The sequence below is a fragment of the Streptomyces geranii genome (assembly GCF_002954775.1).
Lineage (GTDB): Bacteria > Actinomycetota > Actinomycetes > Streptomycetales > Streptomycetaceae > Streptomyces > Streptomyces geranii.
In genome coordinates this window covers 57,672-288,357 of record NZ_PJME01000007.1, presented here as the reverse complement: position 1 = coordinate 288,357, position 230,686 = coordinate 57,672, and the positions used below count along the sequence as shown (strand labels likewise).

The window sequence follows — 230,686 nt, the reverse complement described above, 5'->3', positions numbered from 1 at the left end:
CCCGTTCCTCGTTGTCCCGCACGAACTTCTCGGTCTGGTACACGAGTTGCTCGGCATGGTTACGCGTCTCGGCGGCCTCCCGGCGCCGCCGGTCCTCCTCCGCGTACTGCTCCGCCTCCCGCATCAGCCGGTCGATGTCGTCCTTGGCGAGCGCCGAGCCGCCCGTGACGGTCATCTTCTGTTCGCGTCCGGTGGCGAGGTCCTTCGCCGAGACGTGCATGATCCCGTTGGCGTCGATGTCGAAGGCGACCTCGATCTGCGGCACGCCACGCGGCGCCGGAGGCAGCCCGGTGAGGTCGAAGACGCCCAACTTCTTGTTGTACGCGGCGATTTCCCGCTCGCCCTGATACACCTGGATGCCGACCGAGGGCTGGTTGTCGGTGGCGGTCGTGAAGATCTCCGAACGCCGGGTGGGAATGGTCGTGTTGCGTTCGATGAGCTTGGTCATGATGCCGCCCTTGGTCTCGATGCCGAGGGACAACGGCGTGACGTCGAGCAGCAGTACGTCCTTGACGTCGCCGCGGATGACACCCGCCTGGAGGGTGGCGCCGAGCGCGACGACCTCGTCCGGGTTGACGCCCTTGTGCGGTTCCTTGCCGGTGAGTTCCTTGACCAGGTCGGTGACGGCCGGCATCCGGGTCGAGCCGCCGACCAGGATGACGTGGTCGATGACGGCGAGCTTCACGCCCGCGTCCTTGATGGCCTGGTTGAAGGGGGTCTTGCAGCGGTCGAGCAAGTCGGCGGTCAGTTCCTGGAACTGAGCCCTCGTCAGCCTCTCCTCAAGGTGCAGCGGGCCGTCGGCGGAGGCGGTGATGTAGGGCAGGTTGACGGTCGTCTCGGACGAACTCGACAGCTCGATCTTGGCCTTCTCGGCGCCCTCGCGCAGCCGTTGCAGCGCCATCTTGTCGTTGCCGAGGTCGATGCCCTGCTGTCCCTTGAAGCGTTTGACGAGGTGGTCGACGATCCGCTGGTCCCAGTCGTCGCCGCCGAGTTGGGTGTCGCCGTTGGTCGCCTTGACCTCGATGACGCCGTCGCCGATCTCCAGGAGCGACACGTCGAAGGTGCCGCCGCCGAGGTCGAAGACGAGCACGGTCTGCTCCTCGCCCCGGTCGAGGCCGTAGGCGAGGGCGGCGGCGGTCGGCTCGTTGATGATCCGCAGCACCTTCAGACCGGCGATCTCCCCGGCCTCCTTGGTGGCCTGCCGCTGGGCGTCGTCGAAGTACGCCGGCACGGTGATCACCGCGTCCGAGACGTCCTCGCCGAGATACGCCTCCGCGTCCCGCTTCAGCTTCTGCAGCACGCGGGCGGAGAGTTCCTGGGCGCGGTAGCGGGTGCCGTCCACGGAACCCTGTTCGGGGAACCGCCAACCCCCGTCGCCCATATGGCGTTTGACGGAGCGGGCCGTGCGCTCCACGTTCGTCACGGCCTGCCGTTTGGCGACCTCGCCGACGAGCACCTCGCCGTTCTTCGCGAAGGCCACGACGGACGGTGTGGTCCTGGCCCCTTCGGCGTTCGCGACGACGGTGGCCTCACTGCCCTCCAGGACGGCCACCACCGAGTTCGTGGTCCCCAGATCGATCCCGACCGCACGTGCCATGGCTGACCCCTTCCGTCGGGACGATTCCCGCCCTCCACCACAAATCGTGGCTTCCCGCTTGTCAATCCTTCCTCCGAACCGGGTACCCGGAAACGACGATGCCGCGCACCTCGGACATCGAGGGGCGCGGCAGGGGGCGTGCCCGGCCTTGGCGGAGCGTCAGGCGAGCTTCGCCGACAGGGTGATCGTCGTACCGGTCAGGGCCTTGCTGACCGGGCAGTTCTCCTTGGCGCCCTCGGCGGCGGCGACGAAGGCCTCCTCGTCGATGCCCGGGACGGTGCCCTCCACGGTGAGGTGGATGCCGGTGATGCCCTCACCCGGCTGGAAGACGACGTCGGCCGAGGTCGTGAGCCTGGTGGCCGGGGTGCCGGCACCGGCGAGGGCGTGCGAGAACGCCATCGAGAAGCAGCTGGAGTGGGCGGCGGCGATCAGCTCCTCGGGGCTGGTCTTGCCGTTCGCGTCCTGGGCGCGGGAGGCCCACGTCACGGGCTGCTCGGCGATGGCCCCGGAGGAGTCGAAAGTGACAACGCCGCTGCCCTCCAGCAGGTTGCCTTCCCAGACGGTGTGTGCAGAGCGCGTGGTGGCCACGGTTCTTCCTTTCGCGTGTGGTCCCGATACCGGGGTTCCGTACGTCCCCATCCGATCACACTCCGGCGAGTTTCCGGCTCACTGCACCCGAAAGACGGGCCCCCGTGCGGTGAACGGCGGGCGAGCGCCCCGGGGATGCGGACAGCCGTACTCGCGTCGCGCGCTCAGGCCGCCCGCCGGTCCCCGGGATCCCGGGGCTCCTCCACGGGCACCTGCGGCCCGTTGCACTCGCGCAGCCAGCGGCGCAGTACGCGGTGGATGTGCTCGGCGCCGACCAGTTCCTCCCCGTCCTCGACCGCCGCCGACAGCGCGAGGGGCGCCATCAGGAAGGGTCTGCCCTGGGCGCCGCCGAGGCCGCCGTGGGAGCCGATCTGCTCCTCGAAGGCGAGGACTTCTCCCTCGGCCGGGTCGTACGAGGAGTTGACCATGATGTCGGCGGTGTGCGGGAAGGAGTGCGTACGGCGGACCGCGCCCGCCGCGCCGGGCCCGAAGTCGGCCAGCGGACCGCCCTGTTCGTGCTCCAGGGCGTCCACGGGGATCTCCGCGCCGTGCGCGCCCAGCACCACCCCGCCGTGCTCCTCGCTGCGGACGAGGACGAAGCCGACGCCGGGATGGTTGGCGAGGGTGGTGAGCAGCGCGGGATGGCGGGCGTCGATCTCCTCCTTGGTCATACGGTGGTGCACGTCCGGGAAGGAGATCAGGCCGAGGTTCCCGGAGGCGAGGACCAGGGGTTCGGAGTGGCGGCCCATGGGCACATGCTGTCCGCCGTTCTCCTCGACGGGCCTGCGCAGTGCGGCTCGTACGGCGGCCCGGGCCTCGGCGCCGCTGTGGGTGCGCTGCGCCTTGCGCGGCACGGGCAGCCCGCAGCCCGCCCGGACCAGGTCGCCGAGGGTGAGGCCGTACCGCCCCCGGAAGGTCTCACCGGGGCTCTGCCCGTGGTCGGAGAGGAGGACGATCCGGTAGGGGCGCGGGGCGTGTTCGGCGACGTTCGCGATCAACGCGAGGGAACGGTCGAGGCGTTGGAGCACCTTGTCCGTGTCACGGCCGTGCGGTCCGGAGTGGTGGGCGACCTCGTCGTAGGCGACCAGATCGGCGTAGACGGCGGTGCGCCCGGCGAGCATGTCGCCCATCACTGCGGCGACGACCACGTCCCGCTCGACGACGGTCGCGAAGGCGCGGACGAGGGGGTAGAGGCCGCCGCGTGCGACACGCGGGCGCTTCTCGCGCATCCGCGCGCGGGTCGACTGGCCGATCTCGCGGCCGACCTCGGCGACGAAGGACAGGGCGGTGCGGACGGCGTTGGCGGGGTCGGAGAAGTAGGCGAAGTAGCCCGCCCGGGAACGGTTCTCCCGGCCGCGCCGCCGGACCGCGATCGACAGCACGAGGGCCTGTTCGTCGGCGCCGCCGCTGAAGAGGTTGCCCCGGCTCGCGCCGTCCACGGTGAGCAGACCGCCGTCGCCCGTGCGTTCGACGGCCCGGCGCTGCAGTTCGGCGGCGCTGGTGGGCCGGTTGCAGACCATGACCTCGCCCCGGTCCTTCTCGTACCAGCGGAAGGCGGGGATGTCGTGGTTGGTGCCGTGCAGGATGCCGAGCTGGCTGGCGCCGGTCTGGCTGGACCAGTCGGTGCGCCAGGGTGTGAGCCGGTGGGTGGCGTCCAGCAGGCCCCCCACGGTCGGCATCAGCCCCTTCTCCACCGCCCGTACGAGGACGTCGTGGCCGACGCCGTCGAGCTGCAGGAACACCACACCGGGCGTGGTGGGCCCCTCCAGCCGGCGTGCGGTGCCGCGCCGGTCGGCGAGGCGGTAGAGGCGTCTGCGGTAGGCGTCGTCGTCCCGTACGGCCAGGGCGGCACCCGTCGCGGAGGCCACCGCGGACATCACGGCCGCGACCACCACCGCGGTCTCCGGGGCCGCCTCGGGGCGGTCGGCGGGGGTCAGCCGCAGGGCGACGAGCAGCAGGGCGCCGTTCAGGAAGAAGACCAGCAGGCCGAGGACCAGGGCGGGCACGAGGAGCAGCAGCCGCACCAGCACCGGCCAGGCCAGCGCCGACAGCAGACCGAACGCGCCCGCGCCGATGGCCGCCGTGACCGCGATCCGGGTGGCGCTGTCGCCGTCGCCGGTACGGATCTGGAAGTCCGGCAGGATGCCCGCGAGCACGAGCATGGTGAGCGTCGACACGGCCCACACCGCGACGCTCCGCCCGATCTGGCTGACGATCCGCCGCCAACGCCCCGCACCCACGCCCGCACACCTCACGTCCCGGCCGGCCCACGCGGCCGACCTGTGCCCACCCTGTCACAAGGGACTGACAACGCCGGGTGCGCCCTGCGAGGGTTCAGCGGCCGTCGTACCCCGCGGTCGGCATGGACAGCCTGCGATGCACCCGGGCCTTCATCTGGGCGTCGTACGACGGTTCAGCGCGCCCCACGGTCTCCACCCGCACCCCGCGCCGCGCGCACTCCGCGGTGAACTCGTCGACCGAGGTCAGCGCCTGCTCCAGGACCCGCTGGCTGGGCGCCACGAACAGGTCGAGGCCGGGCTCGACGCCGTCCCAGAGGGCACAGTGGTCGGGTCGCAGACCCCGTACGAGCAGCTCCCGGGCGACGACGTAGCCGTGCTCGGCGGCCCAGCGGGCGCACATCGCGTGCTGGCTGCGGGAGTCCACGAGGAAGGGCTCCTCGTCGAGTTCTTCGAGCGGCGTCAGACTGGCGATCGCGGTGACCCGCGGCACCTGGCCGGGCAGGCCGGAGGCGGCGTGCGCGTGTCCCATGGCGTCCCCCTTCAGCTCCGGGCTTCCCCGTTCACCTCAGGGTTTTCCCCACTCGCCCCGGGTTTCCCGCCGACCCTACTCCTGCCCGTACTCTTCGGGGAGTCGCGCGAAGGAGGCAAAGGGGTGCCGGTGGACATCACGTGGTGGGGGCACGCCACCTGTACGGTCGAGGACTCGGGCGTACGTGTGCTGACCGACCCCCTGTTCGTGCGCCGGCTCGCCCATCTGCGCCGTCGACGGGGCGAGTTGCCGCCGCCCGGCGCATGGAGCGCGCAGGTGGCGCTCGTCTCCCACCTTCACTCCGACCACCTCCATGTCCCCTCCCTCGCACGCCTCGCGCCCGGCGCACACCTGATCGTGCCCCGGGGCGCGCCGAAGGCGGTGCCGGGCCTGACGCGCCGTCTGGCACACCTGCGGATCACGGAAGTGGCCCCCGGGGACCACACCAAGGTCGGTGACCTGGTCGTACGGGCGGTGTCCGCGCGGCACGACGGGCGGCGGCTGAACTTCGGCCCGCAGCGGGCGCCCGCGCTCGGGTACGTCATCGAGGGCGAGGCGCGGACGTACTTCGCCGGGGACACGGGCCTGTTCGAGTCGATGGCGGAGGAGGTCGGGCCGGTCGACGCGGCCCTGCTGCCGGTGGGCGGCTGGGGCCCGTACCTGGGCGAGGGCCACCTGAACGCGGAACGGGCGGCCGAGGCGCTGGCCCGACTGGCGCCGCGCAGTGCGGTGCCGGTGCACTACGGCACGTACTGGCCGATCGGACTGGACGCCGTACGCCCGCACGAGTTCTATTCGCCGGGTGAGGAGTTCGTCCGCCTCGCGGCGGAGCGGGCGCCCTCGGTCGAGGTGCACCGGTTGGAACACGGGGAGAGCGTGCGCCTGGAGGTCGCGCGGTGAACGTGCTCCTGGCCGCCGCGGCGACCTCGGGGCAGGGGTCGGCGGGGCAGGCGATCGGCTATCCGACGCTGTTCCTGCTGGTGCTGATCGGGGCGCTGGTGCCGGTGGTGCCGACGGGGGCGCTGGTGAGTTCGGCGGCGGTGGTCGCCTTCCACGAGACGTCCCCGCTGGCCATGACCCTGGTGTTCGCGGTGGCCGCGCTGGCCGCGTTCCTCGGTGATGTGGCGCTGTACTGGCTGGGCCGGCGCGGGATGGGCTCGAAGAACGGCTCGCGCTGGCTGGCGGCGATCGAGTCGAGGGCACCCGAGGACCGCCTCGCCCAGGCCCAGGAGAAGCTGAGCGAGCACGGGGTGACGGTCCTGGTCCTGTCCCGCCTGGTGCCGGCGGGCCGCATCCCGGTGATGCTGGCCTGCCTGATGGCGAAGTGGCCGGTCCGCCGCTTCGCCCGAGGCGACGTCCCGGCATGCCTGGCGTGGGCGGCGACGTACCAGCTGATCGGCGTCCTGGGCGGCTCGTTGTTCGACGAGCCGTGGGAGGGCGTGGTGGCGGCGGTGGCCCTGACCCTGGCGATCAGCGCGGGGCCGAGCGTGTGGCGGAGAGTACGGGGCCTTCGCGGGGCGACGTGAGTGTTTCTCGCCCCCGCCGCCCCTACCCGTTCCCATCCTTCGGGGGCTCCGCCCCCGAACCCCCGTATCGCGCTGAACGCGCTCGTCCTCAAACGCCGGACGGGCTGAGGGGTGCCGGCCTGCGCTTGGTTTTTCAGCCCGTCCGGCGTTTGAGGACAAAGCGGGGGTCCGGGGGCGGCAGCCCCCTGGGATGGGAACGGGTAGGGGCGGCGGGGGCGAGGAGGAACTCAGCCCAGCACCCGCGAACCCCCCACCGGCAGGTCCCACAGATCCTCCCGCCGCAGCCCCGCCCGCTCCCAAGCCACCCGCACCCTAATCAACGGCTCAAGAACCGGCTCCGCCGACAGCACGAACGTCCCCCAGTGCATCGGCGCCATCCGCCGCGCACCCAGGTCCACCGCCGCCCGCACCGCCTCCTCCGGATCGCAGTGGACGTCACTCAGCCACCACCGGGGGTCGTACGCCCCGATCGGCAGCAACGCCAGGTCGATCCCCGGATAGCGCTCCCCGATCCGCGCGAACCAGTGCCCGTACCCCGTGTCCCCCGCGAAGTACACCCGCTGCCCGTCCAGATCGGTCAGCACCCACCCACCCCACAGCGTGCGGCACGTGTCGGTCAGGCCGCGCTTCGACCAGTGGTGGGCCGGTACGAAGTCGAAGCGGACGCCCGCCAGTTCGGCCGTCTCCCACCAGTCCAGCTCGGTGACCCGGGTGAACCGGCGGCGCCTGAACCAGCGGCCCAGTCCCGCCGGCACGAACACCGGGGTCTCGCGCGGGAGTCTGCGCAGCGTGGGGGCGTCCAGGTGGTCGTAGTGGTTGTGGCTGATGACCACGGCGTCCACGCGCGGCAGCGCGCTCCAGGCGACGCCCACGGGGGTGATCCGGGCCGGGGTCCCCAGGATGCGGCGCGACCAGACCGGGTCGGTGAGGACGGTGAGCCCGCCGATCCTGACCACCCAACTGGCGTGTCCCGCCCAGGAGACGGCGACCGTGCGCGCGTCCACGCGGGGCAGCGGGCCGGGTTCGAAGGGCAGCCGGGGGATGTCGGCGAGGCCTTCCGGAGTCGGCCGTACCGCGCCCTCTCTCGCGAATCTCGCCATGCCCCGCAGGCCTGGCAGCGGGGCGGTGAGACGGTCGGCGAAGGACCGCGGCCACACCCGGTCGCCGTGCGGCGGCCGAAGCACCTCGGGGGTCGTGCCCGGGTTGATGTCCGTGTTGATGCTCGTGGTCGACTCGGACTGCTGCGTCATCGAGGAGGCTCCCGTCGCTGAGCGTCGTCACAGAGATCGTCGAAGATCGATCCCACCAGGGTCAACGCGCGTCGCACGTGTGGCAGTTCCAGTGGTTCGGGTGATCTGAGCGACTGCGCCCGTTCCCCGGGCGTGTCGCCGAGCAGCGCGTCCGTGGCCAGCCTGACGCGCAGTGCCTCAAGGTCGTCCCCGAACCGGTGACCGCCAGGCGCGGGCATCCCCAGCCGGGCGGTGAGGTGGTCCTCCAGCTCCTGGGCGTCGCCGACACCGTGCGCGCCGAGCGCGGTCCGCAGGGGGCCGAGGTCGACGTACAGATGGCGGCCCGCGCGCGGGGGCCGGGCCAGACAGCCCGCGGCGGTCACCGCGCGGTGCACGGCGACGGCCACGCGCGCGTGGAGGCGTACGGCGGCGGTGAGCCGTTCGGTGACGGGCTCGGGCTCGCCGAGGGCGTAGGCGGCTGCGGCGGCCACCGGTTCGGCGATCCGGGCGCCGAGCGCGGTCAGTACGTCGAGCACGCGCGCGCGTAGGGCGTCGCCCGCCGGGTTCGCCGGGAAGCGGGCGAGGGCTGCGGGCCAGCCGGCCGGGAGCAGCGCGCCGCACAGGTCGGTGACGACGGTGACCTTGTCCGGCAGCATCTCGGCCGGGCTGAGCAGCACGGTGTCGTGCGGCCGGTGCAGGGTGTCGCGCCAGGTCTCGTCGCTGACCAGGTGCAGGCCCTCCGCGGCGGCGACCTCGACGGTCTCGTGCAGGAGTTCGGGCGGGGCGACGGTCGCCGTCGGGTCGTCGGCCACGGACAGCACCAGCAGCCGCGGATCACCGCCCTCGGCACGCACTCGGCGGACGGTCTCCAGGAAGGCGTACGGGTCCGGTACGCCCCCGCACTCGGCGGGCGTGCCCACGTGGAACACGGATCTGCCCAACGCCCGTATCTGGGGCGCCCACCAGGCCGCGCAGGGCCGGGGCACCAGGACGTCGCCGCCGATCGCGGCGGTCAGGGCGAGAAGAAGGGCCGGGGCGCCGGGGGCGGCGACCACCCGGTCGGGGTCGGCGGGCAGTCCGCGCCGGGCCCAGTAGCCGCAGGCCGCGTCGAGGAGTGCGGGTCCGCCGCCGGTCGGCTGGGCTCCGGGGCGATCGGCCGCTGCGGCGAGCACGGCGGCGAGTTCGGGCAGTACGGGGAGTCCGTCGCCGGGCAGCGGCGGGCCGTAGCGGACGGGACCGTGTCCCTGGGGGGCCGTCCGCCGCATGCGTACCTCCGCGCGGTTGCTGGTGCGGTGCCTGGTGCGTGCCTGTGGGGTGGAAGTCCCCACGGTCACAGGGACCCGTGGGAGCCCGCTCGGGTTGCCTCACCCGCGCGCGGAGCCGCCCCTGCGACGCAGCCGGTGTACGGCGGCCCCGGCCGCGCCCGCCATCAGCACTCCCCCGGCGACCAGCGCGGGCACCGAGTCGGTGAACGCACCGCCCTGCCCGGCGTCCACCCCGCGCTGCACCGGGGCGGGAGTGTGCGTGGCGGGTTGCACGGGGTGTACGGGGAGGGGCGCGGAGCTGTGCGTCGGGCAGGCGGCCACGCCCTGGAAGTCGCCGCTCAGGGAGTCGGCGGCAAGGGGGTCTGCGGCGTGGGGGTCGGTGCCGCAGCTGCCATTGCCGGTACCCGTGACAGTGCCCGTGCCAGTGCCAGTGCCGTCGCGGGTCACGGTGAACGTCGCCTGCCACGCCTTGCCCTGTCCCCCGGCCTGCCCAGGACACGTACCGTCGGCGGCCCATTCGGAGGCGGGCGCGGCTGCGCTCTGGCCGTCGCCCTCGAAGGTCCAGGCGGGGGCGATCTTGGCGGTGCCGCTGTAGGCGGGGCCTGCCGCCGGGTCGTCGGTGCCGGGGACCTGCTGGAGCTGGACGGTGCCGAGTTCGAAGCCCTGGGAGTGCGCGTCGATGGACGCGGGCGGGGTGCCGCCGGTCGCCTCGCAGGCCACGGAGACGGTGACGGTGCCCCCGGGGCCCACGGTGCCCGGGCTGACCTCCCCGGCGGCGTCCGCGAACCCGGCCGGGGCGACGGCACCCAGGGCGGCACCGGCCAGGACGGCGACGGACAGGACACGGGCGGTGCGGCGCATGGCTGGGCCCCTTCGAGCGGCGGCTGCGGGGCACGTCGGGTGATGCCCCGCATCCCATGACAGCCCGCCGGGGCGCGGGGCGCGCGCGGCCGGACACCATTCGCGGGACGGGCACGCCCGAGCGGGTGACATACCGGCCCACCGGTGGCGGGACGCAGCCGCCAATGCCAGCACCAGCACCAGCACCAGCACCAGCCGACCCTCGCACGCCCCCCACGCGCCCCGCTCACCCCACCCGCCCCTCAGTTCGACAGCGAGACCAGCTCCCCCTCCAGCCCCCGCCCCCGCCGCGCGACCACACGCGCCGCCACCTCCGACAGCTTGCGGTTGGTGCCCTGTGAGATCCGGCGCAGTACCCCGAAGGCGTCGTCGGCGTCGCAGCCCAGGACGTGCATGACGATGCCGCAGGCCTGGTCGACGACCGGTCGGGTGCGCAGGGCGGTGCCGAGCTGCTCCAGCTCGGTGAGCGCGGCGCCGTAGGAGCGGTCGCGGACCAGGCAGGTGGCCGCGAGGTCGCCGAGCGCCCGTACGGGGCCGTGCGGGGCGTCCTCCAGGGCGCCCGGGCGGAAGCTGTAGAGGCTGAGGGTGACCGTCAGCCCGGAGCGCCGGAAGGGCATCGTGACGCTGGAACGGACACCGGAGTCGAGCGCCACGGCACGGTACTCGGGCCAGCGGCGCTCGCTCAGCAGGTCGGCCGAGTCGACGGGCGTACCGCGTTCGAGGGCGGCCGGGATGGGCCCGTCGCCGGAGCGGAGCTGGACGGCGACGAGTCCGGCGAGGTCGGGATGGGTGACGACGGCCGAGCGTTCCGGCCCCGGCTCGGTCACCATGCTGCTGGCCCCGCAGCAGTCGGCGGTGCAGCGGACGGCCTGCTCGACCAGCTCCGACAGTCTGCGTCCCGGCACGGTCGATTCGGTCGACTCCGTTGTCCAGTGGCCCAGTTGACTGTTGTCCGGCACCGCGCCCACCTCCCCCTGCTCCGCGCCTGCCCGCTTGTCCACAGGAAAAACGGGTTAGGTTCATGTCATGGCGCAGACTGACGAATTCGGTGAAGAACTTGTGGATTTCGTGCGCCGGGTCGCCGAGTTGAAGGCGGCCAGATCCGTGCCGACCGACGATCTCCCGACCGTCCTGGACGCGGCGATCTTCGAACTCGACCATGTGGCCGATCAGTTGTGGCCCTGGTACGAGCGGCTGTCGTCCACCCTGCCCTCCGCGGGTGCAGGTCAACGGGACCGTCAGGACCAGCAGTTATTGCGGATGATCTTCCAACAGCTGCCGCTGCCCGTGGCGTTGACGGACCGTGAGACGGTCGTGCGCCGACTGAACCCGGCGGCGACCGTGTTCACCGGCGCCCGCGCGGGCTATGCGACGGGCCGTCCGCTGACCGGCTTCCTCGTGCACGCCGACCGGGCCGCGTTCCGCTCGCAGGTCGCGGCGGTGGCCCGGGGCGAGGGCGACCGCGGCCTCACCGTCCGGCTCCAGCAGCGCCCGTCCGCACCGGTGCACACGACCCTCACCGCGCTCAGACCGAGCGGCGAACCCCGGGCCACGGTCCTGGTGGTGCTCCAGCCCGCGGACCTGAGCCTGCCGCCGGGCCCGCCCGAACCGGCGGCGAACAGCCCCACGGCCGCCCTGCCCGACCTCTCCGAGGCGACCCGGCACGCGACCCTGCTCGACCTCCTGGACGCCATGGCCTCGGCCCTGCTGACCTGCCCGTCCCGCGACCCGGGCACGGTGCTGGAGCGGGCGGCCGGGGTGCTGCACGGCCGGTTCGCGGACTGGGTGATCGCCGACACGGGCGGCGCCCGTCCGTCCCGTACGACCGTGCTGGGACCGTCGGGGGCGGACACGGCGGCCGTGGCGGCGCAGGATCCCACCGGTTGTCCGCTGGTAGTCGAGGCGGCGCGGGGCGGCTCCCCCGCGCCGCTCGTGCGTCCCGGCGACCCGGAGGCCTTCGGCCTCGACGCCACCGGCGCTCCGGTCCTGGTCCAGGCGAACGTGACGTCCCTGCTCTGTGTACCGCTGGCCCGCGACGGCGTCGTACACGGTGTGCTCACGCTGTTCCGCAGCGGCGCGCGGCCGGTGTTCTCGATGGCGGAGGCGCAGACGGCGGACATGATGTCCCGTCACATCGCCCTGGCCATGGGCTAGTCGGCGGAGCGGACCCGGTCAGGCGGCGTCCTTCATGACCTGGTCGCGCAGCCGGTTGCAGGAGCGGCTGATCAGGCGGGAGACGTGCATCTGGGAGATGCCGAGCTGCTCGGCGATGCTGCTCTGGGTCATGTCGGCGAAGAACCGCATGTAGAGGATGTCGCGCTCCCGCTCGGGCAGCGCCCGCAGCCGGGGCTTGACGGCCTCGCGGTCGATGACGGTGTCGAGAGCGGGGTCGGCCGATCCTAAGGCGTCGCTGAGGGAGTATCCGTCCTCGCTGCCGGGGAGTTCGGCGTCGAGGGAGAGCGCGGCGAAGCTCTCCAGCGCCTCCAGGCCGACCTTGACGTCCTCCTCGCTGATGTTGGCGCGCTCGGCGATCTCGGCGACGGTGGGCCTGCGGCCCGGGATGGTCTGGGCGAGGTCCTGGGAGGCGAACCGTACGCGGTTGCGCAGGTCCTGGACCCGGCGCGGTACGTGCAGGGTCCACATGTGGTCGCGGAAGTGGCGCTTGATCTCGCCGGTGACGGTGGGGACGGCGTAGCTCTCGAAGGCGTTGCCGAGGGCGGGGTCGTAGCGGTCGACGGCCTTGACCAGGCCCAGTGCGGCGACCTGGCGCAGGTCGTCCATGTTCTCCCCGCGGTTGCGGAAGCGGCCCGCGAGGCGGTCGGCCATGGGCAGCCAGGCCTCGACGATCTTCTCGCGGAGCGTGTCGCGCTGCCGGCCCTCGGGAAGGGTGGCGAGCCTGCGGAACGACTCGGCGGTGTCGGGGGCGTCGTGGTGCGGATGGCGTTTGGGACTCACTTGGGTGCGCATGATGCGTCACAACTCCCTGGGAGTGCTTCTGCGGTGGACGGTCACCGTGGGAGAGCGTGTCCAGCCTGGACGGACGCGTCCGGGGCGGGTGGTACACCGCTCCCACGGACGTGCCTCCTGTCCGAAGCACTGATGCTGCGCCTGCCCCGCCCTTCGCGTGCCAAACAGGCTTCGAGCACGACGCTCGTGACGGCACCGGTTCCCCGGGTCCAGGGCCTGCTCGGGCCCGGGCGAACCGCGCGGCGGCCCGGTCAGGCCTGCGCGCGGTCCCGGTCGCGGTTCCGGTCCCGCGCGCCCTGGCGGGTGCGGCCCCCGGCGACGGGCCTGCGCGGATGGCGGCGCAGATACTCGCCCTCCAGCTGCGCCATGCGCGCGTTGTGGGTGCGCAGGGCGTCGTTCGAGCCGTGCAGGAGCGTGTCGTGGCGCGTGCGGTGGATCGTCTCCAGCTCGCGCATCAGCTGCTGGTCGTCCAGCCGGCTCGGGTCGACTCCGGTCATGGTGACACCCCGCTCGTCGTGGCGTCCTTCCACTGTACGGAGAACCGGGCGTCCGGGCCTCGCGTACTACCGGGCCCGCTCCACCCGCCGCTCGTCCCACACCGGCTCCGGGGTCTCCCGGACCCGCCCGTCGCTGCCGAAGACCAGATAGCGGTCGAACGAACGAGCGAACCAACGGTCGTGCGTGACGGCGAGGACCGTGCCCTCGAAGGCCTCAAGACCCTCCTGGAGTGCCTCGGCGGACTCCAGGTCGAGGTTGTCCGTCGGCTCGTCCAGCAGCAGCGCGGTGACGCCCTCCAGTTCCAGGAGCAGGATCTGGAAGCGGGCCTGCTGGCCCCCGGAGAGCCGCTCGAAGCGCTGTTCGGCCTGCGCGGTCAACTCGTAGCGGCGCAGCCGGGAGCTGGCCGCGCCGCGGTCCTGCGCGTGCTCGGTCCACAGGATGTCGAGGAGCGTACGGCCCTCCAGCTCGGGGTGGGCGTGCGTCTGGGCGAAGTGCCCGGGCACGACCCGCGCGCCGAGCTTCCACTCGCCGGTGTGGTTCACGGTGTCCCCGGCGAGCAGCCGCAGGAAGTGCGACTTGCCCGAGCCGTTGGACCCGAGGACGGCGACCCGCTCCCCGTAGAAGACTTCGAGATCGAAGGGCTTCATCAGCCCGGTCAGCTCAAGTCCCTTGCAGGTGACGGACCTTACTCCGGTCCGGCCGCCCTTGAGTCGCATGGTGATGTCCTGCTCGCGCGGCGGCTCGGGCGGCGGTCCCGCCTCCTCGAACTTCCGCAGTCTGGTCTGCGCGGCCTGGTAGCGGGACGCCAACTCATGGCTGATGGAGGCCGCCTGACGGAGGTTCAGCACCAGCTTCTTCAGCTGGGCGTGCTTCTCGTCCCAGCGCCGCCTCAACTCCTCGAAGCGCGCGAACCGTTCACGCCGCGCCTCGTGATAGGTGGCGAACCCGGCGCCGTGCACCCAGGCGTCCGCACCGGCGGGCCCAGGCTCCACGGACACGATCTTCTCCGCCGACCGGGAGAGCAACTCCCGGTCGTGGGACACGAAGAGCACGGTCTTCCGCGTCTCCGCGAGCCGCTCCTCCAGCCATCGCTTGCCGGGTACGTCGAGGTAGTTGTCGGGCTCGTCGAGCAGCAGCACCTCGTCGGTGCCCCGCAGCAGCGCCTCCAGCACGAGCCGCTTCTGCTCACCGCCGGACAGCGTCCGCACCTGCCGCCACTGGGCCTTCTCGTACGGCACCCCGAGCGCGGCCGTCGTGCACATGTCCCACAGGGTCTCGGCCTCGTACCCGCGCGCCTCGGCCCAGTCGGACAGCGCCTGCGCGTACTGCAGCTGGGCCGCCTCGTCGTCGACGGTGAGCATGCCGTGCTCGGCCACGTCGACGGCCTTGGCGGCCTCCTGGATACGGGGCGTGGCGACCGACACCAGCAGGTCCCGTACGGTCGTCTCGTCCCGTACGGACCCCACGAACTGGCGCATCACCCCGAGCCCACCGCTCACGTTGACGGTCCCGCCGTGCGGTTTCAGCTCGCCGGAGATCAGCCGCAGCAGGGTCGTCTTCCCGGCCCCGTTGGGCCCCACGAGGGCCACGACGGCCCCTTCGCCGACGCGGAACGACACATCGCCGAGCAGCGCCCTCCCGTCGGGAAGGTAGTACTCAAGGTGCGCTGCTTCGAGATGTCCCATGAGGCCGCATTCTGCGTCCCGACGACGCCCCCCGGCAAACCCATAAACCGACGGCCGCCCTGGAACCGACGGCCCCGAAGACGCGCCCCAAAGGGGCGCGGGGCTGTATCGATGTGCGGCTCCGCCGCATGGGCGCGACCGGCCCCCACCGGCCGGCAGCCGAACAACCGCCTACCCGGCGGAGCCGAACGACTCCCCAGCAGGCCCGCTCTCCGCGTCCGCGGCGACAACGGCCCCCGCCCAGGAAACCGCCTTCCACCCATCCCCCGGCGACCCCTCCAGCACGACAACCCCCGTGTTGTCGAGCCGATGCTCCGCGGCGAAGGCCACATCGACGTTGTCCGCCCGCGCCGCCGCCCACATCCGGATAGCGGCACCATGACTGACCATGGCAACGGTCCCGACCCCGCTCTCCGCCGCCTCCGCCACCACCGAGTCGAACCGCCCGAGCGCCTCCACACCGTTCTCCCCGCCCGGCATGCGCAGCGAGGTCTCACCGCCCGCCCAGGCGAACACGGTGGTCATATACACATCCGCCGCCTCGGCGTCCCCCCGCATCTCCAGGTCCCCCGCGGCCACCTCCCGGATCCCGTCCCGCACCAGCACATCGAGGCCACGCGCCCCGGCCAGCGGCGCGGCCGTCAGCTGCGTACGGATCAGCGTGGACGCGTACAACGCGCCGATGTCCTCGTCCGCGAGCGCCTCCGGCAGGGCGGCGGCCTGCCGCTCCCCCAGCTCGGTCAGTCCGGCCCCCGGAACCGCGGTGTCCAGCAGAAACAACACGTTCGACGGGGTCTGACCGTGCCGGATGAGAAGCAGACGCATACGGTTTTTCCTCTCGCCCTACGACACTTGCGACAAGCCCCACAACACGCACAACCCGCGCGCTCGACAAGACAAAAGGGCTCACTTCAGGGTACCCAGAGCGTCATGACCGCAGACATCGACCTCACCGTCCCACTGCCCGGCCGCCACGCCCTGCGCGAGCAACTGCTGAAGCTGGACCTCCGGCTGTTCGAGACGGCCGCCACCCGCGACTGGCCGGGGGCCGAACGCGTACTGCCGAGGCTGAGCCGCAGCGCGAACCACGGCGTCCTGTGGATGGCGACGGCGGCGGCCCTGGCGGTCACCGGGAGCCCCAGGGCCCGCCGGGCCGCCGTCCGGGGCCTCGCCTCCCTCGCGGTGGCCTCGGCGACGATCAACACGGTCGGCAAGCGCTCGGTACGCCGCCCGCGCCCCACGCTGGACCCCGTACCGCTGGTCAGGCAGCTGAAGCGGCAGCCGATCACCACATCGTTCCCGTCCGGTCACTCTGCGTCGGCGGCTGCCTTCGCGACCGGGGTCGCCCTGGAGTCCCGGGGGCTCGGGGCGGTGGTGGCGCCGGTCGCCTTCTCGGTGGCGATGTCCCGGGTCTACACGGGCGTCCACTTCCCCAGTGACGTCCTCGCGGGCGCGGTCCTGGGCGCGGGCGCCGCCTTCGCCGTACGAGCGCTCGTGCCGACCCGCGACCGGTCCGCACCCGCCGGCCCGCCGCACGCGACGGCCCCGGCACTGCCCGACGGCGAGGGGCTGGTCCTGGTGGCGAACACGGCTGCGGCCACCGCGGACCGGGCCCGCGCGCTGGCCAACGTACTGCCGCTGGCGGAGATCGTGGAGTGCGCACCGCAGGACGTACGGGACGAGCTGGAGAAGGCGGCGGGCCGCTGCCAGGTGCTCGGGGTGTGCGGCGGCGACGGCACCGTGAACACGGCCGCCGAGATCGCCCTGCGGCACGGCAGGCCGCTCGCCGTGCTGCCCGGCGGCACGCTCAACCACTTCGCGCTCGACCTCGGGGTCGAGGACGCCCGGGACGTCGGGCGGGCGGTGCGGCAGGGCGAGGCGGTGCGGGTGGACGTGGGCCGGTTCAGGTCCGGGGAGTTGGAGGGCGTCTTCCTCAACACCTGCAGTCTGGGCGTGTATCCGGAACTGGTGCGGGAGCGGGAGCGCTGGTCCGACCGGATCGGCGGCTGGCCCGCCGGAGTGGTCGCGGCGGCCCGCGTCCTGCGCGCCGACCACCATCCACTGCAGGCCCGACTCGGCGGCGGTACCCACCCGTTGTGGCTGCTCTTCGCGGGCAACGGCACCTACCACCGGCTGGGCCTCGTACCGGCCCGCCGCCTCGACCTGGCGGACGGACGGCTCGACGTACGGGTGGTGCACGGCGGCCGGGGCCCCGCGCTGCGCCTCCTCGCGGCGGCCCTCGCCGGACCGCTGACCCGGTCCCCCGCCCACGCGGGCGTCCTCGTCCAGCGTCTGCACGTGGACGACGTGTCGCCGGGCACGCTCCTCGCGTACGACGGCGAGGTCACGGAGGTGACGGGCGGGGTGACGCTCGAAAAGCTCCCGGAGGCGCTGACGGTCTACCGCCCGCTCGACCGGAGCTGACCGCGACCGGCGGTCACACAGCACCGCTGTCCATATCCCAAGATGCGGGTCTCATTATTCGGCACGGCTGCGTACGGTGAGGGGGAACGAGCCGAGAAGACGAGGCAGCAGACGAGAAGGGGCACGGGCATGTCCAAGCCGCAGTCGGAGCCGCAGCCGCAGGAGACCGCCGTCTACACGCACGGGCACCACGAGTCCGTGCTCCGCTCGCACACCTGGCGCACCGCCGCCAACTCGGCCGCGTACCTCCTCGACTCGCTGAAGCCGCACATGCGGATCCTGGACATCGGCTGCGGTCCGGGCACGATCACCGCCGACCTGGCCACGCTGGTCCCCGACGGGCAGGTCACCGGTGTGGACCTGGCGCCGGGCGTACTGGACCAGGCCAGGGCCACGGCGGCCGAACGGGGGCTCGGGAACGTGGAGTTCGCGGTCGCGGACATCCACGCGCTGGACTTCCCGGACGACACGTTCTGCGTGGTCCACGCCCATCAGGTGCTCCAGCACGTGGGCGACCCGGTGCGGGCGCTGCGCGAGATGCGCCGGGTCACCAAGCCGGGCGGGTACATCGCCGTCCGCGATTCGGACTATCTGGCCATGGCCTGGTATCCGGCGTCGCAGGGCATGGACGACTGGCTGGACCTGTACCGGCGGGTGGCCCGCGCCAACGGGGGCGAGCCGGACGCGGGGCGCCGGCTGAAGTCCTGGGCGCTGGCGGCCGGTCTCACGGACATCACCGCGACGTCCAGTACGTGGACATTCGCGGACGCCGGTGAGATCGCCTGGTGGAGCGGCCTGTGGGCGGACCGGACGCTCGCGTCGGCGTACGCGGACCGGGCCACCGAGGGCGGGCTGGCGACCGCCGAGCAGCTGCGGGCGGTGTCGGAGGCGTGGCGGGAATGGGGGCGGCGGGAAGACGCCTGGTTCACCGTGCCGCACGGCGAGATTCTCTGCCGAAATCCCAACTGATTCACTCGAAGATGTCTGAGCCGTGGATTTCTGGAAACCCGGTGTGCAGGAGGTTCACACTATGGTTCCCATTCTGCTCGTACTGCTGCTGGCCCTGATTCTCTTCGGTGCCGGATTCGCGGTGAAGATACTCTGGTGGATCGCACTGATCGTCCTTGTCGTCTGGCTGCTGGGATTCCTGGTGCGAGGCACGAGCGCGGGTGGTGCGAGGGGCCGCTGGTACCGCTGGTAGCCGCACGGTTCAGAGCGGCCCGGGGTCCTGATTCAGGACCCCGGGCCGCGTCCCGTGCCACCGAAGAAGGAGTAGACGGCCCAGGGGCCGGTGAGTTCGGCCCTCGTTCCGCCGCCGTCACCGTTCGTCCGGTCGACCAGTTCCACGAATTGTTCGGAATCCTCGCGCGGCACGAGATAGGACGCTTCGAGGGCATTCGGGGACGCGTACAGCCGGTGGTCCTCGGCCTGCCGGGAAAGAGCCCGGTGCAATCGCCCGGCGAACACCTCGGTGCTCTCTCCTGGATACACCTTCACGCTCCACTCCACCCGCCCGTCGAAGCGGTCCAGAGCGCGCCGGAATTCGCCCTCGCGTTCCTCCATCATCACGCGTACGCCGCTGTCGTCCCGGAAGACCGTGCCTGGTCGTAGCGGCAGTGGGGTCGTGACGGCGGTGAGCCCGTCGACCACCGCGTGGTGGGCGCGGGCGGTCATGGTCAGCCGGTCGGCGTCCGGCTCCGGCAGCACGCTGACGACGGCGACGAGACCGTGATGGGTCAGCAGCTTGGGCGGGGCGCCCGCGACACCCCTCAACTGGGCCTGCAGGGCCGCGCCGAAGGGACGGCAGACGGCGTAGACGTACCGCGGTCCGGTCATGGGGGTCTCCTCGTCCTCACGGTGCGATCGCTTCCTCCACCAGCAGCCGCCCCGCCGCCGAACGTGAGTAGTCCGGCGGCGCTGGGCAGCGGGTCGGGGGTCTTCACGACTGCCCTTCCGTTGCCTCGGACTGTTCCGGAGCCCGCGCCGAGGGCTGCCGTTCCGGCACCCGCGCCGGCTCGGGCGACGCCGTGTCCAGCGGTACCGACCAGGACCGTACGAGCCCCAACTGCACGCCCTGGCGCGGCAGTACGGCGTCCAGCAGCCAGTCGGCGGCGACGCGGAGCCGGTTTCCGGGCATCGCCGCGAGGTGGTAGCCGCGGGCGACCGCACCGGCGAGCGGTCCGGAGAGGGAGACGCCGAGCGGGTTGGCGGCGGCCTTGACCCCGCCGAGGTCGACGACGAGGCCCAGGTCGCGGTGACGGTAGGGGCGGCGGGAGCCGATGCCGAGCGAGGCGGCGACGTTGCGGGCGGCCACCTCGCCCTGCCGCCAGGCGTGTTGGGCCGTCATCGCGGTGAACTGCCCTGGATTGTCGAGGTCGGGCACGGCGGCGGCGTCCCCGCACGCGAACACCTCGTGGTGGCCCGGCACTTGGAGGTACGGGTCGACGATCAGCCGTCCGCGCTCCAGGGGCTGTCCGATGCCCTCGACAAGCGGATCGGGCCGCACCCCGACACACCACACGAGGGTGCGCGACTCGACGAACTCCCCGTCGGACAGCAGGACTCCGCCGTCCGTCGCCTCCCGCACCGAGGTCCCGGTGCGGATGTCCACGCCCCGCTGCCGCAGTACCTGGTCGGCGGTGTGCGACAGCTTCTCGTCCAGCTCGGGCAGGACGCGGGACGCGATGTCGAGGAGCAGCCAGCGGGGCCGTACGCCGTCGCCCAGGGGCCGCCTGCGGACCAGGGCGTCGGTGAACAGCTGCCCCTGCGCGGCGACTTCGGTGCCGGTGTAGCCCGCGCCGACCACGACGAACGTACAGCGGGCGGCGCGGGTCCTGGGGTCGTCCTCGCCGGCCGCCAACTCGATCTGCCGGGTCACGTGGTCGCGCAGGTACAGCGCCTCGGGCAGGCCACGGAAGCCGTGCGCGTTCTCGGCGACGCCGGGCACGGGCAGGAGCTTGTTGACGCTGCCGACGGCGAGGACGAGCCGGTCGTAGCCCAGGGTGCCGTGGCCGCCCTCGGGGTCCCGGTAGCGGACGGTGCGCGCGTCGAGGTCGATGCCGTCGGCCTCCGCCTCGCCGAGCACCAGGCGCACCCGGCGGAGGGTGCCGGGGAGGGAGACGGTGACACGGCGGGGTTCCAGGATGCCGACGGCGACCTGGGGCAGCAGGGGCAGATACAGGAAGTGGTCGGTCGGGTTCAGCAGGGTGATGTCGGCCTGCTGCCGGGTCAGCCGACTCAGGGTGCGGGCCGCCCGGTATCCGGCGAAGCCGGCACCGACGATCAGGATGCGGGGTCGACTCACGTCTCGCCTCCGGCGACGTCGCGCGTACAGAGCCTTCGGACATCCGTACGAACTCCACCTCGGGCGTCCGCACGGAACCTTCCGCGTCCCCCTGCCCGGGACCCCCAAACGTCGCCGGGCCTAGCCCTTCTTGACCATGTCGGAGGTGATCGCCCAGCGCTCGTGGTCCCGCCAGGCCCCGGCGATGTACAGGAAGTCCGGCGAGAAGCCCTCCAGGCGGAAGCCGCAGCGGCGGGCGAGGGCGATCGAGGCCGCGTTGCCTGGCTGGACGTTGATCTCCAGCCGGTGCAGCCGCAGCGGCGGCCCGAAGGCGTAGCGCACGACGAGATCGAGCCCCTCGCTCATCAGCCCCCGCCCGGCAGCGTGCGCGAAGGCACCGTAGCCGAGGGCCCCGCACAGGAAGCCGCCCTGGACGATGTTGTTGATGTTGACGAATCCGGCGATGGCACCGTCGCCGCCCCCGCCACCCTTCTCGCCCCGGTCGCCCTTCTCGCACACCAGGAACCCGGCCTTCGTCGGGTCCTCGATCAGTCGCCCGGCGTACGAGGCATAGGCGTCCGGGCTCCCCGGCGGGGCCAGCCAGGGGTGGTGCAGTTCCCGGCTCTCGCGCACCCGGGTGACGAACTCGGCACCGTCCTCGTAGGTGAACGGGCGTATGCCCACGCGGGGCCCTTGGGCGAGATATCCACGGCGCTCAGACACTCAGCCACCTTACGCGCGAGCCCTGTTCACCTTCGGCGCCGCATGAAATAGGCCCCGCAGAGGGCACCGATGACGGTGGTGGCGAGCAGGGCCATCCACAGCGGCATGGTCACTTCGGGGATCAGCAGCCGGATCTTGGTGGCACGGGTGTTCTCGAAGACGAAGATCAGCAGGAGGACGGTGAGCGCCCCGACGGCGACCCTGGTGGGCGTCAGCAGCCCGCGCGCGCCGTCGGTCCCGCCACCGGCCTTGCCACCGCTCTCGGAGGTCTTGGGGCTCATGACGCCAGCATGGGCCGATCCTGCGCTCCGCGCGCGCCCAGAGCTACGCCGGACGGGTGAGGGTGGGGCGAGCGGCGGGCTCAGCGCAGCGCCGGTTCCTCCAGTGTGAGCGTCCCCGCGTCCGCGTCCAGCTCGGCGGCCACCCCGAGCGGGATCGTCAGCGCGCCGTCGCAGTGCCCGAACCCGAGGCCCTCAAGCACCGGCACCCCGAGCCCGCCGAGCCGGTCGGCGAACACGGCCCGCAATTGCTCGTACGGCCCGCAGCGCTCCCACGAGCCGAGCGCGATCCCGGCGACGCCGTCGAGGTAGCCCGCGCGCAGGAGCTGGGTGAGGGCGCGGTCGATGCGGTACGCGCTCTCACCCACGTCCTCGATCATGAGCAGTCCGCCGCGCGCCCCGGGGCGGGCGTGCGGGGTGCCCAGGTCGCTGGTGAGCATGGCCAGGCAGCCGCCGAGGGTGACACCCCGGGCCCGCCCGGGCACCAGCGCGGAACCGGCCGCCGCGCGGACGACCCGTACCGACTCCGGTTCGAAGAGTGTGGCCCGCAGGTGTTCCTGCGCCCGCGTGTTCTTGACGAAGTCGACGCCGGACGCAGCCGGACCGTGCAGGGTGGCGAGGCCCAGGCGGGCCGCGAACGCCTCGTGCAGCGCGGTGATGTCGCTGAAGCCGACGAGCACCTTGGGCCCGGCCGCGCGCAGCGCGTCCCAGTCGAGCAGGTCGACCATGCGCTGGGCGCCGTAGCCGCCCCGGGCGCAGAGCACGGCGTCGACGGCCGGGTCGCACCAGGCGGCCTGGAGGTCGGCGGCGCGATGGGCGTCCGTACCCGCCAGGTAGTCGAACTCCCCGTGCCGGTCCAGGACATGGGGTGCGACGACGGGGTCGAGGTCCCAGCCGCGCAGGATGTCGAGCCCGGCCTGCAGCCGCTCCTCGCGGATGGGCCCGCTGGGCGCGACGACGGCCACGCGGGCGCCGGGGGCGAGCCTCGACGGCCTTACCAGCGGCCTCACTTGACCAGCTCCAGGGTCGGGATGCCGGGCGGGTTCAGGCCGAAGACCTGGGCGTACAGGGAGAGTTCGGACTCCAGGACGCGTACGGTCGTGTCCGCGCGCCGGAATCCGTGGCCCTCCCCCTCGAACGCGATGTACCGGTGCGGCACTTGGCGGCCCTCCGCCGCGAGCCGGGCGAGGAACCGCTCGCACTGCACGGGTGGGCAGATCACGTCGTCGAGCCCTTGCAGCAGCAGGAAGGGCGCGGTGATGTCGGCGGCGTGCTCGGCGGGCGAGCGTTCCAGATAGCGGCCCGGGACCTCGGCGAGCGGGCCGACGAGGGTCTCCAGGTACCGCGACTCGAAGTCGTGGGTCTCCCCGGTGCCCCAGCCGGCCAGGTCGAGGATGGGGTAGAGGATCGTGCCGCAGGCGTAGACATCGGTGCCGGTCAGGGAGGCGGCGGCGGTCCAGCCGCCCGCGCTGCCGCCCCGGACGGCGAGCCGGGCGCGGTCGGCGGTGCCCTCGTCGGCGAGGGCGAGCGCGACGGCCGCGCAGTCCTCGACGTCGACGACGCCCCACTGCTCGCGCAGCCGGTTGCGGTACTCGCGCCCGTACCCGGTGGAGCCGCCGTAGTTGACCTCGGCGACGCCGATGCCTCGCGAGGTGAAGTAGGCGATCTCCAGGTCGAGCACGAGCGGCGCCCGCCCGGTGGGCCCGCCGTGCGCCCACACGACGTACGGCGGCAGTTCGTCGCCGGGCGACAGGTAACCGGGGTGGTGCGGCGGGTAGATGTGCGCGTGGATGTCCCGGCCCTCGGGTCCGGTGAAGGTGCGGATCTGCGGCTCGGGGTAGTGCACGGGGTCGACCGGGTCCTGGTGGGCGGCGCCGATGACCCGGGCACGTCCGGTACGGGTGTCCAGCTCGACGACCTCGTAGGCACTGCGCGGGCTGGCGCCCACGGCGACGACCCGCTCCCCGTGCACGGCGAGCGTGGACGCGAACTCGGTCCAGGGTCCTGCCGCGTCGACCACGTCGCCGGTCTCGGTGTCCAGCACGCCGAGCGCGGTCGCGCCACGCCCGTGCACGACGGCGACGAGCCCGCCCGCCAGCGGCGCGAACCAGCGCTGCCCGACCTTCCAGAGCGCCCCGCCGAACTCCTCCGGCCGGGGACACACGGGCACGCCGTCGCGGTACAGGTTCCACCAGCCGGAGCGGTCGCTGACGTACAGCAGGGAGCCGTCGTGCGCCCAGTCGACCTGGGCGATCGACTCGTCGAGGCCTCCGGCGACGGCTCGTACGTCGTGGAGACTCCCCCCGTGGGTCACCTCCGCGACCATCAGCTCGGTCCCGTCCCACGGCATGCCCGGATGGTCCCAGGCGAGCCAGGCGGCGCGCTGTCCGTCCGGGGAGATCCTGGGCCCGGTGACGAACCGCCGCCGGTCGTCGGTGAGTTCGCGAACGGCGTCCTCGTCCTGGGCCGCCATGCCGTCGAGCGGGACGGCAACGAGCGCGCGCCGCACATCAGTCGGTCCGTCGCCGGTGAACTCCTCCATGACGCACCACACTTCGCCCAGTTCGAGGCGCAACTGCGGTTCGACCCAGCGCAGTCCGCCACCGACCGGGGACACGGCCGTGAGCGGGACGGGTTCACCGCGGCCCGGTTCGTAGCGGTAGAGGCGCTGGTCGGCGAAGTTGACGAACACCACGAGCGGCCCGTCCTCCCGCATGACGCCGTCCCACGGGTGCCCGCCGTACTCCATGACCCGGCTGCGCACGTTCCACGGCGCGTCCAGGACGGACTCCTGGCTGCCGTCGGCGCGTCGCCGCACCAGCGTGCGCCGGCCGCCCTCGGTGGGCCGGGGCTCGATCCACCAGGCCTCGTCGCCGACGAAGCCCACGTACTCCGGGGACCCGTCGTGCTCGGCGGCCAGTGCCGCGTCGATGGGCGAGGGCCATGATCCGTACGGCAGTGACTGCACTGTCTCCCCCACTCGCTAGGCCGTCCGCAGAAACCGGTCGAGGACCCGGACGCCGAAGTGCAGCGCCTCGACCGGGACACGCTCGTCGACACCATGGAAGAGTGCCTGGTAGTCGAAGCCCTCGGGGAGCCTGAGCGGCGCGAATCCGTACCCGGTGATGCCGAGCCGCGAGAACTGCTTGGCGTCGGTGCCACCGGACATGCAGTACGGCACGACATGCCCCTCGGGCGCGAACTCCTCGACGGCGGCCCGCATCCGGGCGTACGTCGACGAGTCCACCGGCGCCTGCACGGCCACCGAGCGGTGGTGGAACTCCCAGGCCACGTCGGGTCCGGTGAGTTCGTCGAGGGTCGTGCGGAACTCGTCCTCGCAGCCGTACAGGAACCGCCCGTCGACGTACGCGACGGCCTCGCCCGGGATGACGTTCACCTTGTAACCGGCGTTCAGCATCGTCGGGTTGGCGCTGTTGCGGACGGTCGCCTCGACGAGCCGGGCGGCGGGCCCGAGCTTGGTGAGGAGGCCGTCGACGTCGTCCAGGTCGGGCTCGATGCCGTACAGGGCGGCGAGTTCGGTGAGCGCCGCCTGGACGGTCGGAGTGAGGCGAAGCGGCCACTCGTGGGCGCCGATTCGCGCGACAGCGGCGGCGAGCCGGGTCACGGCGTTGCTGTGGTTGACCTTCGAGCCGTGCCCGGCGCGTCCACGCGCGGTCAACTTGAGCCAGCCGGTGCCCCGTTCACCGGCGGCGATGGGGTACAGCTGCCGTCCACCGCCGTCGTGGAAGGTGAACGCCCCTGATTCGCCGACCCCTTCGGTGCACCCCTCGAACAACCCCGGGTGCTCGGCGGCGAGGAACTCGGAGCCGTCCACCGCACTGTCCTCCTCGTCGGCGGTGAACGCGACGACGATGTCCCGCCGGGGTCTGACCCCCTCGCGGGCCCAGTCGCGGACGACGGCGAGGATCATCGCGTCCATGTTCTTCATGTCGACGGCCCCCCGCCCCCAGACGACACCGTCGCGGATCTCCCCGGAGAAGGGGTGCACGCTCCAGTCGGCGGCCTGAGCGGGTACGACATCGAGGTGTCCGTGCACGAGCAGCGCGTCGGCGGAGGGGTCGGTGCCCTCGATCCGGGCGACGACGTTGGTACGCCCCTTCGTCCGCTCCAGGAGCGCGGGTTCGAGACCCGCCCCGGCGAGCAGCGCGGCGGCGTACTCGGCGGCGGGGCGCTCCTGGCAGTCGCCGCCGCCGTGGTTGGTCGTGTCGATCCGGATCAGCTCGGAGGTGAACGCCACCACCTCGTCGAGCGCCTGCTGCTCAGCCATACTGCTCCTCCACCGCGGCCGAGACGATCGTCGTGACCGCCTTGAAGGTACGAATGCCCTCGTACATTGTGCCGCTCGTGTACGCCGCCTTCCGCTCCCCGATCCGCGCCACCCCGGGCACGACGGTCGCGGCCATGGCGAGATGCTCGGCGTCGAACTCCAGCGCGACGGTGAAGGGCCCGCCGACGACGGGCTCGTACCGTACGGCCAGCGCGGCGGCGTCCTTGGCCGCGGCCCGGATGTCGGCGGCGGTCCTGGACGGCGTACGGCAGACGGCCGCGTACCGCGACACATGGTCCTTGACGGCGACCTTCAGCGCCTCGGGCGCGTAGCCGAGGGCGTCCTCGCAGGCGAGGTCGTCGCCGGTGACGAGGACGACGGGTACGCCGTACTCGGCGACCACATGCGAGTTGAGGAGCCCCTCACTCGCACGTACGTCGTTGACCCACACGCCGGTGATGGAGTTGGCGAGGTAGGTGTGGGCGAGGACGCCCTCCATGCCGGCGCCCGCGTGGTAGCCGACGAAGGCGATGCCGTCGATGTCGCCGTGCTGGACGCCCTCGACCATGGACAGCGACTTGTGGCGGCCGGTGAGCATCTCCACCCGCTCGTCCAGCTGTTCGAGGAGCAGATTGCGCATGGTCCAGTGGGCCTCGTTGACGAGCACGTCGTCGGCGCCGCCGTCGAAGAAGCCGAGCGCGGCGGCGTTGACGTCCGAGGTGAACAGGGAACGGCAGCGCTCCCACTGCGGGGTGCCGGGCAGGACATCGGCCGGCCAGGTGACGCCGGTGGCGCCCTCCATGTCGGCGCTGATGAGGATCTTCACGCCGCGTCACCTTACGCGTCGGCCCACCTCGGTGCCAGGGCCGCCCGGGGGTCCGTCCGGTGTCGCGAGCCGGCCGCCGGACCGGTCGGCGAACAGGGCGGCGACGGCAGCCGTCGTAGAGACGATTCCGCCGACGTACAGGCCGCTGCGGGCGCCGAACTGGGCGCTGAGCCAGCCCACCAACAGGGCGCCGAGCGGGGTGGAGCCCTGGAGGATCAGGGCGTAGAGGGCGAGGACCCGGCCCCGGTAGCGGGGGTCGCTGCCCAGCTGGATGCGGTGGTTGGCGGCCTGGGCGAAGTAGATCAGCGCGAAGCCGGTCGCCGTCAGCAGCACGAGGGCGGCCCGGTAGCCGGGTGCCCAGCCCGCAGCGGTCTCCAGTACCCCGAAGGCGAGCGCGGCCAGGGCCACCGTACGACCGGACGGGCGGCCCCGGCGGGCCGTACTGGCGAAGGCCGCGAGGAGCGACCCGGCGGCGAAGGCGGTGGTCAGCAGCCCGAACGCCAGGGCGTCGGTGTGGAAGACGGTCCTGGCGAGCAGCGGCAGAGTGAGCTGGAAGTTCATGCCGAACATCCCGACGGCCGCGACCAGGGCCATGGCCAGTACGAGATCGGGGCGGGAGCGGACGTGTCCGAGGCCGTCGACGACTCTGACGCGTGTGTCCTCGCGCGGGGCGCGGTGCAGTTCGGCGGGCCGCATCAGCCGCAGCGCCGCCACCGTGGCCAGATAGCTGAGGGCGTTGAGCGCCATCACCGGGCCGGTGCCGAACGCCGCGATGAGCAGGCCCGCGACGACCGGTCCCACCACCCGGGCCACATTGAAGTAGGCGGCGCTCAGCGCCGAGGCGTTGGGCAGCAGGTCGGCGCCGACCAGCTCGCTCACGAACGACATCCGGGTGGGCACCTCGACGGCGCTGACGGTGCCGAGGCAGAGGGCGAACACGCAGATGTGCGCCACGGTGGCGGCGTCCACGAGGACGAGGAGCGCGAGCAGGAGGGCGGCCACCGCGGAGACGAGGTTGCACACGGTCAGCAGCGTCCGCTTGTCGTACCGGTCCGCGAGCCGGCCGCCGTACAGGGTGAGCAGCAGCATCGGCGTGAACTGCAGGGCCGTGACGGTGCCGAGCGCGGAGGCGGAGTCGTCCGTCCGCTCCAGGACCAGCCAGTCCTGGGCGACGACCATCATCCAGGTGCCCGCGACGGACACGACCTGGCCTGCGGCGAAGAGCCGGAAGTTGCGCACGGACAGCGAGCGGAAAGTGCCCGCCGGTCCCCCGCTCACCGCCGGGGCAGGCACTCGTCGAGGAAGGCGTGGGCCCGCAGATGGTACGAGCGGGCCGTCCAGCCGAGGCTGATGTTGTGCCCGGCGTCGGGCTGCCGGTCGACGACCACGCGCGGGGAGCCGGTGAAGCAGGCGGCCATCCCGGCGAGGGTCTCCGGGTCGTGCCGCCACCAGCCCTCGTGCTCGGCGAAGGTCATCCGCACGGGCACGCGCACGCGTGCGGCGATGCCGGGGAACAGCTCGGGCCAGCGGGCCACGTCGCCGCGCTCCCGGTGCGGCATGGGCGCCACCACGGAGGCGCTGGCACGGAAGGTGTCCGGCGGGTAGAGGCGCAGCGGCCCCCAGTTCCTGACCCGGTGCCCGGGACCGGCCGGGTCGAAGGGCTCGTGCCGTCCGAGGGCGTACACATGGCCGCAGCCGGAGACGTCCAGGCCGAGCAGGTTCCGGGCGGCGGGGTCGGCGGCGGCGCTGAGCGCGACCTTGCCGCCGTAGGAGTGCGCCAGCAGGAACAGCCCGGCGCCGGTGTCGTACCGGGCGGCGAAGTCGTCCAGCGCCGCGAGCACGGCGTGCGCCTGGCCCGCGAGGTGCTGTCCCTGGGGCAGCCGGTCGGCGGAGTGCCGGTAGCCGGGGCGGTCCAGGGCCAGCACGGTGTAGCCGAGGCTCGCGCCCAGGGTCAGCAGGGAGAGATCCGGATGCGCCTGCCCGTCGAAGTAACCGGCGCTCATCCCGCCCCCGTGCAGCGCGACCACCACGGCACGCGGCGGCGTCACGGGCTCGCGAAGCAGCCCGGACAGGACGACTCCGTCGGCGTCCAGGGTGATCGCCCGTACCCCGGGTGAGACGGGCGCGAGGGCTGTGTCGGAGGGGGTCATGGCGGGGCGGCTCCCTTGTCGGGGCGATCCGGTGACGGTTCCCCGGTCGCGACCGGGGTTCCGTCGCGGTCCCGGTGGGGGTCGGGTGGCGGTCGCGATGGGGGGGCGGGTGGCGGTCGCGGTCCGTGGGCGCACCGGCGTGCGCCGGGCGGTGCCGGCCCTCGCGGGGCCTGCCCTCTCGACCGTAGGCCTGCTCCGGGCCCGACAGCACGCTGGCCGCAGCGAACGTGTACGTCCGGGTGCCTCGGGGGGTGTACGGCTGCTCAGGCGTCGGAGGCGGGGGGGGCCGGGGGGGGGTGACGCCTGCGGCAAGAGGGCCGGGGGCGGACCGATCGAGGCTCAGGCGAGTGGAGTCCGGACCGGTAGAGGCTCGGATCGGCGCAGGCCCGGACCGACGGAGGGCGAGCCGACGGAGACGGGTCCAGCCGAGGCCGGTCCGGCCCACACCGGTCCGGCCCAGGCCGGTCCAGCCCAGGCCGCTCTAGCCCAGGCCCGTCCTGCGGCTGCCCGCCCCGTAGATACCTGTCCTGCGGATGCCGGGTTTCCGCCCCGGCGACCCGTCCCGCTCGCCCCCCTCACACCAGGCCCGTCCGCACTGGCCCCGGCGCACCTGGCCCCTTACACGTGCCCCTCACACCCGGCGCGCCCACACCCGCCCCTGCACACCTGGCCCCGCACGCGCGGCCCGTTCACGCCCGCCCCTCACACCCGGCGCGTCCACGCCCGCCCCCGCACACCTGGCCCCTCACGCGCGGCCCGTTGACGCCCGGCCCATTCACGCCCGGCGCCTCCACGGCCGACCCGCGACGCCCGACCCACCCACGCGCCCGGGCGCGTCACACCCAGCCCGCGAGGGTCGGCCTCGGGGAGGCCCCCCCGGCCCCCGCCCCCTCCGAACCCCCGCCCCCTCCGAACCCCCCCGCCCTCCGAACCCCCCCGCCCCTCGAACCCCACTACCCGCCGACCTCAGTCGGCGCGCTTCACCACCACCCACTTGGAGGGCAGCACAACCCGCGTCCCCTCCGCCGTGTACTCCGTCGTGGTGAGCGGGAGTTCGCCGCTAGCCAGGGTCTCCAGGCCCGCCGCGCCCAGGTACACGGGCACCGCCGAGTCCGCCACCTCGCCGGGGGCGATGCCGTGCTGGAGGACCGGGCTCAACTTGGGCGGTGGGCCCTCGGGGCGCTGGGCGAGGCCCATCAGGATGGGGCGGGCCTCCTGGGACAGTTCGACCAGGAAGGCCCGGCCGCGCCGGCCGATCAGGGTCGCGATGCCGTCGGCGAGGGCCTGCCGGTCGTCGGCGTCGCACTGGTGGAGCACCCCGCGCATGTACACGTTGGTGTCGCCGAGCTTGCCGTGCAGTTCCTCGACCTCGCTCTTCTCGGCGCAGTCGAGGAGTTCGTACTCGGCGGCGCCGTCCGGGTCGGCGGTGCGGGCGCGATCCAGGGCCGCCTCGGAGAGGTCTGCGCCGACGACCCGGGTGAAGCGGTCGGTGAGGAAGCGGGTCTGCGTGCCGTTGCCGCAGCCGAGGTCCAGCAGGGGCAACTCGAAGTCCGCGAGGTGCGGTTCGAAGACGGCGAGGTGGAGGCCGGCGGTGAGCATCGGCTCCGAGTCCCAGAAGACGGCCCCCTGTCCGTGCGGAGCCTCGCGCCAGAAGCCCTCCCAGGACTCCCTGTACCTACTCGTGACGCTCATGCCCAACTCCCCAGGGTGCGACGGCTGCCCGTCCGAGGTGACGGGGCAGTTCGGTCTACCGCGCCCCGGTTGCGCCGACAAGCGCACCGCGCATACCTTCACGGCTCGTTCGAGAGGTACGCGCCGGTGTGCGCCTCGCACGCCTCCCCCGACCCCGTGGCACGGCCAATCCAAACACAGGGCACCGACAATGCCGCAGCGGCGCCACCCGCCGTCCCGGCCGGAGCGTCAGCGCCTGCGGGGCAAGGTGAGTTCGAACCAGACGGTCTTGCCAGCGCCCGTACGGCTCGTGCCCCACTCCCGGGCGAGCGTGCTCACCACGCGCAGTCCGCGTCCGGATTCGGCCGTGGGCTCGGTGCTGAGCAGTGTGGGCAGGTTGTGGTCGTCGTCGTCCACCTCGCACAGCAGCGTCTCCCCGCGCACGAGCCGCAGTTCGACCGGCCGCGCGTGCGAGTGCCGTACGGCGTTGGTGACCAGCTCGCTCACCAACTGCGCGGCGCTGTCGACGAGTTTGCCGAGTCCCCACTCGTGGAGCTGTTCGCGGACTGCGGCGCGGGCCCGGCCGACCTCGGCGGGGTCGAGGGCGAGCCGCCACTCGGCGACGTCGTCGGGTTCGATGCCGCCGAGGCGGGTCATCAGCAGCGCCACGTCGTCCTTGCGGCCCCCGCGTGTGTTGAGGGCGCGGATGATCGTGTCGCAGGCGTCGTCCATGGAGGCGGCCGGGTGGGCGGCGGACTCGCAGAGCGTCGCCAGTCCTACGCCGATGTCCTCGCCGCGCACCTCGACCAGGCCGTCGGTGCACATCACGAGCCGGTCGCCGGGCCGCACCCGCACGCGTACCGCCTCGAAGGGCACTCCGCCGACGCCGATCGGGGCGCCGGTGGGCAGGTCGAGCAGCTCGCTGCGGCCGTCCTCGGCACGCACCAACACCGGTGGGATGTGGCCCGCGTTGGCGATGTGCAGCTCGCTCGCGATCGGGTCGTAGACGGCGTAGAGGCAGGTCGCGAGATAGGTGTCGCCGAGGCGCTGGGCCAAGTCGTCGAGATTCCGCAGGAGTTGGGCGGGCGGGATGTCCATGGCGGCCATGGTCTGCACAGCCGTACGCAACTGGCCCATCATCGCGGCCGAGTTGAGGCCGTGCCCCATGACGTCGCCGACGACGAGCGCGGTGCGGGCGCCGGGCAGTTTCACCGAGTCGAACCAGTCGCCGCCGACCCGGCCGAGGAGGGTGCCGGGCAGATAGCGGGTGGCGATGTCGCAGCCCGCCATGCGCGGCGGGATGTGCGGCAGCATGCTGTCCTGGAGGGTCTCGGCGACGCTCTCCTGGTAGGTGTACATGCGCGCGTTGTCGAGCACGAGGCCCGCGCGGGCGGCGAGTTCGGCGCCGGTGACCCGGTCCATGTCGTTGAACTCGACGCGCTCCGGGTGGCGCAGCAGGATCATGAAGCCGAGGACGACATTGCGCGCCTTCAGCGGCACGACGAGCATGGAGCGGCCGGTGATCAGCGGCCGGATGTCGCGCTTCTCGAACTGCGAGGCGATCATGTGCCCCATCTGTTCGCTGATGCGCGGCACGAGCACGGGCTGACCGCTGGTCATGCACTGGAAGAACGGCGTGTGGGCGGGGAAGGGCATGGCCTCGCCGACCGGTACGACGTCGTCCCAGCGCCCTGGTTCATCGGTGTGTTCGAGGGCGACCCGGTGCCACATCGTCGTCGTGTCGGGCACCCCGTCGGGGAACCCCTCCCCGGCGACGACCTGTTCACGCAGATAGGTGCCGGCGACGTCCGTGAAGCGGGGTACGACGGCCTTGCTGACCTCGACGATCGTGCGGGACAGGTCGAGCGAGGTGCCGATGCGTCCGCTGACGTCGTTGAGGAACTCCAACCGCTCGCGCACGGCGGCGTGTTCGAGGTCCTCGACGTCGTCCCGGAGGTCCTCGGGCAGCGGCTCGCCCGCCTGTACCGCACGGGCCGCGCGCTCCCGGCGGGCCTTGCGCTCCGCGCGCCGGGGCACGCCCCAGTCGGGAGTGACGGGAACCAGGTCGTTCTGGCTGAACTCCAGGACGGGGTAGCCCAGTTCGAGGATCTGGGCGACGATGCGGGCGCTCTCCCCGACGCTCATGCTGGGCAGGATCTCGGGGAGCCTGCGGGCGAGTTCGTCGGCGCCGGGGAAGTTGGTGTGCAGGGCGAAGCCGGGCGCGATGCGCTCGACGGCGAGTCCGTCGTCCTCCTGGCGCAGTACGTCGGTGTCGGCGGCCAGCACCAGCAGGCGCCCGCGGCCGGGGCCCACCAGGGGGTACGCCCACCACAGGACGTCCACGCGGTCGCGCCCGGGCACGGTGAGGCGGGCGCGGCCCGACGCCGGGTAGGAGAGCCGCCCGTCGAGGGAGGACTCCAGGTCGGGTCCGAGGCCGTCGTCGGCCGGCTGGGCGCCGTACGGCGTGGTGTCCTCGTCCGGGTCGCCGTCGTCGGGGAGGGCTCCGGAGACGGGCAGCAGATCGGCGGCGGGCTGGCCGAGTGCCTCCTCCTTGGAGGCGCCGAACAGCCGCCGCGCGCCCCGGCTCCAGTGCGAGACGAGGCCCTCGCGGTCGACGACGACCACGGCCAGGGGGATACGGCCCGCGGCTGCGTGCTCCGCCGGTACGCCCTCCCCGGCCCCGCGGCCGGGAGGCACGCCCGTCTCGGTGCCATGGTCCATGGCGCAGGCTCCTTCTTCCCACGGCTCCGCAAGATCTGTGCCGTCGCCCCCACCGTACGGCTCGCGTCCGTCGCGATGTGTGGCAATCCGCTAATTGGTCTTCACCGGTCCGCTCCGGCGCACGATCACGCGCCCCGCACGCCGGTCGGGCCCCGTTCGCCACCCTTACCTGGGGCTCAGTCGTCGTACCCGAGCTGAAGATCGCGTTCCGACCGGCCGCCGCCGGCCACCTGGAGGACGGTGGCGACCGGCGGGTAACCGGAGGCGATGACCGTGTACTCGCCGGAGGACAGGTCGACGAACCGGAACGTTCCGTCCGCTCCGGTGGTGAGCGTGTCCACGACGTTCCCGGCCGCGTCGAGCAGTGTCACGCGCGCGTCCTCGACGGGACGGCCGCCACCTGCCCGGACGGTGCCCTTCAGGACGGCGCCGCCCGCGAGTTCGACGTCCTGGCGGGTCTCCCGGGAGGCGCGCACGGTGACGGGCAGCGCGGCCGGGCGGAACGCGGGGGCGCTCGCGGCGAGGGTGTACTCGCCCGCCACCAGTTCGGTGATGACGTAGCCGCCCTCGCGTCCGCTGCGGGTGGTGGCGACGACCTCGCCGTGCGCGTTGGTGAGCGTGACGGTGGCGTCCCGGACCGGCGAGCGGTCCGCGGTCAGCACCTGCCCGACCAGGTGCCCGGCGCCGCCGAGGACTACGTCGAGTTCGACGGGACGCTCGCCGACGGTCACGGTGACCGCCTGCGGCTGGTGGCCGCCCGCAGCGGCGATCAGGACGTACGCCCCCGCGCCGGGCGTGGACAGCGCGTACCGCCCGTCCTCGGCGCTCGCGCCGCGCCCGATCTGCGCTCCGGTGACGTCGATGAGGGTGAGCGCGGCGCGCGGTACGACGGTGCCGTCGGGGTGCTGGACGGTGCCGCACACGGGGATTCCGGCGGTGTACGGCTCCCGGGCCCGCTGGATCGCCAGGGGTGCCGGGTGGGCGGTCGGGGGGCTCGCGGGGTCGAGGCCTGCGGGGGCGGGGTGGTGGGGCACCAGCGGTTTCTCCTTGAGGAAGCAGGCGATGAGCAGGCCGAGGACGAGCACCGGCACGAGGTACAGGAAGATGCGCGGCATGGCGTCGGCGTACGCCCTGATGTAGCCGTCGCGCAGCGCTGTGGGGAGCGCGTGGACGCGCTGCGGGGTGATCGAGTCGGGGTCGGGGAGGGCGGCACCCGCGCGCGTGGGGAGGCTCTTTTCGAGGGACTCGGCGAGCCGGTTCGCGAAGAGGGTGCCGAAGACGGCGGCGCCGACGCTGCCGCCGATCTGCCGGAAGTAGTTGTTGGCGCTGGTCGCGGTGCCGAGGTCGGCGGGGCGCACGGAGTTCTGCACGGCGAGGACGAGGACCGGCATCACCATGCCGATGCCCGCGCCGAGGACGGCCATCCAGAGGCTGTAGTGCGGCCGGGGCGTGTCAGCTTCGAGGCGGGAGAGCAGCCACATGCCGAGGGCCGCGAGGGCGGTGCCGAGGACCGGCCAGAGCTTGTAGCGGCCGGTGTGGCTGATGAGCTGCCCGGAGACGATCGACGCGCCGACGATCCCGGCCATCATGGGCAGCATCAGCAGCCCGGACTCGGTGGCGGTGGCACCGTCGACCATCTGCAGGAAGGTCGGCAGATAGCTGGCGGCGCCGAACAGCGCCACGCCGATCACCAGGCCCACCAGGGCGGTGATGTTGAAGACGGAGTCCCTGAACAGCCGCAGCGGGATGAGGGGTTCGGGCGCGCGCCGCTCGGCGACCAGGAAGAGCCCGGCGGCGAGGACCGCTCCGGCGCCGAGCCCGAGGATCTCGCGCGAGCCCCACGCGTACTCGGTGCCGCCCCAACTGGTCAGCAGCACCAGGCAGGTGGAGGCCGCGGCGAGCAGCAGCGCCCCGAGGAAGTCGAAGCGGGCCCTGACCGCGGGCTTCGGCAGTTTCAGTACGACGGTGACGACGGCCAGCGTCAGCAGCCCGAAGGGCACGTTGAACCAGAAGCACCAGCGCCAGGAGAGGTGGTCGGTGAAGTAGCCGCCCAGCAGGGGCCCGGCGACGGAGGCGAGGCCGAACGCGGCGCCGATCAGGCCCATGAAGCGCCCGCGTTCACGCGCGGGCACGATGTCCGCGATGATCGCCTGCACGCCGATCATCAACCCGCCCGCGCCGGCGCCCTGGAGGGCACGGAAGACGATGAGCTGGTCCATGGTCCGCGCCCAGCCCGCCAGCGCGGAGCCGACGACGAACACGATGATCGCGAACTGGAAGACGCCCTTGCGGCCGAGGAGATCGCCGAGCTTGCCGTAGACCGGCAGTCCGACGGTGGCGGTGAGCAGGTAGGCGGTGATCGCCCAGGACATCTTGTCCAGGCCGTGCAGCTCACCGACGATCTTCGGGAGCGCGGTGGCGACGATCATCTGCTCCAGCGCGGCGAGCAGCAGCGCGAGCATCAGCCCGAAGAACACCAACCGCACCTGGCGCGGACCGAGTTGTGGTGGCCCGGCCGGAGGTGGCGCGGGTGCGGTCGTCGGATCGTCCTGCACCAGAGTGATCCCGCCCACGTACCGCTCCCCTCGTCGCACCCACCGCACAATTCCCGCTTTGGGCGACAACTGTGAGCAAGCGCGACGAGTTACGGCGTATCGGTGCGCGGAGCGGAGATCCACTCGAACCGGTGAGGGGTAGGCGGCCGGGCCAACACCCCTGGTGAAGCTGCCCCTTGGGCTACTTCTCGACCTCGGCGGCCAGCTTGTCGAGGACGGCGTCGTAGATACGGCCGAGGCCCTTGGGGGCGAAGGTCCGCTCGAAGAAGCCGCCGATGCCGCCCGCGCCGTCCCAGACGCTGGTGACGACGACCCGCGACCTGCCCTCGCCGGCCGGGGTGACGCGCCAGGTGGTGACCATCGAGGAGTTGCGGTCCTTCTCGACCAGTTCGCCGTCGGTGGGCTCGCTGACCTCCAGGAGACAGTCGCGGACGCGCTTCTTGGTCGCCTGGAGCTTCCAGTGGACGAGGGTGCCCTCGCCGTCGCCGCCCTCGCGCACCTCGTACTCGCTGAACTGCTCGGACAGCACCTTGCCGCGCGTGCCGCTGTAGTCGGCGAGGGCGTCGAACACCGTCTCCGCGTCCGCCGCGACGATGCGCTCCGTGGTGGCCTCGACCTGCGCCATTGCGTTCCTCCAGCAGCTGGTTCTTCGGGGGTTCGCGCTCACCCAACCACCCCGCCGCCCGGCCGCCCAAATCGGGGTGCCCCAAGGGGTCCGGCGGGGGTGCCGGTGAGGAGCTTCACAAGACTCGAACATACGATCGCGCGATCAAGGGAACATGTGTTCTATTCTGTGGTCAGTGCTACCGAGGAGGTGTCATGCGCTGGGAGAACCTCACAGTGGAGTCCGGCTCCGGCTCCGGCCGGGGGGACGCCGCGCTGTTCGGCGCGGACGCGGTGACCACCCGTACCTTCGACTCCCCCGAGTTCCGTGGGATCACCTTCCACGAGATCCGGGCCCGTTCGATCATCAACCGGGTGCCGGGGGCCTCTCGCATGCCGTTCGAGTGGACGGTGAACCCCTACCGGGGCTGCACGCACGCGTGCGTGTACTGCTTCGCCCGCAAGACCCACAGCTATCTGGACCTCGACACCGGCCTCGGCTTCGACTCCCAGATCGTGGTCAAGGTGAACGCGCCGGAGCTGCTGCGCCACCAGCTGGGCTCACGCCGCTGGCTCGGCGACCACATAGCGATGGGCACCAACGTCGACTGCTACCAGCGCGCGGAGGGCCGCTACCGCCTGATGCCGGGCATCCTGACCGCCCTGCGCGACCACGCGAACCCCTTCTCCATCCTGACCAAGGGCACGCTGATCCTGCGCGACCTCGACCTCCTGGTACAGGCGTCCCAGGTCACGGACGTCGGCATCTCCGTCTCCGTCGGCTTCACCGACCCGGAGCTGTGGCGCACGGTCGAGCCGGGCACGCCCGCTCCGGAACGGCGCCTGGACGTCGTACGGACCCTGGGCGAGCACGGCATCGGCTGCGGGGTGCTGATGGCCCCGGTGCTGCCGTTCCTCAGCGACCATCCCGCCCAACTGCGGGCCACCGTACGGGCGGTCGCCGCCGCCGGGGCGACCTCCGTGACCCCGCTGGTGCTGCATCTGCGCCCCGGGGCCCGCGAGTGGTACATGGCCTGGCTGGGCCACCACCACCCGCATCTGGTGCGCCGGTACGAGCGGTTGTACGCGGAGGGCGCCTACGCCCCCAAGTGGTACCAGCGCCGGATCACCGGGCTGGTCCACGACCTGGCCCAGGAGTACGGGATCGGCCCCACGCGCGCGGGGATGCCCCGCAGGCTGCCGGCCCCCGTCGAGCCCGAACCCCTCGCGCCCGGGACGGCCACACCCGAGCCGGTCCAGCTGAGCCTGCTCTGAAGGAGTTCTGAAGGAGTTACCGGAGGGCTCTGAAAGAGTGCGGCCATGAACGACCCGATCATCGTCCGCGAGATGACCCTCGACGACTGCGACCGCGTGTCCGAGATCCGCGTCCGGGGCTGGCAGCACGCCTACAAGGGCCTGATGCCGCAGCCGTATCTCGACGCTCTCAGCGTCGCGGAGGACGCCGAGCGGCGGCGTACGTTCTTCGTGGGCGCCGGGTCGGAGGTGGTGAACCTGGTGGCCGAGCGGGCCGGCGAGGTCGTCGGCTGGGCCTGTCACGGGCCGTACCGGGACGGCGAGTTCCGCACCGAGGACGCCGAGCTGTACGCGATCTACGTGGACGTCGGGCAGTTCGGCGCCGGGGCCGGACCGGCCCTGCTGCGGGAGTCGGCCGACCGGTGCACCGCCGCCGGACACCGGCGCATGCTGCTGTGGGTGCTCAAGGGCAACGCCCGCGCACGGCGGTTCTACGAGCGGGCCGGGTTCGCGGCCGACGGTGCCGAGGAGCCCTTCGAGGTGGCCGGGGCCGCCGTACCGGAGGTGCGGTACGCGCGCGTGCTGCTCGACTGACGGCTCACCGCTCCCCGGGTCACCGCTGCTTCGGGATGCGGGCCAGCGCGTGCACCGCCGCCTCCGCGAGGGCCGGGTGGGCGAGCGCCTCGTTCAGGACCGGGGCCGCGCGGCGGTCCCCCAGGGTGCCAAGCCCCTCCACACAGGCGAGCGCCACCCGGCGGTGGGGGTCGTGCGGTTTCAGCCTGCGGGCGAGTGTCGTGATCAGCGCGGGCACGGACTCCGGGGCCTGCAGTTCGGCGAGCAGGCGGACCGGGTGCAGGGCGTAGGCGACGCGCAGTTCGTTGGTCGCGAGGGCCGCTGCCGCGCGGGCCGTGCGGGGATCGCCGAGGCGGGACAGGGCGTACGCGGCGGAGGCGCAGCGCTGCGGGTCACGGTGGTTGAGGAGGAGGACGAGGGCCTCGAAGGCGCGCCGGTCCCCCGTGAGCCCCAGCCGGAAGGCGGCCAACTCTCTCGCCCACAGCGGCCGTCCGGGGGCGGTGAGGACATCGGCCAGCTCGTCCCGGTCCTCGGTCGCCACCAGGTGCTCGTACGCCTTCGAGGCCCCTGCCCCGGCCTCGGTCCGTAAGCGCTCCGTGAGTGATCGCAACTCATTGTCCATGAAGCCGAGGTTAGGTGCGGGGAGAGGACCCCGTGGGCAGGATCCCGGGACGTACATCACAAATTCAGGGGCTGGCGCGCTCGTTACCCACCGGTTAAGCTCAGACGAGCGAGTTACCCACTCGTGTTCTGCTTGCTTACGACGGCCTGGTGACGCAGCCGTCGTGAGTGTCGGTCGGTTCGGTACGTGAAGTACCGCTGTACGGCACGGCTTTGGGACAGGGCCTGCCGGATCCGCCGCTCCTCCCGGGCGTGTGCGCTCGCTGCCCGGCAACACCCGCACTCCTTCTCGCACCCGGTGCGCCCCTTCGGCGCACCCGTGGTGCTCCCAGTCGTCACCACCCTCATTCCTGGAGTCCCGCGATGGCCACTCCCCTGTCCCACACCTCTCCGTCCGCGCTCAGGACCGTCGCCGTGATCGGCCTCGGCACCATGGGCACCGGCATCACCGAGGTGCTCACCCGCGCCGGCCGCGAGGTCGTCGGCATCGACATCAGCGAGGCCACGGCCGCGAAGGCCGTCGCCGCCCTGGAGATGTCGACCGCCCGTGCCGTGGTGCGCGGCCGGCTCACCGAACAGGAGCGCGAGGACCTGCTGGCCCGCTTCCGCACCTCCACCGACCTGCGCGCGGCGGCCGACGCCGACCTGGTCATCGAGGTGGCGCCGGAGTCGTACGAGATCAAGCACCAGATCTTCCGCGCCCTCGACGACATCGTGCGCCCGGAGACCATCCTCGCGACCGGCACCAACGCCCTCTCGGTGACCCGGCTCGCTGCCGACTCGGCGCGTCCCGAGCGCGTCCTGGGGCTGCACTTCTTCAACCCGGCGCCGGCGATGAAGCTGGTCGAGGTGGTCTCGTCGGTGCTGACCGCGCCGCAGGCCGTCACCGCGGTCACCGATCTGGCGATCGAGCTGGGCAAGGAGCCCGTCGCGGTCGGCGACCGCCCCGGCTTCGTCGCCGACGGGCTGCTGTTCGGCTATCTCAACCAGGCCGCGGCGATGTACGAGGCCAAGTACGCCTCCCGCGAGGACATCGACGCGGCGATGCGGCTCGGCTGCGGACTGCCGATGGGCCCGCTCGCCCTGCTCGACCTGATCGGCATCGACACGGCCCGTACGGTCCTGGAGGCCATGTACTCCGAGTCCCACGACCGGCTGCACGCCCCGGCGCCCGTTCTCAAGCAGCTCAGCGAGGCGGGCCTGACGGGCCGTAAGTCGGGGCGCGGCTTCTACTCGTACGAGGCGCCCGGCAGCGACACGGTCGTCGCGGACGCGCTGACCCCGCTCTCCGGCGCCCCGGAGACCTCCGGCCGCACGGTCCGCTCGGTCGGCGTCGCCGGCTCCGGCACGATGGCCTCCGGTATCGCCGAGGTCTTCGCCAAGGCCGGGTACGAGGTCGTCCTGGCCGCCCGCAGCGAGGAGAAGGCACAGACCGCCAAGGCCAGGATCGGCAAGTCCCTGGCCCGCTCGGTCGACAAGGGCCGGCTGACCGCCGAGGCCGCCGCCCAGACCCTCGACCGGATCACCGCAGCGGGCTCGTACGACGCCTTCGCGGACGTCGACCTGGCCGTCGAGGCCGTCGCCGAGGACCTGGAGATCAAGCAGCAGCTGTTCGCGACGCTGGACAAGGTCTGCAAGCCGGGCGCGGTGCTCGCCACGACGACCTCCTCGCTGCCCGTCGTCGCGTGCGCCCGTGCCACCTCGCGTCCGCAGGACGTGATCGGCATGCACTTCTTCAACCCGGCGCCGGCGATGAAGCTGGTCGAGGTCGTCCGTACGGTGTTGACGGCCGACGACGTCCACTCAACAGTCCGCGAGGTCTGCGTCAAGATCAAGAAACATGCCGTCGACTGTGGCGACCGGGCTGGATTCATCGTCAACGCATTGCTTTTCCCGTATCTCAACAACGCGATCAAGATGGTGCAGGAGCACTATGCATCTCTTGACGACATTGACGCGGCGATGAAGCTGGGCGGCGGCTACCCGATGGGCCCGTTCGAACTGCTCGACGTGGTCGGCCTGGACGTCTCCCTGGCCATCGAGAAGGTCCTGCACCGCGAGTTCCGCGACCCGGGCCTCGCCCCGGCGCCGCTCCTGGAGCACCTGGTGGCCGCGGGCTGCCTCGGCCGCAAGACGGGCCGCGGCTTCCGCGAATATGCCCGCCGCTGACGGGACCGGCGACCGGTTCGGACCCGTCCTCGGCCCCGGCCTCGAACGCGGCTTCGGGTCCGGCCCCGGGCACGACGAGGACTGGGGCGGGCTGCTCGACCCGGCCTCGGCACCCCCGCCCACGCAGGGCGGGGGTGGTCCGGGACGTGCGCACCACCCTGCGCACATGCAGTACGTTCGGGTCATGTCCCAGGCCGCCAAGTCCTCCCGCACCCCTGCCACGCCCGACGCTCCGGAGAGCGCCGCGGGCAGCCGCGCCGCCGCCCAGCGGCTCAAGATGCGCCGCGAACTGGCCGCCGCGGCGATGGAGCTGTTCTCGACCAAGGGCTACGAAGGCACCACCGTCGACGAGATCGCGGCCCGGGCCGGCGTGGCCCGTCGTACCTTCTTCCGACACTTCCGCTCCAAGGAAGAGGCGATCTTCCCGGACCACGACGACACGTTGATCCGGGCGGAGGCGGTGCTCAACGCGGCACCCGCGCACGAACACCCGCTCGACACCGTGTGCCGCGGCATCAAGGAAGTCATGAAGATGTACGCGGCCCGGCCGGAGATCTCGGTCGCCCGCTACAAGCTGACCCGCGAGGTCCCCACCCTGCGGGAGGCGGAGATCGCGTCGGTCGCCCGCTACGAACGCCTCTTCACCCGCTATCTCCTGGGCCACTTCGACGAGCACGCGCACGACGACGACGCGAACGACGACCCGCTGCTCGCCGAGGTCGCCGCGTCCGCCGTGGTCACCGCCCACAACCACGTCCTGCGGCGCTGGCTGCGGGCGGGCGGCCAGGGCGACGTCGAGACCCAGCTCGACCACGCCTTCGGGATCGTACGGAAGACCTTCGGTACGGGCATCGGCGCCGGACGCGACACCCCGCCCCGCACGGCGCCGGCCTCGGTGACCTCGCAGGGCGAGGTGCTGGTCGCGGTGGCCCGGACCGACGCGCCTCTCGACGAGGTGATGCGGACCATCGAGCAGGCGCTGAAGGAACGGTCGTAGAGAGGCCGTAGGCAGGAAGAGGCGGGTCGCGGACACTGCGGCCCGCCTCTTTCGTGCACCCAGGGACCTACTCCTCAGTAGCCTTTGATCGATCATCGCTCATTTGTTACGTAAAGATTTCATTTGAGGCCACTTTCTGGCACCCAGTGCCTTGCTACCTGACACGGGGTGCCATACCTTGAAGGTGTCCGGGCGGCCGGCGTGCAGAGACCATTCGTACGTCGGCTGTCCCCGCAAACCACGTGCTTGCGCGCCCGGACGCCTGCGTCACAGGCAACCTCCCGCGCCACCCCGCGCTGCCGAAAGCACCTCCCGCCGAACCGACGGCACTTCTCACCCAAACCCTCAGCAGCACCGACGTAACCCTCAGCGTCTCCCCTCAAGACGCCATTCGCCGGAGGCAACACCGTGACCGTGAAGGACATCCTGGACGCGATCCAGTCGCCGGACTCGACTCCGGCCGATTTCGCCGCCGTTCCGCTCCCCGAGTCGTACCGTGCGATCACCGTGCACAAGGACGAGACGGACATGTTCGCGGGCCTCGAAACCCGCGACAAGGACCCCCGCAAGTCGATCCACCTGGACGACGTCCCGGTGCCGGAACTCGGCCCGGGCGAGGCCCTGGTGGCCGTCATGGCATCGAGTGTCAACTACAACTCGGTGTGGACGTCGATCTTCGAGCCGCTCTCCACCTTCGGCTTCCTGGAGCGCTACGGCCGGCTCAGCGAGCTGACCAAGCGGCACGACCTGCCGTACCACGTCATCGGTTCCGACCTCGCGGGCGTCGTCCTGCGCACCGGCCCCGGCGTCAACTCCTGGAAGCCCGGCGACGAGGTCGTCGCGCACTGCCTGAGCGTCGAGCTGGAGTCCTCCGACGGGCACAACGACACGATGCTCGACCCCGAGCAGCGCATCTGGGGCTTCGAGACGAACTTCGGCGGGCTCGCCGAGATCGCCCTCGTCAAGTCCAACCAGCTGATGCCCAAGCCGGACCATCTGTCGTGGGAGGAGGCCGCCGCACCCGGGCTGGTCAACTCCACCGCGTACCGCCAGCTGGTGTCGCGCAACGGCGCCGGAATGAAGCAGGGCGACAACGTCCTGATCTGGGGCGCGAGCGGCGGACTCGGCTCGTACGCCACGCAGTTCGCGCTGGCCGGCGGCGCCAACCCGATCTGTGTCGTCTCCAGCGACCAGAAGGCGGACATCTGCCGCGCGATGGGCGCCGAGGCGATCATCGACCGCAACGCCGAGGGCTACCAGTTCTGGGCGGACGAGCACAACCAGGACCCGCGCGAGTGGAAGCGGTTCGGCAAGCGCATCCGCGAGCTGACCGGCGGCGAGGACGTCGACATCGTCTTCGAGCACCCCGGCCGCGAGACCTTCGGCGCCTCGGTCTACGTCACCCGCAAGGGCGGCACGATCGTCACCTGCGCCTCCACCTCGGGCTTCAACCACGAGTACGACAACCGCTACCTGTGGATGTCGCTCAAGCGCATCATCGGCTCCCACTTCGCCAACTACCGCGAGGCCTGGGAGGCCAACCGCCTGGTCGCCAAGGGCAAGATCCACCCGACGCTGTCCAAGGTGTACGCCCTGGAGGAGACCGGGCAGGCCGCGTACGACGTCCACCGCAACCTCCACCAGGGCAAGGTCGGCGTCCTGTGCCTGGCCCCCGAGGAGGGCCTCGGTGTGCGCGACGCGGAGAAGCGCGCCCAGCACATCGACGCCATCAACCGCTTCCGGAACATCTGAGACCGGAGGTCATCGATGAGTGAGCGTCAGAAGGACCGGCCGTGGCTCATGCGCACGTACGCCGGTCACTCCACGGCCGAGGCGTCCAACGAGTTGTACCGGCGCAACCTCGCCAAGGGCCAGACAGGTCTGTCGGTGGCCTTCGACCTGCCGACCCAGACCGGGTACGACCCCGACCACATCCTCGCCCGCGGCGAGGTCGGCCGGGTCGGCGTGCCCGTCTCGCACCTCGGTGACATGCGCCGGCTGTTCCAGGACATCCCCCTGGACCAGATGAACACCTCGATGACGATCAACGCCACCGCCATGTGGCTGCTGGCGCTCTACCAGGTCGTCGCCGAGGAGCAGGGTGTCGACATCACCACGCTCCAGGGAACGACCCAGAACGACATCGTCAAGGAGTACCTGTCCCGGGGGACCCATGTGTTCCCCCCGGGACCCTCGCTCCGGCTGACGACGGACATGATCTGCTACACGGTCAACCACATCCCCAAGTGGAACCCGATCAACATATGCAGCTACCACCTCCAGGAGGCGGGGGCGACCCCGGTCCAGGAGATCGCGTACGCGATGTCCACGGCCATCGCGGTGCTGGACGCCGTCCGGGACTCGGGGCAGGTGCCGCCCGAGAAGTTCGGTGACGTCGTCGCCCGGATCTCCTTCTTCGTGAACGCGGGCGTCCGCTTCGTCGAGGAGATGTGCAAGCTGCGGGCCTTCGGACGGATCTGGGACCAGGTCACCCAGGAGCGGTACGGCATCGACAACCCCAAGCAGCGCCGCTTCCGGTACGGCGTCCAGGTCAACTCCCTCGGGCTGACCGAGGCGCAGCCGGAGAACAACGTCCAGCGGATCGTGCTGGAAATGCTGGCGGTGACGCTGTCGAAGGACGCACGCGCGCGTGCCGTCCAACTGCCCGCCTGGAACGAGGCGCTGGGGCTGCCCCGGCCCTGGGACCAGCAGTGGTCGCTGCGGATGCAGCAGGTGCTCGCCTACGAGAGCGATCTGCTGGAGTACGAGGACATCTTCGCCGGGTCGCATGTCGTCGAGGCGAAGGTGGCCGAGCTGGTCGAGGAGTCCCTCGCCGAGATCGGCCGTATCCAGGAGATGGGCGGCGCCATGGCCGCCGTCGAGTCGGGCTACCTCAAGTCGCAGCTTGTCGCCTCGCACGCCGAGCGCAGGGCCCGTATCGAGTCCGGTCAAGAGAAGATCGTGGGCGTCAACATCTTCGAGTCGACCGAGCCGAACCCGCTCACCGCGGACCTCGACGCGGCGATCCAGACGGTCGACCCGGCCGTCGAGGCACGGGTGACCACCGCGCTCCAGGGCTGGCGCGACACGCGCTATCAGCCGCCCTTCAACCACCCGCGCCCGTGCAAGGCGCTGGAGCGGCTGAAGGAGGCCGCGAAGGGCACCGACAACCTCATGGAGGCCACCCTGGAGTGCGCCCGCGCCGGAGTCACGACCGGTGAGTGGGCCGGGGCCCTCCGTGAGGTGTTCGGGGAGTTCCGGGCGCCGACCGGGGTCTCGTCCGCGCCGGTCGCGGTGACCGCGGAGGAGGGCACCGCGATGGCACTGGTGCGGCGCCGGGTCGCGGACACGGCGAAGGAGATGGGCGTCGGCAATCTCCGCTTCCTGGTGGGCAAGCCGGGCCTGGACGGACACTCCAACGGGGCCGAGCAGATCGCCGTACGCGCGCGGGACGCCGGGTTCGAGGTGGTGTACCAGGGCATCCGGCTCACCCCGGAGCAGATCGTGGACGCGGCCATCGAGGAGGACGTGCACGCGGTCGGCCTGTCGATCCTGTCCGGCTCGCACGCCCAGCTCGTGCCGGATGTCCTGGAACGGCTCCGTGTGGCCGGTGCCACAGATATACCCGTCATCGCCGGTGGGATCATCCCCAATGGTGACGCCGAACAGCTGAGGGCTGCGGGCGTGGCCGCGGTCTTCACCCCGAAGGACTTCGACATCACCGGAATCATCGGCCGCATCGTCGACGAGATCCGGAAAGCGAACAAGCTCGACCCCCTGGAGGTCCCCGCATGACCACGCCCGTCAACCGTCTGCGCCCCCGGCGCTCGTGTCTGGCCGTCCCGGGGAGCAACCCCCGCTTCCTGGAGAAGGCCCAGGGCCTGCCGGCCGACCAGGTCTTCCTGGACCTGGAGGACGCGTGCGCGCCGCTCGCCAAGCCCGAGGCGCGGCACACCATCGTCAAGTTCCTCAACGAGGGCGACTGGACGGGCAAGACGAGGGTCGTGCGCGTCAACGACTGGACGACGGAGTGGACGTACCGCGATGTCGTCACCGTCGTCGAGGGGGCCGGCCAGAACCTCGACTGCATCATGCTGCCGAAGGTGCAGGACGCTCAGCAGGTCGTCGCCCTCGATCTGCTGTTGACGCAGATCGAGAAGACGATGGGCTTCGAGCTGGGCAAGATCGGTATTGAGGCGCAGATCGAGAACGCGCAGGGCCTCAACAACGTCAATGCGATCGCTCAAGCCAGTCAACGTGTCGAGACGATCATCTTCGGCCCGGCCGACTTCATGGCGTCGATCAACATGAAGTCGCTGGTCGTGGGCGAGCAGCCGCCCGGCTACCCGGCGGACGCCTACCACTACATCCTCATGAAGATCTTGATGGCCGCCCGCGCGAACAACCTCCAGGCGATCGACGGCCCCTACCTCCAGATCCGCAACGTCGACGGCTACCGCGAGGTCGCGCAGCGCGCCGCCGCGCTCGGCTTCGACGGCAAGTGGGTGCTGCACCCGGGCCAGGTCGAGGCGTCCAACGAGATCTTCTCGCCCTCCCAGGAGGACTTCGACCACGCCGAGCTGATCCTGGACGCGTACGAGTACTACACGTCCGAGGCGGGCGGCAAGAAGGGCTCCGCGATGATCGGCGACGAGATGATCGACGAGGCCAGCCGCAAGATGGCGCTGGTCATCTCGGGCAAGGGGCGGGCGGGCGGTATGAAGCGGACGTCGAAGTTCGAGATCCCCGTCTACTGAGGAGCCCTGAGCACCATGCAGTTCGGACGCACCTACGAGGAGTTCGAGGTCGGCGCGGTCTACAAGCACTGGCCCGGGAAGACGGTCACGGAGTACGACGACCACCTCTTCTGTCTCCTGACGATGAACCACCACCCGCTCCACCTGGACGCCAACTACGCCGAGAACACGACGGACTTCGGCAAGAACGTCGTGGTCGGCAACTACATCTACTCGCTGCTGCTGGGCATGTCCGTGCCGGACGTGTCGGGCAAGGCGATCGCCAACCTGGAGATCGAGTCGCTGAAGCACGTGGCGCCGACCTTCCACGGCGACACGATCTACGGCGAGACGACGGTCCTCGACAAGACGCCCTCCCGGTCGAAGAACGACCGCGGGATCGTCTACGTCGAGACCAAGGGCTACAAGCAGGACGGCACGCTGGTCTGCGTGTTCCGCCGCAAGGTGATGGTGCCGACCGAGACCTACATCAAGGAGCGCGGCGGCGAACAGCCCGGCCGGCCCCAGCTCAAGGAGCAGGAGAAGTAGCCATGGCGCGACTCGCCCAGACCGCCGGTCTCACCGACATCCAGCGGGAGATCCTGTCCACCGTGCGGGACTTCGTGGACAAGGAGATCATCCCGGTCGCGACCGAGCTGGAGCACCGCGACGAGTATCCGCAGCAAATCGTCGACGGCCTCAAGGAGTTGGGCCTGTTCGGCCTGATGATCCCGGAGGAGTACGGCGGCCTGGGCGAGTCGCTCCTGACGTACGCGCTGTGCGTCGAGGAGATCGCGCGTGGCTGGATGTCGGTCTCCGGGATCATCAACACGCACTTCATCGTGGCCTACATGCTCAAGCAGCACGGCACGCAGGAGCAGAAGGAGTACTTCCTGCCGAGGATGGCGGCGGGCGATGTCCGCGGTGCCTTCTCGATGTCGGAGCCGGGGCTCGGCTCGGACGTGTCGGCGATCACCTCCAAGGCCGTCCAGGACGGCGACGAGTACGTCCTCAACGGCCAGAAGATGTGGCTGACGAACGGCGGAACGTCCACTCTGGTCGCCGTACTCGTGCGAAGTGACGAAGGACACCCGGAGGGGACCGCGCCGCACAAGTCGATGACCACCTTCCTGGTCGAGAAGGAGGCCGGTTTCGGTGAGGTCCGGCCCGGGCTCACCATTCCGGGCAAGATCGACAAGATGGGCTACAAGGGCGTCGACACCACCGAACTCATCATGGACGGCCTGCGAATTCCGGCCAACCGGGTACTCGGTGGCGCCACCGGCCGAGGTTTTTACCAAATGATGGACGGCGTCGAGGTGGGCCGCGTCAACGTGGCCGCACGTGGTTGCGGGGTAGCTCAGCGTGCCTTCGAACTGGGCGTCTCGTATGCCCAGCAACGGCACACTTTCGGCAAGGCGATCGCCCAGCACCAGGCGATCCAGTTCAAGCTGGCCGAGATGGCTACCAAGGTCGAGGCCGCGCATGCGATGATGGTTAACGCGGCACGCAAAAAGGACTCCGGGGAGCGAAACGACCTCGAAGCAGGGATGGCGAAGTACCTCGCCTCCGAGTACTGCAAAGAGGTCGTCGAGGACGCCTTCCGGATCCACGGCGGCTACGGCTTCTCCAAGGAGTACGAGATCGAGCGCCTCTACCGAGAGGCTCCGATGCTGCTGATCGGCGAAGGTACCGCCGAGATCCAGAAAATGATCATCGGGCGCAGGTTGCTCGAAGAGTACAAATTCCAGGGCTGATTGTCCGGTTCGGGGTGTTTTCTTCGAGAAGAAGATCACACCCCGTCAGCACTCTTCAGCCGCCGACTCGGCTTCCTGGCTTACCCAGTTGTGGCTGTGAGCCGCTACGATCGCGGGAAAGCCGCCGTCCCCTGATACAGCGCGGCATCATCCGCTACGAAGGTCATCCATGCCCCACAGCCAAACCTCTGCACCTCGCGACAGCCTGGCAGGCGTACGCCTGGCGCGCGGAGCATCGCCGTGGCTCCTCCCGACACTCGCCACCGCAGCCCTCAGCCTGGTACGCGCGCGCAAGTCCGGCGCCGCCAAGGCCGTGGCCGTACCCGCCACCGCGCTGGCGGCGGGCATGCTGTGGTTCTTCCGTGACCCGGAGCGCGAGATCACCCAGGGCCGGGTCATCTCCCCCGCCGACGGCGTGGTGCAGAGCATCATGCCGTGGAAGGACGGACGCACCCGCGTCGCGATCTTCATGAGCCCGCTCAACGTACACGTCAACCGCGCGCCCCTCTCCGGCACGGTGACGTCCGTCGAGCACATCCCCGGCGGGTTCGTTCCGGCGTTCAACAAGGAGAGCGAGAACAACGAGAGAGTCGTCTGGCACTTCGACACCGAACTCGGTGACATCGAGATGATCCAGATCGCCGGTGCGGTCGCTCGCCGCATCGTCCCGTACGTCCCGCAGGGCACGAAGGTCGAGCAGGGCGACCGGATCGGCCTGATCCGCTTCGGCTCGCGCGTCGACATCTACCTCCCCGAGGGTGTCGAGGTCGCGGTCGAGGTCGGCCAGAAGACGGTGGCAGGGGTGACTCGCATTGACCGTGATTGATCCCGAGACACGGGCCGGCTGGGTGCCGGAGGCCGACGAGGTGGGTGACGACGAGGAGGAGATGCCCCTCTCTCTCCGCCTCTCAATAGCGGACACCCTCACCCTCGGCAACGCCACCTGCGGCTTCATGGCGGTGTACTTCACCACCACCGGCATCCTGATCCCGCACCTCACCGGCAGTGACGAGTCGGGCATGGCCCGTCACTCGGCGGCCACCGCGGTGATCCTCATGCTCTGCGCGGCGGTCTTCGACCTCTTCGACGGTCTGGTCGCCCGCAAGCTGCGCTCCTCCCCCATGGGCGCCGAGCTGGACAACCTCTCCGACCTGATCAGCTTCGGCCTGGCACCGGCGTACTTCGTCCTGGTGTACGGCATGGTCGCGGACGACGCGTACCAGAAGGTGGCCGCGGTCGGCGCGATCGTCGTCCTGCTGGCGGTCGTGCTGAGACTCGCGAGATTCTCCTGCGTGACCGTGAAGGACGGCACCTTCCAGGGCATGCCGAGTCCCTTCGGCGCCCTGACGGTCGTCTCGATCGTGCTCCTGGAGCTGCCGTTCGTGGCCACGCTCATGGCCATCGTCGGCACCGCCTGGCTGATGGTGAGCCGGGTCGAGTACCCGAAGCCCCGGGGTCCGCTCGCGATCGCGATGGTCTCCTGGATCGTCTCCGGGATGGCCCTCCTGGCGGCCTGGGCGTTCGACGCCCCCGGCGGCCAGCTGCTCCTGCAGACCGGCTGCGCCCTGCAGCTCGTCCTGGGCGCGGTGATCCCGCTCTTCGCCACGGCCCGCCGCGTGAACAACTTCCGCGACAACCGCCGCGAGGCACGGGCGGCGCAGCTGCCGTAGCGGTCTCAGCGGTGTGTTGTACGGAGGGCCCCGAACCGGAGACGGTTCGGGGCCCTCCGCGTTGCGTACACGGTTCTACGGCGGTCAGGCGCCCGGCGTGTAGCCCTCCGCGACGGACGACGCCTCGGACTCCCGTACGACCTTCATGCCGCCCGTGACGCTCTTGTCGGGCTGGAGGATGACGCTCTCCTTGGAGGAGGGCGCCGCCGGGTCGGTGAAGTCCTGCGGGCTGCCGAAGCCGGCGTCGAACGAGTTGATCGTCAACAGGGCCTTGTCCAGACCCGCGCGGGTGAGGTCCTTGTCCGCGCAGGCCTTCTTCAGCGCCTCGCCGAAGACGGAGGCCGCCGTCCAGCCGGCCACCACGCCGTTGTCGAGCGAGTCGCTCGGGTAGGCCGCCTGGTAGTCGGCCACGAGCTTCTGCGCCTGAGGGGTGTCCGCCCCGATGGGCAGGGACGGCGAGGCGACCCAGTAGTTCTTCGAGAGGGCCGGGCCCGCCTGGGTGGCCAGGAGCTGCGGGGCGAAGGCCGAGTTGTTGCCGATCACCGGGACGTTGAAGCCCCCGGCGGCGGCCACACCCACGAGCGAGGCGGCCTGGCGCGGTCCGGCGCTGATCACGATCGCCTTGACGCCCGCCTGCTTCAGCGCGGCGACCTGGGCGGTCATGTCGTTGTCGGTCGGCTTGATCTTCTGCTCGACGACCGTCAGCCCCGATTTCTCCGCCATGTACTTCGAACCGACCAGGGCGCTCTCGCCGTAGTCCCCCTCGAAGTAGACATGACCGATCTTGTCGCCCTTCTTGATCCCCTTCTCATTGATCAAGAAGTCGACCGCGTTGATCGTCTCAATGTCGTACGTTGACCCGATCACGCGTATGTACGGGCTGCCGAGCAGCGAGGCGGCCCACGCCTGGGGCAGCACGAGGACCTTGTCCTGGCCGTCGACGCGCTGTTTCACGGCGGCGACGAAGGGCGAGCCGATGAACTGGGCGAAGCCCAGCACGTCCGGTTCCAGCTCTGTGTAGCCGGAGACGGCCTTCTGCGGGTCGTAGCCGTGGTCGCGGACCGTGAGGGCCACCTGGCGCCCGCAGACGCCTCCTGCGGCGTTCAGCTGCTTCACATACAGCTGCTGGGCCTGGGTGACGCTCTTGCCGAGGGTCGCGTAGACCCCCGTCATGTCGGTGAGCACGCCGACCGAGATCGTCTTGGCGGACACCCCGACGTCGGTCTTGACGCCGCCCGCCGGGGCCGAGGCCTTGTCGCCCCCGTCGTCCTTGGCCTTGGAGCTGCACCCGGCCACCGCCAGCAGCACGGCGAGCGCGCCCGCGGCGACTCGGGCCGCGTTTCTCGTGGTCATCGTTCCTCCCCAGTTGTACGTCCGACGCGGCGCCGGGCGGCCACCCTGACCAGCCCGCCCGGCAGGAAGAGCACCACCGCCACCACGGCGGCGCCGTACAGGTACCGGGACGCCTCGCCCGGTGCGATCCCGCCCGTGCCCGGGGCGGAGACCAGGGGCAGCGCGTCGCTGTAGCGGGTCAGCAGCTGGGGCAGCAGCGAGACGAAGGCCGCCCCGATCACCGCCCCGGAGACCGAGCCGAGCCCACCGATGACGATCATCGCGAGGTACTCCAGCGACAGGGTGATGCCGAAGTAGTCGGGCACGGTCCGCTGGAAGACGAGGGCGAGGAGCACACCGGCCAGCCCCGCGTACATCGACGACAGGACGAAGACGGCCGCGCGGTAGCGGGCCACGGGCACGCCGATCACCCCGGCGGCGATGCGGTGGTCGCGGATGGCGTTCATGGCCCGCCCCGGCCGACCACGCAGGACGCCACGGGCGAACAGCGCTGCGCCGAGGAGCAGGACGAGTCCGGCGTACCAGAGCTTCTCGGCGGAGCCGAACGGCACGTTGGCGACGAGGAGTTCACTGTCGTCGAAGGTGAGGCCGAAGAGGCTCAGCGGTGGTACGTCACGGCCGTTGAAGCCGCCGGTCAGCTCGCGTGCGTTGAACAGGACGTGCTGGCCGATAAAGATCAGGGCGATGGTGGCGATGCCGAGGTAGGGGCCTTGCAGGCGCCCGGCGATCGGGCTGAACAGACCGCCCGCGACCCCGGCGACGAGGGTCGCCAGCACGGCCGCGAGCCAGGTCGGCAGGCCGAGCCCGGTCAGGCCGTCACCGCCCTCGGCGGCGAAGACGCAGTAGCTGTAGGCGCCGACCGCGAGGAAGAAGGCGTGCCCCATGGAGAGCTGCCCCGTGGCTCCGGTGAGGAGGTTGATGCCGATGGCACCGATCGCGGCGGCCATGGCGAACAGCCCGGCCAGGAGCCAGAAGCGGTCCACGTAGAACGGGAGGGCGAGGAGGAGGATCGTCCCCGCCGCAGCCGCGTACGTGCGCGCGTGCGGCTTGCGGAGCGTGCGCCGGGGCTCGGCCGGTGTCTCGGTGAGTACGTCAGACACGGGCCAGCTCCTTCGTGCCGAAGAGCCCGGCGGGCCTGACGAGCAGGATCGCGACCATGACCAGGTAGGGCGCGAGGTCGCCGAGGCCGCGGCCCATGAAGGTGAGGTCGCTCTGGTAGCCGGTGGCGAGGGACTCCGTGACGCCGACGACCAGACCGCCGACGAGGGCGCCGGTGGTGGAGTCGAGGCCGCCGAGGATGGCCGCCGGGAAGGCCTTGAGGGCGGCGAGGGAAGTGGCCCGTTCCAGGCCCGGGGTCGGGAAGACGGTGAGGAACACGGCGGCCACGGCCGCGAGTCCACCCGCGACGGCCCACGCGCCGAGGGAGACCCGGCCCAGCCTGACACCCATGAGGGCGGCCGTCTCCGGGCTCTCGGCCGCCGCACGCATCGCGACACCCCAGGTCGTGTAGCGGAAGGCGAGCAGGAACGCCGTGATGAGCAGGGCAGCGGCGACGAAGGCGGCGATCCGGGTGTGCGCGAGCGAGATCGGGCCGAGGGTGAGGACGGCGTCGCCCCAGGGGTCGCCGAGCGCGAGGACGTCCGTACCGAGGCGGCGGGTGAGTTCGGTGGTCAGCAGGATGTCGACGCCGATGGTGACGATGGCCAGCACACTGTGGTCGCTGCCCCGGGAGCGGCGCATGACGAGGAATTCCACGGCCGCGCCGACGAGCGCGGCTGAGGCGATGCCCGCGAGGAGCGCGGGCCAGAAGCCGATGTCGTCGTGGAGGGACGCGGTGACATAGCCGCCCGCGAGCAGGAGCGAGGCGTGCGCGAAGTTGACGACCTCGGTGGCCCGGAAGATCACGACGAAGCCGAGGGCGATGAGGGCGTAGACGCTGCCCATGGAGATGCCGTTGAGGAGCAGTTCGGCGAAGGTGCTCACGGCGCGGCCTCCTCACCGAGATAGGCCCGTACGACCTCCGGGTCGTTCTGTACGTCCGCCGGGGCCCCGTCCGCGATCAGCCGCCCGAAGTCCAGGACCGTGACCGTGTCCGCGAGTCTCATCACCACCCCCATGTCGTGCTCCACCAGGACGATCGAGATACCGAGGCTGTCGCGGACCCCGGCGATGACGGCCGCGACCCGGCGCCGTTCGTCGGCGGTCATGCCCGCCACCGGTTCGTCGAGGAGCAGCAGCCGTGGCTCCATGCACAGGGCGCGGGCGAGTTCGGCGAGCTTCTGGAGCCCGTAGGGCAGGGATCCGGCGGGGCGCCCCAAGTACCCCGCCAGGCCGACGAACTCGGCGATCTCGCGCACCCGCGCGCGGTGCCGGCGTTCCTCGTGCGCCGCCGACGGCAGCCGGAGCCCGGCGGCGACGAAGCCGGTGCGGGTCAGGCGGTGGCGGCCGAGGAGCAGGCTGTCCTCGACGGTGGCGTGGGGCGGCAGGGCGAGGTTCTGGAAGATCCGGACGACCCCGAGGGCGGCGATGCGGTGCGGGGGCATGCCGGTCAGGTCGTGCTCGCCGAAGCGGACGCTGCCGGAGGTGGCCCGGTAGACACCGGACAGGACGTTGAAGCAGGTGGACTTGCCGGCGCCGTTGGGACCGATCAATGCGTGGACGGTGCCGGGGTTGACCGTGAAGGTGACGTCGTCGAGAGCGAGGAGGCCGGCGAAGCGGACGGTGAGGTGGTCAATGTGGAGGGCGGGAACGGCGTGGGCGTCAATGGTGGATGCCAGGGGGCCGTCGTCCACTGGACCGTCAATAGTGGTCAATGTGGATCAACCTTCCCATCTGGTCAACCTCGACATGGACGGCCTCAACCCGGTTGCAGCCGATTCACCCGTCACGTCCATCGCCTCGGCCTCATCCATCACCCCGGCCGCATCCGCCGCCGCGTCCTCGTCCACCACGCCCAGATACCGGCGCCGCACCTCGTCGGAGGCGGCGAGTTCGGCGCAGGGGCCGGAGAGGGTGACCTCGCCGACCTCCAGGACGTACGCGTGCGTGGCCAGGCGGAGAGCGAGGGCCGCGTTCTGTTCGACGAGGAGGACGGAGGTGCCCTGGGCGTTGATCTCGCGCACGGTGTCGGCGATACGGGCGGCCATCAGCGGGGCGAGGCCGAGCGACGGTTCGTCGAGGAGGAGCACCTTGGGGGTGGCCATCAGGGCGCGGGCGACGGCCAGCATCTGCTGCTCGCCGCCCGACAGGAGCCCGGCGCGCTGCTGGGCGCGGTCGGCGAGGACGGGGAACAGTTCGTGGACGCGGCGCAGGGCGGCAGCCCGTTCCGCGCGCCCGCCACGTCCACCATGCCCTCCCCTTCCGCCCCGTTCACGCCATCCGCCTCGTGCGCCGAGCGCCCCGGCGCGCAGATTGTCGGCGACGGTCATCCGGGCGAACACCCGGCGTCCTTCCGGGACTTGGGACACCCCGGCGGCGACCACCCGGTCGGGGGCGAGCCCGTCGATCCGGCGTCCGCCGAGGGTGACGGTGCCGCCGATCGTGGCCCCGCCCTGGAAGGAGAGGGTGCGGCTGATGGCGCGCAGCAGGGTGGACTTGCCCGCGCCGTTGCCGCCGAGCACGGTCACGACGCCCGCCTCGGGCACCTCCAGCGTCACGTTTCGGAGGGCGCGCACGGGCCCGTACCCGACGGACAGGTCCCGTACGACGAGCCCGGCACCGCCCGAGGAACGGCTCTCCGAGCCGCCGGGAGATCCCCTCGTGCCACCACCCATGGTGTCCGCTCCCTCCCGCCCACACGTCCGGTGTGGCGCACAGCCCAGCACCGGGGCGGGCGTCCGTCCACGGGTCGCGACCGAAACCGCGCTGAAACGTGGCCGGTGACCAGAGGACTCCGCCGGCCGTTGTGCGCGAGCACAACGCTGCGTGTCAGGGGCCTGCCGCCGGGCGGCGGCGAGTGACATCCTCCGCTCATGGGACCGCGCAGAAGGCGTACGGGTCATGACTGGCAGGTGCTCGCCGAGGCCTGCGCCGCGCTGCTGGAACGGGTGCCGGAGCTGGTGGACGAGCATGTGCGGCAGTTGGCGGAGCACTCCCCCGTCTACGAGCAGGTCCTGCCGCCCGACCAGCAGTGGCGGGAGGCGGAGGAGGCGATGCGGATCGGGATCGGGACGATCTCCGCGCCCCGGGGCTCCCCGCGCCGCGACCTGGAGTACGCGGAGGACGCGGGCCGGCGCCGGGCCCAGCAGGGGCTGCCGCTGGAGCTGCTGGTGCACGCGTACCGGAGTGCGGGCTATCTGGTGTGGGACGCGCTGCTGGAGGGCGCGGGCGGTCAGGAGACGGAGCGGCTCGCGGTGCTGATGCGGTCGGCGACCCTGGTCTGGTCGGCGATCGACGCGCAGGCGGCGGTGGCGTCGGAGGCGTACCGGGCGACCGAGATGGAGCTGCGGCGGCGCACGGACGAGCAGCTGCAGGCCCTGCTGGACGCGCTGCTCGACGGCCAGGAGTCGCCGGTGCTGGCCGCGCGGGCGGCGGCGGGGCTCGATCTGCCGGAGCGGGGCGCGTACGCGGTGGTGGTGCTGCGGGCCGAGCGGCGCGACCCCAGGGAGGCCTTCCACCGGCCGTTGCGGGGCGCCGGGTACCGGTTCGTGTGGCGGATGCGGGCCGACCGGGAGGTGGGCGTGGTGCTGCTGGGGCCCGACCAGGGGCTCGACGCGGTGGCGCAGGCGCTCAGCGGGCGGTGCGCGGGGGCGGGCGGGATCAGTCCCGTCGTACCGGGGCTCGCGGAGCTGGGGCGGGCCAGGCGGCTGGCGGAACTGGCGCTGCGTACCTGCCCGGCGGACGCGAGTGAGGTCGTACGCCTCGATCAGCGGATGCCGACGGCCCTGGTGGTGAGCCAGCCGGAACTCGCGAACCGGCTGGTGTCGTCCGTCTTCGGCGCCCTGGTCGGGCTGGAGCCCGCCGACCGGGAGGTGCTGCTGGAGACCTTCGACGTGTGGCTGGCCTGCGAGGGGTCGGCGGGGCGGGCGGCCGGGCGGCTGTACTGCCACCGCAACACGGTGTTCAACCGATTACGGCGGCTGGAGCAGCTGACGTCCAGGTCGCTGGCCAGGCCGCGCGATCTGATCGAGATGACGCTGGCGCTGGACGCGTACCGGCTGTCGGGCCAGAAAGTCCCGCCGGACCAGTCGGATTGATTTGGATTGATTTGGATTGATTTGGATCAATGAGGTTGATCGGATTGATCCAGATCAATCCGATCAAGGTGTCCCGTCAGACCAGGAAGTCCCGTCCGATGTTCTCCGCGACCCGTTCGAGGATCGGTCCGGCGTCGGCGATGCACTTGGCGAGGTCGGGTTCGAGGTCCGTCAGAGGGTAGGCGCGGCGGATGCCCGCGCGGCCCAGGGCCTCCGGGCGCAGGGCGAGGCGTCCGCAGACCGCGACGACCTCGCGGCCCTCCGCGCGGGCCGCCGCGGCGACGCCCGCCGGGGCCTTGCCGTGCAGGGTCTGTTCGTCGAGGGAGCCCTCGCCGGTGATGACCAGGGTGGCGCGTTCCAGGGCGGGTGCGAAGCCGAGGACGTCGAGCATGACCTCGATGCCGGGACGGAAGCGGGCGCCGAGGATGAGGGCGCCGTAGCCGATGCCGCCGGCGGCGCCCGCGCCCGGTGCGGCGGCGTACGAGGCGGCCTTGGGGCCGATCGCCGTCTCCAGGATCTTCGCGTAGTGGGCGAGGGAGGCGTCCAGGGTGTCGACGTCGTCCGGGGAGGCGCCCTTCTGCGGGCCGTACACCGCGGGTGCGCCCTTCGGTCCGGTCAGCGGGTTGTCCACGTCGCTGGCCAGCACGAAGTCGACGTCCGCGAGGCGGGCGTCGAGGCCCGAGAGGTCGGCGGTGGCGAGGCCGTCGAGGCCACCGCCGCCGGGCGGCAGCGGCTCGCCGTCGGCGTCCAGGAAGCGGGCGCCGAGCGCGGAGAGCATGCCCGCGCCGCCGTCGGTGGTGGCGCTGCCGCCGACGCCGAAGACGATGGTGCGCGCGCCCGCGTCCAGCGCGGCCCGCAGGAGTTCGCCGGAGCCGTACGTCGATGCCGTGAGCGGTGCGAAGACGCCCGCTGGCAGCCGCTGGAGGCCGCTCGCCTCCGCCATCTCCACCACCGCGGTGTCGTCGCGGAGCGCGAACGCGGCCGTCACCTCGTGCCCGAGCGGGCCCGCGACGCGTACCTCACGCCGTTCGAATCCGGCGGCGACAGCGGCGGCGACGGTGCCGTCGCCGCCGTCGGCCACGGGCAGTGACTCGACCTCTACATGGGGGGCCGCCTTGCGCAGCCCGGCCGTCACCCGCTCGGCGACCTGTACGGCCGTCAGCGACCCCTTGAACTTGTCGGCGGCGATCAGCACCCGAGCCGCCCGCACACCCGTCGCCTTCGCCGTACCCGCCGTACCCGAAGCGTCCGCCACCCTGCACATCCCTTGCTTTCCGGCCCCGCATACGTCAGGGCAGTCGCGCCGCTGCGACCTTAACCGCAGGAGGCGTGCCCCGTCATGCCCTCCTGGCCGCTCACAGCCAGGGCACGGCCGGTGACGGCACATGGTGGTAGACCGGACCCATGACGCACGCAGGCACCGACGCCGACCTCGCGGACCGTGTTCTCGGGGGCTGGCTGGGCCGGATCGCGGGCAACACGCTCGGCAAGCCGGTCGAACGGGGCGATCACTTGACGCACGGCCGGATCCACGGCAGCTGCCGGGACGACGACGTCGACTACGCGATCCTCGGCCTGCACCTGCTGGAGACGCACGGTTTCGGCTTCAGCACCGAACAGGTGGGCGAGCTGTGGCTGTTGCGGCTGCCGTACCTCCTGACGTTCACGGCGGAACGCGCCGCCTACCGCAACCTCACGGCCGGTCTCAAGCCGCCCCTGACGGCCACGCACGACAACCCGTACCAGGAGTGGACCGGCGCCCTGATCCGCGCCGACATCTACGGCTGGACCTGCCCCGACGCCCCGCAGCGCGCCGCCTACCTGGCCCGCAGGGACGCCGTCCTCTCGCACTCGGGCAACGGCGTGTACGGGGCGATGTTCGCGGCGGCGCTGATCTCGGCGGCGTTCACGGCACCCACCGTGCGCCGCGCGCTGGACACGGCGCTGACGGTGATCCCGCCGAGCTGCCGCCTCGCCCGCGCGGTACGCCGGGTCATGGCGCTGCACGAGACCCGGCTGCCCTGGGAGGACACGCTCACCACGCTCGCCGGGGAGACGGCGGGCCTCGGCTCGATCCACACGGTCCCGAACGTCGCCGTGCTCACCGCCGGACTCCTGTACGGAGACGGCGACTTCACGCGCACGATCACGCTGACCGTCCGGGGCGGCCTGGACACCGGCTCGAACGGCGCGACGGCGGGCTCGGTGGCCGGGGTGCTGTGCGGCGCGGCGGCGATCCCGAGCCGCTGGACGGACCCGCTGGAAGACACCGTACGCAGCGCGGTGTTCGGTTTCGACGGGGCGCGGATCAGTGAACTGGCGGCACGGACCATGGCGTTGGGACACCCGCAGGTGTGACGGACGGCCGACGGGCGGCTGCCGGTCATCTCCCCTGGTTAGGCTTCCGGGATGACCATTCAAGACTTCGCCACGTACATCGCCGGTCTGCCCCGAGTGCTGGCCGGCGCCGCCGCGCTCTTCCGGGACGCCGAGGGTCGGATCCTGCTCGTCGAGCCCAACTACCGTGAGGGCTGGGCCCTTCCGGGCGGCACGATCGAGTCGGACGACGGGGAGACCCCGCGGCAGGGTGCGCGCCGGGAGACCCTGGAGGAGATCGGCCTCGACCGCGAACCGGGCCGGCTGCTGGCCGTCGACTGGGTCCACATCGCGGGTCACGTGCCGCTGGTGGCGTATCTGTACGACGGTGGTGTCCTCGACGAGGAGGCGCTCAAGTCGATCAGACTGCAGGAGGAGGAGCTGCTGTCCTGGCGGCTGGTGGCGCGCGAGGAACTCCCCGAGTACCTCCTGGGCTCCCTGGGCCGCCGGGTCCTGCACGCCCTGGACGTCCTGACGGAGGGCACGGGCACGGTGGAGCTGGAGAACGGCGACCGGGTGGCCTGAGGAGCACCCCCGGCCGCGAGGTTCAGCCCTGCACGTCCGGCGGCTTCACATCGTTCCCCGCCCGGCGCGCGTCGTCGCGCTCGGCGACCCGGGCCTCCGTCCGGTGGCCGCGCGCGATGTAGTCCCGCACGACCAGCTCGACGGCGTCCTGGGGGTTCCCGACGCCCGCGAGCACCATGACTTCGACGACGAGTTCGGCGTCGAGCGATACCGAGACCTTGGCTGCCATGGGCGGACATTAACACCGGACGGGCGTTCGTACACCGCCTTGCCGACCAGGGTCACGACCAAGGCGAAGGCCACATGCCCCGGATGCCCGGGACGGTTAACCGGTCGCAGCCCGACACCCCGCCACCTACCCTCGGCAGCATGACCAAGCCCCTCGTCGCCGTGCTCAGCGGCGCCGGTATCTCGACCGACTCCGGCATCCCGGACTACCGCGGCCCGAACGGCCTGTGGCGGCGCGACCCCGAGGCCGAGAAGCTCGTGACGTACGAGTACTACATGGGCGATCCCGAGATCCGGCGCCGTTCCTGGCAGTTGCGGCGCCAGAACCGGACGCTTCAGGCCGAGCCGAACGCCGCGCACCTGGCGGTGGCCGAGCTGGAGCGGGCCGGGGTGCCCGTTCGGGTCATCACGCAGAACGTGGACGGGCTGCACCAGCTGGCCGGGATGCCTGCCCGCAAGGTACTCGAACTGCACGGCACCGCACGGGAGTTCGTGTGCACCGAGTGCTCGGCGCGCGGCCCCATGGAGGACGCCCTGGCACGGCTGGACGCGGGCGAGGAGGACCCGGCCTGCCTCGTCTGCGGCGGCATCCTGAAGTCGGCGACCGTCATGTTCGGCCAGCGCCTCGACCCGGTCGTCCTCGGCGACGCCCTCGCGATCACGAAGGCCTGCCAGGTGTTCATCGCCGTCGGGAGCAGTCTTCAGGTCCAGCCCGCCGCGGGCCTGGCCGGTGTCGCCGCCGACCACGGCGCCCGCCTCGTCATCGTCAACGCCGAGCCGACCCCGTACGACGACCGGGCGGACGAGGTCGTACGGGAACCGATCGGCACGGCGCTGCCCCAACTGCTGCGGGAGTTGCGGGAGTCGGCGGTCCGGACACCCGGGCCTGCGGACTGACGGAGGGCCGACGGAGGAGCGGCGGAGAAGTGACGGCCTAGAAGAGCGCCGCCCCCCGTTCGAAGTCCAGCAGCCGCTGCTTGCGCTCGATACCGCCCCCGTACCCCGTGAGGCTGCCGTCCGCGCCGACCACCCGGTGGCAGGGCACGATGATGCCGACCGGGTTCTTTCCGTTGGCCAGGCCCACGGCACGGGACGCCTTCGGATTGCCCAGGGCGTCGGCCAGTTCGCCGTACGAGCGGGTCTCGCCGTACGGGATGCGGCACAGCTGCTCCCACACGCTGCGCTGGAACTCGGTGCCCGACAGGCGGAGTTCCAAGGTGAACTCCTTCAACTCGCCCTCGAAGTACGCCTTCAGCTGGTCGGTCGTCTCCCCGAAGGGGGTGTCGTCGCGGGGGCCGAAGTTCTCCTCGGGTGGGCGGTGGCGCTGGTCGACCATGTAGAGGCCGCAGAGGACTCCGTCGTCCGCGACGAGGGTCAGCGGACCGTACGGGCTGTCGATGACCGTGTGCTGCTTCATGTTCATGGGGATTCCCTGTTGCTCCTCGTAGTTCCTCAACGTCGTCATACCGGTAGGAAGTTGATCGGGTGGCTGTCCGTCGCCCACAGGTACTGGACCGCGTACGCCCGCCACGGCCGCCACGCCGACGCGCGTGCCGTGAGGGCGGCCGGGGTCGACGGGAGGCCCAACTCCTGGGCCGCACGCCGGATTCCGAGGTCCGTGGGGAGGAACGCGTCCGGGTCGCCGAGGGCACGCATCGCGATGACGTCGGCCGTCCAGGGGCCGAAGCCGGGGAGGGCGAGGAGTCGGGCGCGGACCTCCGGCCAGTCGCTCTCCACGCCCAAGTGGAGCGTGCCTTCGGCAAGTTGGGCGACCAGGGTGGTGAAGGTGGTCCGGCGGGTGCGGGGCATCGCCAGGGACTCGGGGTCCAGGGCCGCCAGCGCCTGTGGCGTCGGGAAGAGATGGGTCAGGCCGCCCTCCGGATCGTCGACCGGGTCGCCGTACGCCGTGACGAGTCGGGCCGCGTGGGTGCGGGCGGCGGCCGTGGAGACCTGCTGGCCGAGCACCGCCCGTACGGCGAACTCCGCCTCGTCGACCGTGCGCGGGACGCGTCGGCCGGGGGCCTTCGCGACGAGCGGGGCAAGCACCGGATCCGTGCGCAACTGCTCGTCCACGGCCACCGGATCGGCGTCCAGGTCGAGCATCCGGCGGCAGCGGCTGATGGCGACGGGCAGGTCGCGCAGGTCGCTGAGGGTGAGGCGGCACGCGATGTGGTCGGGCTTCGGGGTGAGTGCGGCGATGCCGTGGCCGTACGGGAGGCGCAGGGTCCGGCGGTAGGCGCCGTCGCGCCACTCCTCCACGCCGGGTACGGCGGTCGTGGCGAGGTGGCCGAAGAGGTTGTCGGGGTTGAGCGGGGCGCGGAAGGGGAGGCGGAGGTTGAGCACGCCGGGTGCGCTGACGGTCGTGACCCCGCCGTCTCCTGTCTGTGTCCGGGTCTTCGGGAGGCGGGCGCGGAGGTCGGTCGGGGAGAGGGCGAAGACCTCGCGGACGGTGTCGTTGAAGGTGCGGATCGAGGAGAAGCCCGCCGCGAAGGCGATGTCCGCCATGGGCAGCGTGGTCGTCTCGACCAGGAGGCGTGCGGTCTGGGCGCGCTGCGCGCGGGCCAGGGCGAGCGGGCCCGCGCCCAGTTCTGCGAGGAGTTGCCGTTCGATCTGGCGGGTGCTGTAGCCGAGGCGGGCGGCGAGGCCGGGGACGCCCTCGCGGTCGACGACTCCGTCGTCGATCAGCCGCATGGCGCGGGCCACGAGGTCGGCCCGCTGGTTCCACTCCGGTGAGCCGGGGCTGGTGTCCGGGCGGCACCGCTTGCAGGCCCGGAAGCCCGCCTGCTGGCAGGCCGCCGCGCTCGGGTAGAAGGTCATGTTCTCGGGCTTGGGCGGCACGACCGGGCAGCTGGGGCGGCAGTAGATCCGGGTGGTCAGGACCGCCGTGAAGAACCAGCCGTCGAACCGCGCGTCCTTGGACCGGACGGCGCGTACGCAGCGCTCGGTGTCGGTGTGCATCGCGTTCCGCATATGTCCAGCATCGGCCATGGGCAGGGGTGGGGCTGGCGGAAATCCGACATGAAGGTGGTGTGTCCAGGGGCGATCCGGATCACTCGCCGTCACTCGGTGCGCCGCCCGGCGGTCCAGCCGGCCGGACGAGCCGGTTATCGCACCACGCGGTGGCGGAGGAGGACGAACTTCGAGTTGAAGGTGCGGGTCTCGACGAGTTCGAGATCCACCCGGCGCTCGTCCCGGGGAAAGTACGGAATGCCACCGCCGACCAGCACCGGGTGGACGATGCTCCGGTACTCGTCGATCAGCCCGGCCCTGGCCGCCTCGGCGGCGAGAGTCGCGCCGCCGATCGCGATCTCCCCCTCCCCCGGCTCGGCCCTCAACCGCTCGATCTCCTCCGCGACACCACCGGAGAGCAGACGGGCGTTGCCCTCGACCGCCGGCAGCGTGGTGGAGAACACCACCTTCGGCAGCGGATTCCAGAGCGCGGCCCATTCGAGTTCGGCTTCACCGAGGGACGGGTCCTGGACTGCGGTCTCCCAGTACAGCATCGTCTCGTACAGACGCCGTCCCATCAGGTGGACGTCGACGTCCCGGATCTCGTCGATCCAGAAACGGAAGACGTCGGGGTCGGGCACCGTCCAGTCGAAGCCGCCGTCCGGCCCGACGATGTACCCGTCGAGCGAGACACCCATCGAATAGGTCACGCTGCGCATCGGAAGTCCTCCTCGGTGACGGGTTCGACAGGTCCGACAGTACGACCGCCGAGGGACCGTCGCAGGATGCTGTACCCCGCGCACCGCGCATCGCAGGACTCATCGTGGCTCAGTCACTCACAGCATCCCTCCACGCCGCCTCCCGCAGCAACCGCAAGCCGTTGAGCCCGACGAGTACCGTCGACCCCTCGTGCCCCGCGACGCCGAGCGGCAGCGGCAACGTGCCGATCAGGTCCCAGGCGACGAGGCCCGCGATGAACACCCCGGCGATCACCAGGTTCTGCACGACCAGTCGGCGGGCGCGTCGCGAGAGGGCGATCACGGCGGGCACGGTGGCCAGCTCGTCCCGCACGATCACCGCGTCCGCCGTCTCCAGCGCGAGGTCGGAACCCGCCCGGCCCATGGCCACGCCGGTGTGGGCGGCGGCCAGCGCCGGGGCGTCGTTGACCCCGTCCCCGACGACCATCACCCTGCGCCCGGATGCCTCCAACTCCCTTACGGCGTCCAACTTCTGCTGGGGAAGCAGCCCGGCCCGTACGTCCTCGATCCCCACCTCGGCGGCCAGCCGGGCGGCGGCTCGCGGGTTGTCGCCGGTGAGCAACACCGGTGCGGTGCCGGTGAGTCGGGCGAGCGAGGCGACGGTGTCGGCGGCACCGGCACGCGGCCGGTCGGCGAGGCCGAGCACACCGGCCGGCACGTCGTCCACGAGGACCAGGACCGCCGTACGACCGGACGCCTCAACTTCCGTCACCAGCACCCGAGTCGCCGATCCCGCCGGCTCCCCTACCCCGTCCAGCAGGCGCCCGGGCGCCCCCACCGACACCAGACGCTCGCCCACAACCGCCGTCACCCCGACTCCGGGCGTCGACTCGAACTCCGTCACCATGGCCGACGCGAGCCCGCGTTCCCGCGCCGCCTCCACCACGGCCCGGGCCAGCGGATGCTCGCTCGGCCGCTCGACCGCCGCCGCGAGCGTCAGCAACTCGCCCTCGCCCCAAGCCGGTTCGGAGCCCGGTGCACGCAACGGCCGTACCTCCGTCACCCTCGGCATGCCCTCGGTGAGCGTCCCGGTCTTGTCGAGCGCCACGGCGTCGACCTGCCCGAGGCGTTCCATCACCACCGCCGACTTGACCAGTACGCCGTGCCGCCCGGCGTTGGCGATGGCCGACAGCAGCGGCGGCATGGTGGCGAGCACGACCGCGCAGGGCGAGGCCACGATCATGAAGGTCATGGCGCGCAGCAGGGCGTCGGTGAGGTCCGTACCGAAGGCGAGCGGTACGGCGAACACGGCGAGGGTGGCCGCGACCATGCCCAGCGAGTAGCGCTGCTCGACCTTCTCGATGAACAGCTGGGTGGGCGCCTTGGTCTCGGACGCCTCCTCGACCATGCGGACGATCCGGGCGATCACCGAGTCGGAGGCGTCGCGCTCGACCCGTACGCGCAGGGCGCCGGTGCCGTTGAGGGTGCCCGCGAAGACCTCGTCGCCTGGCCGCTTCGGCGCGGGCAGCGGTTCGCCGGTGATGGTCGCCTGGTCGACCTCGCTCACGCCGTCCAGCACGCGGCCGTCGGCGCCGACACGCTCCCCGGGGCGTACGAGGACGGTGTCGCCGACGGTCAACTCCTCGACGGGGACGGCCTGTTCGCCGCCCTCCGCGTCCAGCCGGGTCGCCGTGGCGGGGGCCAGGTCGAGGAGGCCCCGGACCGAGTCGGCGGTGCGGGCGGTGGCCAGGGCCTCCAGGGCGCCGGAGGTCGCGAAGATGACGATCAGCAGGGCGCCGTCCATGACCTGGCCGATCGCGGCGGCGCCGAGGGCCGCGACGATCATCAGCAGGTCGACGTCCAGGGTCCGCTCCCGCAGCGCCTTGAGGCCCTCCCAGCCGGGCTCCCAACCGCCGGTGGCGTACGCCAGTGCGTAGAGCGCACCCCAGGTCCAGGCGGGGGCGCCGGTCAGTTGCAGGGGCAGCGCGAGCAGGAACAGGGCGGTGGCGGCGGTGGCCCAGCGGGCCTCGGGGAGCGCGAGGACGCGGGTGCGGCGGCGGGGTGCGGTCGGCGCCGTGGACGGCGGCGCGGCCGGGGAGGGAGGTGAGGACGGGGGTGGCGGCGAGGTGAGGGTGGCAGACACGGGAGCACCATACAGGAACACATGAACACTCGTTCATTAGTTCATTCGTTCATGTGCGATGAGTAGGATACGGACATGGGTCATGGAGCCGTCGTCACCGCGCAGGACGCCGCCGAGCGCGTACGCCTCGACGCGGGCAATGTCGCGAAGGTGGCCACCACGCTCCAGGCCCTCTCCACGCCGTCCCGCCTGCTGATCCTGGCGCGGCTGCGCGAAGGCCCGCTTCCGGCGACGGAGTTGGCGGCAGAGGTGGGCATGGAGCAGTCGGCGTGCTCGCACCAGCTGCGGCTGCTGCGGAATCTGGGCCTGGTCGTGGGCGAGCGCCGGGGCCGGTCAGTGGTGTACGCGCTGCACGACCACCATGTCGCCGGGCTGCTCGACCAGGCGGTCTACCACGTGGAGCATCTGCGGCTCGGGCTCAGCGACACGGACGGTGACGTGGAGACGGACGGCGTCGAGTAGTCGCCCCGCTCAGGCGCGGCCCTTCGCCTCGTCGTAGCTCTCCCGCGCCCGCTCCACCTGGCTCAGCCGCTCGTTCGTCCAGAGGGCCAGGGCGCGGACCTGTTCGGCGGCCTCGCGGCCCAACTCCGTGAGGGAGTAGTCGACATGGGGCGGGATCACCGGCCTGACGTGCCGGTCGACCAGGCCGTCGCGCTCCAGGTTCTGCAGGGTCTGCGCGAGCATCTTCTCGGTGACCGGGCCGACGGACTCGGTGGAGTCGATCGCGCGGCGCAGCTCGGCGAAGCGGTGCGGGCTCTCCAGCAGCCGGATCAGTACGAGGACGCCCCAGCGGCTGGTGACGTGCTCCATGGTCAGGCGCTGCGGGCACATGATCCGGGCGCCGGCGCCCGCCGCCGTACCGCCCGCCGTGGTGCTAACAGCCATGTCAGTACCGTACTTCAAAGTGCGTACTCACGCAGAGTGACCACAGCTCCTAGGGTTGGCGACAGAGCCGATCAAGAGGAGTTGTCCGCATCATGAGCATTGTCGTCACCGGAGCCAACGGGAATCTCGGCCGGCTGGTCGTCGAGGGCCTGCTGGAGAAGGTCCCCGCCGACCGGATCACCGCCGTGGTCCGCGGCAAGGAGAAGGGCGCCCGGTTCGAGGCCCTCGGCGTGCGGATCGCGGTCGCCGACTACAACGTCCCCGGGACCTTCGAGGGCCTCTTCGCCGCGGGCGACAGGGTGCTGCTGATATCCAGCAGCGAGATGACCGCGGACCGGGCCGCCCAGCACCGGGTCGTGATCGACGCCGCCCGGGCCGCCGGGGTCTCGCTGCTCGCGTACACGAGCGCGGCCGGCGGCCACGAGAGTCCGCTCACCGAGGCCCATCGCCGGACGGAGAAGGCGCTGGCGGAGTCCGGGCTGCCGTATGTCCTGCTGCGCAACAACTGGTACAGCGAGATCTTCGTCGACCGGCTGGAGACGGTGGTCGAGGCGGGTGTGCTCGTGCGCGCCGCAGGTACGGGACGTATCGCCTCCGCGACCCGCGCCGACTACGCGGCCGGTGCGGTCGCGGTGCTGACCGGCACCGGGCACGAGAACCGGACGTACGAGCTGGGCGGGGACACCGCCTGGAACTTCCCCGAGTTCGCGGCCGAGTTGGGGCGGCGGACCGGCCGGGAGATCGTCTACACGCCGGTCACCGTGGAGGCGTACACCGAACTGCTGGTCGGCGCGGGGATGCCCGAGCTGTACGCCACCATCCTGGCGGGCGCGGACGCTTCCTTCGCCAAGGGTGAACTCGCCGGTACGAGCGGGGAGTTGTCGCGGCTGATCGGGCGCGCGACCACGCAGATCGGCGAGACGGTCGCGGCGGCGTTGAAGCGGTGAGGAGTTGAGGGGTCGAGGAGCTGAGGCGCGGGTCGGCCGGAGCGGCCGTCGCCTCCAGCGCTCCCCGCACACGACCCCCGCCACCTCAGCCACCTCAGCCACACCGGCCGTCTCAGTCACCTCGGTCAGCAAAGGAACCCCATGCGCACCATCCTCGTCAGCGGCGGCAACAGCGGGATCGGGCTCCGCGCGGCGCGGGAGCTGCTCGACCGTGGCCATTGTGTCGTCCTCCTCGGGCGTGACCGGCGCAAGGGCGAGGCGGCGCTCGCGTCCTTCGGTGACGCGGCCGGCCGGGCGTCCTTCCACTCCGTCGAGCTGTCGACGCACGACGGGGTCCGGGACGCCGCCCGGCGGGTGCTCGCGGAGCACGACCGGCTCGACGCGGTGCTGCACTCGACGGGCGTGCTCACCTTCAAGGAGCTGCGTACGGCGGACGGGCTGCATCCGTTCTTCTCGGTCAACTACCTGAGCCGCTACCACCTCACGCAACTCCTGCTGCCCGCGCTGCGCCGCGCCGGACAGGCCCGCGTCGTGATGATGACGGCGAGCGTCCCGCCGTCCACACCGGCGGAGTACGACAGGTTCCCGGCCTTCGAGCCCTTCGACTTCCGGCACGACAGGGAGCCGATCCAGCTCGCCAACCACCACTACGCCGCCCATCTCACCCGCGGCGAACCGCAGTTGCGCGCCGGGGTGGTGAACGCGGGCGCCGTACGGACGGACATCCTGCGGATGTCGCCGTGGTACGTGCGGGCGACGGCGAAGGTCGTGGGGCCGCTCTTCTTCGACTCCGTCGAGAAGAGCGCGCACAACGTCGTCGAGGCCTGTCTGCGCGAGGACTGGGCCGCGCCGATGTACTGGCCGAAGCCGGGGGACTTCGAACAGCGCCTGCCGATCGACCTCGACACGTCGACCACGCGGCGCCTCCTCGACGTCTCCCGGAATCTCACGGGCGTCTGACGGCGTCCGACGGGCCCCGCCTCTCCCCCTACGCGGCAGTGGGGGTCTGTGCCCGGACCCCGCGCCGCCCCGTCAAGCGGAACGTTTCGTCTGTACGTTCCGCACGGTCCACACGTTCGGCACGCTCCGTGCGGTCCGTACGGTCCGTACGGTCCGTACGGTCCGTCCACAGCGCGAGGATTCCCGCCCGCAGCGCCAACGCGACGAGATGCGTGCGGTTCTTCGCGCACAGCTTCTCCCGGATGCTGCGCATGTGGGAGGCGACCGTGCGAGGGGAGATCGACAACTGGTGGGACATGTCCGCGTCCGACATTCCGTGCGCCGCCAGGAGGAGGATCTCCAGTTCCCGGCCGCTGAGTCGGTCAGAGCTGTCCACTGCCATGATGCCTGCCTTGGTCGGAGGGGTTCGGACGAGTGCGCGGTGTGACTCTTCCGTGACCCGCGCGCCCCGGGCATCGACCGTTCGACCGATCCCTGGGTGCGGGCATCGGCCGATCGGCCTCGGTCCTTCCGCCCCTGCGGAGACCGGCATTCCGCGGACCGCCGGACCGGCCGCCTGTTCCATGACATCCTCGGCCGGGTGAGCAGCACTCCGACGCGTGTATTGATCGCCGACGATCAGGATCTGATCCGGACCGGTTTCCGTCTCATCCTCGACGCCCAGGAGGGCATCGAGGTGGTCGGAGAGGCCCCCGACGGCCTCACCTGCGTGGAGTTGGCTCGCGCGCTGCGGCCCGACGTCTGTCTGGTGGACGTCCGGATGCCGAAGCTGGACGGGCTGGAGGTGGCCCGACTGCTGTCCGGCCCCGGGGCGACGCACCCGACCCAGGTCGTGGTGGTCACCAGTTTCGACCAGGACGACTACCTCAACATCGCGCTGCGCAACGGAGCTTGCGGTTTCCTGCTGAAGGACGCCACCCCGGCGCTGCTGGTCGAGGCGGTACGGGCGGCGGCGCGCGGCGACGCCCTGATCTCGCCGGCGGTGACGGTCCGGCTGCTGAAGCAGCTGGAGGAGCGGGCGACGGTGCCGGCGAACGGCCACGGTGTGTCCGAATCGGCGCTCAGCGTGCGGGAGTTGGAGGTCGCCCGGCTGGTCGCGGTGGGCCGCACCAACCAGGAGATCAGCGACGAGCTGTGTCTGTCGCTGTCGACCGTGAAGACCCATCTGGGCCATATCCACCACAAGCTCGGCGTCCGCAACCGCGTCGAGGTGGCCGCGTGGGCGTGGGCCAACGGGACTGTCCGGACGGCGCGTTGACGGCTCCCGCCCGACGGGTTCCGGCCCGCGGCCCGGTGCGTGAAGATCCTGTGGCCGCCCTGTGTCCCTGCCCACAGATTGATCCACCGCCTGTCAGGGAGACATGAGCATGCCTAGCCTCCGGTTGTATGACAACTTCGTCACTCGCGGCACTCTCGGCACGAGCGACCCAACCGCGTCCCGGGCCCTGCCGGTTGCCCTTACGACGGCTCGACCACCGCACCCTGTACCCGGCCCTGGGCCTGCTGTGGCTGGTCGACCTGGGGATCATCGGGTCGCAGCAGCGCGGCCCCGTCGACTGGCTGCCGCTCGTGACCGGCCCCCTGGCCCTGGCGCTGGTGCTCGCGCCCGACCCACGGCTGAGCATCGAGTGGCGGGCGGGGGTCTCGGCGGCCGTCTCGACGACGGTCACCCTGACCACCTGCCTGATGGGCTGGGCCATGCCCGAGTGGGGCCTGCTGGAGACGGCCTGCATGCTGGTCCTGCTGGCCCGCACCTGCCGCAGCGTCGACCGCCCCGGCACCGCCCTGGCCCTGGCCGCCGCGATGGGGGCCAGCGTGATCGACGAACCCCTGCGCACCGGGGGCACCGGAATCACCCTGACGTACCCCTTCCTGCTGACGTTCGCCGTCGGCGGCGCGGTCGGCGCGGGCTGCTATCTGCGCACTCTGGACGCCCGCCGCAGCCGTACGATCGACGCGATCCGGCTCGCCGAGCGGATCCAACTCGCCCGGGAACTGCACGACTTCGTCGCCCACCATGTGACGGGCATCATCGCGCAGGCACACGCCGCCGGGGTGATCCACGAAAGCTCGCCGCATCAAGTCGGCCCGATCCTGGGCAACATCGCCGAGGCCGGGCAGCGGACCATGGACTCCATGCGCCGGCTGATCCGCGTACTGCGCGAGGAGGGCGGGCAGACCACGATCGAGCGCCCCGAGGAGCCGTACGCCGAACTCACCAAGCTGGTCTCGGCGTTCGGCGACCAGGCCGGTTCCACCGCCCAGCTGGAGATCACCGGCGCCGCCCGGCGCAGCACCCTGCTGCCCGAGGTGGGCTCGGCGGTGCACCGCGTGGTGCAGGAGGCGCTGACGAACGTACGACGGCACGCGCCTGGTGCTCCGGCGACGGTGCGTGTGCATCGCACCCGGGACGAGCTGCTGCGGGTGGACGTGTACAACGAGGGGTCCGCCTGCAAGGCCCCGCGGCCCACCGGCGGCCATGGCGGCTACGGGCTGATCGGTCTGCGTGAGCGGGTCGAGGCGGTCGGCGGCTCCCTGGCGGCGGGCCCGGCCGACGACGGCGGCTGGTGGCTCATCGCCCATTTCCCCGTACGTACGGAGGCCGCGCCCCCGGCCACGGAACGTTCCGTCGCCCAAGTCCCGTCGCCCCGTGGGCATTCGGGGCGCCACGCCAAGCGGAACGGGCGCAAGGAGCCGGAGCCCGACATGAACTGGGACGCGATCTGACGCGCCCTGCCGAACTCCGACGAGCCCGCCGGGGGTGGTCGGGGGTGGTCGGGGCGTGAATTAGGCAATTCTGCGAATGGCGCCCGGCAGGCCCGCCGCCTAGCGTCGAGGCACCAAGGCGCCGGGGCGTTCTCACTAGGTCTGTCGTCAATTTGACGACAGACCTAGCCCCGCAGAGTGGTGAAACGGCCCGGACCGGGTCTTTCGAGGGGCCCGGTCCATCACTTTCCCGTTGCCTGCCGCTCGCCCGTCCTCCGTTGTTGCGGACCGGCGCCCCTCGCCGACGAGACGCAGGAGTCGTATGAGTACGGCCATTGTGGTGGGCAGCGGTCCGAACGGGCTCGCGGCTGCCGTGTTCCTCGCGCGGGAGGGTGTGGAGGTCACCGTGCTGGAGGCCGCCGACACCATCGGCGGCGGCACCCGCACCAGCGAGCTGACCCCGGGACTGCTGCACGACCACTGCTCCGCCACCCACCCCATGGCCGTCGGCTCGCCCTTCCTGCGCGGCCTCGACCTGGCCCGGCACGGGCTGCGGTGGTGTCTGCCGGAGATCGACTGCGCGCATCCGCTGGACTCCGGCGCGGCCGGGGTGCTGCATCGGTCGGTCGCAGAGACCGCCGACGGCCTCGGCGAGCGCGACGGGCGCCGGTGGCGCCGGGTGTTCGGGCCGCTCGCGGAGGGCTACGACGCGCTCGCCGAGGACATCATGCGACCGCTCACCCAGCTGCCCCGGCATCCCCTGCGGCTGGCCGCGTTCGGCCCGCAGGCCCTGCTGCCCGCCGACGCGGTGGCCCGGCTGTGGCGGTCGGAGACCGCCCGCGCGCTCTTCGCCGGGGTGGCCGCGCACGCGTTCCGCCCGTTCCACCGGCCGGCCAGTGCCGCCGTCGGCCTGACGATCATCGCCGCCGGTCACCGGCACGGCTGGCCCGTCGCGGCGGGCGGCTCGCGGGCGATCGGCGACGCGCTCGCCGCGCTGCTCACGGAGTTCGGCGGCCGGATCGAGACCGGCGTGCGGGTACGCTCCCCCGCCGACCTGCCCCCGGCCGACGCGGTCCTCTTCGACCTCGCGCCCCGCGCGGTGGCCGACATCCTGGGCGACCGGCTGCCGGGGCGGGTGGCTCGCGCCTACCGGCGGTACCGCCACGGCCCCGGCGCCTTCAAGGTCGACTTCGCCGTCCAGGGCGGGGTGCCCTGGACCAACGAGGCCGCGCGCCGGGCCGGTACGGTCCATCTCGGCGGGCGGTACGAGGAGGTCGCCGCCGCCGAGCGGGCCGTGCACGCCGGTCGGCTGCCGGAGCGGCCCTTCGTCCTGGTCGGCCAGCAGTACCTGGCCGATCCGCTGCGCTCGAAGGGCGACGTCCACCCGGTCTGGACGTACGCGCACGTTCCGCACGGCTACGACGGCGACGCCACCGAGGCGGTCGTCGCGCAGATCGAACGGTTCGCCCCCGGTTTCCGCGAACGGGTCCTCGACCTGGCCGTCCGCTCCCCGGCCGGCTTCGCGTCGTACAACCCGAACTACGTGGGCGGTGACGTCGTCGCCGGGGCGAACACCGCCCGCCAGCTCGTCCTGCGTCCGCGTGCCGCGCTCGACCCGTACAGCACCGGCGTACCGGGCATGTACATCTGCTCGGCGGCGACACCGCCCGGCGCCGGCGCGCACGGCATGTGCGGCGCGAACGCGGCGGCGTCGGCACTGCGCCGCCTTCGCTGAACTGCGGAACCGCCGAACCGCCGAACCGGCATTTCTGAAAGGCCCGGACCACACGGTCCGGGCCTTTTCCCATGCCCGCCCAATTGCTGTGAACCAGGTCACTCAAGGAATCGGCATTTTTATCGATGTGGCGGCCGGACCGCCCGCCGTACTGTTTCTCTCGAAGGGCAGGGAAAAAGAAATTCCCAGGCCCTCGGACCGAAAGGAAAAAGCGAATGAGCAGCATCGCCAAGGCAATGGACCGCATGGACCTCCCCGTCGAGGGCGTCATCCTCACGTCCGCACGCCCCACCCTCGGCACCCCGCGCATCGGCCGGGTGGCGAACGCCGCCAACGCCCTCAACGCGCTGGGCGGACTGGCGGATCTGGCCCAGGCCGCGGGCGGTGTCGCCCAGGTGGTCGGCGCCGCCAGCGCGGTCGAGGCGAACCAGGCCGCCGCGGACGCCAACCAGGCCGTCGCGAACGCCGCGAACGCCCAGGCCGCGGCGGCCGGCGGCACCGTCTGACCTGATCAGGCACCCACATGAGAACTGCCGGGCCAGAGGTGTGTTCTGGCCCGGCAGTGTGCCCTGAGGCAAATAGCTCGAACGAAGGTTACCACGAACGACACGAAAGTCAGGAAAGAGGAGCCCGTGAAATTCAGCGGAAAAATTCCTCCCGTCATTCCGGGAAGGGTCGTCTCTGCGGTGTTCGGACCGGCTCCGGTCGACCGGGATCGCGCGATCGGCATGTCCGAGCGGCTGGCCGCCGTGTCCAGTCTGCAGTCCTCGCTGGAGTACCTGACCCAGCGGAAGGACATCGAGAAGGGCGGCATGAACGACTGGGAGGTCGCCCGGCAGTACCTCGCCGGAGCCGGCCCCCTCACCCGCCGGCTGGTCGACGGCGTCAGCGGCGTGCGGACCACCACCGCCCTGCACGCCGTCCGCTCCGCCGTGGCCGTCGGCATGCTGCTGCCCGGCGACTCCCGCTGGCGGGGCGCGGGCAACCTGTTCCTCGGCGCGTCGTCCGCCGTGCTCTCACCCCGCCACCACTACGGCGGCGACGGCTCCGACCAGGTCGCCACGCTGGTGCAGCTGGCCACCGGCGCCGCCCGGCTGGTGCCCTCGCTCGCCGCCAAGGACGCGCTTCTCTGGTACGCGGCCCTCCAGGCCAACCTGGCCTACGCGGTGTCCGGTTGGGTCAAGCTCTTCGGCAAACCCTGGCGCGACGCGACCGCCCTCGGCGGAGTGATGCGCACCCGGACGTACGGCCACGACGGCATGTTCCGCTGGACCCAGGAGCACCCGAGGACCGCCAAGGCGCTCACCCACGGCGTACTGGCCCTGGAGTGCCTCTTCCCGCTCGCCTACGCCCGGGGCGGCACCCTGACCCGCTCCATGATCACGAGCGCCGCCACGTTCCATGTGGCCAACGGCTACCTCATGGGCCTCGGCAGGTTCGTGACCGCCTTCCCCGCCTTCCACCCCCTGGTCGCCTACACCAGCGCCCCCAGGTCCCACCCGGCCGCCGCCGCACGCGACGACCGTGCCGTACCGGCCGCGCTCGCCGCACTCGCGGGCGGCACCGCCGCAGCCGCCCTCACCGCCGTGCGCCGCCGGCTGCGCACCACCGAGGGCTGGCACACCTCCCGCACCCTGACCACCCGGCACGGCAACCGCCTCCAGTACGAGGAGTACGCGCCCGGCGACCCCGAACAGCCCGTCGTCGTACTCGCCAGTGGTCTGCTGTCGACCAGCGAGCACTACGCCTGGATCGCCGAACAGCTCTGCTACGAGACCCGGTTCGGGGTCATCGCCTACGCCCGCGCCGGATACGCGGGCAGCCGTCGCGCCGCCGCCACCTCCTTCCGGCTGTCGGAGTCCGTCCACGACCTCGTCGACCTGGTGAACGGCTCCGTGGCCCCGCACCGCAAGGTGATCCTCGTCGGCCACTCCATCGGCGGCGAGCTGGCCCGCCGCGCCGCCCGGCACCTGGGCGACCGGCTCCAGGGCATCGTCTACCTCGACTCCTCCCACCCCGGCCAGTTCACCAGCGGCCTCGGCCCGGACGAGAAGGGCCTGGCCGGGAACTTCGCCGCCGTGAGCCGGGCGCTGCGGCTGGGCACCGGAATCCTCCTCAGCCGTCCGGGCTGGATCGCCGAACTGCCGTACGCCTACCGGAAGAAGGTCTTCGCGCAGTACGCGGACGCCCGGATGTGGGAGGCCGCCCGCCGCGAATGGAAGGCCGTACGGGCCGACTTCAGGTCCTTCAAGGGAGCGCTCGCCCGGATCGAGGGCGTGCCCGCGCTCGTCGTCTCCGCCCAGCGGACCGTCGACCGCAACCCCGAACAGCTGCTGCTGCACCGGGAGTTGGCCGCGGCCCATGTCGGCGCCCGCACCGCGACCGTGGTCGTCGAGGGCGCCACCCACGAGAGCATGCTGATCAACAGCCGCTACGCGCACCAGGTCACCGACCACATCGTCGCGTTCTTCGACGGCCCCGCCCGCCGCGCCCCGGCGCCCCGCCCCACCCGCCCCGCCACCAGGAAGGAGGCCGCCCGATGACCTCCCCGACCTCCCTGCCGCGGCTGCGGCTGAAGGACGCCCTGACCGGTGCGGGCGCCCCCTGGCGGATCGCCGGCGCCGCGCTGCTCCTGCTGACCGTCGCCGGCCAGCACCCGCACCACGACTTCGGCCGCGTGCGAGCCAGGGACCACTTCTCCCTGCTGCCCAACTGGCGGTTCTTCGCACCGCATCCGGCCATGTTCGACTACCACTTCCTGTACCGCACGGTCGGAGCCGACGGCACGTCGTCCGCCTGGCGTGACGCCAGCGGCATCGTGGACCGCAAGCCCCTGCACCTGGTCTGGTTCCCGACCCGGCGCGCCGACAAGTCCGTCTTCGACGCCTGCCAGGAGATCCTGCCGCGCCTCGAACAGGGCTTCGCAGCCGCCTCGCACACCCCGGGCTACCGCCTGATCACCGAGCACGTGCGCACCCGTATCGCGGCCGAGGACACCCCGCAACAGGACGTCAGGGGCTTCCAGTTCGCGCTGGCCTCCGGCACCGGCTACGACCTGCGCCAGGGCCCCCAGCTCATGTTCGTCTCCCCGTTCGTCCCGCTCGACCCGCACGCCCCGAGCACTCCACTCACCCCGATCACCCCGATCACCCTCGCCAAGACGGACCCGACCCCTGTTCCAGGCAAGACGGAAGCGAAGGCCTGACCACCATGAGCCTCGACAACCCCTTCTTCATCAGCGGTCTCGCCCTGGTCGGTTTCGGTTTCATCAGGGCCGGCCTGCTGTACGTCCAGATCCTCCGCGACCGCAAGCAGGAGGGTAGTGACGCCGAGTGAGCCGCCCCGGCAACCGCTCCCCGACCAGGGCACGGGCCCTGCACCGCGCGGTCCCCCAGCTCCATCTGCACCTGCTCTGGGGCAAGGGCGCCAAGCCGTGGCACGCGCTCGGCCACCACCGCAGGCTGATCATGCTCGGCATCCTGCTGGGCCTGGTGGGCGCCGCGGCCTCTCTGGCCCAGCCCGCGGTCATCGGCTCCCTGGTCGCCTCCGTCGAGCAGCAACGCCCGGTGACGGTCCCCATCCTGATCGGCGCGGCCCTGTTCATCGCCGACGCGATCCTCGGCGCCCTCCACTCCTACGTCATCGGCCTGGCCGGCGAGAACATCGTCTACGACATCCGCAGCACCCTCGCCTCCCGGCTGCTGCGCTCCCGGTTCCGGGCGTACAGCGGCTGGAAGCAGGGCGACGTGTTCGCCCGGATGGTCAGCGACACCCTCCTCGCCCGCACCACGATGACGCACGCCATCGACAGCATCATCCAGAACGGCTTCCTGGTCATCGGCGGGATCGCCCTGATGGCCTGGGTCGACGAGGTGCTGCTCCTCGCCACGGTCGGCTGTCTCGGCATCACCAGCGTCATCTCGCTGTGGCTGGCGCGCGGGGTGCGCAAGGTGTCGATCACCAACCAGACCGACACCGGCAACTTCGGCTCCGCGCTGATGCGGGTGCTCGGCGCGATGCCGACCGTCAAGGCGTCCCGCGCCGAGGCCCGGGAGGCGGAGGGCATCGCGGACATCGCCAAGCAGGCCCGCAAGTCCGGGATCAAGGTGACGGTGCTGTCGTCGCTGCTCGACCCCACGATGAGCATCGGCACCCAGCTCGCCCTGACCGTCGTCATCGCCCTCGGCGCGGCCCGTACGGCGACGGGCGAGATGACCGCCGCCGACCTGACGGCGTTCATCCTCTACCTCTTCTATCTGGTGGCCCCGCTGCTGACGCTCTTCACGTCGATCGCCCAGTTCCAGATCGGCAGGGCCTCGATCGACCGGCTGGCCGAGCTGGGCATGATCGAGGTGGAGGGCGAGCGGGCGGCGGACGGCCCGGCCGACCGGAAGCGCGGCACCCGCCCCGCGAGTCCCACGTACGGCAGCGGTCTCGCCTTCGACGAGGTGGTCTTCGCCTACCCCCGCAGTGACAAGACCGTCCTCGACAACGTCTCCTTCACGATCCCCGCCAACGGTCTCACCGCCGTCGTAGGCCCGTCCGGCGCGGGCAAGAGCACCGTCTTCCAGCTCATCGAACGGCTCTTCGACCCGGTGTCCGGGGCGATCCGGATCGACGGTACGGACATCACCGACCTGCCGCTGAACCAGCTGCGGTCCATCGTCGGGTACGTCGACCAGGACCACACCCTGCTGCGGGGCAGCGTCCGGGAGAACCTCACGTACAGCGCGCCGGACGCCGGGGAGAAGGACATCGCCGAGGCGCTGCGCATGGCCAACCTGACCGAGGTGATCGGCGCGCTGCCGAACGGGCTCGACACCGAACTCGGCGACCGGGGCGCCGGGTTGTCGGGCGGTCAGCGGCAACGCCTCGCCATCGCCCGTACGTTGCTGCAGGCGCCCCGGTTCCTGCTGCTCGACGAGGCCACGGCCAACCTCGACAGCGAGTCGGAGAACGCGCTGCGCGACAGCATCGCGATGATCTCCGACTTCTGCGCGGTCATCGCCATCGCCCACCGGCTGTCCACCGTCACCGACGCCCGCCAGATAGTCGTACTGGACCAGGGCCGGGTGCACGCGGTCGGCACGCACGACGAGTTGCACCGGCACAGCGATCTCTACCGCCGGCTCGCCCGGCTCCAGGAACTGAGCGACGTGCCTTCCTGATCCGGAGCACCCGACCGGAGTCGCACTTCCGAAAGGAGAACCCGATGAACGACTTTCTGCTGGTCCCGTTCGTGGTGGCCCTCGGCATCGTCGGCTTCCTGATCGCCACCCGGGCCGTCAGCACCCCCGCCGTGATCGGCGTCGCGCTGGTGGTGCTGCTCGGCGCCTGTTCGCAGGCAAGAAGGAACGTCCACCCGAAGAACACCCCGGCCAAGAAGCGGAGGCAGCACCCATGAGCACGACCACCAACACGACGACTACGGACATCATCGACGACATCGGCTACGGCCGGCAGTTCGACGGCTGGTACCACCGCCTCTTCCCCGACGACGCCTCCGTCACCGCCGAGGTCGAACGCCTGCTCGCCCTCCACCCCGATCCGGCCTCGGGCACCGTCGAGTTCGGCGTCGGCAACGGGCGGATCGCGCTCCCCCTGTCACGGCACGTCGGCCGGATCACCGGCGTCGACTCCTCGCCGGAAATGCTGGACGTCCTGCGCCGCGGCCTCTCCGACGGCACTCCCGTCGACCCGGTGCACGCCGACATCCGCGCCTACGCCGCCGACCGCACCGTGGGGCTCGTGTACTGCGTCTGCGCCACCCTCTCCATGCTGCTGACCCCCGAGGAGCAGCGGCAGGCGGTGCGCCGCGCCGCCGACCTGCTGGCACCCGGCGGCAGGCTCGTCCTGGAGACCCACAACAAGGCGGCCGTCCTCGCCCTGCACGAGGGCCTCACCCGTGCCACCTACTTCACGCCGTACCCGGAGCCCGGCACCGGCCTGCAGAGCCACTCGGTGCTGCTGCCCGAGGGATCGCTCTGGCACCTCTCCCACGTCTGGTACGAGTCCGACGGCACCACGCGCGTGGGCACCGAGATCTCCCGGCTGACGGCGCCGGAGGAGCTGGACGCGTACGCCGTCGCCGCCGGCCTGGAACCGGAGCACCGCTTCGGCGACTGGCCCGCGGACGCGGAGCCGTACGACACGGACTCGCCGCTGGCGATCTGCACGTACGTCAAGCCGTACTAGCCGGCCCCGAGGCTCAGGACCGCACCGGATCCGCCCGTCCCGGGCAGTGGCGACGGGCGGGTCCTCCGGCCGGAGCCGTCAGCCGAGTTGGGCGGCAAAGATGTCGTACGCGTGTTCGTCGAAGAGTACGAACCGCACCTCTTCCACGTCGGTCTCCGCCTCCCGTACCGCCGTCACCGCGATGCGTGCCGCGTCCTCCAGCGGCCAGCGGTAGACGCCGGTGGAGATGGCGGGGAACGCGACCGTACGGGCGCCCAGTTCGTCGGCGACGCGCAGGGACTCCCGGTAGCAGGAGGCGAGTTGGCCGGAGCGGTCCGCAGAGTCGCCGCCGAAGACCGGACCGACCGTGTGGATCACCCACCTCGCGTCCAGTTCACCGGCGGTCGTGGCGACCGCCTTTCCCGTCGCCAGGCCCTTGCCGTAGTGACCGGCGCGCAGGGCCCGGCAGGCGGCGAGGATCTCGGGGCCGCCCCTGCGGTGGATGGCCCCGTCGACTCCGCCGCCACCCAGGAGTGAGGAGTTCGCCGCGTTGACGATCGCGTCGGCACTCTGTCGGGTGATGTCGCCCTTGACAAGCGTGATGGCGGTCATGACTGTCTCAGCCTTCTCCAGACGGCTTTCGCCGCGTTGTGTCCCGACATGCCGTGCACACCCGGGCCCGGCGGGGTCGCCGACGAGCAGATGAAGACGGCCGGGTGCGGAGTGGCGTAGGGGTGCAGGGTGAGCCGGGGGCGCAGCAGCAGCTGGAGGCCGTCGGCCGCGCCGGTGCCGATGTCGCCGCCGACGTAGTTGGCGTTGCGGGCCGCCAGTTGGGGCGGTCCCGCGGTGGCGCGGGCGAGGACGCGGTCGCGGAACCCGGGGGCGAAGCGCTCCAGTTGACGCTCGACGGCGTCGGTGAGGTCGCCCGTCCAGCCGTTCGGGACATGGCCGTAGGCCCAGAAGACCTGCTTGCCCTCGGGGGCCCGGGAGGGGTCGACGACGCTGGGCTGGACGGTGATGAGGAAGGGGGTGTCGGGTGCCCGGTTCTCGCGGGAGGCGGCGCGCAGGGCGGTGCCGATCTCGGCGCTGCTCGCGGCGACCTGGACGGTGGTCGCGGTGCGTGCCTCCGGCGCCCGCCAGGGCACGGGGCCGTCCAGCGCGTAGTCGATCTTGAAGACGCCGGCGCCGTAGCGATACCGCTCGTAGTGGCCGCCGAAGCCCGCGATCCGGGCCAGTGCGGTGGGTGAGGTGTCGAAGACGTACGCACGTGCGGGTGGCAGATCGTCCAGCCGCTTGACCTCGTATCCGGTGTGGACGGTGCCGCCGAGGTCGGTCAGATACGCGGTGAGGGCGTCGGAGATCGACTGGGAGCCGCCGCGTGCGACGGGCCAGCCGCGCGCGTGTGCCGCGAGGGCGAAGACCAGGCCGACGGCGCTGGTGGCGATGCCGTCGAGGGGGGCCATGACATGGCCGACCAGGCCTGCGAACAGGGCCTTTGCCCGTTCGTCGCGGAAGCGGCGCATGAGCCAGGTCGAGGGCGGCAGGCCGGCCAGGCCGAAGCGGGCGAGGGTGACCGGGTCGCGGGGCAGTGCGGTCAGGGGCAGGGACATGAAGTCGTGGGCCAGGGTGTCCCACCTGCTGAGGAACGGCTCGACGAGCCTGCGGTACGTCCCCGCGTCGCGCGGTCCGAAGGAGGCCGCCGTCTCGGCCACGGAACGGGCCAGCACCGCCGCCGTGCCGTCCGGGAAGGGGTGGGCCATGGGCAGGTCGGCGTGCAGCCACTCCAGTCCGTACCTGGTCAGCGGCATCGCCCTGAACGCCGGGGAGTTGACGCCGAGGGGGTGCGCGGCGGAGCACGGGTCGTGCCGGAAGCCGGGCAGGGTCAGCTCCTCGGTGCGGGCGCCGCCGCCGACGGTGTCGCGCGCCTCGAAGACGGCCACGGAGAAGCCGCGCCGGGCCAGCTCCACGGCGGCCGTCAGCCCGTTGGGCCCCGCCCCCACCACGACCGCATCGAGCATCGACGGCACCTTCGGACTCCTTTGTCAGCCGACGGCCACTTGAGATCAGGATATGCCGGGACACCGACACTGCCCGGCGCGGGTAACCTCGGCCGGATGACGCGCCGTTTCCGCATCCAATCGCCCGGCGATGACGCCGACGACACCGCCTGGTACTGGTTCGAGGTCGAGGACGACGGCTGGGTGCTGCGACAGGCGGTGTTCGAGGCCGCGCTGGACGTCCCGCGCTCCTGCGAGCCGCTCCAGAACCCCGACGGCACCACCTCGGGCGGTGCCTCCATGGCCGCTTCCCAGGCCCAACTGGCGCTGGTGCGCGAGCGGTTCGGGCGCCTGGGGGTGCAGCTCTACCAGACCGTGTACGGGGCGTTCACCGAGGGCGCCGTGGAAGTGCCGCCCGAGGCGGTGGACGTGGCCGAGTCGGAGTTCGAGCGGGCCTGGTCGACGGCCCTGCGGCACCGGCACCTGAGCCACTACGACTCGGGCCCGCTGCCGGAGGGCTCCCTGCTCACCGGCATGGTGTGCGCGCTGCCGTGGGGGCCGGGCCGGACGGGCCTGTTCGTGGACATCAACCTGCCGGTCGACGCCTTCGTGGACATCGCCTTTCTGCCCTTCGACCCCGGGGACTGGCCGGTGGTGGGCACCGTGGCCGAGTTCGAGGTCGTCACTCTCCGCTTCAGCTCGGCCCGCCCGCAGATCAGGCTCCGCCCGACAACAACTCCACCACCCGGCGAGCCGTGGCCGCGTCCCTCGCGGCGGTGAACGGCAGGGTGTTGCCGCCGGTTATGCGGAACGGCTCGCCGCCCCGGGTGAGATGGGCGCCGCCGGCCTCCTCGACGAGGAGGATGCCCGCGGCGTGGTCCCAGGCCGCCTCCCAGGAGAACGCGGTGGCGTCCAGCTCGCCCCGCGCCACGGCCAGGTACTCCAGGCCCGCCGAGCCGCAGGGGCGCGACTGGACGCCGTCCGTCCACAGGCCGAGGAGGGCGCGCTTCTGGGCGTCCGTCGTGTAGTCCGGGTGGGAGGTGGCCACCCGGAGGTCGCGGCCGGGCTCGGGCGAGCCCGCGTGCAGGGGTGTGCCGTCGAGGCGGGCGCCCTGCCCGCGGATCGCGGTGGCGAGCTGGTCGCGGGCCGGGGCGAACGTCCACGACGCGCGGACGATGCCCCGGTGGGCGAGTGCGACGAGGGTGCAGAAACCGGGTTCGCCGCGGACGAACTGCCGGGTGCCGTCGACGGGGTCGACGATCCAGACCGGCGCGTCGCCCTGTATCGCCTCGTACGAGTCGGGGTCGGCGTGCACCGCCTCCTCGCCGACGACGACGGAGCCGGGCAGCAGTTTGGGCAGCACCTCGGTGAGATACAGCTCGGCCTTGCGGTCGGCGTCGGTCACGAGGTCGTGTGGGCCGCTCTTCTGGTCGACCTCGTGGTCGGCGAGCCGGCGGAAGCGGGGCATGATCTCCGTGTCCGCCGCCTGGCGGACCGCTTCTTCGACGTCGGACGTGTGCCGGGCGAGAAACTCTTCGATGGTTTCGGTGTCTCCGATCATGGCTCCATGAGAGCACGCGCCACTGACAATCCCCGCCCGGCCGGTGGACAGGGGATGGAATCGCCCTGAATACCGGGATCCGGACATCAGCGACCTACGGCGTACCCCTGCATCCCGCGTGGATTGGCCGCCGCCGACAGGACGCCCGTCGCCGGATCCCGGGCGACCGCGCAGAGCCGCCCCTCGGACCACTCACCACCGACCGTCACGTCGTGCCCCCGGCGGCGCAGCTCCTCGACGACGGCGTCCGGCGTCCGGGACTCCACGGTGACGCTCCCCGGGGACATGCCTCGCGGGTAGAAGGACCCCGGGAAGCTGTCGTTGTGCCAGTTCGGGGCGTCGATCGCGCCCTGGAGGTCGAGTCCGCCGCGCACCTTCGGGCGCAGGGCGACGGCGAGGAAGAAGTGCAGCTGCCACTGGTCCTGCTGGTCGCCGCCGGGCGTACCGAACGCCAGTACGGGCACGCCGTCGCGCAGCGCGATCGAGGGCGTGAGGGTGGTCCGGGGGCGGCGGCCCGGGGTGAGCGAGTTCGGCAGGCCCTCCTCCAGCCAGGCCATCTGGAGCCGGGTGCCCAGCGGGAAGCCCAGTTCGGGCACGACGGGGTTGGACTGGAGCCAGCCGCCGCTGGGCGTGGCCGCGACCATGTTGCCCCACCGGTCGACGACGTCGAGGTGGCAGGTGTCGCCCCGGGTACGACCGTCGGCGGCGACGTCCGGCTCGCCGGGCACGCGCGGGTCCGGGAGCCCGGCGACGGTGGGCTCACCGGCGCCCACCGGGACCGCCCCCGGCCCGTGGACGGCGGCCACGCGCGCGTGCACGGCGATCCGCGGGCTACGCCCACCAGGGCTGCCGGGACGCAGCTCCCAGGACGCCTTGTCCCCGACGAGACTCCGCCGGGCCGCGTTGTAGTCGTCGGACAGCAGTTCGCCGAGCGGCACATCGCCCCCGCCGGACGCGTCCCCGTACCAGGCCTCGCGGTCGGCCATGGCGAGCTTGCAGCCCTCGATCAGCAGATGGACGTACTCGGCGGACCCGTACGCGGGCAACTCCGGCGGAAGAAGCGCGAGTTGCTGGAGGAAGGCCGGCCCTTGACTCCAGGGGCCGGCCTTGCAGAGGGTCCAGCCGCGCCAGTCGTAGGTGGCGGGAGCCTCGTAGGACGCGGAGAAGGAGGCGAGGTCGGCGGCGGTCAGCGTCCCGACGTGCCGCTCGCCGCTGGTGTCGAGGGTCGGACGCGCGGACTGCCGCACGAGCGCCTCGGCGATGAAGCCGGTCCGCCACACCTCCCGCGCCGCCTCGATCTGGGCGACCCGGTCCCCGGCTCCGGCGACCTCGGCGAGCAGCCGCTTCCAGGTGGCGGCAAGAGCCGGATTGCGGAACAACTCCCCGGCCCGGGGCGCCCGCCCGCCGGGCAGATAGACCTCCGCGGACGAGGTCCACTCCGTCTCGAACAGTTCCCGCACGGTCTCGACGGTCGCACCGACGTTCTCCACGGGCGCGTGCCCGTCCTCGGCGTACCCGATGGCGTACCGCAGAACATCGGCGAGCGACCTGGTCCCATGATCACGAAGCAGCAGCATCCACGCGTCGAAGGCCCCGGGCACGGCGGCGGCCAGCGGCCCGGTACCGGGCACGAGGTCGAGCCCCAGCCCCCGGTAGTGCGCGACGGTGGCCCCGGCGGGCGCACCCCCCTGCCCGCACAGCACCCGCACCTCCCCGCCGACGGGCGCGAGAACGATCGGCACCTCACCACCGGGCCCATTGAGATGCGGCTCGACGACATGCAGCACGAACCCGGCGGCGACAGCGGCGTCGAACGCGTTCCCCCCACCCTCCAGCACGGCCATCGCTGACTGCGAGGCCAGCCAGTGCGTGGAGGACACCATCCCGAAGGTGCCCTGGAGCGTGGGTCGGGTGGTGAACACGGGCGGCTCCTTGACTGGGACACACGATCCGATGATCGTACGTACCTCCTGGCCTGGCCTCAAAGACCGCCCGGGTGACTCCCGTCCCGCACCCCCACCAGCCCCGACTCATAAGCGAACACCACCAACTGCGCCCGGTCCCGCGCCCCCAGCTTCGTCATCGCGCGGCTGATGTGCGTCTTGGCCGTGAACGGGCTGATGACCATGTGGGCGGCTATCTCCTCGTTCGTCAGACCGCGGGCGGCGAAGGCCGTGACCTCGCGTTCGCGACGGGTCAGGCAGGCCAGGCTCGGTGGGGTGGCCCGGTCCGGGGGGCGGGACACGAACTCGCCGATCAGGGGTCGTGGCGGCCTGGCGCACCCCGCGCCACACCGACGAACACCTCGTCCGACTCATCACTTATGGGGCGTTCGCGACAGTCGATCGCATCGAAGGTGAATTGAGCGCTATCGGCACCGATTTGCGCATTCTGACGGACAGTCCGGGCGGCCGATCATGAACGACAGTCATCGCACAGCCACGGAGCGAGTTCTTACTTCCGCCCCACAGGCAGTCATGTGACACTGGCGTCCCGTCCGGAGTGCGGACCCCTCTCCGCACCGTCCCCCACGAGAAGTGCGCCTTGAGCCTTCCTCTGCCGCTCGCGCTCGTCACCCGCCTGGCGCCGGTCGCCGTGCTCGCCACGGCCGGCTGGGCGTTGTCCTCGGGTCCGCTCGCCGCGTCACCGACCGCCGACGACAAGGACACCGCCACCACGGGCGCGTCCGCGTCACCCACCGAGCCCTCCACCACGGCGGCCACGAAGACCTTCACCGCCGCGCCCGTGCCCTGCACGAGTGTGAAGCCCGGGACCATCAAGTCCCTTGTCCCGGGCGCCAAGGCGGCCGGCAAGGAGATCCCGTCGACGGACACCAACGCCCGCCGCACCTGCTCCTGGAACGCGCTCAAGGGGTTCGACTACCGCTGGCTCGACGTGTCGTTCGAGCTGTCCGACACGGACGCGGCGGCAGAGAAGACCTACAAGGACCGGCTGACGGAGAAGAGCGGCGGCGGCGAGGTGCCGGGGCTCGGCGACGAGGCCTACTCCGTCGTGAACCTCACCACCGAGGACAAGCAGCAGACCCGTGAGGGCGTGGTGCTGGTCCGCGCGTCGAACGCGCTGGTGGTGATCACGTACAACGGCAGCGACTTCGAGTCGAAGAAGGCGCCGAGCACGGATGTGATCAACAAGGGCGCCATCAAGGCCGCCCGGGACGCGGTGGCAGCGCTGGAGGGCGGCCGGTAGGAACACCGGCCGCCCTCCGCACCGCCCGTCGCGGGGTCGTCAGGCCTTCAGGTCCGCCTTCGCCTTCCCGCTCGCCAGCATCAGCACCAGGTAGAGCGCCATCGAGGTGCCCAGCCCCACGGCCCAGCCGTAGTCCGCCAGCGAGGACAGCGCCGGGATGGGCCGCCCGTCGATGATCGGCGCGAAGTTGGCGCCGCCGACGGCCAGTACGCCGCCGACCAGGAACGCGACGACCGCACGCCAGTTCCAGCCGTTGTCGTACCAGTAGCGTCCGCCCGAGCGGTACAGGTCGGCGAGGTCGAGCTTGCCTCTGCGCAGGATCCAGTAGTCGGCGATGAGGATGCCGGCGACCGTGCCGAGGAGCCCGCCGACGAGGCCGAGCCAGGTGAAGATGTAGCCCTGCGGGTCGGAGTACAGCTTCCACGGGAAGATCAGCACGCCGAGTACGCAGGTGGCGAGCGCGCCCGTCCGGAAGCTGATCTTCCGGGGCGCGATGTTGGAGAAGTCGAAGGCCGGGGAGACCAGGTTGGCCGCGACGTTCACGGACAGGGTCGCCACCAGCACGGTGACCAGGGCGAACAGCAGACCGAAGACGTTGTCGGTCTTGGCGGCGAGCTGTACCGGGTCCCAGATGGCCTCGCCGTACACGGCCTGCGAGCCCGAGGTGACCATCACGGACAGGAACGCGAACAGGGTCATCGTGGTCGGCAGACCGAGCGCCTGCCCCCACGTCTGGGCCTTCTGGCTCTTCCCGTACCGGGTGAAGTCCGGGATGTTCAGCGACAGCGTGGACCAGAAGCCGATCATGCCCATGAGGGCGGGCGCGAAGATCTTCCAGAAGTCCGGGCCGTAGCCCAGCTTGGAGGGCTGGTCGAGCAGCGGGCCGAAGCCGCCGGCCTTGTCGGCCATCCACCACAGCATCACACCGGCGCCGAGGAGCACGAAGGGCGCGGCCCAGTTCTCGAAGCGGCGGATCGTCTCCATGCCCCGGTAGATGATGGCGACCTGGATCGCCCAGAAGATGGCGAAGGACAGCCACATGGTCCAGGCGTAGCCGCCGATCTTCCCGGCGTCGCTCCAGCCGTTGCCGATCAGCTTCCCGGCGAGGAAGTAGATCGCCTCACCGCCGATCCAGGTCTGGATCCCGAACCAGCCGCACGCCACCAACGCCCGTACGACAGCTGGGAGGTTGGCGCCCCGGATGCCGAACGAAGCACGCGCGAAGACCGGGAACGGGATGCCGTACTTGGGCCCGGCGTGCCCGGTGAGCAGCATCGGGATCAGCACGATCACGTTCGCCAGGGCGATCGTGAGCACGGCCTGCTTCCAGTCCATGCCGACCGCGATCAGACCCGAGGCGAGGGTCCAGGACGCCGTGTTGTGGGCCATGCCCACCCAGAGAGCCGAGAAGTTGTACGTGGTCCAGGTGCGCTTCTCGATCGGAACCGGCAGCAGGTCCTCGTTGGCGTACGGCCCGCTGGGTGCGGGCGCGTCGGGGGAGATCTCCACCCGGCCGTCGGGGAGGGTGACTTGGGAGGACGGCGTTATGGCCGTCGGAGCGGTGTCGGTCATGGGCAGGCCAATCAAACGAGGGGCGGATCCGGAAAGGCCGTGCGGGGTCTCCGGCCCCCTCCCTCGGGACGGCGAGGGAGGGGAGAACTGGAGTGGGGGGATGGGGAGTTGTGCGGTTGCGTGGTGGGTGGGTCAGCTGTTGACGGCGGGGATGACCGTCGTGCCGTACGCGTCGATGACCTTCTCCTGCGCGTCGTGCATGTCGTAGACCGCGAACTGGTCGACGCCCAGCTCACGCAGCTTGTTGAGCTTCTCGATGTGCATCTCGGGGGTGCCGATGATGCAGAACCGGTCGACGATCTCGTCCGGCACGAACTGGGTGTCGGGGTTGTCGGCGCGGCCGTGGTGGGAGTAGTCGTACCCCTCACGGGCCTTGATGTAGTCCGTGAGTTCCTCCGGTACGGCGGCGGAGTGTTCGCCGTACTTCGACACCAGGTCGGCGACGTGGTTGCCGACCATCCCGCCGAACCAGCGGCACTGCTCGCGGGCGTGGGCGAGCGCCTCGGGCGAGTCGTCGTCGGTGATGTACGCGGGGGCGGCGACGCAGATCTTCACCTCGGACGGGTCGCGTCCGGCGGCGACGGCGGCGTCCTTGACCGTCTTCACCATGTACTCGGTGAGGTAGAGGTCGGCGAGCTGGAGGATGAACCCGTCGGCCTCCTCGCCGGTCATCTTGAGCGCCTTGGGGCCGTACGCGGCCATCCAGACGGGGAGTTCGGCGCCCGGCCGCACCCACGGGAACTTGACGACCGTACCGCCGAGGTCGGCCTCGTCGCCCCGGCCGAGCGAGCGGATGACCTTCATCGCGCCGCTGATCCGGGCCAGCGTGTTGGGAGTTCGGCCGGCGACGCGCATCGCGGAGTCGCCGCGGCCGATGCCGCAGACCGTGCGGTTGCCGAACATGTCGTTGAGGGTCGCGAAGGTGGAGGCGGTGACCTCCCAGGTGCGGGTGCCCGGGTTGGTGACCATCGGCCCGACCGTCAACTTCTCGGTGCTGGAAAGGATCTGACTGTAGATCACGAACGGTTCCTGCCACAGCACGGCGGAGTCGAAGGTCCAGCCGTACGTGAAGCCGTTGCCCTCGGCGCGCTGCATCAGCTCGATGACACGCGAGGCGGGCGGGTCGGTCTGGAGGACGAGTCCGAAGTCCATCTGCTCCACTCCTAGTTCAGGTCAGGTACTGACAGGTGGAGCGGGGGGTGTAGACGCCGTGGCCCGCGCGTCCGGTGAACTCCCGCTCGGTGATGACGAGTTCGCCCCGCGAGAGGACGGTCTCGACGCGGCCGGTGAGCCGCTTGCCCTCGTACGCCGAGTAGTCGACGTTCATGTGGTGGGTCTCGGCGGAGACGGTCTGCTCGGCGTGCGGGTCGTAGATGACGACGTCGGCGTCGGCGCCCGGGGCGATGGTGCCCTTCTTCGGGTAGAGGCCGAACATCCGGGCCGGGGTGGCGCAGGCGATCTCGATCCAGCGGCGGCGGCTGATGTGCCCGTCGACGACGGCCTGGTGGAGGAGGTCCATGCGGTTCTCGACGCCCGGGAGCCCGTTGGGGATCTTCGAGAAGTCGCCGCGGCCCAGCTCCTTCTGGCCCTCGAAGCAGAAGGGGCAGTGGTCCGTGGAGACGACCTGGAGGTCGTTCGTGCGCAGTCCCCTCCACAGGGCGGCCTGGTGGTCCTTGGGCCGAAGGGGCGTGCTGCACACGTACTTGGCGCCCTCGAAGTCCGGCTCGGCGAGGTTGTCCGTCGACAGGAACAGGTACTGCGGGCAGGTCTCGCCGAAGACGTTGAGCCCCTCGTCGCGCGCCCGTGCCAGCTCGGCGACTGCCTCCTGCGCCGAGACGTGGACGACGTACAGGGGTGCCCCGGCGACCTGCGCGAGCTTGATGGCGCGGTGCGTGGCCTCCGCTTCGAGGAGGGCCTTGCGGACCTCGCCGTGGAAGCGGGGGTCGGTCTCGCCCCGGGCGAGCGCCTGTTCGACGAGGACGTCGATCGCGATGCCGTTCTCGGCGTGCATCATGATCAGGCCGCCGTTCTCGGCGGAGCGCTGCATGGCGCGCAGGATCTGGCCGTCGTCGCTGTAGAAGACGCCCGGGTAGGCCATGAACTGCTTGAAGGAGGTGACGCCCTCCTCGACCAGCAGGTCCATCTCCTTGAGGGTGTCCTGGTTCACGTCGGAGACGATCATGTGGAAGGCGTAGTCGATGGCGCAGTTGCCGTCGGCCTTGGCGTTCCAGGTGTCGAGTCCGTCACGCAGCGACTGGCCGACGCTCTGCACGGCGAAGTCGATGATCGTGGTCGTACCGCCCCAGGCGGCGGCCCGGGTGCCGGTCTCGAAGGTGTCCGAGGCGGCCGTACCGCCGAACGGCAGTTCCATGTGGGTGTGCGCGTCGACGCCGCCGGGGATGACGTACTTTCCGGTGGCGTCTATGGTCCGCTCGGCGCTCCACGCCTCGGCGGCGGGGGTGCCGGTGGCGGCGAGGGCGACGATACGGCCGTCCTCGATGAGGACGTCCGCGTGGAGTTCGTCGGACGCGGTGATGACTAGTCCGCCTCGGATGACAGTACGGCCGGTCATGGGTTCACGCTCCTCGGTTGTCTTCGAAGTGCCGGTTGTGTGTGGCTTGTCGCGCCCCGCGGCGGAGCCGCAAATGGACGCTGCCCCGCGCCCCTAAAGACAAAAGACAGGGGCGCGGGTGTGAGCGTCTGCTTGCTACGGAGCCGTCAGCGGCCCGTACGCCTCCGGGCGGCGGTCGCGGTAGAACTGCCAGCGGTCGCGGACCTCTCGGAGCTTGTTGAGGTCCAGGTCGCGGACGACGAGTTCGGTCTCCTTGTCGCTCGCCACCTCGCCGACGAACTGGGCCTCCGGGTCCACGAAGTACGAGGTCCCGTAGAAGTCGTTGTCGCCCAGTTCCTCGACGCCGACCCGGTTGATCGCGCCGACGAAGTACTCGTTGGCGACGGCCGCCGCAGGCTGCTCCAGCTGCCACAGGTAGGCGGACAGGCCGCGCGAGGTGGCCGACGGGTTGAAGACGATCTCGGCGCCTTCGAGGCCCAGCGCACGCCAGCCCTCCGGGAAGTGCCGGTCGTAGCAGATGTAGACGCCGATCTTGCCCACGGCCGTCTCGAAGATCGGCCAACCCGCGTTGCCCGGACGGAAGTAGAACTTCTCCCAGAACCCGGCGACCTGCGGAATGTGGTGCTTGCGGTACTTGCCGAGGTACGAGCCGTCCGCGTCGATCACGGCGGCCGTGTTGTAGAGGACGCCCGGCTGCTCCTCCTCGTACATCGGCAGGACGAGGACGATGCCCAGTTCTTTCGCCAGCGCCTGGAAGCGCTTGACGATCGGGCCGTCGGGGATCTGCTCGGCGTACTCGTAGAACGCCTTGTCCTGGACCTGGCAGAAGTACGGTCCGTAGAACAGCTCCTGGAAACACATGACTTGAGCACCCTGCGCCGCGGCGTCGCGGACCGCCTGCTCGTGGACCTGGATCATCGACTCCTTGTCGCCCGTCCAGGCAGTCTGGAAGATGGCGGCGCGAATCACCCTGCTCATCGGGACCTCCGGTCACTCGGTGTACGCCGAGCCTAGGAAGCCTGGAGATCGGGTTTGAGTTGCACGGTGTCACGCCTGCGGGCATCCGGCGTTCCACGGTGTCACCCTGACTTGGGCCCATGTTTCACCACTGTTTTCCCAGGTCTTTTGATGTTTCGGAGCGGTAAGACGAAGCATTGGAACGAGCGCTATCGGCCTTGCTGAGCGTCGTGCGCGAGGAGTGCGATGTGCACGGAGGCGGCCTGCTCGAAGTCGTCGAGATCGAGCCCGAGCCGCGCCTCTATCGCCTCCAGACGGCGGTAGAGCGCGGGGCGCGAGACATGATGCAGTTGCGCGGTACGTGATTTGTTGCGCCCTGTGGCGAGATAGGTCCGCAGGACCGGCAGCAGCTCGGACTCGCCCTCCACCCCGCACAGCAGCCCGTCCAGCTCCCGCTCCGCGAACGCCTGCACATGCGGATCGTCCCGCAGCAGCCGGACCAGACCGCGCAGCCGTACGTCCCTCAGGTACACAAGGACCGGCAGATCCTGCCCCGCCGGCGTGTCCGCGACGGCCGCGGCGACGTGCAGCGCCTCGCGCAGTCCGGTGGGTACGTCGTCCCAGGAGCCGAGCGCCTCGGCGGCGGCCACGACGGTCCGGCCGCCGCCGGTCTCCGTACGCAGCCGGACCGCGAAGTGCGCGGCGAGCGCCTTGGCGTCCTGGTCGCGGGCGAGGCTCAGCAGGACGGCGGTGGCGTCGTCGGCCAGCTCGGCGACCAGTCCCGGCAGGCCCAACAGGCGTAGTACGCGGTCGAGTTCAGCGGGGTCGCCGTCCCGTACGACGAGCGGCACGAAGGTCCGCCGGTTGACGGGGAGTCCGGCCGCCCGGGCACGCGGTAGCAGCTGCCTGGCCGGTACGACGCCGCTCACCAGGTCCGTCAGCAGGCTCTGCGCCGACTGCTCCTCCCAGGTGTGCACGGAGCCCCCGAGCATGCGGTGCAGGACGAGCGCCTCGGCGGCCCGGTCGGCGAGCAGCCGTCCGGTGGCGACGTCACCCCGGTACCCGCAGAGCACGATCCGCCCCCACCGCTCCCCGCGCCCGCCCAGCTCGGCCCGGATCCAGCCGTCGCCCTCGCTCCCGCCCGCCTGCCGGGAGATGCGCTCCCAGTCCCGCAGCACGTCGTCGACGGACGACCGGTCCCCCGAGGTGGCGAGGACACGATGGGCGAGGTTGGTGACGACGACGGGACAGGCACTGTGCGAGGCGACCTCGTCGAGCAGCAACTGCATAGGCGCACCTGAGGTGATGAGTCCCGTGAGAGCGGTCCGTACCGTCTCCGACAGGCTCACGGCGGCGAACTTCCGCCGTACCAGCCGGGATTGGACCTCCTCCGTCAACTCCGCGAAGGGGAAAGGCCGATGGAGCACCACCATCGGCAGCCCGCACCGCTCGGCAGCGCGCCGCATGACGTCCGGCGGCGCCGGAAAGGCGCGGCCGAGCCCGAGGACGACGGCGGCGGCCTCCGCCCGGTGCAGGGACCGGATGTACTCGGCCTGGGCCTCTTCATCCCCCGCGAGCAGCACTCCCGTCGTGAGGATCATCTCGCCGCCGCTGAGCATCACGCCGACATCGGCGGCCTCGGCGACATGCACCCAGCGCACGGCCCGGTCGAGATGGCCGGCCCCGGCCACCACCTCGGGCTCGCCCGCGAGCACCCGTTCCAGGCCGAGGACCTGACGGACGGAGAGGGCGGGTTCCAAGGTGGTGGTCGTAAGCATGGGGCCGACTTTCTTGCTGTGGTCCTGCTCTGGTGTTACTGGACGCAGCTCCTCAGAGCGCGTTCGAGGATCGCGGCGCCCTCCTCGGCCTCCGCGACGGTGAGCGACAGCGGCGGTGCGATGCGCAGCGCGCTCGTGTTGTGGCCGCCGCCCTTGCCGAGGAGCAGCCCTTCCGCACGGGCCGCTTCCAGCACGGCGGCTGCGGTCTCCGGGTCGGCGGTGTCGGTACCGGGCTTCACCAGCTCGATGCCGATCATCAGCCCACGCCCACGCACTTCCCGTACGCCCGGCAGCTGGGCGGCGACGCCCCGCAGCCGCTCGATCAGCAGACCGCCGACGCGCCGGGCGTTGCCCTGGAGGTCGTGTTCCAGGAGGTACGTGAGGTTGGCGAGGCCGGCCGCCATGGTGATCTGGGTGCCGCCGAAGGTCGAGATGGAGTTGGAGTCGAGGCAGTTCATGATCTCGGCGCGGGCCACGACCCCGCCGATGGACATGCCGTTGCCGATGCCCTTGGCGAAGGTGATGATGTCCGGCGGGCCGTTCTCCGCGTGTGCCTGCCAGCCCCAGAAGTGGTCGCCGGTGCGGCCCCAGCCCGTCTGGACCTCGTCGGCGATCCAGAGGATGCCGCGTTCCTCCAGCACCCGCTTGAAGGCCGCGTACAGCCCGTCCGGCGGGGAGGTGAAGCCGCCGACGCCCTGGATCGGTTCGGCGATCAGGGCCGCCGGCGGGCGGACGTGGCCGAGCAGGTCCTCCAGGTCGGCGACGCAGGCCGCGATGAACTCGGCGTCACTGAGGTCGGCGTACGGGCCTCGGGTGCGGACGCCGCCGTGGACGTACAGGGTCTGGAGCGGGGACAGGGAGGTCGGGGACCAGCCCTTGTTGCCCGTGATGCCGACCGTGGAGAACGAACGGCCGTGGTAGCTGTTGCGCATCGCCAGGATCTGGTTGCTGCGCCGGTAGGACGTGGCGAGCAGGAGGGCCGTGTCGTTGGCCTCCGTGCCGGAGGTGGTGAAGAAGACACGCGCGTCCGGGATGCCGGACAACTGCGCGACGCGCTCGGCGAGTTCGACCATCGGGCGGTTCAGGTAGAGCGTGGACGAGTGGATGATCCGCCCGGCCTGTTCGCTCACCGCCTTGGTGATCTCGGGGAGGGCGTGCGCGGTCATCGTCGTGAGGATGCCGCCGAAGAAGTCGAGGTACTGCTTTCCGTTCGCGTCCCACACGTACCGGCCCTCGCCGTGTGTGATCTCCAGCGGGTCCTCGTAGTAGAGGGCGAGCCAGTCCGGCAGGACCGCCTTGTGTCGCCCGTACAGATCGCTCACGGCTGCACCAGCCCTTCATATGCGTCCGGCCGCCGGTCCCGGTAGAAGGCCCACTGCTGCCGGACTTCCTCGATGAGATCGAAATCCAGGTCCCGCACGACGAGTTCCTCGTCCTTGTCGCTGGCGACCTCGCCGACGAACTGGCCGCGCGGGTTCACGAAGTACGAGGTCCCGTAGAAGTCGTTGTCCCCGTACTCCTCCTGCCCCACCCGGTTGATGGCGGCGACGAAGTACTCGTTGGCGACGGCCGCGGCGGGCTGCTCCAGCTGCCAGAGGTAGGCGGAGAGGCCGCGCGAGGTGGCCGACGGGTTGTAGACGAGCTGCGCGCCGTTGAGGCCCAGCTGCCGCCAGCCCTCCGGGAAGTGCCGGTCGTAGCAGATGTAGACGCCGATCTTCCCGACGGCCGTGTCGAAGATCGGCCAGCCGAGGTTGCCGGGCTTGAAGTAGTACTTCTCCCAGAAGCCCTTGACCTGCGGAATGTGGTGCTTGCGGTACTTGCCGAGGTAGGTGCCGTCGGCGTCGATCACGGCCGCGGTGTTGTAGTAGAAGCCGGACTGCTCGACCTCGAAGACCGGGACGACGATCACCATGCCGGTCTCGCGCGCCAGCTCCTGCATACGAACCACCGTGGGCCCGTCGGGCACGGGCTCGGCCCAGCCGTAGTGCTCGGGCTCCTGGACCTGGCAGAAGTAGGGGGCGTTGAAGACCTCCTGGAACCCGATGACCTTGGCGCCCTGCCGGGCGGCCTCACGGGCGTGCTCCACATGCTTGGCGACCATGGACTCGGTGTCGCCGGTCCAGGTGGCCTGAACCAGAGCTGCACGTACGACATTGGCCATGACCTGCTCCTTCCGGCTGGACGTCAGAGAGCCTCTACGCCCGTAGACAGAGGTCGTAGGGGCTTGAAAGTAAGCCTCTGGAACAGCCTTGCCAAGACCATCGCCGTTAACCCGCGGAGTCGATCACGTTTCACACCCCGGTGGGCGAGTCGTGGGCACCCGGGTCAGACCGGGTCAGGTGCTGTGGCCCGCCACGCGGAGGGCGTGCACCAGATCCCAGTAGCAGTCCTCGGAGGCGCCCCGGGCCGCCTCCAGAAGCAGGGGGACGAGTCGCTGGGGGTCGGCGGCGACGCTGCGGGCGGCCTCCTCGGGGGTGCGGACACGGACGTACGCGTCGAGCAGGGCCCGCGCCTCGCGGTGACGGCCGTCCTCGACGAGCCCGAGGACCCCCTCCCCCACCTCGTGCGCCGGGCGCACCATGCCCTGCCGCAGGATCTGCTGGCCGTCGCCGCCCCGCCCGGCCGCGACGAGCGCGTCGGCGGCGGCGATCAGCTGAGCGGCCGGCAGGGACGCGGCCTCCCAGAGCAGGGTCGCCCAGTCGGCGCCGAGCCCCGCGCGGTGCAGCTCGGCGGCGAGCAGCGGGAAACGGGCGGCGGGCCAGTGCGCGGCCTCGACGAGCAGCGCGTGCGCCTCGCCGCTGCGGCCCTCGCTCCGCAGTCGTACGAGGCTGCGGACCGCGTCGATCGTGTCGTGCCGGGCGTCGTCGTCCAGCGCCTCCCGCCTGGGCGCGGCGGGCTTGGCCGCGGCGGCGGCCCCGGCGAAGCGGGCCCCGCGCGGGTTGCGGCGGGTCGGGGCGGCGGGCGCGGGCATGGCCGGCATGGAGGTGGGGTCGACGGTGGGGGTCGCTCCGGTGTCCGCGTCGTCCATCATCCCGGCGAACCGGGCACTTCCGCGTGTACGGCGTTTGGATCGCTGCTTGGCGGCGGGACGGGAGTCCGTGGGGGCGAGGGCGGGCTCGGGGTCCTCGGGTACGGCGGCGGGGGCCTGGGCGTCGTACCAGTCGGCGGGGAGCCGCGGGGCCGTGCGGCCGGCCGGGGTCTCCGGGGTGCCGTCGGGGGCGTCGGCCCGGCGGGGACCGTCGAGATCGTCGGCGTACTCGTCCGCGAGGCCGGACCGGCGGAGGTGGCCGCGCCAGGGGCGCAGTTCGTCGTCGGGACGGGGCTGGTCGGGGGCGCGGTCGTCTCCGGGGCGGTCCGGAGTTTGCCGCTGGGGTCCGGCGGGGGCCGTACCGCCGCTCACGGACTGGCGGCGGGGGTTGCGATCGTTGTCGTACCACCCTGCCGTGTCGTCGGCCGCGCGCTGGTCGCGGGCGTCGCGGGCGTCGTCGTAACCGGTGGCGGCCTGTCGAGCGTCCGCACGCTGTCTGCGGGAGCCGCGGTCGTCGTCGTACCAGCCGGTCGTGTCGTCGGCCGGGTGGTGGTCGTTCGTGTCGGTGCGCTGTCTCGGGAGGTTCAGGGGGTCGGCGGGGTGCTGGGTGTTCTGGACGCGGGCGGCGAACAGGCCCGCCTCCTCGTCGGGGTCGCGGCGCGGAATCGTCGCGCCGCTCACCGCGCGGCGGGCCAACTGGTCCAGCCTGGAACGGAGTTCGACGCAGCGGGCGGAGGCGCGTTCGTGGTCGTCGTGGGCCCAGGCGAGGTCGAGGCGGAGGCTCTCGGCCTCCTCGTGGGTGCCGGCGGAGTTGAGGGAGCGGCCCAGTTCACCGAGCCGTTCCGTGGCGTACTTCTGCTCGCGGAGCATCACGTCGAGCCGGTCGCCGAGGGTGTCGCGGGCGCCGGGGCGGGCGTCGAACTCGGTGAGCGAGGCCTGGTGCAGGGCACGCGCCTGCTCGGCCTCCGGGCCCACGGCGCCCGTGCCGTACTCGGCGGCGAGATCCTGGAGCAGCGCCTCGACGACGTCCCAGGGCGGCACCTCGTACCCGTCGAGACAGGCGCGCATGCCGTCGGGGTCGCGCTGCCAGAACACGCCGCACCAGCCCGCGCCCTGGTCGAGGCGGGCCAGCAGGCCGCTCAGATACCGCGCGAACTCCCGCACCTGCCCCGGGAGTTGTTCCACCGCCATGATGTTCACCCCATGCCCGACCGGAGTTCTCCGCCCTGTAGAAAACACCAGCCGTGTTACGGAAGGGCTACGAGAGGTTTTCGGACCGGACGCAGAGTACCGCGCACCCAGCGGAACGTGATGTGAACAACGGTCACCATGGCCAAAAGCGGGCCACGGGGTTCATGCCGCGACCGGGGCCGACGGCGCGCACCGGCCGACGAGTTCGTCCATGGACAGGCCGAGGACCCGGGCCAGCGCCGCGACCGTGAAGAACGCCGGCGTCGGCGCCCGGCCGGTCTCGATCTTGCGGAGGGTCTCGGGGGAGATTCCGGCGCGGGCCGCGATCTCCGCCATGCTGCGGCCACCACGCGCCTCGCGCAGCAGCCGGCCGAGGCGCTCGCCGCGTTCACGCTCTTCTGGGGTGAGAGGGGTGCGTACCATGCCGCCATTCTAATACCGGTATAGTAATTGGCATGGTGGAACTCAAGACAGACACTGCGATCGATGCCATGTACGAGACCGGCCAGGTGGTCGGCAGAGCCCTGACGGCCGTACGGGAAGCCGCTGACGTGGGCGTTTCCCTGCTGGAGCTGGACGAGCTCGCGCATGAGGTGCTGCGGGCGGCCGGGGCGACGTCCCCCTTCCTCGGCTACCACCCCTCCTTCGCACCGACCCCCTTCCCCGCGGTGATCTGCGCGTCGGTGAACGACGCGATCGTGCACGGCATCCCGGACGGCTACCGGCTGCGCGACGGCGACCTCGTCTCCATCGACTTCGGCGCCGAACTGGGCGGCTGGGCGGGCGACTCGGCGATCAGCTTCATCGTGGGCGAGCCGCGCCCGGCGGACGTACGGCTCGTCGAGACCGCCGAGCGGGCGCTCGCGGCGGGCATCGCGGCGGCGGTCGTCGGCAACCGCATCGGCGACATCGCGCACGCGATCGGCGAGGTGTGCCGTACGGCGGGATACGGCATCCCGGAGGGCTTCGGCGGCCACGGCATCGGCCGCCGGATGCACGAGGACCCCCCGGTCCCGAACGAGGGCCGCCCTGGCCGGGGCATGCCACTGCGCCACGGCCTGGTCCTGGCGATCGAGCCCATGCTGATCGGCAGCGGCAAGAACGGCTACCACGAGGCCCCCGACGGCTGGACCCTCCGCACGAACGACGGCTCCCGAGCGGCCCACGCGGAACACACGGTGGCGATCACGAACGCGGGTCCGCGCGTGCTCACGGCACGACAGGAGGCCCACACGAGCACGCCTTGACCTACGGCGCCTCCGGCGGGGCGGCGGGCGGGATGGGCCGGGTCCACGGCCTGGGCGGCCAGGCACCATCGGAGGCAGAAGACCCACCGGGGGCCCGCGCGACAGGCCGTCGGCGGACGCAGGGCCGGCCACCTGCGCGGGCGGCGGGAGCCAGGCAACAGCCACCCCGGGGCGGACGGCAGCGGGCGGCCGAGCAGGCGGCGGGCCCACACGGGCCGCATCCACACCCCGGGCGGCGCCAGGCACCACCCGGGCCGGGAAGTCCACCGGAGGGCCCGCGCAGCAGGCCGCCGACCGGCGCGCAGCCGACACCCGCGCGAGCCGCAGAGCCCACGCGCACCCGGCCCCGGGGCAGCATCTTCGCCGGCGGCCGAGTCGCCCGGCAGGCGGCAGGCCCGCGCGAGTCGAATCCGCGCCCCGGGCGGCCAGGCACCAGCCGGGGCGGGAGATCCGCCAGGAGATCCCGCCCGACAGGCCACCGGCCGACACATCGCCGGACGGCCGCGCGCGGCGGAACCCAGACGCACCCGGCCCGGGGCGGACGGCCGCGCCTGCAAGGGCGGGCCGCCGCCCAGTCGCCTCCGGTCGGTGGCTTTCTGCGCTCAGGAGGCCGGGCGTACCACCATCGCCGAGCCGCCGCCCCTGCGTACCGTCTCCGCTGCCGCCAGCCACTTGCCGTTCGGGAGGCGTTGTACGCCGGTCGCCGCGCCGATCTCGGGGTTGAGGCGGAAGCCGTGGCCGATCGACTCCAGCTTCGTCCTCAACTCGCTGGTCCACAGGGCCGGTTCCAGCTCCGTGGTCGTCTGGTTGCGCTGGCTCGCGCGCGGGGCCGCGATCGCGTCGACCAACGGGACACCTCGGTCGAGGAAGCTCGTCAGGGTCTGCAGGACCGTCGTGATGATGGACGCGCCGCCGGGTGAGCCCAGGGCCACGACCGGCTTGTTGTGGGCGTCCAGGACGATCGTCGGGGACATCGACGAGCGCGGGCGCTTGCCCGGGCCCGGCAGGTTCGGGTCATGGACGGCCGGGCTGGCCGGGGCGAAGGAGAAGTCCGTCAACTCGTTGTTGAGGAGGAAACCGCGGCCCGGGACCGTGATGCCGCTGCCGCCGGTCTGCTCGATCGTCAGCGTGTACGACACGACGTTGCCCCACTTGTCGGCCACCGTCAGGTGCGTCGTGTTCTCGCCCTCGTACGTCGTCGGCGCCGCGACCCCGTTGGTGTTGCAGGCCGCCGGGTTGCGCGGGTCGCCCGGCGCGACCGGGCTCGTCAGTACCGCGTCGTCCTTGATCAGGCATCCGCGCGAGTCGGCGTACGACTGCGACAGCAGTTCCTTCGTCGGTACGTCCTCGAAGGCCGGGTCGCCCACCCAGCGCCCCCGGTCCGCGAACGCGATCCTGCTCGCCTCGATGTAGCGGTGCAGGAACTGGACGTCGCTCGCCTTCGAAAGGTCCGTCCGCTCAAGGATGTTGAGGGCCTCGCCCACCGTCGTCCCGCCGGACGAGGAGGGGGCCATCGAGTACACGCCCAGACCCCGGTACGAGGTCTTCGACGGCGACTGGCGCTTCGCCCGGTAGGCCGCCAAGTCCCGCAGCGACAGCTCGCCGGGACGCGCGTTGTAGCCCGAAGCCGGGTCCACCGGCGGCTCGTTGACGGTGTCGACGATCTCCTTCGCCAACTTGCCCCGGTACAGGGCCCCGACGCCCTTGCGGCCCAACTCCGCGTACGTACGCGCCAGATCGGGGTTCTTGAACGTCGACCCGACCACCGGCAGCGCACCACCCGGCAGGAACAGCTCCGCCGTGTCCGGGAAGTACCGGAACCGCGCCTCGTTGGACGCGGTCTGCGCCCTGAACGTGTCGTCCACCGTGAACCCGTCGCGCGCGAGCCGCTCCGCCGGCTTCAGCAGCGTACCCAGCCCCTTGCTGCCCCAACTGTCCAGCGCCGCCTGCCAGGTGGCGGGCGTGCCCGGCGTACCGACACCCAGGCCGCTGGTGACCGCGTCGGCGAAGGCGATCGGCTGGCCGTTCTCCAGGAACAGGCCCGAGTCGGCCGTCAGAGGTGCCGTCTCGCGGCCGTCGATCGTCTGCACCGTACGGGACTTGGCGTCGTAGTAGACGAAGTAGCCGCCTCCGCCGATGCCGTTGGAGTACGGCTCCGTGACCCCGAGCGCGGCGGCCGTGGCGACGGCGGCGTCCACCGCGTTGCCGCCCTTGCGCAGGATCTCGATCCCGACGGCCGAGGCGTCCGCGTCCACGCTCGCCACCGCCCCGCCGTACCCGACGGCGACCGGTACCTTCTCGACGGCCGGGCCTGCGGACGTGGCGCCGGAGGGTGGCGCAGCCGCCCCCACCGACACCACCGTGGCCGAAACCGCCAGGACCGCCAGCTTTCGCGCGACAGGGCGACGCATCAATACCTCCAGTCAACGACCGTCCGCGCAGCGTAACTTCATCCCCGTGGTCCCGTAAGGGCCCCTCGAACACTGTTCCGCTCGACCGCTACCATGCGCGCCCATGACTGACGATGTGCGCAATATCGTCCTCGGTGTGGTCGCGGCCGGTATCAGCGCAGCCCTCGGCTGGCTGGCCCGTACCTATCTGTGGAAGCGCAAACTCCGCCGCAAGCAGGCCTTCTTCGGGCTGCCCGACAACTCCGAGTCGCTGCTCGTCGTGAACCGCGAGGCCGGTGGCCCCGAGTTGACGGTGATGCGCCACGACGTGTTCGCGCTGCTCGAACTCTCCGCCCTCATCAAGGACTGCAACGCCCACGCCCAGGTCGTCGCACACGACGCGGCGCAACAGGGCTTCGGCGAGCGCACCGAGTTCTGCGTGGGCGGCCCGGCCTCCAACCGCCGTATGGCGGCGCATCTGCACTCCCTGCTGCCCGGCGTCCGCGTCAACGTCGACGCCGAACCCGGCCCGGACCGGGGCGCGTTCCAGATCGGCACCGAGCGCTACCGCCTGGAGTCGGGCAAGGGCGAGTACGTGATCCTGGCGCGGCTCACCGCGGGGCAGAGCCGTGAGGCCCGGCCGGTGTTCCTCTTCTGCGGCCAGCGCGCGATCACCAACCAGGCGGCGACCCGCTATCTCGCCCGCAACCACGAGCGCCTGTCCCGCAAGCACGGGAACAACTCCTTCGCCCTGCTCCTGAAGGTCGTCAACTCCCAGGCGTACGGCCCCGATGTCGTCGAGGTCGTCACGGACATCACCCGGGCCGCCCAGACCCCGCTGCCCGCCGTCGCTCCGCGCAGCACCCACCGCGCGTCCTAGCGCAGAGCAGAGGGCAGGCGGAGGACCCGCAGAGGAAGTCGGAGGTACGGAGGTGCTGAGGTCCCCCGCAGACGAAAAGGCCCCGAAACCAAGGAGAGCGGCACCCCCGTCGCGTACTTCCGCGACGTGGGCCCGCTCGGCCTCGGCAAGCCGGTCAGCCCGGTCGACCCGCTCTGCGTCGAGCACATCCCGACCGGCGCGCAGCTGACCTCCTCCTCGCCGGAGCACGACCGTCGAACGGGTCGGTACCCCTGCGCGAGCAGTGATCTCCGGCTGCCGCCGGACGGACGTATGCCCTCCTACTACTGCCCGCCTGGCAGCAGCGTCCCTGATTCGGCCGGTGCAACGTCCTCGGCGTCCTCGGCCTCTGTTCCCATCCCCTTGCGGATGGGCTCAACCGCCGTCACCACGGGGATGAACAGCAAATCGTAGTCGAGGTTCACCTCGGCCGGCCTCCCGGCCCGGACCCTCACCGTTCCTCAGTGCTTGAGGATCTTGGAGAGGAAGTCCTTGGCGCGGTCGCTGCGCGGGTCCGTGAAGAACTCGTCGGGGCTGCGGTCCTCGACGATCCGGCCGTCGGCCATGAACACGACCCGGTTGGCGGCCGAGCGGGCGAAGCCCATCTCATGGGTGACGACGACCATCGTCATTCCCTCGCGGGCGAGTTGCCGCATGACCTCCAGGACCTCGTTGATCATCTCCGGGTCGAGCGCCGACGTGGGCTCGTCGAAGAGCATCGCCTTGGGGTCCATGGCGAGCGCGCGGGCGATGGCGACCCGCTGCTGCTGGCCGCCGGAGAGCTGGGCCGGGTACTTCGGCGCCTGCTCGGCCAGGCCCACCCGGTCGAGGAGTTCACGGGACCGTCTGTCGGCCTCCTCCCTCTTGCGCCCCCGCACCTTGATCTGTCCCAGCGAGACGTTCTGCAGGACGGTCTTGTGGGCGAAGAGGTTGAACGACTGGAAGACCATGCCGACTTCGGCGCGCAGCCGCGCGAGCGACTTGCCCTCGTCGGGCAGCAGCTGACCGTCGAGCCTGATGGTCCCGGACTCGATCGGCTCCAGCCGGTTGATCGCCCTGCACAGAGTGGACTTGCCCGACCCCGACGGGCCGATGACCACGACCACCTCTCCCCTGCCGACAGTGAGGTTGATGTCCTGGAGAACATGCAGTTCACCGAAGTGTTTGTTGACGTCGTGCAGCTCGATCAACGGATCGACGGCCATGCCCAGCCCTACTCACTCTCAGCTGTGTCGTGGTTGCCGCAAACTATCCAGATAAAGACGGAGTCAGTACACGACACGCACTTTTCGGGCATTAGCCGTATTTACGCCTTCGGCCTATGTCTCCGAGACCTCCGCGTACAGCTGCGAAAGCTCGGGCGCCCCGCTGGCCGCCCACTCGTGACCGGAGGCCACGACGTCGAACTCCCGGCCCGACGACAGCCGTACGACGGGCTGGCCGTTCGGCCAGAAGTCCCAGTTGGCGCCGGGCACGGTCCGCACGATGACCGTGCCGAGGTAGAGGCCCGCGTCGTTGCCGAGCCAGGACAGCGACTCCTCGTCGTCCCGCCAGCCCGGCAGCAGCTGGTCCAGCGCCTCCAACGAGGCGGCGGAGTCGTCGAGTTCGACGCCCTCCCGGCCGGCCTGGGAGCGCAGCAGCTCGCACTCGGAGAGCAGCCCGGCGACCGCCTCGGGGTCGTGCCCGCCCTCGGAGAACACCGCCACCCCGCGGGCGGGTCCATGCTTCTTGCGCCAGTTGCCCAGGAAAGGGATGTTCATACGTCCAGCCTGTCATTCACACCGCCGACCGCACCACTGGGCGCGCGGGGCCGCCGGTTCCGGCCAACTTCCCCGTGCGCCGGGCCCTGCGCCTCCACCGCATTGACGGACACCTGCTACCTCTTTAGCTTCACACTGCGTTGAGCGGCGGGCATGCGGACGGGGGACGGATCATGCGCCGAGGTGGCCGAGCCGGACGGGGATCGGGGCTCCGAGGACTCTGGGGGCCGGGCCTCATCCTCGCCCTGTGCGCGACGCTGACGCCCCTGTCGTCCACCGCCCTGGCCACCGAACCCCTGCCCCTCGCCCAGTACTTCGACAACACGGCGGTCAGCGACGACGCCGAGCCGGGCACTGCCGACTTCGACGGCTCGGGCGCCTCCGTGTCCGCCCAGGACCTGACGGCCGCCGGCTGGACCAGGGGCCGCCCCCTCGCCGTCCAGGGCGCCGCGCTGAACTGGCCCTGCCGGGAACCGGGCGAGCCGGACAACGTCCGCGCCGCCGGCCAGCCGGTACGGGTGCACGGGCAGGGCGACGCCCTCGCGTTCCTGGTCGCCGGCACCGGCGGCGCCGACGTGAGCGGCGCGGGCACGGTCTCGTACACGGACGGCACGCAGTCCTCGTATCTGCTGACGGCCCCCGACTGGCGCACCGGTCCCCTCGGCTCGAAGGCGGTCGCGCTGCCGCATGTGAACACGCCCACGGGTCAACTCGCCAAGAAGGCACGGCTGTACGTCGTCACCGTGCCGATCGCGCGCGGCCACGAGGTCGACTCCGTGCGGCTGCCGTACGCGGCCGACCTGCATGTGTTCGCCCTGTCCGTACGGCCCGACTCGGCCGGCTGGACGGGCAGTTGGGCGGCGCCGACCGCGACGTACGCGGCCGTCGGCCCCTGGACGGACCGCACGCTGCGGCTGGTGGTGCACACCTCGGCCGGCGGGCCGCGGGTGCGGGTCCGCTTCGACAACACCTTCGCGTCGGCGCCGGTACGGATCGGCGGTGCGACGGTGGCGGTGCAGTCGGCGGGTGCGACGGCGAGCGGTACGCCGGTGCCGCTGACCTTCGGGGGCGCGGCGGGCGCCGAACTCCCGGCCGGGGCACAGGCGTTCAGCGATCCGCTGGACTTCACGGTGCCCCCGGACACCAACCTGCTGGTGAGCTTCCATCTCCCGGACACGGTGACGGCGGCCTCGCTGCACCGGCTCACCCAGCAGCGCTCGTACGTCAGTACGCCGGGCGACCACACGGCGGACGGCTCGGCGGTGGCGTACACCTCGACGCTGACGACCTGGCCGCTGCTGACGGGGGTCGACGTGGGTGACGGTCCCGGGTCGGTGGTGGTGCTCGGCGACTCGATCACCGACGGCGAGCGCTCGACCCTGGACGCCAACCGGCGCTGGCCGGACGTCCTCTCCGACCGGCTGCGGGCGCAGAGCGCGGTCCCCCGCTACGGCGTCCTCAACCAGGGCATCGCCGCGAACCGTGTCCTCACCGACCGCTACCCGGGCGACGGCGTCTCCACCGACTCGGGCGGGGTGAGCGCCCTGCACCGCCTGGACCGGGACGTGCTGGCCCAGACGTCGGCCCGGACGGCGATCGTCTTCCAGGGCGTGAACGACCTGCGCACGGGCGCGTCGGCGGGCGAGGTCGTCGCCGGGCTGCAGCAACTCGCGGCGCGGGTGCGGGAGCGGGGGCTGCGGGTGCTGGTCGCGACGATCGGGCCGTGCGGGGGTGAGGCACGGTGCACCTCGGTGGTCGACGGCCAGCGGGCCGCCGTCAACACGTGGATCCGCGAGGAGGCGGTGTCCGACGGCGGTTTCGAGGGCGTCCTGGACTTCGACGCGGCGCTACGGGACCCGGCACAGCCGACGCGACTGCTGCCCGCGTACGACAGCGGGGACCATCTGCATCCCGGCGACGCGGGGTTGGCGGCGCTGGCGGGGGCGGTGCCGTTGGAGACGCTGGTTCCGTAGGGCACCGTGGGTCCGGTGGCCGTCCCTGGGGGCTCCGCCCCCAGACCCCCGTATCGCGCTGAACGCGCTCGTCCTCAATCGCCGGACAGGCTGGAGATGCGCGCCCGGCGCTCAAGAGGCCCCCACCGCCCACGAGAGCGGGCCGCCCGGCTCTACACCTCCAGGTCGACCACCACGGGAGCGTGATCGGACGCGCCCTTGCCCTTGCGCTCCTCGCGGTCGACGTACGCGTCCTTCACGGCCCCGGCGAACGCCTCGTTGCCGTACACCAGGTCGATGCGCATGCCCCGGTTCTTGGGGAAGCAGAGCTGGCGGTAGTCCCAGTACGTGTACGGGTGGTCGTACTTCAGGGGGCGGGGGATCACGTCCGTCAGGCCCGTCTCGCGCAGGGACGTCAGGGCGGCGCGCTCGGCCGGGGTGATGTGGGTGAGGCCCTCGAAGGCGGCCAGGTCGTAGACGTCGTCGTCCGTCGGGGCGACGTTGTAGTCGCCCAGGACCGCGAAGGGGCGGCTGCCCGCCGCGTCCCCGGCGACCGCCGCCTTCAGGGCCTCGAACCACTGGAGCTTGTACGCGTAGTGCGGGTGGTCCACCTCGCGGCCGTTCGGCACGTACACCGACCAGACGCGGACCGGGCCGCAGGTCGCGGAGACGGCGCGGGGTTCCTCGACGCCCTCGTAGCCGGGGTCGCCGGGCAGGCCCGTCACCACGTCCTCCAGGCCCACGCGGGAGATCACCGCGACGCCGTTCCACCTCCCGGTCGCGTTGACCGCCGCCTCGTAGCCCAGCTCGCGCAGCTGGTCGGCGGGGAACTGCTCGGCGGCGACCTTGGCCTCCTGGAGGCACAGCACATCGGTGCCGGTGCTCTCCAGCCAGGCCAGCAGCCTCGGCAGGCGGGCGGTGATCGAGTTCACGTTCCAGGTCGCGATGCGCATGCCCCACAACCTACCCGCCGGGTCTGACAACGCGGCTCAGACCTCCGCCGACGCCCCCGGCGCGAGGCGCTGGTGGTCGGCGCCGCCGAGGCCGCCGACCAGGCCGTCGTAGATCGGGCGGGCGAGGTCCGTGAGGAGGGCGTCGTGGATGTCGTACGCGCGCTGCGGCTTGATCTCGCGGACGTAGTCGACGACCTCGGAGAGCTTGCTCCAGGGGGCCATGACCGGCAGCAGCAGGGTGTCGACCGGGTGGTCGGGGACGGTGAGGGCGTCGCCGGGGTGGAAGACGGCGCCGTCGACGAGGTAGCCGACGTTCGTGATGCGCGGGATGTCCGGGTGGATCACGGCGTGCAGTTCGCCGTGGACCTGGACGTCGAAGCCCGCGGCGGTGAACGTGTCGCCGTGGCCGACGGTGTGGACGCGGCCCGGGAAGGCCGCGGCGAGCTTCTCGGCGACCGAGGCGAGGGTCCAGAGGCCGGCGGCGGGGTTGGCGTCCAGGGCGGCGCGCAGGCGTCCCTCGTCGAAGTGGTCGGCGTGCTCGTGGGTGACCAGAATCGCGTCGGCACCGGCCGCCGCGTCCTCCTCGCTGAACGCCCCGGGGTCCAGGACGAGCGTCCGCCCGTCCTTCTCCAGACGGACACAGGCGTGCGACTTCTTCGTGAGCTTCATACGTCCCATCCTGCCGCGTCGGCAGGGCCGGCGGGCCGCCGAGGCTGGTGGTTTCACCACCAGCCTTTCCCGGTCACTCCTCGGGCGTCGTCTCCTCGCGGATGACCTGCTGGGCCACCTTGAACGCGCTGTTCGCGGCCGGTACCCCGCAGTAGACGGCGGCCTGGAGGAGGACTTCCTTGATCTCGACCGGGGTGAGGCCGTTGCGCAGGGCCGCGCGCGTGTGGAAGGCGAGTTCGTCGAGGTGGCCGCCCGCGACCAGGGCGGTGAGGGTGACGCAGCTGCGGGAGCGCCGGTCGAGGCCGGGCCGGTTCCAGATCTCGCCCCAGGCGTACCTGGTGATGAACTCCTGGAAGTCCCCGGAGAACTCGTCCGCCTGCGTCAGCGCCCGGTCGACGTGCGCGTCCCCGAGCACCTCGCGCCGGACCTTCATCCCGGCGTCGTACAGATCCGGACGGCCCTGCGCGTCGGGCTGCGGGACGGGCGGCGCGATCTCCGCGATGGGGGTGAGCTGCGGGGCTGCGGTCAACACCGGCTTGACCGGCACCGCCGGAATGGCCATCACGCCGGTGCCGGTGTCGTACGCGGGCTGCCAGGCCGTCGAGAAGTGGCGGACGAGGAGGTCTGTGACGGCCGCGGGCTGCTCGACGGGGACCAGGTGCGAGGCGCCGGGCACCACCGCGAGCCGGGCGTCCGGTATGCCCGCGACCAGGGTGCGGGCCTCGGCGGGCCCGGTGACCTGGTCGTCGGACCCGACGAGGACGAGGGTCGGCACGCCGACGCGGGCCAGTTCACCCCGTACGTCGAAGGAGGCGAGCGACTCGCAGGCCGCGATGTAGCACCCGGGGTCGGTGGTGCGGACCATCTGGACGGCCCACTCGGTGATCGCGGGCTGCGCGGCGGCGAACCCGCCGGTGAACCAGCGTTCGGGGGAGGTGCGGGCGATGGGGTCGAGCCCGTTCGTCCGCACGATCACCCCGCGCTGCCGGAACTCGTCGGCCGTCCCGAACCGGGGCGAGGCGGCGATCAGCGCGAGCGAGGCGAGCCGCTCCGGGTGCCGCAGCGCCAGCTCGGCACCGATCGCCCCGCCGAGCGCACAGCCCGCGTACCCGAAGCGCTGCACACCGACCGCGTCGAGAGTGGCGAGCAGCCGCGCGGCCAGATCGCCCACCGACCCGGAGGGGTGCGCGGGGGCACCGCCGTGCCCGGGCAGATCGAAACGGAAGACCCGCCACTGCTTCACCAGTTCGGGGATCTGACGGTCCCACATGTGCCAGGTCGTGCCCAGTGAGGGACCCAGGATCAGGACAGGCGCGTCGTCCGGTCCGTCGAAGCGGTACTGAAGGGTGTTGATCGGTGCGTCACTCACCCGGCTTACGCTCCCACATCTCACCCTGCCCCTATGACAGGGGTTGTGAGGATGTGGCCCGGATCAGGTGAAAGACCTTTCGGGGGACATAACGTCCGACGGATGACCCGCACGCCGGTCAGAAGTCGTACGGCCCGTCGTACGGCTCTCTCGTCACGGCCGCCCCGTCGATACGGCGGTAGGCGGCGCGGGCGTGGAACAGGCGGGCCAGGGTCGTGCCGACGAGGGCCGCCGTGAGCAGGCAGGCGAGCCAGAAGGTGTCGCGGTGTCCGGCCCAGGTGAGGGTGCCCGCGGGCGGGATGGCGAAGCCGTTGAGGAAGAGCCAGCACAGCAGTGCCGTACCGGGGGCCGCGGTGAAGCGGGCGCACAGGCCCAGGAGGGCCGCCAGTACGGACAGTGCCGTCAGGGCGAGTCCTGGGCGGTCGGTGCCCGTCAGGGTGTTGAGCAGCGCGACGAGCACCAGGGCACCGCCCGAGGCCGCGGCCCACACCAGCGGAGTGGCGACCGGCCTGGGGACGGGCCGGGCTCCGGTGCCGAGGGACACCCACTCGATCATGCCTGCGCTTCCTTTCGGGGTCGGGTGGTTTCGGTGGCTACTGCCGGGCCGGTTCGGTGGCGGGCGTCGGCCGGAGGGCGCCGAGGACCAACGGCATGTGCTTCCGGTGGGTGACGATCAGCACCGGTACGCCGTCGTCCTCGCATTCGAGGACCAGGGCCCGGCCGCCGTGGTCGGGGCGGCCGGCGGGGTCCGTCCGGTAGGGCGGGCGGACCCGGACGGGGGTCAGACCGCGCGGCATCTCCCGGCGGAGGGCGGCAAGGGGGCCGGTCGTCGTCGCCAAGTGTCCAGGGGTCGCGATCAGTTGTCCCTGGCCGGTCGCGTACGACCTCTCGCCCAGGACCGCTCCGGGGAAGCGCCGTTCCGTCGTGGGCACGGACGGCGTCACCGTGACGGTGTCGTCGCCGCGCTGGCGCCGCCACAGGAACAGGGCGATCACCCCGCAGACGGCCAGCACCGCGGGGGTGCAGAGTCCGACGAGGCCGAGCGCCGCCCATGGGCTGTCGGTCGGCCAGGGCGCCGCCGCCCCGACCGCGGTGAGGCCGAACCCGCCGATCAGCGGGACACCGAACTGCCACGGGTACGCCCTCACGGAGACACGGAAGAGCCGGGCGGCGTACCAGTACCAGCACCACAGGTAGGTCAGTCCCTGGAAGCCCGCGACGAAGCCCCAGGTGAGGAAGACCCGGTAGTCGCCGCGCGGGTCCGCGGTGGTGTACCCGCGCGCGGATCCGAAGTCGACGTACCGGATCTGCCCCCGCCAGTAGGTGACCTCGACACGGTCCCCCGCGCGCGTGTCCGGTCGCTCGCTCGCGCTGCCCGGCAGCCGGGTGCGGCTGGAACTCCCGTCCGCCTCGGTGAGATACATCCAGTACGAGGACGTCTTCCGCCGCCTCTCGGCCTCGGTGCGGTCGATCCGGGCCCCGAGGGTCCACAGGCAGTCGCTCTCGCGGCCGACGGCGCCCTTGCCGTCCGAGGCGCAGGCGACCGCGTCCCGGAAGGCGCGTTCCTCGTCGAGCGCGCCGCGCATCCCCACCAGCAGCAGCAACGCGGCCACCAGTACGCACAGGGAACTCATCACCGCGCTCGCGCGCATCGGTATGCGGTGCGCCGGGTCGGGCGGGGCGGTACTCGTCGGGGTCATCAGCGCATTCTCCGGCGCGGAGGGTGGCCGGCGCCATGGGTTGCCCGCGACGGCCCGGCCGCCGCCGGGTGCCACGGGGCGTTGTCAGTGGTGGGTGGCAGCATCGGGCGTATGACGGACACCACGGCGACGGACATCACGGCATTCGACTGGCGGTCCTTCCTGCGCGACTGGAGCGGGGAATGGGCCGGTTCCCTGGCGGAGGGCGAGACGCGCGACGCGGACGACGAGGCCGCGCGGCAGGCGGGCTGGCTGGGGTTCCCGCCCGCGTCCGAGGAGCGGATCGTCGCCATGGAGGAGCGCCTCGGCCGGCGAATGCCGCCGTCGTACCGGGAGTTCCTGAAGGTCAGCGACGGATGGCGGCACGCGGGCGGGTTCGTGTGGCTGCTGGCGGGGACCGGGCAGGCTCGCTGGCACAACGACGAGTCGGGGCTCGGTGACATGGCCGAGGAGTACGCGGTCGAGGACGCCGAGCCCGGGGAGTGGCAGGAGGCGGACCTCTGGCGGGGCGGACTGCAACTCGACGTCGAGTCCGACGCCATGTACGTCCTCTTCGACCCCGAGGACGTGGACGCGGGCGGCGAGTGGGCCGTGTACACCTGGGCGGGCTGGCGGGCCGCGCCGCCCGAACGGCACGCGAACTTCGTGGAGTTCATGCGGGACATGCACCGCGAGTTCCACAGCCTGCGGGCGCACCGGCCCCTCGGGGGACGGGAGTTCGCCAACGAGACCACGCGCACGCTGGACGCCCGGCTGGAGGAGGCCCGGCTGGAGGCGCTGCGCGGCGGCTGGGAGCAGGCGGCCAGGACGCTGGACGAGGCCAAGGGATACGGCCGACCGCGCGCCGCCGGACTGGGCGACCAGATACGCCGTCTGCTCGGGGACGCCTCCGTGGACTTCCCGGGGCTGGCGACGGACCCTCGATACGCGCCCGAGTTCCTGCCGTCGCTGGTCGCCGAGCACGCGGCGCACTCGTACCGGGACGACGCCACGCTGAAGTTCCATCTGGGCGGCGCCGACGAGGACCTGGTGTCACTGGCGTACGCGACCCTGGACCGGGTGCGGAAGGGCACGTACCGGTACACGGCGGCCGGGCCGTTCGGGGAGGCGGTCGAGCGGGCGCGGGAACTGGCGCGGTGGGGAGACACCGAGACGGCCTGGCGGACGCTGACGGACGCCCTGCCCCTGTGGGAGCCCCTGGGACCGGACCTCCTGGCGCCGCTGGGCTGGGTGGCCGACCCCCTGCTCGGGCCGCTGCTGACCCCGGAGCGGGGCCGCGAGCTGCTGTCCACCCCGAGGGGCGGCCAGACCGGCGAGGCACCGAGGCCGACGGCCGGGCTCGACCCGGGCGGTCTGGGGTGGCTCGCGGAACCGGACCCGGGCAACAACCGCACGTCCTACCGGTTCGTCCTGGTGGAAGGCGCGCGGCCGGAGGAGCTGCCCGGACGGCTCTCGGGCAGCAGCGAGAACGGCGATGGGGACGGCAATGGCGACGAGAAGGGGGGCGACACCGCGCTCAACGAACCCATGACGTCCTGGGAGGCGCACAGCGCAGCGCATCGCGGCCGGACGGAGTTCTCGTCCTACGAGGACAGGCCCCTGATGGCGGTGGGCCGGGCCGGCGCCGGCTGGAGCTTCGCCTTCGACGGCGATCCGTCCCCGTTCGACCGGCGGCGCTTCGTCTCCCCGGCCGCCGCCGCGAGCACCGGCACCCGCGCGGTGGTGGTGTGGAGCGGCCTGCGGACCTGGCACGGGCAGCCGTTCTTCCACCTCTCGGTAGCCCGGGACGGTGTCGAGGAGTACGCCTTCACCTACGTCGACGGGGAGATCGAGCAGAGCGGGGACATACCGCCCGCACTGGATCCGAGCCTGTTCTTCGGCACCCCGGAGGACCAGGACCCAGACGAGGCCGAGGCCGAAGCCGAGGCCGAACGGTCGCTGCTCGACGCGCTGGCCGGGGAGTTCGGGGCGTCCCTGCCGCGTCAGGCCGTCGAGAAGGGTCGGCTGCACACCTTCACGACCGGCTCCTGGACCCGGCCGCCGCGGGACGGCGAGACGTACACGGTGCTCCGCGTGCACCTGGGAACGGACTAGGAGGCGTAGAGCAAACGGTTACCAACGGCAGGCTCCTACCAGTCCACCCTGCGCACCGACTGCCGGATGACCAGCTGGGTGCCGAGCACCACGTGCTCCTCGCCGCCGAGCGACCGCTCACGCTCCAGGGCCAGGCGTACGGCGGTACGGCCGAGTTCCTCGTACGGCACCCGGACCGTGGTGAGGGACGGGGTCAGGTCGGTCGCGAAGGGGACGTCGTCGAAGCCCACGACGGACACGTCGCCCGGCACGTCCAGCCCGGCCTCGCGCAGTGCGGCGAGCGCGCCCAGCGCGACCATGTCGGAGGCGGCGAACACGGCGGTGAAGTCCAGCCCGGCGCGCACCGCGTCCCGGGTGCGGGCATAGCCCGAGGCACGCGTGTACGTCCCCTCGGTGTCGAGTTCCTCGGCCTGCCCGGCGCCGTGGGCGCGCAGCGCGTCCCGGTAACCGGCCCGGCGCTCGTCCCCGCTGCTCAGCCCGGTCTCCCCGCCGAGGAACAGCACCCGGCGGTGCCCGGAGGCGAGCAGGTGCGAGGTGGCCTGGAAGGCGCCGCCCCGATTGTCGTAGTCGACGACCGTCACCGGCAGGTCCGGCGCCGGGGCCGGGCGGCCGACCAGCACGAGCCGTGACCCGGCGGCGTCCAGCGCCTTCGCATAGCCGATCGTCCGGCGCTCGTACGCCGCGTCCGGGACGACGCCGCCCACGAGGAGGACGGCCGCCGCGTGCTGCTCCCGCATGAGCTGGACCAGGGCGTCCTCCCGGGTCGCGTCGTCGTGCGTGGCGCACACCAGGCTCAGCCTGCCCCGGTCGGCGGCCTCCTGCTCGACCCCGGCGGCGACATGGGCGAGGGAGGGGCCGGTGATGTCCTTGATGACCAGGGCGACCGGGCCCGCGACCTGCCCGGAGAGCGCCTTGGCGTGCACGTTGACGACGTAGTGCAGGGACGCGACGGCGGCCATGACCCGGGCCCGGGCCTCGTCGGAGACGGGGTAGTTCCCGGCGAGGGTGCGGGAAACGGTTGCTACGGAGACGCCGGCCTTCCGCGCCACGTCACGGATCGTGCTGGGCCGCTCCTTGGCGCCGTGCTGCGCGTCGGCCCGCTTCCGCTGTCCGGGGCGGCCCGCGCGGGCGGTGGGCCGTTCGCTGTTCCCGTTGTTCTCCGTCACGGCTCGACGTTACTGCATGCGGGGTGCCTCGCGGCGGGTGCCGGGGAGTGGACAGCTTGGCGATGGATGCAGTAAACGTTTTCTGTTCACAGTCATTGTCGTCGTCTCTCGTTACGGGCGGAGCCGCTCCATGTCCCTCACTCATCTGCGTTGGGGAAGCGACGAGTTGTCACTCCTCGTCTCCCTCGATCCGGCCGGTCCGGCGCGGCTGCTCGCCGTGGGCGAGGCGGCCGGGCTGCCCGATCCCGAGCGGGAGCCGGAGCTGTGCGCGCGGCTCGCGTCGCGGGCGCTGCCGCTGGTGGAGGTCCAGACGGCGGGTGGCGGACGGCTGGGCACGTCGGGCAAGCGGCATGTGGACGGGGCGCTGTCCCGGGGGCTGCGCTGCACCGGGTACGAGGAGGCCGACGACGGGGGTGACCGAGATGAAGGCGGGGGCGGGGGTGTCGTACGGACGTTGAAGGTCCGGATGGCCGACGACGCGACGGGGGTGCGGGTCACCGCCCTGTACCGGCTGCACGGCGCGGTGCCGGTACTGCACGCCGAGGCGTACGTCGAGAACGGGGGCGATGCCCCGGTGACCCTGGAGTACGTCTCCTCGCTCACCCTCGCCAACCTGGCCCGGCGCCTCCCGGCCGGCGCCCGCTGGGAGGACGGGCTGTCGCTCTGGCTGGCCGCCAACCCCTGGAGCGGGGAGTTCCGTTGGTCCCGGGCGACTCTTGCCGAGCGGGGCCTGTACGACGTGGGCATGGTGGCGTACGGCCAGACCGGGTCGAAGAACCGCGTCGCCGTGACCAGCACCGGTTCCTGGTCGTCGTCCGAGTACCTGCCGATGGGCTGCTTGGAGGCGACGGCGACCGGCCGTGCCCTCCTCTGGCAGATCGAGCACAACGGCTCCTGGCACGCCGAGGTCGGCGACCGCTTCGACGACGTGTATCTCGCCCTCTCGGGCCCCACCGACCGCGAGCACCAGTGGCGCCGCCGCCTCGCACCCGGCGACGCCTTCCGGACCGTCCCGGCCGCGCTGGCCGTCGTACCGGAGGGCGGTCTGGAGGCGGCGGTAGGCGCGCTGACGGCCCATCGGCGGGCCACCCGCCGCGCCCACTCCGACCACGAGCGTCTCCCCGTCGTCTTCAACGACTTCATGAACAGCCTGATGGGCGAGCCCAGTACGAAGGCCCTGCTGCCCCTGGTGGACGCGGCGGCGGCCGTGGGGGCCGAGGTGTTCTGCGTCGACGCGGGCTGGTTCGACGACGAACCGCCGGGCACGGTCGGTCCGGGCGGGGTGCCGGGGTGGTGGGACGCGGTCGGGGACTGGGAGGAGTCGCGGCGGCGGTTCCCCGGTGGGCTCGGCGAGGTGATCGACCGGATCCGCGGGGCGGGGATGGTGCCCGGGCTGTGGCTGGAGCCCGAGGTGGTGGGGGTGCGGGGCGCGGTCGCCGCCGCGCTGCCGGAGGAGGCGTTCTTCCGGCGGGACGGGGTCCGGGTGGTGGAGTGGGGCCGGTACCAGCTCGACCTGCGCCACCCGGCGGCCCGCGCGCATCTCGACGGGGTCGTGGACCGGCTGGTGCGCGACTACGGCGTCGGCTATCTCAAGCTCGACTACAACATCGACATCGGCGCGGGCACCGACGGCCCGGACGGTACGGACAGCCCCGGCGACGGCCTGCTGGGCCACAACCGGGCCTACCTCGACTGGCTCGACGGCGTCCTGGACCGCCATGCCGACCTGGTCCTGGAGAGCTGCGCGGCCGGCGGCAGCCGTACGGACCACGCGACCCTCTCCCGCCTGCCCATCCACTCGGTCACCGACCAGCAGGACTTCCGCCTGCTTCCCGCCGTCGCCGCCGCGTCACCGACCGCGGTCACCCCCGAGCAGGCCGCGATCTGGGCCTACCCGCAGCCCGAACACACCCCGGCCGACCTGAGCACGGTGCTGGTGTCGGCCATGCTCGGCCGGGTCCACCTCAGCGGTCGGCCCGACCTGCTGAACCCCGAAGGAACGGCACTGGTCCGCGACGCCCTGGCCGCATACAAGACCTACCGCCACCTCCTGCCCGACGCCCTCCCTCACTGGCCGCTGGGCCTGCCCGCCTGGCGCGACGGCATCCTCGCCCTGGCCCTGACCACGGCCGACGGCACGACACTGCTGGCGCTGTGGCGCCGCGCCGGAGCGCCCGAGAGCGTGACGGTGCCACTGCCGGGGGCCGACGCGAACGCCCGGACGAGGGTGCTGTTCGAGGCGGGGGCTCGTACGAGGGTGGAGTGGGACGGGGGTGGCCGGGTGCTCGGGGTGGGGCTGCCGGTGGAGGGGTCGGCGGTGCTGGTCGCTGTTGGGGTGGCGGGGTGGGTCTGAGCGTCCCTCGTACGCCGGTGCGGTCGCCGCGGGGCACCCGCACTGCTCGTGGTCTCCCGCCGGGGCGGGGTGCCGTCGCCGACCTGTGGTCGCCGTCGTCCGGTCAGGGGTCCGTGAGGTTGCCGAGGCCGGTGAGGGCGCCCACCGGGTCCAGGTCGGGGGTGCCTCGGGGCCACCAGTCCTCGTGGCCCGGTTCGGACTCGTAGGCGTACCAGAGGCCGTCCCGGCCCAGGCGGAGTTGTCTGTGGCCGTGTGGGTGGGTCAAGTGATTGCGCCTGGGTCTGAAGGCGGGGAAGTCGGCGGCCAGGAGGAGGGGGCGGGCGCGGTCGAAGCGGCCCGCCGGGGGGTCCCAGGCCTCTTCGAGGACCTCCAGTCCGTCCGGCCCGCCCTGCCGCCAGGCGGCCACCGCGCGTGCCAGGTCGCCGGGGGTGCGGCCGGCGGCTCTGGCGAGCGAGGCGTAGAGGGCCCGGGTGCCCGCGGTGAGGCCCGAGCCTGGGCGGGCGGCGGCCAGCCGTACGGCGTCCTGCCACAGCGTCAGCTCGCCGACCGGGTCGTGGCCGGCGGTGAGCAGGGTGTGGGCGCGGGCGGCGGCGTCCGTCGCCAGCTGGTCCAGCGCGAAGGGGTCCGGGCCGCCCGGAGCCGCCGGGTAGGCCGGAGGCGGCTCGGGGTGCGGGCGGGGCGGCAGCGGGGCCGGGAGCGGCGGGAGGGTGCGCGGGGCGAGCGCCTCGGAGGCCCGGACCCCGGGGAACGTCGCCGTCTGCTGCTCCTGGGCCGCCCGGGCGGCCCGGGCCGCGTTGCGCCGGGACAGCTCGTCGAGCACGTCCCGTTCGCCCCGGCCGCGCAGGAGGAGCAGGACGAAGGGGTCGGCGTCGAGGAGGCGGGCGGTCTGGTAGCAGAGGGCGGCGGCGTGCTTGCAGGGGTGCCCGGAGTCGGGGCAGCTGCAGTGGGGTTCGAGGTCGCCGGGGGCGGGCAGCAACGGCGCCCCGCAGTCGGCGAGGGACTGCGGCAACTCCTTGTCGAGCAGCGCGGCGATGTGCCCCGGTCGTTCGACGGCGGCTTCCAGGAACCGCTCCCACTCCTGCTCGCCGAACGTCCGCAGCCGGACCTGCACGCGGTACGGCCGGGGGCGGGAGCCCTGTACGTAGGCGAGCACGAGCCCCGGTGTCACGGTGATGGCGTCGACATGCCCCTTCTCCGCGTACCCGCGCCCCCGCACCAGCCGGGCCGCGTCCAGCGCGCCCTCTTCCAGGGCGGTCACCCAGGCGTTCCCCCACCAGCTCTCGGGGTTCCCCGAAGCCCGCAGGGCGGGGAAGGTGCGGCGCAGCTCGCCGTCACGGCCGGGGGCCGCCATAGAGGAGGCTGCGGGCAGGGAGGGGGACGCGGTGGCGTTGCGTGGAGCGTCGAGGGGCGGCGATGCCTGCCGGGAATCGGTGGTGCGGCGGGGGGCCGGGGAGGCTTGGGGGGCCTCGGTGGTCGTTGTGTCGTGCACGTTGTCGTACGAGGTCTCGTGCCGTGCGGTCGGCGCGGCAACGGCTCGCAGCACATCCCCCACGGTCACCGGCGGCGAAGGGTCCGCATAGGGATCGCCGTCGGAAGCCCTGGGGTCCCTCCCCGGCACCGCCACCGGCGGCTCGTCCGAGGGCGACTCGAAGGTGGCGGCGAGCAGTTCCCGTACGTCGCGGGTCCGCTCCCCCGGGTTCCGGTCACGCGGGTCCCACCCGCGTGCGGGTCGGACCGAACGCCGCGCGGCCTCGGCCGCCGACGCCTCCGCGTCGAGACGGGCCCGCAACGCCTCCCCGCGCGCGGCACGCAAGGCCTCACGAGCGACGTCCCCGGGCCGCGCGCCCGGACGGACTCCCGCGTCGGTACCGGTACGGTCCCGGCGGGCTCCCCCGTCGGTACGGTCCCGGCCCGCCCACGCCTCGGTACGGTCCTGTGGGGCGTCGGGAACGTCCAGGGCGATGTCGGGCACGTCCGGGGTCTCGGGGCCCGGCATGGGCGGGACGCCTGTCGGTGGCGAGGCACTTGCCTGGTGCTCACCCCTGGCCGACGCCTTCGCGCCCCGCAGCGCCGCACGCGCCGCGTCCCCCGGCCGCGTCACCGGCGCCTCGGTCACCGCAGGCTTCGCAGCCTCCGCAGGCTTCGCCTGCCTCCCGAACTCCCGGGCTTCCCCGGCCTCTTCACACTTCGCGTCCGTTCCGCGCTGCCCGAGGCTGCCGGGTTCTCCAACCTCCGCAGACTCCTCGGACCTCCCGCGCTGTCCGAACTCCCCTACCTCCCAGGCCTCCGTACGCTGCGCACCCGTCTCACGCCACCCGAGCCCCTGGGACTCCCCAGCCTCCGCAGACGCGCCCTGCTGCCCAAGCGCCCCGAACTGCCCGGCCCCTTCAGGCCCTTCGCTCCTCCCGCGTCCGCCAGGCTTCTCGAACCCCCCGAGCTGCCCAACTGCTACGCGTCCCACGCCCCGCAGGGACCCCGCTCCCGGCGTCGTACCCTGCGCCGCAGCGGGCCCCGGCCCCTGACCGGCCCGCTCCCGAGCTGCCCGCAGGGCCCTTCGGGCCGCGTCGGCCGGCCGCTCCCGGCCGGGCTCGTCGAGGGGAGACTGCTGCGCGGACCCCTCGGGCAGCGAGCGCCCGGGCTCGTCCGGCACGGGACGCCCGCCCAGCACCGGCTCCTCCCCCACCGGGGCCCGCTCTTCCTCCCGCTCCTCCTCCGTCGCCATCACACCGCCCTCCGCAGCGAGACCAGGTCGGACAGGGCCCGGTCCGTCAGTTCCGTCAGTGACGCTTCGCCGGAGCTGAGGATCGCGTCCGCCAGGGCCCGCTTGGCCTCCAGCATCTCCGCGATGCGGTCCTCGACCGTGCCCTCCGTGATCAGGCGGTGCACCTGGACCGGCTGGGTCTGGCCGATGCGGTACGCGCGGTCCGTGGCCTGTTCCTCGACCGCCGGGTTCCACCAGCGGTCGAAGTGGATGACATGGCCCGCGCGGGTGAGGTTCAGGCCCGTGCCCGCCGCCTTCAGGGAGAGGATCAGGATCGGGGTCGTACCGGCCTGGAAGCGGTCCACCATCCGTTCCCGTTCCGGGACCGGGGTGCCGCCGTGGAGCAGTTCCGCCGGGACCGCGCGGGCCGCGAGGTGGGAGGCGATCAGCCGGGCCATTCCCACGTACTGCGTGAAGACCAGGGCCGAGCCGTCCTCGGCCAGCAGGGTGTCCAGCAGCTCGTCCAGCAGGGCGAGTTTGCCGGAGCGGGCCGCCATCCGGTCGCTCGCGGCGGGTGGCGGCGCGTCCTCCTTCAGATACAGCGCGGGGTGGTCGCAGATCTGTTTGAGGGAGGTCAGCAGCTTCAGCACCAGGCCCCGGCGCGCGATGCCGTCCGTCGTCTCGATGACGAGCATCGACTCGCGCACCACCGCCTCGTACAGCGCGGCCTGTTCGCGGGTCAGCGGGACCGGGTGGTCGGTCTCCGTCTTCGGGGGCAGTTCCGGGACGATGCCCGGGTCGGACTTCTTGCGGCGCAGCAGGAACGGGCGGACCAGGCGGGCGAGCCTGGCGACCGCCTCCTCGTCCTCGCCGGTCTCCACCGCGCGCGCGTGCCGGGCACGGAAGGACTTCAGGGGGCCCAGGAGACCGGGGGTGGTCCAGTCGAGGAGGGCCCAGAGTTCGGAGAGGTTGTTCTCCACGGGGGTGCCGGTGAGCGCCACGCGCGCGGGGGCCGGGATCGTGCGCAGTGCCTTCGCGGTCGCCGAGTAGGGGTTCTTGACGTGCTGTGCCTCGTCGGCGACGACCATGCCCCAGGGCTGCTCGGCGAGCCGGGGCGCCGTCGACCGCATGGTGCCGTACGTCGTGAGGACGAAGCCGCCCGTCATGTCCTCCAGGGTGCGGTCGGGGCCGTGGTAGCGGCGGACGGGGACGCCGGGCGCGAACTTGGTGATCTCGCGCTGCCAGTTGCCCAGCAGGGAGGCCGGGCAGACCACGAGCGTCGGCTCGCTGCGGGCCCGGCGGAGGTGGAGGGCGATGAGGGTGATCGTCTTGCCGAGTCCCATGTCGTCGGCGAGGCAGCCGCCGAGGCCGAGGGAGGTCATGAGGTCCAGCCAGGCCAGTCCCCGGAGTTGGTAGTCGCGGAGCTGTGCCTGGAGGCCCGGGGGCGGCTCCACGGGCGTGATGCCCGCCGTGAGGCGGTCGCGAAGGGCCGCCAATGCGCCGACCGGGACGGCCTCGACCGTCTCGCCGTCGACCTCCACCTCGCCGGTGAGCGCGGCGGAGAGCGCGTCCACCGGGTCGAGCAGGCCCAGTTCGCGCTTGCGTGCCTTGCGGACGAGGGCCGGGTCGACGAGCACCCACTGGTCCTTGAGGCGTACGACGGGGCGGTGGGCCTCGGCCAGGAGGTCCATCTCGGCCTCGGTGAGCGGGTCTCCGCCGAGCGCCAACTGCCAGCGGAACTGAAGGAGTTTCTCGCTCTCGAAGAACCCGGTGCCGTCCTTCGCCGAGCCGGGCGCCGGGCGTACGACCGCCTGGACGGTGAGGTCCTGGGCGAGGTCCCGGGGCCAGTGGACGGCGACTCCGGCGGCGCCGAGCCTGGTCGCGGCCATGCCCAGCAGGTCGTACAACTCCTCCTCGGAGAGTGCCAGTACGTCCGGTGTGTCCTGCTCGGTCAGGCGGTCGAGCGGGGGCCAGACGCGGGCCGCGCGGCGCACCGCGAGGGCGGCGTCCACGCGTGCGCGTGTCCCGAAGGCCGCGTCCGCGGCACCCGCCCACAGGGTCGCCGCGTCGGTGACGAGGGTGGGGTCGGCGAGGCTGTGCACCTGGACGATCGCCGCGCCCGCGCTGCGAACCCGGTCGGGGTCGTCGAACAGCTCGTACGCCGACAGGTCGAGGCGGAGCGAGATCCGTACGCCCGCGTCCATCCCTGCGGCGACCTCCGCCGCCCAGTCGTGGGCGTCAGGGAGGCGCTGGGCCGCGCGTGCGGCGAAGGGCAGCCCAGCCGCGTAAGGGGCCGCCGGGGTGCGCGGGAGGGTGTCCGCGACGGCGTCCAGGAAGGCGCGTACCAAGGCTTCCGGCTCGGGCAGCAGGAGGGGGCCGGAGCCGGGGAGGGGCACCGCGTGGCCCTCGTACGGCAGGGCGGCGGCGATGGCCCTGAGGTGGGCGATGTCGGCGGGCTCCAGCGGGCCCGCGCGCCAGGCGTCGTGGCCCGCGGGGGTGAGGCCGGGCAGCAGGCGGCCCCGGGCGGTGAGCCGCAGGGCGTACAGCGCGGCGGCGCCCCAGCAGGCCGTGGCGGGATGGGCGGCGGGGTCGCGGCGGGCCCGCACGAGCAGCGGCAGGGCCGCCTCCACGGGCAGCGTCAGCGCCGGGGTGGTGCGGCGGCGGACTCCGGCGCCGTGCCGTCGTACGACCGTCAGGTCCGTCAGTTCCGTGAGCTGGTGCTCAGGCAGGGTGACGTCCCCCTGCGGGTCCCAGAAGGCGATGCGGCCCTCGCGCGGGAGCGGGGCGGGGAGGAAGACGGCCGCGAGGCGCACGGACACGTCCGCCACCGCTGTCGTCGACGCCTCGTCGCTCATGTGTACGTCACCTCCCGCCCTCGTGTCGTGTCCGTCGGATCGGACGTCTTCGACTCTACGGGCGGGGTCTGACAATCGAGTCCGGCGACGGGCTCAGGGGGTCGTGCGCGAGACGACGTAGACCATGTAGTGGTTGGGATGCGACCACTTCACGACGATGTGCTGGGTGGGCGCCGGGTTCTTCTGCTGGTGGGCGATTCCCCACCAGGCGCCCGGTTCCTTGAACTCCCAGCCGACGATCTTCTGGTCGCGGGCGCTGATGGTGAACTTGTCCTTCTTCAGGTCGGAGCGGGGTACGCCCATGGCCTTGAAGAAGTAGTCCAGGCCCGCGTTCGTGGTCATGAACTGGACGTACAGACGGCTGGTGCGCCAGTTGTTCGTCTCGTAGTACGCGACCTTCGTCGACAGGATCCCCTTGCCGTCGGCCTGGCGCGGGACGGGGACCTCGTAGATGTGGCGCTGGACCTTCGAGGGCCAGGCCTCGGTGAGGCCGCGCGCCGCCCACTTGCGTTCCTTGTCCTTGCCGCTGTCGCGGCTCTGGTTGGCGGAGATCACCAGATAGCCGGCCGGGACGCCGATGAGCAGCACGATGATCAGCAGCGTCAGGGCGCGGCGGCGGATCATGTGCCCGCGGTCCTCGGGCGGCCCGGGCGGCTCGTCCGGGGCCATGGCCTGGCGGGGCAGGGAGGCGGTCACAGCGGCCCCTGGGAGGTGCGGCGGGTCTCGACGAACTTCTCGTAGCGCTCGTACCGCTCGACGCGCCGCCGGTTCGCGCGCCGGAAGCGGCGGGCGACGAGGCGGGCGAGGTCGGCGGCGCCCACCATACCGGCCTCGGGGCCGAGCTGGGCGCGGGCGATGCGGGCCTCGGGGCGGTAGCCGCGGCCGGTCAGCTGGCGGCGGAAGGCGTCCCGCGCGGGGCCGATCAGCAGGTCGTCGGCCGCGGAGACACCGCCGCCGATGACGAAGCAGGAGGGGTCCAGGGCGGCGGCGAGGTTGGCGATGCCGACGCCGAGCCACTGGCCGATGTCCTGGAGCAGCTCGATGCACATCGCGTCGCCCTCGCGGGCCAGCTCGGTGATCATCGGACCGGTGATCTCGGCGATGTTGCCCTTGACGTGCTCGATGATCCCGTACGCCACCGGGGAGTCGGCCGCCGCGAGTTCGCGGGCCTCTCTGACCAGCGCGTTCCCCGAGCTGTACTGCTCCCAGCAGCCGCGGTTGCCGCACGGGCAGCGGTGGCCGCCGGGCACGACCTGCATATGGCCGAACTCGCCCGCGACGCCGAACTTGCCGCGCTTGACCTGCCCGTCCTCCAGGATCGCGCCGCCGATGCCGGTGCCGAGCGTGATCATGACGAGGTGGTCCTCGCCGCGCCCCGCGCCGAAGCGCCACTCGGCCCAGGCGGCGGCGTTGGCGTCGTTGTCGACCAGTACGGGGACCGCGAGGCGGCCGGCGAGGCGGTCGCGCAGGGGCTCGTTGCGCCAGGACAGGTGGGGGGCGAACAGGACGCGGTTGCGGTCGGCGTCGACCCAGCCGGCCGCGCCGATGCCGACGGCGTGCACGTCGTGCCGGTCGGAGAGGTCGAGGACCAGCTCGGTGATGGTGTCCTCGACGACCTTGGGGCTCTTGGACTTGTCCGGCGTCTCGGTGCGGAGCTTCTCCAGGATGTTGCCGTCGGCGTCGACGACTCCCGCCATCACCTTCGTGCCGCCGATGTCGATGCCCACGGTGGGCACGCGGGGGGCCGTGAGGTGCGAACGGCGCTCACGCGTGCCGACGGTACGCAGGGCCGGGGCCCGGCGGGAGCCGATGGGGGCGCTGCCTTCTCGGGCGGAGCCGGCCAGTGCCCTGGGGAGTGCGAGGTCGCGGTAGCTGCTCATCGGGAGTGATTCTGCCTCACCGGCAAGGTGGGTGCCCTCGCGGGGAGCAATGGAGCGGTGCGGGTGTTTTGCCGGGTGCGGGTTTCGTCGTGGTTGCTCGCGCAGTTCCCCGCGCCCCTAGGGGGAAGGGGGCTGCGCCCCTTCCCCCTAGGGGCGTACCAGTAGCTGGAACTCGAACGAATAGCGGGTGGGGCGGTAGGTGTGGGTGCCGAACTCGACCGCTCTGCCCGTGTCGTCGAAGGTGGTGCGCTGCATGGTGAGGAGGGGGGCGCCCTCGCGTTCGGTGAGGCGTTCGGCCTCCTCCGCGGTGGCGCCTCGCGCGCCGATCGACTGGCGGGCGCTGTGGAGGGTGATTCCGGCGGCGCGCATCAGACGGTAGAGACCGGTGGCCTCCAACTGGTCGGTGTTCAGTTCGAACAGGCCGGGCGGGAGGTAGTTGCAGAGGTACGCCATCGGCTCGCCGTGGGACAGCCGGAGCCGTTCCACGCGGTGTACGTCGCTGTCCTCGGCCACGTTGAGGGCGGCGGCGACCTCCGCGGAGGCCTGTACGACCGTGTTGACGATGACCTTGGTCGCGGGGCGCTGGCCCGCCGCCTCCAGGTCGTCGTACAGGCTGCTCAGTTCCAGCGGGCGCTTGACCTGGCTGTGCACGACCTGCGTACCGACGCCCCGGCGGCGTACGAGCAGGCCTTTGTCCACGAGGGACTGGATGGCCTGGCGCACCGTGGGGCGGGACAGGCCGAGCCGTCCGGCCAGCTCTATCTCGTTGCCCAGCAGGCTGCCGGGGGTGAGCGCTCCGTGCTCGATCGCGGCTTCGAGCTGCTGGGACAGCTGGAAGTAGAGGGGTACCGGGCTGCTCCGGTCCACGCTGAGTTCCAGCGGCACTGTCGGGTCCACATCTGGTTTCGGCACGGGCCGAGCGTAGCTGCGGGGATTGTTGACGGGAAGTTGTGTAGTTCGATTGTCCGGACATACGCATTGACAGCGTGCCTGGTCGGACCCCAGTTTGGTTCTCATGCGCATCGGAGTCATCGGGACGGGCCGCATCGGTACATTCCACGCGAACACCCTCAGCCGCCACCGCGAGGTAGGGGGCTCACTCATCGTCACGGACGCGGACAGCGGGCGGGCACAGGATCTGGCACACCGCTTAGGAGCGACGGCCGCACCGGGTGTCGACGAGATCTTCACCTGGGGCGTGGACGCGGTGGTGATCACGGCGGCGACCTCGGCCCACGCCGAACTGATCGGTCGGGCAGCACGATCGGGTCTCCCGGTGTTCTGCGAGAAGCCCATAGCGCTCGATCTGCCTGCGACCTTGGCCGCCATCGCCGAGGTGGAAGCGGCGGGAACGATCCTTCAGATGGGCTTCCAGCGCCGCTTCGACGTCGGCTACACGGGCGCCCGGGACGCGGTGCGCTCCGGGAAGCTCGGCCGCCTGCACACCGTCCGCATGATGACGTCCGACCAGACCCCGCCCCCGCCGGAGTACCTGCCGCTGTCCGGCGGGCTGTACCGGGACACCCTGATCCACGACTTCGACATCCTGCGCTGGGTGACGGGCCACGAGATCGTCGAGGTGTACGCGACCGGCTCGGACGCCGGACCGTCGATGTTCCGCGACGCGGGCGACATCGGCACGGCCGCGGCGGTACTCACCCTGGACGACGGCACGCTCGCCACGGCGACGGCGACCCGGATGAACGGCGCGGGGTACGACGTCCGCATGGAGCTGGCGGGCGAACTGGACCAGGTCGGCGTGGGCCTGGACGACCGCACGCCGATCGCGTCAACGGAACCGGCCGGACCACCGGCCGCGAGCAAGCCCTGGACCGGCTTCCTGGAGCGCTTCGGCCCCGCCTACGAGGCCGAGCTGTCGGCGTTCGTGGAGGTGGTCCGAGGCGAGCGCGCCAACCCCTGCGACGGCCGCGAGGCCCTCCAGGCCCTCCGCGTCGCCGAGGCCTGCGAACTGTCCCGCCGGGACCGCAGACCGGTGCACCTCGCGGAGATTCCGGGAGGGTGGGACTGAGGGTGGGGGTGTGATTCGGGGGAGGGCGGCTGTGACTCCCTCGGGCCGGGTGAGGGTTTCCGGCGTGGATGTGGATGGGAGGGGCTGGCGCCACGGGGGGGGAGAGAGTCGGTTACTGCCTCGTCGGGGGGCGATTGCTGGCGCTACGGGGCGGGGGCGGTTGTGGCCGAGCTGGAGCAAGCGGTTGCTTGTGCCATGGGGCGGACGATTGTCGGCGCACCGGAGCGGGCGGTTGACAGTGCTACGGGGCTGGAGGGCTGGCGGGGCGCCGGAGCGGGCGGTTGCCTGTGCCGCAGGAGCAGGCGGTTGTCGGGGCCAGTGGCCATGGGAGCGGACGCTCATCGGCACACCGCGCCGGGTGAGGCGAGCGCTGACGGCAGGGAGCGGGTAGCCGTCGGCAGACCGGAACAGACAGTCGCCGTCGCGCCGCACGGCGATGCGCGGTTGCCGCCCCAGCGGAGCTGAGGGTTGGTGCCGGCACTGGAGCGGACCCTTGTCGGCGGCACGGGAGCGGGCGCTCACCGGCGCACCGCAGCGGGCGACGTGACTGCTGCTGACGCCAGGGCAGCGGAGCGGACGGCTGCCGTCGCGGCGCACCGCGATGCGCAGTTGCCGAACCGCCGGAGCTGAGGGCCGCTGACACGATCGGACGGGGTGGCCAGTCGGCGTAGCGGCAGGGACCGTTGCTCACTCGACCGGACCGGACAGCTATCGCGCACCCGTACGAATGGTTGCCGGCACGACCGAACCAGACCGCGGGGCCTATCGGCACACTGGCACGGCCGGTCGCCGGCGCCACCGAACCGGACGGTTGCCGCACGACCAGATCGGCCGGGCGCCGGTGCGCCCAGATCGGACGGCTGTCAGCGCACCACCGCACCGGAGAGCCACCTCCCCGACCGGACCACACCGCTCCCCGCGCGCACCGAACCCGCCAAATACCCGCACCCGCGCCCAACCCCCCCTACCAACGCACCGGCAAGCTCCGCACCCCCCGCATCAACATCCCCGGAAGCCAGTCGCCCGGCGGGCCCGCCAGGGTCAGAGCCGGGGCCCGGTGCAGCAGGGTGCGTATCGCCGTGCGTGCTTCCAGGCGGGCCAAGGGGGCGCCCAGGCAGTAGTGGAGGCCGTGGCCGAAGGCCAGGTGGCCACGGGTGTCGCGGTGGATGTCGAAGCGGTCGGGGGACGGGTATCGGGTTCCGTCGCGGTCGGCCGCCGTCAGGCCGATCATCACCGGCTCGCCCTTCCCCACCACCGTGCCGCCTATCTCCAGGGGCTCGGCGGCGAAACGGAACGTCGCGTTCTCCACCGGCCCCTCGTAGCGCAGCATCTCCTCCACCGCGCCGTCCAGGAGGGTCATGTCGGCGCGCAGTTCGGCCAGTTGGGCGGGGTGGGTGAGCAGGGCGTGGACGCCGCTGGTGATGAGGTTGACGGTCGTCTCGTGGCCCGCGATCAGCAGGACGAACGCCATGCCGCGCAGTTCGTCGGGGGACAGTCGGTCGCCGTCCTCGGCGGTGGTCCGGATCAGGTCGCTGAGCAGGTCGCCGCTCGGGCCTGCGCACCTCTTGTCCTCGATCAGTTCGGTGAGGTACTCGGCGAGCCGCGCGAACGCCTCGTAACCGCTCTCCGCGCTCGTGGGCGCGACCGCTTCCGAGGACAGCTTCCGGAAAGCCGTACGGTCGATCTCGGGGACGCCCAGCAGTTCGCAGATCACCGTGAGGGGCAGCGGGTACGCGAACGACTCCACCAGGTCGGCCCGGCCGTCCGGGATCATCGCGTCGAGGAGTTCGTCGGTGATCTCCTGGATACGCGGTCGCAGCGTCTCCACGCGGCGTGCGGTGAAGGCGCGGGTGACCAGGGCGCGCAGCCGGGTGTGCTGGGGCGGGTCGGTGGCGAGGAGGTACTTGCCGATCAGCTCCTCGGCCATGAACCGCATCCCGATCCTGGTCGGGTCCTTGGCGAGCCGGGGGTCGGCGAGTGCCGCCCGCGCCTCCTCGTGGCCGACGACGAGCCAGGTCACATGGTTCGCGTCCCGGCCCGGCAGCCGGACGCGGTGCACGGGGCCCCGGGCGCGCAGGCGTGCGTACACCGGATGCGGGTCCGTCCTGAACCCGTCGCCGAACTCCCCCAGATCGAGTACTTCCGCTTCCCCCACGACGATCCCCCCGACAGCCGCCCTCACAGACCGGTCCGCGCTCCCGGGCCCCGGCCCTCCCCGTTGCCATCAGAACGCGCGAGCCGGCCGGCTAGTGCCCGTCCTGCCCGTTCTCTTCCAGGAGTCCGGCGTCGTACGCCAACAGGGCGATCTGCACTCGGTTGTTGAGGTCGAGTTTGGCGAGGATGCGGGAGACGTGGGTCTTCACGGTGGCGACGCTCATGAACAGGGCGGCGGCGGTCTCGGCGTTCGAGTGGCCCTGGCCGACGGAGACGGCGACCTCGCGTTCCCGGTCGTTGAGTGCGCCGATCCGCTCCCGGGCGCCCGCCCGCCGGGTGTCGGCCGTGCCGCCCGCCGCATGGGCCATCAACTGGCGGGTCACCGCGGGCGACAGGGCGGGCTCGCCGGCCGCGACACGGCGTACCGCCGCCAGGATCTCAGCGGGCGGGGTGTCCTTGAGGACGAAACCGGCGGCGCCCGCGCGCAGGGCGCGCAGTACCTGGTCGTCGGCGTGGAAGGTGGTGAGGACCACGACCTGCGGGGCGTCCTTGAGGGCGCGGAGGCGTTCGGTGGCGGCGAGGCCGTCCATCGTCGGCATCCGGATGTCCATGAGCACGACATCGGGCCCGGTACGGCCGACGAGCGCCTCGACCTCGCTGCCGTCGGCCGCCTCGCCGACGATCTCGATGTCGTCGGCACCGCCCATCATGAAGGACAGGCCCGCCCGTACCAGGGGATCGTCGTCGACGAGGAGCAGTCTGATCACGGTCATGGTCCTACGTAATCACGGTTGTGCGGCGCCGGGACGGACACGGGCGGAGCGCGGCTACATTGCCGACCTGAACACCCGTGGAGTGAGGGGTACTTCGTGCGTTACCGACTGCTGGGCCGGACCGGCCTGCGCGTCTCCGAGCTGTTCCTGGGCGCCATGACCTTCGGCGAGCAGGGCGGGGTGGGGGCGCCCAAGGAGGAGTGCGCGCGCATCCTCGACGCGTACGAGGCCGCGGGCGGCAATGTCGTCGACACCGCGATCAACTACCGCGGTGGTGCGAGCGAGACGATCCTGGGGGAACTCCTGGGCAGACGGCGCGACCGGCTCGTGCTGTCCACGAAGTACACGATCTCGCGCGACGGCTCCGACCCCAACGCCGCGGGCAACCACCGCAAGAACCTCACCCTGTCCCTGGAGACGAGCCTGCGCCGGCTCGGCACCGACTACGTCGACATCTACTGGGTGCACATCTGGGACCGCGCCACGCCCGTCGAGGAGACCATGCGCGCCCTCGACGACGCCGTGCGCGCCGGGAAGGTGCTGTACGTCGGCATCTCGGACGCGCCCGCGTGGGTGGTGTCCCGGGCCAACACCCTGGCGGAGTGGCGGGGTTGGTCGCAGTTCGCGGCGCTGCAGGTGCCGTACAGCCTGCTGAACCGGGACATCGAGCGCGAACTGCTGCCGATGGCCGAGGCGTTCGGGATGTCGGTGGCGGCCTGGAGTCCGCTGCACAACGGCATTCTGTCCGGCAAGTACACACGCGCGCGTGGCCTCGCTCCCGACGAGTCGGCCCGGCTGTCCGCGGACACGATCGGCGAGCGCGAGCACACGGTCGCGCGGGCCGTGCAGTCGGTCGCGGACGAACTCGGCGCGTCCCCGGCGCAGGTGGCCATCGCGTGGACCATGGCGCACTCCCCCGCCGTGCACCCGATCCTGGGCGCGCGCCGGGTGGAGCAGCTCATGGACAACCTCGGCGCGGCCGAACTGACGCTCCCGGAGTCGCTGGTGGTCAAACTGGACGAGACGACCGGCTTCCGGCCGGGCTTCCCGAGCGAGTACATCGAGGAGACCTCGCCCTGGGTTTATGGGGAGGCGGGACGGCGGGTGGTACCGCGGACGCTGCGCGGCTGAACGCGGCCCCTTTCTCCCGATTTCTCCCGAACGAAGGCCGCGTGTTTCTCCCGAACGAAGGCCGCGCGCATTCAGTAAGGAAGGGCGCGCGTCTTCTTTAAAGAAGGCGCGCGTCAGGCGGCCCACGGCAGCAGAGCCTGTACGGCGAAGCCCCCGTCCGCCGCCGCGCCGTGCCGCAGCCGGCCGCCCGCCAGCGTCGCGCGCTCGGTCAGGCCGATGAGGCCCTGGCCGGAGCCGGGGACGTGCGGGACCTCCCCCGGGGGCGCCGGATTGCGTACGGAGACGGTCAGGCCGTCGCCCGGGGCGCCCGCGAGGGACACCGTGACCTCGGCGCCCGGGGCGTGCTTGCGGGCGTTCGTGAGGGCCTCCTGGACGATCCGGTAGGCGGTGCGGCCGATGGAGGCGGGGACGGCCGCCGGGGCCGTCACACGGCTGTCCAGCACGATCTTCATGCCGGCCTCGCGGGATTCGGTCACCAGGGTGTCGAGCGCGGCCAGCGTCGGCTGCGGGCGCCCCGCCTCCTCCGCGTCGCCCGCGCGCAGGACGCCGATGATCTCGCGCAGGTCCTGGAGTGCCTCGTGGGCGCTCTCCCGGATGACCCCGGCGGCCCGCGCGACCTCCTCGTGGGGCGCGTCGGGCCGGAACTCCAGGGCGCCCGCGTGGACGCTCAGCAGGGTGAGCCGATGGGCGAGTACGTCGTGCATCTCGCGCGCGATGGCCTCACGGGCCAGCCGCTGTGCCTGCTCGGCCCGCAGCGCCGCCTCCGTCTCGGCCCGCCGCAGCCGGTCCCGCAGGCTCAGCATGAGCTGCCGCTTGGACCGTACGAACATGCCCCAGCCCACGGCGGTCGCGGTCAGCAGGACGCTGAGGATCACCGAGACGACGTAGGGCAGGTCGGGGTCGGGGCGCACCCAGTAGAAGAACGGGACCACGGCGACGGAGGCTGCGGCGACCAGGCCGACGTAGCGGAAGGGCCGGTGCACGGCGAGGGAGAAGAGGGCGACCAGGCCCGCGCCGCCCGCGGTGCTCGACACCAGGCTGACCGCGAGCATCGCGACGGCGAGGCCGAGCGGCCAGCGTCGCCGCAGCCAGACGGCGGCGCAGGCGAGGGCGCCGACCCACTGGTCGACGACGGCGAGGGCGTGCGGGGTGTTCGGGTCGCCGGCCAGGGCGTCCGCGCCCAGTACGCCGATGAGGACGGCCAGCAGGAAGCAGGTGAAGTCGACGACCCAGTCGCGTGCGGTGCGCCGGGGCCGCACGGACGCGCGGAACCGCCCGAAACGACCGTCCCGCGCGCGGGCGGAGCCGGGACGGGCGGCGGAACCGGGGGCGGGGTCGAGTTCGTCGAGCACGGCCGACGGGAAGAGCCATCGCCGCCCCGGGAACGCCGCCGGGGCCTCGGGAACGGATGTCGGCCTGTCACCACTCACAGTCGACAAATCTACGCACTCCCGGCCCGGGCCACCCCCGCCGAGTCGTGATCGTCGACCAAAGTCGCGCGGTCGCAGACTTTCGTCGCCGGGGCGGGCGGTGACCGGAGACTTCGGAGGGACGGGCCTCGCCCCGCGGCCGATGGAAGTGGGGGGTCCGCGGGGCGAGGATCCTGGCATGAAGCAGTTGCTGGAGATCATCGGTTTCATCGCCCTGGTGCAGGGCGTCGCGGGCCTGCTGCACGAGTTCACCGACCTGCACTGGGGCCTCGTACAGCGGCTCGGCTTCCTCGACGGCCACGAGATCTACGCGAGCGCGGCACTGCTCGTACTGTCGTTCGCGCTGTTCGCCGCCGCGGAGAGCCGGAAGTCCGGGTGACCGAAGTGGGGTCCGGTCGGGCCGACGTGGGGTTCGGCCGGGACCCGGACTTCCGGCGGGTCGCGCTGTTCACTCGGACGCGGCGCCGGGAGTGGCGCGCGCGAAGGTGTCGGCGGCGGTGTCAGCAGCCGTAGTCGATCAGGTCGAACGTCGCGTAGTGGTCGGACGTGTAGTAGTCCTCCTGGTACTCCTCACCGGTGACGATGCGACGGGCACCGCGCGTCGAGGAACCGGGGGTCTTGACCGTGTACTCGTGGTAATCCGACCGCACCCCTCTGACCTGGACTTATGGAGGCCGAAGCGGCTGTGACCTGCTAGGACGGGTTGCAGAGGCGATCGGAGGCAGTCAGAGGAAACGCTCTGATTCGACCCCGGTTCGACCTGGGTCGCTCAGAGGCAGTCAGAGGCGATCCCTCTGCAACTTGCCGCTGAGGGACCCGAGTTGACTGGCGTTGATCAGGAGCGGCGACCTCGCTGCTTCGCCGATCTAGCCCTGGTCGAGTTGCGATGGGGACGCCTGCCTCCAGAGCGGGGCCAGGCATACGAATGCCTCCAGGACGGCAATCCTGGAGGCATCGCTGGCACCGATCGGAGGTCGGTTCCGGGTACCACCCGTGGTTTTAGCGGGCCTGGGTGGCGCCCTTGTCCTTGCGAGACGACCTCACCGTGGCACACCACAGTCATCAGGCAGAACCACAGCGGCAGATCCCTCACTCGTTCGGCCGACTGGGCCTTCACCACCTTCGTCTGGCTGCGGCCGAACTGGTCCTGCTCGGGGATCTCACCGGCCGGTACGCGACAGGCAGTTACAGCAGACTCGGCTCCGACGGCCGCACCGTGGCCGTACGCCAGGATCGGAAGGGCGCGGCCGAGCACGGACACCGCGTCACAGCGGCCATCGCCTGCCACGTCGCTCGCGCCGGCGGCACCATCGACGAGCTGACCCAGCTGCTGCTGCACCCCGACCACGAGGGTGGCCGGCACGCCCGGCACATCGCCCTGCGCTCAGGGCAGGCACGCGCCCTGGACTACATCCGCCGGGTGTGGGCCAGCGCGACAGCCGTGGTCGCCGGAACCCGAGTGCTGGACTCACGTCACCACGCCTACGAGGTTCTCGCCGCACTGCGGGACCGCATCGAGACCACGCCCTGGCGCGGCGAGCGGGGACGGACCGCGCTACGGGTGCTGCGGGCCCATCTGAACTTCGCCGAGACCGCCGGTGGCCCGCTGCACCACGCCAGCGAGCGGCAGACCGCGGAGGAAGCAGGGATCTCGCGGACGACGCTGCGCGTGGTCTACGAGACCGTCCTCAAGCCTGGGGGCTGGCTGCGTCGGCTGCGGGCCGGTCACGGCCGGGAGGGCTCCACCTGGTACCTCGACCACGGCAGCACCGGGAGCCGTCGTGGCTGCGATTCGCTGTCTCGTTTCTGGACCACTCAGTACCCCCCCGACCTGGCACTTGAGGAGTGGACCACCCCTGAGACGGCCACGACGGCCGACATCGACTCCACCGTCATCGCCCGCCTGATGGGCCACGACGCCTTCGCCCACCGCGGCCTCGGCAGCTCCGCCCTCATGATCATCGGGGCGCTGCACGTCCGGCCCGCTCAGACGGTCAGCGATCTTGTCGGTACCGCCTCCGTATCCCGGGCCACTGCCTACCGGACCTTGCGGCGTCTGGCCGACCACGGTCTCGTGCGGCGCCACGGTGAGACCTGGGCCCTCGCTCCCCGCGCTGTGGAGGGCTTCGGCGACAGTCCTCTGGATGCCGCCACGGCACCGGGCACACGGCCGGCACTGGGCTGGGACGGCATCGCCCAGTGCTACGGCACGGCGGGCGTTGCGGCCCGGCGCAGGGCTCTGCACGCGGTCGAGCGGGCGACGTACCGGGAGGTGCTGGACCGGCGCGCGGAACATCGCAGCAAAGCCACGGTGATTGTCCGCGACGGGCGCCAGGTCCTGGTCCCGGCACCGCGACCCGATGAGGTCCCGTCCGTGTGGGAGACCCCGGGCGGGAGCGTCCTCGACCCGGTCACCGGTCGGCCCGCCGCCGACTGGCGTCTGGCTACTGACGGGCGACTGATCCTCATCACCCCTGCCGACCAGCGCAGTTACGACGAGCTGGCCGCTGCCCACGCCGAAGCCCTCAGGGAATGGAACTCCGCCGCGTGAACCCACAACCTCCACCTGCCGATGCCGAGAGCACATCGGTCACCCCTCAAGGCCTGCGTGAGCAGTACGAGTCAGGCACCACGGTCACCGAACTCGTCGCCGCGAGCGGCCTGTCGTACGGCACGGTTCTCAACCGTCTGCGCGAGGCCGACACCGTGATGCGCACCTCGTGGCAGACGCGCAGAATGCGCGACGGGCAAGCCCGCCGCAATCTCGCGGCTCGTCTGCGCCGCCTCTACGAGCAACAGGGCGCCACGCTCGCGGAGTTGGCCGTGGCAGGGTCCGTGACGCGACGTGCCGCCCGGCGGCTGCTGATCGAGGCCGGGGGCACGCCCCGCACCACCCAGCAGACACTCCACATCCGCTCCGCAGCCAACGCCGCACGGCGAAACAAGCTCGCGCTCTCCCTCCGCGCGCGGTACGAGGCCGGCGCCACCGTGCCGGACCTGGCCGAGGAGTGCAGTTACTCCGTCGGCACCGTCTACCGGCTTCTGCACCAAGCGGGCACCCGGATGCGGCCCAAGCACAATCACGGCCCCGCTCGCACCCCGCGGAAGCGGTCATGAGAGCCCCGGCAGGCGTCCTCGGCCGGGCCCGGCAGATCAAGCGGCTGACGGTGCGTAAACCCGAACACGGCACTGCAGCACGGGCCCCTCCATCGCTGGCAGACAACCGACACCGGGCGGCGGCCTTCGACGCCCGTAAGCCAACGCACCTTTCCCGATTCAGGAGATCAAGCACACGTGAGTGAGAACACCCGTACCAAGACCCTGGCCGCTGCTGCGGCCAGCGCCTGGGACGCCTTCGTCATCGTGGTCGGCATGCTCAAGGGCGGCACCGGCAAGACCACCTCCGCCTGGTTCATCGCCCTCTACTACGCCGTCGTCCTCAACCTGCCCACCCTGCTGCTGGACGCGGACGCCACCAGCCAGTCCGCCTACGACTGGTTCAAGGTCGCCCAGGCCGCCGGCTTCGAGATGCCCGAGAACCTGATTGTCGAGCGGTACCCGTTCGACGACATCGCCGAGTACATCCGGGCCAAGCGCGCCGAGTTCGGCGCGATCGTGGTCGACGCCGGCGGCGGCAGCGCCCGCATCTTCCACGAGGCTGTCACCGAGGCAAACCTGCTGCTCGTACCGGTCGCCCCCACCAAGATCGAGCGCCGCAAGCTCGTGGCCACCTTCGACGAGGCCGAGCGCGCCGCCGCCCGCAACGAACACGGCGTCACCGCCCACGTCGTCATGGTCAAGGCCGACGACCGCACCAGCCTGCCCGGTCGCGCGAAGGACCAGCTCCTCGCCCCCGCCGAGGGCGAGGGCATCGGCCCGGACCGCGACGAGGCGTTCCCGCTCGCCGACACCACCATCCACTCCTGGGTCCACTACATGGAGGCCTTCGGCGAGATCCCCACCGAACTGAGCGAGTACGCCAACCTGATGAAGGAGCTGACCCAGGCATGAGCGAGAAGAACGAGCGGCTGAAGCCGCCGGCTCGCCGCGCGGGCGGGCGTGCCCTGGGCGGGGCCAAGAAGACCACCCCACCGCCCCCTCCGCCGGCCGCCGAGCTCACACCTGAGCAATTCGCCGCCGAACAGACCGCAGCCCTGGGCGAAGGCCGCCTCGCCGCCGACAAGTCCGAAGCCCAGCGCGCTTCCACTGCCCCCGTGGAGACTGCGGAGCAGGACGACCCAAGCGGGACGCTCTCGGAGGGCCCACCACCCCACGTGCCGCCGGCCGTCGACGTCGCAGCGAGTGGCCCTGTCCAGGATCCGGCCGTCCAGCTGGCCGCAGTAGATGCCGTGGGGCAGCCGGTTCCCTCTGGGAATTCATCCCAGTCCCAGGAGCAGTTCGTGGCTCCCGATGCCGAGCCCGCGATACCTATAGTTCAGTCCACGCAACCGATCGAGCAGGTTCCGCAGGTGGGTCTGCCCCAGGCCACCTCTACGACCGCTCGGGTGTCCCCGACCGCCGAGGTTGCCGTCCGGCCAGCCGTTTCTCCGGTCCCGGGCGGTATGGCTTTCCCGGCGAGGAGCGATGTTCCGGGGTCTCACCAGGAGCAGAACACGCGATCGGAGGCGGCACCCAGCGAGGGAACCCCGTGGGCTCAGGGACCCGGCCGGCCCAAGGACATCCCCGAGACAGCCGTCGTACTCAACCAGCGCATCATCACGCGCGAGAGTCTCGACTCGTCGATCCCCGCGGAGTTGAGGCTGAAGAGGCGGCTCAAGCGCTTCGCGCTGGACAACGAACTCGATCACCTGCCCATCGGTGACATCGTCTCGGTCGCGCTGGACGAGTGGCTCACCGCCCGCGGCTTCTGACACGCCACAGTGCGCAAGGGGCGGCCGCCAGCTGGCTGAGTTACTCGGCCGCCCCTTCCGCCGACTATTTCAATAGCCCAATAGGCGACTAACTAGCCGCCTAGTCAAACCGGCTGGAGGAGCCTGAGTGCCCGACCTCTCCCACCATGCCCGACGGCTTCGTGACATGGCCGACGCGCTCGAAGCCCAGTCCCAACCCGCCGCCGATCCCCTCACCCCACATCCCGACACCCTTGCGGTCATCGCCAACCGCCACATCAATCGCGGACAGCTCAACTACGCGGTGCCGGACGTCCTCCAGCTCCAACGACGCATCCGCCGCTACAACGCCGATCACGGCACACCCCACGGCGACATCGTCGCCACCGCACTCGACATCTGGCTCCGCGCCAAGGGCTACCCACCCGACCTCACCCCGCTCAAGCCGCAGGCTCCATGAGCAGCCCTCCCCGCCCAGCTGGTCAATTGGGTTTCGCCCCGGTGTCTCGCCGCTTGGGGCCAGAAGTCGCGGATCGACGGCGAGCACGACAAGGCACGATCCGCGATTGTTCGTCACTCCGTTTCCGAGCATCCGCGACTACGAGCCCTTCCACCAGCGTCAGAAACGGTTGGCCCGTCATCCTCGATGTGTGGTGAGGTTGCATCGTGGGTTCTCGAACGAAGCGTCATGAGGCACGCAAGAAGCGGAAGCGTCACGCTGGTGCGGTGTCACCGGTGTTCGACCCGCACGCGAAGGTGATCATTGACTCCTGGGCCTCGCTGATGGCGCTCATGGGGAAGTTCGACGCGAGCGACGACCCTGCGGTAGCTGTCGGTGAAGCATTCGACGAAGCAGTCGCCGAGTTTGCTTCGAAGGTTCGGCACTTCGACCCGATCCGGCTCATCGAGGTGGCGCGTCTGGCGTTCTTGCCATTGGTCCCCGCAGGAATGATGCCGGTCACCGCGGAATCCAGTGCCGCGCCACTCGAACTACTAGCGTTGACCGCTCTCGTGCCTCCACAAGAGGCGGCAGATGTCACAGCCTCCCCCCGGGCCCCGGTCGCAGAGCAGGAGATGAGCCACTTCGTATCGACGGCGCGGGAGGAGATCGCCAAGCTTCTCCACTTGGCTCAGCTGCGCTCTTTCGCCGCTGCGGATGCGACCGACAAGCTCGCTCTGGTGTCATTGCTCGTCCAGGGGGGCGAGGTATGGATGCGGAACTCGTCCTACCCGGAGATGGTCGAAGAGACCAACCGCGCGCTCTTGGACGGTGACCCGGAGGTGCAGGCGGCCCTTGTCGCCGAGCTCGGCTTCGACGCGTGTGACGCCCTAGCGGTTCTCGACGCGTGCCATGACCTCCAGATGGTGGGCCTGAACGATCGCATAGACGCGATGCGTGACTCTGTGTCTGAAGCGATGGCGTCCACTGAGACCGGGCGAGCCGACGAAGGGGTCATGGACCTCGCACGGTCCAGCCTCATGAGGATGTTCGAGCCTGAGGCCGACGAGGCCACGGTCGCAGTCGAAGACGTCGTCAGACATACCGGCATCACTCGGGACAGGGTCAAAGCGGTCGTCGAGCGGTTCCGACTGGATCTGAAGGGAACAACGCCTGCGGAGGCAGTCGATGCGTTCACCGCCGGCCAGAACCCATTGCGGACCCGGCCGATCATCATCGGAAGCGACGAACGCGTCATGCTGCCCCACCCAGGGCTCCACGTGTTCGCCGTCCGGGAGAATCTGGAAGAGCATCTCAAGACGTCGACGGCATGGAACAAATACGCGAAGCATCGTGGTGACCTCCTCGAGTCCCGTACCCGAGACGCTCTGGGGCGGGTGCTGCCCGGCGCCCACTATCGGGACGGGTTCGAGTACTACGTGCCCGCGAACGCCGCCGAGGCGGCCAACGCTGACCCGGCGAAGTACACCAAGCGCGTCGAGGGCGACCATCTTGTCCTTGTCGACGACGTCGCAATTGTCGTCGAAGACAAAGCCGTCGCGTTCAGTGCACTGTCCCGCGGCGGCAAGAAGACACGGATCCGCAATGACTTGACCGGCATCGTCACGAAAGCTGCTGAGCAGGCGGGCCGGATCCGAGACAGAATCGAGCAGGACGGAGGCCTGCGCATCGAGGAGGAGGGGTGGGTAGACCTCAGTCACATCCGCGAGATCCACACGATCGCAGTCAGCCTCGATGACATCTCGCCTGTGCTCACCGCCACCGCAGAGCTGGTGCGGGCCGACTTGCTCAGCGCCGACAACATCCCCTGGACTGTGTCACTGCACGACCTTGAACTGATCACCGAACTCGTCGATCGCCCCGCCGAGTTCCTGCTCTACCTTCGCCGACGTCGCAACCCGAACGTCACCCTCATGTTCAGCGCACCGGACGAACTGGATCTGTTCCTGCACTTCTTCGAGGCCGGCCTTTGGGTTGAGCCTGATCCGGCGCAGGTGCGCACCGCGTTCCCCTTCATCCCCGCGCCGTCGCCAGCCGAGTTGCGCCGCTACCGCTCGCAGCAGCCAACAATCGTGACGAGCCGCACCGATGCTCTTGACCAGTGGTTCCACACGAAGCATGAGATGGGCTCCGGACCTGCATCCGCCCTCAAACCACACATGGCGGCGACCCCAACCGCGCCCCTCGTCGATGAACTACAGAAGCGCAACGTCACGGGCTGGCTGAGCATCGGGGCGACACTGCTGTCCGGCAGCCATACCGTTCAGCACAAGTTCGCTCGCTACGGCGCAGAGCTCGTCAGCAACCCATCGCCGAACGGCCAAGGCCGCAGCATCACCGTCCCCATCACGGCGAGTGCCGACCCAGCCGAAGGATGGCTCTTCGCCTGGGCCACTCGTCCTGCCGGCGAAAGCCCTGACGCTGCCCAGCAGCGGGTCACGGACTACGTACGCGTAAAGAAGCACCAGCTCAATCTCCCGCGAGGCGTCGTCTTCTTGTACGACGAATCGACCGGCGATCTTCGCGAAGTCTTCTACGACGGGCACATCGGACCGCTCGACGCGTCCCTGACCGCAACCATGAGGTCGTTGCGGCCAGCCTCGGACCTGCAGCGAACGATCCATCCCAACGCCATGCGACCGCCCCGCAAGACGAGCAATACAAAGCTCAAGCAGAACAAGCCGAAGCGGAAACGCTAGCTCATCGGCCCCCATCTCGCGGAAATGCGGCAGACAAACGCCATAGCCATGGCCAGGCATCAACACCGCCGTACTGCACTCACTCACTGCCAAACTGCCTCGGACCTCGCCACCGAACGCGAGCTGCTCCTGGCAGTTCTGGCCTTATCGCTCGGTGTCCTTCTGCCCGCGTTCAGCTTTGCATGGGGCGTCGTTCTGCGGCTGCTCCATGAACCGGCAATCCATTGCGCATGGCGGTGCCATGGCAGGCAGCGGCACAATTGTGCTCACCGTCGCCGTGATCATGTTGTTCCCCGTCACAGAGGATCTCGACATGCCCACGATGCTGCCACCCCCGCAGAGCAGCATCGGGGTACTCCCTGAGAGCGCTGGATGGCGGCCTGGCCCAATCGGCTTGTCAGGCGTCTGTGGCCAGTTGCTTGCGACTTGTCTTCGTCTCTTCGGGGCGACCCTTCCGTCTGCTGGCAGGCAATGTTCGAGTCACCGTCAGGGTTCGCTTCAATTCCGGAAATACGCTGCTGAGTTCGGCGTAACCCGTCTCACTCAATTGAACCTGCCATGCTTCGGTGCAGGTCACGTGCCGTGGTGGCTGGTGGCTGAGCTGTCCCCGGACCAGCAGCACCGTGCGTGCGCGCCACTGGCCGTCCTCTCCCCTCCAAGTGAAGAGTTCGCGTGGGTCATGGTGCCATCCAAGTTCGGCGCCGACGACCGGATGGAGCGCGAGCCATTCTCTGTGCCGAGCGTCCGTCCAGTCTTCGTAGCCGTGGACGACCAACTCCTTGTCCGCCCAGTCGAGGCTGCGACTGGCCGGGTACCGGTCGAATTCGGCGTGGAAGGGTTCCCAGGCTCGGCGCTCGGGGAGGTAAAAGGCTGCATTGAGCACGTCGCTGTGAGTTGTGTGGACACCGCGTGCTTCTTCAGGTCTTCCCCATTCCAGGCTGCGCCACTCTCCATGTTCGGCCAGCACGTAGGGTTTGGCCTCGGCGTATGAACGAAGGTACTCATCCACGGCTGTTCCTGCTTCGGCGCACCAGTTGTCGACGTCGTAGGAGGAAGTTCCTTCTGGTCTCCAGATCGGCGGCAACCATGCTGGGAGCGGCTGCGGCTCAACGGTGACGATTTGCTCGTCTACGAAACCGAAGTAGTAGGCAGGAAGTGACGGCGGGTCGCCCAGCGCGCATGCGTCAAATAGCTCACCTAGTACGGAGCCGAGGGCTCGGCGGCCGGCCATGTACGCCCACGGGCGATAGCTGTGGCGCTGCTGACGTGAGGTGAGACGTTGTGCGTGAGCGTGATGTCCTCCCTCGGTCCAGCGATCCGTGTTGAACCTGGCGACCGAGGCGGCCCGGTGGAGTACCGCCGAGGCCTCCAGCCCGGAGATGCCGGAGAGCATCTGAAGGGCAACGTCGAACGGGCCGAGCATGTGACGCGGATTGTGCGGATCCAGGTGCGGGGTCCCGTGCCGGTCCTCTTCCGGGACCGTGCGTTCGGGAAGAGGTGGAAGCGTCAGGCCATACGCGGCAGGGCGGGCTCGGCGCGGCGGCTTCTCCAGCTCAATATCGTACAGACGGGCGAAACGGCGAGCGAGGTCTCGGGAGATGCCGTCGGTCTCGGTCGCAGCGACCTGCAGGGCGACGACGAGTTCAGCGGACACATCGGTTGCCCGTTCGCCTTCGGGTGTGGTGATCAGGGTGAGCAGGGCGGCCTCGCACGCCCATCCGCCTTGTGTGATGGTGTCGGCGAGAAGGGTCTGGATCACGGGCTGGTGGCGGGTGCTCAGCAACTGAAGTGCCCGTCGTGCGCCGAAGTCGAGAGAGCGGACGGGGTGGCCGAGATACAGCGCAACCCATCGTGCCAGCGCCTCCACCGCCGGGACCGCTGCTGCTGGAAGTGCAGGGATGTCCGTGCTCTCGGTGGCAGGGGGTGCTACCTCATCGAGGTAGGCCTCGATGTCGGGCCAGGCTCGGGCGACGGTTCCTGGTTCTGTGACCAGTTGGGTGATTTCTCGGATGTCGTCAGGCGACAGCTGCGCGGACAACGACCCGGTGATGAAGGCGTTGGCGAGGTCTTGTCGGGCGAGTCGCACGAGGGTGGGGTGCCGAAAGCGGAGTGCGGCGTGGAGGATGGCCAGCCTGGTTCCCCCGTCGTGGTAGCGCATCCATCCATAGGCCGGGGTACGGCTGAGCGCGTCCTTGAGGGCGGCCGCGGCCCTGACGGGTTCGCCGGATTGTGCAGCCAGCGCTGCCAGTCTGCCCAGTGCTGATCCTGAGAGGCGCAAGCGCCCGGCTTGCTCCAGCAGAGCACGGGCCTGGGCCGGAGTCGTGGAGGTGATGGTGGCGGTTGCCTGCTCGACGGCCTGGTCCCAGCCTTCCGGCGGAGGTTCTGCAACTGTTGCCGCAGTTCGAAGTGCCGTGAGCAGGCTGCCCAGGGTCTGGATGCCCGGTGGAGCATCTCGAATATCCGTAGGCGTCTCTTCGATGGCCTCTTCGTGGATTGTCTGTTCGGTGACGTCCCGGTTCAATTCCCTGACGGTCCAGAGTTGCTGGGCTCGCTCCAGCACCGTCACAGCGTCGGCGGCAAAGCTCTCCGTCCTGCGGGCCAGTACGGTTTTGGCGATTTCCTCAGTCGGCTCGAGCGTGATCGGGAACAGCAGATGGACCGCGACAGCGGTGCTGTCCGCCACAGAAATGTCTGGGTGCTGGCAAGCGGCCAGCACCACGGCCTGGACAGCGTCCGTTTCGCTGAGCGCTCCCGTTGTGCACAGCCACTCAGCCAAGCCACAGGCTAGAGAGGGATCACGGGCAAAGGCCGAAGCGATGACCTTTTCCGCGGCGCTTGAGGCATGACGGCCTGCGTCAGCGGCGGAGATACGCGAAGCGTAGGTGAGGACCGTCGTGGTGAACTGAGAAGGGGACATGTCTCCCTCATCTGCAGCGGTGACCAGCCAGTCGAGCCACTCCACGAGTTGCCGGTCATGATCGCTCGCGTCGATGCCGAGCGACGTGTCTACCGCGCAGCGAGTCGCTTGCCGGGCTGCCTGCTCGTCGCCAGCGAGCGCCCAGGCTCGCGCTTGCGCCAGCCGCAGTGACACCCTGCCGTGCGGTTCGGAGGACCAGTCGTTGATCACCGCATCGAGCCGTTGAAGCTGGTCCACGGCCCATGAATGGGCGTCGGAGTGAGTTTTGAGAGCAGCCTCGATGACGGCCTGCTTGCGCTCGGGGGCCCAGTAGACGGTCCGTTCTTCGCTCGCCCAGGCTGTGTCAAACCGCGACACCAGGCGTTGCAGTCCGGCGCTGCCGTGCTGTTTGGCCGCGAGGTCAACTAACCTGCCGAAGAGCTCAAGAGCAGCGTCGCGAACGATGTACCAGCCTGTCCAGTCACGGGTTTCCTCGGATGGTACTTCGAGCAGGCGGATGATCGGATCCGCCTGTGCTGGTACATCGGGCGGGTCTCCGAGACCGGCGGAGGCAGCAAGTCGCTGTCCCTCCATCTGGGCCAGGACGCGCAGTGCTCGCCGGAAACGCTCGTTGCCGGCCTCCCGCGATGTCCAGTCTGAGGTCGGCATGGGGTCCGACTGTGTCGGATCCGGATGGACGTGCCGGAGTCTGTTGAGCCCGATCAGCGTCCGGAAGGGGGCGAGGCCTTCTTGCCCGGATACGGTGGATGGCCAGGCAACGGCGGTGCCGGGGGGCACGAGTTCATCGATTTCGGGCGCGCTGTTGAAGCCGTTCTGGACGAGCAGTTCGGCGGTGGCGATCCGGATGCTCAGGTGTACAGCAGGGGCCGAGCCGTTGGCCGGCAGCTCCTCATCGTCCTCCTCGTCCGCGTCCCCTTCTTGCGCGTTGATGGCGATGATTTCGCGCGCCCATCGCAGAAGCTCGGTTCGCGCTCGGTCTTCTGATGCGGCCTGGGCCCGCATGTAGCGGGCTCGGGCGCGCCAACTGGGCGTGGCCTCGGCATCGATCACGGCCGTCAAGGCGTCGAGGGCCGCCTCGTCACGGGTCTCGATGAGGAGATCGAGGCAACGTGCATGAACGAAGCTACGACAGCTGATCGTGCTCGCCTCGCGTTCCAGCCGGTCCCGCTGCTCTCGGAGCAGCGTTCGCCGCGAGGACCTCGCTGCCTCGTCATCTGCCGGCCCTTCTGGTACTTCGGTGCTGAGTGCCGACTCATTCTCGTCGTCTGGAGGATGGGGAAGTTGGTGGTCGAGTTCGACCAGTACCGCGTCGAGACCGGAGAGGTTCCATGTCACTTCGGCCCAATCGGCAACCGCGTCCGGCGACGGATCTTCTTCGCTGGCGATTCCGGCCAGGCCACCGCAGGCACCCAGGATTCTCTGTACCGCATCCACGTTGCCGCTGTTGACAAAGGTCACGGCATGGGCAAGAGCCGCCTTCCGCGTGATCCGCAGTCGTCCGCCCCGGGCAATGTGGTCCAGAGCCAGCCGTGAGTCGAAGGCATGTACCGCGACCGCAAGAGGCTCGTTCTCCAGGACCATCTCGCGCAGCCGAAGTTCTCTGAGGAACACCAGCATGCGCAGAAAGGCCTGCGAATCGTCCAGCAGGTTAGCGGAGCGCAGCGCAAGCAGCGCGTGATCTCGGACCGTGGCCAGGGGCCGCAGATCGATCAGAGACTGCCGCAGCCTTCGCGGCGTGGCAAGAGCCAGTACGCGGTCGTGCTGACCGCCAAGAAAAAGGTGTACGACTGCTTCGTCTTGATACAGGCTCCACTCGGCCCCGGAGTTCGCGCACACGTCGGCAAGTTGCATATGGAGCCCGCGTTCACGCTCCTCCTCAGCCATGCCGACGACGTGAGCCGTGGCGTCTGCGAGATAGCGTCGGAAGCTGTTGTGGATGAAGCGCCAGTCATCACCGGCCTTGTGGAAGAACGTTGCAGCTTGATCGGCGAACGCGGAAATTGCATGCTGGTCGGCCCAGGTCGATAGCCAGCGCAGGTTCACCGGTACGCGCAGGCGCGCGACCATGCCCAGCAGGTCGAGAACTTGCCGGTCTTCTCGCATGGCTTGGAAGTAGCCGCGGTATCGCGCGGCGACATCGCCGCCGTAGCGCGATGCGTCAGCGAGCAGATTGTCCGCCAGCTGACGTCGCGCTACTTCGTCGGGTTCGCCGGCTTCCAGCGCGCCGAGTTCCTGCAAAAGGTAGGTGAGGGCGAGGGGGTGCCCTTCACTGGCGTCGACGACCTTGGTCATCTGACCGGGATACAACCAGTCTCCATGGCCAGCTGCCTTGGTGAGGTACTCGATTTCCTCGGCGGACAGCGGAGGCAGGATCGCGATGCGGTCCTCTTCCTCCAAGGCAGCCTGCACCGGCGGCGGGAGAATGCTTGTGGTCTGGGTGCCGAGGATGATGAAGACGCCATCGGGCAATGCCGCTGGGTTGGGGAGTTCTTCCAGCAGAGAACGCGTCGGGTTCTGCTCCCGCGGGATGTGATCGAGGCCGTCCACGACGATGATGGTCCGTTCGCCGCGTGTCGCCCATCGTTGACCCGCCTGATCGAGCTGGTCGCCCAGCACGAAGCGCTGGGTACGCAGATCGTTGCCGATTCCGTGTCGATACAGACCGCTTTCCTGCAGAGCGAGAGAGACGTCGTGCAGGAAACTATCGGCTTCTCCCCTGCTACTGAGAGGGTCGGGTGCGTCGGGCACGAAGGCGTAGTAACGCGCCACATATCCTTGCATCTTCAGGCTGGCCAGCAGTGTTGACTTGCCGGAGCCGGCTGGGCCGACCAGTGCCAGGTATCCGCCCGACAGACGCTGCAGCCGGCCCTCCAGAGCCTGGCGGGCCACCTCGTTCGTCGTGTACACCGTCGGGACCGGGAACTGGTGGGGATGGCGGAACCGCAACCGGTCCTGCCAGCCCAGGCGCTCCATCAGCTGGTCACGACTCAACTCCACGGGCTGTGCCGGGTCCCGCACGATCTCCTGAAGAGTGTGCGCCAGGTGTGCAACCTCACCGTCAGTCGGTTCGTGATCAGGACGGAGGAGAGGATCTCCGAGCAGGAGACCGAACCTCAGTTCCAGGTCACCCACGAAGGCTACGAAATCGCCATCGCTCAGCTTCGTGAGCGTGCGTAGCGCCTCCCAGACCGGCGCCCAGTCGACAACTTCCGGAAGCTCGGCCAGATCGCTCCACCGCACCGTTCCTTGCGCGATCTCCAGCCGTACTGGCTCAAAAGAGCGCGCCAGAAATGTGGCCAGACTGCGAGTGCCGGTGGCCCTGGCGCGAGCAATGGGGCCCGCACCCCTCGCTTGCGCGCTCGACGCGTGATTGTTCGTGCACAGGTGGACGGACAGAGGCTCCGGAGCGGACGTCCGCAACCGCATCCATGCGGCCGCAAGCTGTGTCAGCAAACCAGGCTTTTCGCCCTCTCCGCTCGTCAGGTCACTCCATGTGAACGACCCGGCAGGCTGCGACCACTTCACCTGCAATGCGTGGCGTCGCGGCCCCGACTTGAACTGGAAATCATCAGCCACGCCGGCTTCTGGATCCGCAACCCGGATCCACTCCAACGTCGGGAGTTTGGCAAGTACCACACGAGCAGCCAGACCGTATTGGCCGCCGAAACCCACGACGGCCGCTACCTCACCCCTGCTCGGCTGCAACAGAACTCCCTGCTCATACTGCGACAGGCTCTCAGTATGGCCTGGGCACCATCCCTTTCGCACAGCCGAGCGCGCACGAGATCAGCGAGGCCTCACCCGAGAGCACTCAGCACCCGCTGAACGAACCCACGCCGCCCCCGGGGTGTCTGCACCGTCGCTGGCCTGGAGAACGAGCAGCTCCAGGCTCGAGTCACCAGGGGGCACACCAGCATGTGGGGCTGAGATGGTGACGCGGAGTCGCAAGTTAACTCCGCGAAAACTCATCGGACTTGACGGGAAAATCTCCGGAGTTGTCATTGACATGCCACTGTCTACGCGCGTCATCATGAGGGCATGAGATTCCCCCCACGAATCACTCGCATCGGCGCCGCAGCCGCCGTCCTGTCCGCTCTCCTCGTCGGCGGAACCGTCGCCACGGCTTCCCCCGCAGCCGCCGCGGTCGGCAGCATCTGCTACGGCGCCCTGCCCTCCCAGGCGTACGACACGCTGGAGCTGATCGAGGCCGGCGGTCCGTACCCGTACTCGCAGGACGGCAGCGTCTTCCAAAACCGGGAAGGCGTCCTGCCCAGCCAGTCCTCTGGCTACTATCACGAGTACACGGTCAAGACCCCTGGTTCCTCCACCCGCGGTGCGCGCCGCATCGTCACAGGTAAGAAGACCCAGGAGGACTACTACACGGCCGACCACTACGTGACCTTCAAACTGATCAACTACGGCTGCTGAAGCCGGTCGGCGCGGTCCCTCGTAGTGGACCGAGGAACGGTGAGACCAGCCGGAGGTCCGGTCCGCGTTCAGCCGGACCTCCGGCTCTCCGCGGCGGCGAACAGCGCGATCGCCAGAACGACCAGGGCGACACTCGCGTAGAGCTCGTAGCCGTCGAGGAAGCCGATCCGCTGCACGAGTCCCCAATGCACGTCGGTGAACTCGTGCACCAGGCCGGCGACGCCCTGCACCAGGGCGAGGAATCCGAGTAGTTCCAGCAGTTGCTTGATGTGCATACGCTCGCCCCGCGGACCCCCCACAGACATCGGCCGCGGGGCGAGGCATGTCCGACGGAAGTCCGCGCTCCCCTTACCCTGGGCACGAGTTGAGGTGCGTTCCGGCATGCCCTGCGATCGCAACGGTTTCGGCAACTCGTCGCGAACCTGGTGCCCTCTGCGAGACAGACCAGCCGTCGGTTTGTGCCTCAGCAACACCAGGCACTAACCGTCGGTGGTCGATGAGCAGCAAGATCACTCAAGCCAGTTGACAGGAATAAGCGCCCTGCGTTGGCCGTCCTGGGGGCGCCAGTTTTCGACGATGGCGTCCTGGAACCATTTCTCGGGCAGGTTGGCGTGGTCGCACACGATGATCTGCAGGCCCCCGCCGGCTTCCTCAGCGACGTCATGTAGCAGCTTGAAGTAGCTGGTGACGGCCGCCCAGTCGGCGTCTTCCACGATGGTGGCGTCGCGGATCTTCTCGGGGAAGAACGCCTGGGTGGGCTGATCTAGCATCAGGAAACGCGGCACGGGCCTCCGCTCGCGTAGGAAGTATGTGTGCAGGGCCAGGTGGGCGACGAGGTGGTAGCCGATCCAGTTCTTCGCGCTGCCGATGCGGGTCAGGGGCAGCCGGCCCCCAGGGCGGCGAACGACGACGTTGAGCTGAGAGAGGCTGATGCGGACCTCGTCGGCTGTTGCGGCTTGTCCGAGGCTCAGTCGCTGTGCCCAGGGCGTCATGAGTGCGGCGACATCGGTGAGCCGGCGTTCCGTCTCGGCGGTGACATCGTCCTCGTCGACCATTTGTTGCAGGGCCTCGACACGTTCCTGGGCGAGCATGAGGTCGTTGCGGAGTCGGCGTACGTCGTCTTCGGTGAGGTCGCTGGCGGCGGCGCGTTCCTGCGCGATGCGTCCCTGGACGAAGGCGACTCGCACCTCCTGGTCTTGGAGGTTCCTCATCCGCTCGTCGCTGGAGTTGAGTTCTTTCAGTTGGGCGCCGTTGAGGCGAAGGCGCTCGGCCACAGCGTCGCGGTCGTTCTCCAGGCTGCGGCGGTGTTCTTCGCGTACGGGCTGCAGGGTCTCGGCGTGGGTGAGTTCGTCGGCCAGATGCCGAGTCAGGGCGGTGATGTCCCCTGCGGATGGGTCGGGCTCGTCCAGCGGGCGGGCGCACATAGGGCAGACGTCGGCGTGCTGGTCTTCGTCTTCGGGGCCGAGCAGGTCAAGGGTTTTGAGCCGGTCGAGCTGTAGGTGGAGTTCGCCGGTGAAGGCGTGGCCTTGTTGGTGCCAGCGGTCGACCATGGCCAAGGCATCGTTGAGCTGCTGCCAGCGCTCGCGTAGCTCCCGGCGCTCCTGGTTGAGTGCCTGGCGTCGGTCTTGCAGGTCGGTGGCTCCGCCGGCGGTGACGGGTGTGACGGTCAGGGCCCGGTCCAGCAGTGCTCGGGTCTGCTGCGGGGCCAGGGCCGGCGGGAGGTCTTGGAGGAGTCCTTCGCGTTCCGCCAGGCGCAGCAGCGCTGTCTGGCGGGCGTCGACACCGTCCCTGCGGCGGAGGGCATCGTCGAACTTGCGTTGGGCGCCGCGCTGTTCGCGCAGCGCCTCGCCGAGCTGGTGGCGGCGCAGGGCCTGTTCGGGGCCGGCGGCGCCCAGGAAGTACGGCAGTGTGTCCTTGATTGCCTGACCGATGCCGTTCTCACTCTGGCGATGGAAGAGGGCACTCTGGTTGGCGATCTCGTTCTGCTTCTGGAAGCACAGCAGAGCTGCCTGGGCGATGGAGACGTCGAAGGGGTAGCGGGCCGCGCCCGTGGGCGGCTGGAAACGGAAGTCCTCGATACCCAGACGGGCGCTGAGCTGACTGCGCAGCGCGGTGACATCGGCGTCTGGCCGCAGTTCATCGCCGCGGGGCAGCTCAAGGCTCTCGTCCCCAAAACGGATCATCGCCTTGGTGGTGGAGTCCCCGACGGGACGCGGCCGGGCGAGAACCATCCGGGTCGTACCGAAGGTAACCAGGACGGCGTACCAGCCGACGGTCTGGTCGATGGGCTCGTCGGGGAAATTGGGCTTCTTGCGACCCAGGCAGTACTCGACGATGTCGAGGACTTCGGACTTTCCGGTCTCGGATTCGCCCGTGAGGATGTTCAGCGCCCCGGGGTGGAAACGGATGACCCGGGGATCGGGCCTGCCGTCTCGGTGGTAGAGGGCCAGGGCGAGTAGCTGCATGGCGGGTCTGTAGCTCCTTTGCGGGACGAGGAGAAATGAAACGTTAGGGTCGGACGCCGAGGAGGGTGAACGCGGTCGCGGGCTCCGTCGCCGCGAGCCACCGTCCGACCAGGGCCGCGCGGCGCGCGCAGTCGGCGACTTCGCTGCCGTGGTCTGCGGTGGCAGGGCGGGGGGCTCGGGGACAGCGCAGGCCCTGACCGGCTATCTCCACGGCCCGGTGGCGCATGCCGGTGCGTAGGCTGGCTCGGGTGTAGTCGGTCAGCGCGGCAGCTCGGTCGGCGAAGGCGGCCTGGTGGCGGGGGTGTTCGGTCAGCCAGGCGGCCATGGTGCGGCTGGCTTTGACCGGCAGATCCGCGCGGGTGTCCGCGGGCAGGACCAACGGCAGGACGAGGAAGGCACTGGTCCACGGCAGCGGATTGCGGGCGGCGGTCTTGGTGGCCGCGTTGATGCTGCAGGCCAGCAGATAGGCGCCGAAGGCGGGATTGAGCAGGGCTTCGGCCTCCGGGAGACGCCTGGTGGAAGCCACGGTCAGTTCTCCTGCTCGTTGACGCGGTTCTGGCACAGGGATGAGAAGTCGGGGTGCCAGCCCGGGCCTTCGTCCGAGTCGGCGCGGTCGGCGAGGCTGTGCATGGTGCCTCGGCCCACCCAGCCGACGGTGTTGCTGCCCAGGCGCGCGGGCTCGTCGGCCACCTTGTCCATCGTCTTCCTCAGCACGTCCTTGCCGACGGCGTGCTTGTCGGACTCGTCGCTGTCGTCATCAAGGTCGTCGGTGAGGTCGACGAAGATGTGGTCCCACTCGTCCCACAGCCGTTGCTCGTAGTCCGCCAACCCGTCTTCGGTGATCTTGAAGGTGCGCAGCCACTCGGAGCGCTGGGCCCGCGCGTGGTGGTAGTCGCGCAGGTAGGTGGCGATGCCGCGATCTTTGAGGCCGATCCACCGCATCTGCGCGACCACCAGATCGTCGTTGTACGCGGCGATCTCCGCGGTGGTCAGCCGGCGCAGTTCCTCGGTGATGGGCAGGTTCTCCCCGGCGAACTGGTCGGTCACCTCGTCGAGGCGGCACAACAGCTCCTGGGCCGACACCGACGCCCGACGCCGCGCAGGGTCCTTGCGCTCCAACAGCTGTACGGCCACGCGATACCACCACCCCTTGATCTGGTCGAGGACCGCGTCGTGCTGATTGGCCCGGATCCCCATCGCTTTGGCAAGACTAGGGTCGAGGTCTGACATCACCGGGGAGCCGTCACTGATCACGAGGGCGTCTACGAACCGGTAACGCTGCGAGGGCGGCAGGTCCAAGAACATCTTGCGTTCGTCGGCCGTGGTCTTCGGAGCGTCCGCGGCCGCCACTTCTTCCATGCGGGCCAGCGCCGCTGGCACGTCCCGCTGGTCTCCGCGGCGCAACAGGCAGTAGAAGGTGCCCTCGGCGGCTACCTGCGTGGTCACCAGCCGCAGCAGCGGCATCGACTCGGCTCCGGGATTGCCGAGGGTGTTCAGCGCGTCGATCCACGAGGCGACCGAGCGCCAGAAGTCCTTGCCCGTTTCGCTGAGCTGGCCGGCCTCACCACGGTGCTTGGACTGCAACAGCTCCGCGGGAGTGCCGCTGCCGTGGAGGAACTCGATGTCGTCGAGCACCTCCATGCGCACTTCAGCCGCGGGGTCGTCCCAGCTGCGTTCGGCCAATTCCAACAGCGCCAACTCGCACTGATAGAGGTACCCGATCATCTGGCCGGCCGCCGAATGCGATCCTGCTTGTGCCACGTTCCCCACTAGTTGATCGAGTACTGCGCCCTTGCCGAACCCCCTGTCCGAGCAAGTCCCGAGCCCAGACCAAGGACTTGGTGACGGACCGTCCGGAACGGCAAGCGATACCTGGCGTCGTTACAGCGCCTACCGATTATCACCTTTGCCTGGTTGCTGGCAATGGATCGCTCATCGTTCCATGTGTCCGGGCGAGGCCTGCTTCCGCCGCTACAGGTAACGCATCTCGCTCGTGGACGGTTCCACAGCGCAGGAGCCGTTCAGCGCCGGGTCTCCGCCTCACCGGTCGCCGGGGAGACGTCTTCGAACAGTCGGGCGGGCGCTACGTTCAGCCCGGAGGCGATGCTCAGGATGGTCAACACACCTGGATTCCGCCGCCCGTGTTCGATGTAAATCAGTCCGCGAAAGCTCAATCCGCTGCGTTCGGCGAGCTCCTCCAGGCTGTAGCCGCGCTCTTCTCTGAGACGCCGGATTTGCATTCCGAGGGACACAAGTCGCGGATCCGGCAGCGATTGACTTTTGGGCACACGGTGACTCGACCGTCACACCATCAGGGCGCACCATGAACAGCTGTGCATAACTACTGGGTGTAGCGGAAAGCATCGTTCTGGCCGCACCCCGACCGACACCACTCACACCAGTTACACGAGATGCGATCCGTCGCAGAAGCCGTCACCGAGATGAGCCTCCGGCATCCTCTCGAACCGGGGCAGCAGACCCTTACGGGGGCTCGGCGACTGGCACACGATGCAGCTAGCAGTTCCGATCCACGGGCGGAGACTTGAGCAAGCCAACCGAGCCGTTCGATCGCTGGCACAAGAGATATCCCAAACCAGAACGCGGCGACGAGCCGTGCCGATGCGGCACCAGGAAACGCCCCCTCTATCCGTCCGCGGATCACGGCCGGGGCCGGCAATGGCAGGCGCGCTACACCGACATCAACGGAAGAGAACGAAGAGCCTGCCTGGCCACCTGGCAGGAAGCACGCGAGCACCTGGACACGGCACTCGCAGACCTCCACAACCAGAAGTCACCAAATCCCGCTGACCTTCTAGGCGTTGCGCACTATGCGGCTCAGTTGATTGAAAGGAGGCGCAGGCGGCAGAAGAATTCCAATACCACCGCCGCCTACGAAGGACATCTCCGCAATCATGTCCTGCCGTTCGTCGGAAACCGTCGGGCCAGCACCCTGCGCCGCCGGGACTCCATGACCTTCGTCGACTATCTGCTCGACAAGCCCGGCATCAAATCGCCCGCCACGGTCGTCCAGATCTTCAAGACCTGGCGCATTCTCCTGCACTACATGGCCGACGAGGATGTCTCGCTTCCGTCCAACATCGTCGCGCGGATCGAACTCCCGGAAGTCCCGCCACGCGTCAAGGTTGCCCTGTCTCCTGCACACGTCGCGGCAGTCGCCGCGGCAATGCGGCAGGTGGCGCCCCGCTACGAGGTCCTGGTCTGGCTCGGAGCCTGCGCCGGCCTGCGGCTGGGCGAAGCCCTCGGGATGAGACGAGGGCTGGTGGTCTGGGAAGCCGGCCTGCTGCGCATCGTCGAGCAGCGCCAGCGCGGCAAGGCCGTACGCCTGAAGACCAAAGCCAGCTATGCCACCTTGCCCGTGGATCGTTTCCTCATCGAGCGGCTGACCCAGCACACGAGACGTTTCTCCGGGCCAGAGCCCGCGTTGCCCCACTCCGGACGCGCCGGCCAGGAGCGCGACTCCGTGGAGCCGGTGGGCGAGGACCTGATCGTCACCAACCGGTCCGGCCACCCCGTCCTTCCCAGCGATTTCCGTCAGAAATGGCGAAAGGCCGTGAGACTAGCCGGACTTCCGGAACGAACTCGCTTCCATGATCTCAAGCACTTCTACACCACCACGCTCGGCGGCTCCGGCAAGCACGATCCGAAGACCGTGCAGGCGCTCTCCCGGCATGCCGAGTTCTCCGAGACCTGGGACACCTACGCCCACCCGCCATTGGCCGTCGAGGAGGTCACGGTAACGGTGTTCGGTACGGCGTTCTCCGCCATCGAGAACACGGATTGGGCTGCTTGAGGGCTCGCCCGGGCTCCCGCGTGCGAACACGAGTCGTAGCCGGCTTCCCAACGTGAGTACAGCGAAGAGCCGTCCAAGGGGCTCCCCCGGACGGCCCGTAGCCGGGCTCATACGCGCGATCCAGCGGTCCGACCCGGCCGCACGGCGGGAAAAACTCGCCTCCCCGCCTCCTCCGACCGGCTGACGCCGTCTGCGGGAGCGAAGTAGCTTTCGCGTCAACTATCGGCAGATTCCGGAAGTGCACGTTTCTTCGTCCCGCTGCTCCGGTAGCTTCCCCAAGCACCTGAGTCGACAGCTGACAGCGCAGGGGGACGCGTGAGCAACGACAGCAAAGGCCGACCGCACTTATTGATCTCTGTGATCGACGACGATCCGTTGAGGGCGCGCAGCGATGCCCGCGAACTGCTGGCCCAGGTGGCGGAGGCCGACCCGACGGCCTCGTTGCGCTTGCCCTCGGCAGGTCCCGCGGTGAGCACCGACAAGGGCGGCGACGTCGTGGGGGTCGTGGGTCTGGTGCTGAGTGCCGGATCGCTGGCGGCGGCCTGCGTTCAGGTATGGCTGGCCAAGGTGCCTCAGCGCACCATCGTCGCGACCCGCCCCGACGGAGCCACCCTGCGCATCACCGGCCGGCAGGCCCGGGAGGACGCCGAGCGCCTGGAACAGTTCCTGGCCGACGACTCCCTCCCCGCGAACGGGGACACCTCCCACGGCGAGGGCCTCGGCGACACCTCGACGGCCGGCTGACCGACGGTGCGTAACAACGACCGATACGCCCTGCTGATCGGCGTCTCCACGTACGACCACGCCGACTACCACGACCTTCCGGCGGTCCGTGCCGATCTGCACTACATGCAGGCAGTCCTGCAGAACACGGAGATCGGCCAGTACAACGACTGCAAGATGGTGCCTGAACCGACGCGTGCCGAGATGCTGCACGCCATCGAGTCGTTCCTCGAAGAGCGGCAGCAGAGCGAGAGCGCGCTGCTGTACTTCAGCGGGCACGGGGAGTTCTGCGAAGCAGACAACCAGCTGTACTTCCTCACCCGCGACAGCGACCCGACCGATCTTCCCCGCACCGCGGTGTCCGCGGAGTTCCTGGAACGGTCCCTGCAGTCCTGTCGCGCCGCGACCAAGATCGTGCTGCTCGACTGCTGCGCCAGCGGTTCGGTCGTCCAGGGCTGGCGCGCCAAGGGCAAAGACGATTCGCCACCAGACGAGGCTGAACGCAGCACGCTGCTGCGTCCCACCGGCGTCTACTTCATCACCGCCTCGGACGCGCTGCAGGCCGCCTCCGCCATGGCGCCCGACGGATCGACGCTCGGCACCTCCCGCTTCACCGGCGAAATCGTCGAAGGGTTGCGCAACGGGCGGATCAAGGACAGCGGGTGGATCTCGCCGGAGGACCTCTTCGAGTACCTGACCACGCAGATGGTGCGCAAGGGGGTACCGCAGGAGCAGCGCCCCACCAAGTCCACCATCCGCGCCACCCACACCCTGTACTTCGCCCGGTCCGTGGCGCGCCCGGTCAGCCTCCCCGCCATGCCCGATCAGCCGCCTGGGCCGTCGGATGCTCTGCTGAAGGCTCGCGCGCGGGCCGCTGCTGACAGCGAGAACGCCAACGACTGGCAGCGGCTTCTGCGCTACTACGCGCAGTGCCTGAGCGCTCAAGCCGCGGCGAGCATGCTGCCCGACCGGCGGAGCGGGCGGAACTCGCAGTACTTCCTCGTGGATGACGGGCCCGAGACCATTCAGTCGGGCCTGGGCTCGGTGCTGCCGGCGCCCAAGGGGCTGCCCGGCGCGCATGCATCAGGCACCGGCGCGGGGAAGGCCGGATCAGGGCAGGCCGCCAATCAGCACGAGTACTGGTACGGGTATCCCGCCGTCACCCTCCCGTCCCGTGGCGGGGGCGGCCGGCGCACGGACGTGGGCATCGCACCGCTGCTCATTCAGCAGATGGAGCTGGCCCCGGACGAGAGCGGGCGAGCCGTACTCCGTCCCAGCGGGGTGCCGTCCCTGCACACCAAGGTGGTGACCGAGCTTCTCTCCGAGGACGAGGCCGCCCAGCTGCTCGCCCGCTGGCAGCCGACGTGGCAGCACGGCAACGACGCCCAGATGATCAGAGCCGTACGGGAGTTGCTCGGCGCGCTGGGACTACCCGAGCTCGAACCGCTCGACACCTCTGCGCTGCGTGCCGACTCGGTGAACGAGGCCCTGCGCCCCGGAGCACACAACGCCGCGGTGATCTTGGCCCCGTCGAGCGTGGAACGGTTCGCCACCGACGGACTCGTGGAGAACCTGCTGGCCATCTCCACGCGTACGGACGAGATCCCCGGTACGGCTCTGGATGCTCTGCTGAACGCTGCCGCCCCCACGCCAGGAACCGATCCGGTACTCGTGGTGGCGGCCGGGCCGTCCAACGAGAGCCAGGAGCAGGTAGTCGTCTCGGCGATGACGCAGCCCCTGACCGTGGCCACCGGCCCGCCCGGCACGGGAAAGAGCGAGGTCGTCACCTCGGTGGTGGCCACGTGCGTCGCGGCCGGCGAGTCGGTTCTGGTGGCGTCGACCAACAACGAGGCAGTGGACGTCGTCGCCCAGCGGTGCGACGAGATCGCCCCTGGTCTGCTGATGCGTACCGGCAACGTCGACGCCCTGGTCAAGGAAGCCGAGAAGCTGGAACGGCTACTGTCGGATCCGCCTGCCCAGCCCGGCCGTAGCTCCGCCACCGTGGCGGGTGAGCTGCGCAACCTCCGCTCGCGCACGGCTGTGCTGTATAACCAGGCCGGACGGCAGGTCGAGGGTGAGGTGCAGCTGGCCCAGGTGCTGGGGCAGCGTGCGGAGTCGGCCGAGAAGGTCGGGCTTTCGGTGGCGCTCCTGCCACGACTCTGGGAGTCCGGCGGCCCTGCGGATCTTGCCCGCTGGGAAGCGCGGGCCCGCGGGGCGGCAACGGCCAGAAGCTGGTGGGGACGCTGGCGGCGCACGCGTGCGATGAAGGCGTTCATCGCAGCCGTCGGCCCCGAGGCGGTCCCGGAACTGCCTGCATGGGCCGGGGAACGGCCCGTCGCCTCGGACCTCCTCAACGACCTGGCGGACGTGACCGACTTGGAACGCCAGGTGCGTGAACTCACGCCGTCTCAACTCGCCCACGACGAGCAGACTGTGCACCAGGCTCGAACAGCCTGCGCCACCACACGGACCGAACTGTCCGCTGAACTGTGCAAGGCAATCTCAGCGGAGGCACTCGGCCGTGGCCGATCGCTGCTGGACCAGCGCCTCCAGACATTGCGTCAGCGCAAGGGGACCCAGCGAAGCCAGCTGAACCTGCTGCGTCACCTGAAGGGCTGGGCGATCACCACGCACGCGGTGCGCCAGCTGAAGCCGGACGCCAAGCTCTTCGACCTGGTCGTCATCGACGAGGCCAGCCAGTGCTCCATCGCCGCGGTGCTGCCCCTGCTGTTCCGCGCCCGCCGGGCCTTGATCATCGGTGATCCGATGCAGCTGACTCACATCCCCGGTATCTCCCCGGAACAGGAACGCCAGGCCCGCGTCAAAGCGGGGCTGAGTGCGGCCTGGCTGGAAGACCGACGACTCGCCTACCACGTCCACTCCTCCTATCACGCCGCCGCGCAGAACGGCGAGGACGCGCTGCTGCTCGACGAGCACTACCGCTGCCACCCGGAAATCGCAGACATCGTCAACGGCCACTGCTACTCCGGCGCGCTGGAGATCATGACCGACGTGCGCCGGCAGGTAACCGCGGTCGATCTCATGGACACCGGGGAGGTAGCCCCTGTACTGGCCTGGGCGAATGTGCCCTCCGGCGAGTCGGCACGCGGCCCAAGAGGAAAGTCCTGGCGTAACCCGTCCGAGGCTGCCGCTGTCGCCGACATCGTGCGGGCGCTGCTTCGCCGCCTGCCCGAGAGCGCGACCGTGGGCGTGGTGACACCGTTCCGTGCGCAGAAGGACGCCCTGGAGAGCATGATCGGCAACGACCGGGTACGGGTGGGAACGGTGCACGCCTTCCAGGGCGGTCAGCGCGATGTGATGATCCTCAGTCCGGTGGCCACCACCAACACCCCGCCACGAACAGCCCACTGGGTGTCGAGCCAGGTCAACCTTTGGAACGTCGCGATCACCCGCGCCAAATCCCAGTTGATCACGGTGGGTAATCACATCTACTGGCAGCAGGAGACAGGGCTCCCGCATCTGCTGTCCTCACGCTCGCTCCTGTGGGACCAAACACAACGCACCGGGGTGCAGCCAACTCCCGTACCAGAGCCTCACCTTCGGCAGGACCGTCGCCGCAGGGATCTCACCGACACCGTCCAGCAGTTCCTCGCCGCACGCGGTGTTGTCGAGCTGGAACGCGACACCCTGATCGGCGGACAACGGATCGACCTGCTGTTCACCGCGTCCGAAGGCAACACCGCAGTAGTCGTCGACACCGGCCCCGGGCCGGACCGCGACCCAGCACGACACCTCCGTCTGGTACACGAACGAGCCGGTCTGCTCGTCGGGTTGCCCTCTGGCGGTCGCGGTGCAAAAGCCGGCCCTGTCGAGCGAGTTGTCCGTATTCCCGCCTGGCGCATCCTCGCCGGCTCGAACGCACTGGCGCCGCTGTTCGACTGAGTGACCGATCGGCCGTCGGTGGTCGACCGGGACATCCGAGGTGGGGAGGGCAGTCGTGGCAAGCACTCCGAAGACTGAAGAGGTCCTGAACAGTCTCAGGCAGCAGGTGTCCGTGTCGGTGCACTCGACGCGGGAGCTCGTGGGCAAGGTGGACGAGGCTGCAGCCGACAAGGAACGGGAGCGTCGTGAGACGTTCGAGAAACGGCAGGAGGAGGGCAAGACCAAGACGGGTGAGACCTACGAGCCGCTGCGGCGCAAGCCAGGGCTGCGTCCGCTCCCCGGCACGGAGGTCGGCTTGTCCGTGACGTTGACGTTCTGGGACGTCCTGCATCACCTGGGCCGCGGGTTGGCGCTGTCCCAGCGCGGTGCCTCGCGCGGGCTGGCCGAGCACTGGGGCAGTCTCAAGTACTGCCAGGCGCTCAGCGCCCATACCGAGACCCAGCTCGGCCTGTCGCAGGAGGGCAACCTGCTCGGCCTGTCCGACGAGGGTAAGCGAATCGCCATGTACTACAAGGCGCTGCAGTCGGAGGAGTTGGGACACGCATTCGCACTGGCCGTCAGCGAACAGATCCTCACCCGCCGCTATCCGGACCACAGCATCTCGTTCGTCCGTGCCGACACCGCCCTACGGGCCGGCTGGACGCTGACCAGTCGCGATAAGGCCAAGACAAAGACCGTCGGCTACCCCTACCGTCCGCAGTTCTTCGCCGAGGTCTGGAAGCCGGGCGAGTCCTCGCGCGTCTTCCCCATCGCCTGCAAAGGCAACCACAGCGACCGGCAGAAGGCTTACGAACAGCTCGCCTCCGCAGCCGTCCACGCCGACGGAGTACACGTCGGAGCCTGGAACGAAACCCCGGCCTTGCTGTTCAGCACGGAGATCGCCCTGACCGACCCGCTCACTGTCCACGTCCTGCATGCCGACGGCCCCGGCGGCTGGCTGCACATCCCCGACGGCACCCCCGCCGCTGACATTGGCCTGGACCTAAGCGGCAAGAACCCGGACATCGGCATCCTCAAACCAGGACAAGGCAAGGACCCCGACTCATCCGAGCCCGGATGCCAAGTTGGCCCCAAAGACCCCAAGGACTACGAGTGGTTCCAGCGTGTCCTGGCCCGCGTCGGAGCCGCCGGTCTGACGGCCTTCGCCGGGGACGGCGAATCCACCGCCGCGCTCCTCACCCCCCGCCAGGGCAGCGACTTCTTCCAGGGCTTCGCCCACGCCGCCTCCGGCAGCGTCCAGGACCTGGGCTATACCCTGCTGGGCGAGAAGTTCGAGGGCACGGATCATGTCTTTCGGCTCAACGGCAACCGAGTACAGGCATTCTCCGGCGTCGCCGCCGACATCCTCGATTCCCTCGTCACCAGGGAAAAACCCAAGCGGCACGCCGACGTCGCGGCCTACCGGCAACGCGTACATGCATGGAGGAGCAAACGGCACGGGACCTTCTGGGACCGCGAGTGGGGCGGAGTGGTCTCGATCAGCCGCGACGGCACCGTGTTGGCCATGCGTCAGATCCCGCTGTTCCAAGACGAATAGTCTGCATGCTCGACAATCTGTTGTGAGGCCGGTGGCTCCAGCACGTGGAAACCGATCCGTCTGGCGGAGGGGGTCGTCCCTACGGTGACTCGGCAACAGTAGCGCGCAATTCTGGCCACCCCCCATGGCCAGCAAACGTTCCCTCTGCCTCAAGGCCGTAACACCGATCTTCTTCAATGCCGGGGACGGGAGCCGAGAGACTCGCCCGCCAGGCCGCCGACGCGGGGGCTCGCATGCGGAGGGCGCACGGAAGCACACGTTGGCAGGCAGCTTCACTCCGAGCGCCGTCAAGGCTGCGTACTGTCGGCGGCGGCTGAATCACCCGTCGCCGACACTTGCGTGACTCCCTCAGCCGGCGTCCTGGCAAGCGCTCTCTACTGAGCGTCACTCCTGCATCAGACGCTGGAATGGCCCGGCGCGCGCCAACAGCTCGTCCGGCTCTTCCCGGCGCCCGCCAGGCCGTTCAGCTCAAGCGGCGCCGCCTACACCGTAAGAACGGCAAGGTCCGCATCAAGACCGTCTACGCGGTCACCAGCCTGAGCGCCGAGCAGGCCACCCCCGCCCAACTCGCGAACACGATCCGCTCACACTGGCAGATCGAGGCCCTGCCCCACGTGCGGGACACGACCTTCGCCGAGGATGCCTCGCAGCTTCGCACCGGCAACGCGCCCCGCACCATGGCAACCTGGCGCAACCTCGCCATCGGTGCCTTCCGCCTCACCGGCACCCAGAACGTCGCCGCCGCGCTCCGGGCCAAGTCCCGCGACCCGAAACGCCCTCTCGCCCTCCTCGGCCTTACATGATCACGAACCCGGGCATCAAGCGACTACGCCGAAACCCTGCCTTCCGACTGGATTTCCGCCCTACGTGCCGAATGCATTCCCCGTTGCTCCACCATCGTGATCCATGCAGAACTCGAACGATCCGTGCATGCCACACCAGGGAACTCGGTCTTGTCCAGTGCCAGTCTTCGACACTACGGTGTCGCCATGGCCAATCTGGCCCTGCTCGATCTTGTTCTGCCGTATGTCCTCCGTGGGGAGAACATCGGTCCAACTCACGCCGCTCTGAGCGTGTTGAGGGTTGTGCAGTTCGAGTCTGCGATCGACGACTTCGGCGTGGCGATCCGCGGCCACTGCGAGGTGAACGGGTCGCTCGACTTCTTCCCGAGCAACGGCACGCTCGTGGCAGGTGGTGTCGACGAGGCGAGCCCGCCACACGACCCGTCACGCAGTGACCCGATCTTCGATCTTCGCGACACCACGATCGACTTCGAGCTCTTCGTCCCGCGTCAGGCGTCGCAGATCCTCGCCGAGGCCCAGATGGGGCTCAATGCCGCCGCGTCCGACACCTCTGCCCTGCTCGACGACCTGGCGGTCGTCACGCCGAGCGACTACCCGTCGACCGGGTTCGTTTTCGATCTCATCCTCAACGCCCCCAAGGTTCGGCCGCCTTTCCTGCATCCCGCCAAGGTGAGCCCGATCGGGACTCTCATGCCCGATGGCTCGGTGACGGACGTCGCCCTCGTCCTACCCCGGATGCGCTTCAGGTTCAGTCACGGAAATGCCACCGGCACCCAGCTCGTCCTTTCGTTCGTGGGCGCCGGCGTGTCGAGTCTCGACGACCCGGGCAGTGTCGAGGTGTCGCAGTTCATCTCGATGGAACCGCCATACGCGTATCTCGGCGACGCCGACGCGCGCGCCGTAGGTATCGGGTTCCGCAGTGCCACGCTCGATCTTGACGGCGACTTCACTCCGCCGGCGTTGCGCGACAAAGCAGGGGTGGGTGACGACTGGACCGGCCTGTACCTGCCCGAGGTGCGGGTGTTCGTCGCCCCGGACGGGCTGCGCAACCTGGCCTTCGAGTGCGGTGCGCAGGAGCTGCTGATCGGACTCGGTCGCACCACCGGCATCTGGGGCGACTTCGACGCCGCGCTTGTGCAGCAGGGCGGCAGTGACCTGAAGCTGCTCCCACGCTTCCAGGCCGGGGACAAGACGTTCGGCGTCACGCTCGGCGCCAAAGACGCCGCCACCGGGGTGGTGGCGGCTGAAGCGCGCGTGCCACAGCAGTCGACACTCATCGTCGACGTCGTCGGCGGCCGCGCGCCCTACATCCGCAAGGTGACGATAAACGGCACGCTGCAGCCGACCGCTGTGCAGTACGACCTCGACCTCGGCACCAACGGGACCTCCACAATCGACATCGAGGTGCGGTCCGGGTCACCCACCGCGCAGCCGGTCGAAATGCACATCGCCGTCACCCGGTTGACGCCCGAGGTGACGGTGGGCGTGCCCGGCGGCGGCACACCCGGCGGCGGCTCAAAGAGTGCCAAGATCACCGCGACCACGGGCCCGTTCACCTTCGTGCTGAGCGAAGGTCCCGGCGAGCAGGTGACGCTGCGCAGCTCGCCTCCGGACCCGGCGCTGGTGTGGAGCGCGCCTGCCGGCGGCTCGTTGCCGGCGATCACCAACGCGGGTCCCGGCGCCGAGCTGACCAGCTCGGTCGCGGCCGGGACGGACCGCCTGTTCTCCGTGACGAAGCCGGCCCTGCCGAGCCCCGCCTCGCTCGACTACTACTTCTTCTTCAACAGCTCGGGCGCGGATGGTTCGGCAGCGATGTCGACCCAGCCGGCCGTCAGCAGAGGGGCGCACACGTGGTCACCGGGCGCCCAGGATCCCGTCGCCGCCTACGGCGAGCACTTTCAGAACCTCGCCGTCGGCACGACGATCACCATCGTCGGCGATGCCAGCTTCGAGGGCGACCTCAAGCAGAAGGGCCGCAACACGTCCCTGGCATGGCGCCGGGCGATCGCGGTGCAAACGTCGGTCGCGGCCCGGTTCTCGGCCAAGCACTTCAACTTCGTGATCCAGCCGGCGGTCGCGGACCCCCAGGCGCCGACGACGGCTGAGCAGAACGCGTGGGCGACAGCCGTCGGCTGGACGTCGCACGCGGCGCCGAACGACCGCCAGCACTGGAGGGCGACCGTCTCGTTCACGCCGAACACGCCCGCCGGCAGCGGGACCGTGGCCGTGCACCGCGATGCCGCGGAGACGCCGAAGCCGCCGGCGCCGGCCAAGGACCCGCCGGTGCCCGAGGTGTCGCCGCCACCGAGATGGTTCCGATCGGCCAAGGTCGCCGTGCGCGTCGTCGACAGCCAGCTGATCGCCCTCCAGCTCGACCTGGAAGTCGACATCAACACGATGACCGAGGAGAAGCTGCAGGGGCAGATGGCCAACGCCCCGGCGGGCACGCAGCTGCCGCGCGGCAAGACGCTCGACCATGGCACGCCGGTCGGGCCGGGCAACCCCGCCGATGGGATCATGGCGATGCGCGCGCTCGTCCAGAGCGACCCCTCGACCGGGCGCTGGACGACGCTGCTCACGGTCGGCGCCGACCCCGCCGACACCGACGGCCTCGTGCACTTCGGGTGGATCCCGCAGGTCGACCCGATGCCGGCGTCCAAGGACCTCGGTGTCACGTTCCTCGGCTCCTACCTCAGCTTCTGGCCGATGCTCGCCCAGGTCCCTGCGGTCGATGCCGTGCGCAACGCCGCCGAGGGCCGCGAGGGGGGTGTGGTCGACGCTACCTTGGCGGGGGCCGCCCTGGTCGTCCCCGGTGTCGTGGCCGCCCTGCCGTGGTTCGCGGTCGAGCGCGTGATCCTGTTCGGCGTCGAGTACCTGCACAGCCAGCTCGGCGACGGCTTCACCGCCACGGTGCTCGCCGACGTCGAGATCGACTGGTCGATCGACCTCCTCGGCCTTGTCACGATCAAGCGCGAGCAGCCGCTGAAGATCCGCTACAAGGCGATCGGGCTGAGCCTCACCAACCGCGACGGCGACGACGACGGCAGCACCCCGGGCGCGCGCTGGGACTTCCGGCCAGTGTTCGACTCCACGCGGGGCTACACAATCGACGTCGCCAGCGGCGGTGGGTTGCACATCGCCGAGCCCCTCGGCCAGATCCTGCGTGTCCTTGGTGCTCGGATGTCGCGCTCCAACCCGATGACGCTGGAGGTCGACATCGCCCTCGGCGTCGACCTCGGGGTGGTCTGCATCGACCAGGCCAGCGTGCGCGCCTACCTCGACGACCCGACGCGCCTGCCCGAGCTCACCGCTCTCGCCGCCCGCATCGACATCCCCGGCGTGATCGCCGGCGCGGGCTACATGCGCATCGGCAACGAGGTCGACTCGGATAGCAACACGATCGGCACCATCGGCGGTCAGCTCGACTTGACCATCCGCCCGGTGAGCGTCCGCGTCTGCGCCGCGGTCGAGGTGGCGACGATCACCGAAGCCGCGACCGGCCGTCAGACGACCGGCGTCTACGTCGGGCTCAGCGTCGTGCTCCCGGCCGGCATCCCGCTCGGTAGCACCGGCCTCGGCATCTTCGGCTTCCGCGGCATCTTCGGCATGCACTACGAGCGCAACGCCGAGATCGGCGCCAACACCGGCGTGCCGGCGCTGGCCTGGCTGAAGGCGGCCGGCGGCCAGCCCCACCTGCTGCGGGGCCCTGACCTATCCGGCCCTGGTACCGGCCTGATCCTGTGGAAGCCGAAGATCGACCACTGGGCCTTCGGTGTCGGGATCCTCATCGGCACGATGGAGGGCGGCTACCTGATCAACCTGGACGGCACGTTCCTGCTCGAGCTGCCCGGGCCGCGCGTGCTGATCATGATGAACGCCCGCATCGTGTCGCCGCCGCCCAGCGTCGGCGAGCTGGGGATGACGGTGGGCATCCTCGCGGTGATCGAGATCACGCCGGAGTACTTCCTCATCGGGATCCTCGTCACGTGGGAGGTCCAGAGCCTCGTCAAGATTGTCATCCCGGTCGAGGCGGTGTTCCCCTTCGGCGCCGACGCCCAGGACTGGCACATCTACCTGGGTGCCCGCAAGGACTACGGCGGCCCGTCGGTCGAGATCGACGTGCTCGGCATCGTCAAGGGCACGGGCTACCTGATGTTCCGCGGCGACGGGCTCAACCAGTTCGACAACGGCCACGCCACGCTGCCGGCGCTCACCGGATTCGCGATCGCGTTCGGTGCCGCGGCATCGTTCACGTGGGGCGACGTCGACGCCGGCCTCTACATCAAGGTCGGCGGCGGGATGGACGCCGAGCTCGGCTTCAAGCCGTTCACGATCGCCGGCAACATCTACGTCGCCGGCGAGCTGCGCCTGTGGATCGTGTCCGTCGGCGCCGACGCCTCGCTCACCGTCATCGTGGCCGAGAACGATGCCGGCGACGACCTGAACGTGTCGGTCCACGGCCAGGCCTGCGGTCACGTCACTTTCTTCTTCTTCTCAGTGTCGGGATGCGTCGACATCACCATCAGCAGCCCCGACCCGGTCGCGCCGTACCCGCCGCTGGTCGAGAAGGTCTCGTTACAGTCGCGCTCGCCCGCGCTGGCGCAGGGCTCGGCCGTGGATCGTGGCGTCGACACCAGCCTGGGCCAGGCGCCCGAGCAGACCGGTGGCCTGCCGGCCGACGGCGACATGCCGGTGGTGCCGATCGACGCCATCCCGGTGATCTCGATGCTCGTGCCACCGGTCGCCTCGGCCGACGTGACGGTGGGCGGGCTCGGCACGCCGCTCGAGACGGCACCCGGCGTGGGTGTCGACGGCTTCGCCGAGCGCTCCGGCGATCGGTACCACTACGAGATCACCGGCATCCGCCTCGAACGGGTGAAGGGCAACGGCCAGCTCGACTCGCCGGTGCTCGCGGGAGGCTCGGGCACCGGCGCGGCACCGGTGGTGTGGTGGACGATCAACCCGTCGACGAAGGCCAACCCGGCGGCCCAGCTCGCCCTGCTGACCTGGCAGGCGACTCCGGCCACGAAGGCGATCGAGTACACGGAGAAGCTGACCGCGACGATCACCGACCGCTGGGGCAGCGTGTGCACTCCCGCGGCGCCGCCGGCCGAGGTGCTGTGGACGTTTCTGCTGGAGCCGTTCGGACCATCTGCCGCCGGGTGGGATCTCGAGGGCGTCGCCTGGCCCGATCCACCCCGCACGCAGCGCAGCACGCCGCCGGGCACGTCGTTGCATGTCGGTGAGCGGTGGCGCACCGGGGACGCGCAGCTCGATGCGCTCCGCGGAGTGATCCCGGCCATCGTGATCGGCTCGACGGTGAGGTGCGACCGTGGCGACGTCCACCCAGGTGGTCCCGACATCAACGTTGTGCTCGGCACGACGCTTGCCCACGTCCCGCCCGATGTGCCCCGCTCACCCCGCTTCGTGGCCAAGACCGAGCTGGCGGCGACGGGCATCGATGCGCTCGTCGAGGGACCCGCCGCGGCGGCGACGTTCGACCACCTGCTGCAGCAGACGGCGCTGGGCGCGGCCGTGCCCTCGCCGCTCTGGCACCTGGGCCTGCAGTCGCTCGACCGCACGGTCGTCCCCACGGTGCTGCCGGCGGCGGCCCAGGGCGGTCTGTGCCCGGTGAAGGCGCTCCAGGCCCCGATGCTCGACAACGGTCTGGCGACCAACTTCGCCGACAAGGCGACGCGGCGCACGCTGGCGGGCGCCGGCATCAAGGACGAGCAGCGCGACCTCTTCGATGTCGTACAGCTACACACCGGTGCCTACAACTCGCTCGGCCTGCTGCTGTTCGTGCCCCGAGCGGTCGCCGCGTCCAAGACGCTGGTCGTGCGGGTGCTGGACGGCGCCGGGGCCGAGACCGGTCGGGTAGTGGTCACCAGCAGCGACCTTCTGGCGAGCGGCAAGGCGCTGCCCCCGGACTGGGTCGATCCCGCGGGGCCCTGGGCGGGCAGCGTCGAGGACCTGGTGCAGTGGGCGAACACCACTCCGACGCTGCCGGCCTACGTCAAGGTGCCATCGGTGAAGAACCCCGGAGCGATCGTCGAGATCGGCCTGACGACGCCCGCTTCGGCCGGGCAGCCTGGCGTCACCCCCGGACCCGCCACCCACGTCGAGCCGGGCAAGGGCGGTGTCTCGGCGCGGTACCTCGTCGCCGCGATCGGCCTGGTGTCGGCGGCCGAGGTCGCCCGAAATGACTGGGACCAGCACGGGATCGACAAGGACCACGACACCGTCACCAACGCCGTCGGTCCGGCGAGCAGCGACCACGCCCTCCTCGAGCCCGACTCGCGCTACCGCGTCGTGGTTGAGTACTTCGCCACCCGCAAGAGCGACGCGGAGACGCTCGGCGATGCCGCGCACCCGGCGAGCCAGACCTTCTGGTTCCGCACCGACACCATCGCCGCCGATCCGGCGGACACCACCCGGCTCATCTACACCGACACGCCCGATGCGGTGCCGGTGCGCCTCGACCCGTGGACGATGCTGACGATGCCCGACGACAATGAGAAGGGCTGGTTCGGCCGCGAAAAGCTGCGTCTCGTCTTCAACACCCACGACGTCGACCGCTTCTTCGGGTCCTACGGCAAGGAACTCCGCCTGCGCCTGGAGGCCGCGAACGGCCAGCACCCCGAGAGCACCGCCACGACGCCGCACCCGATGCCGATCAACGCGACGACACTCACCCCGATCGAGGCGACGCTACTGTCACCCTGGGACAAGGCGCTCACCGAGGCCGTCGGTCGGGGCGAACTGGCCTGCATCGACATCGACTTCACGCGCGTCCAGCACAGCGAGGTGCAGTTCGACGTCCCGCTGCACCCGTTCATGGAGTATCTCTTCGACGTCGAGCTCGTGGATCAGGGCGCCGCCGAGTCGACCCGGGGTCCGCGGGTGTTCCGTCGCCACTTCACCACCGGCGGCTTCGGCACCATCGAGGGCTTCGCCTGGTCGGTGTCGAGCGTGCTGCGCTCGGCCCGGGCGTGCCCGGTCGCCACGTTCACCACGATGCTGTCGACCCTGGGATCGCACCCGGCGGGCAGCGCTGTCGACTCCTTCCTGGCCGGCTTCCAGATCGAGCCGCTCGGCGTGCCGGACCACCCGCAGGTCGTCGTGTTCTGGCAGCAGGACGGCACTGCCGACCCGCAGCCGGCGGCGATCATGATCGACGCCACCGAGCCGCTGTCGCGCTCGCGCAACTACCCGCACGAGATCACCGACACGACCGTGACCGACGCCCCGCAGCGGTGGATCCTCGAACCACGCGAGTGGCTGACCGTGCGCGGCGGCGGCGACCCGGGAGCGGTGGCGGGCGTCGTGTACGCCCCGGGCGACCAGCGGGTGTTCGTGGTCCTCGCCCCGGACTCGCGCGGCCGGCACGTCACCGTCGATCTGGTCTCGTCGGCGATGCCCGACCTGCCGTTCCTCGACGACGGCGAGCACGCCTACAGCCTCGTCGATGTCACGCTCGACCATGCTCCCTGGGAAGAGGTGTAGCGATGGCCCGACGCGTCGACCCACACGCCTTCATGGTCATCGGCGCCGTCACCGACTGGGCCGCCATCGGGGCCGCCCAGGCCCAGCAGGTGGCCGCTGAGGAGCTCGCCAAGCAACGAGGCCTGCAGAGCCCGCGGGTGCTGCAGCTGCGCTGGTTCTTCGACCCCGCCCTCGGTTACCCGCGGACGCCGTTCACGATCTGGGCGCGGGTCCGCAAGGGCGGCGGCACGGCCCCAGCTGCCATCAGCTTCACCCCGTTCCTGTTCGGGAGCGTCCCGGCGCTGGTCCTCGACGCGGCCTACCCCGAGGTGCTCGTCGACGTCAGCGGTGGCCCGGGCGGCAGCGCGCTCGGCATCAGCGGCATGCCGCTGGCCGCACCGATCGTCGCCATCGAACCGGTCGCCCCCGGGGCCACGTCCGTGCGCCTGGCCGGTCCCGAGATACACGTCGTGGTGCTGCCCACTGGCACCACCGTGAACGGGGTGTTCGCCCTCGACAGCTCGGTCGCCGACGACAAGGCCTGGCAGCCGATCGAGATCGTCGGCCTGCCCGGTGACGGCACCACCGCCACCGGAACCGACCTGCTCGCCAAGCAGGGCCTCGTCAACGCACTCACCGATGGCGTGTCGGCGGCCCACGACCGCTTCACCCGCGGCGCCCCGTTCTTCGGGTGGGACACCCGACTCGAGCCCGGCGCCGCCGCACCCGCGTGGCTGCTCGCCGATCCGACGGCGATGATCAAGCTGTTCCAGTCGGAGATGCTGGCCGACTTCATCGACATGGTCGACAATGCCGCCGCCGCCGACCAGCAGCTCCGCACCTACGTGCGCACGCTGGCCACGCCGACGGGCCAGACGGCGCAGGCGACCTTCAACCCGCTCCGCCTGCTGGTGATCGGCGCCACCACCGACCCGCTGAACTCCCTTGTCACCGGGTTCGGCACCGCCTACGACGCCTCGTTCCTCGGCGAACGGGCCGTGGGCGTCACTACGCACGTCGAGACGAAGCTCGCCACGAACATCAGCCCGCAGGTCGACTTCATGGTCACCGCCACGTTCGTCGACACCCTCGGCAAGGACGTCGAGCGGGCGGCGCTGCTGCTCGGAGGAGTGAGCACGAGCCTGTCCCCCGCCACCCCCGCCGCAGTCGCCGCCGTGAACCAGGGCGTGCAGTCACCCGACGCGCTCGACGGCCCGTTCCGTCCCGTGGTCACGGTCTCATGGGACGCCACGCCGACGATGCTGCCGTTCCACCTCGGCAGCCAGGCCCTCGCCCGCCGCGGCGTGGCTCCACCATCGGGGTCGTCGGCGCTGATGGACAGGCGCCCCGGTGACGTCGCCCTGCAGCCGATCGGCGCCTCGGTCAGTACGACCAACCCGCAGCGGCGCACCCTGTCGGATGCCTCGTACGCCATCGACGGCACGATCGCCACCAACACCGTTCGCTACGCGGTGGCGACGCAGGACATCTTCGGGCGCTGGTCGAGATGGGGCAACGCGTCGTGCGACGCGGCGGAGCCGTCACCGGGCAGGGCGACCCTGCTCGGGCCGCGGCTCGACACCACGCCCGCCCCGGGGCCGTGCCCGGCCACGCTCACCGTCGACGTGTCGTGGGACTGGGCCAACCGCAGCCCGCAGACCGTCGACGTGGTCAGCCGTCGCTACGGCCAGGTGTGGCAGCAGGACCCGCCCGCCGACCTCTCCGTGCCGGTGATGCCGGGCGCGTTCCGCACGAGCTCCTCCGGCATGCTGGCCTCGATCACGTTCGCCCCCGACGGCTCGATCGCCGCGGTCGCATCGGGGGCCGGTCTGACAGCAACGCTCCAGCACCTGTCACCCGACTCCACCGAGATCGTCGTCGCCCCGGTCACCCTGCGAGCCCCGCGCCGCTACCGCCTCACGGTGACCGGCTTCGACCTCGACTTCGACGTGAACGGCACCTGGGGCCTGGCACTGTGGGCCCGTGGCACCGAGCACGTCGCGCCATTCCGCATCGGGCCGTGGACATCGACGCCGTCGGTGACCTCTGCCTCCGACCCGCGGCCACCCATGATCCAGTCGACGTACGAGGCGGTGCGGCTCGCGAGCCTCCGCGACGCCGAGGGCGCGCACCACGCCGAGCCGGTGTGGACACCGATGGCGGGATCGGTCGGGTACCGCGTCTACACCGCGGCCGAGTCGACCTTCCGGGCGCTCACCGGCATGTCAGTCGCCGCGGGCGGCATGACCCTGACGCAACGCCTGGCGGCGCTGCGGGCGACGTTCCAGGCGAACCCGGCACGGCGACCATTCACGCGCGTGTCCGCGGAGACCGTGACGGGCACGTCGATGCAGGTCTCCCTGCCGCGGGGCACGAAGGACATCCACCTCTTCGTCGTCCTGGGCGTCAGCGCGGGCGGCGTCGAATCGGACTGGCCGGTGGCCACCGACGCGCAGTGCGGCAAACGCTTCCTCGCCTTCGCCGCGCCGCAGACCGTCGCGCCCGGCCCGCCGACTTTGGAGGTGGCGCTCGCCGGCAACGGCCAAGACACCGCCTTCGCCGCCCAAGTGCGGGTCAAGACCGTCGCCGGGGCCCGAGTGTCCAAGGTCGACCTGCACCGGGTGCGCGTGGCCGACGCCGCAGTGTCGGTCGACACGATGGGTCCGCCGGTGGCGACGATCAGCGGGAGCGGAGGCGGGTTCACCGTCGCCGCCACCCCGGCCGGTGATCCCGATGAGCGCACCGACGACGGACGCGAGCAGCCGATCGGCACCATCACCGGCCTCGACACCGTGACCGGCTCATGGAAGCCGGTGTTCTATCGCGCCGTGGCCTGGGGCACCGACGACGCCGACCGCGGCCAGTACGGCGTGCGGTCCCAGGCCAGTGTGGTGCGCCAGGTGGTCGTTCCGCCGTCGATCCCGCCCGACCTGAGTGGGCTCGGCTTCGTCCTCCCGGTGGCCGGCTCGGCCAACGCCCGCGTTGACTTCACCACCGCTGCTCCGGTGGCGCCGACGACGCTCGGCCCGCATGTGCTCGAGGCCGAGGTGGTCGCGACGGACGCTGCGGGCGTGTCGAGGACGGTCGACCTCGTCGTGGCCAGGGCGGGGCTCGACGAGTTCGACACCGCCGAGCCGGGGGCCGGGCTGTCCGGCTTGTGGCGGGATCCGACCGCGGGTGGGGTCACGCCGTTGCACCTGCTGGTGCGGCGCTCGGACCCGGCAGCGACGCTGCGCGTGCGCGTCCGGCTCACCGACCCCCTCGGTCGCATCACCGAGCGCACGATCGACATCCCCGTGGTGCCGCCCGTGCAGTCGCCCGACATCACCAACCCGACGCTCACCACCGTCACCGGGGGCACGATCCTGGCCTTCACCACTTCGGTGCCCAACACCGCTCCCGGGGTCGGGCCGTACCGGGTCGAGGTCACGTTGCGGCCGACCACGGGTCGCGTGGCCCGGCGTGCCGAGAACCTGGGCGACATCCCCGTCGCCCAGGCCAACGAGGACATCTTCGCTGTCGCCACCGAGGCGATCCCGGTCCGCCGCACGCGGCGCTTCCTCGGCGGCACTTCGATTGCCGTCGGTGTCCGTCGCGCCGGCACCGTCACGGTCTCGGTCGTCGCCCCCGACGGCCCGACCGTGAGCGTCAACCGCCGCATCACCGGAAGGGTCGTGAGATTCCCGTGAGCGACATCACCTCGGTGACCGTGCTGACCGCGGCCGACGCCGCCAACCAGCTGCAGAGCAAGGGCTTCGACGCTCTCGGGCTCACCGTCCCGGCGTTCGGCACGCAGTGGTCCACGGCCGGCACCACCGCCGACGACACGACGCTGCGCCTGTCGGTCACCGGCCCGCGCGCGCCGTTCACCGGCACGTTCCGCCTCGAGACCTCGCCGGTGACGCTGGCGGCGGTCACCGGCGACCCGATCAGCTCGCCGGCGGGCGTGCTGCGCCTGCACCCCGAGGCCGTGCACCGCCTGGAGACGCTCGTGCGCCTCCGGTACGGCGGGCTGCAGCGCCCGGTGCCCGTTGCGATGGTGGTCCACGGCGTGACGATCCCGGCCGGGCCGCAGCTCGTGTCGTGGTTCCGCGGCGGGGACGACATGGGCATCACCGGCACCCACGACGTCTCCTTCCACGACCGCCGCGGCCTGATCATCGATCCCGTCGCGGTGGCGGCGCTGCTCGCCGACCTGATGCTGTTCCGCCCCGCCCTCGTCGCGGCCGGCGCCGGTGGGTCGGCATCGTTGCCGGGCGGCATCTCGACGATCGCCAACCTGATCGGGCCCGCGGTCCGGGTCCACGTCGTCAGCCCCCACGGTGCCGCCTACCGTTCGCGTCGCCCCGTGGCCGAGCTCGAGGTGATCGACCAGACCGGCTCGTTCGTCCGCGCCGTGCCGGCGTCGGGCATCGTCGACCTCGCCACCGCCGAGCGCCTGGGCCGGGCGACCACTCACGCCGTCGCGGACGCGGCGGCCGGCGCCCCGCTGCTGTGGGGGCTGGCGCCGGACGGGACGCTCGATACCACGCCCCTCGCCGCGCCGCTGCTGCCCACCACCGGCAACCCCCCGAGCCCGACCCGCCAGTTCTTCCGCGTCGTCGCCGTCGACCTGGGCTGGCACCTCCTCGGCAACCGCGGCATCGCCTCCGGCGACGCTGCCGTGCCGGGCGAGACCGGTCGAGCCGCCGAGGCACCGGTCCCGGCTGTCCGCAAGAGCGCGTCGAACTTCGACTTCCTCATTGACGGCAACGACATCCTCGGCGCGATGGGAGCCATCTCGGCCGCGCTACCTCCCCCCGGGCCCGACCAGCGGGCGCTGCTCAGCTCGCCGGTGATCGAGACCACGGTGCCACTGCCACCGTCGGCCGGGGCGCTCGGGCACTGGCCGGCGTTCCCACCCGGGCCGCCCCCGAGCGCTGGCGACACGGCGGCGATCCGTCGCTACGACGCCACCGGCACCGCCCTACCGACCGCCACGTGGCGCACCCCCGCCAGCGGTCCCAACCGCGACGTGATCGTGTCATTCCCGGCCGGCTCGCTGCCCGCCGGTACGCACGTGCGGGTCTACCCGCGCACGTTCAAGCAACTGCGCGGCATCAACCAGGATCCGTCGTTCGTCCGGGGTGACGGCGGAGCGGCGATCGTGCCGACCACCGGCGATGCCGAGCTGCTGCTCGTGAACCCGTTCCTACTGACCCCGACCGACACCGGGCCCGACCCGACCCTGATCACGATCGACATCGTCGCCGTCGGCCGCGACGGCACGCGCCGGCTGCTGTCGTCCACGCAGATCGCGGTCGGCGCGCCCCAACAGTTCACCGACAACCTCGCCGACTTCGGGGGCACCACCTCGGCGTCGGTCGCCGCACTGCTGGCCGTGCCCGGCAACACTGCCATCGCGCCGGCCACCGCGTTCGGCAACCCGCAGGTGCCGGCACCGCCCGCGCTACCCTCGCTCCCGGCCAGCCCGACGGTGGACGACGTGCTGGCCTGGGTGCGCACGCTGGCCAACGAGACGACGTCGCCCCGGATCGGACCGCACCTGCCGACGCAGGAACGCTTCGACACGATTCTCGCGCTCGGCTCGGTGCCCACCGGCCAGCAGATCTACGCCTGGGACGCCGTGCTCTCCGGGGCCCGCTTCGGTCTCGAGTCGCGGTGCGCCAGCCCCGATCTCGCCGACCCCGGCAACCCGGCAGGGCCCGACGCGCACATCACGGGCGTGCGGGTCGGCGGCCAGCTCGCCTACGACCTGGCCTTCCATGCCCTCAAGCGCTGCCTGCCGATCATCCCGCTCGGTGGGCCGGCGGGCTGGATCGTGCAGTCCGCCGGTGCCAACTGGGACGTGCCCGACCCCGATCCCGAACCGCCATCCGGCCAGCCCTTCATGGCCGGTGCCGTGCTCGAGACGATCGCCCCGCTCATCGACTCTCCCGAGCTCTCGTTCCTACCACTGCCGCCGACCGGCGCTTCGGTCAGCGCGCTCGTCGGCCAGGTCGCGGCCGCCCTCGGCGCCCCTGCCCCGGTGGTGGCCATCGCCAACGAGGCCCGTCTGCTGCGCGAGCTGCAGGGCGAGATCCAGACCGCCAAGGACGGCCAGCGCGACGCCATGTGGTCGATCGCCCGCGCCGTCGCCGAGGCCCGTGAGTACGTCCTCATCGAGTCGCCGATGTTCGGCCGCACCGCCCGCCCCGACGGCACGCACCCCGAGGACGGCCTCGTCGACCTCGTCACGCTGCTCGTCACCCGCCTCAACGAGAACCCCCGGCTCAAGGTCATGGTCTGCGTGCCGAGGTTCCCCGACTTCCCCGTCGAGCAGGAGAACTGGTTCCGCGCCGCGCTGGTGCAGCGCAAGACCGCGCTCGAACTCCTCGTCGCGGCCGACACCAACCGGGTGGCCGCCTTCCACCCGATCGGCTTCCCCGGGCGCACCACCGTCGGACGGGGCACCGTCGTACTCGTCGACGACGCGTACGCACTCGTCGGCACCTCGCACTGGCGCCGCCGCGGGATGACCTTCGACGGCGGATGCGACCTTGTCAGCATCGACCGCCGGCTCGATGACGCCGGCTCGTCCGCCGCAATCGCCCGCTTCCGTCAGGAGCTGCTCGCCGCCCGGCTGGGCGTGCCGATCCCGACCGGCGCGCCGACCACCTCGGCGTTGTGGACCCGCCTCGCCGAGCCCGAGTCTGCCTTCGACGCCGTACGCGACCTGCTCCAGTCCGGTGGACAAGGCCGTTGCACCCCAGTGTGGGCCGGCCCCACCGACACGGCCGTGATCCCCGAGACCGACGACAAGACCGATCCGAACGGCAAGCTCGGTGTCGGGTTGCTCAGCACGCTGCTGGGGCTCGTGCCGTAGCGGGGAGCTTAAGAAGCTGCACGTGGTCTGCGACAACACCGGCGCACGGTGGCATACCCCAACTTCAAGGAAATCTTGCCAAGGCCACTTCAACGTGTACGTCGACACCAGGCGACTGCCTGATAGGTGACGTAGCGCCAGAGTCCTCTCAGACGTTGAACCAAATGATCATGTCAGCCCCCTGCGCAACCGAGAGCTGACTCTCGCTCAGGGCACCCCTGTTCACCTTCGCTAGAGTGAAGTTGGCACCCGCAGCGTCTGCATCGGTGAACACAGCACCCCTCAGATCGGCCTTCCGGAAGTTTGCCTTGCGCAGGTCGGCTTTCTTCAGGTCCGCCTCCCGTAGGTCGGCGTGGTTGAAGTGAGCGCCGGTGAACACGGACTTTTCAAGGTGGGCTTTGTAGAGAAACGAGCGTCGGAACACAGCTCCTGCGAAGTTCTTGCGGTGGTGCATCCGCGCACCACGGAGGTCGGTGTCGCGTAAGTCCGTCACCACTGTGTCGGGCACCGTCTCTTCGTCACTCTCACGGCTTCTTCTTTGTCCCAGGGCATTGAGAGCGGCCTGAACTCGCAGCGACGGTTTGTCCTTGTCTCGTTCCGCTTCCGCCTCGCTCCAGGGCGGTGATTCATCAGATGTCCGCTTGGCGACACGGCGGACGAATGCCGACAACACGTCGACCACAGCGTTCTCGTCACGCACGCTGTCGGACATGATGCGGTCCAGGGAGTGGATCCCACCGATGCACGCGTCAGGTGACGCCTCACCGAGCTGATCGACTGCCTTGGCGAAGCGGTCGGTGATCTGACCCGCATGGTTGAGCCTGTAGGACCAGAAAGCGAGCACGACACTCGTTGAGGCACCGACCAGAGCAAGGAAGGCAAGCGTGGCTGTCCGTGCGTCGGCGACAGCCTTGTGCCGGGCGGCACTGGTCGTGTGCGGATGTTGCACGAGCAGTACCGGGATGCCCCACAGCGCCAGGGCGCCCACAGTAATCACTAGGACAGTAACCAGGAATCCCTGCACCAGCTGGCGTGTGCGCTGCCGCCGCCAGAGGTCGACACGCTGCACCATGGGTTCATCTTCAACTCGCTGGCAGGGGCTGACAAGGGACACGGCGCAACAGGACAGGAGCGTTCCGGCCACCCGATGCCACTGTAGGGATCGTCCTGGCCGTCACCCCGAGCTTGTAGGCCGGAAGGAGTCCGGAGCCACTGAGTCGCTGACGATGCCCCCGGCCGGGGGCCCACAGATGCAGACCCTCGGCCACGCCGTACCCACTAGGCCGTGGGCACCAACCCTTCCGGCAGCAACTCGGCTTGAGTCGCCACGTTGATCAAGGCTCAGAGATCTACATGGTCAGGAAGGCGGCGAGCAGCCCAAGGCACAGTCGTTCCTGTGTCCGTCAGTTGGCCAGTGAGTTGGTCCTGGGACAGCGTTGCGGTGACGCGGAGGGTGCCGGCGTCGAGGCGGACGCTGGAGGGCGTGCGGGTGACCGTGAGGGGCTCCCATTGGCGAGGCCACCGGTCGGGCAGCCAGATCCCCGACCAGGCGGAGGCGTCCGGGCGGGAGACGATTGCCAAGCGCGGGAGGAGGGCGGTGCTGCTCGTCCACTGTCCAACGAGTGTGTCCTTGGCGGCCGCGAACGGGAGAAACTGACCGTCGCGCTCCAAGGAACCGCCCAGCAGACCGGGGGATCCGCCGTTTCGCGCAGTCAGCACAGCGTCAGGCAGCCCCGGGACAGCGGGGAACCGCACGGTGATCGAACCGAGGGCAGGTTCGGTGCGTCCAGTGCCCGCGATCGCGCGTTCGCCATCGTGGAGAACGGCGTGCACAGCGCCCTGCGGGGAGGCGCGTAGCCACAGCTTCACAGGGAGGCCGGCAAGGGTGCCCGCGTACAGGGCCGTGGACCGGCGAGGAGGGCGAACACGGTCGCCCGCGCTGGTGATGGTGCCGAAGAGTTCCTTCGCGCCGTTCAGGTCACCGTTGCGGATCGCGTAGGCGAGAGCGTGGGCCCCCTCGGTGAGATGACGAGGCATCGCGGGGTCGTCGCGGTCGACGGTGAATAGTCCGAATCGGGCCTGAGGGCGGTAGCCCTCGTGCCATTCCCAGTTGTCGATCAGTGTCCAGTAGAGGTAGCCGCGCACGTCGACTCCCTCTCCAACGGAGCGGGAGAGCTCCTCTAGATGTGCGGTGATGAAGGGAGCCCGCTGTCTGTCGGTACTCTGTGGGACGCCGTTTTCAGTGATGAGGACAGGCAGGCCGTAGCGGTCGTGCAGGGCACGCAGCGTCTCACCAAAGCCGCCCGGTGAAATCTCCCAGCCAAGGTCGTTCAGTAGCAGATGCGGCTGGTCTGAGTCGCGCAGGTTGTTGGTGAAACGGCCGCCGGAATATCCCATGAAGCCGCTCACCAGGGCGTCGGCATACACGTAGACCGAGCGGTAGTAGTTGAGGCCGATGAAGTCGCAGTGTGCCCGCCACACGGCCGGGGCTCCAAGATCGACGCCTAGCCACGGGCCGAGTTCGCCCGCTGGGACGAGGTTACGGTCGGCGGCGCGACGGGCGATCGCTCGGTCGATTTGGCCGTCGACGATCGCGTTGAGCATGTGCCAGTTGTAGAAGTAGTCGAACTGGTTGCGGGCGGCCTCCTGGTCGCCGAGCAGGGTGTCGGTAGCGGCTGTTGTGACCTTTGCATGCATCATCGCGTGCGCGATGCCGACCATGGCATTTGGATCGGTTGCCTTGAGTACGGCGTAGGCCTGGCAGTGGGCCCGGATCAGGTTGAAGTAGGCATCCTGGCCCCGCGAGCCGTCGCCGGTGAAACCGGGAGGCCAGATCCCGGCGAGATATCCGACGCCGATCATTGAGCCGACCGGTTCGTTGAGAGTGACCCACCAGCGGACACGGTCGCTCCACCGCGTAGCAAGGAACCGGACGAACTCGACGAACGCAGTGACAGTTTCGGGGTTCTCCCAGCCGCGCAACGATGCCTTGAAGTCCGGGTCGTCTCCGCTGGCGAACGGCAGGCCGACGATGCCTCCGACGCCCGACTCGCGCGGCGGGTTCAGTACCCAGACCGGAAGCGTCAGGTGACTGAGGGAGAGGATCGGGGTGAGGCCACGTGCCTCCAAGTCGTCCAGGACCCCGTCGTAGTAGGCGAGGGCAGTGGGATCGAGGTCTCCGAGCGTGAGCGGTCCGGCATGGCCGGCGGGCTGAGGCTGGACCCGCGACCACTCGGCCGAGAATCGGTAGGCGGTCAGGCCCAGGTCGCGCGCGCGGTCCAGGTCCGAGCCCAAGACGGCGCGGTCGGCATGCTGCACCGCTGGTCCTGGCTCGGTGAGCTCGATCGGCGCACCGCTGAGCTCACCCAGCCGCCGTACCCGACGCTGAATGGCAGGAGAGGATACGAAAGCGGCCCAGTCGTTGCCCGCCAGATCGCCTTCGTTCTGCATCGCGGCGGTCGCGACGCCCCACATGAAACCGGTCGGCAGCGGTGGCAGCGGCGCATCCCGCGGATCGCCCCGGTCGAGGGCACGCATGATCGCGTCCGCGTATGCCCGCGCGCCTGCTGGATTGGGGTGACCGATAGACGCCCGGCGACAGACGAACACGTCGGTGCGGTCGGCAGACATCTCACACAGCGGCCCCCGCTCGGCAGCGACCATTGGGTCCTGCGGCGTTAGGTCCGTGTTGATGGCGTACACCCACGGTTCCGGTGCGAGTGCGGCATTCCGTTCAGTGAACCCCGCATCGGCGAACAGCACGCGTGGCATCGGTAGCGCGTCGTTCACATCGTCGACGGCGGCGGCGATCGCGAGTCGGCTCAACTCGTTGAGAGCCCGGCAGTTGGTGAGAACCTGCGGGATCATCCACGGGGCGAGAACCCCACCAGGCAGCCCGGCGACGGTGAGCCCCACGGCAACCAGGAAGGCGCTGAGCCCGCCCGTGTCGCTGGCATCCGAGAGCATGGGGTAATAGGCGGTGGCGACGATCTGGGCGTTGGGGAATCGCTCGGCAACGGCTGTGAGGAGCGTCCGCAGATCATCGTGGCAGAACTTGGCGATAACCGGGGCGAAGTCCTTCGGTTTGTTCAGAGGGTTGAGGACTGTGCGGATGTTGATGTCGTTGAGGCCGGCGGTCAACAGCACGTAGTCGACGGCGTCGGGGGAGCCACTGTAGGCGGCGAGTTGCTGCATGGCGGTCGGATAAGAGGTCGGCACCTCACCGGACAGGGCGGGTAACGAGGTCGAGTCGCCCGCGCCGATAGTTGCTCCCGAGTGAGCCAGCATCGTCGAATACGCCCTGATACCGCTGCCTCGGGCTGCGAGCGACTCCTGGATGAGCGTCGCGTATTTCTGGTGCGGTTGCAGGCCCTGGCCCCAGGCGACCGAGTCGCCGAGGATCAGCAGACGTAGCGTGTCGATGATGAAGTCGATGGCGTTGGACGGGGTCCCGTCGGCGAGGATGACCTGGAGCGAGGCCGGTTCACCATCGGCGGCCTCAGGGGTTGCCTGCGGCCGGACCAGGCGGAACGTCAATGACGAAGGACTCAGGTAGGTGGCGTCAGGCATGTCTTCGCCCAGAATGCGGATGCGAGCCCCCGGCGCGAACCCCGTTCCGCTCACGGCCACCGTCGAGCCCGGCCGGATGCGCGCCGCGCCGTCGCCCACCTGAGTCGCCGTCGGCAGGACATAGAACGAAAGAGGGTTGGAGGCCGTGCCGTCGGCACGGCGGACAGTCAGGACGCGCGCGCCGCCCTCAGCCGCCGGGACGGTGAACGTCGCGATCGTGTCCGCCACGACGGTCAACGGGATCTGCTGTCCGTCAAGATAAAGGCCGTCGTCGTCGGTTAGACGCAGCGCCTCCAGAGTGACCGAGATGCCAGCTGCGCCGCGCGACGGGATCGCCCGGATGAGCGCGGGCTCGGTGAGCTGACGCTGGAAGTCGTCCTCGTCGATGGGGACGAGTTTGGCCGCGTCGGGATGCACTCCGCCCTGGGCCCCAGAAGCGCCCTGCGCACCCTGCGCACCCTGCGCACCCGGAGCGCCATCGTGTCGTTCCTCCGACATAGAGCAGTTCTTGGGCCGCGCCCCCAGCCGACCTCCAACTCCGCCTGGCCCGGGAGCTCCTGGTGTTCCCCCCGTTCCGCTGGGGCCTCCAGCGATGTTGACGGTGAAGCCTCCAGCAGCATAAGTCTCAAGAACTGGCGCCGGAGCGTACAGACTGAGCCGTCCGCCATGCCCCCCGCTGCCCCCGATCCCGCCATTCCCGCCGTCGCCGCCACTGCCACCATCCCCGCCAGCACCGGCGCCACTTCGGCAGAACCCCAGCCAGTCGTAAAGCTCCGCCCGGCCGTTGGAGCCCTCGCCGCCCTGACCGCCGTCCTGACCTCGTCCACCTGGACCGCCTTGCTGCCCTTGCAGATCGAAAATCGGGGAACCTGTCATCCGGAGCAGCCAGAGCTCCAGCTCTGGCGCGTCCACGCCGGCCCACCCACGGCCCCCGTCCGCGCCGCGCAGCCCCGGCCCGCCGGTCTCGCCCCACAGACCATCGGGGGTCGGGGCCTTGCCGGGGGCTGGGGATCGGTTGCCTGATGGCCAGGACATCACCGGGGTGGCGGGTGTCGGCCGTTCGTACGTGAACGTCACGTTCCTTCCTACAACCATGTCCTCAGCGATGAACGTCAAGAAGCGGTGCGGCTGAAGTAGGACGATGGTGGCGTCGTCGGCCAGAACGATCCTTCTGGCCACGAAGTAGGCGCGATCGAGCACGATGGACCGCGTCGTGGAGAAGAGCGGCGTCCATGTTTCGGGCACTACGGCTTCAACGAACCGCGGAACCAAGACGCCATGCACAGGCAGCCCTACGCCAACCGGCCGACGCTCGAGCGGCAGCAACGGGAAAGGGCCTGGCAGGGGCGCTGCCAGAGGTAAGGGGGCGAGCCGCCCTTGGGGCAGCACGATCCCCGGCTGAGCTGCAACCGCACCCGACAGGTGGAGCTCCCCTAGCGTCGACAGCCGGGGGATCCCCAGCTGCTCCAACACCGACCGGTAGTAGGTCAGCCGCATCTGTGCCGCGCGCCGTTCTTCGGGAGTGTCAATGATCGGCGGCATCCGAGCCCCCTCCAACCGGCGTGCCACAACAGTATGAAGAACCCTTACCGAGACAATCAGGCCTGACTAGACAGGGGGGATCAATCACCCCCACAATCCAGCAGCTGATGGACGTGGCAATCGCCGCGTGGCGTGTACGGACTACGCCAATTCGTCTTCGCCTCAAACGGCATTGGCTTGATCGACACGGTGATCCTGCCCGGGCTGCTCAACGGCATGATCCCGCGCAACGTTGCCGACCGGGGCAGGTAGCGGAGTAACACGGGAAGCCCCCGCAAGACCGGAAAGGGCCTCCGTCGCAGATCAGAGGGACCGTTCCAGGGCAAAGCCGCCCAGGTAGCGGCAGACGAGTCGGGCTGCACGCCGGGCCCTGTTCGGGACGGCACCACTCCGGATGCCCCAGTCAGCAGTCCCCAGGATGAGACTCCCCAGTCTCCAGGGAACTGCCGTTTCCTCAAGTAATCCGCAATCAAACTCGACCCCGAATCGACCCCCAACGCGCCAACCGAGTCGAGGTCATGGCCCTGACCTGCACAAATACCCTTGAACTTCGACCGAGAACTACAACTCGTGGTAGTAGCCGGTGGACTGCGAGGGCAGGACGCGCTCGCGGTTCTGGAAGACGCCGCCGTCCTGCGAGTACGGGTAGGGGCCGCCCTTCGCGATCAGGTTGAGCGTGGTGTACGCCTGCGACGGCAGATCGTCGTAGCAGATGCTGCCGACCGCCGTGGTGGCGGCACCGGCCGTGCCGGCGGTGACGGTACCGCCGACCAGGAGGGCGGACAGGACGGCAGCTGCGGCGCCGATGCGAGCGATTCGTGGGGGGAATCTCATGCCCTCATGATGACGCGCGTAGACAGTGGCATGTCAATGACAACTCCGCAGAATTTCCCGTCCCGTCCGATGAGTTTTCGCGGTGTTAACTTCCGGCACGGGCCTTCCACGGGCGACACCGCCGGGGTCTCAGGCGCCTGCGGAGCCACGGCCCGGCAGTTTCTCGCCCCCGCCGCCCCTACCCGTCCCATCCTTCGGGGGCTCCGCCCCCGAACCCCCGTATCGCGCTGAACGCGCTCGTCCTCAAACGCCGGACGGGCTGACTACCCAGCCCGTCCGGCGTCTGAGGACAAGCAGGGGTCTGGGGGCGGCAGCCCCCAGGGATGGGACGGGTAGGGGCGGCGGGGGCGAAGAAAAGCCCCACCGCACCACCCTCACCCCCCAAGCTCCCGATACCGCCCCTCCAACTCCCCCGCCCCCTCCTCCGTCAGCGAACCGAACAACCGCAACCGCGAGATCCCGCCGTCCGGATAGATGTCCACGCGCGCGTGCGTGCCCGTCGCCGGGGTCGGTAGAGGGAAGCGGTGGTTCGTGTCGGGCTGGAGGCGGGTTCGCGGGAGGATTTCCGTCCAGTCGCCGTTCTCGCCGTCCCGGAGCGACACCGTCGCCCAACCCGCGCTGTTCCCCTTCAGATACGCCGTGTCGATCTCGATCGCCCTGATCTCCGACCGGGCCGCCAGGCGGTACCGGATCCAGTCGTTGCCCTGGTCGCGGCGCCGGCGTGTCTCCCAGCCGTCGTCCATCTTGCGGGAGCGCCCGGGCTGGATGGTGTTCGACGCCGGTGAGTAGAAGAGGTTGGACGCGTCCTCCGCCCGGCCGCCGTTCTCCAGGGCGACCACGTCGAAGGTGCCCAGCGCCGCCAGCCAGGCCGGGTCGGGGACGGCCTCGCCGTACACGCGCAGGCGCGCGATGCCGCCGTCCGGATGCTGGTTGACGCGCAGGTGCGTGAAGCGCTGTTCCAGGGACACCTCGAAGCCGTTCGCCGCGTGGCCGCCGACCCTCGTGCGCGGTACCAGCGTCGTCCACTTCACGTCGTCCGACATCAGCTCCTCGGGGGACGGTGAGCCGGGCAGCGACACCGCCTCGACCGACACGGCCTGCGGATAGTTGCCGCGGAAGTGGGCCGTGTCGACCACGATGCCCCGTACGACGCCCGGCGTGCCGAGCCGGACGAGGGCCCAGTCGTGGTCCTCCGCCGTCGGCCACGGGTGCTGCGCCGAGGCGCCCCGCCTGCGCCTGGTCTCCCAGCCGTCCATGACCTTGCCCTTGTGGCCGAACTGCTCCGGTACGAACTCGGCGGGCCCGGGCACGAGCATGTTCTCGCGGTCGGCGAAGAACTCGTCGTTGGCGGCGATCACCCCGGCCCCGAGGCGGCGGTCGGCGAGGTCGGCGTACTGGGTGAAGGGGAAGTCCGCGGTGCGGTAGTCCGCGTACGGGTCGCCGCCTCCGTAGGGGTTCGCGTCGCCGGTGAAGCTCGGAATCGCGGTCACGGTGATCAGTTCTGCCTTTCGGAGTCGGCGCTGCGGGTGCCGGGGAACGGGAATCCCGGAATCCCGGCGAACCGGGAATCCGGGGAACCAGAAAAGGTGGTCAGGGGGTGCGGGTCAGGAGTTGTCCTCTCGGGGCCGTGAACTCGCCGTCCGCGACGATGCGTTCGCCGCGCAGCCAGGTCGACTTCACGACCCCGCTCAGGGTCCGCCCCGCGTACGCCGTCACGCGGTTGCGGTGTTGAAGGGCCGCCGGGTCCACGGTGAACGTCTCGTCCGGCGCGAGAACGGCGAAGTCGGCGTCGCGGCCCGCCTCGATCGCGCCCTTGCGGGAGTCGAGGCCCACCAGGGCGGCCGTCCGCGTGGACATCCAGCGCACGACGTCCTCCAGGGAGTGGCCCCTCCCCCGTGCCGCCGTCCACACCGCCGCGAGGCTCAGCTGGAGGCCGGAGATGCCGCCCCACGCGGTCGCGAAGTCGGCGGTCTTGAGGTCGGCGGTGGACGGGGAGTGGTCGGTGACGACGCAGTCGATCGTGCCGTCGGCGAGCGCCTGCCAGAGCAGGTCCTGGTTGGCGGCCTCGCGGATGGGCGGGCAGCACTTGAACTCGCTGGCCCCGTCCGGGACTTCCTCGGCGGTGAGGGTCAGGTAGTGCGGGCACGTCTCCACCGTGATCCGAACCCCGTCCGCCTTCGCCTCGGCGATCAGCGGCAGCGCGTCGCTCGACGACAGGTGCAGCACGTGCACGCGCGCGTGCAGCCGCTTCGCCTGCGCGATCAGGTTCGCGATGGCCGTGTCCTCCGCGCCGCGCGGGCGCGAGGCCAGGAAGTGCGCGTACTCCGGACCGCCTTGCTGCGGGGCCGTGTCCAGGCGGTGCGGGTCCTCCGCGTGCACGATCAGCAGTCCGCCGAAGCCGGCGATCTCGGCCATCGACAGGGCGAGTTGGTCCTGGTCCAGGTGCGGGAACTCGTCCACGCCGGACGGCGACAGGAACGCCTTGAAGCCGAAGACCCCGGCGTCGTGCAGCGGGCGCAGGTCCTTGACGTTGTCGGGCAGCGCGCCGCCCCAGAAGCCGACGTCGATGTGGGCCTTGGACGCCGCCACTTCCCGCTTCGTACGGAGGTGGTCGACCGTCGTCGTGGGCGGGAGGGAGTTGAGGGGCATGTCGACGAGGGTGGTGATGCCGCCGGCCGCCGCCGCGCGCGTGGCGGTCCAGAAGCCCTCCCACTCCGTGCGGCCGGGGTCGTTGACGTGCACATGGGTGTCGACCAGGCCGGGCAGCAGGACGTCGTCCCCGAAGTCCTCCAGGCGTGCGCCGGGCGGTACGTCCGCCTCGTACGGGAGTACGGCCGTGATCCGGCCGTCGGCTACCGCGACCGTGGCCGCGCGCGTCCCCTCGGGCGTGATGACGCGCGTCGAACGCAACGCCAGTTCGATGCCGGGCACTCGCAGACCCCTCTCTGTCACCGTGAATCCCGCCGTTAACCTCCACGTAACGGAATTCAACGTTCTGTTGAAGGAGTCTTCCCCGCCCTCCTCGTACCGTCAAGAGTGACCCCGGCGACAACCTGGATGTTTCCACTGAACGGAATTATAATTCCAGAAATTAGAACGTAGCCACATACAAGCAGGCCGTCAAGCAACCGCCCGGTAGGCTGCACCATCGCCTGTCAGCAGTGAAAGGAACGCGCCGTGCCGACGCCCAGCGCCAGCTCCACCGACGCCGCCAAACCCGCCGCCGCCAGCGGTGGCGTCCAGTCCCTGGAGCGCGCCTTCGATCTGCTGGAGCGCATGGCGGACGCGGGCGGTGAGGTCGGTCTGAGCGAACTCTCCGTGAGCAGCGGGCTCCCCCTGCCCACCATCCACCGGCTCATGCGCACCCTCGTGGTCTGCGGCTACGTACGCCAGCAGCCCAACCGCCGGTACGCGCTCGGCCCGCGCCTGATCCGCCTCGGCGAGTCCGCGTCCCGGCTGCTCGGCACCTGGGCCCGCCCCTATCTGGCCCGGCTGGTCGAGGAGACCGGCGAGACGGCGAACATGGCGCTCCTCGACGGCGACGAGATCGTGTACGTGGCGCAGGTCCCGTCGAAGCACTCGATGCGGATGTTCACGGAGGTGGGCCGGCGCGTCCTGCCGCACTCCACCGGCGTCGGCAAGGCCCTGCTCGCCGACGTCCCGCCGGATCAGGTGCGTTCACTGCTCGCCCGTACGGGCATGCCGGCCGCGACGGACAAGACGATCACGACCCCGGACGGCTTCCTGACCGCCCTGGCGGAGGTGCGCCGCCTCGGTTACGCGGTCGACGACAACGAGCAGGAGATCGGCGTCCGCTGCCTCGCGGTCTCCGTGCCCGACTCCCCGACCGCCGCCGCGATCTCCATCTCGGGCCCGGCGGGCCGGGTAACGGAGGAGGCGACGGAGAAGATCGTGCCCGTACTGAAGCAGGTCGCCGCCGAACTCTCCGAGGCACTGGCCAACTCGGGCAGCCCCGCGCACTGACTACCGGTGCAGGACAGCGCCCCAAAGGGGCGCGGGGCTGTGTCGATATGCGGCTCCGCCGCGTGGGCGCGACCAGCCCCCACAGGCCACAGGCCGTCAGCCGAAGAACCACCCCTCCAGCGAAACCCTCAGTGCCGCTGGTCGCCGAACAACTCCACCGCCGCGCGTACGTCCGACAGCCCCCGCGCCAACGCGCTGACCGACCCGATCGCACCCGCGACGAGGAGTAACGAGCGGCGCAGGCGCGGGATTTCGGGGCGGCCGGTGATGGCCATCGCGGCCAGGGAGGCCAGTTCGTCCTCGGCGATGCCGCGATCGGGGAACTCGGCCGGGTGCGCGGCGAGTTCACGGCGCAGCCGGGACACCGCGGTCCGCAACTCCGCCACTCTCGGATCTTCGTCGCTGCCGGTCACCGACCTCTGCCCCAAGCTCCGCAACACGGCTCCCCCACGGCCCCCACCTGCGTCCCGCACGCCCCCATCGCGCTGGTCGGGCGCCGGGGACGCGGGACAGTAAACGCCACCCTGGCGACGGACGCCACACCACGGGCCGAAATTCGGCCCGCGAACGCCCGTGGACACCAGCCGGTCGGCCGCCGCGTCGGGTATGCAGGACACATGACGGAGAAGCGGGACCAGGTACCGGACCAGGTGGCGGGGCTGCTGCTCGCGGCGGGTGGGGGGCGGCGGCTCGGCGGACGACCCAAGGCCCTCCTCGAACACCGCGGCGGCCTCCTCGTCGAACACGCGGCCGATGCCCTCCGTGCGGCGGGCTGCGACCCCGTCCATGTCGTCCTCGGGGCGCGCGCCGAGGACGTACGGCAGCGGGCCGTTCTGCCCGGGTGCGTCCTGGTGGACAACCCGGAGTGGGCGGAGGGCATGGGCTCCTCGCTGCGGGCCGGGCTGGCGTCCCTGCGCTCCACACCCGCCCGCGCGGTTCTCGTCTCGCTGGTCGACCAGCCGGGGATCGGGTCGGCGGCCATGTCCCGCGTCCTCGCCGCGCACACCTCCGACGAGTCCCTCGTGGCGGCCTCCTACGACGGGAAGCGCGGGCATCCGGTGCTGTTCGGCGCCGCCCACTGGGCGGGCGTCGCGGCGGTCGCGGTCGGGGACCGGGGCGCCCGGGACTACCTGCGGGCCCGCGACGACACGGTCACCCTCGTCGAGTGCGGTGACGTGGCACAGCCGTACGACATCGATGTGACGGCCGACCTGGAGCGCCTCGCGTGACGTTTCTCGCCACGAAGAATCTCCATGTCAACAAATTATTGAACTTCCACGATGAGGAAACTAGCATCCACTGACCAGAATCATCCGACCGGAACGGAAGTGACCGCTCATGTCCGCACCAGCGCCGTCCCCGCTGGCCATCGTCGACGCCGAGCCCCTGCCCCGGCAGGAGGAGGTGCTCACCGACGCGGCGCTGGCCTTCGTGGCCGAGCTGCACCGGCGGTTCACGCCCCGGCGTGACGAGCTGCTCGCGCGTCGTGCGGAGCGCCGCGCCGAGATCGCCCGCACCTCGACCCTCGACTTCCTCCCGGAGACCGCCGCGATCCGCGCCGACGACTCCTGGCGCGTCGCCGAGTCCCCCGCCGCGCTGAACGACCGGCGCGTCGAGATCACCGGCCCGACCGACCGCAAGATGACGATCAACGCCCTCAACTCGGGCGCGAAGATCTGGCTCGCGGACTTCGAGGACGCCTCCGCGCCGACCTGGGAGAACGTGGTCGTCGGACAGGTCAACCTGGCCGACGCCTACTCCCGGAACATCGACTTCACCGACCCGACCAGCGGCAAGTCGTACGCCCTCAAGGCCGATTCCGAACTCGCGACCGTCGTCATGCGGCCCCGTGGCTGGCACCTCAACGAGCGGCATCTCCAGGTCGACGGGGAGCAGGTCCCGGGCGCTCTGGTCGACTTCGGCCTCTACTTCTTCCACAACGCGCAGCGGCTGCTCGACCTCGGCAAGGGCCCGTACTTCTACCTCCCCAAGACCGAGTCGCACCTCGAAGCCCGGCTGTGGAACGAGGTGTTCGTCTTCGCGCAGGACTACGTCGGGATCCCGCAGGGCACCGTCCGCGCGACCGTCCTGATCGAGACGATCACGGCCGCGTACGAGATGGAGGAGATCCTCTACGAACTCCGCGACCACGCCTCGGGGTTGAACGCGGGCCGCTGGGACTACCTCTTCTCCATCGTCAAGAACTTCCGTGACGGGGGCGCCAAGTTCGTCCTCCCGGACCGCAACGCCGTGACGATGACAGCCCCGTTCATGCGCGCCTACACCGAACTCCTCGTCCGCACCTGCCACAAGCGGGGCGCGCACGCGATCGGTGGCATGGCGGCGTTCATCCCGTCCCGGCGTGACGAAGAGGTCAACAAGGTCGCCTTCGAGAAGGTCAAGGCCGACAAGGACCGTGAGGCCGGGGACGGTTTCGACGGTTCCTGGGTCGCCCACCCCGACCTCGTCCCGATTGCTCTGGCCTCCTTCGACGCGGTCCTCGGCGACCGCCCGAACCAGAAGGACCGGCTCCGCGAGGACGTCCACGTCGAGGCCGCCGACCTGATCGCCGTCGACTCGCTCAAGGCGAGGCCGACGTACGACGGGCTCGTCAACGCCGTGCAGGTGGGCATCCGTTACATCGAGGCGTGGCTGCGCGGGCTCGGCGCGGTCGCCATCTTCAACCTGATGGAGGACGCGGCCACCGCCGAGATCTCCCGCTCCCAGATCTGGCAGTGGATCAACGCGGACGTCGAGTTCGAGAACGGCGAGAAGGCGACCCCGGAGCTGGCCCGCAAGATCGCCGCCGAGGAACTCGCGAACATCCGCGCGGAGATCGGCGAGGAGGCCTTCGCGGCCGGCCACTGGCAGCAGGCACACGACCTGCTGCTCCAGGTCTCCCTCGACGCCGACTACGCGGACTTCCTGACCCTGCCTGCCTACGAGCAGCTCAAGGGCTGATCCTCTAAGAGGCCGACTAGGAATCCGACTTGTCCGAGTGGCCCAGGGACCTTCCCGGGGCCACTCGGTCGCGTACGACCTGCTTCACGGCCGTCGGCTCCGGGAAGCCCTGTTCCCTGCGGTCCCAGACCACCTCGCCGTCGACCCGGACGACGAACACGCCGCCGGTGCCGGGCTTGAGCGACAGCTCGCCCAGTTCCGTCTCGAAGGTGGTGAGCAACTCCTGTGCCAGCCAGGCCGCGCGGGGCAGCCAGCGGCACTGGGTGCAGTACTCGATCTGCACGACGGGTGCGTGGGGGTTCATCGGGAGGCTCATCCGAGGTGCACCGACCAATCCTGTTCCGCCGCCGGTTTGCCGTGCAGGTCGGGGACCCGCTTGAGCCAACTCGGGCGGCCTCGCTCTGTCTTCGCCGCCCGGAGGGTCTCCTCGGCGGCGAGTTCCTCCCGGGTGGGGAAGTCGGTGGGCAGCCAGGCCGCCGAGGCCCGCACGCGCGCGTGCAGGTAGCCGACGTACGCCTCCCTGACGTCGTCCGGGGTCGCGAAGCCCGGTTCGCCGGTCAGCCAGGCGTCCGGCACCTCGGCCGCGATGCCGCGCAGCAGGTCCTCGGTCACCCGGGGAGCGAGTTCGGCGTCGGCGGCCCTGGTGTCCGGGGTGTAGTGGCCGAGGGCGTGGTGGCGGAAGTCGTAGGCCTTCGCGGGGTCGGCGCCGTCCCAGCGGTGGTGGAAGACGAGGGCGGCGCCGTGGTCGATGAGCCAGAGGCGCGGGGGTGCGAGGCCGAGCGTCGGCCAGATCATCAGGTTGGAGCTGTGCACCGTGCGGTCGACGTTGACGGTCAACGCGTCGAGCCAGATGATCTTCCCGGCCTCCAGCGGGTCGACCGTGCAGTTCGCGGCGACCTCCGGGGTGAAGTCCCGCGCGCCCGGGAGGTAGTCCATGCCGAGGTTCAGGCCGGAGCTGGCGGTGTGCAGGTCCCGTACCTCCTGGTGGGGTTCCTCGTCGGCGATCTCCGGGTCGAAGTGGACGAGGACGAGTTCGGGGAAGCGCAGTCCGAGGGCGCGGGCCAGCTCGCCGACGATCACCTCTGCCACCAGTGCCTTGCGGCCCTGCGCGGAGCCGGTGAACTTGACGACGTAGGTGCCGAGATCGTCGGCCTCGACCACCCCGGGGACGGAACCGCCCGACCTCAGGGGCTCGATGTAGTGGGTTGCCGTGACCTCTCTCATCCCGCGAGTCTAGTGATCAGGTCTGACAGCCGGGCCGGCATTTCTCGGCGCCGATCCCAGCGCCGATTCGCACCGGCCTCAGCGCCAGGAAGGGTGCCCCTCCGGTGTGCTCCCGGTGGTGAGTTTCCGCGCACCCGTGCCGTCCGCGCGGATCGCCCAGATCACCGGCCGGTCGAAGGGCCCGCGGACGAAGGCCACCCACTTGCCGTCCGGTGACCAGACCGGGTCCATCTCCTGGGCGGCCGTCCGGACGAGGACCCTGTCGCCGGTGCCGTCGGCCTTGGCGATGTGGATGTCTCCGCCCGTCCCCTCGTCGGGTGCTCCGGCGGTGTACGCGAAGTGGCGGCCGTCCGGTGACCAGACGGGGTCCAGCGCCCGCCGGGTCTGGTGGGTCACCTGCCGGGGTTCGGCGTCGGGCTTTGCCGGATCGACGAGGTGGACCTGCCAGCCCGACGTCTTCTGCAGGCAGATGGCGATCCGCTTGCCGTCGGGGGACCAGGCCGGGTCCTCCACCTTCCCGGTGACGGAGGTCAGTTGCTGCGCGGAGCCGTCCGAGATTTTCACCGCGTACAGCTGCTGCACACCGTCCGCGTCGCGGCGCAGGACGGCCAGTCGCTTGCCGTCCGGGGACCAGGAGACCCGGCCGCCGGAGATGGCGGCGATCCGGCGGACGTCGCTGCCGTCCGCCTTCGCCGTCCACACGGCGGACCCGTCCGACGTCTTACGGGTGAACGCGAACGACTCGTGGTCGGGGGACCACTGCGGGAGGGCGTCGCAGGTTCCGTCGATCAGCCGTTCGGGGTTGTCCTTGGTGGAGTCGCGGAGGCCGATCACGCTGTGGCAGTCCGCCGATCCGGGCTCCGTGTCCAGCCGGACCAGCAGCGGGGCGTCGTCGGGGAACGCGGCGGGCGTCGATCGCTTGGGCGACGGTGAGGCTCCGCCTGCGCTGTCGCCGTCGGGCTCGTCGGAACGGTTCCAGGGCTGCCACACGATCAGCCCCGCGACGGCCGCCGCGACCAGCAGTGCCGCCAGGGCGACCGCCCGTCGGCGCCCGCGCCGCGTCCCGGCTCCGTCGGGCGGGACGAGCCCTCCGGGCGGCTGTACGGGCGTGACGTCCGGCGGGGGCCCGAAGCCGGGGCCGGGCGGCGACTGGACGGTCCGGGGGTAGGCGGCCACGGTCGGGCCCTCCGCGGACGCCGACGGGGCGTGTGGGGCGGGGCGTGGGTCGTCGGCCGCGGCCTGCCCATCGGCCACCGGGGGCGGCGCGGAGACGGTCTCGCGCCGGTCACCGGCCGGCGCCCGCCCGTCGGCGACCGGGGGCTGCGCGGACACCGTCGCGCGCTGGTCCAGCGCCAGGGGCCGGCCATCGGCGCCCGCAGGCGGCCCGGAGACCGCCGTACGCGGATCGGTGGCCGAGGACTGCGGACCGGTGGCCACGGGCTGTCGATCGGCGACCGGCGGCGGGCCGGACGCACCCGCGCGCGGGTCACCGGCCGGCGCCCGCCCGTCGGCGACCGGGGGTGGACCGGAAACCGCCGTACGCGGGTCCGTGGCCGCCGCCTGCCCGTAGGCGACCGGCGGTGGCCCGAACGCACCCGCGCGCGGGTCGGTGGATGTGGATGTGGCTGCCGCAGACGGTCGGTCCGTCACCGGGGCCTGTCTCCGCAGGAGCGCGGTCGCCTCGGCGGGCAGCCAGGTGTCCGCCGGGTGCCGGACCGTGAGCTGGTCGAGGAACTCCGAGGGGCCGGGGCGGTCGAGCGGGTCCTTGGACAGACAGTCCGCGACCAGTCCGCGCAGCAGGCCGGGCACGCCCGTGAGGTCCGGCTGTTCGTGGACGACGCGGTAGGGCCAGGCGGCCGACGCCCCGTCGCCGAAGGGAGCGCAGCCCGCCGCCTGGCTGAGCACCACGCCCAGGGCGAACATGTCCACCGCGGGGGTGAGCGTGCCGCCGGTGAGCTGCTCGGGCGCGAGGAAGCCGAGGGTGCCGATCTGGAACCCGGTCTGGGTGAGGGCCGTACCGTCGAGGGCCCGCGCGATGCCGAAGTCGATGACCCGGGGGCCGTCCTCCGCGACGATGATGTTGGCGGGCTTCAGGTCGCGGTGGATGACTCCGGCCTGGTGGATGGCGGCCAGCGCCTCCGCGAGGCCTGCGGCGAGCACGGTGAGGGTGTCCGCGGGCAGGGGGCCCACCTGGTCGAGCACGTCCCGCAGGGTGGGGCCAGGCACGTAGGCCGTCACCAGCCAGGCAGGCTCGCCCTCGGGGTCGGCGTCCACGACCGGCGCGGTGTGGAAACCGCCGACACGGCGGGCGGCGGCGACCTCGTCGGCGAATCGGCGCCGGAAGCCCGGTTCCGTGCTCAGTTCGGGCCGTACGACCTTGACGGCCACCGCCCGGCCGGACCGGGACCGGCCGAAGTAGACGACGCCCATTCCGCCCTGGCCGAGCCGTCCGACCAACCGGTATCTGCCGTCCCCGACAGAGGCGGGATCACCTGCTCCGAGCGGTTTCATGACTCCCCCATCCCCCTGTCCAGCGGCCACAATCAGCCGCAAGTCTCCCCAATACCGGCCATCAGTCTAGATGTCTCGCTCATGACGTCACCGGGTCCGGAACGGTTCCCCGCGCCCCACCGGTTCACCCCGCCAGCGGATTCCGCAGCGGCAGATACCGGGCGTCGGCGCCGTCCGCGCCCGTCCAGCGCAGCAGCAGGTTCGTCTTGCCGGGCAGGGTCGGCGAGGCCAGGAGCGCGGCGGCCTCGGGGAGGTCGTGCCGGGACAGCTCGCGGCGTACGGCCTGCCAGGGGTCGAAGCCCGGGTGGCGTTCCCGCAGCACCTCCGCAACCTCCGTGAGGTGGTTGACGACGAGGCAGTACACGAGCCGCTCCCAGCCCGCCGCCCGCGTCACGTCCGGCAGCAGCTTCACGCCCTCCGCGTCCCGGTAGAGGGCCTGTACGGGGGTTCCGTGGGCGTCGACCGCGATCAGGCAGTTCTGGAGGTGGGCCTCGATGACGACGCCGTGGCGTGCGAACAGCTCGACGACCGGCGGTACGGCACAGCGCAGATACGCCGTCCACCAGGCGGCCGGGTCGGTCAGCCCGTCGAGCGGGTTGCCGTCGAAGCCCTCCACCAGCGCGGCGGCGAGCAGCGGGGTGGCACCCGGTACGACATGGTCGCGCAGGCCGTCGCGGACCAGGACCGCCAGCTCCTCGAAGGCGAAGTCGGCGGTGCGGTAGCCCCGGTCGCTCAGCCAGACCGGCCGGCCCTCGGCAGCGGCGGCGACGACCGCCGCGTCCGTGCGGCGCAGTGCCAGCAGGTCGTGGCGCCAGAGCCGGCGTATGTCGTTGGTGATGCGGACGTCGAGGCTGAACTTGACGAATACGTCGTGCTCGGGTGCGTACAGCGTGCGGATCGCGGCCGTCGGCCAGGCGTCGGAGGCCGTCTCGCCGAGCCGGATCAGGCGGCCGTCCGCGAAGGCGTCCGCCAGGGTCGGGCCGACGAGGTCGAGCTGCCAGGGGTGGGCGGGCAGCAGCCGGTAGCCGGGCGGGGCCGTGCCGAAGGCGTCCAGGGCCGAAACGTCGCCCTCCTCGGCGACCACGTCCTCACGCACCCCGAGCAGCGCCAACGGGAAGGCGGCGTACGCCTCGGGCGCGTACGGCAGCCAGCGTGCCACCGGGCCGCCGCCGCGCGCCTTGGGCGCCGGGTGGTAGGGGTGCCCGGTGAGCAGGGACTGCTCGGAGCGGCGGTACGGGTCCTCGGGCACCGTCGCCCGGTCGCGGACCGTGAGCAGCGCGGCGACGGCGTCCCGGCTGTCGGTCATCTCGGCGGGCAGTTCGGGGTTGGACAGGCCCGTGTGCGCCTGCAGTTCCTCGGCCACGAGCTTGACGAGTTCGGCGTGCCCGACCGGGTGCCAGCCGCCGTCGCCCGTGTCCACCTCGGGCGCGGTGGGCCGCCGGGAGCCCCGCACCCGCAGCAGGCGTTCGCCGCTCGGCAGCCGGTACACGCGCGGTTCGCCCGCTCCGGGGACCGGCTCGGCGACTTCCCTGAGCAGGCAGTTGAGCAGGGGCGCGATCGCACAGACGTCCGCCCGCTCCGCGATGCCGTCGTGCGCCGACGCGTCAGGGGTCGCGGTGGGGTGCACGGTGGAGTCCACGCGTTCCCTCGATTCTTACGGTGCTTCCGTACGGTGCGGTTTCCCGGGGTGCACCGGCGATCAGTATGTCTGTCGTCGGCCCACCCGCCCACCAGCCCATACCCGCACCCAAACCCGCACTCGCACCCCGCACCCGAGGAGCCCGCCGTGCACCGTCCCTCCAGCGCAGAGGCCGAGGTCGCCGACGAACTGGCCGCCGTACGCCCCGACCTCGCCTCGCGGTACGCGGCCGAACTGCCCGGCGCACGGGCCGCCGTACTGACCCGGCTGTGGCGGGCGCTCGTCCATGAGCCGCTGCCGTGGATCGTCCGCCGGGAGGGCGGCGCGGGTCTCCTGCTGGCGGACGGCCGCCGTCTGGAGGGCCCGTACGCCGATCCGTACGCCGTCGACGGCCGCGTCACCGCCGTACGGCTCGGGACGGCCTCGTACGACGATCCGGTACGCCTCCTGACGGACCTGGCCGTCCCGCACGGTCCCGCCTTCGCGGCCGAACTCGGGCACAGCGTCGCCTCGTTGGCCCTGTCGCGCGCGAACCAGGACGGTACCGGTGGGGACCCGGTGACCGGCTGGGAGTGGGAGCAGCGGGTCGTCGACGGGCATCCCTTCCACCCCAACTGCCGTTCCCGGCCCGGCTTCTCGGTCGCCGAGCAGCTCGCGTACGGGCCCGAGCACCGGCCCGTCGTACAGCTGGCGCTGGTGGCGGCGGACGGCTGCGCCGTGCACGGGGAGTGGCCCGAGTGGCTGCGGGACGGCGGGGCCCAGGGGCTTCCCCTGATCCCGGTGCATCCGTGGCAGGCGGCGCATGTGCTCCAACTCCCCAGCAGGGGTGCGCTTTCGGCGCATCCGCTGATGTCCTTGCGCAGCCTCGCCCTCCCTGACAACGGCCCGCATCTCAAGACGGCGTTGAGCGCCCGGCTGACCTCCTCGGTACGGGACATCTCGCCGTACTCGATCGGGACGGCGGAGACGGTGTCGGCGTTCATGGAGTCGATGGCGGCGCGGCTCGACGGACTGCTGCACATCACGCGCACGCTCGGCGCGGTCACCGCCGACTCGCCTGATCTGGCAGCGGTGTTGAGGGAGTCGCCGGACCGGTACGCGGGGGCCGGCGAGCGGGTCGTTCCGGTCGGGGCGCTCGCCGCCACCGGGTTTCCCCAATCTCCCGCCTGGCTGGCCGAGTTCACGCGTCTCGCGCTCACCGTAGGGCTGCGGCTGCTCGATCTGGGCGTCGCCCTGGAGGCGCACGGCCAGAATCTGCTCGTCGTGCTGTCGGCGTCCGGCGACCCACTCCGGCTGGTCTACCGCGACCTGGCCGACATCCGCGTCAGCCCGGCCCGGCTGGCCCGGCACGGCATCCCGGCGCCGGAGCTGACCGGACGGATCGTCACCGACGACGAACCCACCCTGCGCCGCAAGCTGTTCGGCTCTCTGGTGGCGGGGGCGCTCGGCGCGACCGCCGGTTCGGAGGCGGCACTGCGGGCCGCCCTGGAGACGGCCGTACGCGGGCTGCCGCGCACGCCCGATCTGCTCGCGCTGCTCGAACAGCCCCTGCCCACCAAGGCGTTGACGCTGATGCGGTTGTCTCCGGAGACTCCCGGGGATCTGTGGACCGAACTCCCCAATCCCCTGGGGGAAGTCAAACGGGAGGGTGACTGACGACCCGCTGATGGGCCTTGTCGGCAGGGCCTGTTGACGGGACCCGTTTTGAAGCGGGTCGCCCGAGGTCAATAGGATCCGTCGATGATCACAAGACAACGGCTGGCGGTGGGCGCCTGCGCCCTGTTCGCCGCCCTGGCGGCCGGGATCGCGGTCCCGGCCGGAGCCGTCGCCGACGAAACCACCGCACTAGCTCCCAAGGTCAACCTCCTTCTCGACGTCAGCGGTTCGATGCGGGCGAAGGACATCGACGGCCAGTCGCGGATGGCCGCGGCGAAGCAGGCGTTCAACGAGGTGCTGGACGCGACGCCCGAGGAGGTCCAGCTCGGTATCCGCACGCTGGGCGCCAACTACCCGGGCGACGACCGCAAGGAGGGCTGCAAGGACACCGCGCAGCTCTACCCGGTCGGCCCGCTCGACCGCACCGAGGCCAAGACGGCGGTCGCGACGCTCACGCCCACCGGCTGGACGCCGATCGGCCCCGCGCTGCTCAAGGCTGCCGACGACCTCGACGGCGGTGAGGGCACCAAGCGCATCGTGCTGATCAGCGACGGCGAGGACACCTGCGCGCCGCTCGACCCTTGCGAGGTGGCCCGGGAGATCGCGGCCAAGGGCATCGGCCTCACCATCGACACCCTCGGTCTGGTCCCCAACACCAAGATGCGGCAGCAGCTGAGCTGCATCGCCGAGGCGACCGGCGGGACGTACACCTCGGTCGAGCACACCGACGAACTCGCCGACAAGGTCAACCAGTTGGTCGTCCGCGCCGCCGACCCGGTGGTGACGCCGGTCGCCGTCGAGGGCGCCGCCGGGTGCACGAACGCCCCGGCGGTGAAGTCCGGTCTCTACACGGACCGCGAGGAGTTCGGGCAGCAGCGCTGGTACAAGGTCGAGGTCCAGCCGGGGCAGGAGGTGCGCGCCTCGGTGAGCGTGTCGGCCGACCGGGCCGTCAACCCCGACTACGGGGTGCTGCTGCGGGCGGTGACCGTGCACGGCCGTGAGATCGTGCGCGGCGAGGGCAACGGCACCGGCCGTACCGACGTCATCTCGACGGGCCTGCGCTATGCGAAGGCGGAGGCCGACGACGATGACGACGCCGAGAAGCCGGCCGCCGAGACCGTGTGTCTCCAGGTCACCAACTCCTTCTCGGCGGCGAGCGGTGTGGCGGCCACGCCCGGTCTGCCGCTCGAACTGACCGTCGACGTCGTCGACGGCCCGAGCCAGGCCAGCGACGTGGCCTCCTTCGGTCTCGGCCGTGGCTGGTGGCTGCTGGGCGCGCTCGTCCTGGTCGGCTTCCTCACGGGTGTGCTGTGGGGCTGGATCTCGCGTTGGCGGGTCGCGGTATGGAGGACCAACTGATGCGTGCTTTCACCAGTCAACTGGCGCGCGGTACCCGTGTGTTGGGTTCCGCCGTGCTGATGCTCGGCCTGGCCGCCGTCCCGGCCGTCGCCGACGAGACGCCCTCCCCGAGCCCCTCGGACGGCGGTTCGGCGCCCACCTCGGCGGGTACGTCGTTCCGTACGGCGACGGAGATCGACCAGGGCGAGCAGGCCACCGCGAGCGGTTCGGCGGGCGACTACCTGTACTGGTCGTTCCCGGCCGACGCCGGTCAACGCCCCACCGTCAAGGCGACGGTGAAGCTCCCGGACACCCACGCGTCCGAGGCGTGGCAGCTCGACGTGTACGACGGTCTGCGGCGCCGTCAGGCCTGCCAGTACGGCGCCCAGACGCGTACCGCCGGTCCCGGCACCGCCTCCGTGGAGCTGGCGTGCACGCTGCGCACGGTCCGCGCCTGGTCGGAGCAGTGGGCCAACGACCCGCTGCCGGGCACGTATTACGTCCGGCTGACGGCCGTGAACCTCCCGACCTCCGACCTCGGCCTCCCGGTCGAGGCCGAACTGCGGGTCGACTCCAAGGACATCGGCGGTTCGGCGGCCGTGGACGGCTCGCTGGCCGAGCCGCTGGTGCCCGGAATCGCGGTCAAGTCCGAGGACTCGGAGCAGTCCGAGAACTCCGAGGACACGGAGGACAGTTCGACGACGACCGCCGTGCTGTCGAGCATCGAGCCCGACGGCGGCTGGTCCTCCGGCTGGTGGTCCGACCGCTGGGTCTGGACCGCCATCGGCGGCGCGCTGGCCGCCCTCGCGGGCGTCGGCGGCTACGCCCTGACGCGCGGCTCGGGCCGGCCGAGGCAGGGCCCTCCGGGGGTATGACCGACGACTCCCCACCGCACTGACGGTTCGTCAACATGCCCGCCGCGCAAAGCTGTACGCGGCGGGCATGTCCCGTTTCCGGACCCTGATCGCCCGCCTCGGACCTCACGCCTCGCGCAGGGCCTTGGCGAGCGTCCCGTCGCCGGTCACCTCGATACGTCCGTCCCGGACCGCGTCCAGCACGCCCAGGTCCCCCCGGCCGACGGCCGCGCAGGTCCCGGTGTCCATCGCCAGCCGGGCGTCGGGCTCCTCGGGGGCAGGTCCGGCTCCGTAGACCGGAATGCCGTCGGCACCGACGTACAGATGGAACTCGCCCTCTTCCAGGCGGACTTCGACCAGGCCCTCGCCGCCGCTCAGGTCCTCAAGACCGCGCAGCAGCGGCAGTGCGAACCAGTGGGCGCGGACCGCGTCGGTGGGCCGGCGCTCGGTCAGCTCGGGGGCGCCCCACTCCCCCAGGGCTTGCAGGACGGGCAGCAACTTCCTTCCCCGGGCGGTGAGTTCGTAGACGTAGACGGCGCCCGGCGGAGGCAGCCGACGGCGGGTCGCCAGTCCGTCCCGCTCCATGTCCTTCAGCCGGGAGGCCAGTACGTCCGTGCTGACGCCCGGGAGGTCCGCGTGCAGGTCCGTGTAGCGGCGCGGGCCGGCCAGCAGCTCCCGGACGATCAGGAGGGTCCAGCGGTCGCCGACGACGTCGAGGGCGCGCGCGGTGGAACAGTACTGCTCGTAGCTTCGGCGTGGTGACATGCGACGCAGTCTAGACATGTTGTTGGACTTTCCAAGCTGGAACTTGGTAAAACCAAGCAACACACAAACCGGAGGGGCGTAAGCGCATGGAGTTCCGGCAGTCGAGCAAGCTCAGCGAGGTCTGTTACGAGATCCGCGGACCGGTGATCGAGCACGCCAACGCGCTGGAGGAGGCGGGCCACAGCGTCCTGCGCCTCAACACCGGCAACCCCGCGCTCTTCGGCTTCGAGGCGCCCGCGGAGATCCTCCAGGACATGATCCGCATGCTGCCGCAGGCCCACGGCTACACGGACTCGCGCGGCATCCTCTCCGCCCGCCGGGCCGTCGCCCAGCGCTACCAGGAACGCGGCCTGGAGGTCGACGTCGACGACGTCTTCCTCGGCAACGGCGTCTCCGAGCTGGTCTCGATGGCCGTACAGGCGCTGGTCGAGGACGGCGACGAAGTGCTCATCCCCGCCCCGGACTTCCCCCTCTGGACGGCGGTGACGACCCTCGCGGGCGGCAAGGCGGTCCACTACCTCTGCGACGAACAGGCCGACTGGTACCCGGACCTGGACGACATGGCGGCGAAGATCACCGACCGCACCAAGGCCGTCGTCATCATCAACCCCAACAACCCCACCGGCGCGGTCTATCCGAAGGAGATCATCGAGGGCATCCTCGATCTGGCCCGCAGGCACGGCCTGATGGTCTTCGCCGACGAGATCTACGACCAGATCCTGTACGACGACGAGGTGCACCACTCGGCCGCCGCGCTCGCCCCCGACCTGGTCGTCCTGACCTTCTGCGGTCTGTCGAAGACGTACCGGGTGGCCGGCTTCCGCTCGGGCTGGCTGGTGGTCACCGGCCCCAAGCAGCACGCGCGCAGCTACCTCGAAGGTCTCACGATGCTCGCGTCGATGCGCCTGTGCCCCAACGCGCCCGCGCAGTACGCCATCCAGGCCGCGCTCGGCGGCCGGCAGTCCATCTACGAACTCACCGCCCCCGGCGGCAGGTTGCGCGAACAGCGCGACCGCGCCTGGGAGCGCCTCAACGAGATCCCGGGCGTCTCGTGCGTCAAGCCGAAGGGCGCGCTGTACGCCTTCCCGCGCCTCGACCCGGCCGTGCACAAGATCCACGACGACGAGCGCTTCGTGCTGGACCTGCTGCTCCAGGAGAAGATCCAGGTCGTGCAGGGTACGGGCTTCAACTGGCCGTCCCCCGACCACTTCCGCATCCTCACCCTGCCGCACGCGGACGACCTGGAGGTGGCGATCAGCCGGATCGGCCGGTTCCTGAGCGGCTATCGGCAGTAGCGCTCACCGGGGTGGCGGTCGTCCGCCGTCCGTCATGGGTAGCCCTTCCCCATGACGGACCGACCGCTGCTCCTCCTCGACGTCGACGGCCCCCTCAACCCCTTCCGCGCCCGGCTGCTGCGCCCGCGCGGCTACGTGACCCGCCGGGTGCACCCCGCGAACTGGTCGGCCAGGCAGAAACCGGGCTCCCGGCGGCTGCGGCGCGGTCTGCGCATACGCCTGCACCCGGGGCACGGCGCCCGGCTGCTCGCCCTGCCGTACGACCTGGTGTGGGCGACGACCTGGATGCACGGGGCGAACAAGATGATCGGCCCGGTGATCGGGCTGCCTGCGAATCTGCCGGTCATCGAGTTCACCAACCTGTTCGCCGAGGACCCCGACGGCCTGTACTGGAAGACGCGCCGCGTCGTGGAGTGGGCCGACGGGCGCCCCTTCGTCTGGGTCGACGACATGATCACCGACCTCGACGTCCGCCATGTGGCCGAGCATCACGCCGGCCCCGCCCTGCTGCTGCGGATCGACGCGCGCAAGGGTCTGCGGGAGCGCGAGTTCGCGGTGCTGGAGCGCTGGGCCCGCGATGTCAGTGCCGGGTCGTAGTCTTCGAACGGGTCGAATCCACCGAATCGGCCCATGACCGAGGAGACCCGTGACCGGGCCGACTCATGACCGGGGAGGAGTGCGCCATGACCCGACCGCCGACCGCCGCCCAGCGACGCGTCATCGACGCCGCCGATCCCGTCACCGGACGGCTGCGGGGTACGGAGTTCCAGCTCGCCGCGCTGGTCAAACGCGGGCTCGCCTTCCGGCATCCGCGGCCACCGCACGACCACTTCCTGACGCCGACGGGCCATCGCCTACGGGAGGAAGCGCAGCCGACGGAGACACCGGCCACGCCCGAGGCCGCACCCGCCGCCGGGACCGCCGGGGTGTTCGCCGCGCGGGTGGGCGGCGAGGAGGAGATACCGGCCACCGGGCCCGCCCGGACGCGCGAGGTGCACAGTGCCTGGCAGGGGCTGCTGGAGCTGCGCCGGATGACCAACAAGGACGGGGCCGTGGACCGCCCGTGCGGCTGGGAGCGTACGCATCTGGTGCAGGCCGCGGCCTTGGCGCTGGAGGCAGGTGGGCACCGGGCGGCCGACGGTGGTGGCGCGCACGGGTACCGGGTGCGGGCGACCCCGCAGCCGGAGGCCGTCGCCGTGCGCGAGCCCGACGGCGAGGCGCTGCGGGCCTGCGCGGCCACGCTGGAGAAGGCGGGCTGGCAGACCGGCGAGGTCACCGAGCCGCGCACCGGCGTCCGCTACCTGCTCGCGTCACCCCGGCGGACGTAACCGCACGACACGCGGGGGCGGTTGACAAGGGTTGACGGCACGGTCGCCGCCGGGATCACGGCGGTCGGCGGGCTGATGGACCTCAAGGTGCGCGAGCCGGTCGCCGATCCCAGGGAGTACTTCCGCGCGCCGCCGTCGGAGCCGCGACTCTGCGGACTCCGACCGACACTCACAGCGACCTCCTACTCCCACCCCACGGCATTCCCAACTTGGCGCGCGACCCTCATCACCTTCCCGTCGCGCCTGTTTGGAGTTCACGTGCCGATGATGCACAGAGCCGCCGCCCGTCGTACGTTGCTGGCGGCGCTCGGCGCCACCGCGATCCTCACCACCCAGCGGATCGCGTCCGGCGCCACTACCGACGCGGCCGACGCGACCGCGACGGGGCTCGACGACCCGGCCAAGAAGGACATCGCGATGCGGCTGGTGTGCAGCGCGGAGAACTCGTCGCTGGACTGGCGGGCGCAGTACAAGTACATCCAGGACATCGGCGACGGGCGCGGCTACACCGGTGGGATCATCGGTTTCTGCTCCGGTACGAGCGACATGCTGGCCCTCGTCGAGCTGTACACCGAGCGGGCCCCGGACAACGCCCTGGCCCCCTTCCTGCCCGCCCTGCGCGCGGTGAACGGCACCGACTCGCACGAGGGCCTCGATCCGGGCTTCCCCACCGCCTGGCGTCAGGCCGCCAAGACGTCGGTGTTCCGGGCGGCACAGAACGACGAGCGGGACCGGGTCTACTTCGGCCCGGCCGTCGCCCGCGCCAAGCAGGACGGCGTGGGCACGCTGGGCCAGTTCGTCTACTACGACGCCATGGTCATGCACGGCCCCGGCACGGACAGCCTCTCCTTCGGCGGCATCCGCACGCGGGCGCTCGCAAACGCGGCCACCCCGACGGAGGGCGGCGACGAGACGACGTATCTGAACGCCTTCCTCGACGCCCGGACCTGGGCGATGGAGCAGGAGACCGCCCACGAGGACACCAGCCGCGTGGACAACGCCCAGCGCGTCTTCCTCGACCAGGGGAACCTGAACCTGGATCCGCCGCTCGACTGGAAGGTGTACGGCGACAGTTACTACATCGGCTGACCGTCACCACCCGCCCGGTGACGGTCGGACTCCGGCCGAGGGCCGTCCCCCTCGGCCGGAGGTCTTTTCGGGCGCGCTGTGCCGGGCGCCTCAGGCGCGCGCCGCGATCGCCGCCAGCCGCCGGGCCTCCGCGCGCGTCGAGCGGGCGATCTCGTCCTCGTCGACGTGCAGCAACCGCCCGTTCTCGACGATCTGTTCGCCGTTGACGAAGGACGCGGTGACCGGGGCCGCCGCGCCGAAGACGAGGGCGGTGACCGGGTCGGCGATCGAGGCGTGGGCCAGGGTGTCCAGGTTCCAGAGGACCAGGTCGGCGAGCTTGCCCGCCTCCAGCGAACCCGTCTCCCTTGCCCGGCCCAGGACTTGGGCGCCGCCGTACGTGCCGAGGCGCAGCGCCTGCCGGGCGTTCAGGGCGGCTTCCCGGTGGGCGCCGAGGCGGTTGATGAGGAGGGCGTTGCGCAGTTCGGTGTGGAGTTCGCCGGACTCGTTGGACGCGGTGCCGTCGACCCCGAGGCCGACCGGGACGCCGGCCGCCAGCATGTCGGGGACGCGCGCGATACCCGCCGCCAAGCGGGCGTTGGAGGACGGACAGTGGGCCACACCCGTCTTCGTACGGGCGAAGGCGGCGATGTCCGAGTCGTTCATGTGGACGCAGTGCGCCATCCACACGTCCTCGCCGAGCCAGCCGGTCGACTCGAAGTAGTCGGTCGGGCCCATGCCGAACAGCTCCTTGCAGAACTGCTCCTCCTCGACCGTCTCGGAGCCGTGCGTGTGCAGCCGTACGCCGAGTCGGCGGGCCAACTCGGCGCCCTCGCGCAGGAGTTCGGTGGACACGGAGAAGGGCGAGCAGGGGGCCACGGCCACCTGGGTCATGGCGTCGAAGGAAGGGTCGTGGTGCTCGTCGACCGTGGCCTCTGTCGCTGCGAGCGCGCCTTCGAGGGTCTCGACGGCGAAGTCCGGGGGCAGGCCGCCGTCCTTCTCGCTGCGGTCCATCGAGCCGCGCGCGAGGGTGAAGCGGACGCCCGTCTCGCGGGCCGCGCCGATGATCGCGCCGGACAGGTCGCCGGAGTCCTTCGGGAAGACGTAGTGGTGGTCCATGGCCATGGTGACCCCGCCACGGGCCATCATCGCGAGCGAACCCTGCGCCGCCGCCCGCACCATCGGTTCGTCGATGCGCGCCCAGGTCGGGTAGAGCGCCACCAGCCAGTCGAAGAGGTTGTGGTCGGTGGCCAGGCCCCGGGTGATCCACTGGTAGTAGTGGTGGTGCGTGTTGACCAGGCCGGGGGTGACGAGATGACCGCTCGCGTCGATCCGCCGGACCACGTCCGCGAGGCCCTCGGGCGCCTTGCCCGCGCCGACCGACTCGATACGGTTCCCGGCGATCACCACATGGCCGGACGCGTACTCGGTGTCGACGGCGTCCACGGTCGCGACCGCGCAGTTCTCGATGACGATGCGCTGACTCGTCGTGCTCATCGTGCGAACGTCCTTAGAGGTCTCAAGGTTCTCGGGGTTCTCAAGGTTCTCGGGGGTCTCAGAGGTTGGGGAGGTCGGCGGGTATGCGCGCCTCGGCGCCCTCGCGCAGGATCGTGCCCTCTATCAGGCCGTAGGGGCGATCGGCCGCGAAATAGACCTCGTTATCGTTCTTGAGCCCGAACGGCTTCAGGTCCACAAGGAAATGGTGCTTGTTGGGCAGGGCGAACCTCACCTCGTCTATCTCCGCCCGGTGTTCGACGATCCGCGCGCCCATCTGGAAGAGGGTCTGCTGGAGCGAGAGCGAGTAGGTCTCCGCGAAGGCCGCGAGCAGGTGCTTCCGCGTCTGCTCGTACGACTCCTCCCAGTCCGGCATCTCCCCCGCGTCGTCGGACCAGTTGAAGCGCCAGCGCGCGGACACCTGGGTCGCGAGGATGCGGTCGTACGCCTCGGGGAGCGTCGTGTACTTGTCCTTGACGTAGCCCCAGAACTCGGAGTCGGTCGTGTTCATCACGACGAGGTCCTTGAGCCCGGAAATCACCTCCCACGACGAACCGTCGTACGTGATCTGCGCGAGCCGCGTCTCCTGGCCCTGCCGGGCGAAGGAGTACTCGCCCTCGCCCGCCGCCTCGATCCGGGTCCAGGAGTACTCCTCGATCCGGATGCGCGCCTTCAGAATCGGCTCCTGGCTGGTCACGAAGTGCCGGGCCAGATGGATGCCGAACTGTTCGGCGGAGTCGATGCCGTGCTCCTTGGCGAAGGCGTACACCGTGTTCTTGGTGGTGTCCGTCGGCAGGACGTTCGCGTTCGAGCCGGAGAGGTGGACCTCGTCCATGTCGCCGGAGAGCGACACGGAGACGTTGAGATCCTTGATGTGGTGGGTGGCGCCGTCGCGGGTGACGCGCACGACGCGGTTCTCGGCCTTGCCGTACTGGTTCTGCCCGAGAAACACCGGGCCTGCCTTGCCTGTTGACTCGGTCATGATGCTGCTAGCTCCCTCGGTATACGGAGTAGCCGAACGGGTTGAGCAGCAGTGGTACGTGGTAGTGCTCGCCCGGCACGACGGCGAACGTGATCGCCACCTCCGGGAAGAACGCTCCCGCCTGCTGCTGCTTCAGCTCCAGATACGGCTCGACCTCGAAGTCGAGGCGCACGTGGGTCGTCCCTTCCGGCAGCGCCGGCAAGTCCTTGCACCGCCCGTCCGGGTCGGTCGCACTGCCGCCGAGCGACGTCCACTGCGCTTCCCGGCCATCGCGCGCGGCGAGCCGTACGGCGACACCTGCGGCGGGCCGGCCGATGCTGGTGTCCAGGATGTGCGTGGACACGGAGGCGGTGGTGTCGGTACTCATGCCTGCTCTTCCTGTACGAGGTTGCCGAGCCGGATGCGGTTGATCTTCCCCAGTTCGGTGCGGACGATCTCGCGCTCCCGCTCCGGCGTGTTCCCGATCCGGTCCCTGACCGCGTCGCGCATCTGTTCGCCGGTGCGGCCGGTCGCGCAGATCAGGAAGACATGGCCGAACCGCTCCTGGTAGGCGAGGTTCAGTTCGAGCATCTCCGCCTTCAGCCCCTCGGAGGCGCCGGCCATACCGCGCTGTTCGCGGGCGGAGGTCGGGTCGCCGGGCTTGGGGCGGCCGATCGGCGGGTGGCCGGCCATCGCCTCGGCGAGGTCGTCGTCGGTCAGGCCGGCCATCGCCGCGTCGCTCGCCGCGTACAGGTCCTCGGCGGTGGCGTACGGGCGTCCGGCGAGCAGTAGGCGGCCCCAGGCGGCGGAGGCGCAGGCCTCGTGGAGCGCGGTGCGGGCCGCGGACTCGTCCAGGGCGTTGAACCGGGCGAGGCCGCCAGGGGTCGTACTCGACGTCACGGCAAGCCTCCGTGGCCTTGTGCGTGCTGGGCGGGCTCCGCACAGCTAACGCCTTCCGGCGACACGACGTCAACACTTTGTTGAAAATTCCGGGTTACGGCACCGCCGTCCCCTAGGGCGTTCCCCCGAGACCCGTCAGGCCTGCTTCTCGCGGTTCAGGTAGTTGTAGACCGTGAAGCGGCTGACCCCCAGGGCGCCCGCGACGGTCTCGACCCCGTGCCGTACGGAGAAGGCGCCGCGCGCCTCGAGTATCCGTACGATCTCCTGCTTGGTCTTGCGGTCCAGCTCGGCCAGCGGCTTGCCGTGCTTGCGTTCCAGGGCGGTCAGGATGTGGTCGAGCGAGTCGGCGAGCTGCGGCAGTCGTACGGCGACCACGTCGGCGCCCTCCCAGGCGAGCACGACGTCGTCGGGGCCGGCCAGGTCGGGCGCGAGCAGCTCCCCGCCCATGGCGTCGACCAGCGGTTTCACAGCCGCGACGAACGCGGCGCCGGTGGAGGCGTCCCCCGCGCCGGTCACCGGCCGCCCTCCTCGTCGATCACGTTGACCTGGAGCGAGATCCGGGTCGCGCCGGCCTCCAGCGTCTTGCGCAGCAGCGCGTCCAGGGCGGTGAGCACGGTGTCGGCGCGGCCCTCGGCGGTGTTGCCGAACGGGCCGACGTCCACCGCGTCCAGTTCGGCCGCCTCGACGACCTCGCGGGCGACCAGCGCGTGGGCGGGTGGCTCGTCGAGGTCGAAGGGCTCGGTCGTGAACTCCACTCTCAAACGCACTGTGCCCCCATCGCATCGGCTCCCGGTCCCGCTGGGGCACGACCCTAACGGACTCCCCCGTGACAGTCGGCGGCGCTGCCCGCCCGGGCCGCCCAGTGGACGGCCCGGGCGGTCAACCGGCCTACAGTCGCAGGGAGTTCACCTCCGCGGCGGCCTCGACGGCGGTGTTCCGCGCGCCGGTGGAACGCCCTCGGCGGGCGAGGGCGAGAGCCAGTACCGCCAGCGCCACGAGTGTCGCCGCGCAGGCCGCCAGAGCGGGCAGCGGGGACACCGCTCCGCCGGCCTGCCGTACGTAGACGAGTGCCGCCAAGTCGGCGTGCGTGCCCAGCAGATGGGCGGCGGAGAGCGCGCCCGCGACGACCACCGCGGCGACGGTCACGACCGTCGCCCGGCTGAACCACAGCCCGGCACCGACCAGCAGACAGAGCACGGAGACGCCGAGCGAGGTGGCCAGTCCGTGCTTCGGCGCGTCGACCCAGTCGAGCGGGAAGTGGGCCGCGCCGCAGAGCAGGAGGAGTACGGCGGCGGCCCGGCGGAGCCACGGGCCGGCCGCCCGTCCCTCACCCCGGGAGGCGGTGCGCGCGGACACGGACGCCGGTCCCGCGGCCGACTCGGAGGATGCCACCGGGTCCTGGCCCTGGTCCGGGACCGGTGCCTCGCTCAGGCGGCCGATCAGCTGGACGAGGTCCTCGACGGGCCGGTTGGTGGCAGCCGCGTGGACCGCCTGGGCCTCGGCATGTGCGGCGTGCGGGGCCGCGTGCAGGAGGGCGACCAGACGGCCGACCTCGGCCACGGGCCGCTGCTCGGCGGCCGTCCGGATGGCCTCGTCCATCCGGCCGACGCCGCGCGCGGGCGGGCCGAGCAGTTCCACGAGGCGCGAGACGTCCTCGACGGAGCGCGCGACGGCCGCCACGCGCAGGACCGACGCGGCGATCGGCAGACCGTCCGGCGACTGCTCCAGGAGAGTGACGAGCTGGACGACATCGTCCAGTGGCCTGGCGACGACCACGGTGCGCACCAGCTCGTCCGTACGTATGCGGGTCTTGGGTCGGTGTTCGCCTGTTCCGGGATTCTCCGGGCAGGCAGGGAATGGCTCGACGGCCATGTTCGCCTCACAACTTCAGGGCACTGACACACGGGAAACGTGCGCCCCGCTCATATGAACGTTGAACCTGTCTATCCGGCCCCCTCCCACCCCGCCACTCGGGAGAGCCCCTTGACAAGCCCGGCCCCTCAGCGGCAATCTTCCAATAAGCAGAAAGATATTTCCACAATACGGAATAACATCGCAAGATTCTGCAGCGATCCAGCCAAGCGGAGGCGCCGGCGGCCATGGGACTCACCGAGCAGCGGTTCAACGTCAACCTGTCGATCCTCTTCACGGAACTCCCGCTCCTGGAGCGCCCGGCGGCGGCCCGAGCCGCCGGTTTCGGCGCGGTCGAGCTGTGGTGGCCCTGGCTGGACTCCCCCACCCCGCCGCGGTCCGAGCTGGACGCCCTGAAGTCCGCGATCGAGGACGCGGGCGTCCGGCTCACCGGCCTGAACTTCTACGCCGGACAGCTGCCGGGCCCGGACCGGGGCGCCCTGTCGGTGCCCGGGGCCGAGTCCGAGCGCTTCCGCGCCAACATCGAGGTGGCCGCCGCTCTCGCCGAATCGCTCGGCTGCGGCGCGCTCAACGCGCTGTACGGCAACCGGATCGACGGCGTCGACCCGGCGGAGCAGGACGCGCTGGCGCTGGAGAACCTGGCGCTCGCGGCCCGGGCCGCCGACGGCATCGGCGCGATCCTCCTCGTAGAGGCACTCAACAAGCCGGAGTCACCCCGGTACCCGCTGGTGAGCGCACCGGCGGCCGTGGAGGTCGTCGACCGGGTCAACGAGGCGACGGGGCTGGACAACGCCCGCTTCCTGATGGACCTCTACCACCTGTCCATGAACGGCGAGGACCTCCCGTCGGTGATCGACCGGTTCGCCGCGAAGACGGGCCACGTCCAGATCGCCGACAACCCCGGCCGCGGCGCCCCCGGCACCGGCACGCTCCCGCTGGAGGGCCTCCTCGACCAGCTGACGAAGGCGGGCTACGAGGGTTGGGTCGGCCTGGAGTACAAGCCGGGCGACCGGCCGAGCGCCGAGGCCTTCGACTGGCTGCCGCGCGAGGCGCGCTGAACCCGACACAGCGACAGACAGCGACAGAGAGGGGCATTCCCGCCATGAGCAGTCTCCCCAAGGTCGCCTGGATAGGCCTCGGCATCATGGGCTCCCCCATGTCCGAGAACCTGATCAAGGCGGGTTACGACGTCACCGGCTTCACCCTGGAACAGGACAAGCTCGACCGCCTGGTCGCCGCCGGCGGCAGCGCGGCGGGTTCGATCGCCGAGGCGGTGCGCGACGCCGACGTGGTGATCACGATGGTCCCGGCGTCACCGCAGGTCGAGGCGGTGGCGTACGGCCCCGAGGGCATCCTCGCGCACGCCCGGCCCGGCACTCTGCTGGTCGACATGTCGTCGATCACCCCGCGGACCTCGGTGGACCTGGCGAGGGCGGCGGCCGAGAAGGGCGTCCGGGTCCTGGACGCCCCCGTCTCGGGCGGTGAGGCCGGCGCGGTCGAGGCGGTGCTGTCCATCATGGTCGGCGGCGAGCAGGCCGACTTCGAGGCGGCGAGGCCGGTCTTCGAGGTGCTGGGCCGGACCATCGTGCTGTGCGGTCCGCACGGCTCGGGCCAGACGGTGAAGGCAGCGAACCAGCTGATCGTCGCCGTGAACATCCAGGCGTGCGCCGAGGCCGTGGTCTTCCTGGAGAAGTCGGGCGTGGACCTGAAGGCGGCGCTTGAGGTGCTGGGCGGCGGGCTGGCCGGCTCGACGGTGCTGGCACGCAAGAAGGACAACTTCCTCGACCGCGACTTCGCGCCGGGCTTCCGGATCGACCTCCACCACAAGGACATGGGCATCGTGACGGACGCGGCCCGTACGGTCGGCGCCGCGCTGCCGGTCGGCGCGGTGGTCGCCCAACTCGTCGCGTCCCTGCGGGAACAGGGCGACGGCGGCCTGGACCACTCGGCGCTCCTGCGGGGCGTGGAGCGCCTCTCCGGCGCCCAACTCTGATACCACTCCCACGTTTTCCGAGCCGTGGCGGCGCCGACATCTGTCCTGTCGCGCCCAGGCGCCGCCACGGCCCGGAGCCCCGCGAGCGCCGAGAACGCCGAGAACGCCGAGAACGCCGGGTACGGACGACTGATCCGTACCCGGCGTCTTCGTGCGTCCCCGAGGCTTCAACACCGCCTGGAACCGGGCACATTGTGAGCACATGGGTCCCGCCGGCACCGGGGCGGCGGGCCCCGATTCCAGGGGGATTCATGGACAGCACCACGACGGCCGAGCCGACTCCGGCCGAGCTGGACCCGTACTACGTCGCGCTGTTGCGGGGCGGGCCCCGCGACGCAGTGACGGTCGCCGTGCTCGCTCTGCACCAGCGGGGCGCGGTCGAGGCGGGCCGACCGGGCACGATGCGCGTCACGACCAGGTCCGCGGGCGGGGGTCCGCCGGTCCTGGAGAAGGCGGTGTACGCGGCCCTCCACCGGCCCGCGGGAATCAAGGAGTTACTGGCCCGGCCGGGTGTCCGCCGGGCCCTCGCCGAGCTGCGGGGTGAACTGAGGGACGCCGGACTGCTGCGCAGGTTCCCGCCCCGCCGGCCCTTCACCACGCGGCTGACCCTCAGGAGCCTGGGCAAGCAGTTCCCGCTCCCGGTCACCAGGAAGGGCGTACAGCCGGCCGACGCGCTGTTCGCGGTGGCCTTCTACGGCACACCCGCCCTCGCCGTGCTCGCGCCCACCTTCGCCCGCAGGGCCGGGCGGCTCGGCCCCGGCGCACTGGCGGACAAGGGGCTGCTGCCGCATTCGTGGGGCGGGGGCGGCGGCAGCGGGGGCGGAGATGCGTCCTCGTGCGGAGGGGGCGGTGGGGGCTCGGACTGACAGCGCGAGCCGCACAGGAGAGGGCCGTGCAGGAAAGGGGCGCGCGGCAAAGGGGCGTACGGGACAGCGGCGTACAGGACGGGGGCGTACGGGAGGGAGGCGGTCCGCCGTCCCCGGTGGACCGCCCGCCCCACAGCCTCTGCCCGCTACCGCTACCGCTACCCCCTCTGCCCTCCGCCCTCCGCCCTCCGCCCTCCGCGCGTCAGACACCTTCAGACCTTCAGCGGCCTGATCGATGTCGGCGCGTGCCCCGGTTCGGTCGCGATGTCCTCGAACTCGACGACGTTTCCAATGTCGTTGGTCGTCGACATGGCGATGTTCGTGACGCGTTCCAGGATCGCCTCGACGACCACCGGGACCCGGTGTTCGGCCGCCAGCTTCTTCGCCTGTTCGAAGGCGGTGGCCAGTTCGGCCGGGTCCGTGACCCGGATGGCCTTGCAGCCGAGGCCCTCGGCGACCTTGACGTGGTCGACGCCGTAGGCGCCCAGTTCGGGCGAGTTGAGGTTCTCGAACTCCAGGTTGACCTGGAAGTCGATGTCGAAGGCCCGCTGCGCCTGGCGGATCAGGCCGAGGTAGGAGTTGTTCACCAGGACGTGGACGTACGGGATGCGGTGCTGGGCGCCGACCGCCAACTCCTCGATCATGAACTGGAAGTCGTAGTCCCCGGAGAGGGCGACCACGGACGCCTCCGGGTCGGCGACGGCGACGCCCAGCGCGGCCGGGACCGTCCAGCCGAGGGGGCCCGCCTGGCCGCAGTTGATCCAATGGCGGGGCCGGTAGACGTGCAGCAGCTGGGCGCCGGCGATCTGCGAGAGGCCGATGGTGGTGACGTATCGCGTCTCGGGGCCGAAGGCCTTGTTCATCTCCTCGTACACGCGCTGGGGCTTGATCGGGATGTCGTCGAAGTGGGTACGGCGCTGGAGGCGGGCCCTGCGCTCCTGGGTGGCCGCCGCCCAGTGGGAGCGGTCGGGGAGGGCACCCACGTCTCTCAACTCCCTTGCCACGGCCACGAACAGCTCCAGCGCGGCCTTCGCGTCGGAGGCGATGCCGTAGTCGGGGGCGAAGATGCGGCCGAGCTGGGTGGGCTCGATGTCGACGTGCACGAAGGTGCGGCCGGCCGTGTAGACGTCGAGGCGGCCGGTGTGGCGGTTGGCCCAGCGGTTGCCGATGCCGAGGACGAAGTCGGAGTCCAGGAAGGTGGCGTTGCCGTAGCGGTGCGAGGTCTGGAGGCCGACCATGCCGGCGTTGAGGTCGTGGTCGTCGGGGAGCACGCCCCAGCCCATGAGGGTCGGGACGACCGGGACGCCGGTCAACTCGGCGAACTCGACGAGGAGTTCGGCCGCGTCGGCGTTGATGACGCCGCCGCCGGCCACGATCAGCGGCCGGTGCGAGGCGTTGAGCATCGCGAGGGCCTTCTCGATCTGCGGGCGGCTCGCGAACGGCTTGTGGACAGGCAGGGGTTGGTAGGTCTCCGGGTCGAACTCGATCTCCGTCTGCTGGACATCGACCGGCAGGTCGACCAGCACCGGGCCGGGGCGCCCCGACCTCATCAGGTGGAAGGCCTGCTGGAGGACGCCGGGCACCTGGGCCGCCTCCAGCACGGTGACGGCCATCTTCGTGACCGGCCGGGCGATGGAGGCGATGTCGACGGCCTGGAAGTCCTCCTTGTGGATCACGGCGGTGGGGGCCTGGCCGGTGATGCACAGGATCGGGATCGAGTCGCCGGTCGCGGAGTACAGCCCCGTGATCATGTCGGTGCCGGCCGGGCCCGAAGTGCCCACGCAGACACCGATGTTGCCGGGGTGGGTGCGGGTGTAGCCCTCGGCCATGTGCGAGGCGCCCTCGACATGGCGGGCGAGGGTGTGGCCGATCCCGCCGGAGGCCTTGAGGGCGGCGTAGAAGGGGTTGATCGCCGCGCCCGGGACTCCGAACGCGTGCGTGACGCCCTCCAGTTTGAGGATCTCGACTGCCGCGCGGGCAGCGGTCATACGTGCCATGGAGCGACTCCTCGCATTCGCACTCCCGTCGCGCCCCGCGGAGAGTTTGAGTTTCCGTATTGTGGAATTTACTTTCTACTATCTGGAAACAATGTAAGTGGGGCCGCAAAGGCCGTCAAGAGACGGACAAGCGGGGGTTCCGTGGAGCACGATGGGGCTCTGACCCCGACATCACACAGTGGAGTGGGCAATGGCCGAGAGCATGCCCGTGCGATGCCCGGCCTGCCTGCGCGAGCATCTGTACGCGGCGCCGTCCTATCCCTGCGCGTGCGGGGTGCCGGTGACGCCGTCGCTCGACGAGCGGGCGAACGCGACAGCGGTCACCCACCGGGTCTGGGACGAGCAGTGGGTCACCGTGCGCTGCACGGCCTGCGGCCGGGGCGACCAGTGGCCGCACCCCGAACTGGGCTGCCCCTGCGGCACGGTCCTGCGCATCCCGGTGACGGGTTCCGCCCTCGCCCCCTCCTCCGGCGGCACGGCGAAACTCCCGGGCGTCCTGCGCGCCCCTCGCCCCCACCCCGCCGATGCCCGCCCCCGCCGCGCCTTCCAGCCCGTCACCATCCGCACGGCACGCGACGCGGTCACCGCCGCCGCCCTCTACCTGCGCTGGCTCGGCTACCAGGACATCCGCCGCGCCGACCAGCGCCCCCCGTCCGGCGTCGGCCTCGCCGCCCGCGGAGTCCTCGCCCAGGTCGACCCGACGGTGAGCCCGGCCTCACTGCGCGACATCGAGTGCCTGTGGCTGACGGCCATGACGGAGTCGTCGGACTGCGTCTACTTCTCCCTCGCCGGCTACGAGGACGAGGCCCGCGTCGGCGCTGAGAACCTGGGCATCCCCCTGTTCGTCCTGGACCTCACCGGCACACCCCAGCCGGTCAACACCCCGGCGGACGACCTGGACGCGACCGGGGTCTGAGCCCAGAAATCCGGGTGCCCCGAGGCGGACCCCTTCGGATACTCGACGGATGCGCATCCGCCCGGCCACCCCCGCCGAACTCCCGACCCTCCGCACGATCGAACGCGCGGCAGGCGCCCCCTTCCGCACCCTGAGCGCGCCCCTCAGGGGCGCGGGGAACTGCGCGACCAGCCACGACGACGGCGCCGCACCAACCCCACAACCCCGCACCGCACCCCCGGACATGGCAGAGATCGCGGACGACGAACCTCCCACCCTCGAAGTCCTGGAGCACTACCGCCAAGCAGGCCACGCCTGGGTCGCCGCAGACAACCAGGACCACCCCGTCGCCTACCTCATCGCGGAACCGGTGGACGGCGCCCTCCACATCGAACAGGTCTCCGTTCACCCCGACTTCGCGCACCGCCGCATCGGCGAAGCCCTCCTCGCCCACGCCGCCGACCAGGCCCGCGCAGAGGGCCTGACCCACCTCACCCTCACCACGTTCACCGAGGTCCCCTGGAACGCGCCCTACTACGCCCGCCTCGGCTTCCGCACCCTCACCGACGCCGAACTCACCCCGAGCCTAAGAGAAATCCGCGCCGCCGAGGCAGCACACGGTCTCGACCGCTGGCCCCGCGTCTGCATGCGCAGGCCATGACCAGCGGACCTCACCCGCCCGCCTCCCCCGCGAACCTCTCCCGCAGCTCCACCTTCCGTACCTTCCCCGACACCGTCATCGGAAAGGCGTCCAGCACCTGCAGCCTGCTCGGGATCTTGTAGTGGGCCAACCGCCCCTCGCAGAACGCCCGTAGCTCGGCCAGCGTGAGCGGTTCCGTGTCCGCGCGAGGGATGACACAGGCGAGCACCTCCTCGCCGTACCGCTCGTGCGGCACGCCGACCACCTGGACGTCTGCGATCTTCGGATGGGCGTACAGGAATTCCTCGATCTCGCGCGGGTAGATGTTCTCGCCGCCCCGGATGATCATGTCCTTGATGCGGCCGACGATCTCGACGTACCCGTCCTCGCGCATCACCGCGAGGTCACCCGTGTGCATCCAGCGGCCCGCGTCGACCGACTCGGCGGTCTTCTCGGGCTGTTGCCAGTAGCCGAGCATCACGCTGTAGCCGCGGGTGCACAACTCCCCCGCGTCGCCCCGGGGTCGGGTGACCCCGGTCGCCGGGTCCACCACCTTCACCTCGATGTGCGGGAGGACCCGGCCGACCGTGCCGGTGCGGTGTTCCAGGTCGTCGTCTCGGCGGGTCTGGAGGGAGACCGGGGAGGTCTCCGTCATGCCGTAGGCGATGGACACCTCGGCCATGTGCATCTCGGCGACGACCCGCTTCATCACCTCGACCGGACAGGGCGAGCCCGCCATGATGCCCGTACGGAGGGACGACAGGTCGTACGTCGCGAAGTCGGGGAGGGCCAACTCCGCGATGAACATGGTCGGTACGCCGTACAGCGATGTGCACCGCTCCTGCGCGACCGCCCGCAGGGTCGCCGCCGGTTCGAAGCTCGGCGCCGGAATCACGATGCACGCGCCGTGCGAGGTGGCCGCCAGGTTGCCCATCACCATGCCGAAGCAGTGGTAGAAGGGCACCGGCACGCACACCCTGTCCTGCTCCGTGTAGGCGATCGACTCCCCTACGAAATAACCGTTGTTGAGGATGTTGTGGTGGGAGAGCGTGGCCCCCTTCGGGAAGCCCGTCGTGCCCGAGGTGTACTGGATGTTGATCGGGTCGTCGCAGGACAGCTCCGGAAACGCCACCGGCGTCCCGCGTGCGATCAGCGCCTCCCAGCCCGGGTCCCCGATGAACACCGTCTCCCGCAACTGCGGGCAGCCGCCCCGCACTTGCTCGACCATCGCCCGGTAGTCGCTCGCCTTGTGGCTGAGGGACGCGAACAGCAGCGAGATCCCGGCCTGGTTGAGGACGTACTCGACCTCGTGGGTGCGGTACGCCGGGTTGATGTTCACCATGACCGCGCCGATCCGCGCGGTGGCGTACTGGACCAGCACCCACTCGGGGCAGTTGACCGCCCAGATGCCGACGCGGTCGCCCTCGGCGATACCGCTCGCGATCAGCGCGTACGCCAACTCGTCGACATCCGCGGCGAACTGGGCGTACGTCCAGCGCCGCCCGGACGGCACGTCGACCAGCACCTCGCGGTCCGGCCACTCGGCCACCGCCCGGTCCAGGTTGGCGCCGATCGTGTCCCCCAACAGCGGGGTGTCACCGGTCCCGTGGGTGTACGAAGCCATCGGAGGCGTCAGCGGGAGAGTCATCGGAAGTCCTCCTCGCGGTACTCGTCCGCCGAGCCCGCCGCAGTCGCCTCGCGCAGTTCGATCCGGCGGATCTTGCCGGAGACCGTCTTGGGCAGATCGGCGAACTCCAGTCGGCGCAGGCGCTTGTAGGGGGCGAGCACCTCCCTGCTGTGCTCGAACAGGACCTTCGCCGTGTCCGGGCCCGGTTCCCAGCCCGCCGCGAGCACGACGTACGCCTTCGGTACGGCCAGGCGCAGTTCGTCCGGCGCGGGGACCACCGCCGCCTCCGCCACCGCCTCGTGCTCCAGCAACGCGCTCTCCAGCTCGAACGGCGAGATCTTGTAGTCGGAGGCCTTGAAGACGTCGTCGGTGCGGCCGACGTACGTGATGTAGCCGTCCGCGTCGCGCGAACCGATGTCCCCGGTGCGGTAGAAGCCGCCTGCCATCGCCTCCGCCGTGAGGTCGGCGTCGCCGTGGTAGCCGGTCATCACGCCGACCGGGCGGGTGGCGAGGTCGAGCGCGATCTCGCCCTCGTCCGCGCCCGGTTCACCCGAGACCGGGTCCAGGAGGACCACCTTGTAGCCGGGGCTCGGACGGCCCATCGAGCCCGTCTTGAGGGGCTGGCCAGGGCTGTTGGAGACCTGGACGGCGGTCTCGGTCTGGCCGAAGCCGTCCCGGATCGTGACGCCCCAGGAGCGGCGCACCTGTTCGATGACCTCGGGGTTGAGCGGCTCCCCGGCGGCCACCGCCTCGCGCGGCGGGGTGCGCAGCTGGGTCAGGTCGGCCTGGATGAGCATGCGCCAGACGGTCGGCGGGGCGCAGAAGGAGGTGACGCCCGCGCGGTCCATCTCCGCCATCAGCCGAGTCGCGTCGAAACGCGTGTAGTTGTGGATGAAGACGGTCGCCTCGGCGCTCCAGGGCGCGAAGAGGTTGGACCAGGCGTGCTTGGCCCAGCCGGGCGAGGAGATGTTCAGATGCACGTCGCCGGGCTTGAGGCCGATCCAGTACATCGTCGCCAAGTGCCCTACGGGGTACGACGCGTGGGTGTGCTCGACGAGTTTGGGACGGGCGGTCGTGCCCGAGGTGAAGTAGAGCATCAGGGGGTCGTCGCAGTGGGTGGGCCCGTCCGGCGTGAACCCGGCGGGGGCGTCGTAGGCGTCCTCGTACGGCTGCCAGCCCTCGGGTGCGCCGCCCACCGCGATCCGGGTGTAGCCGCCGGGCACCTCGTCGAACTTGCCGGTGTCCTCGGCGCGGACCAGGACATGGGCGACCCGGCCGCGCTCGACACGGTCACGGAGGTCGGCGGGGCCGAGGAGCGGGGTGGCCGGGATGACGACGGCGCCGATCTTCATCGCGGCGAGGGCGGTCTCCCACAGCTCGGTCTGGTTGCCGAGCATCACGAGGAGCCGGTCCTCGCGGCGGACCCCGCGCCCGCTCAGCCAGTTGGCGATCCGGTTCGAGCGGGCGGACAGTTCGGCGAAGGACAGCCTCGCCTCGGCGCCGTCCTCCTCGACGATGTGCAGGGCGGTGCGGTCGTTCCCGTCCGCGATGACGTCGAACCAGTCCAGGGCCCAGTTGAACCGCTCGGGGCGGGGCCAGCGGAAACCCTCGTACGCGGTGGCGTAGTCCTCCCGGTGGGCCAGCAGGAAGTCCCGCGCCTCGCGGAAGTGCTCGGTCACCGTCGTCATCACTCCTCCTCGGTCCCGGACCATTGCCGGGCGACACTCTGACATCGTGTAATCCGTGACGCAGGTCTCACTACCCCCGAACGGGGGTGAGTGCCACGTACGACCGGGCAACGACTTGCGAAAACACCACGAACGGGCCGCGACGAAGGGGCGATGACGTGGCAGCAGACACGGCCGAGGCGGCCGAGGTACGCGGGGCGCTGGCCCGGCTGCGGCGGGCGACCGGGCTGCCGGTCGCCTTCGGCGGGCTGGTGGAATCCGGGCGCCGGCATGTGCGCATCAGCGAACTGAACGGCACCTCCACCCAGGCGCTGCGCTCACTCGCGGTGACCTCGGGCAACGGTCTGGGCGGCAAGGCGGTCGCCCTGGCCCGTCCCTGCGTGGTCACCGACTACTCCGTGTCGCGGCAGATCAGCCACGAGTACGACATCCCGGTCGCCGCCGAGGGCCTGCGCTCGGTGGTGGCGGTCCCGGTCGTCGTACGCCGCCGGGTGCGCGGCGTCCTGTACGGGGCCCTGCGCACCGCACAGCCGCTCGGTGACCGCCTGATCGGCGCGGCCGTGGAGGCGGCCCGGGACGTGGAGCAGGCGCTCGCCGTACGCGACCGGGTGCAGGAGCAGGCACGGGAGCTGCTGGTGGCGGCCCGGCCGGTGGAAGCCGGGGTTCCGGAGCCGGGCGGCGGCGGGGCGTGGGAGCAGGTGCGGGAGGCGCACGCGGCGCTGCGCGCGCTGGCCCCGCGGATCGCCGACCCGGAGCTGCGGGGCGCGCTGCTCGACGCGTGCGGTCTGCTGGCCCCGGGACCGCCGCCGGGCGGGGCCGGGCTCGCGCCCCGCGAACTGGACGTCCTGGCGTGCGTGGCGTCGGGGGCGAGCAACGCGGTCACCGCGGAGCGGCTGGGGCTGCGCCCGGAGACGGTGAAGGGGTATCTGCGCTCGGCGATGCGCCGGCTGGGCGCGCATTCACGCGGGGAGGCGGTCGTCGCGGCGCGACGGGCGGGGCTGCTGCCCTGAGAATCGGCCGTCGCCGATCGTCACGCTCCGTACGCGCATACGGTGTATTCATTCACAAGTGACTTGAATTTCCCCATGCCGCTACCGTCCTGTTATTCGGCTCACCCGGCCTCGGGTCCGAAATTCAAAGATCTGTTGCCTAATATTGGGGCCCACACGACACAGGAGGGGAGCGGTGACCGTGCGACGGGACTTCCAGGAGTCTGGCCGATGCCGCTCTGACCTGCTCATAGGCCGGGACGAAGCACTCATAGGGGCCCGCGAGCAGCTTTCGCGCGGCGGCAGCGTGCTGTTGCACGGACCCGCCGGAATAGGAAAGTCCACCGTCCTGCGGACATTGGCCGCGGAATACGGCGAATCGGCACGGACCGTGTTGCGTTGCTCGGCCACGGAGTCCGAATCCCATCTCCCCTTCCTCGCGCTCGCCGATCTTCTCGGTCTCGCTCTGGACGAGGTGTCGGCCCAGCTGCCCGTCGCCCAGCGTGTCGCCCTGGAGTCGGCGCTCACCGGCCGTGGCGAGTCCACGCTCCAGCGCGACGGCCTCGCGCTGCGGCTCGCCGTGCTGTCCGCGCTGCGCGCGCTGGCCGCCAAGGGACCCGTGCTCGTCGTCGCCGACGACCTCCAGTGGCTGGACACCGCGAGCACCGAACTGCTCGGTTTCGCCGCCCGCCGGCTCGGCGACGACCCCGTCCGGATGGTGTTCGCGGGCCGGTCGGACGGCCAGGAGTACGACCGCTATCTACGCGCGTCCACACCGGACACCCTCGCGGTCCGGGTGAACCCCCTGACCCACTCCCAGGTGGCCGAACTGCTCGAACACCGCGGCTACGGCGGCCTCCCGCGCTCGACCGTCCGCGAGATCCACCGCACCAGCGCGGGCAACCCGCTGTACGCCCTCGAACTGGGCCGGGCCCTCGCCGAGAGCCCCACTCCCCCGCGTCCGGGCGAGCCGCTGCCGGTGCCGACCTCGCTGCGCGCCCTGGTGCTCAGCCGGCTGGAGATGCTGTCCGACGACGCCCGCCGCACCCTCCTCGTGGTGAGCGCCGGCGCCCGTCCCACCCTGGCCCTGCTGCACGAGGCGGGCCGGGAGAACGCCGAGGCGGAGACCGCCCAGGCCGCCGCCCTCGGGCTGCTGGCGACCGAGCCCGAGGGTCCGGCCGTACGCTTCGCGCATCCGCTCGTCTCGGCCGCGCTGTACGCGGAGGCGAGCGCCCAGGAGCGCCGGGCCGCGCACGCCGCGCTGTCCACGGCCGCCTCCGACCCCATCGAGCGGGCCCGGCACCTCGCGCTGGCCACCGACGGCACCGATCCGGACGTGGCCGCGCGGCTCGCCGAGGCCGCCGCGCTGGCCCGGGACCGGGGGGCGCCCTCGGTGGCGTCCGCGCTCGGGCTGCTCGCCGTCCGGCACACCCCGGCCGACAGCGTGCCGAGCCCGGACGAGTACCGGCTGCGGGCCGCCGAGGACGCGATCACCTCCGGTGACCTGGACCTGGCGCGGGACATCGCCCGCCAGGTGCTCGCCCTGACCTCGGTGCCCGACGAGCGGGTGCGGGCCTGGATGATCGTGATCGACACCGCCGGTCACGCCATGACCGAGGTCGACTCCGTCTTCCCGCAGGCGCTCGCCGACGCGGGCGACGACCCGCGCCTCCTCGCCCTGGTCCACTACCAACTGGGCTGGCGGGCCCTGCTCGTCGAGGGCGACTTCGCCGAGAGCCGGGAGGAGGCGGCGCGGGCCGCGGTGCTGGCGGCGCGCGGCGACGACCGGCACACGGAGCTGATGGCACTCTCCTTCCAGGCCCACACCGAGACCCTGATGGGCCACGAGGACGCGCCCGCGACCATCAAGAGGGCGCTGCGGGAGCCCCAGGACCCGCAGGTGACGGTCCATCACAACGGCATCGGCTCGGCCAGGTTCCGCTGGCTGATCATGAGCGACCAGTTGCCCGAGGCACGGGCCACCATCACCACCCTGCTGCGCGAGGTGCGCCGGCGCGGCTCGGTCGAGAGCGAGGTCCACTTCCTGCGCGGCCTCGCCGAGACCGAACTGCGCTGCGGGCACTGCGGGCGCGCGCTCGACCTGGCCCGGGAGAGCCTGCGGCTGGCCCGCGACACCGGTATCGGGGAGGTCGCCTCCGCGATGCTGGCCGCGCTGGCCGAGGCCTCCGGCGGCGATGTGGACCGGGCGCTGGAGCTGGCCCGGGAGGCGGTCAAGCACGCCGAGGAGAACGGCGACCTGATGTATCTGTCCCGGGCCCAGGCGGCCCTCGGGTACGCCAGGCTGGTGGCCGGGGACGCGCCGGGCGCGGTGCAGTCGCTGCGCAGGGCACGGGAGTTGGAGCACGACCTCGGTGTCGACGACCCGGCGCGCGGGCGCTGGCAGGGCGACCTCGCGGAGGCTCTCGTGGGCGTCGGCGAGACCGACGAGGCACAGGAGGTCATCGACGTGTCGCGGGCCCACGCGCTGCGGCTGGGGCGCGAGAGCGTGCTCGCGGTGCTCGACCGGGCGGAGGCGCAGGTACGCGCCGCACGCGGCGAACTCGACGCGGCACTCGCCCAGTTGACGTCCGCGCAGGACCGACTGGCCAAGCTGGGCTATGGACTTGAGGAGGCCCGCGCCGCCCTCGCGCTGGCCGAACTGCGCACCGGCCCCCCGGGGCCGACCCCGACCCCGACGTCGTACGACGAGGCCGCACGGCTGTTCAGACGCTCCCGCGCGCTGCCCTGGCTGCGCCGGGTGGACGCGGCGACCGTACCGAATCCCGCGCCGCAGCCCCTTGTGCAGCAACCGCAGGCCGTCGCCGCGCTCGACGGGCTCGCCGCGATGGAACGCCAGGTCGCGGCGCTGGTGATGGAGGGTGCGACCAACCGCGAGATCGCCGGACGCCTCTTCATCAGCGTCAAGACGGTCGAGGCGACGCTCACCAGGGTGTACCGGAAGCTGGGTATCCGGTCCCGGGTGGACATCGTCAGGCTGGCGGCGGGACGCCACACCAAGTAAGGCACGCATACCGGGTACGCCCGCTCCTGCGCGGAATCCATCGTTGCGCTCTCACCGTACCGCGCCGTCGACCCCGTACGACCGAGGGTTTTCCCTCCCCAACTCCCCCTAGGGGGTTCCCTCATTGGGAGGGCCCTTATCCGGCTCCTACCTTGTGGTTGTGCCGCAACGCCGGGCACACGGGGCAGCACCGCCGCCCCGTGAACCACCCCCACACCCGCGCGTCCCCCCACCGGCAATTCCCCAAGAGGAGAACCCATGTTCGGGCTCGCCCGTGCCAAGAAGGCCGCCGCCGTCCTGACGGCCGTCGCCGCAGCCGCAGCGACCGCGCTGATCGCCGCTCCCGGCGCCACCGCCGCTCCCCAGCCCATCGTGGGCGGCACCACGACCACCGCCGCGACGTACCCCTACGTCATGCAGATCACGGACGCCTCGCAGAACCAGTTCTGCGGCGGCACCCTCGTATCGGCCACCAAGGTCGTGACCGCGGCCCACTGTATGGTCGACGAGACCACGAGCAGCGTGAGAGTCGTCGGCGGCCGTACCTACCGCAACGGCACCAACGGCACCGTCAGCCGGGTCACCAAGATCTGGATCCACCCGAGCTACGTGGACGCCACCGAGGGCGACGACGTGGCCGTGCTGACGCTGGCCACCTCGATGCCGTACACCGCGGCGTCGTACGTCACCTCGTCCCAGACCGGCGTGTACGCGGCCGGCACCACGGCCCGCATCATCGGCTGGGGCACCACCTCCTCCAACGGCAGCTCCTCCAACCAGCTGCGCACGGCGACGGTCCCGACCGTCTCCAACGCCAGCTGCACCAGCTCGTACGGTTCCAGCTACATCGCGAGCGACATGGTCTGCGCCGGCTACACGGCCGGTGGCGTCGACACCTGCCAGGGCGACAGCGGCGGCCCGCTGATGATCGGCGGCGTCCTGGCAGGCATCACTTCCTGGGGCGAGGGCTGCGCTGCGGCCGGCTACCCCGGGGTCTACACCCGGCTGACCACCTTCTCCAGCCTGGTCGCGACGCAGGTCGCGTCGTAACCGGCGGAGATACCCCGAGTGGTATAGCCACCACAGTCACCTGAGTACCCCTCAGGCGAATGCCAGGGGGCGTTGCGGACCGGCCACGAGCGGTCCGCAGCGCCCCCTATCCACGTTTTCGATTCACTTTGTGCGGCGGATCGCCTTCATCCTCGTACGACGGTGCCGAACCGGATGTCGTACGCCGTCCCCGCGTGCAGCGTCCCGAGCATCCGTTCGCCTTCCTCAACTACCGCCGTCCGCACACCCTTTGTGAGGCTGCCGAAGGGCTCCACCGTGAGCGTGCCGTCGGCCAGCCGCCACAGGCCCGCGACGACGCCGTCGACGAGCAGGACGCAGTGGGCCTGATTGCCCGTCCAGGTACGGCCCTTGAGGTCGGCGGGTACGAGTCGGCCGCGGTCGGCGTGCGAGAGGAGCAGGTTGTCGAACTCGGGCAGGAAGCGCGGCGGGGCGGGGGTTTCCGGGTCGGGGCGGGGAGCGTCGGGGAGGTCGAAGAGTTCGGTGCCGCGCTCGTCCCGGAAGGTGAGCAGGCGGGGGCGGAGGCGTTCGAAGGCGTCGCGCAGCCTGGTCAGACCGGCCCAGGTCTGCATGTCCTTGACGGAGGCGGGGCCGAAGGCGGCGAGGTAGCGCAGGACGGTCTCGTCCAGCACCGATGCCGGTTCGGCGTCCGGTTCTGGGTCCGGTTCGGCCGGGCGGCCGAGCCAGTGCTCGGCGGTGGTGAGGGCGACCTGGCCGCTGTGACCCCACAGGCCGCGCGGGGTGACCTGGACGAGGGGAAGACGGCAGCGGGCGGCGACGGACAGGGACTGCGGGTCGGCGTCCGGCCACTCGACGAGGAGGGCCTCACGCAGCTGCTTCATCGTGCGCGGCTCCTGCTCGACGAGTTCACGGGCGAGGGTGGTGAGGCGGTCGAGGTCGACGCCCTCAAGTCCCTTGCGGAAGTAGGTGAGTTCGCGGTCGCGGGCGGGCTGGACGAGCGGTCGCAGGGTGAGGCAGTCGGCGGCGGTGTGGGTGTGGATGGTCGAGCGCATGGTGACGATGCGGACTGCCTCGCGGTCCGCCATGAGCCGGGAGAGGTCCTCGGGACCGAAGCCGTCGAGACGGGCGGCGAGCGCGTAGTACGGGGGCTTCACGTTCTGCGCCTGGAGACCGAGGAGGTGCGTGAGGGCGTCCTCGGCGGAGATCGGCGACCGGGTGAGGAGCAGCTGCCGGGCGAGGGTGGCACGGTTGAGGGCGCGGGGGCCGAGGACGGGAGCCGGGGCCGCCGTGGGCCTCGCCGTGGTGCCGGTGCTGGTGCCGGTTGCCGAGGTCGTCTTCGTCATGTTGCGCACGCTAGCCCTACTTGCGGACAGCTACTGTCCGCATTCGTCACCCACCCAAGACCCATGTCATTTGACCCGTATATCCTGCTCCGTGATCCACTCAGCCGTACCTGAACACATGTTCGAGCACCGTCGAGACGGGAGCCAGCCGCGATGTCGGAGCGACGTGCCCGCCAAGCCTCGAAGAACGGCCGGAAGCCGGCCTGGCGACGCGCCCTGACGCCGCCCGCCGCACCACCGGCGAAACCCGCCGCGCCCCGGACGGACACCCCGCCCCCGGCGCCGGCCGAACCGGCGGACAGCATCGTGCACGCGGCCCTCTACCACGACGGCGTACGCGTCTCGACGCCCACCACCCTCGCGGAGACCTTCCGCGAACTGCGCGACCAGCCGGACGGCATGGCATGGATCGGCCTTGCCCGCCCCACGGAGGCCGAACTCCTCACCCTGGCCGCCGAGTTCGACCTGCATCCGCTGGCCGTCGAGGACGCGATGGAGGCACACCAGCGCCCGAAACTGGAGCGCTACGGCGACACGCTCTTCGTCGTCCTGAGCGCCGCCCGCTATCTGGACGCGGCCGAGGAGGTCGACTTCGGCGAGCTGCACGTCTTCGTCGGCGCCGACTTCCTGATCACGGTCCGCCACGGCGCGGCCCCGGACCTGTCGGCCGTACGCCGCCGCATGGAGGAGACCCCGGAGCTGCTGAGGCTGGGCCCGGAGGCGGTGCTGTACGCGATCCTGGACGCGGTGGTCGACGGTTACGCGCCGGTCGTCGAGGGCGTCCAGAACGACATCGACGAGATCGAGACGGAGGTCTTCCGGGGCGACCCGGAGGTCTCCCGCCGCATCTACGAACTCTCCCGCGAGATGGTCGAGTTCCAGCGCGCGACCCGCCCCCTGGTGAGCATGCTGCACAGCCTGATGGCGGGCTTCGCGAAGTACGGCACGGACGAGGAACTCCAGCGCTACCTGAGGGACGTGGCGGACCACGTCACCCACACCAGCGAACGGGTCGACGGCTTCCGCCAGGCCCTGGCGGACATCCTGACGGTGAACTCCACCCTGGTGACACAGCAACAGAACGCGGAGATGCGGGCGTTGGCGGAGGCGGGGTTCGAGCAGAACGAGGAGATCAAGAAAATCTCGTCCTGGGCGGCGATCCTGTTCGCGCCGACGCTCGTCGGGACCATCTACGGCATGAACTTCGAGGAGATGCCCGAACTGGGGTGGACCTTCGGCTATCCCTTCGCGATCGGTCTCATGGGGGTCGTCTGCGTCAGTCTGTATCTGATCTTCAAGCGGCGGGACTGGCTCTAGGCTGTTCGTGAGTCATCCGAGCGGCACTACTCCTGCACACCGCCCTCCTACGATCGGCTCGGCATCACGCCGACCCCGCTCGCACTCGCAGGAGTCCTCCATGGCCCAAGTCATCGCCGCCGCAACGCCGTTCCACGGTCATGTGCAGCCCCTGCTCACCATCGTCGCCGAGTTGGTGCGGCGCGGGCACGAGGTCGAGGTGCTGACCGGGTCGCGGTTCGCCGGTGCCGTGCGGGACGCGGGGGCCCGTCATGTGGCGTTGCCGTCGGCCGCGGACTTCGACGACCGGAAGCTCGACGTCTACTTCCCGGAGCGTTCGGCGATACCGGCGGGGCCGGCGCAGCTGGAGTACGACATGAAGTACATCTTCGGCGACCCGACCGCGGCCCAGCACCGTGCGCTCAGCGCGCGGTTGGCCCGTTTCCCCGCGTCCGTCGTCATCAGCGAACCCCTCTTCTTCGGGGCCACCGCCCTCGCGCTGTCCGCCCCGCGCGAGCGGCGCCCGGCCCTGGTCGGCGTGGGGATCACCCTGCCGACGCTGCTCAGTGAGGACGCGCCGCCGCTCGGTCTGGCGATGGCGCCGGTGACCGGGGAGCAGGCGCGGGTCCAGCACCGGGCGATGAACGCGAAGGTCCGGGAGCTGTTCGCGGACACGCAGCGGCATCTGGAGGAGAACTTCGGGGAGAGCGGCGCCGAACTCCCCGGTTTCTTCCTCGACTCGATGGTGACCGTGCCGGACCACTACCTCCAGCTCACCGTCCCCGGCTTCGAGTACCCGCGCGGCGACGCCCCGGCCACCTTCCGGTTCGCCGGACCGCTGCCCGGCGCCCCGCAGCAGCCGGCGGCGCTGCCCGACTGGTGGGCGGAGCTGGAGCGGGAGACCCGGCCGGTCGTCGTGGTCACCCAGGGCTCGTTCGCCAACGACGACCTCACCCAGCTGGTCCGGCCCGCCATCGATGCGCTCGCCGACGAGGACGTCCTGGTCGTGGCGGTGACGGGCCGCCCGGACGGCCCCGCCGCACTGGGCTCCGTACCGTCGAACGTACGCGTCGGCGGCTACGTCTCCCATGACGAACTCCTGCCGCACGCCTCCGTGTTGGTCACCAACGGCGGGTACGGGGGCGTGCACACCGCCCTGCGGCACGGCGTTCCGCTCGTCGTGGGCGGCGCGGGCGAGGACAAGCCGGAGGTCGCGGCGCGGGTCGCGTGGAGCGGCGCCGGTATCGACCTGCGCACCGGGACGCCGTCGCCCGAGGCGATCCGCAACGCCGTACACACCGTCCTGGCGGAACCGGGACACCGTACGCGCGCCGCCGAACTGCGCGAGGAGTTCGGCCGGTACGACGCGCTGGAGGTCATCGACGAGGTGGTCTCCGGAGCGTAGGGCGGACCGGACTGGACTGGGCCGGGCCGGGCCGAGCCGGGCCGGGCTTGGCCGGGCTGGAGCAGCGCCGCTCTCTCTTTCCTTGTCCTCTTCGTCCTCGTCCGCTCTCGTCTGCCTCTCCACTACGCCACGCCCGAATTGTCCTTCCATGTTCGAGCGGGCCCCGCTGGCGCCTAGCATCGGGACCCGTTCGGGGGTTCGGGGGTGCGGGCGAAGGCGGAGGGGCGGATGGCGCCGATGGCGTTGCGATTCGCGGTACTTGGGGCGGTAAGGGTCTGGCGGGACGAGGTCGAGGTGGAGCCGGGGCCGCCACTGCGCCGTACCCTGCTCGCGCTGTTGCTGGCCCGGGCCGGGGCCCCGGTTCCGTTGGCGGACATCGTCGACGCGCTGTGGGCGCAGGACCCGCCCGCCCGTGCCGCGAACATGGTGCACCGCCATGTCGGCGAGCTGCGGCGGCTGTTGGAGCCCGAGCTGCCCGCCCGTGCGGAGGGCAGCTGGCTGGTGCGCGGCGCCGACGGCTACCGGCTGAAGGTGGCCGACGGCTCGGTGGACCTGCTGCGCTTTCGCGAACTCGTCTCCGCAGCAAGGGACTTGTGCGGCTCCGGGCAGCCTGAGCGGGCCGTCGAGGTGTTCGCCGAGGCACTCGCGCTGTGGCACGGCCCGGCCGCCGGATGCCCGGCGCAGGCTCCCGCGCACCCGGTGTTCGCCGGGCTCGATCTGGAGTACGCCGCCACGGTGCGGGAGGCCGTGGACACGGGGCTCGGCTGCGGTGCGGCGGGGCAGGTGCTGCCGGTGCTGTCCGACTGCGCGGCGCGCTACCCCTTCGACGAGGGGCTCCAGGCCCGCCTCGTCCTCGCCCTGGCCGCTGCGGGGCGCCGGGCCGAGGCTCGGGAGGTGTACCGCTCGACGGCCGCCCGGCTCGCCGACGAACTCGGTGTCGAACCGGGGGCCGAACTGAGGGCCGCCCGGCGGCAGTTGACGGCGGATGCGGCCCTGGGTGGTGAAACGACGCGCACGGTACGGGAGTCGGGTGCGGTACGCGAGGAGACGGGTGCGGTACGGGAGACGAGTGCCGGGGAAGCCGGCCGTACCGGTGTCCTCGCGCCCGCCCAACTCCCCGCCGCCCTGCCCGTCTTCGCGGGCCGCCGGGCCGAACTGGACCAGCTGCTCGCCCTGATCGACAGCAACGGCACCGGTCGTGGTGGCAGCGGGAACGGTGGCAGTGAAGTGCGGGCGGCGGCCACCGTCGTGATCAGCGCCATCGGCGGAACGGCCGGGGTCGGCAAGACCACGCTCGCCGTGCACCTGGCCCATCAGGTCGCCGACCGTTTCCCGGACGGGCAGTTGTACGTGAACCTGCGCGGCTTCGACCCCGCCGCACCGCCCCTGCCGCCGCAGGAGGCCCTCCGCGGATTCCTGGACGCCCTCGGCGCACCGCCGCAGCGCATACCCGCCGGCCTCGACGCCCAAGCGGCCCTGTACCGCAGCCTGTTGGCGGACCGGCGGGTGCTGGTGCTCCTGGACAACGCACGGGACGCCGGTCAGGTCCGGCACCTTCTCCCCGCCTCCCCCGGCTGCCTGGTGGTCGTCACCAGCCGCAACCGGCTCACCGCCCTGACCACCACGCACGGCGCCCACCCCCTCACCCTGGACGTCCTGACCCCGGCGGAGGCCCGCGCGTCGCTGGCACTGCGGCTCGGCGCCGAGCGGGTGGCCGCCGAGCCCGCGGCAGTCGACGAGATCGTCGAGCTGACCGCGCGGCTGCCGCTGGCCCTGGCCGTCGTCGCCGCCCGCGCAGCCTCGTATCCCGGGTTCCCGCTGGCCGCGCTCGCCGCACAGCTCCGGGACGCGCACGGTGGCCTCGCCGCGTTCCGCGACCCGGAGGCGGCAGTGGACGTACAGGCGGTGCTCTCGTGGTCGTACGACACTCTCGGACCGGACGCGGCACGGCTCTTCCGGCTGCTGGCGCTGCATCCCGGGCCCGATGTCACCGTGCCCGCGGCGGCGGCCCTCGCGGGTCTGTCCGTGGCCCGCACCCGGGCCCTGCTCACCGAACTCACCGGCGCCCACCTCCTCTTGGAGCACACGCCGGGCCGCCACAGCAGTCACGACCTGCTGCGCGCGTACGCGGGCGGGCTCGTCGTCGCGGACGAGAGCGAGGCGGAGCGCGGGGCGGCCGTACGCCGGATGCTCGACCACTATCTGCACACCGCCCACGCGGCGGCGCTGCTCTTCGACCCGCCGCCGTCCGTCGTCACTCCCGTCGCGACGGCCGAACCGTCCGCCCTGCCACAGCGGTTCGGCGACGACGCGGCGGCCCTGGACTGGCTGCGCGCGGAACGGACGGTGCTGCTCGGGGTGATCCAGCAGGCCGTCGACGGGGGTTTCGACACCCATGTCTGGCAGTTGGTCTGGGCAGTCGAGCGCTTCCACGAACGGTTCGGCCATCTGCACGACAACCTGGTCCTGCAGCGCACGGCCCTGGAGGCCGCCCAGCGGCTCGGGGACGCCTCCGCGCTCGGGCACGCCCATCACGGGCTCGGCCGGACCACTCTCATGCTGCGTCTCTTCGAGGAGTCGGAGGACCATCTCCGGTCGTCGCACCTGATGTTCGAGAAGTGCGGGGACGCCCTGGGCCGGGCCGAGTCCCGGCTGAGCACCTGCTATCTGCTCACCCGCCAGGGCCGGTTGGCGGAGGCCCTGGCCGAAGTCGCCCCCGCCCTCGACGTGTTCCGGACGGCGGGCCACCGCAAGGGACAGGCCTACGTCCTCGTCTCGCTGGCCTGGGGCGAGGCGAGCCTCGGCGACTGCCGGAGCGCGCTCACCCATGCCCATCAGGCGCTCGCCCTGTTCCAGGAACTCGACTTCCCGATCGCCGAGGGCCACACCTGGGACACCCTCGGCCATGTGCACCGCCAACTCGGCGAGCACCGGCGGGCGGTGGTGTGTGTCCAGCGGGCCGTCGTCCTGTTTCGCGAGGTCGGCGACCTCTACCACGAGGCCTGCGCGACGGACCGGCTCGGCGACGCCCACCACGCGGCCGGCGACCACGAGATCGCGCTCGACAACTGGCGCACCGCCCTGCGCGGACTGGCCGACGTCGACCCCGTGTGGGCGGCCGAGATCCGCGTCAAGATCGGGGAACTCGCCCGGTGAGCGATGCGGTGAAGGGCGCAGTGAACGGTGCGGTCACAACGCAGGCACACTTGGTCCATTCCTGCCTGCCTACGCTCCGCGGACCTACTTCCGAGGAGCGCACGAAGTGACGTACACGGTGATCAACGGCAACCGCCTCTTCCACACCGACGAGGGTCCCGACGGCCACACCACCGGCGAGACGGTCCTGTTCCTGCACGGCGCGACCTGCGACTCGCACGACTGGTCGGCCCAGGTCGCCGCGTTCACCGCCCACCACCGGGTGCTCACGACGGACCTGCGCGGCCACGGCCGCTCCTCGGGCCCGGAACCGGCTTCCGCCCTCGGATACCACCCGCGGGACTTCGCGGCGGATCTCGCGGAGCTGATCGACGCCGTCGATGCCGGGCCGGTCGTGGTGGTGGGGCACTCCCTGGGCGCGATCGCCGGGTCGGTCCTCGCTGTCGAATTCCCGTCTCTGGTACGGGCGTTGGTCGCGGTCGATCCGCCGTACGGCTTCGAGGCGGCGCCCATCGCGGCGACGGCCGCCCGTTTCCGTACGGACGACCCGGTCGGCTTCGCCACCGCTCTGCTCGGTGGGATCGAGGGACCCGACACCGGGCCCTGGGCCGCCGCGCTGCCCGTCTGGCACCGGCGGCGGATACTCGGCATGGACCCGGAGACGGTACACGCGGTCTTCCTCGGCCTGAACGAGGGCGCCACCGACCTGGTCGTGCGGCCGGGCGTGGAGGAGTTCCTGAGCCGTCGCGCCTGCCCGGTGCTGACTGTCTCGGCCGCCGACTCCCTGAAGATCAAGGGCATCGACGGGAACTGGGACGGGTCCGTGAGCCCGCACCCGTACAGCGAGTCCGTGGTGGTCGACGGGGTCGGCCACTGGCTCTTCCAGGAACGTCCGGAGGAGTTCAACGCGCTGGTGCTCGGGTGGATCGCCGGGCTCACGGGCGTCACCGCGCCCACGGGCTGAGGGGTGACGGGCGCGGGTCACGCGCGCAGGCGTTTGACCAACTTCTCGGCGATGGTGAGGAGTTCGTCCGTCGTGGTCGTGGTCTGCTGGAGGTCGATCAGTACCTCGCCCGCACCCGCGTCGGCTGTGGCCAGGAGGTAGTCGGCGACCTGGTCGATCGTGCCCGCGTTCGGGACGAGTTCCGGCGGGGTCTTGTCCTGGGTCAGCCGGGGGTTGACGCGCAGGACCATGCGCAGCGCGTCCGCGTCCCGGCCGGCCGCCTCCGCGGCGATCCGGACGGTGTTCCACATCGCCGCCAGCGCGGGCAGGGGCAGTCCCGCCGCGAGCCAGCCGTCCGCGCGGCGGCCGACGCGTTCGAGGGTGCTGGGCGAGAAGCCGCCGAGCAGGACGGGCGGGCGGGGGCGCTGCACGGGCTTGGGCCTGATGACCGACGGTGGGATCGTCCAGCGTTCGCCGTCGTGCCGCACGGTCTCGCCGGCCCAGATGGTCTCCGCCGCGTCGAGCCACTCCTCCAGCCGGGCCCCGCGCCGCTCCCACGGCACGCCGGCCGCCCGGTACTCGTCCCGCAGCCAGCCGAGGCCGAGGCCGACGTCCAGCCGGCCGTGGCTGACGACGTCGAGGGAGGTGAGGGTGCGGGCGAGCAACACTGGTGCGTGCCAAAGGGCGTTGAGGGTGCTGGTGCCGAGCCGTACGCGGGTCGTGACGGCGGCGGCCAGGGTCAGGACGGTGAGCGGATCGAGGAAGGTGCGGTACTCCTCCGGCATCGTGCCGTCGCCGCCGGGGTAGGGGTCGCTGGGTTCGTGCGGTGCGAGGATGCGGTCCGCGGCCCAGAGGCTGTCGAAGCCGAGGCTATCCGCGCCGCGGGCGACCTCGACGATCGCTTCGGGTGTGGCGAACGTGCCGTACTGGGGTACGGCGAGACCTATCCGCATCTGGGGGACTCCTTCGCGTGACTGCGTGACTGCGTAGCTGGGTGACTGCGTGGCTTCGTGGCAGCGTGCCGAGGGGCTGAGGGGCCCGCGGGCGGCCCACGCTAGGCGTCACTTGTGCGCGAAAACTGATCGTGTGCCGGTTCCGTCAGGCGCCCTCGCCCCGCGTACCGCCAGGGTGCGGGGCCGGGGTGAAGGCGACGTCCAGGCGGGTGAGGCCGCGGAAGTTGAGGCTCCGCTGCCAGCGCGGAGGTGTGTCGCCGTCGAGGCGCAGGCCGGGGAGGCGGTTGAGGAGGGCCTCCAGGACGATCTCGCCCTCCATACGGGCGAGGGCCGCGCCGAGGCAGAAGTGGGGGCCGTGTCCGAAGGACAGGTGCCGGCCGCCGGAGACGGGACGTTCGAAGTCCAGGGCGTGGGGGTCGGGGAAGACGGCCGGGTCACGGTTGGCGGCGCCGCATACGAGGAGCACCGTCTGCCCTTCCCCGACGGCGCGGCCCGCGAGGTCCAGGTCGTGCCGGGCGCGGCGCAGCATGAGCTGTACCGGGGCGTCGTAGCGCAGGAGTTCCTCGACGGCGGCGGGCAAC

At 71.0% G+C, this 230,686-nt stretch carries 181 protein-coding genes and 3 pseudogenes (2 of these 184 only partly in view); 81 read left to right on the top strand and 103 right to left on the bottom strand.

Annotated features, from left to right (window positions below):
* The 4 genes from dnaK to CW359_RS13480 all read right to left on the bottom strand — a co-directional run.
* A protein-coding gene (gene dnaK, locus CW359_RS13495; RefSeq protein WP_105970132.1) for a molecular chaperone DnaK crosses the window boundary here: on the bottom strand, positions 1 to 1,597 show its 5' portion. 260 nt of this gene lie to the left of the window's left edge; the window shows 1,597 of its 1,857 coding nt (coding positions 1-1,597); the start codon lies at positions 1,595 to 1,597; its stop codon lies off the left edge, out of view.
* Between the two features lie 159 nt (positions 1,598 to 1,756).
* Positions 1,757 to 2,185, bottom strand: coding sequence for an OsmC family protein (locus CW359_RS13490; protein WP_105970131.1), 429 nt, complete (start codon positions 2,183 to 2,185; stop codon positions 1,757 to 1,759).
* A 164-nt stretch (positions 2,186 to 2,349) separates the two neighbouring features.
* Positions 2,350 to 4,425 carry a phage holin family protein gene (locus tag CW359_RS13485; RefSeq protein ID WP_105970130.1) on the bottom strand — a complete coding sequence of 692 codons (2,076 nt, stop codon included), beginning with the start codon at positions 4,423 to 4,425 and terminating at the stop codon, positions 2,350 to 2,352.
* A gap of 94 nt (positions 4,426 to 4,519) precedes the next feature.
* Positions 4,520 to 4,954 (bottom strand): hypothetical protein, encoded by a 435-nt coding sequence (locus CW359_RS13480; protein WP_105970129.1) that lies wholly within the window; start codon positions 4,952 to 4,954, stop codon positions 4,520 to 4,522.
* 123 nt (positions 4,955 to 5,077) lie between these two features.
* Between CW359_RS13480 and CW359_RS13475 the strand changes: the two genes are divergently transcribed.
* Positions 5,078 to 5,854, top strand: a complete 777-nt coding sequence (locus tag CW359_RS13475) for an MBL fold metallo-hydrolase (protein WP_198655204.1) — start codon at positions 5,078 to 5,080, stop codon at positions 5,852 to 5,854.
* A 2-nt stretch (positions 5,855 to 5,856) separates the two neighbouring features.
* The gene (locus tag CW359_RS13470; protein ID WP_105970204.1) at positions 5,857 to 6,480 is read left to right on the top strand and encodes a DedA family protein; all 624 of its coding nucleotides are present in this window, start codon (positions 5,857 to 5,859) and stop codon (positions 6,478 to 6,480) included.
* Between the two features lie 227 nt (positions 6,481 to 6,707).
* On the opposite strand, the gene CW359_RS13465 is transcribed toward CW359_RS13470, so the two are convergent.
* The 4 genes from CW359_RS13465 to CW359_RS13450 form a co-directional block, all read right to left on the bottom strand.
* The gene (locus CW359_RS13465; protein ID WP_105970128.1) at positions 6,708 to 7,730 is read right to left on the bottom strand and encodes an MBL fold metallo-hydrolase; all 1,023 of its coding nucleotides are present in this window, start codon (positions 7,728 to 7,730) and stop codon (positions 6,708 to 6,710) included.
* Complete coding sequence (locus CW359_RS13460; protein WP_105970127.1) at positions 7,727 to 8,974, bottom strand: aminotransferase class I/II-fold pyridoxal phosphate-dependent enzyme; 1,248 nt, start codon at positions 8,972 to 8,974, stop codon at positions 7,727 to 7,729. The genes CW359_RS13465 and CW359_RS13460 overlap by 4 nt, the downstream gene beginning before the upstream one ends.
* 99 nt (positions 8,975 to 9,073) lie before the next feature.
* On the bottom strand, positions 9,074 to 9,835 hold the full coding sequence (locus tag CW359_RS13455; RefSeq protein ID WP_105970126.1) for a hypothetical protein: 762 nt from the start codon (positions 9,833 to 9,835) through the stop codon (positions 9,074 to 9,076).
* A gap of 242 nt (positions 9,836 to 10,077) precedes the next feature.
* A complete protein-coding gene (locus CW359_RS13450; RefSeq protein WP_232838382.1) occupies positions 10,078 to 10,794 on the bottom strand; it encodes an ANTAR domain-containing response regulator in 717 nt (238 codons plus the stop codon).
* Between the two features lie 67 nt (positions 10,795 to 10,861).
* Between CW359_RS13450 and CW359_RS13445 the strand changes: the two genes are divergently transcribed.
* Positions 10,862 to 11,989: a PAS domain-containing protein gene (locus CW359_RS13445; RefSeq protein WP_105970125.1), complete on the top strand. Its 1,128-nt coding sequence runs from the start codon at positions 10,862 to 10,864 to the stop codon at positions 11,987 to 11,989.
* An 18-nt stretch (positions 11,990 to 12,007) separates the two neighbouring features.
* Here the strand turns inward: CW359_RS13445 and CW359_RS13440 are convergent, their stop codons facing one another.
* The 4 genes from CW359_RS13440 to CW359_RS13425 all read right to left on the bottom strand — a co-directional run bounded on the left by CW359_RS13440 (position 12,008) and on the right by CW359_RS13425 (position 15,810).
* Positions 12,008 to 12,802 (bottom strand): RNA polymerase sigma factor SigF, encoded by a 795-nt coding sequence (locus CW359_RS13440; protein ID WP_105970124.1) that lies wholly within the window; start codon positions 12,800 to 12,802, stop codon positions 12,008 to 12,010.
* A 251-nt stretch (positions 12,803 to 13,053) separates the two neighbouring features.
* Positions 13,054 to 13,299: a DUF6158 family protein gene (locus CW359_RS13435; protein ID WP_105970123.1), complete on the bottom strand. Its 246-nt coding sequence runs from the start codon at positions 13,297 to 13,299 to the stop codon at positions 13,054 to 13,056.
* 66 nt (positions 13,300 to 13,365) lie between these two features.
* Positions 13,366 to 14,985, bottom strand: a complete 1,620-nt coding sequence (locus CW359_RS13430; RefSeq protein WP_105970122.1) for an ABC-F family ATP-binding cassette domain-containing protein — start codon at positions 14,983 to 14,985, stop codon at positions 13,366 to 13,368.
* 171 nt (positions 14,986 to 15,156) lie between these two features.
* A complete protein-coding gene (locus tag CW359_RS13425) occupies positions 15,157 to 15,810 on the bottom strand; it encodes a histidine phosphatase family protein (protein ID WP_105970121.1) in 654 nt (217 codons plus the stop codon).
* A gap of 105 nt (positions 15,811 to 15,915) precedes the next feature.
* Here CW359_RS13425 and CW359_RS13420 point away from each other — a divergent pair, with 105 nt between their 5' ends.
* From CW359_RS13420 to CW359_RS13410, 3 genes are all read left to right on the top strand, one after another.
* Positions 15,916 to 17,409 carry a bifunctional phosphatase PAP2/diacylglycerol kinase family protein gene (locus tag CW359_RS13420; protein WP_105970120.1) on the top strand — a complete coding sequence of 498 codons (1,494 nt, stop codon included), beginning with the start codon at positions 15,916 to 15,918 and terminating at the stop codon, positions 17,407 to 17,409.
* A 129-nt stretch (positions 17,410 to 17,538) separates the two neighbouring features.
* Positions 17,539 to 18,378, top strand: a complete 840-nt coding sequence (locus tag CW359_RS13415; protein WP_105970119.1) for a class I SAM-dependent methyltransferase — start codon at positions 17,539 to 17,541, stop codon at positions 18,376 to 18,378.
* A gap of 61 nt (positions 18,379 to 18,439) precedes the next feature.
* Entirely contained in the window at positions 18,440 to 18,610 is a 171-nt protein-coding gene (locus CW359_RS13410) for a hydrophobic protein (RefSeq protein ID WP_105970118.1), read from the top strand.
* Between the two features lie 32 nt (positions 18,611 to 18,642).
* Here CW359_RS13410 and CW359_RS13405 read toward each other — a convergent pair whose 3' ends face one another.
* From CW359_RS13405 to CW359_RS13340, 14 genes are all read right to left on the bottom strand, one after another.
* A complete protein-coding gene (locus CW359_RS13405) occupies positions 18,643 to 19,245 on the bottom strand; it encodes a GvpL/GvpF family gas vesicle protein (RefSeq protein ID WP_105970117.1) in 603 nt (200 codons plus the stop codon).
* A gap of 103 nt (positions 19,246 to 19,348) precedes the next feature.
* Positions 19,349 to 20,713 (bottom strand): NAD(P)/FAD-dependent oxidoreductase, encoded by a 1,365-nt coding sequence (locus CW359_RS13400; RefSeq protein ID WP_198655203.1) that lies wholly within the window; start codon positions 20,711 to 20,713, stop codon positions 19,349 to 19,351.
* Positions 20,714 to 20,833: 120 nt separating this feature from the next.
* Positions 20,834 to 21,415, bottom strand: coding sequence for a GNAT family N-acetyltransferase (locus tag CW359_RS13395; protein ID WP_105970116.1), 582 nt, complete (start codon positions 21,413 to 21,415; stop codon positions 20,834 to 20,836).
* A 26-nt stretch (positions 21,416 to 21,441) separates the two neighbouring features.
* Positions 21,442 to 21,696 (bottom strand): LapA family protein, encoded by a 255-nt coding sequence (locus CW359_RS13390; protein WP_105970115.1) that lies wholly within the window; start codon positions 21,694 to 21,696, stop codon positions 21,442 to 21,444.
* A gap of 80 nt (positions 21,697 to 21,776) precedes the next feature.
* On the bottom strand, positions 21,777 to 22,703 hold the full coding sequence (locus CW359_RS13385) for a S66 peptidase family protein (RefSeq protein WP_105970114.1): 927 nt from the start codon (positions 22,701 to 22,703) through the stop codon (positions 21,777 to 21,779).
* The gene (locus CW359_RS13380) at positions 22,700 to 24,673 is read right to left on the bottom strand and encodes a prolyl oligopeptidase family serine peptidase (RefSeq protein WP_232838381.1); all 1,974 of its coding nucleotides are present in this window, start codon (positions 24,671 to 24,673) and stop codon (positions 22,700 to 22,702) included. Before CW359_RS13380 ends, CW359_RS13385 begins: the two co-directional genes overlap by 4 nt.
* 3 nt (positions 24,674 to 24,676) lie before the next feature.
* Entirely contained in the window at positions 24,677 to 25,981 is a 1,305-nt protein-coding gene (locus CW359_RS13375) for a M20/M25/M40 family metallo-hydrolase (RefSeq protein ID WP_105970112.1), read from the bottom strand.
* Positions 25,974 to 26,807, bottom strand: coding sequence for a M55 family metallopeptidase (locus CW359_RS13370; protein ID WP_105970111.1), 834 nt, complete (start codon positions 26,805 to 26,807; stop codon positions 25,974 to 25,976). The genes CW359_RS13375 and CW359_RS13370 overlap by 8 nt, the downstream gene beginning before the upstream one ends.
* A gap of 6 nt (positions 26,808 to 26,813) precedes the next feature.
* Complete coding sequence (locus CW359_RS13365) at positions 26,814 to 28,046, bottom strand: MFS transporter (protein ID WP_232838380.1); 1,233 nt, start codon at positions 28,044 to 28,046, stop codon at positions 26,814 to 26,816.
* A gap of 35 nt (positions 28,047 to 28,081) precedes the next feature.
* Entirely contained in the window at positions 28,082 to 28,957 is an 876-nt protein-coding gene (locus CW359_RS13360) for an alpha/beta hydrolase (protein ID WP_105970110.1), read from the bottom strand.
* 966 nt (positions 28,958 to 29,923) lie between these two features.
* Positions 29,924 to 30,649, bottom strand: a complete 726-nt coding sequence (locus CW359_RS13355; protein WP_105970109.1) for a class I SAM-dependent methyltransferase — start codon at positions 30,647 to 30,649, stop codon at positions 29,924 to 29,926.
* A gap of 228 nt (positions 30,650 to 30,877) precedes the next feature.
* Entirely contained in the window at positions 30,878 to 33,349 is a 2,472-nt protein-coding gene (locus tag CW359_RS13350; protein ID WP_105970108.1) for an ATP-binding SpoIIE family protein phosphatase, read from the bottom strand.
* A gap of 176 nt (positions 33,350 to 33,525) precedes the next feature.
* Positions 33,526 to 35,922, bottom strand: coding sequence for an MFS transporter (locus CW359_RS13345; RefSeq protein ID WP_105970107.1), 2,397 nt, complete (start codon positions 35,920 to 35,922; stop codon positions 33,526 to 33,528).
* A 163-nt stretch (positions 35,923 to 36,085) separates the two neighbouring features.
* Positions 36,086 to 36,529 (bottom strand): SRPBCC family protein, encoded by a 444-nt coding sequence (locus tag CW359_RS13340; RefSeq protein ID WP_105970106.1) that lies wholly within the window; start codon positions 36,527 to 36,529, stop codon positions 36,086 to 36,088.
* A gap of 194 nt (positions 36,530 to 36,723) precedes the next feature.
* On the opposite strand from CW359_RS13340, the gene CW359_RS13335 reads away from it, so the two are divergent.
* Positions 36,724 to 37,782 carry an Rv2578c family radical SAM protein gene (locus CW359_RS13335; protein WP_105970105.1) on the top strand — a complete coding sequence of 353 codons (1,059 nt, stop codon included), beginning with the start codon at positions 36,724 to 36,726 and terminating at the stop codon, positions 37,780 to 37,782.
* Between the two features lie 45 nt (positions 37,783 to 37,827).
* Positions 37,828 to 38,355 (top strand): GNAT family N-acetyltransferase, encoded by a 528-nt coding sequence (locus CW359_RS13330; protein WP_105970104.1) that lies wholly within the window; start codon positions 37,828 to 37,830, stop codon positions 38,353 to 38,355.
* A 19-nt stretch (positions 38,356 to 38,374) separates the two neighbouring features.
* Here CW359_RS13330 and CW359_RS13325 read toward each other — a convergent pair whose 3' ends face one another.
* Positions 38,375 to 38,956, bottom strand: a complete 582-nt coding sequence (locus CW359_RS13325; protein ID WP_105970103.1) for an adenylosuccinate lyase — start codon at positions 38,954 to 38,956, stop codon at positions 38,375 to 38,377.
* A 362-nt stretch (positions 38,957 to 39,318) separates the two neighbouring features.
* On the opposite strand from CW359_RS13325, the gene CW359_RS13320 reads away from it, so the two are divergent.
* The 9 genes from CW359_RS13320 (at position 39,319) to pssA (ending at position 50,284) form a co-directional block, all read left to right on the top strand.
* Positions 39,319 to 41,124, top strand: a complete 1,806-nt coding sequence (locus CW359_RS13320) for a 3-hydroxyacyl-CoA dehydrogenase family protein (protein ID WP_105970102.1) — start codon at positions 39,319 to 39,321, stop codon at positions 41,122 to 41,124.
* Positions 41,125 to 41,308: 184 nt separating this feature from the next.
* Entirely contained in the window at positions 41,309 to 42,121 is an 813-nt protein-coding gene (locus CW359_RS13315; protein ID WP_198655209.1) for a TetR family transcriptional regulator, read from the top strand.
* A 408-nt stretch (positions 42,122 to 42,529) separates the two neighbouring features.
* Complete coding sequence (gene ccrA, locus CW359_RS13310) at positions 42,530 to 43,873, top strand: crotonyl-CoA carboxylase/reductase (protein WP_105970100.1); 1,344 nt, start codon at positions 42,530 to 42,532, stop codon at positions 43,871 to 43,873.
* 15 nt (positions 43,874 to 43,888) lie between these two features.
* Entirely contained in the window at positions 43,889 to 45,916 is a 2,028-nt protein-coding gene (locus tag CW359_RS13305) for a protein meaA (protein ID WP_105970099.1), read from the top strand.
* Positions 45,913 to 46,878 (top strand): HpcH/HpaI aldolase/citrate lyase family protein, encoded by a 966-nt coding sequence (locus CW359_RS13300; RefSeq protein ID WP_105970098.1) that lies wholly within the window; start codon positions 45,913 to 45,915, stop codon positions 46,876 to 46,878. The genes CW359_RS13305 and CW359_RS13300 overlap by 4 nt, the downstream gene beginning before the upstream one ends.
* A 15-nt stretch (positions 46,879 to 46,893) precedes the next feature.
* Positions 46,894 to 47,406: a MaoC family dehydratase gene (locus CW359_RS13295; protein ID WP_105970097.1), complete on the top strand. Its 513-nt coding sequence runs from the start codon at positions 46,894 to 46,896 to the stop codon at positions 47,404 to 47,406.
* 2 nt (positions 47,407 to 47,408) lie between these two features.
* Positions 47,409 to 48,614 (top strand): acyl-CoA dehydrogenase family protein, encoded by a 1,206-nt coding sequence (locus CW359_RS13290; protein ID WP_105970096.1) that lies wholly within the window; start codon positions 47,409 to 47,411, stop codon positions 48,612 to 48,614.
* Between the two features lie 169 nt (positions 48,615 to 48,783).
* Positions 48,784 to 49,440 (top strand): phosphatidylserine decarboxylase, encoded by a 657-nt coding sequence (locus CW359_RS13285; protein WP_105970095.1) that lies wholly within the window; start codon positions 48,784 to 48,786, stop codon positions 49,438 to 49,440.
* 22 nt (positions 49,441 to 49,462) lie between these two features.
* Entirely contained in the window at positions 49,463 to 50,284 is an 822-nt protein-coding gene (pssA, locus tag CW359_RS13280) for a CDP-diacylglycerol--serine O-phosphatidyltransferase (protein ID WP_105970094.1), read from the top strand.
* A gap of 84 nt (positions 50,285 to 50,368) precedes the next feature.
* Here pssA and CW359_RS13275 read toward each other — a convergent pair whose 3' ends face one another.
* From CW359_RS13275 to CW359_RS13255, 5 genes are read right to left on the bottom strand one after another with little or no spacing between them, the layout of a single operon-like run.
* The gene (locus tag CW359_RS13275) at positions 50,369 to 51,637 is read right to left on the bottom strand and encodes an ABC transporter substrate-binding protein (RefSeq protein ID WP_105970093.1); all 1,269 of its coding nucleotides are present in this window, start codon (positions 51,635 to 51,637) and stop codon (positions 50,369 to 50,371) included.
* On the bottom strand, positions 51,634 to 52,737 hold the full coding sequence (locus CW359_RS13270) for a branched-chain amino acid ABC transporter permease (RefSeq protein ID WP_105970092.1): 1,104 nt from the start codon (positions 52,735 to 52,737) through the stop codon (positions 51,634 to 51,636). Before CW359_RS13270 ends, CW359_RS13275 begins: the two co-directional genes overlap by 4 nt.
* Positions 52,730 to 53,620: a branched-chain amino acid ABC transporter permease gene (locus CW359_RS13265; RefSeq protein ID WP_105970091.1), complete on the bottom strand. Its 891-nt coding sequence runs from the start codon at positions 53,618 to 53,620 to the stop codon at positions 52,730 to 52,732. The genes CW359_RS13270 and CW359_RS13265 overlap by 8 nt, the downstream gene beginning before the upstream one ends.
* Positions 53,617 to 54,414 (bottom strand): ABC transporter ATP-binding protein, encoded by a 798-nt coding sequence (locus CW359_RS13260; protein WP_105970199.1) that lies wholly within the window; start codon positions 54,412 to 54,414, stop codon positions 53,617 to 53,619. Before CW359_RS13260 ends, CW359_RS13265 begins: the two co-directional genes overlap by 4 nt.
* A gap of 42 nt (positions 54,415 to 54,456) precedes the next feature.
* Positions 54,457 to 55,410: an ABC transporter ATP-binding protein gene (locus CW359_RS13255; protein ID WP_232838379.1), complete on the bottom strand. Its 954-nt coding sequence runs from the start codon at positions 55,408 to 55,410 to the stop codon at positions 54,457 to 54,459.
* Between the two features lie 198 nt (positions 55,411 to 55,608).
* Here CW359_RS13255 and CW359_RS13250 point away from each other — a divergent pair, with 198 nt between their 5' ends.
* On the top strand, positions 55,609 to 56,832 hold the full coding sequence (locus tag CW359_RS13250; protein WP_105970090.1) for a PucR family transcriptional regulator: 1,224 nt from the start codon (positions 55,609 to 55,611) through the stop codon (positions 56,830 to 56,832).
* 76 nt (positions 56,833 to 56,908) lie between these two features.
* On the opposite strand, the gene CW359_RS13245 is transcribed toward CW359_RS13250, so the two are convergent.
* Positions 56,909 to 58,027 carry a glycerate kinase gene (locus CW359_RS13245; protein WP_105970198.1) on the bottom strand — a complete coding sequence of 373 codons (1,119 nt, stop codon included), beginning with the start codon at positions 58,025 to 58,027 and terminating at the stop codon, positions 56,909 to 56,911.
* Between the two features lie 209 nt (positions 58,028 to 58,236).
* Between CW359_RS13245 and CW359_RS13240 the strand changes: the two genes are divergently transcribed.
* Positions 58,237 to 59,190, top strand: coding sequence for an ADP-ribosylglycohydrolase family protein (locus CW359_RS13240; RefSeq protein ID WP_105970089.1), 954 nt, complete (start codon positions 58,237 to 58,239; stop codon positions 59,188 to 59,190).
* Positions 59,191 to 59,241: 51 nt separating this feature from the next.
* Positions 59,242 to 59,733, top strand: coding sequence for an NUDIX domain-containing protein (locus tag CW359_RS13235; protein WP_105970088.1), 492 nt, complete (start codon positions 59,242 to 59,244; stop codon positions 59,731 to 59,733).
* Positions 59,734 to 59,755: 22 nt separating this feature from the next.
* Here CW359_RS13235 and CW359_RS13230 read toward each other — a convergent pair whose 3' ends face one another.
* Positions 59,756 to 59,962, bottom strand: coding sequence for a DUF2191 domain-containing protein (locus CW359_RS13230; protein WP_105970087.1), 207 nt, complete (start codon positions 59,960 to 59,962; stop codon positions 59,756 to 59,758).
* 140 nt (positions 59,963 to 60,102) lie between these two features.
* Here CW359_RS13230 and CW359_RS13225 point away from each other — a divergent pair, with 140 nt between their 5' ends.
* The gene (locus tag CW359_RS13225) at positions 60,103 to 60,858 is read left to right on the top strand and encodes an SIR2 family NAD-dependent protein deacylase (protein ID WP_105970086.1); all 756 of its coding nucleotides are present in this window, start codon (positions 60,103 to 60,105) and stop codon (positions 60,856 to 60,858) included.
* A gap of 37 nt (positions 60,859 to 60,895) precedes the next feature.
* Here the strand turns inward: CW359_RS13225 and CW359_RS13220 are convergent, their stop codons facing one another.
* The 4 genes from CW359_RS13220 to CW359_RS13205 all read right to left on the bottom strand — a co-directional run bounded on the left by CW359_RS13220 (position 60,896) and on the right by CW359_RS13205 (position 65,751).
* Positions 60,896 to 61,378, bottom strand: coding sequence for a methylated-DNA--[protein]-cysteine S-methyltransferase (locus CW359_RS13220; protein WP_105970197.1), 483 nt, complete (start codon positions 61,376 to 61,378; stop codon positions 60,896 to 60,898).
* Positions 61,379 to 61,422: 44 nt separating this feature from the next.
* Positions 61,423 to 62,919: an AlkA N-terminal domain-containing protein gene (locus CW359_RS13215; protein WP_105970196.1), complete on the bottom strand. Its 1,497-nt coding sequence runs from the start codon at positions 62,917 to 62,919 to the stop codon at positions 61,423 to 61,425.
* Positions 62,920 to 63,065: 146 nt separating this feature from the next.
* On the bottom strand, positions 63,066 to 63,629 hold the full coding sequence (locus CW359_RS13210) for a dihydrofolate reductase family protein (protein ID WP_105970085.1): 564 nt from the start codon (positions 63,627 to 63,629) through the stop codon (positions 63,066 to 63,068).
* A 109-nt stretch (positions 63,630 to 63,738) separates the two neighbouring features.
* Positions 63,739 to 65,751 (bottom strand): heavy metal translocating P-type ATPase, encoded by a 2,013-nt coding sequence (locus CW359_RS13205; protein WP_105970084.1) that lies wholly within the window; start codon positions 65,749 to 65,751, stop codon positions 63,739 to 63,741.
* A 75-nt stretch (positions 65,752 to 65,826) separates the two neighbouring features.
* Between CW359_RS13205 and CW359_RS13200 the strand changes: the two genes are divergently transcribed.
* Positions 65,827 to 66,213 carry an ArsR/SmtB family transcription factor gene (locus tag CW359_RS13200; RefSeq protein ID WP_105970083.1) on the top strand — a complete coding sequence of 129 codons (387 nt, stop codon included), beginning with the start codon at positions 65,827 to 65,829 and terminating at the stop codon, positions 66,211 to 66,213.
* Positions 66,214 to 66,222: 9 nt separating this feature from the next.
* Here the strand turns inward: CW359_RS13200 and CW359_RS13195 are convergent, their stop codons facing one another.
* Positions 66,223 to 66,636, bottom strand: coding sequence for a winged helix-turn-helix transcriptional regulator (locus tag CW359_RS13195; protein WP_105970082.1), 414 nt, complete (start codon positions 66,634 to 66,636; stop codon positions 66,223 to 66,225).
* Positions 66,637 to 66,728: 92 nt separating this feature from the next.
* Between CW359_RS13195 and CW359_RS13190 the strand changes: the two genes are divergently transcribed.
* Positions 66,729 to 67,583: an SDR family oxidoreductase gene (locus CW359_RS13190; RefSeq protein ID WP_105970081.1), complete on the top strand. Its 855-nt coding sequence runs from the start codon at positions 66,729 to 66,731 to the stop codon at positions 67,581 to 67,583.
* A gap of 141 nt (positions 67,584 to 67,724) precedes the next feature.
* On the top strand, positions 67,725 to 68,543 hold the full coding sequence (locus tag CW359_RS13185; protein WP_105970080.1) for an SDR family NAD(P)-dependent oxidoreductase: 819 nt from the start codon (positions 67,725 to 67,727) through the stop codon (positions 68,541 to 68,543).
* 28 nt (positions 68,544 to 68,571) lie between these two features.
* Here CW359_RS13185 and CW359_RS13180 read toward each other — a convergent pair whose 3' ends face one another.
* Positions 68,572 to 68,925, bottom strand: a complete 354-nt coding sequence (locus tag CW359_RS13180; RefSeq protein ID WP_105970079.1) for a response regulator transcription factor — start codon at positions 68,923 to 68,925, stop codon at positions 68,572 to 68,574.
* Positions 68,926 to 69,123: 198 nt separating this feature from the next.
* Between CW359_RS13180 and CW359_RS13175 the strand changes: the two genes are divergently transcribed.
* From CW359_RS13175 to CW359_RS13135, 10 genes are all read left to right on the top strand, one after another.
* Entirely contained in the window at positions 69,124 to 69,801 is a 678-nt protein-coding gene (locus tag CW359_RS13175; protein ID WP_232838378.1) for a response regulator, read from the top strand.
* Positions 69,802 to 69,929: 128 nt separating this feature from the next.
* Positions 69,930 to 71,270 (top strand): sensor histidine kinase, encoded by a 1,341-nt coding sequence (locus CW359_RS13170; RefSeq protein WP_232838377.1) that lies wholly within the window; start codon positions 69,930 to 69,932, stop codon positions 71,268 to 71,270.
* Between the two features lie 301 nt (positions 71,271 to 71,571).
* Positions 71,572 to 72,984, top strand: coding sequence for a phytoene desaturase family protein (locus tag CW359_RS13165; RefSeq protein ID WP_105970078.1), 1,413 nt, complete (start codon positions 71,572 to 71,574; stop codon positions 72,982 to 72,984).
* 215 nt (positions 72,985 to 73,199) lie between these two features.
* Entirely contained in the window at positions 73,200 to 73,490 is a 291-nt protein-coding gene (locus tag CW359_RS13160) for a hypothetical protein (RefSeq protein WP_232838376.1), read from the top strand.
* Positions 73,491 to 73,712: 222 nt separating this feature from the next.
* The gene (locus CW359_RS13155) at positions 73,713 to 75,527 is read left to right on the top strand and encodes an alpha/beta fold hydrolase (protein ID WP_408647478.1); all 1,815 of its coding nucleotides are present in this window, start codon (positions 73,713 to 73,715) and stop codon (positions 75,525 to 75,527) included.
* Complete coding sequence (locus tag CW359_RS13150; RefSeq protein ID WP_105970076.1) at positions 75,524 to 76,189, top strand: hypothetical protein; 666 nt, start codon at positions 75,524 to 75,526, stop codon at positions 76,187 to 76,189. The genes CW359_RS13155 and CW359_RS13150 overlap by 4 nt, the downstream gene beginning before the upstream one ends.
* Before the next feature lie 5 nt (positions 76,190 to 76,194).
* Positions 76,195 to 76,320, top strand: a complete 126-nt coding sequence (locus CW359_RS47095; RefSeq protein ID WP_269805588.1) for a hypothetical protein — start codon at positions 76,195 to 76,197, stop codon at positions 76,318 to 76,320.
* 131 nt (positions 76,321 to 76,451) lie between these two features.
* Entirely contained in the window at positions 76,452 to 78,152 is a 1,701-nt protein-coding gene (locus CW359_RS13145; RefSeq protein ID WP_232838386.1) for an ABC transporter ATP-binding protein, read from the top strand.
* Between the two features lie 44 nt (positions 78,153 to 78,196).
* A complete protein-coding gene (locus tag CW359_RS13140) occupies positions 78,197 to 78,388 on the top strand; it encodes a hypothetical protein (protein WP_105970075.1) in 192 nt (63 codons plus the stop codon).
* Complete coding sequence (locus CW359_RS13135) at positions 78,385 to 79,179, top strand: class I SAM-dependent methyltransferase (protein WP_105970074.1); 795 nt, start codon at positions 78,385 to 78,387, stop codon at positions 79,177 to 79,179. Before CW359_RS13140 ends, CW359_RS13135 begins: the two co-directional genes overlap by 4 nt.
* A 78-nt stretch (positions 79,180 to 79,257) precedes the next feature.
* Here the strand turns inward: CW359_RS13135 and CW359_RS13130 are convergent, their stop codons facing one another.
* Both CW359_RS13130 and CW359_RS13125 read right to left on the bottom strand, forming a co-directional pair.
* Positions 79,258 to 79,770 carry an O-acetyl-ADP-ribose deacetylase gene (locus tag CW359_RS13130; RefSeq protein WP_105970073.1) on the bottom strand — a complete coding sequence of 171 codons (513 nt, stop codon included), beginning with the start codon at positions 79,768 to 79,770 and terminating at the stop codon, positions 79,258 to 79,260.
* Positions 79,767 to 81,176 (bottom strand): phytoene desaturase family protein, encoded by a 1,410-nt coding sequence (locus tag CW359_RS13125; RefSeq protein WP_105970191.1) that lies wholly within the window; start codon positions 81,174 to 81,176, stop codon positions 79,767 to 79,769. The genes CW359_RS13130 and CW359_RS13125 overlap by 4 nt, the downstream gene beginning before the upstream one ends.
* A gap of 96 nt (positions 81,177 to 81,272) precedes the next feature.
* Here CW359_RS13125 and CW359_RS13120 point away from each other — a divergent pair, with 96 nt between their 5' ends.
* A complete protein-coding gene (locus CW359_RS13120) occupies positions 81,273 to 81,935 on the top strand; it encodes a hypothetical protein (RefSeq protein WP_105970072.1) in 663 nt (220 codons plus the stop codon).
* On the opposite strand, the gene CW359_RS13115 is transcribed toward CW359_RS13120, so the two are convergent.
* From CW359_RS13115 to CW359_RS13105, 3 genes and pseudogenes are all read right to left on the bottom strand, one after another.
* The gene (locus CW359_RS13115) at positions 81,871 to 82,716 is read right to left on the bottom strand and encodes an inositol monophosphatase family protein (RefSeq protein WP_105970071.1); all 846 of its coding nucleotides are present in this window, start codon (positions 82,714 to 82,716) and stop codon (positions 81,871 to 81,873) included. The genes CW359_RS13120 and CW359_RS13115 overlap by 65 nt on opposite strands.
* An 86-nt stretch (positions 82,717 to 82,802) precedes the next feature.
* Complete coding sequence (locus CW359_RS13110; protein WP_198655201.1) at positions 82,803 to 84,638, bottom strand: gamma-glutamyltransferase family protein; 1,836 nt, start codon at positions 84,636 to 84,638, stop codon at positions 82,803 to 82,805.
* Positions 84,639 to 84,697: 59 nt separating this feature from the next.
* A pseudogene (locus tag CW359_RS13105) lies at positions 84,698 to 84,982 on the bottom strand (response regulator transcription factor); the annotation flags it as partial.
* A gap of 278 nt (positions 84,983 to 85,260) precedes the next feature.
* On the opposite strand from CW359_RS13105, the gene CW359_RS13100 reads away from it, so the two are divergent.
* On the top strand, positions 85,261 to 85,923 hold the full coding sequence (locus CW359_RS13100; RefSeq protein WP_105970070.1) for a hypothetical protein: 663 nt from the start codon (positions 85,261 to 85,263) through the stop codon (positions 85,921 to 85,923).
* A 39-nt stretch (positions 85,924 to 85,962) separates the two neighbouring features.
* Here the strand turns inward: CW359_RS13100 and CW359_RS13095 are convergent, their stop codons facing one another.
* From CW359_RS13095 to CW359_RS13055, 9 genes are all read right to left on the bottom strand, one after another.
* A complete protein-coding gene (locus CW359_RS13095) occupies positions 85,963 to 87,495 on the bottom strand; it encodes an NCS1 family nucleobase:cation symporter-1 (protein WP_105970069.1) in 1,533 nt (510 codons plus the stop codon).
* A gap of 132 nt (positions 87,496 to 87,627) precedes the next feature.
* Positions 87,628 to 88,647: a TIGR03842 family LLM class F420-dependent oxidoreductase gene (locus tag CW359_RS13090; protein WP_105970068.1), complete on the bottom strand. Its 1,020-nt coding sequence runs from the start codon at positions 88,645 to 88,647 to the stop codon at positions 87,628 to 87,630.
* A 16-nt stretch (positions 88,648 to 88,663) separates the two neighbouring features.
* Positions 88,664 to 90,067 (bottom strand): dihydropyrimidinase, encoded by a 1,404-nt coding sequence (gene hydA, locus CW359_RS13085; protein ID WP_105970067.1) that lies wholly within the window; start codon positions 90,065 to 90,067, stop codon positions 88,664 to 88,666.
* Positions 90,068 to 90,202: 135 nt separating this feature from the next.
* The gene (locus CW359_RS13080; RefSeq protein WP_105970066.1) at positions 90,203 to 91,045 is read right to left on the bottom strand and encodes a nitrilase-related carbon-nitrogen hydrolase; all 843 of its coding nucleotides are present in this window, start codon (positions 91,043 to 91,045) and stop codon (positions 90,203 to 90,205) included.
* A gap of 188 nt (positions 91,046 to 91,233) precedes the next feature.
* On the bottom strand, positions 91,234 to 92,802 hold the full coding sequence (locus CW359_RS13075) for a PucR family transcriptional regulator (RefSeq protein ID WP_105970065.1): 1,569 nt from the start codon (positions 92,800 to 92,802) through the stop codon (positions 91,234 to 91,236).
* 35 nt (positions 92,803 to 92,837) lie between these two features.
* Positions 92,838 to 94,124 (bottom strand): aspartate aminotransferase family protein, encoded by a 1,287-nt coding sequence (locus tag CW359_RS13070; RefSeq protein WP_105970064.1) that lies wholly within the window; start codon positions 94,122 to 94,124, stop codon positions 92,838 to 92,840.
* Complete coding sequence (locus CW359_RS13065) at positions 94,121 to 94,963, bottom strand: nitrilase-related carbon-nitrogen hydrolase (RefSeq protein ID WP_105970063.1); 843 nt, start codon at positions 94,961 to 94,963, stop codon at positions 94,121 to 94,123. Before CW359_RS13065 ends, CW359_RS13070 begins: the two co-directional genes overlap by 4 nt.
* A 174-nt stretch (positions 94,964 to 95,137) precedes the next feature.
* Entirely contained in the window at positions 95,138 to 97,021 is a 1,884-nt protein-coding gene (locus CW359_RS13060; RefSeq protein ID WP_105970189.1) for a hypothetical protein, read from the bottom strand.
* 162 nt (positions 97,022 to 97,183) lie between these two features.
* Complete coding sequence (locus CW359_RS13055) at positions 97,184 to 97,444, bottom strand: helix-turn-helix domain-containing protein (protein WP_105970062.1); 261 nt, start codon at positions 97,442 to 97,444, stop codon at positions 97,184 to 97,186.
* A 32-nt stretch (positions 97,445 to 97,476) separates the two neighbouring features.
* On the opposite strand from CW359_RS13055, the gene map reads away from it, so the two are divergent.
* Positions 97,477 to 98,268 (top strand): type I methionyl aminopeptidase, encoded by a 792-nt coding sequence (map, locus tag CW359_RS13050; RefSeq protein WP_105970061.1) that lies wholly within the window; start codon positions 97,477 to 97,479, stop codon positions 98,266 to 98,268.
* A 602-nt stretch (positions 98,269 to 98,870) separates the two neighbouring features.
* Here the strand turns inward: map and ggt are convergent.
* Positions 98,871 to 100,679 carry a gamma-glutamyltransferase gene (ggt, locus tag CW359_RS13045; RefSeq protein WP_105970060.1) on the bottom strand — a complete coding sequence of 603 codons (1,809 nt, stop codon included), beginning with the start codon at positions 100,677 to 100,679 and terminating at the stop codon, positions 98,871 to 98,873.
* Positions 100,680 to 100,782: 103 nt separating this feature from the next.
* On the opposite strand from ggt, the gene CW359_RS13040 reads away from it, so the two are divergent.
* Positions 100,783 to 101,538, top strand: coding sequence for a hypothetical protein (locus CW359_RS13040; RefSeq protein ID WP_198655200.1), 756 nt, complete (start codon positions 100,783 to 100,785; stop codon positions 101,536 to 101,538).
* 302 nt (positions 101,539 to 101,840) lie between these two features.
* Here CW359_RS13040 and CW359_RS45215 read toward each other — a convergent pair whose 3' ends face one another.
* The 3 genes from CW359_RS45215 to CW359_RS13025 form a co-directional block, all read right to left on the bottom strand.
* Positions 101,841 to 101,981, bottom strand: coding sequence for a hypothetical protein (locus CW359_RS45215; protein ID WP_157968533.1), 141 nt, complete (start codon positions 101,979 to 101,981; stop codon positions 101,841 to 101,843).
* A 36-nt stretch (positions 101,982 to 102,017) separates the two neighbouring features.
* Positions 102,018 to 102,761 (bottom strand): amino acid ABC transporter ATP-binding protein, encoded by a 744-nt coding sequence (locus CW359_RS13030; protein ID WP_105970058.1) that lies wholly within the window; start codon positions 102,759 to 102,761, stop codon positions 102,018 to 102,020.
* Positions 102,762 to 102,875: 114 nt separating this feature from the next.
* Entirely contained in the window at positions 102,876 to 103,316 is a 441-nt protein-coding gene (locus tag CW359_RS13025; protein ID WP_105970057.1) for a DUF6278 family protein, read from the bottom strand.
* Between the two features lie 173 nt (positions 103,317 to 103,489).
* Between CW359_RS13025 and CW359_RS13020 the strand changes: the two genes are divergently transcribed.
* On the top strand, positions 103,490 to 105,289 hold the full coding sequence (locus CW359_RS13020; protein ID WP_105970056.1) for an SGNH/GDSL hydrolase family protein: 1,800 nt from the start codon (positions 103,490 to 103,492) through the stop codon (positions 105,287 to 105,289).
* Between the two features lie 152 nt (positions 105,290 to 105,441).
* Here CW359_RS13020 and CW359_RS13015 read toward each other — a convergent pair whose 3' ends face one another.
* The 5 genes from CW359_RS13015 to CW359_RS12995 all read right to left on the bottom strand — a co-directional run bounded on the left by CW359_RS13015 (position 105,442) and on the right by CW359_RS12995 (position 109,959).
* Positions 105,442 to 106,221 carry an exodeoxyribonuclease III gene (locus tag CW359_RS13015; protein WP_105970055.1) on the bottom strand — a complete coding sequence of 260 codons (780 nt, stop codon included), beginning with the start codon at positions 106,219 to 106,221 and terminating at the stop codon, positions 105,442 to 105,444.
* A 36-nt stretch (positions 106,222 to 106,257) separates the two neighbouring features.
* A complete protein-coding gene (locus tag CW359_RS13010) occupies positions 106,258 to 106,890 on the bottom strand; it encodes an MBL fold metallo-hydrolase (protein ID WP_105970054.1) in 633 nt (210 codons plus the stop codon).
* A 73-nt stretch (positions 106,891 to 106,963) separates the two neighbouring features.
* Positions 106,964 to 108,259 (bottom strand): bifunctional 3-oxoadipate enol-lactonase/4-carboxymuconolactone decarboxylase PcaDC, encoded by a 1,296-nt coding sequence (pcaDC, locus tag CW359_RS13005; protein WP_105970053.1) that lies wholly within the window; start codon positions 108,257 to 108,259, stop codon positions 106,964 to 106,966.
* A gap of 118 nt (positions 108,260 to 108,377) precedes the next feature.
* Positions 108,378 to 108,815, bottom strand: a complete 438-nt coding sequence (locus CW359_RS13000; RefSeq protein ID WP_105970052.1) for a hypothetical protein — start codon at positions 108,813 to 108,815, stop codon at positions 108,378 to 108,380.
* A 37-nt stretch (positions 108,816 to 108,852) separates the two neighbouring features.
* Positions 108,853 to 109,959 (bottom strand): hypothetical protein, encoded by a 1,107-nt coding sequence (locus tag CW359_RS12995; protein ID WP_105970051.1) that lies wholly within the window; start codon positions 109,957 to 109,959, stop codon positions 108,853 to 108,855.
* Between the two features lie 111 nt (positions 109,960 to 110,070).
* Between CW359_RS12995 and CW359_RS12990 the strand changes: the two genes are divergently transcribed.
* On the top strand, positions 110,071 to 112,053 hold the full coding sequence (locus tag CW359_RS12990; protein ID WP_105970050.1) for an SMI1/KNR4 family protein: 1,983 nt from the start codon (positions 110,071 to 110,073) through the stop codon (positions 112,051 to 112,053).
* A gap of 35 nt (positions 112,054 to 112,088) precedes the next feature.
* Here CW359_RS12990 and CW359_RS12985 read toward each other — a convergent pair whose 3' ends face one another.
* The gene (locus tag CW359_RS12985; protein WP_105970049.1) at positions 112,089 to 113,219 is read right to left on the bottom strand and encodes a LacI family DNA-binding transcriptional regulator; all 1,131 of its coding nucleotides are present in this window, start codon (positions 113,217 to 113,219) and stop codon (positions 112,089 to 112,091) included.
* Between the two features lie 130 nt (positions 113,220 to 113,349).
* Between CW359_RS12985 and CW359_RS12980 the strand changes: the two genes are divergently transcribed.
* Positions 113,350 to 115,572, top strand: a complete 2,223-nt coding sequence (locus CW359_RS12980; RefSeq protein ID WP_105970048.1) for a glycoside hydrolase family 36 protein — start codon at positions 113,350 to 113,352, stop codon at positions 115,570 to 115,572.
* Between the two features lie 103 nt (positions 115,573 to 115,675).
* On the opposite strand, the gene CW359_RS12975 is transcribed toward CW359_RS12980, so the two are convergent.
* From CW359_RS12975 to CW359_RS12955, 5 genes are all read right to left on the bottom strand, one after another.
* Positions 115,676 to 117,688, bottom strand: a complete 2,013-nt coding sequence (locus CW359_RS12975; RefSeq protein ID WP_232838374.1) for an SWIM zinc finger family protein — start codon at positions 117,686 to 117,688, stop codon at positions 115,676 to 115,678.
* 605 nt (positions 117,689 to 118,293) lie between these two features.
* Positions 118,294 to 121,128: a DEAD/DEAH box helicase gene (locus CW359_RS12970; protein WP_105970046.1), complete on the bottom strand. Its 2,835-nt coding sequence runs from the start codon at positions 121,126 to 121,128 to the stop codon at positions 118,294 to 118,296.
* A 93-nt stretch (positions 121,129 to 121,221) separates the two neighbouring features.
* A complete protein-coding gene (locus CW359_RS12965; RefSeq protein ID WP_105970045.1) occupies positions 121,222 to 121,824 on the bottom strand; it encodes a sugar kinase in 603 nt (200 codons plus the stop codon).
* Positions 121,821 to 123,008 (bottom strand): ROK family glucokinase, encoded by a 1,188-nt coding sequence (locus tag CW359_RS12960; RefSeq protein WP_105970044.1) that lies wholly within the window; start codon positions 123,006 to 123,008, stop codon positions 121,821 to 121,823. The genes CW359_RS12965 and CW359_RS12960 overlap by 4 nt, the downstream gene beginning before the upstream one ends.
* A gap of 147 nt (positions 123,009 to 123,155) precedes the next feature.
* Positions 123,156 to 123,893, bottom strand: a complete 738-nt coding sequence (locus tag CW359_RS12955; RefSeq protein ID WP_105970043.1) for a GntR family transcriptional regulator — start codon at positions 123,891 to 123,893, stop codon at positions 123,156 to 123,158.
* A gap of 130 nt (positions 123,894 to 124,023) precedes the next feature.
* Between CW359_RS12955 and CW359_RS12950 the strand changes: the two genes are divergently transcribed.
* Entirely contained in the window at positions 124,024 to 125,037 is a 1,014-nt protein-coding gene (locus tag CW359_RS12950) for a Gfo/Idh/MocA family protein (protein WP_105970042.1), read from the top strand.
* Positions 125,038 to 126,001: 964 nt separating this feature from the next.
* Here the strand turns inward: CW359_RS12950 and CW359_RS12945 are convergent.
* Both CW359_RS12945 and CW359_RS12940 read right to left on the bottom strand, forming a co-directional pair.
* On the bottom strand, positions 126,002 to 127,192 hold the full coding sequence (locus tag CW359_RS12945; protein ID WP_105970041.1) for a cytochrome P450 family protein: 1,191 nt from the start codon (positions 127,190 to 127,192) through the stop codon (positions 126,002 to 126,004).
* A 91-nt stretch (positions 127,193 to 127,283) separates the two neighbouring features.
* Positions 127,284 to 127,964: a response regulator transcription factor gene (locus tag CW359_RS12940; protein WP_198655199.1), complete on the bottom strand. Its 681-nt coding sequence runs from the start codon at positions 127,962 to 127,964 to the stop codon at positions 127,284 to 127,286.
* 96 nt (positions 127,965 to 128,060) lie between these two features.
* Between CW359_RS12940 and CW359_RS12935 the strand changes: the two genes are divergently transcribed.
* Complete coding sequence (locus CW359_RS12935) at positions 128,061 to 129,095, top strand: aldo/keto reductase (protein ID WP_105970040.1); 1,035 nt, start codon at positions 128,061 to 128,063, stop codon at positions 129,093 to 129,095.
* 113 nt (positions 129,096 to 129,208) lie between these two features.
* Here the strand turns inward: CW359_RS12935 and CW359_RS12930 are convergent, their stop codons facing one another.
* A complete protein-coding gene (locus tag CW359_RS12930; RefSeq protein WP_198655198.1) occupies positions 129,209 to 130,525 on the bottom strand; it encodes a sensor histidine kinase in 1,317 nt (438 codons plus the stop codon).
* A gap of 178 nt (positions 130,526 to 130,703) precedes the next feature.
* On the opposite strand from CW359_RS12930, the gene CW359_RS12925 reads away from it, so the two are divergent.
* Positions 130,704 to 130,904, top strand: coding sequence for a hypothetical protein (locus tag CW359_RS12925; protein ID WP_105970038.1), 201 nt, complete (start codon positions 130,704 to 130,706; stop codon positions 130,902 to 130,904).
* Positions 130,905 to 131,025: 121 nt separating this feature from the next.
* Here CW359_RS12925 and CW359_RS12920 read toward each other — a convergent pair.
* Positions 131,026 to 131,163 (bottom strand): annotated as a pseudogene (locus CW359_RS12920) (ribonuclease domain-containing protein); the annotation flags it as partial.
* A gap of 407 nt (positions 131,164 to 131,570) precedes the next feature.
* On the opposite strand from CW359_RS12920, the gene CW359_RS12915 reads away from it, so the two are divergent.
* The 6 genes from CW359_RS12915 (at position 131,571) to CW359_RS12890 (ending at position 138,534) form a co-directional block, all read left to right on the top strand.
* On the top strand, positions 131,571 to 133,076 hold the full coding sequence (locus CW359_RS12915) for a helix-turn-helix domain-containing protein (protein ID WP_232838373.1): 1,506 nt from the start codon (positions 131,571 to 131,573) through the stop codon (positions 133,074 to 133,076).
* On the top strand, positions 133,058 to 133,642 hold the full coding sequence (locus CW359_RS12910; RefSeq protein ID WP_105970037.1) for a helix-turn-helix domain-containing protein: 585 nt from the start codon (positions 133,058 to 133,060) through the stop codon (positions 133,640 to 133,642). The genes CW359_RS12915 and CW359_RS12910 overlap by 19 nt, the downstream gene beginning before the upstream one ends.
* Positions 133,643 to 133,819: 177 nt before the next feature.
* Positions 133,820 to 134,536 (top strand): ParA family protein, encoded by a 717-nt coding sequence (locus CW359_RS12905; RefSeq protein ID WP_105970036.1) that lies wholly within the window; start codon positions 133,820 to 133,822, stop codon positions 134,534 to 134,536.
* Positions 134,533 to 135,396, top strand: coding sequence for a hypothetical protein (locus tag CW359_RS12900; protein ID WP_105970035.1), 864 nt, complete (start codon positions 134,533 to 134,535; stop codon positions 135,394 to 135,396). The genes CW359_RS12905 and CW359_RS12900 overlap by 4 nt, the downstream gene beginning before the upstream one ends.
* A 127-nt stretch (positions 135,397 to 135,523) precedes the next feature.
* Positions 135,524 to 135,835, top strand: a complete 312-nt coding sequence (locus CW359_RS12895) for a hypothetical protein (RefSeq protein ID WP_105970034.1) — start codon at positions 135,524 to 135,526, stop codon at positions 135,833 to 135,835.
* Between the two features lie 266 nt (positions 135,836 to 136,101).
* Entirely contained in the window at positions 136,102 to 138,534 is a 2,433-nt protein-coding gene (locus tag CW359_RS12890) for a preprotein translocase subunit SecA (protein ID WP_232838372.1), read from the top strand.
* A gap of 397 nt (positions 138,535 to 138,931) precedes the next feature.
* Here the strand turns inward: CW359_RS12890 and CW359_RS12880 are convergent, their stop codons facing one another.
* Positions 138,932 to 145,027, bottom strand: a complete 6,096-nt coding sequence (locus tag CW359_RS12880) for an ATP-binding protein (RefSeq protein ID WP_157968532.1) — start codon at positions 145,025 to 145,027, stop codon at positions 138,932 to 138,934.
* A gap of 462 nt (positions 145,028 to 145,489) precedes the next feature.
* Here CW359_RS12880 and CW359_RS12870 point away from each other — a divergent pair, with 462 nt between their 5' ends.
* Complete coding sequence (locus tag CW359_RS12870) at positions 145,490 to 145,879, top strand: guanyl-specific ribonuclease (RefSeq protein ID WP_105970030.1); 390 nt, start codon at positions 145,490 to 145,492, stop codon at positions 145,877 to 145,879.
* 68 nt (positions 145,880 to 145,947) lie between these two features.
* On the opposite strand, the gene CW359_RS12865 is transcribed toward CW359_RS12870, so the two are convergent.
* The 5 genes from CW359_RS12865 to CW359_RS47090 form a co-directional block, all read right to left on the bottom strand.
* Complete coding sequence (locus CW359_RS12865) at positions 145,948 to 146,148, bottom strand: hypothetical protein (protein WP_105970185.1); 201 nt, start codon at positions 146,146 to 146,148, stop codon at positions 145,948 to 145,950.
* Positions 146,149 to 146,388: 240 nt separating this feature from the next.
* Positions 146,389 to 148,344: a DUF3732 domain-containing protein gene (locus CW359_RS12860; RefSeq protein WP_105970029.1), complete on the bottom strand. Its 1,956-nt coding sequence runs from the start codon at positions 148,342 to 148,344 to the stop codon at positions 146,389 to 146,391.
* 43 nt (positions 148,345 to 148,387) lie between these two features.
* On the bottom strand, positions 148,388 to 148,870 hold the full coding sequence (locus CW359_RS12855; RefSeq protein ID WP_232838371.1) for a three component ABC system middle component: 483 nt from the start codon (positions 148,868 to 148,870) through the stop codon (positions 148,388 to 148,390).
* Between the two features lie 2 nt (positions 148,871 to 148,872).
* The gene (locus CW359_RS12850) at positions 148,873 to 150,105 is read right to left on the bottom strand and encodes an ABC-three component system protein (RefSeq protein WP_198655197.1); all 1,233 of its coding nucleotides are present in this window, start codon (positions 150,103 to 150,105) and stop codon (positions 148,873 to 148,875) included.
* A 260-nt stretch (positions 150,106 to 150,365) separates the two neighbouring features.
* Entirely contained in the window at positions 150,366 to 150,584 is a 219-nt protein-coding gene (locus CW359_RS47090; RefSeq protein ID WP_269805590.1) for a helix-turn-helix domain-containing protein, read from the bottom strand.
* A 302-nt stretch (positions 150,585 to 150,886) separates the two neighbouring features.
* Between CW359_RS47090 and CW359_RS12840 the strand changes: the two genes are divergently transcribed.
* From CW359_RS12840 to CW359_RS12805, 8 genes are all read left to right on the top strand, one after another.
* Complete coding sequence (locus tag CW359_RS12840) at positions 150,887 to 152,155, top strand: tyrosine-type recombinase/integrase (protein ID WP_232838370.1); 1,269 nt, start codon at positions 150,887 to 150,889, stop codon at positions 152,153 to 152,155.
* A 357-nt stretch (positions 152,156 to 152,512) separates the two neighbouring features.
* Entirely contained in the window at positions 152,513 to 152,899 is a 387-nt protein-coding gene (locus CW359_RS12835) for an effector-associated constant component EACC1 (RefSeq protein ID WP_232838369.1), read from the top strand.
* 6 nt (positions 152,900 to 152,905) lie between these two features.
* Positions 152,906 to 156,781, top strand: coding sequence for a caspase, EACC1-associated type (locus CW359_RS12830; RefSeq protein ID WP_105970024.1), 3,876 nt, complete (start codon positions 152,906 to 152,908; stop codon positions 156,779 to 156,781).
* 139 nt (positions 156,782 to 156,920) lie between these two features.
* Positions 156,921 to 158,318 (top strand): hypothetical protein, encoded by a 1,398-nt coding sequence (locus tag CW359_RS12825; RefSeq protein WP_232838368.1) that lies wholly within the window; start codon positions 156,921 to 156,923, stop codon positions 158,316 to 158,318.
* A gap of 407 nt (positions 158,319 to 158,725) precedes the next feature.
* The gene (locus tag CW359_RS12820) at positions 158,726 to 159,121 is read left to right on the top strand and encodes a transposase (protein WP_232838367.1); all 396 of its coding nucleotides are present in this window, start codon (positions 158,726 to 158,728) and stop codon (positions 159,119 to 159,121) included.
* 186 nt (positions 159,122 to 159,307) lie between these two features.
* The gene (locus tag CW359_RS12815) at positions 159,308 to 166,627 is read left to right on the top strand and encodes a hypothetical protein (protein WP_157968531.1); all 7,320 of its coding nucleotides are present in this window, start codon (positions 159,308 to 159,310) and stop codon (positions 166,625 to 166,627) included.
* 2 nt (positions 166,628 to 166,629) lie between these two features.
* Positions 166,630 to 170,295: a hypothetical protein gene (locus CW359_RS45210; RefSeq protein WP_157968530.1), complete on the top strand. Its 3,666-nt coding sequence runs from the start codon at positions 166,630 to 166,632 to the stop codon at positions 170,293 to 170,295.
* A complete protein-coding gene (locus tag CW359_RS12805; protein ID WP_105970021.1) occupies positions 170,292 to 173,471 on the top strand; it encodes a phospholipase D-like domain-containing protein in 3,180 nt (1,059 codons plus the stop codon). Before CW359_RS45210 ends, CW359_RS12805 begins: the two co-directional genes overlap by 4 nt.
* Positions 173,472 to 173,619: 148 nt before the next feature.
* On the opposite strand, the gene CW359_RS12800 is transcribed toward CW359_RS12805, so the two are convergent.
* The 5 genes and pseudogenes from CW359_RS12800 to allB form a co-directional block, all read right to left on the bottom strand.
* Positions 173,620 to 174,543 (bottom strand): pentapeptide repeat-containing protein, encoded by a 924-nt coding sequence (locus CW359_RS12800; RefSeq protein WP_105970020.1) that lies wholly within the window; start codon positions 174,541 to 174,543, stop codon positions 173,620 to 173,622.
* A gap of 269 nt (positions 174,544 to 174,812) precedes the next feature.
* On the bottom strand, positions 174,813 to 178,538 hold the full coding sequence (locus CW359_RS12795; RefSeq protein WP_105970019.1) for a family 1 glycosylhydrolase: 3,726 nt from the start codon (positions 178,536 to 178,538) through the stop codon (positions 174,813 to 174,815).
* A 1,611-nt stretch (positions 178,539 to 180,149) separates the two neighbouring features.
* Positions 180,150 to 180,416: pseudogene (locus CW359_RS12785) on the bottom strand (ribonuclease domain-containing protein); the annotation flags it as partial.
* Positions 180,417 to 180,790: 374 nt separating this feature from the next.
* Positions 180,791 to 181,906 (bottom strand): allantoicase, encoded by a 1,116-nt coding sequence (gene alc, locus CW359_RS12780; RefSeq protein ID WP_105970018.1) that lies wholly within the window; start codon positions 181,904 to 181,906, stop codon positions 180,791 to 180,793.
* A 100-nt stretch (positions 181,907 to 182,006) separates the two neighbouring features.
* On the bottom strand, positions 182,007 to 183,347 hold the full coding sequence (gene allB, locus CW359_RS12775; RefSeq protein ID WP_105970017.1) for an allantoinase AllB: 1,341 nt from the start codon (positions 183,345 to 183,347) through the stop codon (positions 182,007 to 182,009).
* 246 nt (positions 183,348 to 183,593) lie between these two features.
* Here allB and CW359_RS12770 point away from each other — a divergent pair, with 246 nt between their 5' ends.
* Positions 183,594 to 184,400, top strand: a complete 807-nt coding sequence (locus CW359_RS12770) for an IclR family transcriptional regulator (RefSeq protein WP_105970016.1) — start codon at positions 183,594 to 183,596, stop codon at positions 184,398 to 184,400.
* Between the two features lie 128 nt (positions 184,401 to 184,528).
* Here CW359_RS12770 and CW359_RS12765 read toward each other — a convergent pair whose 3' ends face one another.
* A complete protein-coding gene (locus CW359_RS12765) occupies positions 184,529 to 184,813 on the bottom strand; it encodes a DUF5955 family protein (RefSeq protein ID WP_198655196.1) in 285 nt (94 codons plus the stop codon).
* A gap of 204 nt (positions 184,814 to 185,017) precedes the next feature.
* On the opposite strand from CW359_RS12765, the gene CW359_RS12760 reads away from it, so the two are divergent.
* Entirely contained in the window at positions 185,018 to 185,629 is a 612-nt protein-coding gene (locus CW359_RS12760; RefSeq protein ID WP_105970014.1) for a nucleotidyltransferase family protein, read from the top strand.
* Between the two features lie 109 nt (positions 185,630 to 185,738).
* A complete protein-coding gene (aceB, locus tag CW359_RS12755) occupies positions 185,739 to 187,361 on the top strand; it encodes a malate synthase A (RefSeq protein ID WP_105970013.1) in 1,623 nt (540 codons plus the stop codon).
* 16 nt (positions 187,362 to 187,377) lie between these two features.
* On the opposite strand, the gene CW359_RS12750 is transcribed toward aceB, so the two are convergent.
* From CW359_RS12750 to CW359_RS12735, 4 genes are all read right to left on the bottom strand, one after another.
* A complete protein-coding gene (locus tag CW359_RS12750) occupies positions 187,378 to 187,665 on the bottom strand; it encodes an Rdx family protein (RefSeq protein WP_232838366.1) in 288 nt (95 codons plus the stop codon).
* Between the two features lie 8 nt (positions 187,666 to 187,673).
* Positions 187,674 to 188,585 (bottom strand): HipA family kinase, encoded by a 912-nt coding sequence (locus tag CW359_RS12745; RefSeq protein WP_105970011.1) that lies wholly within the window; start codon positions 188,583 to 188,585, stop codon positions 187,674 to 187,676.
* Positions 188,586 to 188,663: 78 nt separating this feature from the next.
* Positions 188,664 to 191,096, bottom strand: coding sequence for a protein kinase domain-containing protein (locus CW359_RS12740; RefSeq protein WP_105970010.1), 2,433 nt, complete (start codon positions 191,094 to 191,096; stop codon positions 188,664 to 188,666).
* A 124-nt stretch (positions 191,097 to 191,220) separates the two neighbouring features.
* Positions 191,221 to 192,735, bottom strand: a complete 1,515-nt coding sequence (locus CW359_RS12735; protein ID WP_408647477.1) for an IucA/IucC family protein — start codon at positions 192,733 to 192,735, stop codon at positions 191,221 to 191,223.
* Between the two features lie 147 nt (positions 192,736 to 192,882).
* Between CW359_RS12735 and CW359_RS12730 the strand changes: the two genes are divergently transcribed.
* The 3 genes from CW359_RS12730 to CW359_RS12720 all read left to right on the top strand — a co-directional run bounded on the left by CW359_RS12730 (position 192,883) and on the right by CW359_RS12720 (position 196,604).
* Positions 192,883 to 194,391, top strand: coding sequence for an IucA/IucC family protein (locus CW359_RS12730; RefSeq protein WP_105970009.1), 1,509 nt, complete (start codon positions 192,883 to 192,885; stop codon positions 194,389 to 194,391).
* An 84-nt stretch (positions 194,392 to 194,475) separates the two neighbouring features.
* Complete coding sequence (locus tag CW359_RS12725; RefSeq protein WP_105970008.1) at positions 194,476 to 195,750, top strand: VWA domain-containing protein; 1,275 nt, start codon at positions 194,476 to 194,478, stop codon at positions 195,748 to 195,750.
* Positions 195,750 to 196,604, top strand: a complete 855-nt coding sequence (locus CW359_RS12720) for a hypothetical protein (RefSeq protein ID WP_105970007.1) — start codon at positions 195,750 to 195,752, stop codon at positions 196,602 to 196,604. The genes CW359_RS12725 and CW359_RS12720 overlap by 1 nt, the downstream gene beginning before the upstream one ends.
* A 105-nt stretch (positions 196,605 to 196,709) precedes the next feature.
* Here the strand turns inward: CW359_RS12720 and CW359_RS12715 are convergent, their stop codons facing one another.
* Positions 196,710 to 197,348: a winged helix-turn-helix transcriptional regulator gene (locus CW359_RS12715; RefSeq protein ID WP_105970006.1), complete on the bottom strand. Its 639-nt coding sequence runs from the start codon at positions 197,346 to 197,348 to the stop codon at positions 196,710 to 196,712.
* An 86-nt stretch (positions 197,349 to 197,434) separates the two neighbouring features.
* On the opposite strand from CW359_RS12715, the gene CW359_RS12710 reads away from it, so the two are divergent.
* The 4 genes from CW359_RS12710 to CW359_RS12695 all read left to right on the top strand — a co-directional run bounded on the left by CW359_RS12710 (position 197,435) and on the right by CW359_RS12695 (position 201,060).
* Complete coding sequence (locus CW359_RS12710) at positions 197,435 to 198,643, top strand: pyridoxal phosphate-dependent aminotransferase (RefSeq protein ID WP_105970005.1); 1,209 nt, start codon at positions 197,435 to 197,437, stop codon at positions 198,641 to 198,643.
* 51 nt (positions 198,644 to 198,694) lie between these two features.
* Positions 198,695 to 199,240 (top strand): HAD domain-containing protein, encoded by a 546-nt coding sequence (locus tag CW359_RS12705; RefSeq protein ID WP_105970004.1) that lies wholly within the window; start codon positions 198,695 to 198,697, stop codon positions 199,238 to 199,240.
* An 86-nt stretch (positions 199,241 to 199,326) separates the two neighbouring features.
* Positions 199,327 to 199,971 carry a hypothetical protein gene (locus tag CW359_RS12700; protein WP_105970183.1) on the top strand — a complete coding sequence of 215 codons (645 nt, stop codon included), beginning with the start codon at positions 199,327 to 199,329 and terminating at the stop codon, positions 199,969 to 199,971.
* A gap of 264 nt (positions 199,972 to 200,235) precedes the next feature.
* The gene (locus tag CW359_RS12695; protein ID WP_105970003.1) at positions 200,236 to 201,060 is read left to right on the top strand and encodes a chitosanase; all 825 of its coding nucleotides are present in this window, start codon (positions 200,236 to 200,238) and stop codon (positions 201,058 to 201,060) included.
* A gap of 90 nt (positions 201,061 to 201,150) precedes the next feature.
* On the opposite strand, the gene CW359_RS12690 is transcribed toward CW359_RS12695, so the two are convergent.
* From CW359_RS12690 to CW359_RS12660, 7 genes are all read right to left on the bottom strand, one after another.
* Positions 201,151 to 202,533: an 8-oxoguanine deaminase gene (locus CW359_RS12690; RefSeq protein ID WP_105970002.1), complete on the bottom strand. Its 1,383-nt coding sequence runs from the start codon at positions 202,531 to 202,533 to the stop codon at positions 201,151 to 201,153.
* A 58-nt stretch (positions 202,534 to 202,591) separates the two neighbouring features.
* Positions 202,592 to 203,512 (bottom strand): factor-independent urate hydroxylase, encoded by a 921-nt coding sequence (gene pucL / locus CW359_RS12685; RefSeq protein ID WP_105970001.1) that lies wholly within the window; start codon positions 203,510 to 203,512, stop codon positions 202,592 to 202,594.
* Between the two features lie 7 nt (positions 203,513 to 203,519).
* Positions 203,520 to 203,879 (bottom strand): hydroxyisourate hydrolase, encoded by a 360-nt coding sequence (gene uraH / locus CW359_RS12680; RefSeq protein ID WP_105970000.1) that lies wholly within the window; start codon positions 203,877 to 203,879, stop codon positions 203,520 to 203,522.
* A complete protein-coding gene (uraD, locus tag CW359_RS12675) occupies positions 203,876 to 204,391 on the bottom strand; it encodes a 2-oxo-4-hydroxy-4-carboxy-5-ureidoimidazoline decarboxylase (RefSeq protein WP_105969999.1) in 516 nt (171 codons plus the stop codon). The genes uraH and uraD overlap by 4 nt, the downstream gene beginning before the upstream one ends.
* 135 nt (positions 204,392 to 204,526) lie before the next feature.
* Complete coding sequence (locus tag CW359_RS12670) at positions 204,527 to 204,907, bottom strand: helix-turn-helix domain-containing protein (protein WP_408647476.1); 381 nt, start codon at positions 204,905 to 204,907, stop codon at positions 204,527 to 204,529.
* Positions 204,904 to 205,158, bottom strand: a complete 255-nt coding sequence (locus CW359_RS12665) for a YkoF family thiamine-binding protein (protein ID WP_105969998.1) — start codon at positions 205,156 to 205,158, stop codon at positions 204,904 to 204,906. The genes CW359_RS12670 and CW359_RS12665 overlap by 4 nt, the downstream gene beginning before the upstream one ends.
* A gap of 121 nt (positions 205,159 to 205,279) precedes the next feature.
* Entirely contained in the window at positions 205,280 to 206,263 is a 984-nt protein-coding gene (locus tag CW359_RS12660) for a hypothetical protein (RefSeq protein WP_157968529.1), read from the bottom strand.
* A gap of 227 nt (positions 206,264 to 206,490) precedes the next feature.
* Here CW359_RS12660 and CW359_RS12655 point away from each other — a divergent pair, with 227 nt between their 5' ends.
* The 3 genes from CW359_RS12655 (at position 206,491) to CW359_RS12645 (ending at position 209,122) form a co-directional block, all read left to right on the top strand.
* Positions 206,491 to 207,321, top strand: a complete 831-nt coding sequence (locus tag CW359_RS12655) for a TIM barrel protein (protein WP_105969996.1) — start codon at positions 206,491 to 206,493, stop codon at positions 207,319 to 207,321.
* Positions 207,322 to 207,365: 44 nt separating this feature from the next.
* Positions 207,366 to 208,256, top strand: a complete 891-nt coding sequence (locus tag CW359_RS12650) for a 2-hydroxy-3-oxopropionate reductase (protein ID WP_105969995.1) — start codon at positions 207,366 to 207,368, stop codon at positions 208,254 to 208,256.
* A gap of 251 nt (positions 208,257 to 208,507) precedes the next feature.
* Positions 208,508 to 209,122 (top strand): TIGR04222 domain-containing membrane protein, encoded by a 615-nt coding sequence (locus CW359_RS12645; protein WP_105969994.1) that lies wholly within the window; start codon positions 208,508 to 208,510, stop codon positions 209,120 to 209,122.
* A 212-nt stretch (positions 209,123 to 209,334) separates the two neighbouring features.
* On the opposite strand, the gene gcl is transcribed toward CW359_RS12645, so the two are convergent.
* Entirely contained in the window at positions 209,335 to 211,119 is a 1,785-nt protein-coding gene (gene gcl, locus CW359_RS12640; RefSeq protein ID WP_105969993.1) for a glyoxylate carboligase, read from the bottom strand.
* Between the two features lie 190 nt (positions 211,120 to 211,309).
* Between gcl and CW359_RS12635 the strand changes: the two genes are divergently transcribed.
* Both CW359_RS12635 and CW359_RS12630 read left to right on the top strand, forming a co-directional pair.
* Positions 211,310 to 212,035, top strand: a complete 726-nt coding sequence (locus tag CW359_RS12635; protein WP_105969992.1) for a hypothetical protein — start codon at positions 211,310 to 211,312, stop codon at positions 212,033 to 212,035.
* Positions 212,036 to 212,084: 49 nt separating this feature from the next.
* Positions 212,085 to 212,675 (top strand): GNAT family N-acetyltransferase, encoded by a 591-nt coding sequence (locus tag CW359_RS12630; RefSeq protein WP_105969991.1) that lies wholly within the window; start codon positions 212,085 to 212,087, stop codon positions 212,673 to 212,675.
* Positions 212,676 to 212,685: 10 nt separating this feature from the next.
* On the opposite strand, the gene CW359_RS12625 is transcribed toward CW359_RS12630, so the two are convergent.
* Positions 212,686 to 214,278 carry an AMP-binding protein gene (locus CW359_RS12625; protein ID WP_105969990.1) on the bottom strand — a complete coding sequence of 531 codons (1,593 nt, stop codon included), beginning with the start codon at positions 214,276 to 214,278 and terminating at the stop codon, positions 212,686 to 212,688.
* Between the two features lie 20 nt (positions 214,279 to 214,298).
* Positions 214,299 to 215,969, bottom strand: a complete 1,671-nt coding sequence (locus CW359_RS12620; RefSeq protein WP_105969989.1) for an AMP-binding protein — start codon at positions 215,967 to 215,969, stop codon at positions 214,299 to 214,301.
* 158 nt (positions 215,970 to 216,127) lie between these two features.
* Between CW359_RS12620 and CW359_RS12615 the strand changes: the two genes are divergently transcribed.
* The 3 genes from CW359_RS12615 to CW359_RS12605 all read left to right on the top strand — a co-directional run bounded on the left by CW359_RS12615 (position 216,128) and on the right by CW359_RS12605 (position 221,030).
* A complete protein-coding gene (locus CW359_RS12615) occupies positions 216,128 to 216,979 on the top strand; it encodes a helix-turn-helix transcriptional regulator (protein WP_105969988.1) in 852 nt (283 codons plus the stop codon).
* Positions 216,980 to 217,154: 175 nt separating this feature from the next.
* Positions 217,155 to 219,980, top strand: a complete 2,826-nt coding sequence (locus CW359_RS12610; protein WP_105969987.1) for a helix-turn-helix transcriptional regulator — start codon at positions 217,155 to 217,157, stop codon at positions 219,978 to 219,980.
* Positions 219,981 to 220,238: 258 nt separating this feature from the next.
* Positions 220,239 to 221,030, top strand: coding sequence for a S1 family serine peptidase (locus CW359_RS12605; RefSeq protein WP_105969986.1), 792 nt, complete (start codon positions 220,239 to 220,241; stop codon positions 221,028 to 221,030).
* Positions 221,031 to 221,176: 146 nt separating this feature from the next.
* Here CW359_RS12605 and CW359_RS12600 read toward each other — a convergent pair whose 3' ends face one another.
* On the bottom strand, positions 221,177 to 222,352 hold the full coding sequence (locus tag CW359_RS12600) for a winged helix DNA-binding domain-containing protein (protein WP_105970181.1): 1,176 nt from the start codon (positions 222,350 to 222,352) through the stop codon (positions 221,177 to 221,179).
* A 153-nt stretch (positions 222,353 to 222,505) separates the two neighbouring features.
* Here CW359_RS12600 and CW359_RS12595 point away from each other — a divergent pair, with 153 nt between their 5' ends.
* The 4 genes from CW359_RS12595 (at position 222,506) to CW359_RS12580 (ending at position 229,173) form a co-directional block, all read left to right on the top strand.
* Positions 222,506 to 223,669 carry a magnesium and cobalt transport protein CorA gene (locus CW359_RS12595; RefSeq protein WP_105969985.1) on the top strand — a complete coding sequence of 388 codons (1,164 nt, stop codon included), beginning with the start codon at positions 222,506 to 222,508 and terminating at the stop codon, positions 223,667 to 223,669.
* 100 nt (positions 223,670 to 223,769) lie between these two features.
* Positions 223,770 to 225,053, top strand: a complete 1,284-nt coding sequence (locus tag CW359_RS12590) for a glycosyltransferase (RefSeq protein WP_105969984.1) — start codon at positions 223,770 to 223,772, stop codon at positions 225,051 to 225,053.
* A 237-nt stretch (positions 225,054 to 225,290) separates the two neighbouring features.
* Positions 225,291 to 228,209: an AfsR/SARP family transcriptional regulator gene (locus CW359_RS12585; protein WP_198655194.1), complete on the top strand. Its 2,919-nt coding sequence runs from the start codon at positions 225,291 to 225,293 to the stop codon at positions 228,207 to 228,209.
* A 106-nt stretch (positions 228,210 to 228,315) separates the two neighbouring features.
* Positions 228,316 to 229,173 (top strand): alpha/beta fold hydrolase, encoded by an 858-nt coding sequence (locus CW359_RS12580; RefSeq protein ID WP_157968528.1) that lies wholly within the window; start codon positions 228,316 to 228,318, stop codon positions 229,171 to 229,173.
* 17 nt (positions 229,174 to 229,190) lie between these two features.
* Here CW359_RS12580 and CW359_RS12575 read toward each other — a convergent pair whose 3' ends face one another.
* Positions 229,191 to 230,105, bottom strand: coding sequence for a TIGR03619 family F420-dependent LLM class oxidoreductase (locus CW359_RS12575; RefSeq protein WP_105969981.1), 915 nt, complete (start codon positions 230,103 to 230,105; stop codon positions 229,191 to 229,193).
* Positions 230,106 to 230,250: 145 nt separating this feature from the next.
* Positions 230,251 to 230,686: the 3' end of a cytochrome P450 gene (locus CW359_RS12570; protein ID WP_105969980.1), read on the bottom strand. Its footprint extends 818 nt past the window's final position; 436 of the gene's 1,254 nt are visible here — the last part of the coding sequence; the start codon falls outside the window, past its right edge; the stop codon is at positions 230,251 to 230,253.

Excerpts from the sequence above, each read along its gene's own strand:
- CW359_RS12970 (WP_105970046.1), bottom strand. The coding sequence starts at position 121,128 with ATGAGCGACGAGGCGTCGACGACAGCGGTGGCGGACGTGTCCGTGCGC.
- CW359_RS13240 (WP_105970089.1), top strand. The coding sequence starts at position 58,237 with ATGACGCACGCAGGCACCGACGCCGACCTCGCGGACCGTGTTCTCGGG.
- CW359_RS13430 (WP_105970122.1), bottom strand. The coding sequence starts at position 14,985 with ATGGGACATCTCGAAGCAGCGCACCTTGAGTACTACCTTCCCGACGGG.
- CW359_RS13225 (WP_105970086.1), top strand. The coding sequence starts at position 60,103 with ATGACCAAGCCCCTCGTCGCCGTGCTCAGCGGCGCCGGTATCTCGACC.
- CW359_RS12705 (WP_105970004.1), top strand. The coding sequence starts at position 198,695 with ATGACGGACCGACCGCTGCTCCTCCTCGACGTCGACGGCCCCCTCAAC.
- CW359_RS12820 (WP_232838367.1), top strand. The coding sequence starts at position 158,726 with ATGGCCCGGCGCGCGCCAACAGCTCGTCCGGCTCTTCCCGGCGCCCGC.
- CW359_RS12760 (WP_105970014.1), top strand. The coding sequence starts at position 185,018 with ATGACGGAGAAGCGGGACCAGGTACCGGACCAGGTGGCGGGGCTGCTG.
- CW359_RS13145 (WP_232838386.1), top strand. The coding sequence starts at position 76,452 with ATGCTCGGCATCCTGCTGGGCCTGGTGGGCGCCGCGGCCTCTCTGGCC.
- CW359_RS13460 (WP_105970127.1), bottom strand. The coding sequence starts at position 8,974 with ATGCGGCGGACGGCCCCCCAGGGACACGGTCCCGTCCGCTACGGCCCG.
- CW359_RS13405 (WP_105970117.1), bottom strand. The coding sequence starts at position 19,245 with ATGACCGGACCGCGGTACGTCTACGCCGTCTGCCGTCCCTTCGGCGCG.
- ggt (WP_105970060.1), bottom strand. The coding sequence starts at position 100,679 with ATGCGTCGCCCTGTCGCGCGAAAGCTGGCGGTCCTGGCGGTTTCGGCC.
- CW359_RS12660 (WP_157968529.1), bottom strand. The coding sequence starts at position 206,263 with ATGGCCGTCGAGCCATTCCCTGCCTGCCCGGAGAATCCCGGAACAGGC.
- CW359_RS13295 (WP_105970097.1), top strand. The coding sequence starts at position 46,894 with ATGCAGTTCGGACGCACCTACGAGGAGTTCGAGGTCGGCGCGGTCTAC.
- CW359_RS12815 (WP_157968531.1), top strand. The coding sequence starts at position 159,308 with ATGGCCAATCTGGCCCTGCTCGATCTTGTTCTGCCGTATGTCCTCCGT.
- CW359_RS12595 (WP_105969985.1), top strand. The coding sequence starts at position 222,506 with ATGTCGGAGCGACGTGCCCGCCAAGCCTCGAAGAACGGCCGGAAGCCG.
- CW359_RS13230 (WP_105970087.1), bottom strand. The coding sequence starts at position 59,962 with ATGGCAGCCAAGGTCTCGGTATCGCTCGACGCCGAACTCGTCGTCGAA.
- CW359_RS13025 (WP_105970057.1), bottom strand. The coding sequence starts at position 103,316 with ATGAACATCCCTTTCCTGGGCAACTGGCGCAAGAAGCATGGACCCGCC.
- CW359_RS13465 (WP_105970128.1), bottom strand. The coding sequence starts at position 7,730 with ATGACGCAGCAGTCCGAGTCGACCACGAGCATCAACACGGACATCAAC.
- CW359_RS13355 (WP_105970109.1), bottom strand. The coding sequence starts at position 30,649 with ATGAGCGTCACGAGTAGGTACAGGGAGTCCTGGGAGGGCTTCTGGCGC.
- aceB (WP_105970013.1), top strand. The coding sequence starts at position 185,739 with ATGTCCGCACCAGCGCCGTCCCCGCTGGCCATCGTCGACGCCGAGCCC.
- CW359_RS13150 (WP_105970076.1), top strand. The coding sequence starts at position 75,524 with ATGACCTCCCCGACCTCCCTGCCGCGGCTGCGGCTGAAGGACGCCCTG.
- CW359_RS12870 (WP_105970030.1), top strand. The coding sequence starts at position 145,490 with ATGAGATTCCCCCCACGAATCACTCGCATCGGCGCCGCAGCCGCCGTC.
- CW359_RS13195 (WP_105970082.1), bottom strand. The coding sequence starts at position 66,636 with ATGGCTGTTAGCACCACGGCGGGCGGTACGGCGGCGGGCGCCGGCGCC.
- CW359_RS13330 (WP_105970104.1), top strand. The coding sequence starts at position 37,828 with ATGAACGACCCGATCATCGTCCGCGAGATGACCCTCGACGACTGCGAC.
- CW359_RS13015 (WP_105970055.1), bottom strand. The coding sequence starts at position 106,221 with ATGCGCATCGCGACCTGGAACGTGAACTCGATCACCGCCCGCCTGCCG.
- CW359_RS13250 (WP_105970090.1), top strand. The coding sequence starts at position 55,609 with ATGGGACCGCGCAGAAGGCGTACGGGTCATGACTGGCAGGTGCTCGCC.
- CW359_RS47095 (WP_269805588.1), top strand. The coding sequence starts at position 76,195 with ATGAGCCTCGACAACCCCTTCTTCATCAGCGGTCTCGCCCTGGTCGGT.
- CW359_RS13000 (WP_105970052.1), bottom strand. The coding sequence starts at position 108,815 with ATGATCGAGTGGGTGTCCCTCGGCACCGGAGCCCGGCCCGTCCCCAGG.
- CW359_RS12745 (WP_105970011.1), bottom strand. The coding sequence starts at position 188,585 with ATGAGAGAGGTCACGGCAACCCACTACATCGAGCCCCTGAGGTCGGGC.
- CW359_RS13220 (WP_105970197.1), bottom strand. The coding sequence starts at position 61,378 with ATGAAGCAGCACACGGTCATCGACAGCCCGTACGGTCCGCTGACCCTC.
- uraH (WP_105970000.1), bottom strand. The coding sequence starts at position 203,879 with ATGAGTACCGACACCACCGCCTCCGTGTCCACGCACATCCTGGACACC.
- CW359_RS12600 (WP_105970181.1), bottom strand. The coding sequence starts at position 222,352 with ATGACGAAGACGACCTCGGCAACCGGCACCAGCACCGGCACCACGGCG.
- CW359_RS13335 (WP_105970105.1), top strand. The coding sequence starts at position 36,724 with ATGCGCTGGGAGAACCTCACAGTGGAGTCCGGCTCCGGCTCCGGCCGG.
- map (WP_105970061.1), top strand. The coding sequence starts at position 97,477 with ATGGTGGAACTCAAGACAGACACTGCGATCGATGCCATGTACGAGACC.
- CW359_RS13360 (WP_105970110.1), bottom strand. The coding sequence starts at position 28,957 with ATGACCCCCTCCGACACAGCCCTCGCGCCCGTCTCACCCGGGGTACGG.
- CW359_RS13350 (WP_105970108.1), bottom strand. The coding sequence starts at position 33,349 with ATGGACCATGGCACCGAGACGGGCGTGCCTCCCGGCCGCGGGGCCGGG.
- CW359_RS12990 (WP_105970050.1), top strand. The coding sequence starts at position 110,071 with ATGACGGACACCACGGCGACGGACATCACGGCATTCGACTGGCGGTCC.
- CW359_RS13290 (WP_105970096.1), top strand. The coding sequence starts at position 47,409 with ATGGCGCGACTCGCCCAGACCGCCGGTCTCACCGACATCCAGCGGGAG.
- CW359_RS13010 (WP_105970054.1), bottom strand. The coding sequence starts at position 106,890 with ATGAAGCTCACGAAGAAGTCGCACGCCTGTGTCCGTCTGGAGAAGGAC.
- CW359_RS13040 (WP_198655200.1), top strand. The coding sequence starts at position 100,783 with ATGACTGACGATGTGCGCAATATCGTCCTCGGTGTGGTCGCGGCCGGT.
- CW359_RS12630 (WP_105969991.1), top strand. The coding sequence starts at position 212,085 with ATGCGCATCCGCCCGGCCACCCCCGCCGAACTCCCGACCCTCCGCACG.
- CW359_RS12980 (WP_105970048.1), top strand. The coding sequence starts at position 113,350 with ATGTCCCTCACTCATCTGCGTTGGGGAAGCGACGAGTTGTCACTCCTC.
- CW359_RS13080 (WP_105970066.1), bottom strand. The coding sequence starts at position 91,045 with ATGAGCAGGGTGATTCGCGCCGCCATCTTCCAGACTGCCTGGACGGGC.
- CW359_RS13155 (WP_408647478.1), top strand. The coding sequence starts at position 73,713 with ATGTCCGAGCGGCTGGCCGCCGTGTCCAGTCTGCAGTCCTCGCTGGAG.
- CW359_RS12740 (WP_105970010.1), bottom strand. The coding sequence starts at position 191,096 with ATGAAACCGCTCGGAGCAGGTGATCCCGCCTCTGTCGGGGACGGCAGA.
- CW359_RS13055 (WP_105970062.1), bottom strand. The coding sequence starts at position 97,444 with ATGGTACGCACCCCTCTCACCCCAGAAGAGCGTGAACGCGGCGAGCGC.
- CW359_RS13375 (WP_105970112.1), bottom strand. The coding sequence starts at position 25,981 with ATGGCTGAGCAGCAGGCGCTCGACGAGGTGGTGGCGTTCACCTCCGAG.
- CW359_RS12995 (WP_105970051.1), bottom strand. The coding sequence starts at position 109,959 with ATGACCCCGACGAGTACCGCCCCGCCCGACCCGGCGCACCGCATACCG.
- CW359_RS12750 (WP_232838366.1), bottom strand. The coding sequence starts at position 187,665 with ATGAACCCCCACGCACCCGTCGTGCAGATCGAGTACTGCACCCAGTGC.
- CW359_RS13315 (WP_198655209.1), top strand. The coding sequence starts at position 41,309 with ATGTCCCAGGCCGCCAAGTCCTCCCGCACCCCTGCCACGCCCGACGCT.
- CW359_RS13190 (WP_105970081.1), top strand. The coding sequence starts at position 66,729 with ATGAGCATTGTCGTCACCGGAGCCAACGGGAATCTCGGCCGGCTGGTC.
- CW359_RS12655 (WP_105969996.1), top strand. The coding sequence starts at position 206,491 with ATGGGACTCACCGAGCAGCGGTTCAACGTCAACCTGTCGATCCTCTTC.
- CW359_RS13215 (WP_105970196.1), bottom strand. The coding sequence starts at position 62,919 with ATGCACACCGACACCGAGCGCTGCGTACGCGCCGTCCGGTCCAAGGAC.
- CW359_RS12720 (WP_105970007.1), top strand. The coding sequence starts at position 195,750 with ATGCGTGCTTTCACCAGTCAACTGGCGCGCGGTACCCGTGTGTTGGGT.
- CW359_RS13445 (WP_105970125.1), top strand. The coding sequence starts at position 10,862 with ATGGCGCAGACTGACGAATTCGGTGAAGAACTTGTGGATTTCGTGCGC.
- CW359_RS12590 (WP_105969984.1), top strand. The coding sequence starts at position 223,770 with ATGGCCCAAGTCATCGCCGCCGCAACGCCGTTCCACGGTCATGTGCAG.
- CW359_RS12625 (WP_105969990.1), bottom strand. The coding sequence starts at position 214,278 with ATGGCTTCGTACACCCACGGGACCGGTGACACCCCGCTGTTGGGGGAC.
- CW359_RS12860 (WP_105970029.1), bottom strand. The coding sequence starts at position 148,344 with ATGCAGCTACTCGCCCTGGCCCTCTACCACCGAGACGGCAGGCCCGAT.
- CW359_RS13420 (WP_105970120.1), top strand. The coding sequence starts at position 15,916 with ATGACCGCAGACATCGACCTCACCGTCCCACTGCCCGGCCGCCACGCC.
- CW359_RS13320 (WP_105970102.1), top strand. The coding sequence starts at position 39,319 with ATGGCCACTCCCCTGTCCCACACCTCTCCGTCCGCGCTCAGGACCGTC.
- CW359_RS13120 (WP_105970072.1), top strand. The coding sequence starts at position 81,273 with ATGACGCGCCGTTTCCGCATCCAATCGCCCGGCGATGACGCCGACGAC.
- pucL (WP_105970001.1), bottom strand. The coding sequence starts at position 203,512 with ATGACCGAGTCAACAGGCAAGGCAGGCCCGGTGTTTCTCGGGCAGAAC.
- CW359_RS13060 (WP_105970189.1), bottom strand. The coding sequence starts at position 97,021 with ATGGCGGTGGAACAACTCCCGGGGCAGGTGCGGGAGTTCGCGCGGTAT.
- CW359_RS13415 (WP_105970119.1), top strand. The coding sequence starts at position 17,539 with ATGTCCAAGCCGCAGTCGGAGCCGCAGCCGCAGGAGACCGCCGTCTAC.
- CW359_RS13300 (WP_105970098.1), top strand. The coding sequence starts at position 45,913 with ATGACCACGCCCGTCAACCGTCTGCGCCCCCGGCGCTCGTGTCTGGCC.
- hydA (WP_105970067.1), bottom strand. The coding sequence starts at position 90,067 with ATGACCGGCCGTACTGTCATCCGAGGCGGACTAGTCATCACCGCGTCC.
- CW359_RS12925 (WP_105970038.1), top strand. The coding sequence starts at position 130,704 with ATGAAGCAGTTGCTGGAGATCATCGGTTTCATCGCCCTGGTGCAGGGC.
- CW359_RS13020 (WP_105970056.1), top strand. The coding sequence starts at position 103,490 with ATGCGCCGAGGTGGCCGAGCCGGACGGGGATCGGGGCTCCGAGGACTC.
- CW359_RS13455 (WP_105970126.1), bottom strand. The coding sequence starts at position 9,835 with ATGCGCCGCACCGCCCGTGTCCTGTCCGTCGCCGTCCTGGCCGGTGCC.
- CW359_RS13075 (WP_105970065.1), bottom strand. The coding sequence starts at position 92,802 with ATGCTTACGACCACCACCTTGGAACCCGCCCTCTCCGTCCGTCAGGTC.
- CW359_RS12620 (WP_105969989.1), bottom strand. The coding sequence starts at position 215,969 with ATGACGACGGTGACCGAGCACTTCCGCGAGGCGCGGGACTTCCTGCTG.
- CW359_RS13135 (WP_105970074.1), top strand. The coding sequence starts at position 78,385 with ATGAGCACGACCACCAACACGACGACTACGGACATCATCGACGACATC.
- CW359_RS12645 (WP_105969994.1), top strand. The coding sequence starts at position 208,508 with ATGGACAGCACCACGACGGCCGAGCCGACTCCGGCCGAGCTGGACCCG.
- CW359_RS12715 (WP_105970006.1), bottom strand. The coding sequence starts at position 197,348 with ATGTCACCACGCCGAAGCTACGAGCAGTACTGTTCCACCGCGCGCGCC.
- CW359_RS13275 (WP_105970093.1), bottom strand. The coding sequence starts at position 51,637 with ATGACCACGAGAAACGCGGCCCGAGTCGCCGCGGGCGCGCTCGCCGTG.
- CW359_RS12605 (WP_105969986.1), top strand. The coding sequence starts at position 220,239 with ATGTTCGGGCTCGCCCGTGCCAAGAAGGCCGCCGCCGTCCTGACGGCC.
- CW359_RS13255 (WP_232838379.1), bottom strand. The coding sequence starts at position 55,410 with ATGGGTGGTGGCACGAGGGGATCTCCCGGCGGCTCGGAGAGCCGTTCC.
- CW359_RS12900 (WP_105970035.1), top strand. The coding sequence starts at position 134,533 with ATGAGCGAGAAGAACGAGCGGCTGAAGCCGCCGGCTCGCCGCGCGGGC.
- CW359_RS12960 (WP_105970044.1), bottom strand. The coding sequence starts at position 123,008 with ATGAGCAGCTACCGCGACCTCGCACTCCCCAGGGCACTGGCCGGCTCC.
- CW359_RS45210 (WP_157968530.1), top strand. The coding sequence starts at position 166,630 with ATGGCCCGACGCGTCGACCCACACGCCTTCATGGTCATCGGCGCCGTC.
- CW359_RS13140 (WP_105970075.1), top strand. The coding sequence starts at position 78,197 with ATGAACGACTTTCTGCTGGTCCCGTTCGTGGTGGCCCTCGGCATCGTC.
- CW359_RS12635 (WP_105969992.1), top strand. The coding sequence starts at position 211,310 with ATGGCCGAGAGCATGCCCGTGCGATGCCCGGCCTGCCTGCGCGAGCAT.
- CW359_RS13390 (WP_105970115.1), bottom strand. The coding sequence starts at position 21,696 with ATGAGCCCCAAGACCTCCGAGAGCGGTGGCAAGGCCGGTGGCGGGACC.
- CW359_RS13410 (WP_105970118.1), top strand. The coding sequence starts at position 18,440 with ATGGTTCCCATTCTGCTCGTACTGCTGCTGGCCCTGATTCTCTTCGGT.
- CW359_RS13340 (WP_105970106.1), bottom strand. The coding sequence starts at position 36,529 with ATGGCGCAGGTCGAGGCCACCACGGAGCGCATCGTCGCGGCGGACGCG.
- CW359_RS13125 (WP_105970191.1), bottom strand. The coding sequence starts at position 81,176 with ATGCTCGATGCGGTCGTGGTGGGGGCGGGGCCCAACGGGCTGACGGCC.
- CW359_RS12575 (WP_105969981.1), bottom strand. The coding sequence starts at position 230,105 with ATGCGGATAGGTCTCGCCGTACCCCAGTACGGCACGTTCGCCACACCC.
- CW359_RS13115 (WP_105970071.1), bottom strand. The coding sequence starts at position 82,716 with ATGATCGGAGACACCGAAACCATCGAAGAGTTTCTCGCCCGGCACACG.
- CW359_RS12695 (WP_105970003.1), top strand. The coding sequence starts at position 200,236 with ATGATGCACAGAGCCGCCGCCCGTCGTACGTTGCTGGCGGCGCTCGGC.
- CW359_RS12650 (WP_105969995.1), top strand. The coding sequence starts at position 207,366 with ATGAGCAGTCTCCCCAAGGTCGCCTGGATAGGCCTCGGCATCATGGGC.
- CW359_RS12585 (WP_198655194.1), top strand. The coding sequence starts at position 225,291 with ATGGCGTTGCGATTCGCGGTACTTGGGGCGGTAAGGGTCTGGCGGGAC.
- CW359_RS13480 (WP_105970129.1), bottom strand. The coding sequence starts at position 4,954 with ATGGGACACGCGCACGCCGCCTCCGGCCTGCCCGGCCAGGTGCCGCGG.
- CW359_RS13165 (WP_105970078.1), top strand. The coding sequence starts at position 71,572 with ATGAGTACGGCCATTGTGGTGGGCAGCGGTCCGAACGGGCTCGCGGCT.
- CW359_RS12710 (WP_105970005.1), top strand. The coding sequence starts at position 197,435 with ATGGAGTTCCGGCAGTCGAGCAAGCTCAGCGAGGTCTGTTACGAGATC.
- CW359_RS12940 (WP_198655199.1), bottom strand. The coding sequence starts at position 127,964 with ATGACCGTGATCAGACTGCTCCTCGTCGACGACGATCCCCTGGTACGG.
- CW359_RS13185 (WP_105970080.1), top strand. The coding sequence starts at position 67,725 with ATGCGCACCATCCTCGTCAGCGGCGGCAACAGCGGGATCGGGCTCCGC.
- CW359_RS13425 (WP_105970121.1), bottom strand. The coding sequence starts at position 15,810 with ATGCGTCTGCTTCTCATCCGGCACGGTCAGACCCCGTCGAACGTGTTG.
- CW359_RS12800 (WP_105970020.1), bottom strand. The coding sequence starts at position 174,543 with ATGGTGCAGCGTGTCGACCTCTGGCGGCGGCAGCGCACACGCCAGCTG.
- CW359_RS13440 (WP_105970124.1), bottom strand. The coding sequence starts at position 12,802 with ATGCGCACCCAAGTGAGTCCCAAACGCCATCCGCACCACGACGCCCCC.
- CW359_RS13200 (WP_105970083.1), top strand. The coding sequence starts at position 65,827 with ATGGGTCATGGAGCCGTCGTCACCGCGCAGGACGCCGCCGAGCGCGTA.
- CW359_RS12700 (WP_105970183.1), top strand. The coding sequence starts at position 199,327 with ATGACCCGACCGCCGACCGCCGCCCAGCGACGCGTCATCGACGCCGCC.
- CW359_RS13130 (WP_105970073.1), bottom strand. The coding sequence starts at position 79,770 with ATGACCGCCATCACGCTTGTCAAGGGCGACATCACCCGACAGAGTGCC.
- CW359_RS13160 (WP_232838376.1), top strand. The coding sequence starts at position 73,200 with ATGAGCAGCATCGCCAAGGCAATGGACCGCATGGACCTCCCCGTCGAG.
- CW359_RS13090 (WP_105970068.1), bottom strand. The coding sequence starts at position 88,647 with ATGGACTTCGGACTCGTCCTCCAGACCGACCCGCCCGCCTCGCGTGTC.
- CW359_RS13095 (WP_105970069.1), bottom strand. The coding sequence starts at position 87,495 with ATGACCGACACCGCTCCGACGGCCATAACGCCGTCCTCCCAAGTCACC.
- CW359_RS13030 (WP_105970058.1), bottom strand. The coding sequence starts at position 102,761 with ATGGCCGTCGATCCGTTGATCGAGCTGCACGACGTCAACAAACACTTC.
- CW359_RS12910 (WP_105970037.1), top strand. The coding sequence starts at position 133,058 with ATGGAACTCCGCCGCGTGAACCCACAACCTCCACCTGCCGATGCCGAG.
- CW359_RS12725 (WP_105970008.1), top strand. The coding sequence starts at position 194,476 with ATGATCACAAGACAACGGCTGGCGGTGGGCGCCTGCGCCCTGTTCGCC.
- CW359_RS13435 (WP_105970123.1), bottom strand. The coding sequence starts at position 13,299 with ATGACCGGAGTCGACCCGAGCCGGCTGGACGACCAGCAGCTGATGCGC.
- CW359_RS13305 (WP_105970099.1), top strand. The coding sequence starts at position 43,889 with ATGAGTGAGCGTCAGAAGGACCGGCCGTGGCTCATGCGCACGTACGCC.
- CW359_RS47090 (WP_269805590.1), bottom strand. The coding sequence starts at position 150,584 with ATGCAAATCCGGCGTCTCAGAGAAGAGCGCGGCTACAGCCTGGAGGAG.
- CW359_RS13170 (WP_232838377.1), top strand. The coding sequence starts at position 69,930 with ATGACAACTTCGTCACTCGCGGCACTCTCGGCACGAGCGACCCAACCG.
- CW359_RS13210 (WP_105970085.1), bottom strand. The coding sequence starts at position 63,629 with ATGCGCAGCGTGACCTATTCGATGGGTGTCTCGCTCGACGGGTACATC.
- CW359_RS13325 (WP_105970103.1), bottom strand. The coding sequence starts at position 38,956 with ATGGACAATGAGTTGCGATCACTCACGGAGCGCTTACGGACCGAGGCC.
- CW359_RS12950 (WP_105970042.1), top strand. The coding sequence starts at position 124,024 with ATGCGCATCGGAGTCATCGGGACGGGCCGCATCGGTACATTCCACGCG.
- CW359_RS12690 (WP_105970002.1), bottom strand. The coding sequence starts at position 202,533 with ATGAGCACGACGAGTCAGCGCATCGTCATCGAGAACTGCGCGGTCGCG.
- gcl (WP_105969993.1), bottom strand. The coding sequence starts at position 211,119 with ATGGCACGTATGACCGCTGCCCGCGCGGCAGTCGAGATCCTCAAACTG.
- CW359_RS13065 (WP_105970063.1), bottom strand. The coding sequence starts at position 94,963 with ATGGCCAATGTCGTACGTGCAGCTCTGGTTCAGGCCACCTGGACCGGC.
- CW359_RS12795 (WP_105970019.1), bottom strand. The coding sequence starts at position 178,538 with ATGTCGGAGGAACGACACGATGGCGCTCCGGGTGCGCAGGGTGCGCAG.
- CW359_RS13235 (WP_105970088.1), top strand. The coding sequence starts at position 59,242 with ATGACCATTCAAGACTTCGCCACGTACATCGCCGGTCTGCCCCGAGTG.
- CW359_RS13180 (WP_105970079.1), bottom strand. The coding sequence starts at position 68,925 with ATGGCAGTGGACAGCTCTGACCGACTCAGCGGCCGGGAACTGGAGATC.
- CW359_RS13285 (WP_105970095.1), top strand. The coding sequence starts at position 48,784 with ATGCCCCACAGCCAAACCTCTGCACCTCGCGACAGCCTGGCAGGCGTA.